General features: G+C 61.1%; 207 protein-coding genes, 1 tRNA gene and 4 pseudogenes (1 of these 212 cut by a window edge). 127 read left to right on the top strand and 85 right to left on the bottom strand.

Going from position 1 to position 230686, the window contains the following annotated elements:
* Both shc and AC1RM7_RS16130 read left to right on the top strand, forming a co-directional pair.
* Positions 1 to 1799, top strand: the 3' portion of a protein-coding gene (gene shc / locus AC1RM7_RS16135; RefSeq protein WP_024920588.1) for a squalene--hopene cyclase. The gene continues 175 nt to the left of window position 1, outside the view; only the last 1799 of its 1974 coding nucleotides appear in the window; its start codon lies beyond the left edge, outside the window; it ends in the stop codon at positions 1797 to 1799.
* Positions 1796 to 2488 (top strand): phosphorylase, encoded by a 693-nt coding sequence (locus AC1RM7_RS16130; protein WP_024920587.1) that lies wholly within the window; start codon positions 1796 to 1798, stop codon positions 2486 to 2488. The genes shc and AC1RM7_RS16130 overlap by 4 nt, the downstream gene beginning before the upstream one ends.
* 86 nt (positions 2489 to 2574) lie before the next feature.
* Here AC1RM7_RS16130 and hpnH read toward each other — a convergent pair whose 3' ends face one another.
* From hpnH to dxs, 3 genes are read right to left on the bottom strand one after another with little or no spacing between them, the layout of a single operon-like run.
* A complete protein-coding gene (hpnH, locus tag AC1RM7_RS16125) occupies positions 2575 to 3765 on the bottom strand; it encodes an adenosyl-hopene transferase HpnH (RefSeq protein ID WP_006019763.1) in 1191 nt (396 codons plus the stop codon).
* 6 nt (positions 3766 to 3771) lie between these two features.
* Positions 3772 to 4731: a 4-hydroxy-3-methylbut-2-enyl diphosphate reductase gene (gene ispH, locus AC1RM7_RS16120; RefSeq protein ID WP_152544161.1), complete on the bottom strand. Its 960-nt coding sequence runs from the start codon at positions 4729 to 4731 to the stop codon at positions 3772 to 3774.
* Between the two features lie 22 nt (positions 4732 to 4753).
* A complete protein-coding gene (gene dxs, locus AC1RM7_RS16115) occupies positions 4754 to 6670 on the bottom strand; it encodes a 1-deoxy-D-xylulose-5-phosphate synthase (RefSeq protein ID WP_024920585.1) in 1917 nt (638 codons plus the stop codon).
* A 213-nt stretch (positions 6671 to 6883) separates the two neighbouring features.
* On the opposite strand from dxs, the gene hpnN reads away from it, so the two are divergent.
* Complete coding sequence (gene hpnN, locus AC1RM7_RS16110) at positions 6884 to 9478, top strand: hopanoid transporter HpnN (RefSeq protein WP_024920584.1); 2595 nt, start codon at positions 6884 to 6886, stop codon at positions 9476 to 9478.
* 12 nt (positions 9479 to 9490) lie between these two features.
* Here the strand turns inward: hpnN and AC1RM7_RS16105 are convergent, their stop codons facing one another.
* Positions 9491 to 10195 (bottom strand): DUF2147 domain-containing protein, encoded by a 705-nt coding sequence (locus AC1RM7_RS16105; RefSeq protein WP_444826205.1) that lies wholly within the window; start codon positions 10193 to 10195, stop codon positions 9491 to 9493.
* Positions 10196 to 10243: 48 nt separating this feature from the next.
* Here AC1RM7_RS16105 and AC1RM7_RS16100 point away from each other — a divergent pair, with 48 nt between their 5' ends.
* Positions 10244 to 11635, top strand: a complete 1392-nt coding sequence (locus AC1RM7_RS16100; RefSeq protein ID WP_024920582.1) for an aspartate aminotransferase family protein — start codon at positions 10244 to 10246, stop codon at positions 11633 to 11635.
* Positions 11636 to 11707: 72 nt separating this feature from the next.
* On the opposite strand, the gene AC1RM7_RS16095 is transcribed toward AC1RM7_RS16100, so the two are convergent.
* From AC1RM7_RS16095 to AC1RM7_RS16080, 4 genes are all read right to left on the bottom strand, one after another.
* Positions 11708 to 11950 carry a hypothetical protein gene (locus AC1RM7_RS16095; RefSeq protein ID WP_006019769.1) on the bottom strand — a complete coding sequence of 81 codons (243 nt, stop codon included), beginning with the start codon at positions 11948 to 11950 and terminating at the stop codon, positions 11708 to 11710.
* 190 nt (positions 11951 to 12140) lie between these two features.
* Positions 12141 to 14249, bottom strand: a complete 2109-nt coding sequence (locus tag AC1RM7_RS16090; protein ID WP_051472514.1) for a TRAP transporter permease — start codon at positions 14247 to 14249, stop codon at positions 12141 to 12143.
* Between the two features lie 50 nt (positions 14250 to 14299).
* Positions 14300 to 15457: a TAXI family TRAP transporter solute-binding subunit gene (locus tag AC1RM7_RS16085; RefSeq protein WP_006019771.1), complete on the bottom strand. Its 1158-nt coding sequence runs from the start codon at positions 15455 to 15457 to the stop codon at positions 14300 to 14302.
* Positions 15458 to 15603: 146 nt separating this feature from the next.
* Positions 15604 to 15825 (bottom strand): acyl-CoA carboxylase biotin carboxyl carrier protein subunit, encoded by a 222-nt coding sequence (locus AC1RM7_RS16080; protein ID WP_024920580.1) that lies wholly within the window; start codon positions 15823 to 15825, stop codon positions 15604 to 15606.
* 159 nt (positions 15826 to 15984) lie between these two features.
* On the opposite strand from AC1RM7_RS16080, the gene AC1RM7_RS16075 reads away from it, so the two are divergent.
* Positions 15985 to 17541 carry an acyl-CoA carboxylase subunit beta gene (locus AC1RM7_RS16075; RefSeq protein WP_024920579.1) on the top strand — a complete coding sequence of 519 codons (1557 nt, stop codon included), beginning with the start codon at positions 15985 to 15987 and terminating at the stop codon, positions 17539 to 17541.
* On the opposite strand, the gene AC1RM7_RS16070 is transcribed toward AC1RM7_RS16075, so the two are convergent.
* Positions 17542 to 19161, bottom strand: coding sequence for a GMC family oxidoreductase (locus tag AC1RM7_RS16070; protein ID WP_024920578.1), 1620 nt, complete (start codon positions 19159 to 19161; stop codon positions 17542 to 17544). It abuts the gene before it with no gap.
* 168 nt (positions 19162 to 19329) lie between these two features.
* Between AC1RM7_RS16070 and AC1RM7_RS16065 the strand changes: the two genes are divergently transcribed.
* Together AC1RM7_RS16065 and AC1RM7_RS16060 are read left to right on the top strand one after the other, a co-directional pair.
* Positions 19330 to 20505, top strand: coding sequence for a M20 aminoacylase family protein (locus tag AC1RM7_RS16065; RefSeq protein ID WP_024920577.1), 1176 nt, complete (start codon positions 19330 to 19332; stop codon positions 20503 to 20505).
* 171 nt (positions 20506 to 20676) lie between these two features.
* A complete protein-coding gene (locus AC1RM7_RS16060) occupies positions 20677 to 21192 on the top strand; it encodes a YciE/YciF ferroxidase family protein (protein WP_192824431.1) in 516 nt (171 codons plus the stop codon).
* Between the two features lie 36 nt (positions 21193 to 21228).
* Here the strand turns inward: AC1RM7_RS16060 and AC1RM7_RS16055 are convergent, their stop codons facing one another.
* Together AC1RM7_RS16055 and AC1RM7_RS16050 are read right to left on the bottom strand one after the other, a co-directional pair.
* Entirely contained in the window at positions 21229 to 22680 is a 1452-nt protein-coding gene (locus tag AC1RM7_RS16055) for a UdgX family uracil-DNA binding protein (RefSeq protein WP_024920575.1), read from the bottom strand.
* 2 nt (positions 22681 to 22682) lie between these two features.
* Positions 22683 to 23915, bottom strand: a complete 1233-nt coding sequence (locus AC1RM7_RS16050) for a putative DNA modification/repair radical SAM protein (protein WP_024920574.1) — start codon at positions 23913 to 23915, stop codon at positions 22683 to 22685.
* Between the two features lie 161 nt (positions 23916 to 24076).
* Between AC1RM7_RS16050 and AC1RM7_RS16045 the strand changes: the two genes are divergently transcribed.
* The 6 genes from AC1RM7_RS16045 (at position 24077) to AC1RM7_RS16020 (ending at position 35735) form a co-directional block, all read left to right on the top strand.
* Entirely contained in the window at positions 24077 to 24862 is a 786-nt protein-coding gene (locus tag AC1RM7_RS16045) for an ImuA family protein (protein WP_024920573.1), read from the top strand.
* Positions 24753 to 26348 (top strand): Y-family DNA polymerase, encoded by a 1596-nt coding sequence (locus AC1RM7_RS16040; protein WP_034460706.1) that lies wholly within the window; start codon positions 24753 to 24755, stop codon positions 26346 to 26348. Before AC1RM7_RS16045 ends, AC1RM7_RS16040 begins: the two co-directional genes overlap by 110 nt.
* Positions 26345 to 29722, top strand: a complete 3378-nt coding sequence (locus AC1RM7_RS16035) for an error-prone DNA polymerase (RefSeq protein WP_024920571.1) — start codon at positions 26345 to 26347, stop codon at positions 29720 to 29722. Before AC1RM7_RS16040 ends, AC1RM7_RS16035 begins: the two co-directional genes overlap by 4 nt.
* Before the next feature lie 67 nt (positions 29723 to 29789).
* Entirely contained in the window at positions 29790 to 31187 is a 1398-nt protein-coding gene (locus AC1RM7_RS16030) for a CoA transferase (protein WP_024920570.1), read from the top strand.
* 111 nt (positions 31188 to 31298) lie between these two features.
* Positions 31299 to 32561 carry an efflux RND transporter periplasmic adaptor subunit gene (locus AC1RM7_RS16025; protein WP_024920569.1) on the top strand — a complete coding sequence of 421 codons (1263 nt, stop codon included), beginning with the start codon at positions 31299 to 31301 and terminating at the stop codon, positions 32559 to 32561.
* Positions 32562 to 32615: 54 nt separating this feature from the next.
* On the top strand, positions 32616 to 35735 hold the full coding sequence (locus tag AC1RM7_RS16020; protein WP_024920568.1) for an efflux RND transporter permease subunit: 3120 nt from the start codon (positions 32616 to 32618) through the stop codon (positions 35733 to 35735).
* Positions 35736 to 35738: 3 nt separating this feature from the next.
* On the opposite strand, the gene AC1RM7_RS16015 is transcribed toward AC1RM7_RS16020, so the two are convergent.
* Positions 35739 to 37154 (bottom strand): TolC family outer membrane protein, encoded by a 1416-nt coding sequence (locus AC1RM7_RS16015; RefSeq protein ID WP_006019786.1) that lies wholly within the window; start codon positions 37152 to 37154, stop codon positions 35739 to 35741.
* Positions 37155 to 37431: 277 nt separating this feature from the next.
* Between AC1RM7_RS16015 and AC1RM7_RS16010 the strand changes: the two genes are divergently transcribed.
* A complete protein-coding gene (locus AC1RM7_RS16010; RefSeq protein WP_024927736.1) occupies positions 37432 to 39285 on the top strand; it encodes an acetyl-CoA hydrolase/transferase C-terminal domain-containing protein in 1854 nt (617 codons plus the stop codon).
* Here the strand turns inward: AC1RM7_RS16010 and AC1RM7_RS16005 are convergent.
* Together AC1RM7_RS16005 and AC1RM7_RS16000 are read right to left on the bottom strand one after the other, a co-directional pair.
* Complete coding sequence (locus AC1RM7_RS16005) at positions 39282 to 40061, bottom strand: enoyl-CoA hydratase (protein ID WP_024921708.1); 780 nt, start codon at positions 40059 to 40061, stop codon at positions 39282 to 39284. The two genes, AC1RM7_RS16010 and AC1RM7_RS16005, sit on opposite strands and share 4 nt — an antisense overlap.
* Positions 40062 to 40242: 181 nt before the next feature.
* Complete coding sequence (locus tag AC1RM7_RS16000; protein ID WP_024921707.1) at positions 40243 to 40956, bottom strand: hypothetical protein; 714 nt, start codon at positions 40954 to 40956, stop codon at positions 40243 to 40245.
* A gap of 234 nt (positions 40957 to 41190) precedes the next feature.
* Here AC1RM7_RS16000 and AC1RM7_RS15995 point away from each other — a divergent pair, with 234 nt between their 5' ends.
* Complete coding sequence (locus AC1RM7_RS15995; protein ID WP_024921706.1) at positions 41191 to 41736, top strand: sigma-70 family RNA polymerase sigma factor; 546 nt, start codon at positions 41191 to 41193, stop codon at positions 41734 to 41736.
* Positions 41737 to 41738: 2 nt separating this feature from the next.
* The gene (locus AC1RM7_RS15990) at positions 41739 to 42380 is read left to right on the top strand and encodes an NrsF family protein (protein ID WP_024921705.1); all 642 of its coding nucleotides are present in this window, start codon (positions 41739 to 41741) and stop codon (positions 42378 to 42380) included.
* Positions 42381 to 42420: 40 nt separating this feature from the next.
* Here AC1RM7_RS15990 and AC1RM7_RS15985 read toward each other — a convergent pair whose 3' ends face one another.
* Both AC1RM7_RS15985 and AC1RM7_RS15980 read right to left on the bottom strand, forming a co-directional pair.
* The gene (locus AC1RM7_RS15985) at positions 42421 to 43536 is read right to left on the bottom strand and encodes a DUF2336 domain-containing protein (RefSeq protein WP_024921704.1); all 1116 of its coding nucleotides are present in this window, start codon (positions 43534 to 43536) and stop codon (positions 42421 to 42423) included.
* Between the two features lie 67 nt (positions 43537 to 43603).
* A complete protein-coding gene (locus AC1RM7_RS15980) occupies positions 43604 to 44764 on the bottom strand; it encodes a GGDEF domain-containing protein (RefSeq protein WP_024921703.1) in 1161 nt (386 codons plus the stop codon).
* A 307-nt stretch (positions 44765 to 45071) separates the two neighbouring features.
* Between AC1RM7_RS15980 and AC1RM7_RS15975 the strand changes: the two genes are divergently transcribed.
* The 4 genes from AC1RM7_RS15975 (at position 45072) to AC1RM7_RS15960 (ending at position 48579) form a co-directional block, all read left to right on the top strand.
* Positions 45072 to 45641 (top strand): sigma-70 family RNA polymerase sigma factor, encoded by a 570-nt coding sequence (locus AC1RM7_RS15975; protein ID WP_024921702.1) that lies wholly within the window; start codon positions 45072 to 45074, stop codon positions 45639 to 45641.
* Positions 45638 to 46312 (top strand): hypothetical protein, encoded by a 675-nt coding sequence (locus AC1RM7_RS15970; RefSeq protein ID WP_024921701.1) that lies wholly within the window; start codon positions 45638 to 45640, stop codon positions 46310 to 46312. Before AC1RM7_RS15975 ends, AC1RM7_RS15970 begins: the two co-directional genes overlap by 4 nt.
* A gap of 166 nt (positions 46313 to 46478) precedes the next feature.
* Positions 46479 to 47912 carry a S8 family serine peptidase gene (locus AC1RM7_RS15965; RefSeq protein WP_492839340.1) on the top strand — a complete coding sequence of 478 codons (1434 nt, stop codon included), beginning with the start codon at positions 46479 to 46481 and terminating at the stop codon, positions 47910 to 47912.
* Between the two features lie 337 nt (positions 47913 to 48249).
* Positions 48250 to 48579: a TIGR03809 family protein gene (locus tag AC1RM7_RS15960; protein WP_024921699.1), complete on the top strand. Its 330-nt coding sequence runs from the start codon at positions 48250 to 48252 to the stop codon at positions 48577 to 48579.
* Here AC1RM7_RS15960 and AC1RM7_RS15955 read toward each other — a convergent pair.
* From AC1RM7_RS15955 to AC1RM7_RS15900, 12 genes are all read right to left on the bottom strand, one after another.
* Complete coding sequence (locus AC1RM7_RS15955) at positions 48535 to 49905, bottom strand: TIGR03808 family TAT-translocated repetitive protein (protein WP_024921698.1); 1371 nt, start codon at positions 49903 to 49905, stop codon at positions 48535 to 48537. The genes AC1RM7_RS15960 and AC1RM7_RS15955 overlap by 45 nt on opposite strands.
* A 143-nt stretch (positions 49906 to 50048) precedes the next feature.
* Positions 50049 to 51296, bottom strand: a complete 1248-nt coding sequence (locus AC1RM7_RS15950) for a multidrug effflux MFS transporter (RefSeq protein ID WP_006019799.1) — start codon at positions 51294 to 51296, stop codon at positions 50049 to 50051.
* Positions 51297 to 51354: 58 nt separating this feature from the next.
* Positions 51355 to 52044 (bottom strand): pyroglutamyl-peptidase I, encoded by a 690-nt coding sequence (locus tag AC1RM7_RS15945; RefSeq protein WP_492839342.1) that lies wholly within the window; start codon positions 52042 to 52044, stop codon positions 51355 to 51357.
* Positions 52044 to 53039, bottom strand: coding sequence for a methylmalonyl Co-A mutase-associated GTPase MeaB (meaB, locus tag AC1RM7_RS15940; RefSeq protein ID WP_024921696.1), 996 nt, complete (start codon positions 53037 to 53039; stop codon positions 52044 to 52046). Before meaB ends, AC1RM7_RS15945 begins: the two co-directional genes overlap by 1 nt.
* A 24-nt stretch (positions 53040 to 53063) precedes the next feature.
* Entirely contained in the window at positions 53064 to 55223 is a 2160-nt protein-coding gene (gene scpA / locus AC1RM7_RS15935; protein WP_024921695.1) for a methylmalonyl-CoA mutase, read from the bottom strand.
* Between the two features lie 44 nt (positions 55224 to 55267).
* On the bottom strand, positions 55268 to 55732 hold the full coding sequence (locus AC1RM7_RS15930; RefSeq protein ID WP_024921694.1) for a GFA family protein: 465 nt from the start codon (positions 55730 to 55732) through the stop codon (positions 55268 to 55270).
* A gap of 4 nt (positions 55733 to 55736) precedes the next feature.
* A complete protein-coding gene (locus AC1RM7_RS15925) occupies positions 55737 to 57599 on the bottom strand; it encodes a methylmalonyl-CoA mutase family protein (RefSeq protein ID WP_024921693.1) in 1863 nt (620 codons plus the stop codon).
* A gap of 84 nt (positions 57600 to 57683) precedes the next feature.
* Positions 57684 to 58175: a 2-amino-4-hydroxy-6-hydroxymethyldihydropteridine diphosphokinase gene (gene folK / locus AC1RM7_RS15920; RefSeq protein WP_006019805.1), complete on the bottom strand. Its 492-nt coding sequence runs from the start codon at positions 58173 to 58175 to the stop codon at positions 57684 to 57686.
* Between the two features lie 6 nt (positions 58176 to 58181).
* Entirely contained in the window at positions 58182 to 58547 is a 366-nt protein-coding gene (gene folB, locus AC1RM7_RS15915) for a dihydroneopterin aldolase (protein ID WP_006019806.1), read from the bottom strand.
* Complete coding sequence (folP, locus tag AC1RM7_RS15910) at positions 58544 to 59398, bottom strand: dihydropteroate synthase (protein WP_024921692.1); 855 nt, start codon at positions 59396 to 59398, stop codon at positions 58544 to 58546. The genes folB and folP overlap by 4 nt, the downstream gene beginning before the upstream one ends.
* 106 nt (positions 59399 to 59504) lie before the next feature.
* On the bottom strand, positions 59505 to 59927 hold the full coding sequence (locus tag AC1RM7_RS15905) for a DUF4332 domain-containing protein (protein WP_006019808.1): 423 nt from the start codon (positions 59925 to 59927) through the stop codon (positions 59505 to 59507).
* Between the two features lie 26 nt (positions 59928 to 59953).
* Positions 59954 to 60319, bottom strand: a complete 366-nt coding sequence (locus AC1RM7_RS15900; protein WP_024921691.1) for a hypothetical protein — start codon at positions 60317 to 60319, stop codon at positions 59954 to 59956.
* A gap of 487 nt (positions 60320 to 60806) precedes the next feature.
* Between AC1RM7_RS15900 and AC1RM7_RS15895 the strand changes: the two genes are divergently transcribed.
* On the top strand, positions 60807 to 62516 hold the full coding sequence (locus tag AC1RM7_RS15895; RefSeq protein WP_024921690.1) for a helicase HerA-like domain-containing protein: 1710 nt from the start codon (positions 60807 to 60809) through the stop codon (positions 62514 to 62516).
* On the opposite strand, the gene AC1RM7_RS15890 is transcribed toward AC1RM7_RS15895, so the two are convergent.
* Positions 62517 to 63710 (bottom strand): alginate O-acetyltransferase AlgX-related protein, encoded by a 1194-nt coding sequence (locus AC1RM7_RS15890; RefSeq protein WP_024921689.1) that lies wholly within the window; start codon positions 63708 to 63710, stop codon positions 62517 to 62519.
* A gap of 4 nt (positions 63711 to 63714) precedes the next feature.
* Positions 63715 to 65127 (bottom strand): MBOAT family O-acyltransferase, encoded by a 1413-nt coding sequence (locus AC1RM7_RS15885; RefSeq protein ID WP_024921688.1) that lies wholly within the window; start codon positions 65125 to 65127, stop codon positions 63715 to 63717.
* Between the two features lie 134 nt (positions 65128 to 65261).
* Here AC1RM7_RS15885 and AC1RM7_RS15880 point away from each other — a divergent pair, with 134 nt between their 5' ends.
* On the top strand, positions 65262 to 66662 hold the full coding sequence (locus AC1RM7_RS15880; protein WP_024921687.1) for a M20/M25/M40 family metallo-hydrolase: 1401 nt from the start codon (positions 65262 to 65264) through the stop codon (positions 66660 to 66662).
* A gap of 118 nt (positions 66663 to 66780) precedes the next feature.
* On the opposite strand, the gene AC1RM7_RS15875 is transcribed toward AC1RM7_RS15880, so the two are convergent.
* Both AC1RM7_RS15875 and AC1RM7_RS15870 read right to left on the bottom strand, forming a co-directional pair.
* The gene (locus AC1RM7_RS15875; protein ID WP_006019814.1) at positions 66781 to 67560 is read right to left on the bottom strand and encodes a class II aldolase/adducin family protein; all 780 of its coding nucleotides are present in this window, start codon (positions 67558 to 67560) and stop codon (positions 66781 to 66783) included.
* Positions 67561 to 67682: 122 nt separating this feature from the next.
* The gene (locus AC1RM7_RS15870; protein WP_024921686.1) at positions 67683 to 69332 is read right to left on the bottom strand and encodes an ArnT family glycosyltransferase; all 1650 of its coding nucleotides are present in this window, start codon (positions 69330 to 69332) and stop codon (positions 67683 to 67685) included.
* Positions 69333 to 69770: 438 nt separating this feature from the next.
* Between AC1RM7_RS15870 and AC1RM7_RS15865 the strand changes: the two genes are divergently transcribed.
* The 4 genes from AC1RM7_RS15865 to AC1RM7_RS15850 all read left to right on the top strand — a co-directional run bounded on the left by AC1RM7_RS15865 (position 69771) and on the right by AC1RM7_RS15850 (position 72510).
* Positions 69771 to 70769 carry a hypothetical protein gene (locus AC1RM7_RS15865; RefSeq protein ID WP_024921685.1) on the top strand — a complete coding sequence of 333 codons (999 nt, stop codon included), beginning with the start codon at positions 69771 to 69773 and terminating at the stop codon, positions 70767 to 70769.
* A gap of 193 nt (positions 70770 to 70962) precedes the next feature.
* The gene (locus AC1RM7_RS15860; RefSeq protein ID WP_006019817.1) at positions 70963 to 71376 is read left to right on the top strand and encodes a Ros/MucR family transcriptional regulator; all 414 of its coding nucleotides are present in this window, start codon (positions 70963 to 70965) and stop codon (positions 71374 to 71376) included.
* A 157-nt stretch (positions 71377 to 71533) separates the two neighbouring features.
* Positions 71534 to 71908, top strand: coding sequence for a helix-turn-helix domain-containing protein (locus AC1RM7_RS15855; RefSeq protein WP_024921684.1), 375 nt, complete (start codon positions 71534 to 71536; stop codon positions 71906 to 71908).
* Positions 71905 to 72510 (top strand): DUF6456 domain-containing protein, encoded by a 606-nt coding sequence (locus AC1RM7_RS15850; protein ID WP_024921683.1) that lies wholly within the window; start codon positions 71905 to 71907, stop codon positions 72508 to 72510. Before AC1RM7_RS15855 ends, AC1RM7_RS15850 begins: the two co-directional genes overlap by 4 nt.
* A 5-nt stretch (positions 72511 to 72515) precedes the next feature.
* Here AC1RM7_RS15850 and AC1RM7_RS15845 read toward each other — a convergent pair whose 3' ends face one another.
* Both AC1RM7_RS15845 and AC1RM7_RS15840 read right to left on the bottom strand, forming a co-directional pair.
* On the bottom strand, positions 72516 to 72941 hold the full coding sequence (locus tag AC1RM7_RS15845; RefSeq protein ID WP_024921682.1) for a SufE family protein: 426 nt from the start codon (positions 72939 to 72941) through the stop codon (positions 72516 to 72518).
* Between the two features lie 114 nt (positions 72942 to 73055).
* Complete coding sequence (locus tag AC1RM7_RS15840) at positions 73056 to 73517, bottom strand: DUF5330 domain-containing protein (protein WP_006019821.1); 462 nt, start codon at positions 73515 to 73517, stop codon at positions 73056 to 73058.
* Between the two features lie 440 nt (positions 73518 to 73957).
* On the opposite strand from AC1RM7_RS15840, the gene AC1RM7_RS15835 reads away from it, so the two are divergent.
* The 3 genes from AC1RM7_RS15835 to AC1RM7_RS15825 all read left to right on the top strand — a co-directional run bounded on the left by AC1RM7_RS15835 (position 73958) and on the right by AC1RM7_RS15825 (position 76843).
* The gene (locus AC1RM7_RS15835) at positions 73958 to 75787 is read left to right on the top strand and encodes a PAS domain-containing sensor histidine kinase (protein ID WP_024921681.1); all 1830 of its coding nucleotides are present in this window, start codon (positions 73958 to 73960) and stop codon (positions 75785 to 75787) included.
* Positions 75780 to 76409, top strand: a complete 630-nt coding sequence (locus tag AC1RM7_RS15830; RefSeq protein ID WP_024921680.1) for a peptidoglycan-binding domain-containing protein — start codon at positions 75780 to 75782, stop codon at positions 76407 to 76409. The genes AC1RM7_RS15835 and AC1RM7_RS15830 overlap by 8 nt, the downstream gene beginning before the upstream one ends.
* 86 nt (positions 76410 to 76495) lie before the next feature.
* On the top strand, positions 76496 to 76843 hold the full coding sequence (locus AC1RM7_RS15825; protein ID WP_024921679.1) for a DUF1491 family protein: 348 nt from the start codon (positions 76496 to 76498) through the stop codon (positions 76841 to 76843).
* Between the two features lie 2 nt (positions 76844 to 76845).
* Here AC1RM7_RS15825 and AC1RM7_RS15820 read toward each other — a convergent pair whose 3' ends face one another.
* Positions 76846 to 77841, bottom strand: coding sequence for a DUF2336 domain-containing protein (locus AC1RM7_RS15820; RefSeq protein WP_024921678.1), 996 nt, complete (start codon positions 77839 to 77841; stop codon positions 76846 to 76848).
* Between the two features lie 126 nt (positions 77842 to 77967).
* Between AC1RM7_RS15820 and AC1RM7_RS15815 the strand changes: the two genes are divergently transcribed.
* From AC1RM7_RS15815 to AC1RM7_RS15800, 4 genes are all read left to right on the top strand, one after another.
* Positions 77968 to 78174: a hypothetical protein gene (locus tag AC1RM7_RS15815; protein ID WP_006019826.1), complete on the top strand. Its 207-nt coding sequence runs from the start codon at positions 77968 to 77970 to the stop codon at positions 78172 to 78174.
* A gap of 57 nt (positions 78175 to 78231) precedes the next feature.
* Positions 78232 to 78960 (top strand): hypothetical protein, encoded by a 729-nt coding sequence (locus tag AC1RM7_RS15810; RefSeq protein ID WP_006019827.1) that lies wholly within the window; start codon positions 78232 to 78234, stop codon positions 78958 to 78960.
* A gap of 132 nt (positions 78961 to 79092) precedes the next feature.
* On the top strand, positions 79093 to 79434 hold the full coding sequence (locus AC1RM7_RS15805) for a hypothetical protein (protein ID WP_024921677.1): 342 nt from the start codon (positions 79093 to 79095) through the stop codon (positions 79432 to 79434).
* Positions 79435 to 79655: 221 nt separating this feature from the next.
* Positions 79656 to 80273, top strand: coding sequence for a TerC family protein (locus AC1RM7_RS15800; protein ID WP_024921676.1), 618 nt, complete (start codon positions 79656 to 79658; stop codon positions 80271 to 80273).
* Positions 80274 to 80342: 69 nt separating this feature from the next.
* On the opposite strand, the gene AC1RM7_RS15795 is transcribed toward AC1RM7_RS15800, so the two are convergent.
* The 3 genes from AC1RM7_RS15795 to AC1RM7_RS15785 are packed head-to-tail and all read right to left on the bottom strand — an operon-like array spanning position 80343 to position 83779.
* Positions 80343 to 80909 (bottom strand): DUF1254 domain-containing protein, encoded by a 567-nt coding sequence (locus tag AC1RM7_RS15795; RefSeq protein ID WP_006019830.1) that lies wholly within the window; start codon positions 80907 to 80909, stop codon positions 80343 to 80345.
* A complete protein-coding gene (locus AC1RM7_RS15790) occupies positions 80906 to 81484 on the bottom strand; it encodes a DUF1214 domain-containing protein (protein ID WP_006019831.1) in 579 nt (192 codons plus the stop codon). The genes AC1RM7_RS15795 and AC1RM7_RS15790 overlap by 4 nt, the downstream gene beginning before the upstream one ends.
* A 24-nt stretch (positions 81485 to 81508) precedes the next feature.
* Entirely contained in the window at positions 81509 to 83779 is a 2271-nt protein-coding gene (locus AC1RM7_RS15785; protein ID WP_024921675.1) for a transglycosylase domain-containing protein, read from the bottom strand.
* A 323-nt stretch (positions 83780 to 84102) separates the two neighbouring features.
* Here AC1RM7_RS15785 and AC1RM7_RS15780 point away from each other — a divergent pair, with 323 nt between their 5' ends.
* The 3 genes from AC1RM7_RS15780 (at position 84103) to AC1RM7_RS15770 (ending at position 87073) form a co-directional block, all read left to right on the top strand.
* Positions 84103 to 84621, top strand: coding sequence for a YcgN family cysteine cluster protein (locus AC1RM7_RS15780; RefSeq protein WP_006019833.1), 519 nt, complete (start codon positions 84103 to 84105; stop codon positions 84619 to 84621).
* Positions 84622 to 84813: 192 nt separating this feature from the next.
* Positions 84814 to 86397, top strand: a complete 1584-nt coding sequence (locus AC1RM7_RS15775) for an MDR family MFS transporter (protein WP_024921674.1) — start codon at positions 84814 to 84816, stop codon at positions 86395 to 86397.
* Positions 86398 to 86839: 442 nt separating this feature from the next.
* Positions 86840 to 87073: an RES family NAD+ phosphorylase gene (locus tag AC1RM7_RS15770; protein ID WP_024921673.1), complete on the top strand. Its 234-nt coding sequence runs from the start codon at positions 86840 to 86842 to the stop codon at positions 87071 to 87073.
* Positions 87074 to 87173: 100 nt separating this feature from the next.
* Here the strand turns inward: AC1RM7_RS15770 and AC1RM7_RS15765 are convergent, their stop codons facing one another.
* Positions 87174 to 87416, bottom strand: coding sequence for a hypothetical protein (locus tag AC1RM7_RS15765; RefSeq protein ID WP_006019837.1), 243 nt, complete (start codon positions 87414 to 87416; stop codon positions 87174 to 87176).
* Positions 87417 to 87558: 142 nt separating this feature from the next.
* Here AC1RM7_RS15765 and AC1RM7_RS15760 point away from each other — a divergent pair, with 142 nt between their 5' ends.
* The 24 genes and pseudogenes from AC1RM7_RS15760 to AC1RM7_RS15645 form a co-directional block, all read left to right on the top strand.
* Entirely contained in the window at positions 87559 to 88242 is a 684-nt protein-coding gene (locus AC1RM7_RS15760) for a response regulator (protein WP_343299546.1), read from the top strand.
* A gap of 141 nt (positions 88243 to 88383) precedes the next feature.
* Positions 88384 to 88497 (top strand): annotated as a pseudogene (locus AC1RM7_RS15755) (transposase); the annotation flags it as partial.
* Positions 88478 to 88582, top strand: a pseudogene (locus AC1RM7_RS15750) (IS1595 family transposase); the annotation flags it as partial. The pseudogenes AC1RM7_RS15755 and AC1RM7_RS15750, both read left to right, overlap by 20 nt.
* A 193-nt stretch (positions 88583 to 88775) precedes the next feature.
* Positions 88776 to 88940, top strand: a complete 165-nt coding sequence (locus AC1RM7_RS15745) for a hypothetical protein (protein ID WP_160166466.1) — start codon at positions 88776 to 88778, stop codon at positions 88938 to 88940.
* On the top strand, positions 88941 to 89555 hold the full coding sequence (locus tag AC1RM7_RS15740; protein WP_081758717.1) for a hypothetical protein: 615 nt from the start codon (positions 88941 to 88943) through the stop codon (positions 89553 to 89555).
* 140 nt (positions 89556 to 89695) lie between these two features.
* Positions 89696 to 90256 carry a hypothetical protein gene (locus AC1RM7_RS15735; RefSeq protein ID WP_492839258.1) on the top strand — a complete coding sequence of 187 codons (561 nt, stop codon included), beginning with the start codon at positions 89696 to 89698 and terminating at the stop codon, positions 90254 to 90256.
* A 313-nt stretch (positions 90257 to 90569) separates the two neighbouring features.
* The gene (locus AC1RM7_RS15730; protein ID WP_006019841.1) at positions 90570 to 90734 is read left to right on the top strand and encodes a hypothetical protein; all 165 of its coding nucleotides are present in this window, start codon (positions 90570 to 90572) and stop codon (positions 90732 to 90734) included.
* Positions 90735 to 90904: 170 nt separating this feature from the next.
* Positions 90905 to 91633 (top strand): hypothetical protein, encoded by a 729-nt coding sequence (locus tag AC1RM7_RS15725; protein WP_024921030.1) that lies wholly within the window; start codon positions 90905 to 90907, stop codon positions 91631 to 91633.
* Positions 91620 to 92888 carry a DNA-packaging protein gene (locus tag AC1RM7_RS15720; RefSeq protein WP_492839344.1) on the top strand — a complete coding sequence of 423 codons (1269 nt, stop codon included), beginning with the start codon at positions 91620 to 91622 and terminating at the stop codon, positions 92886 to 92888. Before AC1RM7_RS15725 ends, AC1RM7_RS15720 begins: the two co-directional genes overlap by 14 nt.
* A gap of 171 nt (positions 92889 to 93059) precedes the next feature.
* Positions 93060 to 95297, top strand: a complete 2238-nt coding sequence (locus tag AC1RM7_RS15715; protein ID WP_492839260.1) for a phage portal protein — start codon at positions 93060 to 93062, stop codon at positions 95295 to 95297.
* Positions 95297 to 96091 carry a glycoside hydrolase family 108 protein gene (locus AC1RM7_RS15710; protein WP_024921028.1) on the top strand — a complete coding sequence of 265 codons (795 nt, stop codon included), beginning with the start codon at positions 95297 to 95299 and terminating at the stop codon, positions 96089 to 96091. Before AC1RM7_RS15715 ends, AC1RM7_RS15710 begins: the two co-directional genes overlap by 1 nt.
* On the top strand, positions 96078 to 96650 hold the full coding sequence (locus AC1RM7_RS15705; RefSeq protein WP_024921027.1) for a 3TM-type holin: 573 nt from the start codon (positions 96078 to 96080) through the stop codon (positions 96648 to 96650). The genes AC1RM7_RS15710 and AC1RM7_RS15705 overlap by 14 nt, the downstream gene beginning before the upstream one ends.
* Positions 96651 to 96752: 102 nt before the next feature.
* Positions 96753 to 97448, top strand: coding sequence for a response regulator transcription factor (locus AC1RM7_RS15700; protein WP_006019848.1), 696 nt, complete (start codon positions 96753 to 96755; stop codon positions 97446 to 97448).
* A 159-nt stretch (positions 97449 to 97607) separates the two neighbouring features.
* On the top strand, positions 97608 to 98999 hold the full coding sequence (locus tag AC1RM7_RS15695; protein ID WP_024921026.1) for a sensor histidine kinase: 1392 nt from the start codon (positions 97608 to 97610) through the stop codon (positions 98997 to 98999).
* 80 nt (positions 99000 to 99079) lie between these two features.
* Entirely contained in the window at positions 99080 to 99553 is a 474-nt protein-coding gene (locus tag AC1RM7_RS15690) for an RT0821/Lpp0805 family surface protein (protein ID WP_024921025.1), read from the top strand.
* 116 nt (positions 99554 to 99669) lie between these two features.
* A complete protein-coding gene (locus tag AC1RM7_RS15685) occupies positions 99670 to 101088 on the top strand; it encodes a hypothetical protein (RefSeq protein ID WP_492839264.1) in 1419 nt (472 codons plus the stop codon).
* Positions 101089 to 101284: 196 nt separating this feature from the next.
* Positions 101285 to 102385 (top strand): c-type cytochrome biogenesis protein CcmI, encoded by a 1101-nt coding sequence (ccmI, locus tag AC1RM7_RS15680; protein ID WP_024921023.1) that lies wholly within the window; start codon positions 101285 to 101287, stop codon positions 102383 to 102385.
* A 204-nt stretch (positions 102386 to 102589) separates the two neighbouring features.
* Complete coding sequence (gene ccmE / locus AC1RM7_RS15675) at positions 102590 to 103072, top strand: cytochrome c maturation protein CcmE (protein ID WP_024921022.1); 483 nt, start codon at positions 102590 to 102592, stop codon at positions 103070 to 103072.
* A complete protein-coding gene (locus tag AC1RM7_RS15670; RefSeq protein ID WP_024921021.1) occupies positions 103069 to 105060 on the top strand; it encodes a heme lyase CcmF/NrfE family subunit in 1992 nt (663 codons plus the stop codon). The genes ccmE and AC1RM7_RS15670 overlap by 4 nt, the downstream gene beginning before the upstream one ends.
* A 5-nt stretch (positions 105061 to 105065) precedes the next feature.
* On the top strand, positions 105066 to 105566 hold the full coding sequence (locus AC1RM7_RS15665; protein ID WP_006019857.1) for a cytochrome c-type biogenesis protein: 501 nt from the start codon (positions 105066 to 105068) through the stop codon (positions 105564 to 105566).
* Positions 105567 to 105758: 192 nt separating this feature from the next.
* Entirely contained in the window at positions 105759 to 107351 is a 1593-nt protein-coding gene (locus AC1RM7_RS15660) for a Do family serine endopeptidase (RefSeq protein WP_024921020.1), read from the top strand.
* A 373-nt stretch (positions 107352 to 107724) separates the two neighbouring features.
* Positions 107725 to 108450: a response regulator transcription factor gene (locus tag AC1RM7_RS15655; protein ID WP_024921019.1), complete on the top strand. Its 726-nt coding sequence runs from the start codon at positions 107725 to 107727 to the stop codon at positions 108448 to 108450.
* A complete protein-coding gene (locus AC1RM7_RS15650; RefSeq protein ID WP_024921018.1) occupies positions 108434 to 109852 on the top strand; it encodes a sensor histidine kinase in 1419 nt (472 codons plus the stop codon). The genes AC1RM7_RS15655 and AC1RM7_RS15650 overlap by 17 nt, the downstream gene beginning before the upstream one ends.
* Positions 109849 to 112746, top strand: a pseudogene (locus AC1RM7_RS15645) (bifunctional [glutamine synthetase] adenylyltransferase/[glutamine synthetase]-adenylyl-L-tyrosine phosphorylase); the annotation flags it as partial. The gene AC1RM7_RS15650 and the pseudogene AC1RM7_RS15645, both read left to right, overlap by 4 nt.
* Here the strand turns inward: AC1RM7_RS15645 and AC1RM7_RS15640 are convergent.
* The 3 genes from AC1RM7_RS15640 to AC1RM7_RS15630 form a co-directional block, all read right to left on the bottom strand.
* Positions 112667 to 115126 (bottom strand): PAS domain-containing sensor histidine kinase, encoded by a 2460-nt coding sequence (locus AC1RM7_RS15640; protein ID WP_006019862.1) that lies wholly within the window; start codon positions 115124 to 115126, stop codon positions 112667 to 112669. The pseudogene AC1RM7_RS15645 and the gene AC1RM7_RS15640 overlap by 80 nt on opposite strands.
* Positions 115127 to 115328: 202 nt before the next feature.
* Positions 115329 to 116696: a cation diffusion facilitator family transporter gene (locus AC1RM7_RS15635; RefSeq protein WP_024921016.1), complete on the bottom strand. Its 1368-nt coding sequence runs from the start codon at positions 116694 to 116696 to the stop codon at positions 115329 to 115331.
* A gap of 100 nt (positions 116697 to 116796) precedes the next feature.
* Entirely contained in the window at positions 116797 to 117765 is a 969-nt protein-coding gene (locus tag AC1RM7_RS15630; RefSeq protein ID WP_006019864.1) for a zinc-binding dehydrogenase, read from the bottom strand.
* Between the two features lie 189 nt (positions 117766 to 117954).
* Here AC1RM7_RS15630 and AC1RM7_RS15625 point away from each other — a divergent pair, with 189 nt between their 5' ends.
* From AC1RM7_RS15625 to AC1RM7_RS15615, 3 genes are all read left to right on the top strand, one after another.
* Positions 117955 to 119058 (top strand): substrate-binding periplasmic protein, encoded by a 1104-nt coding sequence (locus tag AC1RM7_RS15625; RefSeq protein WP_024921015.1) that lies wholly within the window; start codon positions 117955 to 117957, stop codon positions 119056 to 119058.
* A 169-nt stretch (positions 119059 to 119227) separates the two neighbouring features.
* On the top strand, positions 119228 to 120601 hold the full coding sequence (locus AC1RM7_RS15620; RefSeq protein ID WP_024921014.1) for an MFS transporter: 1374 nt from the start codon (positions 119228 to 119230) through the stop codon (positions 120599 to 120601).
* A gap of 59 nt (positions 120602 to 120660) precedes the next feature.
* Positions 120661 to 121449: an enoyl-CoA hydratase/isomerase family protein gene (locus tag AC1RM7_RS15615; RefSeq protein WP_024921013.1), complete on the top strand. Its 789-nt coding sequence runs from the start codon at positions 120661 to 120663 to the stop codon at positions 121447 to 121449.
* On the opposite strand, the gene AC1RM7_RS15610 is transcribed toward AC1RM7_RS15615, so the two are convergent.
* Positions 121450 to 122550, bottom strand: a complete 1101-nt coding sequence (locus tag AC1RM7_RS15610) for an acyltransferase family protein (protein ID WP_492943894.1) — start codon at positions 122548 to 122550, stop codon at positions 121450 to 121452.
* Positions 122551 to 122959: 409 nt separating this feature from the next.
* Here AC1RM7_RS15610 and AC1RM7_RS15605 point away from each other — a divergent pair, with 409 nt between their 5' ends.
* The 7 genes from AC1RM7_RS15605 (at position 122960) to AC1RM7_RS15575 (ending at position 130462) form a co-directional block, all read left to right on the top strand.
* Positions 122960 to 123736 (top strand): FadR/GntR family transcriptional regulator, encoded by a 777-nt coding sequence (locus AC1RM7_RS15605; RefSeq protein WP_024921011.1) that lies wholly within the window; start codon positions 122960 to 122962, stop codon positions 123734 to 123736.
* Positions 123737 to 123868: 132 nt separating this feature from the next.
* The gene (locus tag AC1RM7_RS15600) at positions 123869 to 124708 is read left to right on the top strand and encodes an ABC transporter ATP-binding protein (protein ID WP_152544178.1); all 840 of its coding nucleotides are present in this window, start codon (positions 123869 to 123871) and stop codon (positions 124706 to 124708) included.
* The gene (locus tag AC1RM7_RS15595; RefSeq protein WP_024921009.1) at positions 124708 to 125586 is read left to right on the top strand and encodes a branched-chain amino acid ABC transporter permease; all 879 of its coding nucleotides are present in this window, start codon (positions 124708 to 124710) and stop codon (positions 125584 to 125586) included. The genes AC1RM7_RS15600 and AC1RM7_RS15595 overlap by 1 nt, the downstream gene beginning before the upstream one ends.
* Positions 125586 to 126626, top strand: coding sequence for a branched-chain amino acid ABC transporter permease (locus AC1RM7_RS15590; RefSeq protein ID WP_006019872.1), 1041 nt, complete (start codon positions 125586 to 125588; stop codon positions 126624 to 126626). The genes AC1RM7_RS15595 and AC1RM7_RS15590 overlap by 1 nt, the downstream gene beginning before the upstream one ends.
* A gap of 19 nt (positions 126627 to 126645) precedes the next feature.
* The gene (locus tag AC1RM7_RS15585) at positions 126646 to 127824 is read left to right on the top strand and encodes an ABC transporter substrate-binding protein (RefSeq protein WP_024921008.1); all 1179 of its coding nucleotides are present in this window, start codon (positions 126646 to 126648) and stop codon (positions 127822 to 127824) included.
* Positions 127825 to 127829: 5 nt separating this feature from the next.
* Positions 127830 to 128642 (top strand): ABC transporter ATP-binding protein, encoded by an 813-nt coding sequence (locus AC1RM7_RS15580; RefSeq protein WP_024921007.1) that lies wholly within the window; start codon positions 127830 to 127832, stop codon positions 128640 to 128642.
* Positions 128643 to 128659: 17 nt separating this feature from the next.
* Positions 128660 to 130462, top strand: a complete 1803-nt coding sequence (locus AC1RM7_RS15575) for an AMP-dependent synthetase/ligase (protein ID WP_492839273.1) — start codon at positions 128660 to 128662, stop codon at positions 130460 to 130462.
* A gap of 25 nt (positions 130463 to 130487) precedes the next feature.
* Here the strand turns inward: AC1RM7_RS15575 and AC1RM7_RS15570 are convergent, their stop codons facing one another.
* Complete coding sequence (locus AC1RM7_RS15570) at positions 130488 to 131858, bottom strand: vWA domain-containing protein (protein WP_024921006.1); 1371 nt, start codon at positions 131856 to 131858, stop codon at positions 130488 to 130490.
* Positions 131859 to 131862: 4 nt separating this feature from the next.
* On the bottom strand, positions 131863 to 132810 hold the full coding sequence (locus tag AC1RM7_RS15565) for an AAA family ATPase (protein ID WP_024921005.1): 948 nt from the start codon (positions 132808 to 132810) through the stop codon (positions 131863 to 131865).
* Positions 132811 to 133082: 272 nt separating this feature from the next.
* On the opposite strand from AC1RM7_RS15565, the gene AC1RM7_RS15560 reads away from it, so the two are divergent.
* The gene (locus tag AC1RM7_RS15560; RefSeq protein WP_006019878.1) at positions 133083 to 134705 is read left to right on the top strand and encodes an ABC-F family ATP-binding cassette domain-containing protein; all 1623 of its coding nucleotides are present in this window, start codon (positions 133083 to 133085) and stop codon (positions 134703 to 134705) included.
* Between the two features lie 12 nt (positions 134706 to 134717).
* Here the strand turns inward: AC1RM7_RS15560 and AC1RM7_RS15555 are convergent, their stop codons facing one another.
* On the bottom strand, positions 134718 to 135992 hold the full coding sequence (locus AC1RM7_RS15555; protein ID WP_034459381.1) for a c-type cytochrome: 1275 nt from the start codon (positions 135990 to 135992) through the stop codon (positions 134718 to 134720).
* Positions 135993 to 136221: 229 nt separating this feature from the next.
* Between AC1RM7_RS15555 and AC1RM7_RS15550 the strand changes: the two genes are divergently transcribed.
* On the top strand, positions 136222 to 136515 hold the full coding sequence (locus tag AC1RM7_RS15550) for a hypothetical protein (protein ID WP_006019880.1): 294 nt from the start codon (positions 136222 to 136224) through the stop codon (positions 136513 to 136515).
* A gap of 12 nt (positions 136516 to 136527) precedes the next feature.
* Here the strand turns inward: AC1RM7_RS15550 and AC1RM7_RS15545 are convergent, their stop codons facing one another.
* Positions 136528 to 137415 (bottom strand): substrate-binding domain-containing protein, encoded by an 888-nt coding sequence (locus AC1RM7_RS15545; protein ID WP_024921003.1) that lies wholly within the window; start codon positions 137413 to 137415, stop codon positions 136528 to 136530.
* A gap of 87 nt (positions 137416 to 137502) precedes the next feature.
* On the opposite strand from AC1RM7_RS15545, the gene AC1RM7_RS15540 reads away from it, so the two are divergent.
* From AC1RM7_RS15540 to AC1RM7_RS15520, 5 genes are all read left to right on the top strand, one after another.
* Positions 137503 to 138195, top strand: coding sequence for an ABC transporter permease (locus tag AC1RM7_RS15540; RefSeq protein ID WP_006019882.1), 693 nt, complete (start codon positions 137503 to 137505; stop codon positions 138193 to 138195).
* Between the two features lie 2 nt (positions 138196 to 138197).
* Positions 138198 to 138920, top strand: a complete 723-nt coding sequence (locus tag AC1RM7_RS15535; RefSeq protein ID WP_024921002.1) for an energy-coupling factor ABC transporter ATP-binding protein — start codon at positions 138198 to 138200, stop codon at positions 138918 to 138920.
* An 18-nt stretch (positions 138921 to 138938) separates the two neighbouring features.
* A complete protein-coding gene (locus AC1RM7_RS15530; RefSeq protein ID WP_024921001.1) occupies positions 138939 to 139769 on the top strand; it encodes an ABC transporter substrate-binding protein in 831 nt (276 codons plus the stop codon).
* A 64-nt stretch (positions 139770 to 139833) separates the two neighbouring features.
* On the top strand, positions 139834 to 140964 hold the full coding sequence (locus AC1RM7_RS15525; RefSeq protein WP_024921000.1) for a molybdopterin-binding protein: 1131 nt from the start codon (positions 139834 to 139836) through the stop codon (positions 140962 to 140964).
* Between the two features lie 10 nt (positions 140965 to 140974).
* Positions 140975 to 142924, top strand: coding sequence for a molybdopterin biosynthesis protein (locus tag AC1RM7_RS15520; protein ID WP_024920999.1), 1950 nt, complete (start codon positions 140975 to 140977; stop codon positions 142922 to 142924).
* 10 nt (positions 142925 to 142934) lie between these two features.
* Here AC1RM7_RS15520 and mobA read toward each other — a convergent pair whose 3' ends face one another.
* From mobA to AC1RM7_RS15500, 4 genes and pseudogenes are all read right to left on the bottom strand, one after another.
* A complete protein-coding gene (mobA, locus tag AC1RM7_RS15515; RefSeq protein ID WP_024920998.1) occupies positions 142935 to 143564 on the bottom strand; it encodes a molybdenum cofactor guanylyltransferase MobA in 630 nt (209 codons plus the stop codon).
* Entirely contained in the window at positions 143557 to 144471 is a 915-nt protein-coding gene (locus AC1RM7_RS15510; RefSeq protein WP_024920997.1) for a formate dehydrogenase accessory sulfurtransferase FdhD, read from the bottom strand. The genes mobA and AC1RM7_RS15510 overlap by 8 nt, the downstream gene beginning before the upstream one ends.
* Before the next feature lie 3 nt (positions 144472 to 144474).
* Positions 144475 to 145389: pseudogene (locus AC1RM7_RS15505) on the bottom strand (Mrp/NBP35 family ATP-binding protein); the annotation flags it as partial.
* Positions 145367 to 147406 (bottom strand): 4Fe-4S binding protein, encoded by a 2040-nt coding sequence (locus AC1RM7_RS15500; protein ID WP_024927739.1) that lies wholly within the window; start codon positions 147404 to 147406, stop codon positions 145367 to 145369. The gene AC1RM7_RS15500 and the pseudogene AC1RM7_RS15505, both read right to left, overlap by 23 nt.
* 146 nt (positions 147407 to 147552) lie before the next feature.
* On the opposite strand from AC1RM7_RS15500, the gene AC1RM7_RS15495 reads away from it, so the two are divergent.
* From AC1RM7_RS15495 to AC1RM7_RS15440, 12 genes are all read left to right on the top strand, one after another.
* Positions 147553 to 148308, top strand: coding sequence for a biotin/lipoate--protein ligase family protein (locus tag AC1RM7_RS15495; protein ID WP_492839279.1), 756 nt, complete (start codon positions 147553 to 147555; stop codon positions 148306 to 148308).
* Between the two features lie 7 nt (positions 148309 to 148315).
* Entirely contained in the window at positions 148316 to 148873 is a 558-nt protein-coding gene (locus tag AC1RM7_RS15490) for a DUF6505 family protein (protein ID WP_024920994.1), read from the top strand.
* Positions 148870 to 149889, top strand: coding sequence for a DUF6352 family protein (locus tag AC1RM7_RS15485; protein WP_024920993.1), 1020 nt, complete (start codon positions 148870 to 148872; stop codon positions 149887 to 149889). The genes AC1RM7_RS15490 and AC1RM7_RS15485 overlap by 4 nt, the downstream gene beginning before the upstream one ends.
* Before the next feature lie 25 nt (positions 149890 to 149914).
* Positions 149915 to 150424, top strand: a complete 510-nt coding sequence (locus AC1RM7_RS15480) for a DUF3305 domain-containing protein (protein WP_006019894.1) — start codon at positions 149915 to 149917, stop codon at positions 150422 to 150424.
* Positions 150421 to 151122: a DUF3306 domain-containing protein gene (locus tag AC1RM7_RS15475; RefSeq protein ID WP_024920992.1), complete on the top strand. Its 702-nt coding sequence runs from the start codon at positions 150421 to 150423 to the stop codon at positions 151120 to 151122. The genes AC1RM7_RS15480 and AC1RM7_RS15475 overlap by 4 nt, the downstream gene beginning before the upstream one ends.
* Positions 151123 to 151234: 112 nt before the next feature.
* On the top strand, positions 151235 to 152023 hold the full coding sequence (locus tag AC1RM7_RS15470) for a Cro/CI family transcriptional regulator (protein WP_024920991.1): 789 nt from the start codon (positions 151235 to 151237) through the stop codon (positions 152021 to 152023).
* Between the two features lie 41 nt (positions 152024 to 152064).
* Positions 152065 to 152295 (top strand): hypothetical protein, encoded by a 231-nt coding sequence (locus AC1RM7_RS15465; RefSeq protein ID WP_006019897.1) that lies wholly within the window; start codon positions 152065 to 152067, stop codon positions 152293 to 152295.
* Between the two features lie 13 nt (positions 152296 to 152308).
* The gene (locus AC1RM7_RS15460; protein ID WP_024920990.1) at positions 152309 to 155275 is read left to right on the top strand and encodes a formate dehydrogenase subunit alpha; all 2967 of its coding nucleotides are present in this window, start codon (positions 152309 to 152311) and stop codon (positions 155273 to 155275) included.
* Between the two features lie 14 nt (positions 155276 to 155289).
* Positions 155290 to 155886, top strand: a complete 597-nt coding sequence (gene fdh3B / locus AC1RM7_RS15455; RefSeq protein ID WP_006019899.1) for a formate dehydrogenase FDH3 subunit beta — start codon at positions 155290 to 155292, stop codon at positions 155884 to 155886.
* Positions 155887 to 155966: 80 nt separating this feature from the next.
* Entirely contained in the window at positions 155967 to 156977 is a 1011-nt protein-coding gene (locus tag AC1RM7_RS15450) for a formate dehydrogenase subunit gamma (RefSeq protein WP_024920989.1), read from the top strand.
* An 82-nt stretch (positions 156978 to 157059) separates the two neighbouring features.
* A complete protein-coding gene (gene mobB / locus AC1RM7_RS15445; protein ID WP_024920988.1) occupies positions 157060 to 157587 on the top strand; it encodes a molybdopterin-guanine dinucleotide biosynthesis protein B in 528 nt (175 codons plus the stop codon).
* 6 nt (positions 157588 to 157593) lie between these two features.
* A complete protein-coding gene (locus AC1RM7_RS15440) occupies positions 157594 to 158850 on the top strand; it encodes a molybdopterin molybdotransferase MoeA (protein ID WP_492839284.1) in 1257 nt (418 codons plus the stop codon).
* Positions 158851 to 158854: 4 nt separating this feature from the next.
* On the opposite strand, the gene AC1RM7_RS15435 is transcribed toward AC1RM7_RS15440, so the two are convergent.
* A complete protein-coding gene (locus tag AC1RM7_RS15435) occupies positions 158855 to 159010 on the bottom strand; it encodes a hypothetical protein (RefSeq protein ID WP_006019903.1) in 156 nt (51 codons plus the stop codon).
* A 193-nt stretch (positions 159011 to 159203) separates the two neighbouring features.
* On the opposite strand from AC1RM7_RS15435, the gene AC1RM7_RS15430 reads away from it, so the two are divergent.
* From AC1RM7_RS15430 to fdhF, 4 genes are all read left to right on the top strand, one after another.
* Entirely contained in the window at positions 159204 to 159443 is a 240-nt protein-coding gene (locus AC1RM7_RS15430) for a sulfurtransferase TusA family protein (protein ID WP_024920986.1), read from the top strand.
* Complete coding sequence (locus tag AC1RM7_RS15425; protein WP_024920985.1) at positions 159440 to 159817, top strand: gamma-butyrobetaine hydroxylase family protein; 378 nt, start codon at positions 159440 to 159442, stop codon at positions 159815 to 159817. Before AC1RM7_RS15430 ends, AC1RM7_RS15425 begins: the two co-directional genes overlap by 4 nt.
* Positions 159818 to 160041: 224 nt before the next feature.
* A complete protein-coding gene (locus AC1RM7_RS15420) occupies positions 160042 to 161751 on the top strand; it encodes an NADH-ubiquinone oxidoreductase-F iron-sulfur binding region domain-containing protein (protein WP_024920984.1) in 1710 nt (569 codons plus the stop codon).
* Positions 161748 to 164513 carry a formate dehydrogenase subunit alpha gene (gene fdhF / locus AC1RM7_RS15415; RefSeq protein WP_024920983.1) on the top strand — a complete coding sequence of 922 codons (2766 nt, stop codon included), beginning with the start codon at positions 161748 to 161750 and terminating at the stop codon, positions 164511 to 164513. The genes AC1RM7_RS15420 and fdhF overlap by 4 nt, the downstream gene beginning before the upstream one ends.
* 70 nt (positions 164514 to 164583) lie before the next feature.
* Here fdhF and AC1RM7_RS15410 read toward each other — a convergent pair whose 3' ends face one another.
* Complete coding sequence (locus AC1RM7_RS15410; RefSeq protein ID WP_024920982.1) at positions 164584 to 166146, bottom strand: acyl-CoA carboxylase subunit beta; 1563 nt, start codon at positions 166144 to 166146, stop codon at positions 164584 to 164586.
* A gap of 27 nt (positions 166147 to 166173) precedes the next feature.
* Positions 166174 to 166392, bottom strand: a complete 219-nt coding sequence (locus AC1RM7_RS15405) for an acyl-CoA carboxylase biotin carboxyl carrier protein subunit (RefSeq protein WP_024920981.1) — start codon at positions 166390 to 166392, stop codon at positions 166174 to 166176.
* A 224-nt stretch (positions 166393 to 166616) separates the two neighbouring features.
* On the opposite strand from AC1RM7_RS15405, the gene dusA reads away from it, so the two are divergent.
* Entirely contained in the window at positions 166617 to 167612 is a 996-nt protein-coding gene (gene dusA, locus AC1RM7_RS15400) for a tRNA dihydrouridine(20/20a) synthase DusA (RefSeq protein ID WP_444826210.1), read from the top strand.
* Positions 167613 to 167619: 7 nt separating this feature from the next.
* Here dusA and AC1RM7_RS15395 read toward each other — a convergent pair whose 3' ends face one another.
* From AC1RM7_RS15395 to AC1RM7_RS15380, 4 genes are all read right to left on the bottom strand, one after another.
* A complete protein-coding gene (locus AC1RM7_RS15395) occupies positions 167620 to 168135 on the bottom strand; it encodes a TIGR02281 family clan AA aspartic protease (RefSeq protein WP_024920979.1) in 516 nt (171 codons plus the stop codon).
* A 16-nt stretch (positions 168136 to 168151) separates the two neighbouring features.
* Positions 168152 to 168364, bottom strand: coding sequence for a DUF1289 domain-containing protein (locus AC1RM7_RS15390; protein WP_024920978.1), 213 nt, complete (start codon positions 168362 to 168364; stop codon positions 168152 to 168154).
* Positions 168365 to 168406: 42 nt separating this feature from the next.
* Positions 168407 to 170002 carry a sensor histidine kinase gene (locus AC1RM7_RS15385; protein ID WP_024920977.1) on the bottom strand — a complete coding sequence of 532 codons (1596 nt, stop codon included), beginning with the start codon at positions 170000 to 170002 and terminating at the stop codon, positions 168407 to 168409.
* A gap of 235 nt (positions 170003 to 170237) precedes the next feature.
* Complete coding sequence (locus AC1RM7_RS15380; RefSeq protein ID WP_081758524.1) at positions 170238 to 171155, bottom strand: NAD(P)-dependent oxidoreductase; 918 nt, start codon at positions 171153 to 171155, stop codon at positions 170238 to 170240.
* 119 nt (positions 171156 to 171274) lie between these two features.
* On the opposite strand from AC1RM7_RS15380, the gene AC1RM7_RS15375 reads away from it, so the two are divergent.
* The 3 genes from AC1RM7_RS15375 (at position 171275) to AC1RM7_RS15365 (ending at position 174920) form a co-directional block, all read left to right on the top strand.
* A complete protein-coding gene (locus tag AC1RM7_RS15375) occupies positions 171275 to 172408 on the top strand; it encodes an Mrp/NBP35 family ATP-binding protein (protein WP_024920975.1) in 1134 nt (377 codons plus the stop codon).
* A 160-nt stretch (positions 172409 to 172568) separates the two neighbouring features.
* Complete coding sequence (locus AC1RM7_RS15370) at positions 172569 to 173657, top strand: TRAP transporter substrate-binding protein (protein ID WP_006020010.1); 1089 nt, start codon at positions 172569 to 172571, stop codon at positions 173655 to 173657.
* A gap of 174 nt (positions 173658 to 173831) precedes the next feature.
* A complete protein-coding gene (locus AC1RM7_RS15365; RefSeq protein WP_024920974.1) occupies positions 173832 to 174920 on the top strand; it encodes a TRAP transporter substrate-binding protein in 1089 nt (362 codons plus the stop codon).
* 86 nt (positions 174921 to 175006) lie between these two features.
* On the opposite strand, the gene AC1RM7_RS15360 is transcribed toward AC1RM7_RS15365, so the two are convergent.
* The 5 genes from AC1RM7_RS15360 to gph all read right to left on the bottom strand — a co-directional run bounded on the left by AC1RM7_RS15360 (position 175007) and on the right by gph (position 180170).
* A complete protein-coding gene (locus AC1RM7_RS15360) occupies positions 175007 to 176854 on the bottom strand; it encodes a TRAP transporter large permease (RefSeq protein WP_006020012.1) in 1848 nt (615 codons plus the stop codon).
* Between the two features lie 40 nt (positions 176855 to 176894).
* Complete coding sequence (locus AC1RM7_RS15355; RefSeq protein WP_006020013.1) at positions 176895 to 177491, bottom strand: TRAP transporter small permease subunit; 597 nt, start codon at positions 177489 to 177491, stop codon at positions 176895 to 176897.
* Between the two features lie 230 nt (positions 177492 to 177721).
* Positions 177722 to 178753, bottom strand: a complete 1032-nt coding sequence (gene moaA / locus AC1RM7_RS15350; protein WP_024920973.1) for a GTP 3',8-cyclase MoaA — start codon at positions 178751 to 178753, stop codon at positions 177722 to 177724.
* Between the two features lie 126 nt (positions 178754 to 178879).
* Positions 178880 to 179329 carry a PEGA domain-containing protein gene (locus AC1RM7_RS15345; RefSeq protein ID WP_006020015.1) on the bottom strand — a complete coding sequence of 150 codons (450 nt, stop codon included), beginning with the start codon at positions 179327 to 179329 and terminating at the stop codon, positions 178880 to 178882.
* A gap of 154 nt (positions 179330 to 179483) precedes the next feature.
* Positions 179484 to 180170 (bottom strand): phosphoglycolate phosphatase, encoded by a 687-nt coding sequence (gene gph / locus AC1RM7_RS15340; RefSeq protein ID WP_024920972.1) that lies wholly within the window; start codon positions 180168 to 180170, stop codon positions 179484 to 179486.
* A 162-nt stretch (positions 180171 to 180332) separates the two neighbouring features.
* Between gph and rpiA the strand changes: the two genes are divergently transcribed.
* The 7 genes from rpiA to AC1RM7_RS15305 all read left to right on the top strand — a co-directional run bounded on the left by rpiA (position 180333) and on the right by AC1RM7_RS15305 (position 187886).
* Entirely contained in the window at positions 180333 to 181031 is a 699-nt protein-coding gene (gene rpiA, locus AC1RM7_RS15335; RefSeq protein WP_024920971.1) for a ribose-5-phosphate isomerase RpiA, read from the top strand.
* A gap of 27 nt (positions 181032 to 181058) precedes the next feature.
* Entirely contained in the window at positions 181059 to 181565 is a 507-nt protein-coding gene (locus AC1RM7_RS15330) for a DUF2059 domain-containing protein (RefSeq protein ID WP_006020018.1), read from the top strand.
* Between the two features lie 19 nt (positions 181566 to 181584).
* The gene (gor, locus tag AC1RM7_RS15325; protein WP_024920970.1) at positions 181585 to 182970 is read left to right on the top strand and encodes a glutathione-disulfide reductase; all 1386 of its coding nucleotides are present in this window, start codon (positions 181585 to 181587) and stop codon (positions 182968 to 182970) included.
* 149 nt (positions 182971 to 183119) lie between these two features.
* Complete coding sequence (locus AC1RM7_RS15320; RefSeq protein WP_006020020.1) at positions 183120 to 184508, top strand: class II 3-deoxy-7-phosphoheptulonate synthase; 1389 nt, start codon at positions 183120 to 183122, stop codon at positions 184506 to 184508.
* 14 nt (positions 184509 to 184522) lie between these two features.
* Positions 184523 to 184876 (top strand): diacylglycerol kinase, encoded by a 354-nt coding sequence (locus AC1RM7_RS15315; RefSeq protein WP_024920969.1) that lies wholly within the window; start codon positions 184523 to 184525, stop codon positions 184874 to 184876.
* 55 nt (positions 184877 to 184931) lie between these two features.
* The gene (locus tag AC1RM7_RS15310; protein WP_024920968.1) at positions 184932 to 186686 is read left to right on the top strand and encodes an NAD+ synthase; all 1755 of its coding nucleotides are present in this window, start codon (positions 184932 to 184934) and stop codon (positions 186684 to 186686) included.
* Between the two features lie 204 nt (positions 186687 to 186890).
* On the top strand, positions 186891 to 187886 hold the full coding sequence (locus tag AC1RM7_RS15305; RefSeq protein ID WP_051472523.1) for an alpha/beta fold hydrolase: 996 nt from the start codon (positions 186891 to 186893) through the stop codon (positions 187884 to 187886).
* Positions 187887 to 187900: 14 nt separating this feature from the next.
* Here the strand turns inward: AC1RM7_RS15305 and AC1RM7_RS15300 are convergent, their stop codons facing one another.
* Both AC1RM7_RS15300 and AC1RM7_RS15295 read right to left on the bottom strand, forming a co-directional pair.
* Positions 187901 to 189031, bottom strand: coding sequence for a DUF2865 domain-containing protein (locus tag AC1RM7_RS15300; protein WP_024920966.1), 1131 nt, complete (start codon positions 189029 to 189031; stop codon positions 187901 to 187903).
* A 135-nt stretch (positions 189032 to 189166) separates the two neighbouring features.
* A complete protein-coding gene (locus AC1RM7_RS15295; RefSeq protein ID WP_024920965.1) occupies positions 189167 to 189466 on the bottom strand; it encodes a hypothetical protein in 300 nt (99 codons plus the stop codon).
* A 293-nt stretch (positions 189467 to 189759) separates the two neighbouring features.
* Here AC1RM7_RS15295 and cysS point away from each other — a divergent pair, with 293 nt between their 5' ends.
* The 4 genes from cysS to AC1RM7_RS15275 all read left to right on the top strand — a co-directional run bounded on the left by cysS (position 189760) and on the right by AC1RM7_RS15275 (position 193817).
* A complete protein-coding gene (gene cysS / locus AC1RM7_RS15290; protein WP_425993553.1) occupies positions 189760 to 191169 on the top strand; it encodes a cysteine--tRNA ligase in 1410 nt (469 codons plus the stop codon).
* 114 nt (positions 191170 to 191283) lie between these two features.
* Positions 191284 to 191808: a GNAT family N-acetyltransferase gene (locus AC1RM7_RS15285; RefSeq protein ID WP_024920963.1), complete on the top strand. Its 525-nt coding sequence runs from the start codon at positions 191284 to 191286 to the stop codon at positions 191806 to 191808.
* A complete protein-coding gene (gene cimA, locus AC1RM7_RS15280; protein WP_024920962.1) occupies positions 191805 to 193403 on the top strand; it encodes a citramalate synthase in 1599 nt (532 codons plus the stop codon). The genes AC1RM7_RS15285 and cimA overlap by 4 nt, the downstream gene beginning before the upstream one ends.
* A gap of 24 nt (positions 193404 to 193427) precedes the next feature.
* The gene (locus AC1RM7_RS15275) at positions 193428 to 193817 is read left to right on the top strand and encodes a VOC family protein (protein ID WP_024920961.1); all 390 of its coding nucleotides are present in this window, start codon (positions 193428 to 193430) and stop codon (positions 193815 to 193817) included.
* A 6-nt stretch (positions 193818 to 193823) separates the two neighbouring features.
* Here AC1RM7_RS15275 and AC1RM7_RS15270 read toward each other — a convergent pair whose 3' ends face one another.
* Positions 193824 to 194429, bottom strand: coding sequence for an LOG family protein (locus AC1RM7_RS15270; protein ID WP_024920960.1), 606 nt, complete (start codon positions 194427 to 194429; stop codon positions 193824 to 193826).
* A 221-nt stretch (positions 194430 to 194650) separates the two neighbouring features.
* Between AC1RM7_RS15270 and AC1RM7_RS15265 the strand changes: the two genes are divergently transcribed.
* The 10 genes from AC1RM7_RS15265 (at position 194651) to AC1RM7_RS15220 (ending at position 207048) form a co-directional block, all read left to right on the top strand.
* Complete coding sequence (locus tag AC1RM7_RS15265) at positions 194651 to 196624, top strand: ABCB family ABC transporter ATP-binding protein/permease (RefSeq protein WP_024920959.1); 1974 nt, start codon at positions 194651 to 194653, stop codon at positions 196622 to 196624.
* 33 nt (positions 196625 to 196657) lie between these two features.
* Complete coding sequence (locus tag AC1RM7_RS15260) at positions 196658 to 197356, top strand: phosphatidylserine decarboxylase (RefSeq protein WP_006020033.1); 699 nt, start codon at positions 196658 to 196660, stop codon at positions 197354 to 197356.
* Positions 197357 to 197435: 79 nt separating this feature from the next.
* Complete coding sequence (gene pssA / locus AC1RM7_RS15255; protein WP_024920958.1) at positions 197436 to 198314, top strand: CDP-diacylglycerol--serine O-phosphatidyltransferase; 879 nt, start codon at positions 197436 to 197438, stop codon at positions 198312 to 198314.
* A 245-nt stretch (positions 198315 to 198559) separates the two neighbouring features.
* Entirely contained in the window at positions 198560 to 199333 is a 774-nt protein-coding gene (locus AC1RM7_RS15250; protein WP_006020035.1) for a motility protein A, read from the top strand.
* Between the two features lie 31 nt (positions 199334 to 199364).
* On the top strand, positions 199365 to 200195 hold the full coding sequence (locus AC1RM7_RS15245) for an OmpA/MotB family protein (RefSeq protein WP_006020036.1): 831 nt from the start codon (positions 199365 to 199367) through the stop codon (positions 200193 to 200195).
* A 154-nt stretch (positions 200196 to 200349) separates the two neighbouring features.
* A complete protein-coding gene (locus AC1RM7_RS15240) occupies positions 200350 to 202251 on the top strand; it encodes a potassium transporter Kup (RefSeq protein WP_006020037.1) in 1902 nt (633 codons plus the stop codon).
* Between the two features lie 148 nt (positions 202252 to 202399).
* Entirely contained in the window at positions 202400 to 204322 is a 1923-nt protein-coding gene (locus tag AC1RM7_RS15235) for a potassium transporter Kup (RefSeq protein WP_006020038.1), read from the top strand.
* A gap of 101 nt (positions 204323 to 204423) precedes the next feature.
* The gene (locus tag AC1RM7_RS15230) at positions 204424 to 204768 is read left to right on the top strand and encodes a rhodanese-like domain-containing protein (protein ID WP_034459405.1); all 345 of its coding nucleotides are present in this window, start codon (positions 204424 to 204426) and stop codon (positions 204766 to 204768) included.
* A 5-nt stretch (positions 204769 to 204773) separates the two neighbouring features.
* Positions 204774 to 205925: an aminotransferase gene (locus tag AC1RM7_RS15225; RefSeq protein WP_024920956.1), complete on the top strand. Its 1152-nt coding sequence runs from the start codon at positions 204774 to 204776 to the stop codon at positions 205923 to 205925.
* Positions 205926 to 205974: 49 nt separating this feature from the next.
* Entirely contained in the window at positions 205975 to 207048 is a 1074-nt protein-coding gene (locus AC1RM7_RS15220; protein WP_444826211.1) for a polyamine ABC transporter substrate-binding protein, read from the top strand.
* Here the strand turns inward: AC1RM7_RS15220 and AC1RM7_RS15215 are convergent, their stop codons facing one another.
* From AC1RM7_RS15215 to AC1RM7_RS15185, 7 genes are all read right to left on the bottom strand, one after another.
* Positions 207049 to 207981: a lipid A biosynthesis lauroyl acyltransferase gene (locus AC1RM7_RS15215; RefSeq protein WP_024920954.1), complete on the bottom strand. Its 933-nt coding sequence runs from the start codon at positions 207979 to 207981 to the stop codon at positions 207049 to 207051.
* Positions 207981 to 209003 carry a zinc-binding dehydrogenase gene (locus AC1RM7_RS15210; protein WP_024920953.1) on the bottom strand — a complete coding sequence of 341 codons (1023 nt, stop codon included), beginning with the start codon at positions 209001 to 209003 and terminating at the stop codon, positions 207981 to 207983. The genes AC1RM7_RS15215 and AC1RM7_RS15210 overlap by 1 nt, the downstream gene beginning before the upstream one ends.
* A 98-nt stretch (positions 209004 to 209101) precedes the next feature.
* Positions 209102 to 210385 carry a beta-ketoacyl-ACP synthase gene (locus AC1RM7_RS15205; RefSeq protein WP_024920952.1) on the bottom strand — a complete coding sequence of 428 codons (1284 nt, stop codon included), beginning with the start codon at positions 210383 to 210385 and terminating at the stop codon, positions 209102 to 209104.
* Positions 210386 to 210398: 13 nt separating this feature from the next.
* Entirely contained in the window at positions 210399 to 211598 is a 1200-nt protein-coding gene (locus AC1RM7_RS15200) for a beta-ketoacyl-ACP synthase (RefSeq protein WP_024920951.1), read from the bottom strand.
* Positions 211591 to 212064, bottom strand: a complete 474-nt coding sequence (locus tag AC1RM7_RS15195; protein ID WP_006020046.1) for a 3-hydroxyacyl-ACP dehydratase FabZ family protein — start codon at positions 212062 to 212064, stop codon at positions 211591 to 211593. The genes AC1RM7_RS15200 and AC1RM7_RS15195 overlap by 8 nt, the downstream gene beginning before the upstream one ends.
* Positions 212065 to 212074: 10 nt before the next feature.
* A complete protein-coding gene (locus AC1RM7_RS15190; RefSeq protein ID WP_002711294.1) occupies positions 212075 to 212356 on the bottom strand; it encodes an acyl carrier protein in 282 nt (93 codons plus the stop codon).
* A 161-nt stretch (positions 212357 to 212517) separates the two neighbouring features.
* Positions 212518 to 212832, bottom strand: coding sequence for a hypothetical protein (locus AC1RM7_RS15185; protein ID WP_024920950.1), 315 nt, complete (start codon positions 212830 to 212832; stop codon positions 212518 to 212520).
* Between the two features lie 232 nt (positions 212833 to 213064).
* On the opposite strand from AC1RM7_RS15185, the gene AC1RM7_RS15180 reads away from it, so the two are divergent.
* Positions 213065 to 213688, top strand: a complete 624-nt coding sequence (locus AC1RM7_RS15180) for a ParB-like protein (RefSeq protein ID WP_024920949.1) — start codon at positions 213065 to 213067, stop codon at positions 213686 to 213688.
* A gap of 25 nt (positions 213689 to 213713) precedes the next feature.
* On the opposite strand, the gene AC1RM7_RS15175 is transcribed toward AC1RM7_RS15180, so the two are convergent.
* From AC1RM7_RS15175 to AC1RM7_RS15165, 3 genes are all read right to left on the bottom strand, one after another.
* A complete protein-coding gene (locus tag AC1RM7_RS15175) occupies positions 213714 to 214178 on the bottom strand; it encodes an MgtC/SapB family protein (protein ID WP_024920948.1) in 465 nt (154 codons plus the stop codon).
* Between the two features lie 17 nt (positions 214179 to 214195).
* Positions 214196 to 214777 carry a peroxidase-related enzyme gene (locus AC1RM7_RS15170; RefSeq protein ID WP_024920947.1) on the bottom strand — a complete coding sequence of 194 codons (582 nt, stop codon included), beginning with the start codon at positions 214775 to 214777 and terminating at the stop codon, positions 214196 to 214198.
* 107 nt (positions 214778 to 214884) lie between these two features.
* Complete coding sequence (locus AC1RM7_RS15165) at positions 214885 to 216645, bottom strand: ATP-binding protein (protein WP_024920946.1); 1761 nt, start codon at positions 216643 to 216645, stop codon at positions 214885 to 214887.
* A 428-nt stretch (positions 216646 to 217073) separates the two neighbouring features.
* Here AC1RM7_RS15165 and AC1RM7_RS15160 point away from each other — a divergent pair.
* Positions 217074 to 217147, top strand: a tRNA-Gln gene (locus tag AC1RM7_RS15160).
* A 390-nt stretch (positions 217148 to 217537) separates the two neighbouring features.
* Here the strand turns inward: AC1RM7_RS15160 and AC1RM7_RS15155 are convergent.
* The 4 genes from AC1RM7_RS15155 to AC1RM7_RS15140 all read right to left on the bottom strand — a co-directional run bounded on the left by AC1RM7_RS15155 (position 217538) and on the right by AC1RM7_RS15140 (position 220451).
* Positions 217538 to 219163, bottom strand: a complete 1626-nt coding sequence (locus AC1RM7_RS15155) for a recombinase family protein (protein WP_184087187.1) — start codon at positions 219161 to 219163, stop codon at positions 217538 to 217540.
* Complete coding sequence (locus AC1RM7_RS15150; protein WP_024921764.1) at positions 219160 to 219669, bottom strand: DUF2924 domain-containing protein; 510 nt, start codon at positions 219667 to 219669, stop codon at positions 219160 to 219162. Before AC1RM7_RS15150 ends, AC1RM7_RS15155 begins: the two co-directional genes overlap by 4 nt.
* Complete coding sequence (locus AC1RM7_RS15145) at positions 219666 to 220115, bottom strand: DUF3489 domain-containing protein (RefSeq protein WP_081758784.1); 450 nt, start codon at positions 220113 to 220115, stop codon at positions 219666 to 219668. The genes AC1RM7_RS15150 and AC1RM7_RS15145 overlap by 4 nt, the downstream gene beginning before the upstream one ends.
* A gap of 105 nt (positions 220116 to 220220) precedes the next feature.
* The gene (locus AC1RM7_RS15140; RefSeq protein ID WP_024921766.1) at positions 220221 to 220451 is read right to left on the bottom strand and encodes a hypothetical protein; all 231 of its coding nucleotides are present in this window, start codon (positions 220449 to 220451) and stop codon (positions 220221 to 220223) included.
* A 239-nt stretch (positions 220452 to 220690) separates the two neighbouring features.
* Here AC1RM7_RS15140 and AC1RM7_RS15135 point away from each other — a divergent pair, with 239 nt between their 5' ends.
* From AC1RM7_RS15135 to terL, 6 genes are all read left to right on the top strand, one after another.
* Positions 220691 to 221095 (top strand): type II toxin-antitoxin system RelE/ParE family toxin, encoded by a 405-nt coding sequence (locus AC1RM7_RS15135; protein ID WP_024921767.1) that lies wholly within the window; start codon positions 220691 to 220693, stop codon positions 221093 to 221095.
* On the top strand, positions 221034 to 221384 hold the full coding sequence (locus AC1RM7_RS15130; protein ID WP_024921768.1) for a helix-turn-helix domain-containing protein: 351 nt from the start codon (positions 221034 to 221036) through the stop codon (positions 221382 to 221384). The genes AC1RM7_RS15135 and AC1RM7_RS15130 overlap by 62 nt, the downstream gene beginning before the upstream one ends.
* Before the next feature lie 435 nt (positions 221385 to 221819).
* On the top strand, positions 221820 to 222308 hold the full coding sequence (locus tag AC1RM7_RS15125; protein WP_024927783.1) for a hypothetical protein: 489 nt from the start codon (positions 221820 to 221822) through the stop codon (positions 222306 to 222308).
* Entirely contained in the window at positions 222283 to 223773 is a 1491-nt protein-coding gene (locus AC1RM7_RS15120; protein WP_244434540.1) for a DNA modification methylase, read from the top strand. Before AC1RM7_RS15125 ends, AC1RM7_RS15120 begins: the two co-directional genes overlap by 26 nt.
* Complete coding sequence (locus tag AC1RM7_RS15115) at positions 223766 to 224140, top strand: DUF5681 domain-containing protein (RefSeq protein ID WP_024921771.1); 375 nt, start codon at positions 223766 to 223768, stop codon at positions 224138 to 224140. The genes AC1RM7_RS15120 and AC1RM7_RS15115 overlap by 8 nt, the downstream gene beginning before the upstream one ends.
* A 65-nt stretch (positions 224141 to 224205) precedes the next feature.
* Positions 224206 to 225708 (top strand): phage terminase large subunit, encoded by a 1503-nt coding sequence (gene terL / locus AC1RM7_RS15110; protein WP_024921772.1) that lies wholly within the window; start codon positions 224206 to 224208, stop codon positions 225706 to 225708.
* Positions 225709 to 225834: 126 nt separating this feature from the next.
* Here terL and AC1RM7_RS15105 read toward each other — a convergent pair whose 3' ends face one another.
* The 4 genes from AC1RM7_RS15105 to AC1RM7_RS15090 form a co-directional block, all read right to left on the bottom strand.
* Complete coding sequence (locus AC1RM7_RS15105; RefSeq protein WP_184087183.1) at positions 225835 to 226224, bottom strand: hypothetical protein; 390 nt, start codon at positions 226222 to 226224, stop codon at positions 225835 to 225837.
* Between the two features lie 104 nt (positions 226225 to 226328).
* Positions 226329 to 227057, bottom strand: coding sequence for a recombinase family protein (locus tag AC1RM7_RS15100; RefSeq protein WP_024922099.1), 729 nt, complete (start codon positions 227055 to 227057; stop codon positions 226329 to 226331).
* Between the two features lie 135 nt (positions 227058 to 227192).
* The gene (locus AC1RM7_RS15095; protein WP_024922098.1) at positions 227193 to 228176 is read right to left on the bottom strand and encodes a hypothetical protein; all 984 of its coding nucleotides are present in this window, start codon (positions 228174 to 228176) and stop codon (positions 227193 to 227195) included.
* Complete coding sequence (locus AC1RM7_RS15090) at positions 228173 to 229420, bottom strand: MBL fold metallo-hydrolase (protein WP_492839308.1); 1248 nt, start codon at positions 229418 to 229420, stop codon at positions 228173 to 228175. The genes AC1RM7_RS15095 and AC1RM7_RS15090 overlap by 4 nt, the downstream gene beginning before the upstream one ends.
* A 72-nt stretch (positions 229421 to 229492) precedes the next feature.
* Between AC1RM7_RS15090 and AC1RM7_RS15085 the strand changes: the two genes are divergently transcribed.
* Entirely contained in the window at positions 229493 to 229753 is a 261-nt protein-coding gene (locus AC1RM7_RS15085) for a helix-turn-helix domain-containing protein (protein WP_024922096.1), read from the top strand.
* A gap of 461 nt (positions 229754 to 230214) precedes the next feature.
* Here the strand turns inward: AC1RM7_RS15085 and AC1RM7_RS15080 are convergent, their stop codons facing one another.
* A complete protein-coding gene (locus AC1RM7_RS15080) occupies positions 230215 to 230469 on the bottom strand; it encodes a helix-turn-helix domain-containing protein (protein ID WP_024922095.1) in 255 nt (84 codons plus the stop codon).
* Positions 230470 to 230686: the final 217 nt, after the last annotated feature.

Here is a 230686-nt window from a genome sequence, read left to right as displayed (position 1 = left end):
ATCTGGCCGAGCCGATCGACACTGTACTGGAAGGCAAGATCGCGAATTATCTGCGCCGCATCCAGAACGAGAACGGCGGCTGGTCGCTGTTCTACGGCCATGAGTTCGATATGAGCGCCAGCGTGAAGGCCTACTTCGCGCTGAAGATGATCGGCGACTCGCCGGACGCGCCGCATATGAAGAAGGCGCGCGAGGAGATGCTTCGCCGCGGCGGAGCGATCAAGAGCAACGTGTTCACGCGCATCATGCTGGCGCTGTTCGGCGTCGTGACATGGCGTGCCGCGCCGATGATGCCTGTCGAGATCATGCTGCTGCCGCGCTGGTTTCCGATTCACCTGACCAAGATTTCGTACTGGGCGCGCACGGTGATCGTGCCGCTGCTGGTGCTGATGAACAAGAAGCCGCGTGCGCGCAATCCGCTCGGCGTCGGCATCGATGAGCTCTTTCTGGAAGACCCGAAATCCATCGGTATGACGGCGAAAGCGCCGCATCAGAGCCAGCTCTGGTTCACGGGCTTCAATCTTCTCGACAAGGTCCTGCGCGTTGTCGATCCGCTGTTTCCGAAAGCCCCACGCCAGCGTGCCATCGACAAGGCCGTGGCGTTTGTCACCGAGCGCCTCAACGGCGTCGATGGTCTTGGCGCGATCTTCCCGGCGATGGCCAACACCGTGATGATGTATGATCTGCTCGGTTATCCGAAGGATCATCCGCATTACGTTCTGGCGCGGCAGTCGATCGAGAACCTGCTCGTCATCAAGGATGACGAAGCTTACTGCCAGCCGTGCGTCTCGCCGATCTGGGATACCGCGCTGACCGCACACGCGATGATCGAGGTCGGCGGCGAGAAGGAAGTTGCGTCGGCAAAGGCGGCGCTGGACTGGCTCAAGCCGAAACAGGTGCTCGACGTCGAGGGCGACTGGATCGAGAAGCGGCCGGGCGTGCGCCCTGGCGGCTGGGCTTTCCAGTACAACAATGCGCACTATCCCGATCTCGACGACACCGCCGTTGTCGTCATGGCGATGGACCGTGCGCGCGGAACGCTCAACGCCGGCACCAAGTACGACGAGTCGATCGCGCGCGGCCGCGAGTGGATCGACGGTCTGCAAAGCAAGGACGGCGGCTGGGCAGCGTTCGACGCGGATAACCTCGAATACTATCTGAACAACATTCCGTTCTCGGACCACGGCGCGCTGCTCGACCCGCCGACCGAGGATGTCACCGCGCGCTGCGTTTCGATGCTGGCGCAACTCGGCGAGACCGTGAAGACCAGTGAGGCTCTGGCGCGGGGCGTCGAGTACTTGCGCCGGACGCAGTTGCCAGATGGGTCATGGTTCGGGCGCTGGGGCGTGAACTACATCTACGGCACATGGTCGGTGCTCTGCGCTCTGAACGCCGCCGGCGTCGATCACGCGGACCCCGTGATGGCGAAAGCCGCGGACTGGCTGATCGCGATCCAGAACAGCGACGGCGGCTGGGGCGAGGACGGCAACAGCTACCGGCTCGACTACCGGGGCTATGAGAAGGCTGATTCGACCGCCTCGCAGACGGCCTGGGCGACGCTGGCGCTGATGGCGGCTGGGAAGGTGGACCATCCCGCGACTCAGCGCGGAATCGCCTATTTGATTCAGTTCCAGGGCAAAGACGGGCTTTGGAGCGAGCCGCAGTACACCGGGGGCGGGTTCCCACGTGTGTTCTATTTGCGATACCACGGATATTCTAAGTTCTTCCCCTTGTGGGCGCTGGCGCGGTACCGGAATTTGCGTAATACTAACAGCCGCTTCGTGGGGATCGGAATGTGATTATTGGCGCGGGCGGGGACGCCGCACACGACGGGCTGCCAGTCCTGATTGTTACTGGCTTGAAACAGGAGGCCCGCATCGCTGCCGGCCCCGGTCTCACCGTCATCTGCAGTTCAAGCAATCCAGTTCAGTTGCGCGAAATGATGACGTCGTTCGATCCGGCGAGCATTCGCGGCATCGTGAGCTTCGGCGTCGCCGGCGGCCTCAACCCTTCGCTCAAGTCAGGTGACGTCGTTGTCGCCTCTCATATCGTCACCGCGAAACGGCGCTGGTCGACCGAGGGGTCGCTGACGGAAAATCTCGTCGCATTGCCGACGAGGCGCCGCCGCTCGATCGTTTCGGGCGTCCTTGCCGGTGTCGAAGAGGTTGTCACCGGTCAGGTGGCCAAGGCTGCGCTGCGCGCCACCACCGGCGCCGATGCGGTCGATATGGAGAGCCATATCGCCGCGAGATACGCCGAATACAACGGCCTGCCGTTTGCGGCGGTGCGCGTGATCAGCGATCCGGCGCACCGTGCGCTGCCGGAATTGACGATGAGCGCCATCAAGCCGAACGGCAACGTCGATATGTGGAAGGTGATGCGCGGGATCGCGCGTAACCCGAAATCGATTCCGCATCTGATTTCGACGGGACGCGACTTCAGCCGCGCGCTCCGTTCGCTGAAAGGTTGCCGTGAGGCTCTGGGCTGACCCGAGCCTTTCTTTAAGCAAGAGCATAAGGAAACAAAAAAGGCGCGAGCGATGCTCGCGCCTTTTGAATGAGTGCGGTCTGAAAATCAGGCCGCGGTCGATGCGTTGGTTGCTGGAGCCGCAGTCTGCGCAGCGAGCTTCGCTGCCTTGGCTTCCGCTGCTTTCGCTTCGTCGGCACGGATTTCCGACAGGCGCTTCTGCACTTCCGACGAGAACACGTATTGTGCCGGACGCTGCTTCGACAGGTCGATCTCAGGCGCCATAGGCCCGCTGGTTTTGATGCCGAACAGCGAGACCTTCAATGCCTTGAACGGGTTGCTGACAGCAGCGTTTGCAGCGGTCGGCTCGTAGCCGCAATGGGCCATGCAGTCGGCGCACTTCTCGTACTTGCCGGTGCCGTAGGTGTCCCAATCGGTGGTTTCCATCAGCTCCTTGAAGGTCTTGGTATAGCCTTCACCGAGCAGGTAGCAGGGCTTCTGCCAGCCGAAGATGTTGCGGGCAGGCATGCCCCACGGCTCGCACTCGAAGTTCTGGTTGCCGGCGAGGAAGTCGAGGAACAGGCCGGAGTGCATGAAATTCCACTTCTTGCCCTTGCCGAGCGCGAACACGTCGCGGAACAGCTTCTTGGTCTTGGTGCGGTTCAGGAAGTGCTCCTGATCCGGCGCGCGCTCGTAGGCGTAGCCGGGCGACATCGAGACGCCGACCCCAAGCTCGGTCGTGAAGTCGAGGAACTTAGCGATCTCCTCGGCCGGATGGCCGTCGAAGATGGTCGCGTTGACGTTGACGGTGAAGCCGCGTGCCTTGGCAGCCTTGATCGCGGACACGGCGCGGTCGAACACGCCCTTCTGCGACACAGCCTTGTCGTGGTGATCCTTCAATCCATCGAGATGGACGGAGAAGAACAGATAAGGCGAGGGCTCGAACAGATCGAGCTTCTTCTCGAGCAGCAGCGCGTTGGTGCAGAGCGAGACGAACTTCTTGCGCTCGACCAGGCCGCGCACGATCTCGCCGATCTCCTTGTGGATCAGCGGCTCGCCGCCCGGGATTGCGACCATCGGCGCGCCGCACTCGTCGGCGGCATCCCAGCACTCCTGCGCCGACATGCGGCGGTTCAGGATCGCATCGGGGTAATCGATCTTGCCGCAACCGACGCAGGCGAGGTTGCAACGGAAAAGCGGCTCCAGCATCAGCACCAGAGGATAACGCTTACGTCCAAGCAGCTTCTGCTTTACGAGGTACGAGCCGATCTTGATCTCTTTGAAAAACGGTATCGCCATGAACGTTTATCTTTCTTGCATCGCAGGAGAGAGGCGCGGTTGACGTTGGGTCAGCTCCGCGGGCAGTCTGAACTCGATATTTTCCTCCCGGCCCGGCAGCACGGACACTGTCACCGGTCCGATTCTCCGCAGGGCGTCAATCACATCGTCCACCAGCACCTCAGGCGCCGAGGCGCCCGCGGTGATGCCGACGGTCTTCGCGTCTTTCAACCATTCAGGATTGAGCTGGCTGCCGTCGGCGATGAGGTAGCTCGGGACGCCGACTTCGGTCCCGATCTCGCGGAGGCGGTTGGAGTTGGAACTGTTCGTCGCGCCGACAACCAGGATGACATCGACGAGCTTGCTGAGATCTCGCACCGAAGACTGGCGGTTTTGTGTCGCGTAGCAGATGTCGCGGGTATCGGGGCCTTCGAGGTCGCTGAAGCGGTCTTCAAGAGCCGCGATGATATCGCGGGTGTCGTCGACGCTCAGCGTGGTCTGCGTGATGTAGGCCATCGGCTCGTCGCTCGGCAGATCGAGCGCCGCCACGTCCTCGACGCTCTGCACGAGGATCACGGGGCCGGGGACCTGACCCATGGTGCCGACGACTTCAGGGTGACCTTCATGGCCGATCAGAACGAGCTTGCGTCCCTTGGAAACATAGCGCTTGCCCTGGTTATGGACCTTGGTCACGAGCGGGCAGGTGGCGTTGAGAACGGGGAGACCGCGTGCGGCAGCTTCTTCCTCGACGCTCTTGGCGACGCCATGGGCGCTGAACACGGTGATGGCATTCGCCGGCACTTCGTGCAGATCCTCGACGAATACCGCGCCCTTGGCTTTCAGGCTTTCGACCACGTACTTGTTGTGCACGATTTCGTGGCGGACGTAGACCGGCGGCCCATACTTCTCGAGCGCACGTTCGACGATCTCGATCGCGCGCACGACTCCGGCGCAAAATCCGCGCGGCTGAGCCAGCAGGATTTTCATTTCGGATTTCATGGGCACGTGATCAAGCAAGCTGCACCGCGCTGATCTCGCCTTCGCGGCCCAGCGCCTCGAAGACGCGCGTCACGATGCCCTTGGCGTCGAGGCCAGCCTTTGCGTACATCGCAGCCGGACTGTCCTGATCGATGAATGTATCCGGAAGAACCATGGAGCGAACCTTCAGTCCTTTATCGAGCGCGCCGTTCTCTGCAAGGGTATGCAAGACCTGCGCCCCGAAGCCGCCGATCGAGCCTTCCTCGATAGTGACGAGCACGCCATGATCGCGCGCCAGACGCAGGATCAGATCCGCGTCGATCGGCTTGGCAAATCTGGCATCAGCGACGGTCGTCGTTAAGCCATGGGTTTTTAGAATGTCTGCAGCTTTCAGGCATTCCTGAAGGCGGGTGCCGAGAGACACCAGCGCTACAGAGCTACCTTCGCGGACGATGCGGCCTTTGCCGATCTCCAGCGGAACGCCGACCGACGGCAGGTCGACGCCGACACCGTCGCCGCGCGGGAAGCGGATGGCGGACGGGCGATCATTAATTGCAGCGGCAGTCGCGACCATGTGAACCAGTTCGGCCTCATCGGCCGCGGCCATCAGAACCATCCCCGGCAGACAGCCGAGATAGGCGAGATCGAACGAGCCCGCGTGGGTCGGTCCGTCTGCGCCCACGAGGCCCGCACGGTCAATGATGAACCGGACCGGCAGACCCTGAATGGCGACGTCATGCACGACCTGGTCGTAGGCGCGCTGCAGGAACGTGGAATAGATGGCAACGAATGGCTTCAGTCCTTCGGAAGCAAGGCCGGCGGCGAAAGTCACGCCATGCTGCTCGGCGATACCCACGTCGAAGGTCCGCTTGGGGAAGGCCTTGCCGAAAATATCGACGCCGGTGCCGGATGGCATGGCGGCCGTGATCGCGACGATCTTGTCGTCTTTCTCGGCTTCCTGGACCAGGCTCTGGCCGAACACCTTGGTATAGGCGGGGGCGTTGGCCTGAGCCTTCGCCTGCTTGCCCGTCGCAACATCGAATTTGACCACGCCGTGATACTTGTCGGCGGATGTCTCGGCCGGGGTGTAGCCCTTGCCCTTTTCGGTGACGACGTGGATCAGGGTCGGGCCGACTTTCGAATCCCGCACGTTCTTGAGGACAGGAAGCAGATGGTCCAGGTTGTGACCGTCGATCGGGCCGACATAGAAGAAGCCGAGTTCCTCGAACAGGGTTCCGCCGGACAGGAAGCCGCGGGCATATTCCTCGGCGCGCTGCGCGCCCTTCTCGATGAACTTCGGAAGGCGCTTGGCGACCTGCTTGCCGATCTCGCGCAGCGACCGGTAGGTGTTGCTGGACGTCAGGCGTGACAGATAAGCCGACATGGCGCCGACTGGGGGCGCAATCGACATCTCGTTGTCATTGAGAATGACGATCAGGCGCGAATCCATCGCGCCGGCATTGTTCATTGCCTCATAGGCCATGCCGGCAGACATCGCGCCATCGCCGATTACTGCGACGATATTTCGCTCCTCGCCGGCGAGATCCCGCGCGACGGCCATGCCGAGCCCTGCTGAAATGGACGTCGACGAATGCGCAGCGCCGAAACAATCGTATTCGCTCTCTGCGCGCTTGGTGAAACCCGAAAGACCTCCGCCCTGACGCAGGGTGCGAATCCGGTCGCGCCGTTCCGTCAGAATCTTATGGGGATAGGCCTGATGCCCGACATCCCAGATGACGCGATCTGAGGGCGTATTAAAAACATGATGTATTGCAACCGTCAGTTCAACGACACCAAGACCGGAGCCGAGATGACCACCAGTTACCGCAACCGCGCTGATCGTTTCGGCGCGAAGTTCTGCCGCAACTTGAGGCAGGTCGCTTTCCTTCATCTTCCGAAGGTCGGCGGGCGACTTGATTGCGTCGAGCAATGGGGTTGAAGAGGTCATACCAAGGCTTCCAATGCGACTGTGGAACAAGACGAGAACATTTTGCAGTGTAGCATTATTGCAGCTATGCAGCAGTAGTTCTGAGGAACTGCTGGTTAAATGCCACTATTGTGTGACTTAAGGGCATCGTTTGAGGCATCAGTAAGTTAACGGCTTGCCTCCCCGGCAGTTGCCTTTACCCCAAGCTGGCCGCCAGAAATAGAAAGAAAACCTGTGCTGACAAGGACTATTGTATCGCTTGTTCGTTTTTGCACGCGCCATGCATGGCTGGTCCTCGTGGCTGGCTTGGCTTTGGCTGCCGTGGCGGGCGTCTATTCCCACCGGAACTTTGCCATCAATACCGATGTTGCGACGCTGATCTCCCCTAATCTGGACTGGCGAAAGCGCGAAATCGACTTCGAAAAGGCCTTTCCGGGCCGAAATGACTCGATTTTGGCCGTTGTAGAGGCGCCGACCCCGGAACTCGCCCGGCAGGCTGGCGACGCCCTTGAGAAGAAGTTGCGGCCACAGACCGAAAGGTTCATTTCGATCCGGCGACCCGGCGGTGGGCCCTTCTTTGACAATAACGGTCTTTTGTTCTTGCCGACCCCGGAAGTGGCCAAGCAGACCGGGCAACTGGCCTCGGCGGCCCCGCTTTTCGACATTCTGGTGGACGATCCCAGCCTGCGGGGCCTGACAGGCGTCCTGGAATTCGGTCTGGCGGGTTCCCAGCGGGGGCAGTATTCGCGCGATTCCATGGCCCGCCCGCTGAACCTGGTGGCCGATACTGTCGAGAAAGTCGTCGCGAACAAGCCAGCGACCTTCTCCTGGAAGGAACTGTCCAGCAACGAGGCGTTGACGCCTGCTGACACCCGCACGCTTCTCCTGATACGGCCTGTGCTCGACTTCAAGGCGCTGGAGCCGGGCGGCGCCGCGGTCGATGCCATTCGCAAGGCGGCCGAAGACGCCAAACTCGCGGTGGATTACAGCGCCAAGGTCCGTCTCACGGGGCCAGTTCCGATCGCAAACGATGAGTTCGCGACGGTGCAGGAGGGGGCGCTCGTCACCCACACGGGGACGGTCCTGATCGTGCTCTTCATCCTGTGGTGCGCCCTGAAGTCATCCAAGATCATCGGTTCGGTGTTCATCACGCTTGTCATCGGTCTGTCGATCACCACCGCCGTCGGACTGATGCTGGTCGGCGCGTTCAATCTGATTTCGATTGCGTTCTTCGTCCTGTTTGTTGGTCTCGGTGTGGATTTCGGCATTCAGTACAGTGTGCGCTATCGCGCCGAGCGCCATGAAATCGATCAGCTTGATCCGGCGCTCGAGAAGGCCGCCGAGTATTCCGCCGTTCCGCTCACGCTTGCGGCGGTGGCCACGGCGGCCGGATTCCTGTCGTTTCTGCCAACCGATTACAAAGGCGTGTCGGAACTCGGAAAGATCGCCGGCGCGGGCATGATCATCGCATTCATCGCCGCCATCACCGTGCTGCCCGCGCTGCTCAAGATTTTCAATCCTCCGGGCGAAGCCGAACCGCTCGGTTTCAAATTCCTGGCGCCGGTCGACAGTTTCCTGGAGCGGCATCGCGTCGGTGTTGTTGCCGCGACGCTCGGGGTGGCCGTTTTGGGTCTGCCGTTGCTGTATTTCCTGCAGTTTGACTTCAATCCCATGAACCTGCGCAGCGCGAAGGTCGAGTCGGTGGCGACGTATCTGGATCTCCGCCGAGATCCCAACACCGGCACCAACGCCGTCGAAGTCATGGCTCCTTCCGCGGCTGCGGCTAAGGAAATTCAGGAACGGCTCGCCAAGCTTCCTGAAGTATCGCGCACGATCTCGCTGGATACCTTCATTCCTGATGACCAGCCGGCCAAGCTTGCGATCATCCGCAAGGCGGCGGCATCGCTCAATCCGATTCTGAATGAGACATCGCGCGGCTCCGCGCCGTCCGACGAGGAAAATGTCGCTGCGCTGAAGGGCTCGGCGGAAAGCCTGCGCAAGACCGCGGGCGACGACAAGGGACCGGGGGCGGTGGCCGCACGGCGGCTTGCGGCAGCACTGGACAAGCTTGCTCAGGCTGAAAAAGCCACGCGCGAGAAGGCGACGGCAACCTTCATTTCGCCTCTGAATGTTGCGCTGGATCAGGTTCGGGGTCTGCTCAAGGCCCAGTCGGTGAGTGTAAAAACCCTTCCGCCGGACATCCTGCACGATTGGACGTCTGCAGACGGCAGAACGCGCGTCGAAGCTCAGCCGAAGGGCGATCCCAATGACAACGATACATTGCGCGCCTTCGCGGGTGCTGTTCTGAAAGTTCAGCCTGACGCGATTGGCGGGCCGATCTCGATTCTGAAATCCGGCGATACCATCGTCAAAGCGTTCATCCATGCCGGTTTCTGGGCCCTGCTGTCGATTGCGATCCTGCTCTGGATCGTGCTCAAGCGGGTCGGCGATGTGCTGTTGACGCTGGTCCCATTGGTTTTGGCAGGTGTCGTGACGCTCGAGATCTGCGTCCTGATCGGACTGCCGATGAACTTCGCCAACATCATCGCGCTGCCGCTGCTGCTTGGCATCGGCGTCGCGTTCAAGATCTACTATGTGACCGCATGGCGGGCCGGGCAGACCGACCTGCTGCAATCGAGCCTGACGCGTGCGATCTTCTTCAGCGCGATGACGACCGCGACAGCGTTCGGCAGCCTTTGGCTGTCGAGCCACCCCGGCACGTCAAGCATGGGCAAATTGCTGGCGCTGTCGCTGGTGACGACGCTGGCAGCGGCAGTGCTGTTTCAGCCAGCGCTCATGGGCAAGCCGCGCGACACAGAGCAGAAATAAAGGCCTGCCGGATTATTTGGCAGGCGCTGATGCAATCTCGGGGAGGAGGCAAATTTCGGAAGTGGCCTGATCGCCAGCCTTCGCGCCTTTCGGAGCCGCAGTCTTCGGCGCGCCGACAGGGGTCGGGAACGGTGGTGCGGCCGTTGTCTTCGGAGCCGGTGGGTTTCCTGTTGTTTTGGGAGCGCCCGGAGCTGCCGCGCCGGCCTTGGCCCCACCGGGAGCGGCGGAGCCCTCAGCCACGCGCGTCCAGGTCTGGCCGCCGCACAGGATCATGGCGACGCAGCCTTCGACGCGCAGCGAATTGGACGACTTGAGCTGGATATTGGCGTCATAGGTCTTGCCGCTGGTGGCGTCGTAGATCTGGCCTTCCCACTTGTCTTTCTCGTCATCCGCTTTCTTCATGTTCAGAAGGATGGGGATGCCCAGGGTGGGACGCGTCCGCTTGGTCTTGTCAGGGTTCTTGCTGTCGAGGTTGCCCGGAATTTGTTCAGAGGCGATGACCCCCCAAAGCCTGGAGTTGCACTCAACGATTCGGATCGTCGCCTTGTCATCCTCGACCTTCCACTCGCCCAGCGGTTCGGCAGCAGAGGCAGCTCCGGCGGCAGCGAGCAAGAACATTCCACTAAAGGCTAGTTTCCGCATGAATCCTCGCGTGCATTGCAACCAATTTAAACACAAAGGCCGTGCATTGTTCCAGAGATTGACAAAACGACGCATACACTAATTTCAGTTGACTAGAAGCCTGACAAACGAAGTATGTATGACATCATGCAGCCAAATCTAGACATTTCAGAGATGTTCGCGGATCGCCAGTTTCAGCGCAACGCTCTGCACACGCGATATCTCAATGAGCAACTCGTCCGGGTGCTCAAAACCATCGGCTACGACGTCGGCTTTCAACGCGGGCAGGGCCAGTATCTGTTCGACCGCAACGATGATCGTTACCTCGATCTGTTGAGCGGGTTCGGCGTCTTTGCTCTTGGCCGCAATCATCCGACCGTCAAGGACGCCCTCAAGAGCGTCCTGGACAGCGATCTTCCAAACCTCGTTCAGCTCGATCTGTCCACGCTGGCCGGCATTCTGGCCGAGCGCCTGATCGCGCACGTGCCGTATCTGGACAAGGTATTTTTTGCGAATTCAGGGACGGAGTGTGTCGAAGCCGCCATCAAGTTCGCGCGCGGTGCGACCGGCCGGACCGGCATCGTTTATTGCGACCATGCGTATCACGGCCTGTCCTACGGTTCGCTGTCGCTGACCGGCGACAAGAATTTCCGTGACGGCTTCGGACCGTTGCTGCCGGACACCTTCTCGATCCCGTTCAATGATCTCGCCGCGCTCGAGAAGGCGCTGGCCTCTCGCCAGATTGCGGCCTTCATCGTCGAGCCGATCCAGGGCAAGGGCGTCAACATGCCCGACGACGGATATCTCGCGGGCGCTGCGGCGCTGTGCAAGCGCTATGGCACACTGTTCGTGGCCGATGAAATCCAGACCGGAATGGGCCGTACAGGGCGGTTTCTTGCGGTCGAGCACTGGAACGTCGAGCCCGATATGGTGCTGCTGTCGAAGTCGCTGTCTGGCGGTCACGTCCCGGTTGGAGCCGTCCTGACGCGCAAGGCGATCTTCGACAAGATCTTCGACCGGATGGATCGCGCGGTGGTCCACGGCTCGACGTTCTCCAAGAACGATCTCGCCATGGCTGCCGGCATTGCGACGCTGGAGGCCCTCAAGCAGGAGAAGGTGATCGAGAACGCGGCGGCGCGCGGCGCCGAACTGCTTGCGACCCTGTCAGCGATGATCCCGCGCTATGAACTCTTGAAGAACGTGCGCGGCAAGGGATTGATGATCGGGGTCGAATTCGGTCCGCCGAAGTCGCTCAAGCTCAAGGCCTCATGGGCGATGCTGGAGGCGGCGAGCAAGGGTCTGTTCTGCCAGTTGATTACGATCCCGCTGTTCAAGGATCACAAGATCCTCAGCCAGGTCTCCGGCCACGCCAGCCACACAATCAAGCTGCTGCCAGCGCTCACGATCACGCAGGAAGATTGTAACTGGATCACAAGCTCGTTCGATACGGTGATCGAAAACAGCCACCGTGTTCCCGGCGCGATCTGGTCGCTCGGCAAGACGTTGGTCGACAACGCTGCAAGAAAAACAGCCTGACCGAGCAAATCAGCCTGACGAGCGGTCAGGCTGATTTTATTATCCGGAATTAATCAGGAAGAACGCTGCGGCTCACTGGCCGTGGCTCTTGAGAACAGCATCGCACTTCTTGCTGATCTTGGCGCGGTTGGCCTGCAGGCAACCAAGAATCACGAAATCGCCATCGTTCATTACCTGACGGCAATGACGTGAAACATCGGGAGCACAGGCTTTCTGTTCTTCCGGGGTGCCGCCGCGCTGCGGAGCCGGGGCCTGTGCGAAGGCGCCAACGGTCGCCGAGACGAGCAGAGTGGTTGCAAGAAGTGCTTTGAGCATCATTATCCCTAGCGTTCGATTGACCAGGCTATAGGTCGAACATATCGGGATGCCAGATACAAGTCTCCACGCTATGGCACAGGCATCGTATTTCGCCGGGTGTGGCGTTGATGCACGGCTTTTTCGCGCCACAGCATTGCGGAAAGATGGAACGCCAACTCTTGCCACAATTTGGCGCGGGTTCGCTTGTCTAGCGCGCCGACAATTGCGATGGCGCAACCGGGTTCCGTTGCACCAGAACAAAGGCGACGATCAGCGTTGGAACGAGAATGGCAAGCGCGATCGCCATGATCTGCCATTGAGAGACGGGCATGATGCCGCCCCCTGGCGTCGCAAGAACAAATCCTCCGATGACCAGCAACGCGCGGAGAGGCCATTCCAGCGCGCCCGCCCGCCGCAAGTCGCCGATGAAGGCCTGGTAGCCCTGAATGCCTCCGCAGATGAACAACGTGCCGATTCCGGCCAGCGTCATCAGACCAAGCGCTGCGAGATAGGGCGCATCGCCTTGCAGCACGAGGGCCGGGTTGAGCACAAAAAAGAAGGGGATGAAGTAGATGATGCTGCCGACCCACATGGACTCCCAGCCGGTCTTCATCGCCGGCGAACCGGCGATGCCCGCTGCCGCGAAGGAAGCGATCGCCACAGGAGGCGTGATGGATGAGAGCATGCCCCAATAGAAGATGAACATGTGCACAGCCATCTTGTTGAGGCCGACCTTCTCGAGCGCCGGCGCTACGAGAATGGCGAGGAAGATGTAACAGGCCGTCGTGGTCAGGCCGAGTCCCAGCACCAGACTGGTAAAGGCACACATCACCAGAAGCAGAAAAGCGTTGTCACCGGCGATTGTCAGCAGATCATTGGCGAGACTCGAGATCACGCCGGTCATCGAGAATGCGCCGATCAACAGGCCGCAGCCTGCCAAGATGCCTACCAGTTCGACGAAGGTGCGTCCGTTCACTTCCAGGAACTTGCTGATCGTCGCAACAGTCCAGCGGGTGTCCTTGGAGAATAGCTGATTGAGAATGAGCAGGAGAACGGTCGCGTAGAAAGGCGCGTGACTTTCGCGCTTGAAGTACAGCAGCATCACGACCAGCAGCGCGATGACGAAAATGTAGTACCAGCCTTCCTTGACGGTGTCCCAGACCCGCGGCAATTCGGAGCGTGGAATGCCGGCAAGGTTGTGCCGCGCGGCGTAGGAGTCCACCTGCATGAAAAGGCCGAGATAATAAAGCGCGGCTGGAATAATCGCCGCCACCGCGACGTCGGCGTAGCTGACGTTCAGGAATTGCGCGATGACGAATGCGGTCGCGCCCATCACCGGCGGCGCGAGGACTGCACCGGTCGAAGCACAGGCTTCAATGGCTGCGGCGTAGGACGCGCGAAAGCCACTCTTTTTCATGACGGGAATCGTCATCGTGCCTGCGGTCAGCACGTTGGAAATGATCGAGCCCGACATCATGCCGAGAAGGCCGCTGGCGAAGATGCAGACCTTGGCAGCGCCGCCGCGGAACGTTCCGCAAAGTGCGAACGCGATGTTGATGAAGAACTTCCCTGCGCCGGTCATCATCAGCGCCGTGCCGAACACGAGAAAGCCGATCACCGTATCGGCGAAGGCCTGGATCGGAATGCCCAGCAGGCTTTCGCCGGAGAGGACATGGTAGGCCGTAGCCTGATCAAGGGTGGATTGGGTACCGCGGAAGGGTCCCAGCCAGCTTGATTCCGCAAACAGCGGATAAACGGTGAAGGGAAGCACGCAAAGCAACAAGCTCCAGCCGCCGGTGCGGCGCAGGGCTTCCATCAGCACGGCCCACATGACCAGGCCACCTGCTATGACCGGTGTCGGCGCGCCTGCGAATTCCCATCCGAGGGCCGCGGCCTTGCGAATGTTCATCATCAGCCAGATTGCCGAAGCGAATGTCGCAACGAACAGGACGATATCGTACCAGGGAATCCGATCTAGCGGAGCCTTCTCGCTTCCCGGAAAAATCAGGAAGGTGAAGGGCAGCATCAGCGCGATGAGCAGATAGAAATACTCGGTGTTGAGCTGGGTGTAGCCGATGAAGAAGCGCAACGTGAATTGCTGATTGATACAGAGCAGGATCGTCGCCGCGGTCGCTGCAACGAGCCCCCAGCGCCAACCACCGCGAAGGGTCCGCACGCGGGTGACTTCGGCTTCCTGCAAGCCGCCGACACCCGCATGCGGATCATCGAACACGACCTTCTTTTGCACTGAGTTAATTGTGGCAGCCGCAACCGGAGCGACTGCTGTATTTTGGGTGTTGTCGGACGAAGCTGACATTGGCAGTACCGGAAATAGAATGTTGACGACGTCCGCTGGCCTTAAAACCTTTAGTCCTCGAAGCCGTTCGGCATGTTGGCCTTGGCGAGTGCGGCCTTCCGCGCAGCCATCCATCCCGAGAGGAATGCGGCCGGCTCACCCGGTGCGCTTGCCGTGTTGTAGGCTTTCCACGCATCCGCCAGAACGCCCTGCCGCTTGATCAGGTCGTTGTTGTATTTTTCATCCGCGTCGGTCCATTGCCCGGCTTCCTTCAGGGCCTTCACGGCGCCGGGATGGTAGGGGATGACCCACTGCTTGGTCTGCTTCTTGACATCGAGGCCGGATGAACCGGGCGCAGCATCCTTGTACATGTCGTAGTTGACGATCATTGCCTTCGTGAGGCCGTAGATCTGGTCAACGGGCTGCGTCGCATAGGCGGTTGCAATCGGATAGGGATAGGTCGCCAGCTTCAAGGGTTTCGAAGCTTCGATGGCTGCACCGCAGGTGACATCGTGCGGATTGAAGAATGCGCCGACTTTTTTCACACGATCCCAGGCGGCCTTGTCGCCCGCAGGCAACTCCGGCCAGACGATTCCGCGCGGCGAGCTTTCCAGTTCCTTGGCGGGGCCGGTCACCGTCGAGCCGAACGCGCCGTCGGCATCATTGTTGATGACGCCCTTCCACATCGCGCCGTAGCTGGCGAATTCGACGATCTTGACGTCTTTCTGGGTGAGTCCGGCGTAGGCGATGATCGCCAGCGCGTTCTGGTTCAGTGCGGGTGAGCCCACCACAAAGCCCAAACGCTTGCCGCGGAAATCCTTCCATTCCTTCACGCCGCTGTCTTTCGCGACGCCGACCGACAGTCCGTTGCAGTCGACCGTCGAGAGCGTCATCTGCAACGCCTGCGGGCCCCATTCCTTGACGCCGAACTCGAAAACGCCTTCCTGGGCAAAATAGCTTCCCGTTCCCATCCAGGCCAGCACCGCTCGGTTGGTGCGCAACGGAGCGAGACGCGCCACGTCGTTGCCGGCCGGAAGCACGCGAACGTCGGAGCCGTACTTGTCCTTCATCATCTTGCCGACACCGACTGCGATGTTGAAACCGGAGGTGCCGGTGTCATAGGCGGTAAACGCCATCGAGGTCGGTAGCTTGACCTCTTGCGCCAGCACGGGCGAAATCGTCGTGCCTGCAAGAACGATTGCCGCAACCGCAGTGATATGCCGCGTCATGAAAAACCCTCCCCAATTGCTTTCGCTGTGCGAAACGCGTTTTTGATTTTGCCGGATCATGTCATCGTGCAGTTGTCAGTGCAACGCCTGCAAGCCTACTAAGGTGTACTGGACAGTTTGTCGCGGAACGCAGCGCTTCGCGCAGTTCACGTTTCAAGAAGAGCGATCGTTTGTCCCTCTGCCACGACGTCATCGACCCTAACGAGGATTGAAACGACTTTTCCTGCGGCAGGCGAGGGGACGGGAATTTCCATCTTCATCGCTTCGACCAGGACGACGTCGTCGCCGCTTCCGATACTGCCGCCGGTGCTGGCGACAACCGCGCAGACACGTCCGGCAACCTCGGTGACGATCTTGATCTGTGGCATTGACTTTCCCCCATCCGCTTTGAGCAGAGCATGCGGGCTCTGCAAGCGCGGCTTCTTTATTGTGACGGAAGATTGCCCGGGGTAGCGTGTTCCGCAAGAGGAAACTTTATTCCGCAGAACAGAATGACGCGTTCGCAACGCGGACTGCAAGGAGCGACGATGAACTGGAAGCCTGAACTTGACGAACTTGCGCGGCGCGAAGCCTTTGCGAAAGAAATGGGCGGCGCCGACAAGGTGAAGCGGCAGCATGATCAGGGCCGTCTTACGGTTCGCGAGCGCATCGACAAGCTGCTCGATCCGAAGACCTTCCACGAGATCGGCGCGATTTCAGGCGTCGGAGAATATGCGGAAAGCGGCGAACTCATTTCCGCCACGCCCGCCAATTGCGTATTCGGCCGCGGCAAGGTCGGGGACCGGCCCGTTGTCATCGTCGGTGACGATTTCACGGTGCGCGGCGGTTCGGCCGACGCGTCGATCTGGGCGAAACCCATGATGGCCGAGCAGATGGCGCATGACTTCCGCCTGCCGATCATTCGGGTCATCGAAGGCTCAGGCGGCGGCGGCTCAGTCAAGACCATCGAAACCAAGGGAGCGGCCAACCTGCCCGGCGGGATCGGCGGGACGGAATGGTACTGGTACACGACCGCGAACATGGCGCGCGTCCCTGTCGTCGGTCTAGGTCTTGGATCGGTAGCGGGACTTGGTGCGGCACGGCTCGCCGCCAGTCATTATTCCGTCATCACAAAATCGTCTGCGATGTTTGTGGCGGGGCCACCTGTAGTCGCGCGGCTCGGCCAATCGCTCGAGAAGCAGGAACTGGGCGGCTGGCAGATCCAGACCAAGGCCGGTGGTGTCGACCACGCAGTTGAAACCGAAGAAGAAGCCCTCGAATGTGCACGGAAGTTTCTGTCTTATCTGCCGTCGTCGGTGTTCGACCTGCCGCCGACCATTCCTTGCAATGATGATCCCGAGCGCGCTGACGAGATGCTGCTGAGCGCCGTGCCGCGCAACCGGAAGCAGGTCTACAAGATGCGGCCGATCATCGAGTCGGTGGTGGACCGTGGTTCGTTTTTTGAGATGGGCCAGAACTTCGGCCGGTCGATCATCACAGGATTTGCGCGCCTGCAGGGGCGGGCGGTTCTGGTGCTGGCCGGCGACCCCTTTATCTATGGGGGATCGTGGGCGGCGGACACGTGCCAAAAAGTAGTGCGCGCTGTTGATCTCGCTGAAACCTTCCATCTGCCGGTGGTCTATCTGATGGACTGTCCGGGTTTCGCGATCGGACTCGAAGCGGAAAAGGCCGCAACGATCCGGCATGGCGTTCGCGCGATGGCTGCTGTCAATCAGAGCACCGTGCCGTGGTGCACGATCATCATCCGTAACTCCTTCGGCGTTGCGGGTGTTGTGCATCAGCCTGCTGGCCGTTTCTCCCTGCGCTATGCATGGCCGTCGGCCTATTGGGGATCGCTGCCGCTCGAGGGCGGCATTGAGGCCGCTTACCGTGCCGATATCGACGCCGCCGAAGACCCCAAGGCGAAGCTGGCTGAAATCGAGGACCGCTTGAACAAGCTGCGGTCGCCGTTTCGTACAGCGGAAAAATTCTGGGTCGAGGAGATCATCGATCCGCGCAAGACGCGATCGCTGCTTTGCGAGTTCGCAAGGCTGGCAGAGCCGCTGCGCACGCCAGGCGTCGCGAAGATGGCGATCAGGCCGTGATTATTTGGCGTCGGCGATGATCATCGCCGCGCCTTTTTCCGCAATCATTGCGGTCGGCGTGTTGGTGTTGCCAGACGTGATGGTCGGCATCACCGATGCATCGATGACGCGCAACCCCTTGAGGCCGTAAAGGCGCAGGCGCTCATCGACCACGGCGAGAGGATCGCTGCTGGTGCCCATCTTTGCGGTGCCGACCGGATGGAAGATCGTGGTGCCGATGTCGCCGGCTGCCTTCGCCAAGGATGCATCGTCATCGCCGACGGATGGGCCGGGGAGATATTCCTGCGGATGATAGGCCGCGAGCGCGTGCTGTTTCATCAGCCTGCGCGTGACGCGAATGGCGTCAGCAGCAACCTGGCGGTCTTCCGGCGTCGACAGATAATTCGGGGCGATCGCGGGAGCCTGGTCCGGCGCATCGGATTTGATGCGGATCGTTCCGCGTGATGTTGGCCGCAGGTTGCAGGCGGCGATGGTGATCGCCGGGAAGCGATGCAACGGCTCGCCGAATTTATCCAGAGACAGCGGCTGGACGTGAAACTGGATGTTGGCGCGCTCCTGCCGCGCATCGGATCGCGTGAAGATACCGAGTTGCGACGGCGCCATGGTCAATGGCCCGCGCCGCCGCAACAGGTAATCGACACCCATCCAGCCGCGCCGGAACAGATTGTAATAGGTCTCATTCAGCGTGCGCACGCCTTCGACCTTGTAGATCGCGCGCTGCTGCAGATGGTCTTGCAGGTTGCGGCCCACGCCCGGACGGTCGAGCACGGTGTCGATGCCGAGCGGCGACAGCCATTCCTTCGGACCGATGCCGGAACGATGCAACACCTGCGTCGATCCCACAGACCCGGAGCACAGGATCACTTCGCCCCGCGTTCGTGCCTCGATGGTCTCGCCGCCCTGGCGGAAGCGCACGCCGACCGCGCGGCCGTTCTCGACGATCACCCTGTCGACCAGCACGTTGGTCTCCAGGCGCAGGTTTGGCCGCGACAGTGCAGGCTTCAAAAATCCGCGTGCCGATGACCAGCGCCGTCCGCGCTTCTGATTGACGTGGAAGTATCCGATGCCTTCGTTATCGCCGGTGTTGAAATCCGGTGTCTTGCGGATTCCCATTTCATGGGCAGCGTCCGCGACGGCATCCAGCACTTTCCAGGACAGCCGCGGGGCTTCGATCCGCCAACCACCGCCGACGCCGTGATGTTCGCTCTCGCCGAGGAAATGATCTTCGAGTTTCTTGAAAGCCGGGAACACATCGTCCCAGCCCCAGCCGGTCAAGCCGAGCTGTCGCCAGTGATCGTAATCGGCGGCTTGTCCGCGCATGGAAATCATGGCGTTGATCGCAGACGATCCGCCGATCACCTTGCCGCGCGGATAGGCCAGTGCACGGCCATTGAGACCGGCTTCCGGCTCGGTCTTGAACATCCAGTCGGAGCGGGGATTGCCGATGGCGAACAGGTAGCCGACCGGGATGTGAAACCAGATCCAGTTGTCTCTGCCGCCGGCTTCCAGGACTAGAACGCGCTTGCGGGGATCAGCCGAGAGGCGGTTGGCGACGATGCATCCGGCGGTGCCGGCACCGACGACGATATAGTCGAAATCCCCCTCCAGACGTTTCGCCATTCCCGATCCTGCGTTTCTCTAGTCAAATTGTTGAAGACTTTTCTTCTTATGGCCCCGGCCGGGGTTCGCTGTACAGTATGGTTCCGCGCAAGTCCCGTTTGCGCGGATATTGGGTCCCCTGCGGGCCCATGCTAGCCTTTGCCGTCTTGATCCTGTGAGGTTACCGCCGTGCCCATCCTCAACCGCGTCGCCGATCTGCAACCCGAAATTATGGGCTGGCGTCGCAATCTCCATGCCCATCCAGAGTTGATGTACGATGTGCACCGCACTGCGGCCTTCGTTGCCGACCGTTTGCGCGAATTCGGTTGCGATGAGGTCGCGACCGGCCTTGGACGCACCGGCGTGGTCGGCGTCATCAAGGGGCGAAAGCCGGTCAATGGCGGTGATCTGAAAGCGATCGGGCTGCGGGCCGACATGGACGCGCTGCCGATCGAGGAAGAAACCGGCGTCGCCTATCGCTCGACTGTGCCGGGCAAGATGCACGCCTGCGGGCACGATGGTCATACCGCGATGCTGCTCGGCGCGGCGCGCTATCTCGCCGAGACGCGGAATTTCGCCGGCGATGCCGTGATGATCTTCCAGCCGGCGGAAGAGGGCGGTGCGGGCGCCGAGGCGATGATCAAGGACGGCCTGATGGACCGTTTCAAGATCGAGCAGGTCTACGGCATGCATAACTCGCCGGGCATGCCGATCGGCACGTTTGCCACGCGCGTTGGACCTGCGATGGCCGCGACCGATCACATCAACATTCACATCGAGGGTCTGGGCGGACATGCCGCGCGACCGCACAAGAGCATCGACTCGGTGCTGGTCGGCGCCCAGCTCATTACGGCCCTGCAGTCGATCGTCTCCCGTAGCGTCGATCCGCTGGATGCCGCAGTGATTTCGATCTGCGAGTTCCACGCCGGGAACGCCCGCAACGTCATCCCGCAGACCGCGGAACTATTCGGCACCGCGCGGACGCTGACGCCCGAGGTGCGCGATTTGATCGAACAGCGGGTACGGGAAGTTGTGAACGGGGTGGCGCAGCTCTCGGGCGCGAAGATCACGCTGGATTACGAGCGCAGTTATCCGGTGCTGGTCAATCATCCCGCCGAAACGGCTATTGCCGCCCGCGTTGCGGCCGACGTCGCGGGTGAGGGCAATGTCAGTTCCGAGATTCCGCCGGTGATGGGCGCGGAAGACTTCGCCTATATGCTGGAAGCGCGGCCGGGCGCCTTCATCTTTATCGGGAATGGCGACAGCGCGGGGCTGCATCATCCTGCCTACAATTTTAACGACGACGCCATCGTCTATGGCTCGTCCTACTGGATCAAGCTGGTCGAAAGCCAGCTCGCAGGCTGACGACGAGTCGCTACCGGACGGTGCATCCTGTTCGGAACCATGATCATCACATCGCGTTGAGAGGCGGGAACGATCCCGTCAAACATGCGGAGTGGGACAATGGCAGCGAGGAAATCGGCGTCAGCCAAAAAGTCGGTCAGGAAATCAGCGAAGAAATCCGCACCGAAGCGGATGACCGCAAAGCGAACTGTGCCGAGCGATAAGGATCTCAACGATCTGTTTCATGACACGCTCAAGGACATCTACTTCGCGGAGAAGCAGATCTTAAAGGCATTGCCGAAGATGGCCAAGGCAGCCCAGTCGGCGGACCTGAGCGCCGCATTCAAGAAACATCATGGCGAAACCGAAGGCCAGGTCGATCGCCTCGAGCAGGTTTTCAAGCTGATCGACAAGCCCGCGAAGGCCAAAACCTGTGATGCGATCATGGGAATCCTCGACGAGGGCAAGGAGATCATGGACGAATACAAAGGCACTGAAGCGCTCGATGCCGGATTGCTGGCAGCCGCGCAGGCAGTGGAACACTATGAAATGTCGCGTTACGGCACGCTCAAGGCCTGGGCCATCCAGCTTGGCATGAACGAAGCTGTAAAATTGCTCGATGAAACGCTCCAGCAGGAACGCAAGACTGACAAAGATCTCACGGCGCTCGCTGAAGGTGCTGTGAATTCCGAAGCGCTTGCTGCGTGATCTATTTGCCCCTCTCTCCGCTTGCGGGAGAGGGGCTTACGCCGCATTTAGCTTGTGCAGGAACGAGGCTGCAAGCTTCAGGTCTTTCACGAAGTTGGCATACTCCCGCGCTTTGGCGTCTTCGTCCGGCAGCCGCAGCAGATAGGACGGATGAACTGTGACCAGCGCCTTGGTCTCGGCTCCGGCTTCATCGAGATCGATCAGGTGGCCGCGGTTCTTGCCGATCGGCGTGATCTTGCCGAATACGGTTTGCGCCGCCGTTGCGCCCATCGCGACCACCAGGGCAGGTTTGATCGATGCGAGTTCGCGCTCGTACCATGGCCGGCAGGCTTTGATTTCGGGTGTATTCGGTTTCTGATGCAGGCGGATTTTTCCGCGCGGCACGAATTTGAAATGTTTCACCGCGTTGGTGACATACACCTTGTCCCTGTCGAGCCCGGCTTCCTCCAGTGCGCGGTTGAGCACCTGCCCGGCGGGGCCGACGAACGGCTTGCCGGCGAGGTCTTCTTTGTCGCCGGGTTGTTCGCCGACCAGCATGATTGGCGCGTGGTTTGGGCCTTCGCCAAACACAGTTTGGGTCGCATCCTTCCAAAGATGACAGGAGCGGCAATCGGCGGCCTCGGCGCGGATCGTAGCGAGGCTGCCGGGCTTTGTATGGACCGATGGTGATTTCATCGGTTCATCCCTCCGTTGCTGCGATGCGCGCGGCACTGAAGCCTCGCTGTCGATCATGGCCTGCGTCATGAGTCCGGCTTTTGCAATTAGCGTATCAATCAGCGGGGCCTCGGGAAGGTTCCGCCAGTATTTCTTGGGCATTTCCGCTTGCATGGCTTTGATCTTGAGCCGTGCGGGATTGAAGATGTTTGCGTAGTAGGTGCGCCAGATGTCTTCGAGCGGATCACTGGAGGGCGCGTCTGATTTCAACGCGCCAGGTGTGAAGATCGTCTTGCACCCGTCCCAGTGGGCGCAGCGATCCGGCGTGAGAATCGACCACGCCATATCGGCGAAACGGCGCTCGAAGAATGGTGCAGCCAGTTCCACGATATGATGGTCGGGCTCGAACCATGCGACGAAGCGAAAATCGTTGCCACGGCCGAATTCGCGAAACCGGACGAAGGCATGCATCTTGTGCTCGTCGCGGCGAACCTCTTTCGCGAGGGACTGCACCCAGACAACATCGGCATCGGTTGCCGCACCCATCAGGCGCGGGTGTGTCCGCAATCGCCAAAGCAGGCCATACAGCAACGCAAAGCGTTCCGGATTGCGATTGAGGATCGCGGTTTTTGCGAGTTGCACGAAAGCAGCGGGCACGTTGAATGACTGTTCCGTATCGAAGGCGGGAATAGCGGAAGGCGTGAACAGGACCGCGTCTCCCCCTGCCACGGTCCATGTCACATCGTTCGGCGCGATGCCGTTCGATGCGAGGGCCCGCGCAGCATTGCGCCACCCGTTGAAGTCCGTTTCGTTGTCGAGGCTGATGACGTGCAATTTTAAAATCCGAATCCCATTTGCGTTGCCGGCGGACGGAACAATTGCAGCAGACGGTTGCTGTCGAGGACTTGCGCTGGCGGCTTGTGGTCAGGAAGAACGATAAAGGGCAGCACCTTGTTCCGAGGAACGCGCAGGCGTGCGAGATCGGCGCTGCACAGGTTGGTGACGCGGCGCGCGGAAATAATGCGATCAACGGTTTTCACCCCGAAGCCGGGAACGCGCAGCAAATCCTCGCGGCTGGCGCGATTGACATCGAGCGGAAAGCGTTCGCGATGGCGTAAAGCCCACGCCAGTTTCGGGTCGATGTCGAGAGGCAGCATGCCGCCCTCGAGCGGATCGGTGATCTCGCCGAGATCGAACCCGTAAACCCGCAGCAGCCAGTCGGCCTGATACAGCCGATGCTCGCGTATCAGCGGCGGCGCCTGCAAGGGAAGGCTGCGGCTGGCATCGGGAATTGGACTGAATGCCGAATAATAGACGCGCTTGAGTTTATAAGAGCCGTAGAGATTGGCGCTGGTTTCCAGAATGGTTTGATCGTTCGAGGTATCAGCGCCCACGATCATCTGTGTGCTTTGACCAGCGGGTGCGAAGCGCGGCGCTCGTTTGTCCTTCTTTGTTTCTTGCGCTTCATCGAGCCTGAGCCTGAGCCGGCCCATGGTTCGCCGGATGGCGCGGACGTCTTTTTCCGGCGCGAGTTTCGAGAGACTGCTCTCCGTCGGTACTTCGATGTTGATGCTGAGGCGGTCGGCATATTTCCCGGCCTCGGCGATCAGGGCTTCATCGGCTTCAGGGATTGTCTTCAGGTGGATGTAGCCGCGGAAATGATGATCTTCGCGCAGGCTGCGCGCGACGCGGACCACCTGCTCCATGGTGTAGTTCGGACTGCGAATGATGCCTGAGGAGAGAAACAGTCCTTCGATATAATTGCGCCGGTAGAAATCGAGTGTCAGCTTGACGGCTTCCTCCACGGTGAAGCGCGCGCGCTGAACATTCGAGGACGCGCGGTTGATGCAATAGAGGCAATCGTAGTTGCAGGCGTTGGTCAGCAGGATTTTCAGCAGCGAAATGCAGCGGCCATCCGGCGCATAGGAATGGCAGATGCCCATACCGGCATCGGTCGAGCCCATGCCCTTGCCGTTGCGGCTATCGCGCGTTTCCGTCCCGCTGGAAGCGCAGGAAGCATCGTATTTGGCAGCATCCGCCAGAATTTCGAGTTTGCGCTGAACGTCCATGGATCGAATCTCATTGTTTTCGTTAAAGAAAGAGGCCGTCCCAAAGTCCGGTTGACTCTCCGTTCGCTCTTAGCTTTATATTAGAACATATCATGAACAAATAAGTCCGTCATTCGTTCAATCCACCCCCAGATGACGGACCAGAATTCCAGGAGCGGCGCATGACCGGCGCGTGCATGACCACGCTTGCGTCCTTGCGAGGGACCATCGGCCGCCTTGAGGGCGAAGCCGGTGGCCTTGCGCGCGTGGCGCTGGGCCATGTGGGTGCGGACACCGTGTTGCAGGGCGGGCTGGTGCGCGGCGCGCTTCATGAGGTCTTCGCCGAGGGTGGCCGTCATGGCGCGGCGGCGACGGGCTTTATTGCGGGGCTGGCACATCGCCTCGCGGGGCAGCGGCCGCTGGTGTGGGTGCGGCAGGATTTTGCGGAACTTGAATCCGGTGCGCTCTCGATGAGCGGCCTCAATGAACTTGGGCTTGATCCGCGTCTCTTAGTGACGGTCCGGGCAACGGATGCCGAGACGGCGCTGCGTGCCGCAGCCGACGCCATCGCCTGCGATGCGCTGGGTGCCGTGGTGCTGGATGTCTGGGGCGAAGTGCGGGCACTCGACCTGGTCGCAAGCCGCAGGCTGACGCTGGCCGCGCGCGCGTCGAATGTCACGTGCCTGATGTTGCGTACGGCCGCCACGCCGTCCGCCAGCACGGCGGAGACGCGGTGGGTGGTGCGTCCCGCGCCTTCACTTTCCGAAACCGAGGTGTGGGGCGCGCCGATGCTGGACGCACGGCTCATTCGCAACCGTCACGGCCAGACCGGACAATGGATCATGGAGTGGAAATGTGATGAGGGCCTCTTCCGTGAAGGTACGGCGCATTCTCAGCCTGTGGCTGCCGCGCCTGCCGACAGATCGCTTGAAGCGTCAGTTGTCGGGACAAGACGCCGCGCCGGATGATGCGCGTCCGTGTGTGGTCGTCGGAAAACTGAACAATGCGCTGCAAATTTCCGCGCTGAACGACGCCGCTGCCGATATCGGCCTTGAGATCGGGCTGCCGCTGGCGAACGCGCGCGCAGTCTGTCCCGATGTGGAGGTGTTCGACGCGGATGAGGCGGCGGATGCAAAACTGATGGAAGCTATCGCCGACTGGTGCGACCGCTTCACGCCGCTGGTGGCGCTCGATGCGCCTGATGGATTGCTGCTCGATATCAGCGGCTGTGCGCATCTGTTCGGCGGCGAGGCAGCGATGCTGCGCAACGTCTGCGGATTGCTGGCGCGGCAAGGTTTTGTCGTCAACGCGGCGATTGCCAGCACGCCGGTCTGTGCGCGCACCGTGGCGCGCGCGGCGCGAAGCTGCATCGTTCCCGATGGAGAGGAGGCGCGTGCCGTCGCACCTCTGCCGGTGTACGCGCTTGGTGCTGATGATGCGATCACACGAGGCCTGCGCCGCGCTGGTCTGAAAACGGTTGGCGATGTGGCGGCGCGCGCGCCGCATGAACTTGCCGCACGCTTCGGCGCGGCGTTCGTGAGTTTGTTGCAACAGGCGTTGGGGCAGGCCGACGCGCCAATCTCGCCTCGCAAGCCGCTGCCGGATTTCATGGTGGAAAAGCGTTTCGCCGAACCGGTCGCCACCCACACTGTGATCGCAGCCATCCTCTCCGGTCTGGCGCAGATGCTGGTCGCGGCGATGGACAAGCAAGGCAAGGGCGCGCGGCAGTTGGAGGCCAGCTTTTTCCGCACCGACGGCGCGGTGCGCACCATCACGGTGGAGGCTGGACAGCCGGTCACCAGGGTCAATGTCGTCGATCGTCTGTTCCGCGAGCGGCTCGATGCGCTGGCCGATCCGCTCGATCCCGGCTTCGGGTTCGATCTGATCCGCCTGTCGGCCAGCCGCGTCGAGATTGTGGTGCAAGAGCAGCGCGATTTTGATACCCGTACCCGGGACAATGATGAAGTGGCGGCGCTGGCCGACCGTCTCGCCGCGCGTCTTGGCGGCAGGCGCGTTGTTGTTCATCTGCCGAAGGATACGCATATTCCGGAACGCGCTGCGCTGGCTGTTCCGGCGCAACAACATCTCGCCGCGGCTTCTAGCGCCGAGTGGCCTGCGCGCGCCGAAGCCGAACCGCCGCTGCGCCCGCTGCGGCTGTTCGAGCGGCCGGAAGAAATCAAGGTCACTGCTGCCGCGGTCCCTGACGGACCTCCGCCCCGGTTTACGTGGCGGCGTGCGACCCATGCGGTGGTGCGTGTCGAGGGGCCGGAGCGCATCGCCATGGAATGGTGGAGACAGAAGCCAGAAACGCTGACGCGTGATTATTTCCGCGTCGAGGATGCGGAAGGAATGCGCTTCTGGATTTATCGCGATGGTCTTTACGGCAGCGAACTTGTCACCGACGAGGGCGAACCGGTTCAGCCGAAATGGTTCGTGCATGGGCTGTTCGCATGAAAGTCACCGACTATGCGGAAATCGGGATCACGACGAACTTCTCGTTCCTGCGCGGCGGATCGCAGCCGCAGGAATATGTGCATCAGGCCGGCGAATTTCGCATTCCAGCTATCGGCATCGCCGACCGCAACACACTGGCCGGTGTCGTGCGCGCCTACAAGGAACTCGGGAACCCAGATGTCAAATTCAAACCCAGATTGCTGATTGGAGCCCGCCTCGTATTTATCGATGGAACGCCGGATATCCTGATCTATCCGCGCGACCGCGCCGCCTATGGCCGGCTGTGCCAGTTGCTGACGCGCGGCAAACTCAAGGCGGAGAAGGGTGAGTGTCATCTCACGCTCGACGATCTGCTCGATTTTGCCGAAGGGCAGTTGCTAGTTCTTGTGCTGCCGCACCGTTTTGAGGCTGCAACGGCCTTGAAGGTTCTCGATCGATTGAAGCGCAGCCGCGCCGACGGTGCAAAAGATATATGGCTCGCTGCGAGCCTGTTGTATCGCGGTGATGACAGGCGGCGTCTTGGCAGGCTTCAGCGTCTTGCCGTTTCGGTTCGCGTGCCGCTGCTGGCGACCAACGAGGTGCTTTACCATCACCCGGCGCGCCGGCTCTTGCAGGATGTGCTGACCTGTATCCGGGAAAAGACGACGATCATGCGTGCCGGCAGGCGGCTCGAAGCCAATGCCGAGCGGCATCTGAAACCCGGCTTCGAAATGGCGCGGCTGTTTCGCGATCTGCCCGAAGCGGTTGCGGAAACGATGCGCTTCGCCGATCGCATCACGTTCACGCTCGACGAACTCAAGTATCAGTATCCGGATGAACCTGTCCCAGCGGGGAAAAGCGCGCAGCAGCATCTCGAAGATCTGACATGGGCAGGCGTCGAAAAATATTTCCCCAAGGGGATCGACGACAAGCTGCGCGGCACGCTGATCAAGGAACTCAGGCTGATCGAAAAGCTCAAATACGCGCATTACTTTCTGACGGTGCATGACATCGTCCACTATGCCCGCAGCCAGAATATCCTGTGTCAGGGGCGGGGTTCAGCCGCGAATTCCGCCGTCTGCTACATGCTCGGCATCACCTCGGTAAATCCCGCCGAAACGGATGTGCTGTTCGAACGCTTCATCTCCGAGGAACGGCTCGAGCCTCCCGATATCGATGTCGATTTCGAGCATTCCCGACGTGAAGAGGTGATGCAATACGTCTATCGCCGCTATGGCCGCCACCGGGCTGCGATTGTCGCCACCGTCATTCATTATCGTCCGCGCAGCGCCATCCGCGATGTGGGCAAGGCGCTCGGCCTGACCGAAGATGTGACAGCCGCGCTCGCCGATACGGTGTGGGGTAGTTGGGGCACAGGGGTCAGCGATATGCAGATCAGGCAGGCGGGCTTCGATCCGCAGAATGGCATGATCCGCCGCGCCGTTGAACTCGCCACCGAGCTGATCGAGTTTCCGCGCCACCTGTCGCAGCATGTCGGCGGCTATGTGCTGACACAGGACAATCTCGACACTTATGCCCCCATCGGCAATGCCGCGATGGATGATCGCACCTTCATCGAGTGGGACAAGGACGACATCGACACGTTGAAGATGATGAAGGTCGACGTGCTGGCGCTCGGCATGCTGACCTGCATCCGCAAGTGCTTCGACCTGATCGAACATCACAAGGGCAGGCGATACGAACTGGCGGACATCAAGGCGGAGAATGAAGATAGCGGCCCGGTCTTCGACATGCTGTGCCGGGGTGAATCGCTCGGTGTGTTCCAGGTCGAAAGCCGCGCGCAGATGAATATGCTGCCGCGCCTGAAGCCACGTACCTTCTACGATCTTGTCATCGAGGTCGCCATCGTCAGGCCCGGGCCGATCCAGGGCAACATGGTGCATCCATATCTGAAGCGGCGGCAGATGAAAGAGGAGGAGATCGAATATCCCTATCCGAAGGGCGGCAACAAGAATGAACTGAAGGACGTGTTGCGAAAGACGCTCGGCGTGCCGCTGTTTCAGGAACAGGCGATGCGCATCGCCATGGCGGCTGCTGAGTTCACATCGGAGGAAGCCAACGGGTTGCGACGCGCGATGGCGACGTTCCGCAATGTCGGCACCATGCCGAAGTTCGAGGAGCGCATGGTCGGTCGCATGATCAAGCGCGGATACGATCCGAAGTTCGCGCAAAGCTGCTTCGATCAGATCAAGGGCTTCGGCAGCTATGGCTTCCCCGAAAGTCACGCGTCGGCGTTCGCGCAGCTTGTCTATGTGTCGTCGTGGCTCAAGCATTACCATCCCGATGCATTTTGCTGCGGTCTCTTGAATTCGCAGCCGATGGGATTTTATGCACCCGCGCAGATCGTTGGTGACGCGCGCAAGAACGGCGTCACGGTGCGCGAGATCGATGTATCTCACAGTTTTGGGCAGAATACCCTGGAAGAGCGGACCGGAAAGTATTGCGCGGTGCGGCTCGGATTCCGGCAAATCGACGGCTTTGAAATCTACGATCCGGATGAGGAAAAGCTGGACGAGAGCAAGCCGCCGGAGTTGCGGGCAAGAAAAAGGTCCCGCAAGGATTACTGGGATCAGCGCATCGCCGCCGCGCGATTACGAAAACCATTCACCTCTCTGGAGGACTTCGCCCGTGAAACGCGGTTGCCGAAGCGCGCCCTGATCCTGCTGGCGGATGCAGATGCGTTCCGCTCGCTCGGGCTCGATCGCCGCGAGGCGCTGTGGACGGTGCGGCGGTTGCCGGACGATGTTCCATTGCCGTTGTTTTCCGCCGCGGCGGCGCGCGAACAACCCGATGAAGCCGCTCAGCCGTTACCCGAAATGCCGCTGCCGGAGCAGGTGGTTGCCGACTATCAGACCATCAGGCTGTCATTGAAGGGACATCCGATGGAATTCCTGCGGCTGAAGTTTGCGGAAGAGGGAGTGGTGGCGTGCGAAGCTGTCGCTCATGCCCATGACAGACAGCGGGTGCGCTGTGCCGGCGTGGTGCTGGTCCGGCAGCGGCCCGGCAGCGCCAAGGGTGTCGTTTTCATGACGCTGGAGGATGAGACCGGCATCGCCAATATCGTGGTGTGGCCGAAAGTGATGGAGAAATTTCGCAAGGAAGTAATGGGCGCGCGGCTGATCGAGGTGCAGGGGACCATTCAGAGCAGCCCGGACAGGGTGGTCCATCTGGTGGCGGAGCGTTTGTTTGATCGCTCCCATGACCTGATGAATCTCGCCAACGATGCGCTTGGTCGGAAACATCCGATCCCTCCCGGTGCGGATATTGTCGAGCCACTGGAGGATGAACAGAAGGCGCATTCGGACAGCCCCGTTCACAAAATACGCCATCCGCGCAATGTGCGTATCCTTCCACGCTCGCGGGATTTTCACTGATACGATTTGTGAATTGCTTCGGCCTTCGTCATCCGCTCAATGGGGCGGCTGATGCCGGAGCCGCGCCATGAAGTCCGTACACGATATTCTCGCTGATCTCTGGACCCTCGGCGGCGGCGAACCTTCTGCGCTCGATGCCGTCACGCTGACGGGACGCGAGCCAATCCTCCCGTCGTCCTTCCGCGTCGGCGCCGCTTCGCAGGTCACGATTGCAGCCGCCGGTCTTGCCGCAGCGGAAATATGGAAAGCCCGCAGCGGCGAGGCACAAGGTATTTCGGTCGACATGATGCACGCGGCCGTCGAGTGCCGCAGTGAGCGATATCTGCGGGTCGATGACAAACCGCCGCCGCCGGCGTGGGACGCCATTGCAGGTGTCTATAAAACGGGCGACGGACGCTTCGTGCGTCTCCACACCAATTTTCCGCATCACCGCGACAATGTCTGCAAGGTGCTGGCCTGCAAACCGGAGCGCGACGATGTCCAGCGCGCTTTGATGCAATGGAAAGCCGAAGCATTCGAGACCGACGCTTATGCAGGCGGATGCGTCGTTTCGATGATGCGGTCGCATGACGAGTGGCTCGCAACGTCCCAGGCGCAGGCCCTTGAACCATTGCCGCTAATACAGATCGAGAAAATCGGCGAAGCTGCGCCGCGTCCATGGCCTGCCGGTGATCGCCCGCTGGCGGGATTGCGTGTGCTCGATCTCTCGCGGGTCATCGCCGGTCCGGTCGCAGGTCGTACGTGGGCGGCGCATGGCGCGGATGTCATGCTGGTTTCCTCGCCGAATTTGCCTTCGATCCCGTGGCTCGTCATCGATACCGGCCGCGGCAAGCTGACGAGTTTCGCCGATCTCAAGACGGAGCAGGGAAGGAACGTGCTGCGCGACCTGCTGGCGTCAGCCGATATTTTTTCTCAAGGCTACCGGCCGCAATCGATCGCCGCGCTCGGCTTTTCGGCGGAAGACGCGGCCCGGATCAGCCCGGGCATCGTTTACGTATCCATGTGCGCCTATGGTCACGCCGGCCCCTGGGCAGGCCGACGCGGCTTCGACTCCCTGGTCCAGACCTCAACCGGGTTCAACCACGCCGAGGGCAAGGCCGCCGGAATAGACGGACCGAAGGAGTTGCCAATGCAGATCCTCGACCACGCCACGGGGTATCTGATGGCCTTCGGTGCCATGATGGCGCGTTTGCGGCAGGCGCGGGAGGGCGGAAGCTGGCATGTGAAGGTTTCGCTGGCGCAGACCGGGCGCTGGCTCTGGAACCTGGGCCGGCTGGACGATGGCCTGGCGGCGGCAGACCTCACGGCGGACCAAATTCTGCCGTTTATCGAGCAAAGTGCATCGGGTTTTGGTGCACTGCGGGGTGTTCGTCACGCGGCGGTGCTGTCGGCAACTCCTGCATTCTGGCGCCGCCCGGCAATGCCCCTCGGGTCCCACGAGCCGATGTGGCCTTCATTCTGCTGACGTTAACCGAAAATAATGTCCATGCCGTCGGTTTTTGATTGTCCTAAATAGGAAAGAGGAACTATTAGCCTGACAGGCTGCGTCGGCTCGTCGCAGGATAACGGATTTCGAATGACCGACAAGACAACCACACTGAGTGCTCTGATTGCCCGGATTCAGGCTATGCCCCGGCAGCGGTTGGCTATGGGCGCTGGCGTGGCTGTGATTGCCGGGCTGGCGGCGTTTGGCCTGACGTTTGTGGGGGCTTCGCCCAAAAACCATTCCGACGTCTCCAGCCAGTCTCGAAAGGGTTTGCTGCGCTATACGCCGACGGCGGCGGAATGGGCCAGCTTGACTGTTCAGCCGGTGGTTGAACGCGCGTTCCGCGCCGAGCATGTCACAGAAGGTAAGATCGCGGTCGATGAAGATCGCTCGACGCCGGTGTTCTCGCCTTATGCCGGCCGCGTCACCAAGCTGCTGTCGCGGCCCGGCGACAGGGTCACGCAGGGGCAGTCGCTGTTCGTGATCGAGGCTGCCGACAATGTTCAGGCGCAGAACGATTTCATCACGGCGGCGACAGCGCTGAACAAGGCGAAGTCACAGCTCGAACTGGCCCAGATCCAGGACAAGCGCGCCCGCGATCTTTATGAAGGCAAGGCCGCGCCGCTGAAGGACTATCAGCAATCGCAGGCAGCGCTGATATCCGCACAGAACGACATGCGCGCGAGCGAGACGGCGCTGGAAGCCGCGCGCAGTCGGCTGCGCATGCTCGGCCTGACCGACGAGGCCATCACGGCCTTTCAGGACAAGGGCCGCATCAATCGCGAAACGACGATCTTCTCGCCGATCGCCGGCACGGTCGTACAGCGCAAGGTTGGCCCCGGACAATACGTCAATGCCGGTGCGAGCGACCCGGTGTTCGTTGTCGGCGATCTGTCGACGGTCTGGCTTACGGCGTTCGTACGCGAAACCGAAGCGCCCGCCATCGAGGTTGGCCAGGAAATCATGTTCAGCGTTCTCGCGTTTCCGGGACGCACCTTCAACGCGCGCATCAATTATGTTTCGGCGGCCATCGATCCGACGTCGCGCCGTCTGATGGTCCGTGCCACCATCGACAATCCCGGCGAAGCCTTGAAGCCGGAGATGTTCGCCAACGTGACCATCTATTCCGCGGGCGACCGTCCGGCCGTCGGCGTGCCCCGGCAGGCGCTCATCTACGAGGGCGATCAGGTAAGGGTCTGGGTTGTGCGCGACGACAAATCCATCGAACTGCGCCAGATCAAGATTGGTATGACCAATGGCGATCTGGTCGAAGTGAAGAGCAATCTGTCTCCGAACGAGAATATCGTGACTCGAGGCAGCCTGTTCATTGATCGCGCTGCGTCAGGCAGCTAGTCCGCTCCGTGTCTTTCCCCGACGTCATACGCTCCCGCTGAAAGACCGGTCTCGATGGATCGCCTTGTCGCTCTTGCTGTAAACCGCCGCTACCTCATGGTGGCGCTGTTCGTCATCACGATGGTCGGCGGTGTCATCGCCTTCCAGCAGTTGAACATCGAGGCCTACCCCGACCCCACGCCGCCGATGGTCGACATCGTGACGCAAAGTCCCGGCCTGTCGGCCGAGGAAATTGAACGTTACATCACCATTCCGATCGAAACGCAGGTCGCGGGTCTGAAGAACCTGCGGACGCTGCGTACCATCTCGCTTTACGGTCTGTCGGACGTCAAACTTCAGTTTTCATTCGATTATACCTACGACGAAGCCTTGCAGCAGGTGCTCAATCGCCTGTCGCAGCTCAGCCCCTTGCCGGGCAATGTGCAGCCGCAGATTTCTCCGTTGAGCCCGATCGGCGAAATCTTCCGCTATCGGCTGGTCGGACCGCCGAACTACAGTGTTCTGGACTTGAAGACGTTGCAGGACTGGGTGCTGCAACGCCGCTTCCGCAGCGTGCCCGGCGTGATCGATGTCACGAGTTGGGGCGGCAAGACCAAGACCTACGAGCTTCAGGTAGATTTCAACAAGCTGACGGCATTCGGCCTGACGCTGCCGCAGGTGCTGCAGGCCGTCGGCAACGCCAATATCAATGTCGGCGGCAACACCGTCAACATCGGCACGCAGTCCGCGGTTGTTCGCGGCGTCGGCCTGATCCGCTCCATCGACGATCTGGCCACCACCATGATCTCGCAAAGCGGCGGCAATCCCGTGCTGGTGCGTGACATTGCAACCGTGACGGTGGGCGAGAAGCCGCGTCTCGGCGTCGCCGGCATGAACGCGGACGACGATATCGTTCAGGGCATCGTATTGATGCGCCGTGGCGAGCAGAGCTCGCCGACCATCGCGCGCGTGGAAAAGCTTGTCTCAACGATCAACAACTCGAATATCTTGCCGCCGGGCGTGCGGATAGAACGCATCTATGATCGCAAGGATCTGATCGACACCACGACGCACACCGTACTCCACAATATGGTGGTGGGCATCCTTCTGATCGTCCTGCTGCAGTGGCTGTTCCTGGGTAATCTGCGCAGCGCGGTGATCGTGGGCGCCACGATTCCGTTCGCGCTGTTTTTTGCCGTCATCATCATGGTGCTGCGCGGTGAATCCGCCAACCTTCTGTCGGTGGGCGCCATCGACTTCGGTCTCATCGTGGATGGCACGGTCATTATGGTCGAGGCCATTTTCCGCAGACTATCGCAGACCACCGTACTGTCCGCGTCTGAAGAGCGGGTCATCTCGCCGGAAACCATTATGGGCATGAAAGCCCATGCCATTCTCAGCGCGGCGGCCGACGTCTCCCGGTCGATCTTCTTTGCTGCGGCGATCATTATCGCGGCGTTCCTGCCGCTGTTCACGCTGAGCGGCGTCGAAGGTCACATTTTCGGACCGATGGCAAAGACCTACGCCTATGCCCTGGCGGGCGGATTGCTCGCGACCTTCACGATCACTCCGGCGCTGAGCGCGATCATTCTTCCTGCGCATATCCAGGAAACTGAAACCCGCATCATGCAATGGCTGCATCGCGTTTATATGCCGCTGCTGCATTGGGCGATCAGCAGCCGGCGGATCGTAATGGCTTCTGCGGGATTACTCGTCATCCTCACATTCGTTGCTGTGCGGATGCTGGGTCTCGAATTTCTGCCGAAACTCGAAGAAGGCAATCTCTGGATCCGCGCGACACTTCCACCGACCATTTCGCTCGAGGAAGGCAACTCCTACGTCAACGAAATGCGAAAGCTCATCCGCTCGCGGCCGGAGGTGGAATCGGTCGTATCGCAACACGGTCGGCCCGACGACGGCACCGATGCGGCAGGTCTGTTCAATGCGGAATTCTTTGCGCCGCTGAAGCCGATCAACGAATGGCCGGGATCGCGCGACAAGGACGACCTGACGAGCGATCTTCTGGGGCAACTCCAGAAGAGATTTCCCGGCGTCGAGTTCAATTTCTCGCAGTATCTGCAGGATAACGTCGCCGAAGCTGTGTCCGGCGTGAAGGGCGAGAACTCGATCAAGCTGTATGGCAGCGATCTTGAGGAATTGACCAAGACCGCCAACAAGATCAAGTCGGTGCTCTCGACGGTGAAGGGCATCACTGACTTGTCGGTTTTTACATCGCTGGGGCAGCCCACGATCCAGATCGACATCGATCGCGCACGGGCCGCACGGTATGGCCTCTCGCCGGGTGACATCAACGCGACCATCCGTGTCGCGATTGGCGGTGACAGCGCGGGCGATCTGTACGAGCCCGGCAGCGACCGTCATTTTCCGATTGTGGTTCGCCTTGCGCCTGAATACCGCAAGAGCGCCGAAGCGATTCAAAATCTGCGCATCGGCGCGCAGGGACCGAACGGGATCCAGCAGGTTCCCCTCTCGGAAGTAGCTTCAATCAAACTCGTATCCGGCGCGGCCTATATCTATCGCGAACAGCAGGAGCGATATCTGCCGATCAAGTTCTCGGTGCGCGAGCGCGACCTTGGCAGCGCCATTCAGGAGGCGCAGGACAAGGTGGCCGAGCAGGTCCAGCTTCCTGCCGGCTCGCATATGGAATGGGTGGGAGAGTTCGGAAATCTTCAGGATGCGATCCGCCGGTTGTCTATCGTGGTGCCGATTAGTCTTGCTCTGATCGCCATTCTGCTGTGGTTCAACTTCGGATCGATGCCCGACACTCTCTTGGCGATGAGTGTGATTCCGATGGCGATCTTCGGCGGTGTGCTTGGATTGCTGTTCAGCGGCATTCCGTTCAGCGTGTCAGCGGCGATCGGATTCATCGCGCTGATGGGCATTGCAGTGATGGATGGCATCATCATTCTGTCGCAATACAACCAGCTTATTGACGAGGGATACAATCGCGTCAGGGCGGTGATAAGGACCGGCGAGCTTCAGTTGCGCCCGGTGCTGATGACCTGCGTCGTCGCAGGCATTGGTCTTCTGCCGGCAGCCATGTCGGAAGGAATCGGGTCTCAGGTGCAAAAGCCGCTCGCGGTGGTGGTCGTGACCGGCATGGCGGTGGCGCCGCTGGTCATCCTGATCACGCTGCCGGTCCTGATTTTGATGTTCTCGCGCCGGGTGCGCTAAGAGCTATCGTCCCGACGGCGTGCGTACGCCGTGCCAGGCGTCGCGGACCTGATGATAGTGGACCTCGGGCAGGTAGTCCGGCGTACTGAGGCCAAGTGTTCTGACGTCGAGACGGCCGATTGCGCTCAGCAGGGTATAGGAGGCGATCACGCGGTCGCGCTGTGCCAGAATCTGGCGGGACCGCGCGGCCGTGAGATCCTGCTGTGAATTGAGCACATCGATGGTGGTGCGCTGTCCGGCCTGCGCCTCGCGCCGGACGCCCTGCAAGGCGATGTTCGCCGACTTCACCTCGGCTTCGGCGGCGGCCAGCGCGACCTTGGTGCCCTCACTGCTGATCCAGGCGCTGATGGCCGCAGTGCGGGCCTGATTTCTGACCTGTTCCAGCACGAGCCGGCTCTGGACCGCGGTTTCCTTGGCTTGGCGCGTCTGCGAGGCCGCCGTTCCGCCGTCATAGATCGGCACGGTGAGGGCACCGACCACGGACGCCTGATCGGCGCGCTTAGTGCCGAGATTGGGGTCGCCGTCTGTGCTGCGGTTGACGTTGCCCTGCACATTTAACTGGGGCAGCAGGCTGCTTTCGGCGACGCTTATGGTGGTGGTGGCAACATCGACGTCGTAGGTCGCTGCGATGACCGCGGGATTTTCGCGAATCGAGCTGTCGATGGCGTCCTGCCGGCTTTTCGGAACAAAGCGGTCGACCGTCTGAGCCGGTGCAAGGCTGCCGGGCATGTTGCCGATCACCTGCGCATAGATGGCGCGGCTGGTTTCCAGCGCGACTTCCGCAGCGTTGAGGTCTGCGAGGCCCCGGCTCAGCCGCGCCTCGGCCTGAGCGGTGTCGGTCGGGGTAACGTCGCCGGCGTCGAGGCGCTTCTTGGTAATGCCGAGGGTCTCACGCAGGAATGCGACGTTGCCGCGCTGGGTCTCGACCAGAGCCTGATTCGAGATCACGTTCATGTACGCGGTGACGGCATCGAGCAGGACGCCCTGACCGGTGTTGCGCAAGGCCTCCCGGCCGGACAGCACCTGAAATTCCGCAACACGGACGCTGTTGGAGGTTTTGAAGCCGTTAAACAGGTTTTGCGTGACCGTCACGCCGATGGTCCACGGCTTCAGGGTCGCGGTCTGGATGGTGTTATCCAGAAGCAGATTGCGAACCGGTTGCAATCCGGCGCTGAGACTCGCGACGATCTGCGGACGATAGCCGGCCAGCGCCTGCGGCACGTTTTCGTCGGTGGCGCGCTGCTGGGCTCGGCCGGCATTGAGCTGCGGATTGGACTGATAGGCTTTGACCAGCGCCTCGTTCAGCGTCTCGGCCCGGGCCTGCGCCCCGAATCCGGCAGATAGCGCGAGACCGATAGCGACGCCCGACACACCAAGGCGCCAGCCTACGCCACCAAACCCTGAAGAACGCCGAGCCATCGTTTTCCGTAACAATCCGAGATTCACAGCAGCGGTGGGATTGCACCATCCGGCAGCTTCATTCGTACACTGTTTAGAGGCCGATGTTCGCTCGGGCAAACCTCTGAACACAGAAAATCGCCGACTGTGACTATGTACACCGCTTTGTTATCAACCAGGCCGGTATTGTCTTGACCGATCAATGTCCTACGGTGAAATTCCGGCACGGTGGCTAAGTGTCGCGCGCCCTTATGCGATGACAGCGGCCTGTCCGGCGGAGTGGACTAGCAGACATCCGATGCCAAGAATCTTCTCCGACCCTGAGGCGATCGCGGACGATATCATTCGCGAGGTCGGACCAAGGCTTGTGGTCGGTCTGCCTTTGGGCCTCGGCAAGGCGAATCACATCGTCAATGCGTTGTTTCGGCGGGCTCTGAATGACCGCTCGATCCATCTGACCATTTTCACAGCGTTGACACTTGAGAAGCCGGCACCGTCGGCCGATCTCGAACGGCGATTTATCGGACCCGTGATAGACCGGCTGTTCGGCGGCTACCCGGATCTGGATTACGCCAAGGCACTGCATGCCCGGGCACTCCCGCCGAATATCGAGATCGTCGAATTCTTCTTCCTTGCAGGCAAGTGGCTCGGCAATGCCTATGCGCAACAGCACTATATCTCGGCGAACTACACCCACGCTTCGTCATACTTGCTGACCCGCGGCGTCAACGTGATCGCCCAACTGGTGGCCAAGCGCATCGTCGACGGCCAGACCAGATACAGCCTCAGCGGCAATACCGACACCACGCTCGATCTGATGCGGGCGCGCGCCGAGGGCCGGATCGCGTTCAAGATTGTGGGGCAGGTGAACTCCGAACTGCCGTTCATGCCGGGGCAGGGCGATCTGGCGGGGGATGAATTTCATGCGGTGCTGGAAAGTCCGGAGACCGATTTCCCGCTGTTCGCGCCGCCATCAGAGCCGATCTCGGACACCAAGTACGCCATCGGGCTGCATTCTGCGGGATTGATCCGCGATGGCGGCACCTTGCAGATCGGTATTGGACAGGTCGGCGATGCGCTCGCACAAGGATTGATCGTTCGTCATCGTGATAGTGCAGCCTATCGCGAAATCATGTCACGGTTGGCTCCGGGGCAGGCGTTGCGCGAGGCAGGACCATTCACGGCTGGTCTTTACGGCGTCAGTGAAATGTTTTTCGAGGCGTTTCTCGCGCTGATCGATGCCGGCGTGCTCAAGCGCGAGGTCGATGGCGCACTCCTGCACGCCGCTTTCTTCCTCGGCCCGAAATCCTTCTACCGTGCTCTGCGTGAAATGAAGCCTGAGCAGATCGAACGCATCCAGATGGTGCCGGTCTCATTCACCAATCAGCTCTATGGCGCCGAGGATGCCAAGCGGCGAGCGCGTGTCGATGCACGGTTTGTCAACAACGCGATGATGGCGACGTTGATGGGAGCCGTGGTCTCCGACGGTCTCGATAACGGTCAGGTCGTGAGCGGCGTCGGCGGTCAGTATAATTTCGTGGCGCAGGCCTTTGCGCTCGAGGGCGCACGCTCGATGCTGACGCTGGAATCGACGCGCGGTTCCGGCAAGAAAGTCGCGTCCAATGTGCGTTGGTCCTACGGGCACAGCACGATCCCGCGTCACCTGCGCGATGTTATTGTCACCGAATACGGCGTTGCCGATCTTCGCGGCCAGTCGGATGCCGATGTGATCGCGGCGATGCTGAATGTGACGGATACGCGATTTCAAGGCGAACTGATGCGGCAGGCGAAAGAGGCGGGCAAACTGCCAACGGCATACGAGATTCCGGCCGTCCACCGCGAGAATTTCCCGGACCGCGTCGCCGCAGCCCTGAAGCCGTCACTTGATGCCGGATTGCTGCCGGCATTCCCCTTCGGCAGCGACTTCACGGACGTCGAACAGCGGCTGATCCCGGCCCTTCAGATTCTGAAGGAGGCGACTGCCAGTCCGCTGGCTTTGCTCGGACTGGCATGGGAAGGCCGCCGCGCCAACCATTCCGCCGAACTGGCAGCATGTCTTGCGCGGATGCAACTCGAACGGCCGGCATCCTTTGCCGACCGGTTCTATCGCGCCCTGCTGATCGCCGCGCTGGCGCGGAGCAGCCAGACCTAGCGGTGCTTGAAGTTCGGCTTCCGCTTCTCGATGAAAGCGGCCATGCCTTCTGAACGATCCTCAAGCGCAAACGTCGCGTGGAACAGATCGCCCTCGACATTCATGCCTTCGGCGAGCGGTGTTTCCAGCGCGCGGTTGACGGCGCTCTTTGCCATCGCGACCGCAGGCTGCGACATCGATGCGATCTTCTCCGCGATCGCGAGCACTTCTTCCATCAGCTTATCGGCGGGGAAAATACGGCTGACGAGGCCCGAGCGCTCGGCCTCCGCCGCATCCATCATGCGGCCGGTCAGGCACAGGTCCATCGCCTTGGATTTGCCGACCGCGCGCGTCAGCCGCTGCGTGCCGCCAAGGCCCGGAATGGTGCCGAGCGTAATTTCGGGCTGACCGAATTTAGCGGTGTCGGACGCGATGATGATGTCGCACATCATCGCAAGTTCGCAGCCGCCGCCGAGCGCATAGCCGCTGACAGCCGCGATGGTCGGCTTCTTGCAAGTCGCAACGCGATCGCCGCCGATATCCATGAAGTCTTCGCTGAACATGTCGATGAATTTCTTCGGCTGCATTTCCTTGATGTCCGCGCCGGCGGCGAATGCCTTTTCGTTGCCAGTGACGACAATGCAGCCGACAGCATTATTGGCCTCGAGCTGATCGATCGCGATCGCAATTTCCTTGAAGACACCAAAGGAGAGAGCGTTGAGCATCTTGGGCCGGTTGATCTGCACGATGCCGACCGCGCCCCTGGTCTCAACGATGATGTGCTCGAATGCTGACATGTTTCGCCCCTTGAAGGATGTCTGAGGATTAGCGCCTGCGCGCCGTTGGGCGGCAATGTGCCTTCCGGGGCTGGTCTCTGCAAGACCGGGGATGTCAGGGCTGATCGTCACGTGCGCAACAAAAACGCCGGTTCGCAAGGCTGCGGACCGGCGTTTGCGTCTGATGCAGACGGTGTTTGCGTCAGCTGATCAGCAGGCGGGCCGCCGATGCCAGTGTCAGCAGGCTTCCGAACGCGATGAAGATCTTGCCGATCAGCGATGTCTTGCTCCACGGGTCCCCGTCATCAGTCTTGAATACGGGCTTTTCCGATGCCGATGTCGCCCGGATGATCTTGCCGCTCTGGACCGGCGCCGGCTGAACTGCGACGGGGGCGGCCGGAGCGCCGGAATCCTGCGCGGTCTCGGCCGTCGCAGCGCGGTCGGCATCGGTCAGTTGGTCGGCGGCAGCAAGCTGCATGCCGTCCACGACCGGAGCATCGGTGCTGTCGAGAGCGGCGAAATTCCTCGCCTGGTCTTCCGCCAGGGCCTGGGCGCGGGCATTGGCGACCGAAGCCGGCAACTCGGTCTTGTTCTGACTGGCGGTCTTGGCCTCGCTACGCGCCGGCTTGTCCTCCCATGTCTCGGGAGCCTCGATAATCTTCGACGAGACCTTCGATCCTGCCTTCTTCGCGTATCGCGTTGACTTGGTGGCGTATCGCGCTGATTTGGATTTCTTCGCAGCCACGCGCTGCTTTTTGAATTTGGAGAGAACAACGGGACGGTTGGCCGAGGTGACCTTCGCGGCTTTTTCAGTCTTGGTTGTCGATTTGGCGGCCATCGCCGGCTCGACTGAAAAGCTCATCCAGATTCCGGCGGCAGCGACCAGCGCCGCTAATCCTGCACTCCTAATCCGCATGGCAATTTCCCCTTTTGCCAGAGCCTCCAGCACAGGGAACAGACCGGTGCGGAATGGCCACAGGACGGCAGAAAGAGGGAATCTTGTGATCTTTTGCCCTAAAAAAGGCCCACAGCCGGAGCCCCCGCGCAGCCTCGTTCGGTCTCGGGAACCAATTCGTTCACGATTGCGTGATTGCAATTTCTCCCCGTAACACTTTAGGAACAGGAGCGAATTGCCTTGATAGGAGCGCGCGTGCGCGGACGTGAGGACGAGTGGACCGATCTGATGCGATCGGCCAATGCCGGAGACAACGCCGCATATCATCGCCTCCTCAAGGCCGTGACGCCGGTCCTGCGAGCAGGGGCGCGCCGCGGTCTGGCGAGAGCCGGTCAGCCGGTCGACCAGTCCGAGGACATCGTGCAGGACATTTTGTTAGCGGTGCATTTGAAGCGGCATACCTGGGACGCCAACGCCCCGTTCGCGCCGTGGCTGTTCGCGATTGCCCGCAACAAGCTGATCGATGCCCTGCGCCGCCGCGGCCGCCGGGTCTTCGTCAACATCGACGATTTTTCAGAGACTCTGGCGGGTGCGCCGGTCGAGGACAGTGTGGCGCCGAGTGAGGTGACGACCCATCTCAACGGCTTGCCGAAGCGGCAGCGGGACGTGTTGCAATCGATCGCCGTCGACAGTGCATCTATCAAGGAAACGGCGGCTAAACTTTCGATGACCGAGGGCGCTGTGCGCGTGGCGCTGCACCGGGGACTAACGGGTCTCGCAAGCAAACTGCGGAAAGAATGACCATGGACACCAACGATCTCATCCGCACCCTCGCCGCGGACAACGACACACACGAACGCTCGGTCGGTCATCTGCTGCTGGCCGCACTGGTGCTTGCGGTGCCGGTATCTACTGCGCTGTTCCTGGCCGGACTTGGTGTGCGCTCCGACGTGATGACCGCCATGCGCAATCCGATGTTCGATCTGAAGTTCGCCGTCACCCTCGCGCTGGCCGCGGGCGCTATCGTGATCAGCCTGCGTCTTTCACGGCCGGAAGCCTCGCTTGGGCGCTGGGCGTGGCTGCTGGCGGTTCCGGCCGGATTGCTTGGAATCGGCATGATGGGCGAGATGATGATGATGCCAAATCGTGCCCCGATGGCGACGCGGATGGTGGGCTCCAACTCGAAACTTTGCCTGGTCGCCATCCCGCTGCTGTCCCTGCCATTGCTGGCGGCGGCGCTGGTAGCCTTGCGGCGCGGTGCGCCGTCGCGGCCGGCTGTGACCGGAGCTTTCGCCGGATTGCTGTCGGCCGGTTTGGCTGCAACACTTTACGCGGCGCACTGCACCGATGACTCACCGATGTTCGTAGCGACGTGGTATTCGATGGCGGCTGCAATCGTTGCGTCGATTGGTGCGCTCGCGGGCTCGCGCGTCCTGAGATTCTAAATTCATGTGACGGGCGGTGCGAAGCCCGGCGCCATCGTCCTCACACAGCAGATTCCGTCTGCGCGGTGTCCTGCCGCATCCGGTAGAAGCGCAGCACCTGTTGCGCGGTTGAAGGGCGGAGCATGTCGTAGCTTGACTTGTGTTCGTCGATATTCTCGATCTCGGTTCCGGACGCGTTGCCGCACATTTCAAGTACCAGCTTGAGCGACATCCAAGATAGCCCTGCGACCTTGGCGAGGACCAGCAATCCCTCCGAGCGCGACTCGATCATCATGTTTTCGACGGTCGCGACCGGAACATTCGCACATACAGCTATCGCGGCACCTGTTTCTTCGAAGCGCCCGGACGCCGCGAATTCGGCGATCTGCCTTTCGTCGAGGCGTCCGTCGTCGAAGAGGGATTTAACGAGACGCATCGCCTGAGATGTTTCGCCGCGTGTGGAGGCTCCATGGCCGGCGTTGAATGCGGCTTCCTTGACGGCGGCCGAGATATCGTCCGCTGCGCGGGGGTTTGCGGCCTGGAGGCGCTCTCGTACTGAGTCCGACGCTCTTGCGATGAGCTTGAGATAGTGAGGCCTTGGAATTCCTCGCCGTGCGCCAAGACAAGTAGCGAGATTGTCATTGCCCTCGGCGCGGGAGACCAGCTCCGTGAACCCCTTGTCAGAGAATTCTGCGCCCGGATTGTTGACGGTGCTCTCGACGACGTCGTTGTTGCCGCATTCAACCAGAACGTCGGTGACGGCGTCGCTCAGAACCTTTCGTTTCGAAATCGCGAGCATATGGCCCTGGCTTTTGCTGCGCGCGTTTTTGATCAGCATATCGTCGTTCAGCCGCTCTGACAGCGACAACACTGGTGCGGCGATCTCGATCTCGTCGTCGAAGGCAAGCGTGTAAATCAGGCGCGGGGGCGCTTTCGGCACTGGCGCCATTCGTTTCGCCAGCAGGGCCTTGGCCGAGGTCTCGATTTCTTCGATCAGACAATGAAAGACGTCATCGAAAACATTGATCTGCTCGTCGGAGTAGTCCGTTACACCGTACAGAAAGAGATCGGTGACCCGGCGCAGCGTCTCCACGCGGCGTGCCACAGTGCCGTGAGCGAGAGCATTCTGTAGTTCATCGAGAAGATTGGCCGGCCGTGCTGTCGATCTCGAACTCATGACTTTCTGTCCTGGAAACACCGAAGCGAGAAATGCCAGCCAGGTTCTTGGCCGGCGTAAATGGAAGCTAGGCTGAGACAACCCGGTTCCGCCCTAGGTCTTTGGCTTGATAAAGAAGCTGATCGGCGCGGGCGAGAATGCTGTCCGCGGTATCGTCCGTTCGCAACATGGCCACACCGGCCGACATTGTGACATTCATGTCCTGCGAAATCGCACTCCAGTCGAGCGCGCCTACGATGGCGCGCAATCGATCGACGGTGCGCATCGCTGCGCCATCGGATGTTTCCGGGAGAATGAGCAGGAATTCCTCGCCGCCATAGCGGCCGAATTTGTCGATGCTGCGGATATTGGCGAATACTGTGATCGCAAAAGCCCGCAATGCTTCGTCGCCGACAGGATGTCCGAACCGGTCGTTGATGCGCTTGAACCAGTCGAGATCGATCAACGCGACAGCGCAAGGCGTCTTGCTGCGCCGGGAGCTGGCGATCTCTTCGTCGAGCGTTTGCATGATGCTGCGGCGGTTGAGCGATCCGGTCAGTTCGTCAAGTTCTGCGAGTTCTTCGATGCGCTTGTAAGCTTCCTTCAGCTCGATGCCGCGACGGTAGAGGGATTCGTGCAGCGAACTGCTGAACAGTCCGACGACCATGCCGCGGCCAAGCACCAGAATGAAAACCAGCATGGTCGCGAAACGCTCCAGCGGCGTGCCGGTGGGCATTCCGATGGGTCTATCCGAGAGAAGAAACAGGACGGTCAGGCCGACGGCTGCGGCCGTCCATCCGATGATCGTCTGGCGGGGCGTGGACCGCAATGCGGCGAAGGTAAAGACAAGGAAGATGGAGCAAAGGAAGAGGCAGCCGACTTCGGGCGCCAGGTAGATGAACAGCAGCATGATCCCGAGGCTGATGCTGGTTTGCTGCGAGATGAAGTAGTGATCTCTGAACCGGTCGTTGACCTTGGCTTCCGAAATCGCAATGTACGCAGCCACCGACAGTAGACCGCAGGCTCCATAGGCGGGTGCGACCATAAAACTGGTGGCGCCTGCGTAGGCGTAGATCAGCAGAATCGCGGCGTCGATCATGTAGCTGACGCCGACCATGTCGAGCATCTGCCGCCGCTGCCTTGCACGGCGTGCGAGGATCTCCGGCGCCAATTCGCTCTCGACGGCGGAATGGCTTCGGCCAAGAGCGCCTGTCAGGGATCCGGAGGCCGATGAAGCTGCGCCGCGCATGAACTCGCCGTTAAGGAAAAGCAATGCGGGACTGTAGGCGGGAAAGCCTTTAGGTTTGGTATCATTGGAGTGACTTACGGGATCGGTAAGCCGCAGAGCTTCAAGAACTATTCCGTCCAATCCGGAATAATCCTAGGTAATTCAATACCATCTCTGGTATCCATAGGTCTCATCACTTGCCCTTGTTCATGATTCAGGGGCATTTTGCGCTTCGCCAATCCCGGCAATTTCGGGAAATCGCGAAGATTTTCACGGATTTGATCGAACCCATTTCCAGTCGCGTGCGACCAACCTTGCGAGACGGCCATTGAGTGCAACCCACGCGACGTCGGACGAAGTTCTGATCGGTCGCATCGCCCAAGGTGACCGGCTCGCCATGCAGGTGCTTTACGGAAGGCACCATGTACGGGTGTTTCGCTTCTCGCTGCGGCTCGTGAGGAACGAGTCCATCGCGGAGGACCTCATCAGCGAGGTTTTCCTCGATGTGTGGCGTCAGGCCGGCAAGTTCGAAGGCCGGTCTGCTGTCTCTACGTGGCTCCTGGCGATCACCCGGTTCAAGGCCCTGTCCGCCCTCCGCAAGAGGAAGGACGCGGAACTGGACGACGAAACGGCTGCCGCGATCGAGGACACGTCCGACAATCCGGAAGTGACCGTCGCCAAGAAGGACACGAGTAACGCGTTGCGGAACTGCCTGACCGCACTTTCGCCAGAACATCGGGAGATCGTCGATCTCGTCTACTACCACGAGAAGTCCGTGGAAGAAGTGGCCGAAATCGTGGGCATCCCGGAGAATACAGTAAAGACGCGCCTGTTTTACGCGCGGAAAAAATTAGCCGAACTGCTGAAGGCAGCCGGCGTAGAGCGAGGTTGGCCATGACTGCCGCAAGCAAGCAAACCGCCGATCGGGAGCCTACGGAGCTCGAGGCTCTGTTGCCGTTCCATGCGGCGGGCACGCTCAACCTGCGTGACGCCCGCCGCGTCGATGAGGCACTCGCCAGCGATCCCGATCTGGCGCGCCAATACGCAGCGATCCAGGACGAATATGCCGAAACGATTTTGCTGAACGAGAGCCTTGGTGCGCCGTCGTCGCGGGCGATGCAAAAGCTGTTCGCCGCCATCGACGCCGAGCCTGCGCGCAAGAGCGTGTCATTTAATCCGCTGATGCGGGCTGTCGGGTTCTTCTCCAGTTTGTCACCGCGCACGCTTGCTTATGCAGGTGTCGCTGGTGCGGTGCTGGTTCTGTTGCAGGCGGGTGTGATTGGAACCGTACTGGTCAAGGATCGCGCGGGCGGCAATTTCCAGACGGCCGCGTTCCCGGCTCAGTCGACCGCGGGCACGTTTGGCCTGATCCGCTTCGCGCCGGACGCCAAGGCCGACGACATCGCCCAGTTGCTGAACAACTACAACGCGTCCATCGTTTCCGGTCCCAAGGCTGGCATGTTCCGCGTCCAGTTCGGCGACAAAGCGCTGTCAAAGCAGGACGCGGCGCAGCTTATGACACGGTTGCAGGCCGAAAAGATCGTCAGCATGGTGGTGAGTGCTGACTAGTCCTTGATCCCGCGCCCGATGGGTATCGGGCAATCGGCTTGGCGGCAACGCCACGATAGAGCGCGAGGGCCATTACCTGCGCGCTGGCGCTGCCATGGATTCGCGAGGACGTCAGATGATCGAGACAGGCCAGGGCAAACGATCTTTCATCCGGACGAAAAGCCGGATGCGGCCGTTGCGGTCAATTGCTCTGATCGCGGCGGTGGTGACGCTGGCAACGCCGCAGGCATTTGCGCAGTACAGCGGCATGAGCATGCGCACCGGGCCCAGCATGAATGTGGGGCCGCGCATCAACATCAATCCGACGATACGTTACTCGCCGAACATTCAATACGACGGATACAGCGATCCAGGGCCGCGTCCGCGCGTCATGCGGAATCTGGATCAGGGTGGGCCGGAGGACATTTCACCCCGTAAACGCCCAAGCAAAGCGAAGTCCACGCCTGCTGCGATCGACAATACCTACGTCGCGAAGGAAGTACTGATCGAGATCGCGGGCAACCCGACCGATGCGCAGGCCGACGACATCGCGCGGCGCCATCGCCTGAGGCGTGTTCAGTCCCAGAGTTTCGCGCTGACCGACAGCACGTTCTTTCGCTGGCGGATACCGGACGGACGCTCGGTCGATGCCGTGGTGCGCGAACTGGTCGCCGGCGGCAACGTCAAGGCCGCACAGCGAAACAACATCTTCAAGCTGCAACAGAATGCAACGCCGGGAGCCGCCAGACCCGAGGGCGATCCCATGCAGTATGCACTCGCCAAGATGCGGCTGCCCGAGGCACACGCGCTCTCGGTCGGTGCGGACGTCACAATTGCCGTGATCGATTCAGGAATCGACGTCACCCATCCTGAACTGGCGGGCGTCATCACCGGCACGTTCGACGCGCTCAACAATGGCGAAGGACCGCACCCCCACGGCACCAGCATCGCGGGCGTCATCGCCGCACATGCGCGCCTGATGGGAACGGCGCCGTCCTCACATCTGCTGGCGATCCGGGCGTTCGATGACAAGAAGAGCGGTGCTGAAAGCACCTCGTTTCTGATCCTCAAGAGCCTCGACTATGCGCTCGCGAAGAATGCGCGGATCATCAACATGAGCTTTGCCGGTCCGCACGATCCCGCCATGGAGCGCGGTCTTGCCGCTGCCGCGGCCAAGGGCATCGTTCTGGTGGCTGCTGCCGGCAACGCCGGCGCGAAGTCTCCGCCGCTCTATCCGGCAGCCGATCGCAACGTGATCGCGGTGACAGCCATCGACCAGTCCGACAAGCTCTTTGCCCAATCGAATCGTGGCAGTTATGTCGCCATCTCGGCACCCGGCGTGGATATTCTGTCGCCGGCACCCGACGGTAAATATCAGATGTCGTCCGGCACCTCGCTGTCCGCCGCTTATGTCAGCGGCGTGGCGGCATTGATGATCGCGCGCAATCCCGGGATTTCTTCTGCCGATGTTCGCGCCACATTGATATCGACCGCGCGCGACCTCGGACCCAAGGGCCGCGACGATCAGTTCGGGGCAGGGCAGGCCGATGCTTTCAGCGCTGTTTCGGCGGTCGTCCCGGCTCCGATGGCTGCGGCATCCGATAACGGCGACAAGCGCTGACAATCCCGCCGGATGTGAACCCGCCACATCCTTCCTGCGACCAACTTCTGCCGGCGACGAATTCCTCGTTTCCTGCAGCCTGAATGGCGCGGGCGCCCATCCACCCTCGGCCGCGTGCCGTCGCCGGCAGGGTCGCGGTAGTCGCTTCGGGCCGCGATCAGGCGGCAGGTGCGTTAATACTTGCGTGTTCGTGAATTGTGCAAACGCCTGTCACGAAAGTTGCATGTATGTGTGGCACGGGTTGCGCTATCTGTTTCTCGTTGTTTCGGTGCTGCGTGAGTCGTGGCGTTGCTTGATGTTTGTTCAGAAGTGATTTTTAGAACTTTCCGGATTCGAAATGACCAATCCTGGCGACGCCCAGCAGGGGCGAAGTGTTGTGACGCGCTGGCGTATGCTCGCTGAGCGAAGGCTCAATTATCTGGTCGAACTTTATGAAACCGGGCGCTGGAAGGCTTATTACAGCGAGACGGAGTTTCTGAAAGTCGTTCAGGAGGCCCGTGCGGCGCTGAAAACGTGGGAGCAACTTGCGCCTCTCGATCCTGTTCAGGACAAGCCGATGGAAGTGGCGATCGCGCAGGCTGTAAGTTCAGCCATTCCCGCATCGCCTTTCGCAGACATGTCGTCAGCGCACAGCGTTAACGCCAAGGACAATCTGCGCAAAGCGTGAGGTTCCGTCTGCGCCGAGATCGGTTGTGACCGCCTTTGCATGATCGAGTCCGACGATCGCGCCGCCTCTGGATCCTGAGATCAGGTTGTTGCTGACCAGCGTGGTGCCGGCTCCCGGCACCACCGAGACGCCGATGCCGACAAAGGCGTTGCGCAGCACGTTGCCGGTGATGGTCACGTCGCGGAGGTACTTGCCCCAGCCGGCCATGATTCCGAATGAGGGCGCATTCTCGATGACGTTGCCGGTCACCGCGGCGTCCGCCTCCACCACGATGCCAATCCCGGCGTCGTCATCGGGCGCGGTGCCGATCGGGCGCTTCGGCAGGATATTCCGGATGACGTTGCCGTGGACGGTCGCGATGCGGCCGCCCTCGTTGAAATTCGCGACCGACACGCCGACCGCGCAGATATCGACGGTATTGTTGGCGATCACCGCGCCTTCGAACGCGAACTCCGAATAAAGCGCGACTTCGCGGACATTGCTGACGCTGTTGCCGGTGATCTGGATGTTCGAAGCGGAGTTGCCACGCACGGCGGAATAATCGCAGTTGCGGATGCGATTGCCGCTGACGATGACATTGCCGGCACGAAAGGCGTTAATGGCGTTGCCGTGCTGGCCGGAGCCGCCGGGGCCGGCCTTGATATCGTCGATGCGGTTGTTGACGACGATCGTGCCGTCATCGCCGATCGTATGCCGAAGGATTTCGATGCCGTTGTCGGACGCGTCCTGGATCGTGTTTTGTGCAACGAGCAGCCCCATCGCATCGAACGAGGTGAACGCCGTATTCGCGGTCTTGCGGATGGTGTTGCCGCTGACTTCGCCCGCGATGCTTTCAAACCAGATGCCGTATCCGCCGCTGCCGACGATGTCGCAGTCCTGCACGCGGACATCGAGGCCGTTCTGGAAATGCACAAGTCCACGCCGGTCGGCCAGTTTGATGCCGGCGCCCTCAAGCGTAAGGCCGGTGAGGGTAATGCCGCTCGCACCCTCGCTGCCGATGAGCGATGCGCCGCCAGTAAACTTGAGAACGGTCGCGCCACGTATGCCGACGAGCTGGCCGCCATTCGGCACTCTCAAGGCGCCGGTACGATAGATGCCCGGCGGCAGCGCCAATGGCATCTGCGCATTGGCTGCTGCATCGATAGCGCGCTGAAGTGTTTTTGTTTGATCGTCGGGACTGTTTGGCCGCACGCCGTACTGAGTCGCGTCACGCCCTAGTGTGGAGGTCAGCGGAGCCGCGCGCGCAGGATCAGGCGTTGCCGCCAGCGCACCTGCCGCCGCGCCGGCGGCAGTGGCGTTGATGAGACTGCGGCGATTGATGTCCATGCGATGCTCGGCCTGACAGCGTCCCAGGTTCACCTGAACGCACAGTAAGACCTAATGCAGGAATGCAGCGAACGATGCCCGCCCGCGCGAATTTGCCCGCGATTGTCGGTAGTAGGGTTAATGGAATGGAGCCGCGGGAGCGATCAGATCGGCTTGTTGTGCGGCGTAAACAGGCGGCCTTTCTCGACTACGACCACAACGAGAAGCGCGACGACCGAACTCAGTACCCCACCCACCGCGAGGGGGACCAGAGTGCCGTTATAGGTCTGCCCGATGGCCGTCCCCACCCCGATTCCGATCAGGGTTGTGATCGATCCGAACAGGGATGAGGCCGTTCCGGCGATATGTCCCTGAGGCTCCATCGCAAGCGCGGAGAAATTGGAGAACATCAATCCGAACGAGAACAGGCTGGCGGTGGACAGGACCATGAACAGAGGCAGGGACAGCCATCCGGCGAGCGCCGCAACCAGCATCACAATGGCAACGGCCAATTGGCCGACGAGGGCGCTGTGCGAGATCATGCGCATGCCGTAGCGGCCGACGATGCGCGAATTGAGGAAACCGGCAACGGCGATACCGATCGCGATAGCGGCAAACGCCAGCGGAAAATAGTGACCGAGCCCGTAGATACCCGTGAAGATCTGCTGCGACGACAGAACGTAGCCGAACAGAATTCCCTGTATGCTGCCGGCAGCCAGTGCGTAGCCGAAGGTTTGCCGGTTCGTCAGGGTCTGAAGGAAATTCTTTGCCACCTCGCGGGGAGCAAGCGATTTGCGCTCGGTGAGCGGCAACGTCTCGGGCACGCGGATGACAATCCAGCTCAGCGTGAGCAGGCCGTAAATCAGCAGGACGATGAAAATGCCATGCCATTCAGCTAGCAGCATGATGGCCTGGCCGAATGACGGGGCGATTACTGGAACCGAAATGAAGATCATCATCGCAAGCGACATCACGCTCGCCATCCTGCGGCCGCTGTAGCAGTCCCGCACGATGGAGGTGGCGATCACGCGCGAGGCGGAGGTGCCGAGACCCTGCAACGCGCGCGCGAGCAGCAGCGTTTCAAATGACGGCGCGACGATCGCGAGCAGACTGGCGATGCCATAGACGATCAGACCGCCGAGCAGGATCGGTCGCCGTCCGAAACGGTCCGACAGCGGGCCCATGATGAACTGTCCGGCGCCGAAGCCGGTCAGGAACACCGACAGGACTGCCTGGGCGTGGTTGACGTTGCTGAGGTGAAATGCCGACGACACGTTCGGCAGCGCCGGGAGCATCAGGTCCAGGGCGAGCGGGTTGAGCGCCATGATCGCGGCCACGATGGCGACGAACTCGCGAAAGCCCATGGGACGATGGGTCGATGAAACCCAGGCATTGGCGCTGGTATCGGTCATGAAGCGTGTCTCGCGAGGCTGAGACAACAGCTTACGGAGCGATATTGCGCCGCACAACTTAGCTTCCGGTATGGCTGCCAGACGGATTTGCGGCCAAAAACCCGGCTGCTTGATGTCGCGCCAGACGTGCCATTTCCATCAGCATGGCTTCGCCTGCATCGACCAGGTGCTCAAACGTCATCCGGCCCGGCGCGTGGCGCTCGGTGGAACTTCGAGGCACAAGCGGAACATGGACGAAGTTCGCGAGGCGAGGGCCGCCCTCAACATGGGTCGCCTCGATCGCCCGCCAGCTTAGATAATTGCAGAGATAATATCCTGCGCTCAGAGAGGGGCGGGCGTCCACGCCTGTCAGTTGCGCCGCGCGCAGCAGACGCTGCGTGTGCGGTCCGAAGCGCCGTGTGGAATCTGAATTCGCCACGATGGTGCGGCTTCGCACCTCCGTGTGTTCGGCATCGGGCCATATCTGGGTGACGGTGTTGCGCGCGCGGGTTTCGAGGCGGAGGAACGGCGTGCGCGTCGCAAGCCCGAACATCAGAAGCGCATCGGGGCGATGCGTTTCAATCAGCACCGGAAGCTGCCGATCCACCGCGCTGTAGGTTACCGGGAAGACATGTCCGATCCGCTCGATGCCGTCGAACATGGGGCGGCGCAGGCGAAGCAGCCGCTCGACAAGTTTTTCGGTCGGATTGTAGGGGGCGCCCGGAAAGGGGCGAAAGCCGGTGATCAGGATACGCGGCTTCGCGCCCATCATCGCTCCAGCAGCGCTGTAATTGTGTCCGCAGCGACTGCGGGCGTCATGCGGCCGTTGGCCACTGCGGCTTCGGTTTGCTTGACCTTGGCGCGGATGACGGGATCGGAGCGTAGCCGCGCGTGGAGCCGATCCTCGAGGATGGTGTACATCCATTTGACCTGCTGTTGCCGCCGCCGTGTCTCGAAGTCGCCGCACGCGATCATGGCGGTCCGATGCGCGAGAATTTTCTCCCACAGCCCCTCGATCCCGTCGCCTGTCAGTGCGGAATAGGTGAGGACCGGCGGAAACCAGTGTTCCGAGCGCGGCGCGAGAATGTGAAGCGCGGCGTTGTATTCGGCAGCGGCCGCTTTCGCGCGTTTGAGATTGTCGCCATCGGCCTTGTTGACGGCGATCATGTCGGCAAGCTCGACAAGGCCCTTCTTGATGCCCTGCAATTCGTCGCCAGCGCCCGGCAACATCAGCGCCAGGAAGAAATCCGTCATGTCGCAGACGGCGGTTTCCGATTGTCCGATTCCGACGGTTTCCACCAGCACCACGTCGAATCCGGCAGCTTCGCAGAGCAGCATCGCTTCGCGCGTTTTTGCAGCGACACCGCCGAGCGTGCCCGATGACGGGGAAGGGCGGATGAAGGCATTGTCTTCGGCGGAGAGCCGCGCCATCCGCGTCTTATCGCCGAGGATCGAGCCGCCGGTGCGCGCCGATGAAGGATCGACCGCGAGCACCGCGACCTTGTGGCCCTTGGCGATCAGCGCCATGCCGAGCGCATCGATGGTGGTGGATTTGCCGACGCCCGGCGAGCCGGTGATGCCGACACGCATCGCGCTGCCTGTCAGCGGCAGCAATTCCTGAACCAGATCGCGCGCCTGCGCCTGATGGTCGGCGCGGCGGCTTTCGATCAGCGTGATCGCGCGTGCCAGTGCAGCGCGGTCACCGGAGCGAATGCCATCGGCGAGATGGAGCGAGGCTTTCGGGGAAGCTGTCACCGGGGCCATACGCGGTGTTGTTTCAATCGCCGCTCACTCCGCCGCTTCGCTGGAATGCCCGAGCCGCACGTTGAGTTTGCGGATCAGTTCCTCGGCGGCGTCCGCGATGACCGTGCCGGGCGGGAAGATCGCCTCGGCGCCAGCCTTGTAAAGGGCATCGTAGTCCTGCGGCGGGATCACGCCGCCGACGATGATCATGATGTCTTCGCGGCCGCGCTTCTTGAGCGCTTCCTTCAACTCCGGAACGGCTGTGAGGTGAGCCGCGGCGAGCGACGACAAGCCGAGCATGTGAACGTCGTTTTCGACGGCTTGCCGCGCCGCCTCGTCGGCGGTGGCGAACAGCGGCCCGATGTCGACGTCGAAGCCGACGTCGGCGAAGGCCGACGCGATGACCTTCTGTCCGCGATCGTGACCGTCCTGACCGATCTTCGCGACCAGAATGCGCGGGCGGCGGCCTTCCGCATCCTCGAAGGCATCGATAAGAGCCTGCAATTTTTCGACCCGGTCCGACATGGTGGCGGCCTCGCGCTTGTAAACGCCGGTGATGGATTTGATTTCGGCACGGTGACGACCGAACACCTTTTCCATCGCATCGGAAATTTCGCCGACCGTGGCCTTGGCGCGCGCCGCGTCGATGGCCAGCGCGAGCAGGTTGCCGTTGCCTTCGCCCGCGCTGCGGGTCAGCGCTGCAAGCGCTGCATCGACATCCGCCTGTTTTCGTTCGGAACGAAGGCGCGCCAGCTTGTCGATTTGCAGGCGGCGCACGGTGGAATTCTCGACCTTGAGAACGTCGATCGGTGCTTCATTTTCAGGCTTGTATTTGTTGACGCCGATCACGGCCTGCTTCCCTGCGTCGATGCGCGCCTGGGTTTTGGCCGAGGCTTCCTCGATCCGCAGTTTCGGTACACCGGCCTCAATGGCCTTCGCCATGCCGCCGAGTTCCTCGACTTCCTGAATATGCGCCCAGGCCTTGGCGGCGAGGTCGTGCGTGAGCCGCTCGACATAATAGGAGCCGCCCCACGGATCGATGATCCGCGTGGTGCCGCTTTCCTGTTGCAGGAACAATTGCGTGTTGCGGGCAATGCGCGCGGAGAAATCTGTCGGCAGCGCCAGCGCCTCGTCGAGCGCGTTGGTGTGCAGCGACTGGGTGTGACCTTGCGTTGCGGCCATCGCCTCGATGTTGGTGCGGACCACGTTGTTGAACACATCCTGCGCGGTCAGCGACCATCCGGATGTCTGGCAATGGGTGCGCAGCGACAGCGAGCGTGGATCCTTCGGATTGAACGGCTTCAGCAGCTTGGCCCACAGCAGCCGGGCCGCGCGCATCTTGGCGACTTCCATGAAGAAGTTCATGCCGATGGCCCAGAAGAACGACAGTCGGGGGGCGAAGCGATCGACATCGAGGCCGGCGGCCAATCCGGCGCGGAGATATTCGACGCCATCGGCGAGCGTGTAGGCGAGTTCGAGATCCTGCGTCGCGCCGGCTTCCTGCATGTGGTAGCCGGAAATCGAAATCGAATTGTACTTCGGCATCTTCTGCGACGTGTATGCGAAGATATCCGAGATGATCCGCATCGAGGGAGCCGGCGGATAGATGTAGGTGTTGCGCACCATGAATTCTTTGAGAATGTCGTTCTGGATGGTGCCCGAAAGTTTCTCCGGCGGCACGCCCTGTTCCTCGGCGGCAGCCACGAACAGCGCGAGGATCGGCAGCACCGCGCCGTTCATGGTCATCGACACGCTCATCTGGTCGAGCGGGATGCCTGCGAACAGCGTACGCATGTCGTAGATGGAGTCGATGGCGACGCCCGCCATGCCGACGTCGCCGGAAACGCGCGGATGGTCGGAGTCATAGCCGCGGTGGGTGGCGAGATCGAACGCGACCGAAAGGCCCTTCTGGCCGGCTGCGAGGTTGCGGCGATAGAAGGCGTTGGAATCTTCCGCCGTCGAGAAGCCGGCGTACTGACGCACGGTCCATGGCTGATTGACATACATGGTCGGGTAGGGACCGCGCAGGAATGGCGCGATGCCGGGCCATGTGTCGAGGAAATCGATGCCGTTGAGATCGGCTTCGCTGTAGCTCGGTTTGACGAGAAGACCCTCGGGCGTAAGCCACGGCTGCGCGTTGCTTTCGCTGCCCTTCACGGCCGCGGGCTCGAATGCAACGTCGGCGAAGTTCGGTATGCGGGTCATTCTGCTGTCTCAAGTTTTGCGCGATCAGAGCGTTGATGCGCAGCTCACGTATTATGGTCCGGATGCTGATAGCTGACAATGCTGCCCGCCTCGGCAGAACCCCATGATTCGGCTGTCGTTTTACCCGGCAGGTTGTGCAGATGGGCGACCCAGGCGAGCTTCGATTCAATGCCAATCTGATAGGTCGGAATCACGCGGTCCGGGCGATCGAAAGCGCCGGTCAGAAGCTCGATCACCGAGCCATTCAGCTTGCGATAGCTCAGCGGTGTTCCGCAGGCCTTGCAAAAATCACGTTCAGCTATCGATGACGAGCGAAACGTCCCTGGCATACCGCGCGCCCACGCGAAGTCGCCATGGGGGATTTCAACGAAACAGGCGAATGGTCCGGCCACAGCCTTCTGGCACATCCGGCAATGGCAGACGCTGATCCGCCCCGGATTGCTGTACGACGCAAAGCGCACCGCGCCACATTGGCAACCGCCGGTCAGAACAGGAACTCGTTCCTTCATGGCTTCACCCAATTCGTTCGTAGGCCGCCTTGAGCGTTGCGAGGGCGTCGCCTCCCGCAAAGATAAAATCGCCGACGCCCGCAGTGCGTAGGGGCGCTTCGAGTTCGCCGGGCCGGCCTGCCAGATAGATATGTTTTCCGCCGGCGTCGTGAAGAGCTTTCGCGGCGGCCTCGGCACTCGCGGCATAGACCTTGTCGGACGAGCAGAGGCAGACGAGCGCTGCGCCTGACGACTTGAAAGCCGCAGCGAGCGCCGCCGGATCGGAGAAGCCTTCGGTATCGATGGCCTCGATGCCGCCGGTCTCGAAAAAGCTTTTCGCGAAGGTCGCCCGCGCAGTGAAATCGGCAGCGGTGCCGAGATTGGCCAGAAACATCTTTGGGCGCTTGCCGGTCTTCGACATCTGATCGGAGCGATCGCGCAGCGCCTCGAAAGGTGCTGCGAGCCGAATGGGCGCGAGCGCATCGAACCGGATCACGATGTCATCCGGCAACAGCCCCGTCACCGGTTTGGCATCGAGCACGGCCGGTGTCTTCTCGTGAAGGTTCGGAAACTCGCTGGCTCCGGTCAACACATCCTTGCGCCTGGCGATATTGACGTCGCGCGCGGCGCGAACTGCGGCCACTTTGCCTTGAATGATGTTCTTTTCGAGCGCGGCAAACGGGCCGCCGGCCTTTTCGATATCCTGAAACTGCGTCCATGCGGCTTCGCAAAGCTGCCTGGTGAGTGTTTCGATTCCGCCCGATCCTGCGGCCGGATCGGAAACCTTGTCGAGATTGGATTCTTCCAGCAGCACGAGCTGGGTGTTCCGGGCGATACGGCGTGCGAATGCATCCGGCAGTCCGAGTGCCAGCGTGTGGGGCAGAACATTGATGCTGTTCGCGCCGCCGAGTCCCGCCGAGAACGCTGCGATGGTCGCGCGCAACATGTTCACATCGGGATCGCGCTGTGTGAGCATCCGCCACGCGGTATCCGCGGCAATGAAAAGCGGCTGTGGGGTAAGTCCGCAGCTTTGCTCGACCCGCGCCCAGAGCAGACGCAGCGCACGGAATTTCGCCATGGTGAGAAACTGATCGGCGTCGGCGCTGAGGCGGGCGTAAATCATCCGCCGTGCGTCGTCCAGCGGAATGCCGGCCGCTTCCAGCGCGCGCAGATAGGTGACGCCAACCGCGAGGACGTAAGCCAGTTCCTGTGCTTCCGAACCGCCGGCGTCGTGAATGACACGGCCATCGGCCGGCGCGAAAGGACCCTGAAAGCCCAGCTTCGCAAGCTTCGCAATCTTGTCGCCAAAAACCTTCGCGATGGAGTCCCACGGACCGTGGCTGCTGCCGCGTACTCCGCCGCCGCCAATCGGATCGAGACCGAAGCGGACATTCACAGCCGCGGGGGAAATTTTTCGGGCAGCAAGCAATTCGGCCAGATGCTGCCCCATGTCCCGCGACTGCGGGCCGATCTCCAACTCAATGCCGATGCCGGCGTCGAGATACACGCCGTCGAGTGCGCGTTCCAGCGCTTCCTTGGTCGGCGGCAGTCCGTAGCCGCGCGCGCCGTTGGCTCCGGCGAAGACGAGCGTCAGACCGGTGGCGCCGTTCTCGAGATCATGCAGCGCCTGCGCGTTAGCGCTCGCTGCATCGGGATGATCCACCCGCTGCATGATCTGCCAGGGGCTGCCTGCGGGACGCGCGGGAATGGCGGTCGCATTGCGGGCACGCTCGTAGATCGGATCGATCCGCAGCCCGTCGTAGGTCTTGCCCACCAGCTTATCGAATGGAGCACCCTTGAGAACCCCGTCGGCCAGCTTCCGCCAGTCATCGCGAGTGGCAGGGGCGAAATCAGCCGCTAAGGTCAGGGCATCGGTTTTAGTGGACATTCAGAAGGTTAGCTCCCGGAACGCTATTGGTTGACCGGAAAATGCCATGTGGCGGCGCGCAAGCCAAATGGTTGTTTCAGGCGTTTATTGCAAATCAGGCAAGCGTTCGATGCCATCGGACGAGAGCCGCGCGAGAGCCTGACGCGGGGTCTGCCCCGCGATCGGGCGATCCGGTGCGATTTCGGTTAGCGGCACCAGTACGAAGGCCCGTTCGAACAGGCGAGGGTGCGGCAGCGTCAGCTCCGGCTTGTCGAGGCGGACGTCATCATATGCGATGATGTCGAGGTCGAGCGTGCGTGGCCCCCAGCGCCGCTCATTGGCCCGGTCGCGGCCGAACTTCTTCTCGATCTTGTGCAGCGTGAACAGCAGCGCATGCGGATCGAGGCTGGTTTCGATTTCGATGCAGGCATTGACGAATGGCTCCTGATGTTCGTCGCCCCACGGCGGCGTCGCATAGTCCGACGAACGCGCCACGAGGGCGGCCTGCGTCATGCCGCAAATGTTGGCGATCGCCTTGCCGAAGGTGGCGCGGACATCACCAACATTGCCGCCGAGAGCAATCAAGACGCTCGCCATGGTTTTTTAGGCCCGCGTGCGGGTAATGACGACGCCGACATCGTCGAAGATCGCGGCGATTGGTGCGTGCGGCTTATGGACCGTTACCTTGACCGCGCTGATGCGGACGAAGGCTGCAAGGATCGCTTCCGCCACTGCGCCTGCCGCGCGCTCCAGCAGATAGTAGTTGTGACCTTTGAAGGCTGCGCTCGCGGTCGCCACCACGTCCGAATAGGACACCGTGTCGGCGAGCTTGTCGGTGCGGGAAGACTCTGCGAGATCAATGGATAGTTCGAGGTCGATCACGAACCGCTGGCCGACTTCAGCCTCATGGTCCATAACGCCGTGACGGGCGTGGATCAAAAGTCCCCTGATGAAAATTACGTCGCTCATCGCTTGTCCTCAATTGCCGATGCCACGCGCAGGGCCTGTTTCGTTTCCGCCACGTCGTGCGCGCGGATAATTTTGGCGCCGCGCTGTGCCGCCAGCAGATGCGCTGCAATGGATCCGCCGAGCCGCTGATCCGGTTCGGACGGGCTGACCGACGCGATGAAGCGCTTTCGTGACGCGCCGACCAGCAATGGAAGGCCGAGCTGGCTCAAATCATCGAGCCGCGCCAGCGCGATCATGCTTTGCTCCGGTGTTTTGCCGAAGCCGATGCCGGGGTCGAGCACGATGTTCTCCCGCGGGATATTTGCGTTGGCGGCGATGTCGAGCGAGCGGGTAAAGAATGCCACCATGTCGGCGACAATATCGATGGCGGGATCGACGCTGTCGCGATTGTGCATGACGATCACCGGCGCACCATGATCGGCGATCACCCGCGCTATATCGGGATCGCGTTGCAGGCCCCATACGTCGTTGGCGATGACCGCGCCGTTGCCGAGCGCCCATGCAGCTACCGATGACTTCATGGTGTCGATCGAGACCGGACTCCCGAGGCGAGCGACCGCGGGCAGGACATCCCGTAACCGCTGCAATTCCTCGGCGGCGGTGACCGGTTGCGAGCCGTAGGGGCGGGTGGATTCTGCACCGATATCGAGGATATCCGCACCCTCGGCGATCATGCGTTTCGCCTGTACGAGGGCCCGGTCAGGCTCGATGAACCGGCCGCCGTCGGAGAAGGAATCCGGCGTTATGTTGAGCACGCCCATCACCGCGGGATAGCGCCGCACGAAAAGGGCCCGCAGCACCGGATGATACTGCGAGGCGGCCGGGCTCGATCGGGACGGGGCAGCCATCATGCGGTGGCTTTGCGCGGTCCCCGCTGACGAGTCAAGCGATGGCGGAGGGGATATGGCCCAAGGTGTCGGGGTCTGCCGGATTGGCCGGAGCCGTGGGCCGGTCGTTTCAGTACGAAATCTTCAGCGGCAGCTTGCGGGCGCGCTGGATCAGTTCCGCGACAGATTTGTCCGACGGCAGAACCTGAACGAGTTTGCGCTTGTCGTTGGCTTCTTTCATCGCCTGCGCCAGCCGCTGGGGATTGCGCTGCACGAACTCGCGCACGGTGACCACGCCGGCCGCCCGCAGCAGTTCGGCCTTGGCCTTGCCCATCCCCTTGATGCGCATGCAGTCGGCGATATTCGCCCAGGCCAACAGCTGCTGCTCGCTGAGGCCGGTCTTGGCGGCGAGCGCCTTGCGGCCCTTCGGCGTGCTGGCGCTGTCGAGCAGCGCAGCCGTCGTGCGAATGCCCTGTGCCTTGAGTTTGGCCAGGGCATGCGGACCCAGGCCGTCGATTTTAGAGAGGGGATACGCTGCAAGCGGATTAGACATGAGACTCGAACTTGGAAATGAATTCTTTACGCGAACTTGGAAAGGCCTGGGGTCTCGGCAATGATCGTGCCCATTCCGTCCGCGCCAATTTTGTCGCGGCCAAACCGGAATAGTTCACGTCCGAGACTTTGAATCTCGCTCATGCCAAGACCGAAGCCCGTCAGCTTGGCGCCAAGCGCCATCACACCGCCGCCCAGCATGCTCGCAAGGCCGCCCGTGGAACCGGCAGCAGCGATCGCGGATTCAGCGCCTGGAATCTTTTCGATGAGGGCACGCACTTGATCCACCGGCCCCTCCTTGCGAAGGAACCCCAGGATCGCACCGACGGCCTTTTCAGCCACAGCCCTATCGATGCCGGCTTTTGCAGCCAGAGCGTCAACCAGTTCGTCCATCAAATGCCCCGTGCCCTCCGGTTGATTGCCGGATATTTTGTTTGTGATTTTATCTTGAGCGCGTGCGTTGCGAATTACAAGCTATGCCGCTTTTGGAAACCGCAGTTTGGACGCAATCGATCGTGAAGTGTTGCAGCCATGCAAGACCGTCACTCGTTTTACGAACATTTGCGGTGCTGAAAGCAATAATCGGGGCTATCGCGGCTTCAAATTACGCGGTGAGGCCATATTGGTTTCAATGCGCTGTCCGATTTGGAGCAACCTGCATTGTCAGGATGCCGAGACACGCAAGCCAAGAATTGACGGCGCGTGGTAAGTATTCACTCATTCGTAGCGTCCGGACGCCATATATAATGCGGCGCGGCATCGGCTTGTGCGAAGAGGCGCATTCTGCGGGTTGACCGGCAGGTTCCGTCCTGCAAGATCACGCATGACGCGCGGCCGTAGAGGCAGGCGCACGGAATCGAAAGCCTGCGAGAGGCGAGACATGGCCAAGAAGACGTCCAAGACCGTTTCTGACAAGGCTGTTTCCGACACGAGTGGTTCCTCCTCAAAGGCCGCCCCGGCTGCAACTTCAGCCAGTGGTGGAAGCGTTGCGTCCGCGGACACCGACAAGACAATCTTCATCGGGAAGGGCGATCAGTCAGCGTTTTTGACGCTCGGGCTTGCGAACCGGCATGGTCTCGTGACCGGTGCGACCGGCACCGGCAAGACAGTCACATTGCAGGTCATGGCGGAAGGCTTCGCACGCGCGGGTGTGCCGGTGTTCGCAGCCGACATCAAGGGCGACCTTTCCGGCATCGCGGAAGTGGGGGAGGCCAAGGACTTCATTCTCAGCCGTGCCAAGGATATGGGCCTGCAGTTTCAGCCGGATCAGTTCTCGACGATATTCTGGGACGTGTTCGGCGAGCAGGGCCACCCGGTCCGCGCCACCGTTACTGAAATGGGACCGTTGCTGCTGTCGCAGATGCTGCAGCTCAACGACGTGCAGGAAGGCGTTCTCAACGTCGCGTTCCGCGTCGCCGACGAGCACGGCCTCGCGCTGGTCGATATGAAGGATTTGCGCGCCTTGCTTGATGCCATCGTGCCCGGCTCGGCGAAGGACGACGACGTTGACCCGCTACAGGACATTCGCAAGGCCGCGCAGTCTTTCGGCAATGTCAGCAAAGCGACGGTCGGTACCATCCAGCGCCAGTTGCTGGTGCTGGAAAATCAGGGCGCGGACAAATTTTTCGGCGAACCCGCGCTTCAGCTCAAGGACTTTATGCGGACCGACTCCAGCGGCCGCGGCATGGTCAATATTCTTGTCGCCGACAAGCTGATGTCGAGCCCGAAATTGTATTCGACATTCCTGCTCTGGATGCTCTCGGAACTGTTTGAACAGCTGCCTGAAGTCGGCGATCCGGCAAAGCCCAAACTGGTGTTCTTCTTCGACGAAGCGCATCTGCTGTTCGACGATGCCCCAAAACCCCTGATGGACAAGATCGAGCAGGTTGTGCGCCTGATCCGCTCGAAGGGCGTCGGCGTCTATTTCGTCACGCAAAACCCGATCGATGTGCCGGACAAGATTCTCGCCCAGCTTGGCAACCGCGTACAGCATGCGCTACGCGCCTTCACGCCGCGTGACCAAAAGGCGGTGCAGGCGGCAGCGCAAACCTTCCGGCCAAACCCGGCCCTCGACACGGCCCAAGTCATTATGGAGCTGGGCAAGGGCGAGGCGTTGGTTTCTTTCCTGGAAGGTAACGGTACGCCCGCGATGGTCGAACGTGTGATGATCCGCCCGCCAACGGCACGGATCGGACCGGTCACGCCGGACGAGCGCAAGGCGATCATGAATGCGAGCCCGGTCAAGGGCAAGTACGACACCGCCGTCGATGCGGAAAGCGCATTCGAGATTTTGCAAAAGCGCCTGTCGAATACCGCCGCGCCGGTCGGCACACCCAGTGCTGACGGATCGGAAGGCGGGGGCGTTCTCGGGCAGATCGGCTCGATTGTCGGGACGGTGTTCGGCACCAATACGCCGCGCGGGAAGATGTCGACCGGGCAGGTCATCGCGCGCAGCGTGACGCGTTCGGTGACCAACAAGGTCGCGGGCGATGTTGCAGCCAGCATCGGCAAATCAGTCGGTGGTTCGCTCGGCGGGTCGATTGGCCGTTCCATCGTGAGGAACGTGCTGGGTAGCCTGCTGCGGCGCTGACTACTGCTGCTTGGCAAGCAGTTCGCGAAGTGCATCGATGTATGAATGGGTCCCTGCAAAGGACTCATTCTCTTCGAGGATCAGGATTTTTGCATCGCGTAAGGAGTTCAGATCTTTTTCAGCGAGATTGGTTTGAAGCCGGCGATAGGGCTGGCCGCCGTGCCGGCTGAGGTTCAGATAAAAATATGTGCTGAGCGCCGACAAACAGTTGTCGCGTGCGAGGATTTCCGCTGGCAGGTGAGTGAAACTGCTGCCGACCACCGCGACATTCAGCTTGCTTGACGGATGGTCCGGGCAGGAGGCCGAGTGCTGAAATTTAACCTTCGGCGTGAGATAGGCTGTCGGTGGAAAAAACACATTGATCAGGTCTGCGAGTTCGCGATCGACGCCGCTGGTGACACCGGAAATGGTGTACGTAAAAGTGAACGGCGGCGCGAGGGTCTGGTTGGCCTGCCGGTTGATCTCTTCGGCAATGGCCGTCGCGGCCAAAGCACCGCCGATGTCGTTCCAGTGGGTTCCCCCCTGCGGGAACAGTTCAACCTCGTACTTTCCTCTCAAGGAATGGATCATGGTCGCGGTATCGACCACATTGATACCCGCCTCTCGCAGAAGGTTCACGTACCTCGGAACGAACTCGATCCTCGCCGCAGGCGTGCTCGGGCATGCCTGGAGATTCACAAAATAGTCCGGCAAGTGTGCGACCTTTGACGGTGTGATCAGATAAATGAAAACCGATCCACGCGAGCGGTAATAGTCCTGAACCGCCTTGAGCTTGGGAATAGTCGCACGGGCCCGCGTCTCGACCATGTCTTCGGTGCGATTGCAGTAGTCGTCCAGATAGAATTGTTCGATCAGGTGTCCGTGCGCCCCGCGCACGACGCCGGGCAGTGTTAGTTCTCCGAACAGTTCGAATTTCAGCTCGTTGTTGAAGCGCACCAGCAGCGGACGGATCGGCAGCGCCTGGGTTACACGCTCGGTGATGGCCTTCTGCAGGCTGCCGTCAATCAGGGATGACAGCGACCAGGTCAGCGGCAACTGCCGTGTGACGCCGGCCAGCTTCGGGCCGATCTTGATTTCAAGTTTCGGATGATTTGGTGCAACGGCCAGATTCCATGCGGTCAACAGCGGCAGCAGCACGAGGAGAATGCAGAATGTGGCGCGGACAACGGGGTGTGAGAATGACAGCCGGTTCATGGCATCAGAACCTGAAATAGATAAATGGCTGGAACGGCACCGTCACCGAGCGGGCAATGGCAAAAACGTACAGCATCACGAGCGCCACCGCCGTCACAAGCCGCAGCCAGCCGTGCGTTTTGTAGGCATTTCTGAGCGGCTCGAACAGCATCGTTGCCGGGAACAGCGAGATGATCACTCCGAGTGCAAGCGTGAACGGCACCTCCGCCGGAACAGAGATCGCGGTGTGGGCGGAAGATGAGCCGAACAACGCAGCGAGGAAAGGCCCAAGATGGGCGGGCGATTCAGAACGGAAGATCGCCCAGCCGATCATGACAATAAACAGGGTCACCGCAGTTGCTATGAACGCACCGCAGCGGTCGAGAAGCCTCCGCAGGAACATCCGGTCGAGAGTCAGGAACAATCCGTTGTATGCACCCCACAGCACGAAGTTCCAGCTCGCTCCATGCCAGAGACCGGAGAGCAGGAAGCAGATCCACAAATTGAGATAGGTGCGGGCTTCACCCTCCCGATTTCCTCCGAGCGGGATATAGAGGTAATCGCGGATCCACGTGGTCAGCGAGATGTGCCAGCGCTGCCAGAACTCGGTGATCGAGCGGGAGGCGTAAGGCGAATTGAAATTTTCCCTGAGTGGGATGCCGAACATGCGGGCGAGGCCGATCGCCATGTCGGAATAGCCCGCGAAATCGAAGTAGATCTGGATCGTGAAACACGCGAGCCCGAGCCAGGCCATGCCTGGAGACAGTGTTGAAGGATCTGCGGCAAAAACCTGCGTGGCGAAACTGCCGAGCGGATCGGCAATGAACAATTTTCTTCCCAGCCCGCGCGCGAAGCGCAGAAACCCTTCCTGAAAATCAGTCCAGACCACTGGCGGGGGATACGCAATTGCGTCGCGCATCTCATGGTATTTGAGAATGGGCCCGGCGAGCAGCTTGGGAAAGAACAGCACGAACAGGCAGTAGTCTGAAAACCGGTCGGCCGGTTTCGAGACGCCGCGGTAAGTGTCCACGAGATAGGTGATCTTCTCGAATACGACGAACGACACGCCGATCGGCAGCGCAATGTGCAGCAACGGAATGCGGCCGGCGGAAAAGGGCGACAGGATGAGATTGATGTTCGCGGCAAGAAAATCCGCATACTTGTAGAAAATGAGCAGGCCCAGATTGGCGGCAATCCCGGCCGCCAATGCCAGCTTTCGCGTTCGGGCCGGATTTCCTTCGACGAGATGAAATGACAGCGCGTAGTCGATGGCAGTCGAGAGGAACAGCACCAGCACGAAAGCGGGCTCGCCCCAGATGTAGAACAGCGTGCTCGCAATCAGCAGCGTCCACTTCTTGGCCGATGCGCCGGTCAGAAGCAGATAGAACGCATAGAGCGCCGGAAAGATTGTGAGAAAAAGCGGTTCGTAGAAAAGCATATGCGATCGATGCTCGAGGGCACAAAAGCCGCGAGAAGCGTGATAAAAGATGATAGAGGGTGAAGCAGAAATTGTCGGGCGAGTCCAGTTGGCCGACAATGCCGGCGCATCCCGACCGAGAGGACCAATCGAATATGTCAGCCACACCGCAACTCGCAGCCGTTCTCGACCATATCGACAAGGATTTCGACAACAGCCTGGAGCGGCTGTTCACGCTGCTTCGGATCAAGTCGATTTCGGCCGATCCGGCATTCGCGGACGATTGCAAAAAGGCGGCTGCTCATCTCGCCGCGGACATCGCCTCCATTGGTTTTGCGACCGACGTGCGTCCAACCGCCGGGCATCCGGCGATCGTCGGCAAGAGCAACGGCCAGAGCGGCGCGCATGTCCTGTTTTACGGCCACTACGACGTGCAGCCGGTCGATCCGCTCGATCTTTGGCACCGCCCGCCGTTCGAGCCCATCGTCACCAATCATGCCGATGGCCGGAAGATCATCGTCGCGCGTGGCGCTGAAGACGACAAGGGTCAGTTGATGACTTTCGTTGAAGCCTGCCGCGCATGGAAGAATGTCACGGGCTCACTGCCGCTCAACGTGACGATTCTGATCGAAGGCGAGGAGGAAGTCGGCTCGAAGAATTTCGGACCGTTCCTCGACAGGCACAAGAAGGACCTCGCAGCAGACTTCGTGCTGGTCTGCGACACCGGCATGTGGGACCAGAACACGCCGGCGATCACCACGTCGCTGCGCGGCCTCGTCTATGACGAGGTCAAGATCAAGGCGGCGAACCGCGATCTGCATTCCGGTATTTTCGGTGGCGGCGCGCAAAATCCGATCCGCGTGCTGACCCGCATTCTCGGCAGCATCCACGACGACAACGGCCACATCACCATTCCGGGTTTTTACGACGGCGTGAAAGATCTTCCGGCGGATATTCTCGCGCAGTGGAAGAATCTCAACCTGTCGCCGGAGACATTCCTCAAGCCGATCGGGTTGTCGGTTCCCGCCGGTGAGAAGGACCGGTTGCTGATCGAGCAGGTTTCGTCGCGTCCGACCTGCGACATCAACGGCATCTTCGGCGGCTACACCGGCGAAGGCTCCAAGACAGTCATCCCCGCGCACGCATCGGCGAAAGTCTCGTTCCGTCTGGTGGAGGGACAGGACCCGGAGAAAATCCGCAAAGCCTTCCGGGATTTCGTCACCTCGCGTCTGCCTGCGGACTGCTCGGCTGAGTTCATCGATCACGCCGGCGCGCCGGCAATCGCGCTCGACTGGGGCATGAAGCCGCTGGCGGCGGCAAAGCATGCGCTGACCGATGAATGGGGCAAAGACGCGCTGTTGATCGGGTCCGGTGCATCGATTCCGATTGTTGCGGATTTCAAGAAGACGCTTGGACTCGACACGGTGCTGATCGGGTTCGGCCTCGAGGATGACAACATCCACTCGCCGAACGAGAAGTACGACCTGAAGAGCTTCCACAAGGGTATCCGCTCGTGGGCGCGCATTCTTGCGGCGTTTGCCGACACCCCGCGCTGAGGCGGTCGATGCTGAAGCATCCGCCAAACGCAAAAACGCCGCCCGGAATTGGGCGGCGTTTTTAGTCTCTGTCAGTGTAGAGGCTGACGGATGGAATCTATATCCGAGGCCGATCCTGTCAAGTCTTGTAGCTTGGATCGAGCCGGTCGAGCTTGCGCAGCAGCGGCGGCCAGACGAGCTTGGTTGAGCGCAGTTCCGAACGATCCGGGTCACTGACCAGCTTTTCGTTTTTCTCGATCACAAGCTTTTCGACCGGGTAAGCGGTCGGCCCGAGCATGCGGGTGCGGACCTGCATCGTGCAGGCGCGCTCAAGATGAAACATGCGCTCGAATGCGGAAGCGACTGAACGTCCGACTGTCAGCGTGCCGTGATTGCGCAGCAAGAGATGGTTCTTGGTGCCGAGATCCTTCTGGATGCGCGGGCGTTCGTCGTGGTCGAGCGCAATCCCTTCGTAGTCGTGATAGGCGAGGTCGCCGGTGACGAGCTGGGCGGTCTGGTTCAGCGGCAACAGCCCTTCCATGCAGCTTGCAACCGCGGTGCCGTCGGGCGTGTGAAGGTGCAGAACGCAGCCGGCGTCCTCGCGAACTTCGTGGATCGCCGAGTGAATGGTGAAGCCGGCGGGATTGATGCTGTATTCGCTCTGGGTGAGCTGGTTGCCGTCGAGGTCGACCTTCACCAGGCTCGATGCGGTGATCTCGTCGAACATCAGGCCATAGGGATTGATCAGGAAGTGATGTTCTGGACCGGGGACGCGGGCGGAGATGTGCGTATCCACCAGATCATCCCAGCCATAATACGCAACAAGGCGATAGGCCGCGGCGAGATTGACGCGCTGCTCCCACTCACCGGGAACCATGTTGGATTGGACTTCCTTGAGACGTGCTTCAGCCGGTGACATGGCGATTTTCTCCCGCGATTTGTTTTGATCTTGCTCGGGGAGGAGCCTAGTCCCGGGATACCGCTATCGCAACATGCGACGCCCGCAGGGGCGCCATGCCGCGAACCCGAAACGGGCAGGGATCAGGGTGCCGGAATAGTGAGCAGGCTGGCGATGCTCTTGCCGCGGATGTCGTACACCCGCGCGAACACCACGTCGTCACGCTTGATTTCGACCACAACCGGCGCGTTCAGTCCCTTGCAGTAGAACTCGCCCAGCGTCATGGCGAAATCCGCGGCCTGGCTGTCCCAGCCGATGGTGAAATCGGGGCCAAGTGCGACCTGTGCCGGACGCTGCGGACCGCACACCGCGACACGCCACTTGCGGTTCCGGGGCGCAGGCTCCTGACGCTCCTCGATCTCCTGCCGCAGCCCCTCGGACGCCTGCTTGAGCGCGAGCCCCCAATAGTCGAGCATGTAGCGGTCGTCGGCGGCGCGAACCGTTCCCGCGATGTGGTTGAAGTGCGTGTACTGATAGGGATGCAGCCGGATCATCTCGTTGAGCGGCAGCATCAGCCCCAGCAAGAATACCGCTGCGAACACGGCCTGCGCGGGACGGCTGCGTTCCTTCAGCCAGCCGATGATCGTGGCAAAGGCAACGCCGGCGAGAACGGCCATCGGCGGGATGACAAAGATGAAATGGCGAATGCCGTTGTAAAGCGCCGGACGCTTCACCATCGCGATGATGAGCGGAAGCGTCGCCGCCAGCGTCAGCATCAGCATAATGCTCTTGCGCCGGGTATCGACGTTGGAGCGCATCAGCGCAACGAATGTGCCGGCGACGGCGGCGCCGAGCAGGCCGAGCAACACTTCGGGAAGCTGGAGTGCGAACAGCGTCGGCAGATACGACCACGGCATGTCCGGCACGGAGACGATCGCGCCGTTGAACAGTTCCTTCCATGGCTTCTCGAAGAAATGCGAGAAGTACGTCAGCGCGCGGAACGGATTGGCGGGGTCGATGATCGACCACGGCCACACGAGGCCCATGATCAGATAGCCCAAAAGTACGCCGGGCAGCAGAACATAAACGACATGACCGAGCCGGTGTGCGGCTTCGCGCAGGCCATGGGTCCGGATGTCGGAAATCCAGATCGGCATAAATCCGATCGCAGCGTAGATCAGCGCCAGTCCGCCGAGGATACGGCAGCCGATCGATAGACCCGCACCCAGACCGATGATCAGGATCGTATGAGGCTTGGGCGACGGATACTCCTGCGCCAGCCTCACCAGCCCGAGCATCAGGATCACCATTGCCACGGCAAAGGGTGCATCCTTCGGATTCATGAACATGTGTCCGTAGAACGTCGGACACAGGGCGAGCAGGACGATCGCTGCGAGACCGGCCACCGGTCCGCCGACGCGCCGCGCCAGCCGCCATGTCACGCCGATGCCGATCAGGCCCACGATGGCGCCGAGAAGGCGCCGCGTCTCGAACAGTTCGAGCGGAATGACTTTGTGCAGGAGCGCGGCCGCCATGTCGAAGCCGCCGCCGTACATGTAGAGGTTGGCGAACGACAGCGCGCTGGTATCGGTGAAGCCGCTGCCGAACATCTTCAGCAGCAGATCGGCATATTCCGCGTGTGTGTAGTCATCCCAGCCCAGACCGTAGTCGCGGAACGTCAGGCCTGCGACGACCGCGAGAACTGCCAGCACGGCAAGCGCAAGATCGTCACACGTCTGCTCGATCGAGCGCCCGGCTGGCGTGTCGAGGGCCGAAGTTGTTATCGATGACATCTCAGCTAATGAATCCAGCCGTTCCCGTGCCTGCATGTTTCCCGGGCAGGCTTTCCCGGGAACCTTGTATCCCAGATCGGTGTTCAGGTAATTGCCAAATATGGCGTATTTTCTCTAATTGCGTTGCAACATTTGCAACCAGGGTAAAACAACCCTGCTCCGAAAGCTTTTTTGCACGCGGGGCAGGTTGGGGTTCTGAACCTGAACGGCGCCTGACCGACGAGGCATCTTTCGTCGAAAAAGCATTCAATTACCAATTGGTAATGCGCTGACTTGAAACTATTATGGAACTCCCCCTGTGAGTCCGCCGGATCCAAACGGACACCGGCAAACCTATCATTCTAGGGGATCCTTTGGTTCTGATATGCGTAAAAGTGCCTAGGAGAGATTCGATCCGAATGTCAGAACCGGATCACTAGCGCGGGTTTGGAGCTTGTAATGATTGCGCTATTGATCGGCGGAACGGTCATCCTCTGCATCGGCCTTCTGACGGTCGTGTTCGGAATTCCGATCAAGGAATTCAGTTTCGGCAACACGATGATCCTGGCCGGGGCGGTGGTGTCCTGCACCGGGCTGGTCCTGATCGGCCTTTATTTCGTTGGCCGGGAATTCCGGAACCTGGCGCGCCGTCTGGAAACCGGTCTGCCGGCGCCAGCCGTGTTGCCGCGCGAGCCGGCCGGTGAGATCGAGCCTTCTGTTCCGCCTATTCGCCCGGCGCGAACCCTGCCTGAACCGCCGCTGACGCCGCGTCCGATGCCCCCAAGGCCCGCCCGCGAAGACACGTTGTTTACCCGCGATCAGCCGCGCGATGGAGCGCAGGACCGGGATGATTTCGGCGACGACAGCCGCGACGATCACGGCCGTGCGCCGCTCGGCGCGCATGAGCCGGCGCCATGGCCGGAGCATCCGGTCACCCGCGCGCGCAATCCTGCGCCTGCCACGGAATCATTCGAGCCTCCGGCGGAAACGCCTGCGCGCCAGCGCCGCAACATCATGTTCTCGTCGCACCGGCGCGATAAGGCGCGCGAGTTGCCCCCGCGCGATCTCTCACCGCAGGACGACAGCGCCGACAGGCCGGCGGCGGAGGATTTCGAGCGTCACGAGCCGGAACCGGAGGCGCGAGGCGCATTCGACAGCGCCTGGCCCAGTTCGCGGCTTGAATCCGATAAGGGGCGGCAGGATTCACCCTTGCCTCGAAATGAACGGAGCGCGCCGCCGCCTGCCTCCGATCATGACGCCCCGGAGCCTGTCCGCGAGCGGTTCCAGCCGCCGCGGCGAGCGGATGCCTCGTCGGTCACTATCGTGAAGTCGGGAGTCGTCGATTCGATGGCGTATTCGCTGTATTCCGACGGATCGATCGAGGCGCAGATGCCTGAAGGCATGGTGCGGTTTGCGTCGATCGACGAACTGCGCGCGCATCTGGATCAGCGCGGCTGATCCCGGCAAACAGACGGCCGTTCCCGAGCGTAAATAAATACACGCCGGTATTCTTGTTGTCCTTGTCAGTGCGGCAGCAAATCTCTCATACTTGCAAGTATAGATGACGTCGAAACTGTCGACAGGCGGCCCTTTGCTTGGGCGCCAGAGCTTTTCGACTGTCATCTGATTTGCGGATTTGAAAGACATCACGATGAGCGAAACCACCCCCAAGGGCTTTGTCGACCTGACCGCTTCGATCGTCTCCGCCTATGTCAGCAACAACGCGACCACCGCGGCTGAAATCCCGGCCCTTATCAGTCAGATTCACGCAGCACTTGTGCGGGTTTCAAACTCCGGCACGGAAGCCCAGGCGGAGCCGGCCAAACCGGCGGTTTCCATCAAGAAGTCGATGACGTCGGAGTACCTCGTGTGTCTGGAAGATGGAAAACGCTTCAAGTCCCTGAAGCGACATCTGCGCTCGCAGTACAACATGAGCCCCGAGCAGTACCGCGAGAAATGGGGCCTTCCGGCCGACTATCCGATGGTGGCCCCGAACTACGCGGTGGCCCGGTCCCAGCTTGCCAAGAAGATGGGTCTTGGCCAGCAGCGCCGGCGCCGGAAATAGGGCCTGAAAACTACAGGCTTGCCACAGCTTAGGAATAATTCCACATTTGAGATTCCCGGAGTCAAGTCCGGACGGCTGTTATATTTTTTCGGGGATCGCTATCCCCGCTGTTGGCATCGTCGCTAGGATATAGGTATAAAATCCTAGTGAGGTTTCGATGCTCGATTTCCAGCCGCCTGCTCTCCCTTTTTCTCCGCCGCAATCCAGCACCGGTGAACCGCATCCGAACGAGATCTGCCGTTTGGTTGCGGCCTGTGTCGCACTGGATTTCGGTCTCGACGCTGCCGCTCTTGAAACCGGTCTGCGCGGTTCTCAGCGCATGGCCTTCGCGCGGCAGATCGCGATGTACCTCGCCCATATCGGCTTTGGGCTCAGTTTCGAGATCATCGGACACGCCTTCGGACGCGACCGGACCACCGTCGCCCATGCATGCCGCGTCGTGGAAGATGGCCGCGACGACATCTGGTTCGATTGCCGTGTCGCGACACTCGAACTGATCTGCCGCGCGGCGGCCGGCGGAGACGTCCGATGAAGCGGCAGGACAGCAAGACCCGGCAATCGGCCACGCAGGTTCCCGGTGACGCGGTTGACGTGTTCCGAGCACAGCATCTCGACCTCGCAACGCGCGATCTTATGACGGAGACCGGCGTGACCCAGGTCCTTGTGAATGACAGCGAAAGCCCGCTGGCGTGGCTGGCGCGCCGCAAAGGACGTGATGGGCGCGCCATGATCGGACCGGATCAGTTCATCGCGGGTGAACGCCTGCGCGCGGATTTCACCCGCGGACACATGACGCCGCGCGTGACGTCGAGCTGGACCGGTATCGGCCGGACGAAAGGATCGGGCGGCGGCAGCGACATGACGGATCTGATCGTTGCGTCGCGCCAGCGCGTGCGTCTGGCGCTGGAAGCCTGCGGACCGGAATTCTCCGGGCTTCTGCTCGATGTCTGCTGCTTTTTGCGAGGACTCGAGGATGTCGAGCGTGAGCGCGGCTGGCCGTCACGTTCGGCCAAGGTTGTGCTGCAGCTGGCGCTCGACCGGCTGGCGCGTCATTACGGATTGCGCAGCGATGCGCACGGCACCGGCGGTTCGATCAGGACCTGGCTTGCGGATGACGCGGCTTTCACGCCGTAGTTATCTTAAGAGGCAGAAGCGAGCGTTTCGCGGGCGTCGTTCTTGATCCGCTCCACCATGGCGCGCAGCCCATTGGAGCGCTGCGGCGTCAGGTGTTCGCGAAATCCGAACTCGTCGAAGATCGAGATCGGATCGGTGTCCAGGATTTCGCGCGCCGTCTTGCCGGACTGGATTGTCAGCAGGATCGCGATCAGTCCGCGCACGATATGCGCATCGCTGTCGCCCTTGAAATTCAGCACCGGCTCGTCGCCGCTGCGGTCGATGTCACGCGACAGCCAGACTTGGCTGGCGCAGCCCTGAACCTTGTTCTGCGGGGAATGCTCGGCATCGGACATCGGGGCCAGCGTGCGGCCAAGCTCGATGACATAGCGGTAGCGGTCGTCCCACTCATCGAGCAGTTCGAAATTGTCCCTGATTTCGTCGATGGTCATGGCGGTCCGCGTGCTCATATCAAAAGGTCTCGTCCGAGCCTTATATGAGATCGCGAGACATCGATAGCTATAAGTTCCGGGCCTTTTTCGGCCCGGAATCGCCTGTCGGTGGTCTTATGGACCCGCCGGTCCCCCGGCTGGCGGCTGCCAGTCGATCGCAAGGTCGTCCTGCGTCAACGTCTGATGCACGACCGCCGCGATCTCCGGTCCGCCGACCTCGCTGTCATCCGGCGTGCCAATGGAGCCGGTGTGATCAGGTGCTTTTTTGCCGGCCTTGTCGAGGGGATCAGGCGCCTTCTTTTCGTTCTTCTCGGCCTTGTCGGTGATGAACTGATAAACCTTCTTGGCGCCGGACTGCGCGCGTTCGCCGATCACCGTCGCCGCCTGTCCGCCCACGGTACATGCCGCCGGCTGACGGTTGCAGAACTGGCTCATGTCGGACACGGCCGCGGTGGCTGCCGAAATAGCTTCCGACGCGCCGATCTGCGGACCCTTGTCCGAATCGGGCGTCTTGTCGGTCGGGAGCAGCACAAGCACCAGCCCCAGCCAGAACGCCATGCGAAGGAGGAAAAACATCTCACACCCCGTTAGTCGCTTTCACCGGAGTGGCTTCACACAATGAAGCACTCCGCCCCGTTGCGATTGATCTCGCAATCATCCCGTGTCGTATCAGACGCGGATAAATCTCCGGTTCTTGCGCTGTCTAAAATTTGAATGGTTTGATTTGGCGTAAATTTTCGATTGATAAGAGCAATATTTCGCTTCGAATGACGCGGCTGTGGCCGCGGCCCATGCACGATTTCGAAACCATAACGCGCCGCATGGAAACTTCGCGTTCACCATTCGGCCGGATGAAATCGCCGATTGTCCGCGAAAACAGCGCATTCGAGCGGCGTAACTTGCTATCGGCAGCGCGCCTTAGCGTTCGCTTAAGTTCACTCTGACACCATCGGCCAAACGAAAAACGGGGGCGTTCCGGCAGTCGACACGACGACCGGCCGAACAGTGAGAACAACGTGAGATTGTCCGCCATCATACGTGATCATCTGGACTCGCTGCTGCATCCATCGGCGCGGCGGGATTTGATGACGAGAGCCCGCCATCGCGCTTTCATCGGGCCGCGGCTGCTCGGCGGCCTTGCAGCGCTTGCATCGCTTCCGCTCTATCTCGCGGTTCGCGGCGCTCCGCAGGAAGTCGAGGTCATGGTGTTCGCGTGGCTGATCGCGCCCATACTCGTCTCCTATTATCTGTCGCGCACAGGTCATTATGAGCGCGCGCATATTCTGTCGTCGACCGCGCTGGCGGCGGTGGTCATGGCGGTCTGCATCAATACCGGCGGAATTTCGTCGTTCGCGGCGATTTGGCTTGTTGCCGTTCCGCTCGATGCGGCGCTGTCCGCCTCGCGGCGTGCCGTTGTCATTGCCGTCGTGCTGGCGCTCGGTTGCGCGCTGGGTCTCGTCATGATCGACGCTTTCGGCGCGCTTCCGGCTTCCAAAGTGCCTGCTTCATACAGTTCGCTTTTCGATGCGCTCGGCATTGCCTCGGCAACGATCTATGCGTCGGCTCTGGCGTTCAGCGCGGAGTCGCTGGCGCAGATGAGCAGAAAATTGCTGATGGTCGAAGAGGAGCGCTATCGGCTGCTCGCGCATAACATCAGCGACGTGATTTCCCGGCATAGCCGAAATGGCGCGATCCGGTTTATTTCGCCGGCAGCGGAAGCGCTGCTTGGCACACCTGCGGCATTGCTTCAGGAGCATGGTCTGTTCGACCGTGTTCATGTGGCCGACCGGCCGGCCTATCTGACCGCTCTCTCGGAGGCCGCGCGCAGCGGCGATGAGCGCAGCGTCGAGTTTCGGGTCAAGCGGGATGCTGTACGCAGCTTTGATCATGAGCGGCCACCGGCCACCGAATTCATCTGGATCGAAATGCGCTGCCGCCCGATCGATGCGACGTCGCGATCGCTGACCGATCCGGGTGTCGAAGTGGTTGCGGTGATGCGCGATGTGACCGAGCGCAAGCTCCAGGAGCAGGCGCTGGAGAATGCTCACATGGAGGCTGAGCGGGCAGGCGCGTCCAAATCGCGCTTCCTCGCCACGATGAGCCATGAACTGCGCACCCCGCTGAACGCCATCATCGGATTCTCGGAGATGATCGTCCGCGAAGACGAGATGATGATCGACGCGGCAAGGCGGCAGGAGTACGCCAAGCTGATCAACGAATCCGGTCTGCACCTGCTGTCGGTGGTTAACGGCATTCTCGACATGTCGAAGATGGAAAGCGGCAACTTCGAGATTCTTCCCGAACTGTTCTCGCCGCGCGAGTCCCTGGTCAGTTGCTGCAACCTGATGGTTTTGAAAGCACGCGAAAACGGGATCGATGTCGTGACGCGCGCGCCGGCGGACTTGCCGCAGATCACCGGCGACCCGCGCGCCTTCAAGCAGATGGTTTTGAATCTGCTGTCCAATGCGATCAAGTTCTCGGAGCGCGGCGGCACGGTCACCGTCACCGCCGGGATCGAAGGTGCGCGCCTGCTGGTTCGCGTGATCGACAGCGGTGTCGGAATCGGCGCCGAGGATCTGAAGCGGATCGGCGATCCGTTCTTTCAGGCGGGAAAAACCTATCAGCGCCGCCACGAAGGCACCGGACTTGGCCTCTCGATCGTCAAGAGCCTCGTTGCCATGCACGGCGGTGAGATGACGGTGCAAAGCCAGATCGACGAAGGCACGACGGTCACGGTGGCGTTGCCGATCACGTTCACGCCGCCGGCCGAGAAGCCCAGTAATATCGCGACCCTAGCGCCCCAGCGCGCCGAACATCAAGACTATCAGGTGAAGAAAAGTGCCTAGACAGATCGCAGAAGACGACGAGAAACCACGCCGCCGCCGTCGCGCCTCCGCAGTTGCGGCGGTCGAGGCCGAGTCCGAGCGTGGCCTGATCATGCGCGTTCTGTTGCACAGCCCGAAGGACACCCTGGCGGCAACGGCGGCGCTCGCGGCGGTCATCGCCATCGTCACCAATGCGATGTTCCTGCAGGCCGGGCGTCATCCATCGCCGATGTTCAGCGCCGCTTCGGTGTCGTCACTACCGGCGGTTGCTCCGGCTCCCGCGCCATTGCCGCGCGTTCGTCCGCCTGAGGCGGAAGCGCGCGTTGTCGAGAAGCCTTTGGAATCGCCTGCGCTAGCGAAGCAGGCTGCAACGTCTGCCGCGCCGCGGCCTCCGGCCGTCGTTCACGCGGCCAAGAGCGATCCGGTTGGCGATCTGATCGTGTCGACGCGGCGTATCGCGGCCGTTCAGCGTGCCTTGACCGAGTACGGCTATGGCCAGCTAAAACCTACCGGCGTTGTCGGCACCGACACGCAGGCCGCGATCCAGAAGTTCGAGCGGGATCGCAAGATGCCAGTCACCGGCCAGTTGTCCGACCGCCTGATTCGCGATCTGACCGTTCTGACGGGACGGCCGATCGAATAGGCGGCCCCTCTTAAATGGATAGACAGGCCGCGTTCCGACTATGGTAGCACCTCTCTGTCTTCCATTCGCCCGGTCGGTCCAGCCTCATGTCTCGTCTGAAAACATCCATATGGGTCGCAGGTTATCTGCGGCGATGCCAGGGCGTCGGCATGTTCGGCGCGGTCCGGCGTCGCGGAGCGGAGGAGGCCGGCGCGGTATTTGTGAAGATCGCCTTGATGAATGGCACGGCGATGTTGTTCGTTCCGGCGCCGCAAACCGCCTACGACGACAGCCACCCCATGGAACGGGCCTTCATTCAGTCGCCGCCGCAAGCTGTCGACGAGCAGGTCATCGAAGCGCGTCTTGCGAAGGAGATCGGTTTCGATCCGGATGTCTGGATTGTGGAAGTCGAGGACAAGGAAGGCCGTCACTTCCTCGATATAGCGAAGACGTAAACCTAGCCGCGAGACGTGTTGCGGGTAGTGACGCGCGTCGCCGGCTGGGCTGCGGGCCGCGATTGCCGGGATGTTGAGCGGGCGCGCTGGCGCTCGTCGTCATAAAGTGCAGGGCGATATTTTGCCCGCGTGGTGGCAAGTGCCGAGCCGCGCCATGCGGCAAGCATGATCAGTGCGGTGCGCAGTTCGATGACCTCGTAGAGGCGCGCCAGCCGGTAGACCTCCATGACCGACGCGCCGAGCGACGGATTCAGGAACAGCAGCACGCGCTGATACGATTCGCCCGGCATGCCGAGCGCCTTGAGCGCGCAGGCGAGGGGCTCGCCGCCCGGTTCGTTGACGATCTGGGTGGCGACTCGCGACGTCAGGATCAGCGCGTCGGCGAGTTCGGCGGCGAAGCCAGCGGAATCGGCCGCCAGCGCGGCCTGCTCAAGCGCTGTGACCGCGCGCGCGGCGCGGCGCGGATCGACCGGCGTCGACGGTTTCAGCGGCGTATCGGTCAGGCCATACAGCATTTGAGCACGGTGGCCTTTGTCGGCGGCCAGAAACATATCGATCAGCTTTGCTGCATCGTCCGGCTGCATCGACAGGGTCGGCGCGGGCAAGATGGGGGCGGCGGGCGCTTCGGAGTCGGAGACGATCTCGAAGTCTGCCGCGGGGTCGATCTCAAGCGTGTCGTCAAGGATGTGCTCGTCGTCCCGCACAACGACCCGGCTGTCTGTCGTGTGTTTCAGTTGCAGCTTCCAGGCGATTTCACGCGGCGTGTTCGGGTAGATCGCCAAGCGGGCGCGCACCGCCGCGCGGGTGGCATCATCGACCTCATCGATCAGGCGCGTGGCCAGTTCGGCGAACTGCCGCTCCTCGTCGAGGGTGTGGTCGCTGGTCTGGACGTAAAGGTCGGTCAGCACGCGAAGCAGCGTCGGGCGAATGTCGACGCCCTCGCGCCGGGACAGCGTCATCAGGCCATCGAAGCCGTGAAACATCGGAGGTGTCGTCATGCCGGATACACGGGTTTAAGTCTGGGCCCAACGTTATCGATCGCCTGTTAACAACCCATTAACCATGACCACTCTTAATGGCCGGGTGCCGCCGGCGCAGGAAGCAGGCGGTCAGGAGAGATCGATATGGGCATCATTGTTGAATTTCCGGCTGATGCAGCGGCGCGGCGCGCCGGGCCGGACATGAACATGGTCCCGCGCGAGGGAACGGCAACGATCCTGATTCTCCCAGCCATCCGGATCGAGCGCTACGCTGACGAAACCAGCGATGGAGTCGGACCGGGGGAGGGAACGGCTCCGGGACGCCGCCGCAAGCGCAGGGCGCGTTCCTGAACAGGTTTTCCCGGCGAAAGGCTCGCCGGATCGGCAACGCTTTCAGACCGGACCGCGATGTGTAATCCGCTCTATCTTTTGCCATTCGTTGCGAGCCTCGCCTGCCCGAGCGATGATTTCGGCCGCACCCGCTCGACGTTCTATCATGAAGACATGCACAGATGGGTCGGCGCTGAGGCGACCAAGAGTCTGGGCGGCTATCCGTCGCAATTCCAGTTGACGGATCTGGAGCGGTCGCTGCGCGATCTTGCCTATTACTTCATCGAGCCGCCGCACTCACACCCGGCATGGAAAGCAGTGTTCGGCGATTACGAAAAAATACCCGCGCCCTGGCGGCAGAACGTTGTCTTCGATCGGACGCTCTATGGACGGCGGATGATCGACGAGCCGCACCGGTCACAGGCTGCGGCTTACGGGGGATTGATCGAGGATGTGCGCAACGACGGCGTGATGCTGGATCAGTTCATTCCTGTCGCCCTGAAAGTCAACGATCTCGATATCAAGCGCAACAAGGCGCTCGGCATCGTTGCCGATCTCTCACCGCGCGAATACGATGACGCGCAGGCGCGAATGCGCGAGAACGTTCTGGTCGTGCAGTGGGCGCAGCAGTGTCTGCAGCAGCGCGTGGCGTCGTATCGGTGGGCGCTGGACCGGCTGGTGATTCAGGCGCCTGATCCGATGGCGGCGGATGCCGATCGTCTGATCGTTCAATTGTCCCAGCGCGCATCGGAACTGTGGATCAAGGCGACGCCTGTTGTCGGCCGCGCGCTGCGCGTCGGCGGTTAAATCAAAATACAGAATCTCTGCGACGTTCCGACACGCGGCGGAACGCCGCGTTGAGTCCGCCTGCAATCAGTTGTTTGTTTTTTCAAGACATCGAACCAACTGATTTGCCCTGAGATGAAGATGGGGTATGGAATGACAGGTTCCCCGGTCGAAAGATTGTTTCTTCTCGGAAGATCTTTTGGAACTCTGATTGCGCTGAGTTTCGCCGTTGCTGTGCCTGCGTTGTTCATTGTTTACACGCTTGAACCGCATCTGGTCCTACCCGCGCTCAGTGTGCTGTTTTTCGCGGCAGCAGCTCTCGCCGCGATCGCGGCGCTGTCGGTCAAGACCAAGAAAAACACGGAGAATTTGAATCTCTGGGATGTCGCCGGCGGCCTCGTTATCACCGGTTGCGCAGCATCCGTGCTGGGAGAACCGGAGCAGGTCGCACAACTGTTCGAGCATCTGTTCGAACGCAGAACTGACTCCAAGTAACGGGAGACGTTTTAGAAGCTAGACGACCAGGCCGGGCCCCTCTGGCAGCGTGAAGCTGCGATGTCGGACTGGAATTCAATTGGAGTGGCCCTTTAAACTATACGGCTGTTGTCCGGCAGCGTGATGCACTGACTGAAAAGTCGATGCGTGATGCTTGTTGTGCTGCATCGTGTTCGCCTGTGACAGGGGCCGCTCTTCCACAAAATAGGGAAGCCCGGCTTATGTTTGAATTTATCACACCCGAAGCCCTGACCGCACTTGTTCAGGTCATACTCATCGACCTTGTTCTTGCGGGCGACAACGCCATCGTCATCGGCCTTGCTGCTGCAGGTCTGCCAAAAGAGCAGCGCAACAAGGCGATCTTGATCGGCGTTGGCGCCGCGACACTGCTGCGAATTGTCTTCGCAGCTCTTACGACCCAGCTCCTGGCCATTGTCGGTCTGCTGCTCGCTGGCGGCATCCTGCTGCTGTGGGTCTGCTGGAAGATGTGGCGTGAGCTGAGCGCCGGGCATGAGCAGCACGTTATGACGCCTGATGGTGAGACCTCAGGAGCCCCGACCAAGACCCTGGCCCAGGCCACATGGCAGATCATTGTCGCCGACGTCTCGATGTCGCTCGACAACGTACTGGCTGTCGCCGGCGCGGCGCGCGAGCATCCCATGGTGCTGGTTTTTGGATTGGCTCTGTCGATAGCGTTGATGGGTCTTGCCGCGTCGTTTATCGCCAAGCTGCTGCAGAAGCATCGCTGGATCGCTTATGTCGGCCTCGCGGTTATTCTCTATGTCGCCGGCGAGATGATCTATCGCGGCGCTCTGGAGATCTGGCCACACCTGAAATGAACGACATCGGTAGTACCGCCCGCAATCCTGTTGTTGCGGGCGGCGTTACCTGTGTCGCTGATCTGGAGTTTACCGCTTGGCTTGCGGTGCTTCGGTTTGCAGGCCGCATTTTGCCGCCGCCAGCGAGGCCTGCGCCTGTGGCATCAGGCCGGGCTCTGCCGCAAGCGCCTTGAGCACGATGAGACCGGTCGTGGTTGGCGAGTCGATAATCAGGCGGTCGGCCGCGGTGACTTCTTCGTCTTCCGGCAGTTCGGCGTGCTGTGCTTCTGTCATCAGGTCGAGCTCGATCACGCGCCGCCCTGCGGAGCGATCGTTGATCGCGTAGTAGGCGACATCGTTGCGCGTGTAGAACGACACCGAGGTATAGGCCTGGCTCACCGGAACGGTGAGCTTGAGCGGACCGCTGGAAAGATCGTAGCGGCAGGCGGCGCTGGCGAAGGCGGGGTCCATGAACGGCATCGGAGCGCTGCCCGGCGCGGCTGCCGGCAATGCCGTCACGGCATTCAGTTTGGTGATCGGAGCGAGACGCGAATAGGCGTCGAGCGTCGCGACCCGCGGAAGCACCAACACACTCACGAGGTGAACCACGCCGCCGAGCAGCACGCCGCCGAGAATTGCGAAAAGCCAGCGGATCATGGGCAGCTCACCGTGCTTATCGATGGCATCGGCGCATCCTTCTGCGTGCGCGTTCCGACGCCGACCGGCGTATCGTAGAGCCGCAACACAAGCATGTACCGGTCAAGGCCGCCGGTCGGCAGCCAGTTGCCGGCGCGCGCGCGAGAGGTGATCCGGACCTCGAAGCTGCCGTCCGAGCCGCGAACGATTTCCTGGCTGGTGAATCCGTAACGCTGGAGCGAATTGGCGACGAGCTGGCCCTTGGTATCGTAAATCGTCATGGTCCAGAAACGCGCAGCAGGCGTCACGCCTTTCACGACCACATCGCATCGTCCGTCGAGCGCGCGGCCTGCATCGTCCCTGTTTGCGGTGAACAACACGCCGTCACCGGTGCCGACCGGAAGCTCGCCACTGCGGGCGACGGAGGCGCGCGAGTAGGGGTCGATGCTGCTGGTCCCGGTCCGGGGCCGGGCGGTCCACGCGCCGATCTTGATGGTGCCGACATCGACGCCACGCGTCGCCGTCATCCATGTGGCACCGAGGCCGACGATGGTTGCTATGATCAGTGTAACAAGGGTGATGAGGATCAGCCGCACGATCGAAGCGCACTCATGACGCGGTTAGTTCTTGCGGGGCGGCTGGGCCGCCGCAGGCTGATCGGTTGCCGATGCGAAACTGTCCGGGAAAGCCACGCTGGAGGCCGGCGCCGGCTTGCCGTTGTCATTCGAGGACGTCTTGCCCGGCACGGCGACGGTCTTGGCGGCATCATCGAACAACTTCTCGACGCGCACCAGGATATTAGCACCACGCCGGGTCAGCACCGGAGGAGGACCGGGATTGACCTCGGAGGCCTTCGCGTTCGCGTTGGCCGAAGCAACAGCGTCAGGCCGCTTCTTGCCGGCGCCGATGCCGGGAATGTCCTTGATTTCAACGCCCTGGTGCGCGACGACCATGACGTCGTGCCATGTCTGCGCCGGCAGCGAGCCGCCGGTCATGCGGTTGGTCGATGAGTAATCGTCGTTGCCGTACCACACGGCTGCTGTGAAGTTGCCGGTGTAACCGACGAACCATGCGTCGCGGAACGCGTTCGTCGTACCGGTCTTGCCGGCGGCGGGAATGCCGTCGAGCTGGGCGCGCCGCGCGGTGCCTTCGTCGACCACGTGGCTCATCATTTCCGCCATGTCGGCAGCCACCGATGCCGGGATGGCTTGCGTCGGCTTTCTGCCGTCGCGGTCCCAGCGCCAGACCGGATCACCTGCGCCGGTCCGGACTTCGAGCACGGCATGCGGCTTCACCGCGCGTCCCTTGTTCGGGAACGTGGCGTAAGCGACCGCATGCTCGACGACGCTCACTTCGGTCGAGCCGATCGGCAGCGACGGCGTATCGACCAGAGGAGCGGTGATGCCCATCTTGCGCGCCGTCTCGACGATCTTCGCGCGTCCGGCGCGCGGGCCACCTTTTCCGCCCATCGCGATCGACAGCTTGACGGGCACGACGTTGATGGAGCGCGTGATCGCCTGCGTCAGCGTCACCGAACCCGAATACGAACGTCCGTAGTTCTGCGGGCACCAGTTGCCGATACAAACCGGGCCGTCCACCACGATGGATTTTGGCGTGAAGCCGTTCATCAGCGCAGTGGCGTACACGTAAGGCTTGAACGAGGAGCCGGGCTGGCGCATCGCATCGACAGCGCGGTTGAACTGGCTGGCGCCGTAGTCGCGGCCGCCCACCATGGCGCGCACCCCGCCATCGAGATCGGCAAGAACCACGGCGGCCTGGGTCGCGTGATAGTCGCGGCCGAACTGGCGCAACTGGTTTTCGACGGCGGCTTCCGCGGCGTGCTGCACGTTCATGTCGATTGCGGTGCGGACCACGAAGACACGTTCGATATAGGACTTCGGGAATGTCAGGACGAGCTTGCGCATCTCGTCGAAGGCGTAGTCGAGATAATAGTTGGGTGAGTTCTCGTCACGCCGGTCGACGGCGTTGGCGGGATTGCGGCGTGCGCCGAACACCTGGCCCTCGGTCATGAAACCGGCGTCGACCAGATTGTCGAGCACGACGTTGGCGCGGGCGCGGGCAGCGGGCAGGTTGATGTGCGGTGCGTATTTGGTCGGCGCCTTGAACAGGCCGGCGAGCATAGCGGCTTCAGCAAGGTTCACGTCGCGTGCGGACTTGTTGAAATAGAAGTGCGCCGCGCCGTCCACGCCGAAGGTACCGCCGCCCATATAGGCGCGGTCGAGATAGAGCTTCAGGATTTCGTTCTTGGTCAGCCGCGTTTCCAGCCAGATCGCAAGGAACGCCTCCTTCACCTTGCGCTCGATGGTGCGCTCGTTGTTGAGGAACAGGTTTTTCGCGAGCTGCTGCGTGATCGATGAGCCGCCTTGCCGGACGCCGCCCGCCTGCGCGTTGGTCATCAGAGCGCGCGCCGTGCCGGCGACGTCGATGCCGAAGTGATCGTAGAAGCGGCGATCCTCGGTGGCGAGGGTGGCCTTGATCAGGTTGTCGGGGAAATCTTCGAGCGGAATCGAATCGTTGTGCTTGATGCCGCGGCTGCCGATCGGATTGCCGTAGCGATCGAGGAATGTCACGGCGAGATCGGATTTCTTCAGCCAGTCGTCATCGGAAGTTTCGCGAAATGCCGGGATGGCCAGCGCGAGCATCAGAACAAGGCCGGCGAGACCGATGGTTGCGCCTTCGGAGAGCGGCTCGATGAAAACCCAGCGCTTCCAGCGGCCGACATAGAAGCGATCCATGAAGGTCGAATAGCGCTCCCAGAGTTCGCGCAGGCCGACAGCCGAATTAAACAGCGAGGAATCAATTCGCGCGTCGAGGTCCAGCAGGAAGTGCCGGAACCATTTCTTCCACTCGCTGGGTACGATCTGGCGCACCGGAACCCTTGATAATGACGCGGCGAAACGGGATCACGAGTCGCCGGATGAAAAGCGCTGGTTAAACGATGCTGATCAATTTGCGGCATCCCCAAGGCGATCGGAGGGCCGATTTTGCCAGCGGGAATCCGCCATCTTCTAGCCGACCATGAACCATAAACCAATGGCCGCGTTGGTTTTTTAATGATGACGGTGAATGCTGCCCACGCTTTTCAGCGCCGGCAACATCGACCGGCATCTTGCCGCTTGCGCAACAGCCGCCAAGGCTCATAAAGCACCATATTAGCGTAAGGACGCTTCAGGATCCCAGCAGGTTCAAAGCCATGACAGCCCGGCCTCGGCCGCCCTCGACCCAAAGCGAATCTTTCTGGAAAACCAAGACGTTGGAGGAGATGTCCGACAGCGAGTGGGAAAGCCTGTGCGATGGCTGCGCGCGCTGCTGCCTGGAAAAGCTGGAAGACGAGGATACGGGCAAGATCTATTTCACCCACATCTCCTGCAGGCTGCTCGATGCCGGGCTGTGTGCCTGCAAGGACTATCCCAACCGGTCGGCCAAGGTGTCCGACTGCGTGCGGCTGACGCCGGAGAACGTCCGGACGTTGAACTGGCTGCCGCCGAGTTGCGGCTACAAGCTCGTGGCCGAGGGCCGCGATCTGTACTGGTGGCACCCGCTGATTTCCGGCGACCCCAACACCGTCCATGAAGCCGGCGTTTCGGTGCAGGGCAGGGTCTGGGGCAGCGAGGACGAGATCGAGGAAGCCGATCTCGAGGACCACATCGTGCAATGGCCCGGCGTGATTCCGAAGCGGGCGCGGCTGAAGCAGCGGCCGCCGTCCAAGTAACCTATCCACGGTATATCAGGCGCCGGATAACGCCCACGTGATGGTCCTTCCACGCGGTGCACCCATGCGCCTGCGCCGCTTATGAAGCCGCGCGAAACAGGATAAAACTGGTGTCATCCCGTACATTTCGAGTTCAAGTCATTTGCGGCTTGATCCTTCTTCAGAAACATTTTCCGGACCTCGTCCAGCCTCATGACCGAGACACATCGACAGCGCGGCGATATGGCCGACGAGGCGCAGGCGCTGGATACACCGGACGACGTTGCCAACATCGCCACCGAAGTGATCGATCTGTCGGAAGCGCCGCCGATCGTGCCGGCGCCGCCGCTCTCGAAGAGCGAAGTGCGGACCATCCTGCTGAGCCTGATGCTCACGATGTTCCTCACCGCCCTCGACCAGACCATTGTAGCGACCGCGCTGCCGACCATCGGCCGGCAGTTTCACGACGTCAGCAATCTGTCGTGGGTCATCACCGCTTATCTGCTTTCATCAACGGCGGTCGCGCCGGTCTACGGCACGCTGAGCGACATCTACGGCCGCCGCGCGATGATCATCGTCTCGCTGGCGCTGTTCCTGCTGGGCTCCGTGCTGTGCGCCATCGCGCCGAACATTCTGACGCTGATTCTCGCGCGCGCCCTTCAGGGCCTCGGCGGCGGCGGCATCCTGCCGCTGGTGCAGACGGTGATCTCCGACGTGGTGACACCACGCGAACGCGGCCAGTACCAGGCCTATTTCTCGTCGGTGTGGGTCGCGGCCGGCATCGGCGGCCCGGTGCTCGGCGGATTGTTCGCCGAGCATCTGCACTGGTCGGTGATCTTCTGGATCAACCTGCCGCTCGGTGCGCTGTCGCTGGCGCTGCTGCTGCCGAAGATGAAGAAGATTCCGGTGTTCCACCGCAGGCGCAAGGTCGACTGGCTTGGCGGCGTGCTGCTGATGGCGTCCGCCGTGATCGTGATGCTGGTGCTGACATGGGGCGGCAACCGCCTCGCATGGGCATCGCCCGCGGTTATCGCAATGATCGGATCGGCACTTTTTCTCGGCGTCGCATTTGTCTGGCATGCGAAGCGCACCAGTGAACCGTTCCTGCCGATTCCGTTGCTGTCGGGATCGGTGGTGCCGTACGCGATGGCGGCGGGCGGCTGCGCCATCGGCACGATGATCGGCCTTACGGTGCACATGCCCCTGTATTACGAAGTGGTGTACGGGCTTTCCGCGAGTGAAGCGGGCCTCGCCTTGATTCCGCTGGTCGCGGTGTCGGTGCTCGGTGCATGGGCCGCGGGCCGCGCGATGATGTTCACCAAACACTACAAGCGCGCGGCCATCGGCGGTGTGACCATCGCAGCGTGTGCCGCGACAGCGCTCGCAGTGGCGACGCCGCTGCCGCTGTGGCAACTGCTCGCGGCGTTGTCGTTCATGGCGGTGGGTCTCGGCACGGTGTTTCCGGTCAGCGTTGTGTCGATCCAGAACGCAGTGCCGCGCATGCAGGTCGGCACGGCGACCGGGGCGATGAATTTCTTCCGCTCGCTGATGGCGTCGTTCACCGTTGCGGTTTTCACGGCGATCCTGCTGATGGTGCTCGGCGGCAACCTCACCATCGGCGCCGAACATCAGATCGGCTCGAAGCATGCGATCGCCGCGAGCGACATGATCGTCGCGTTCCGCTACGTGTTCGCCGCCGCCGCTGTTCTGCTGACGACCGCCGCGACGCTGGTGATCCTGATGGAAGAGCGCCCGCTGGCCGGGCCGCAACAGGCCCCCGCCGAGATGGCGGAGTAGGGATTGATCCCGCTGTTTGCGCAATAAGGCGAAACGGTGACAAACTTCGGCGCATAAGGCGGGAATGGCAACAAGGTGTCCGGCTGCGTTGCACGCGACGCCCTGTCGTGCTGCACTCCGCGAACGGAGCAGTGGCATGCTGAACTCGGCCTGGCTGATCGTGCATCTGATCGCAAGTGCAACCTCATTCCCGGGAACGGCGGCTGCCTCCCAGCCTTCGGGTGTGAGCTGCACCTATCAGGCGTGCATGGCGAAATGCACCAGGCTCAACGGGACAATTTGCAACAGCTATTGCGAGAGGCGTATTCCGCAGCGGATTGCGAGGGGAGTCTGCATCCCGGCCCGCGCGGCTACTTCTTGAAGAGGAAGTCACTGAGTGATGCGACCGACGCCGGATGGGCCGCGCGGCTGTCCATGGAATAGGAAATAAATCCTTGACAGCGTGACGCTGCCGGGTTACGGTCCCGGCATGCTCCAGAAGTGTCATTCCGGCGACGGCAGCGACGGCATTGTCTATCCCAGCGTGCGGGACGAGGGCGGCTCATGCATCGCCGCGTTCTGGCCGGATGTCGCCGGCGTTCCCATGCAGGAGCGGCATCTGCAATACGAATGGGACGGCAGGCGCTTCAGCCGCTGGTTCGACTACAAGGAGGAGAGGTGGGTGAGCGCGTCTTAGTGCCACCAATCGTGTTGCGAGCCACCACAATCCAGATTGCTCATCGCTATCCCATACGATGTGGCCGCAGGAGCGGCGCGCGATACGAATGGCGGTCGCGTCAACCGCTGGTTCGACGACGAGGAGAGGTGAATATCTGCTTGGACGTATCCGCCGACGCCATCGCCGCGTGAACGGCTTCCAGATTCAGAGTGTTGACGGCGTTGGTCAGCCTGTCGTCAGCGAAGATCGCGTAAAGCTTGGTAAGCGTCTGGGCACAGTCGCGCGGGCCTGGTTCGATATAGTCGGCCAGAACGCCCTGTGCCCGTAGAACCGCGTCGAGAACATGCTCTTGAGCTGTCATGATCGGGTCTCCACACTGTGAGGTGGAAACGGCTTTCGAGGATTCCGGTTCCTCCCGCGGAGTTCCATTCGGCGATGAAAAACCCGCCTCGGTCCGGCGGGTATGCAGTTTTGCGGTAGCTTTTGTCGAATGAGAACTAAATATGCGGCTCTGTTTCCCGCAGCCGCGCATTGCCGAATTTGGTGAGCTGCGACGCGCGCTTCTCGAGAAGTTTCGCAACGAAATCGGAAACCTCATTGCGAACGCGGCGCTCCTGTTCGGGCGTCATCGCCTTATGCTTTTGTACGAACGCCTTCATCACGCGATCGACGGTTTGCTTCACGATGTACCTCGATGGTGTAGCTCGTATCGCGAAGGAAAACGTGACATTGCTGATTTGGTTCCTCGGCATCAGGCGAACTTCTCCTGCCTTCGTGCATTGCCTTTCTTCATAGAAAGGGGAGACCCCATGGGACACGCCCTGAAACAGACTGTGCTGGTCGTCGAAGACGATCAGCTGCAGCGGGAGCTCGTCAGCCTGATTTTCGAAGAGAGCGATCTCAACGTCATTCAGTGCAGGAGCGCCGAGGCGGCCGCCGCCGTGCTTGAACAAACCGGCGGGGACCTGATGCTGATGTTCACCAACGCGGATCTTCACGGCGAGATGTCGGGAATCGAACTGGCGTGGATCGCGATGGAGCGGTTTCCGCATATCGATGTCATCGTGACATCGGAGGAAGCCATCGAGGATGTCCCCGACAATACCATGTTCATGCAAAAGCCGTGGCTGCCGCTTGAAATTTTGCGGCAGGCCGAGATTTCGCGCCAGCGGCACACGGTGCACTGACGGACCGGATTTGAGCAGGATTGATTATGGGAAAGTAGTCCTAGTATATCGTTGACACCACAGGCCCAATCCGGTGTTAATTGGCTCAGGAGAGAGCCAATGACCGCCTATACCTAAGCGCACTTCAATAACGATGCCGCAGCTGGCGCCTTTTTGGAGCAGACCATGTGGCCCAAGGGTCCGATCTGCACGCATTGCGGCGCGATCGGCCATGCCTACGCGACGAAGCGCGAGCGAGACCCGTTTGCATACTGACGAAAGCCGCCTCTACACGAAAGTGGGCGCGGAGTTCGCAACCCATGAGACCGTTAATCACTCGCGCAAAGAATATACGCGCGGCGGCGCTCGAAGCTGCCAAAACCCCAGGCTAAGTTCGTCAAATATTGGCGAAAGGGCTGATTTGGAGGAAATTATTCTCCAAAGGCCCCTGATACATCCTTGTTGGTTCTAGACTGATTATTGAACTTTTAGAATATTCATCTATTGTATAGCTACAGACAGCAGACTCGTCAGAGTTGCTACAGGTAGCAAACATGAGCGAACAAGAACTTCGAGAGTTTATTGAGGCTATAAGGAATAAGCGCATTGCGAACGCGCCCACGCCTGCGGCTGCGCTAAAACTTTTGCAAGAACTTGGTTTTTTGGATGAAAATGGCGAACTGAAGAAGCCTTACGCCAAATCCAAAAACGCGGCCTAATTGCACCAACTATCAAGTAATTTTGTCCTTGGTTATCACGGCTGCGACCGCGCAGTCGCTGAACGGATTTTGGCTGGCCAAGAGGCATTCCAGCCGAGCGAGAATGATTACGACTGGCTAGGTTCAGGGATTTATTTTTGGGAAGCTAATCCGGTTCGTGGTCTAGAGTTCGCTTACGAGCTGCAAAAGCGTCGAAGGGGAACGGCTAATGAAATTGAAGAGCCGTATGTAATAGGCGCAGCAATCGATCTCGGATTCTGTCTCGATTTGCTTTCTTCGACAGGATTAAAAGCCGTTCAAACATCCTTTTTCGAAATGAGCGCTCTATTTGAAGCCGCAGACAGAGACATGCCTATAAACGAATTAGGAGATGACTTGCTTCTCCGACGCTTGGATTGCGCAGTCATCAATTATCTACACGGAATGAGAGCGCTCGTAGATGAAACGCCATTTCAGACAGTGAAGGGTGTCTTCACTGAAGGAAGAGACGCATATCCGGGCGCTGGTTTTAAGGCCAAGACACATATCCAAATCAGTGTCTGCGATCAAAAATGTATCAAGGGCGTTTTTCGAGTGCCGCCCGATCAGTTAGAGTCTTTTGTCCCGCCGGTTTGATTTGGTATTTCGTTTTTTCGGTTTATCTTTAAGCGGCTTCGGCTGTGCTATGCGCGCGCCACGCAATGCCGCCGTCATACGCTTCTCAGATTCTTCTTTGCTGTATTGATCGTCTTTTTTCTAATCAAGGACTTCAACCAATGACGAACAATGTAAAGTTAGACCCGCCGTGGGAGTACCGCGAAAGATACTATACAGGCGTCGGACAGTCCATTTCCTCATGGGCTCACATGGAAACAACCATTGTCCGCATCTTCGCCTTAGCGATGCATACGAGCGCAGAAAAGGCGGGCTTGGTGTTGTACTCAATTATGAACTTCAATACCTGGCTTGCCGTCGTTTCAGAGTTGATAGCAGGCGATCCGAAATACGAGCAGTTCGCGACTAGCTGGAATAGGAAGGCCGAGCGCCTTCGCATGCTTAATGAGGTCAGAGTCCGGTTAGCTCACCATACCGTTTGGGCGAGCGACTCAAAAAACTGGGGCTTAAAGCCGAGTGAACTTGACACTCGGTCAAAGGCAAAAAAATATTCGGCCCTAACGATGGACGAACTTAGAGACTTCAGCGAAAAAGAAGAAAAAATATCAAACGAGTTATACGAACTTTTCAAGGCTATGAGGGCCGTCGATCAGCCAGAGGCATCGCCGCTCGCTGAGTATTTTGGATCACTAACCGGTCAGCCTTCATCGGGTTCTCAATAGCGCAGCTATCTAAGGCACGCGCAAACCCGCCTCAACCATCTCGGGCGTTATTTCAATCTCAGTATCGGGCGGGCAAGCCGCCTCGCGGTGGCCTCAGTACTACATTCTGACATTTTGGTGTCAACGATATTTTTAGGAAAATAGTCCTTGACAGCGTAACGCTCCCGCAGTACGGTTCTGACATGCTCCAGAGTTGTGCCTGAGAGACATGCACGCGGCGGCATCGGTTCGATCAGGAACCTCATCTGCCATCGGGCGTTTCCCTTCATATGCTGCGCGGGCCGTTTCGCGCATTCCAGTGAATGAGGACGCAATGGCAAAAGTCGAACACGCAGAAGGCCATCGGCGGGTTGTCGAAACGCCGACCGAAGCGCGGCAGGCGGAGCCGGGACCGTCCGTCCTGGCGCTGCTGACCGTCAGCACCATCGCCGCGATCTTCGTGCTGGCGATTATCTGGTTCGTCTTCTTCAGGACGTAGGCACGCTGAAGGAGCCCGCTCTGAGTGTCATGCGCGGGCTTGATCCGCGCATTCACCGGACAGCTTTCTCAAGCAGATGGATTGCCGGGTCAAGGCTGGCAATGACAGCAACAATCGGTTGATCGCCGCGCCTTGAGCGCGGCGTTTTCGTTTCAGTGAGAGCTTTCACAATGCCGAAAAAGCCTGTTTCAGCTCCGGTCAGGAGGCCGGGGGCGAAGAAGGCTGCACGCAAGACGGTCGTGAAGACGACGGCCAGGAAAACTGCCAAGAAAACTGCCAAGAAAACCGTCAGGAAAACTGCGGTCAAGAAGGCGCCTGTCAAAAAGACCAGCGCCGGAAAGATTGCTCCGAAGACTGCAAGGAAGCCCCTCGCGGCGAAGCCTGAAAAGGAAAAGCGTCCACGTGCGAGGGTCACTCACGAACATCCCGGCAATCTTGTCGCCGATCCGCACGATCATTCCGCGAACGAGGCGATCGCGGCGCGCAGCGCGCGGCGGACGACGCGTCTCAAGCCCAGAAAGCAGACGGCCACCGACATCGCGGCCGATCCGCCGCCGGGCGATACGCCGGCGACGTCGATGGTTGCGCGGGTCAGCGACGCGATCGAGCGCGAACTGTCGAAGATCGAGCGCATCGTGGGTAATCCGTCGCGGCTGTATCCGGCGCAGCGCATCGAGACCGAAAGCCGCGCCCGCGTGCTGGCCTCACTCGCGCGCACACTGAAAGAAGTGATGCGGCTGCGTGAGCAGGAGCGTGGGACTGACGACAACGCGAAGGCCGCCGATGACGACGCCGTGCCCCGAGACCTCGACGAATTCCGCCGCGAGCTTTCGCGACGCCTGGAAGGGCTGGTCGAAAGCGCAGCGCCGGTTTCTGATCGAGGGGATGAGCCGGGCTGAACTCGAGCTGCTGTTCGGCCGGTGGGATGTGTTCGCGCATGACCATCAGGTGCCGCCACTCCTGGCACCGAATGGCCAGCCCTGGCTGACATGGCTGCTGATCGGCGGGCGCGGCGCCGGCAAGACACGCGCCGGCGCGGAATGGGTGAGGGCGCAGGCGCTCGGGCTCGCGCCTCTGGCCGATGCGCCGGTGACCAACATCGCGCTGGTCGGCGAAACCGAACACGATGTTCGCGAGGTGATTGTAGAGGGAATTTCCGGCCTGCTCGCCGTTCATCGCCGCGACGAACGGCCGGTGTGGATCTCGTCGCGGCGGCGGCTGGAATGGAGCAACGGCGCGGTGGCTTATGCCTTCTCCGCGGAAGATCCCGAAAGTCTTCGCGGGCCGCAATTCGGCTGCGCCTGGTCCGACGAGATGGCGAAGTGGCGCTACGCGCAGGCGACCTTCGACATGCTGCAATTCGGTCTGCGTCTCGGCCATCAGCCGCGGCAGCTGATTACGACCACGCCGCGGCCGACCGCGCTGATCAAGCGGCTGATGCTGGAGCCGACCAGTGTCGTCACGCGCGCAGGCACACAGGCCAATGCCTATCATCTTGCGCCGACATTCCTGAAGGGCGTGCTCGCGCGCTACAAGGATACGCGGCTCGGGCGGCAGGAACTGGACGGCGAGATCATCGAGGATCGCCCCGACGCGCTGTGGTCGCGGGCGCTGATCGAGAATTGCCGTGTGACGGACTTCCCGCCGCTTTCGCGCATCGTGGTCGCGGTCGATCCGCCTGCGTCATCAGGCAAGCGGGCCGACGCCTGCGGCATTGTCGCGGCGGGCATCACGGGCGAGGGCGCGATCTATGTGATCGCCGACGAAACGGTGTCGCAGGCGACGCCTGCGGTGTGGGCGGCGAAGGCCATCGCACTGTGGCGGCGGCTTGAGGCGGATTCGCTGGTGGCGGAGACCAATCAGGGCGGCGAGATGGTGCGCTCGGTGATCAATGAGGTCGATGCCAGCGTGCCGGTGGTGTCCGTGCGCGCACATCGCGGGAAATATCTGCGCGCCGAGCCCGTCGCGACACTCTACGAGCAGGGCCGCGTCAGGCATGCGGGAAGCTTTCCGGCGCTGGAAGACGAGATGTGCGACTTCGGTCCGGGCGGACTGACGTCGGGCCGCTCACCGGACCGGCTCGATGCGCTGGTGTGGGCGATTGCGTCGCTGACGTTCACCACGCGGGCACAGCCGCGGGTGCGGGGGTTGTGAGGAGAAGAATTGATGGAATCAGGCGATGCCGTGTCCCGGGCGCGATGCAGCGCCTGGCGCTGCTTCGCAGAACCGGGACCGCAAGGGGCTCTGTTCTCGTAACGGCCCCGGCTTAGCGGAGCGTCACTTCGTGCCGCACCGCGTCGGTGGCACACAAGCTGGAATTCAACCATGCTCAACTTCAAAAATCTCTTCCGTCCCCCCGAAGCGAAAGCCTCGCGCACCGCGCAGGTGCTCGCATTCGAGTCCGGCGGGCGGGCACGATGGACGCCGCGCGATTATGCGGCGCTGGCGCGCGAGGGTTATCTCGCCAATGCCATCGTGCACCGCGCGGTTCGGCTGATTGCCGAGAACGCCGCGTCGTGCGGTCTCCTTCTTTACGAAGGCGCGCAGGAGCGCGAGGGGCATCCGCTGCTGCAGCTTCTGACACGGCCCAATGCGCGGCAGGACGGCGCGAGTTTCTTCGAGGCGCTCTATGCGCACATGCTGCTTGCGGGAAATGCCTATGTCGAGGCCGTTGCGCTCGGCGAGGAGGTGCGCGAGCTTTACGCGCTGCGGCCTGACCGCATGAAGGTGGTGCCCGGGCACGACGGCTGGGCGGAAGCCTACGAGTACAGCGTCGCGGGGCGCAGCGTGCGGTTCGATCAGCTCGCATCCAGCGTGCCGCCGATCCTGCATCTGACCTTCTTTCATCCGCTCGACGATCATTACGGCCTCGCGCCCATTGAGGCCGCAGCGGTCGCGGTCGACGCCGTGGTGCAGATCGGCGTTCTCGATGCCGACCGCACCGCGCCGCCCACCACGCCGGCGGAAGGCGATCGTCATATCATCGCGAGCGGCGCGACCGGCGCATGGGCCGGACACGCTGACGCGGTTGCCGTCTATGAAGACGGCACATGGCGCTTTCTGGTCCCGAAGTCCGGCTGGTGTGCGTGGTGCGACGCCGATGGCGCGCTGCTGGTCTATGACGGAACGGCATGGACCGATGTCGCGGGCGGCGCTGGCGCGATGCCAGGCAGCGTCTCACAACTCGGCGTCAACGATACGGCGAGCGCTCCCAATCTGCTGACCGTGAAATCGAATGCGGCGCTGTTCAACGCGGTTTCCGTCGCTGGCGGCGGCACCGGTCACATGCGCGTGCAGATTTCCAAGGAAGCCAGTGCGAAGACTGCGTCGGTCGTGTTTTCCGATGCGTTTTCCGGCCGCGCCGAATTCGGCCTGATCGGCTCCGATGACTTCAAGCTGAAAGTCTCCAGCGATGGCTCGACATTCGTCGAGGCGCTCGCGATCGACCAGAGTTCTGGCAACGCCGCGCTTCCGCGCGGTCTGTTGCTGACGGGCGTGATCTCGCCGTCGCAGATCACGGCGAACCAGAACGACTACAATCCGTCCGGTCTCGGCGCGGTGTCGGTTCTCAACCTGTCGTCCGACACGCTGCGGAGTGTGTCGGGACTGGCGGGCGGGGCAGAGGGCCGCGTGATTGCTCTCATCAACACCGGCAGCCAGATCATTTCGCTGCTCAACGAGAGCGCGTCATCGACGGCCGCCAACCGCTTCGCACTTGGCACCGATCTGACGATTGCCGGAAAGCAGGCTGCGCTGCTGCGTTACGACGGCACCGCCGCACGCTGGCGTGCGATGTCGCGTTCTGGCGGCCGCGAGACGCTGGCTGCCAGCCGCACGTACTATGTGAGAACCGACGGAAGCGACAGCAACGACGGATTGTCGAACGCCTCGGGCGGCGCTTTTCTGACGATTCAGAAAGCGATCAGTGCCGTTGCAGGTCTCGATCTGAACGGGAAGGCAGTCACGATCCAGGTCGGCAACGGCACTTACACGGCCGGTGTGAGCGTAACGAGCCCGTTCGTCGGCGGCGTGCCGGTGCTTCAAGGCGATACCACCACGCCGGGCAATGTCGTCATCAGCGTCACCGGGGATGCCGTCAGCGTCTCGAATGGCGCCGAACTGGGGATCGGCGGCTTCAAGCTGGTGACCGCGACGGCGGGCAGCGGCCTGAACGCGACGAAGGCCGGGCGTATCAACGTCACCGGCAAGATGGAGTTCGGCACCTGCGCGACTGCGCACATGCATAGCAGTTACGCCGGGCAGATCGCGGTGTCGGCGGACTACACCATTTCCGGCGGTTCGCTCTATCACTGGTGGAGCGAAACTGCGGGCGGTTCGATCGCCGTGATCGGCCGCACGGTCACGCTGACCGGCACGCCGGCCTTCACGGCTTTTGCCAACGCAACCATCGTCGCCCAGATCGTCGTGGTCTCAAACACGTATTCAGGCTCCGCAACGGGATCGCGTTACTCGGTGACGCTGAATGGCGTGATCCTGTCATCAGGCGCGACATTGCCCGGTTCGACCGCGGGAACGACAGCGACCGGCGGGCAGTACAACTGATGGCCGCGGAATCTTACAACGCGGCGCTGACGCGGCTGCTGAAGGACGAAGGCGGTTACACCGATCATCCCTCCGATCCGGGCGGGCCGACCAATTTCGGCATCACGCTCGCCGACGCGCGGCGTTACTGGAAAGGCAACGCCACGGCGGACGATGTGCGGACGATGCCGCAAAGCGCCGCGCGGAAAATCTATCGCGAGCGTTACTGGAATGCGATGCGCTGCGACGAGCTTCCCGCCGGCGTCGACTATGCGGTGTTCGACTACGGCGTGAACTCCGGCATCGGCCGTGCCGGCAAGGTCCTGCGCCGCGTCCTCGAGATGCCGGACTCGACCAGCGCGGTCACGAACGACGTCATCGCGGCAACTTTCAGGCGTAACGCTGGCGATCTCGTTGCAGCGATCTGCGCGGAGCGGCTCGCGTTTCTGCAAGGGCTGAAAATCTTTCCGGTGTTCGGACGCGGCTGGACGGCGCGCGTCAATGGCGTGCGCGTTGCGGCGCTGGCGATGGCGCAAGGTCGAACTCCGGTTGCGGCAACGTCTGCCGAAACCTCTGCGGGCAAGGCCGTTGTGCCTGTGAAAAATCCGGCCGGGCCCGCGTCGGCCGGCGCGGTGATTGCGGCGGGTGCGGCCGCGGCTGCCGCCACGTCGCGCTTTGAAGTCGCCGCACTGGTTGTCGCAGCAGCGTTTGCAGCTTCAGTCGCCGTGTTTCTGATCTGGCGCTGGCGTCATCGCGCCGCTCAGGAAGCGGCGGTCACAGCATTCACAGAAAGGACGTCCAATGGATTGGGCTAGTCTCGCCAAACAGGTGATCGGGCTCGGTGCGCCGATACTGGGAACCGCGCTTGGCGGACCGCTCGGCGGCGCGGCGGGGCGCATCCTGGCCGAGGTGGTCGGCGCATCGGAGCCTACGCCGGAGGCGGTCGGCAAGGCGTTGCCGTCCTGCGGCCCAGACAGGATCGCGCTGGCCGAGAATGCGTGGACTGAGGCCGTCCGCGCCGAGGCGGAGGCGGTGCGCGGCTCGGTTGCCGAGACACAGGCGACGATCCGCGCGGAACTTGGCAGCGAGGATGTCGTTCAAAGGCTGTGGCGTCCGTTTTACGCTCTGGAATTAACCCTGGAATGCGCAGCCTTGTGGGCCGTTCTGGTCCACGAGTTCTGGACCGGCGACATGACGGCGATCAACGCCCTGATCGGCGCGACCGGCCTCTTGGTGAGCTATTGGGGGTTCCGATTCGGCGTGTTAGGCGTCTATGTCAGCGGCCGGACCCGCGAGAAACTCAGCCTCGCGACCGGCCAGGAGACCCCCGGCGTGCTCGACAAACTGGTCAAGGCGGTCGTGAAGAAGAAGTGAGTATGGAGAAAAAGTAACCTCCGGCACGGCTTCCGTTCATGGTGCATTCACCGCCGCGGCGTTCATGTTAGGTTATCGCAAGCTTGCCACCTGGAGACGACGTTGCGCCTTCTCGTTGTTGAAGACGATCCCGATCTCAACCGCCAGCTCACGACAGCCTTGTCGGACGCAGGCTATGTCGTAGACCGCGCATTCGATGGCGAGGAGGGGCACTTCCTCGGCGACAGCGAGCCCTACGACGCCGTCGTGCTCGACATCGGGCTCCCCAAAATGGACGGCATCTCGGTGCTGGAGGCCTGGCGGCGCAACAAGCGCACCATGCCGGTGCTGATCCTGACCGCACGCGACCGCTGGAGCGACAAGGTGCAGGGCTTCGATGCCGGCGCCGACGACTATGTCGCCAAGCCGTTTCACCTCGAAGAAGTTCTCGCCCGAATTCGCGCGCTGCTGCGCCGGAGCGCGGGCCATGCCCAGTCCGAACTGACCTGCGGGCCGGTGATGCTCGACACCCGCACCAACCGCGTCAGTGTCAACGGCAACCCCATCAAGATGACGTCGCACGAGTACCGGCTGCTGGCGTATCTGATGCATCATTCCGGCCGTGTGGTGTCGCGCACCGAACTTGTCGAGCATCTGTACGATCAGGACTTCGATCGCGACTCCAATACGATCGAAGTGTTCGTCGGACGCATCCGCAAGAAGCTCGACGTCGACATCATCCAGACCGTGCGGGGCCTCGGCTATCTGCTGACGCCGCCGGTGGCGGATACAAAGGCTTCCGCAACCGACGCGCGGTAAAGTGTGATAGGCTTCAGGTGGAGCGGAATCGCCCACCGTCATTGCAAGCGAAGCAATCCGGGGCAGTGCAAAGAACTGGATTGCTTCGTCGCAAGTGCTCCACGCAATGACGCGGTTGAACACGCCACTGGGCATGCGCCATACTTGGGATGAGTTTTTTTGAATCGTCACGCGAAATCCCTCGCAACACGTCTGTTCCTGTCGGCGACGGCGTGGGTGGTGCTGATCCTTGTCATCACCGGGATCGTGCTGTCGACGGTCTACAAGCGCTCGACCGAGCGCGCCTTCGACCGCCGGCTCAATTTCTATCTCCGCACCCTGATCGCCGAAGCCGCGCAGCCTGACGATTCCAGCGACAAGTCCGAACGGTCCGTGCAGTCGCTGGGCGAGCCGCTGTTCGAACTGCCGCTGTCGGGCTGGTACTGGCGCATGGCGCGGACCGATGGCGACAAGCCGGAGGTGCGCGCGTCGCGTTCGCTGTGGGATGCGTCGCTGCCCAGGCTCGAAGACAAAGGTATCGATCTGGATCAGTCCGGCGTGCGGGTCGGCTATGTCATCGGACCGGAAAACCAGCATCTGCGCATGGTGGAGCGGCCGGTCGATCTCGGCACCGAGGGAAAATTCCTCGCGACGGTGGCGGGCGACGCCACCGAGATCGAGGATGAAACCTGGGCGTTCAACACCTATCTGACGGTGACGTTCGCGGCGCTGACGGTCGGGCTGCTGCTGACCACGATCTTTCAGGTGCGTTACGGCCTCGCGCCGCTCAAGCGCATTTCCAATTCGCTGGCGGCCATTCGCTCGGGTCAGGCCGACCGGCTGGAGGGCGAGTTTCCCGAGGAGATCGCGCCGCTCGCGCGCGAAACCAACGCGCTGCTCGACGCCAACCGCGCCATCGTCGAACGCTCGCGCACCCATGTCGGCAATCTTGCCCATGCGATCAAGACGCCGCTGTCGGTGATCGTCAATGAGGCGGGCGCCAACCGGGACGATCCGCTGGCGATCAAGGTTCTGGAGCAGGCCGAGATCATGCGCGATCAGGTCGCGCATCATCTGGAGCGCGCGCGCATCGCCGCCCGCGTCACCACCATCGGCACGGTGACCGATGTTGCGCCGGTGATCGAGGCGCTGGCGCGCACGATGGAGAAAATCCACCGCGACCGGGACATTCTGATCGATGCCGAGGTCAACGCGGGAGCGAAATTCCGCGGCGAACGGCAGGATCTCGAGGAGATGGTCGGCAACCTCGTCGACAATGCCTGCAAGTGGGCGACACAGAAGGTCTTCATCGAGGTGCTTCTGGAGCTGACGCCCGGCGGGGCGCTCGATCCGACCCTGCGTATCATCGTCGATGACGACGGCCCGGGATTGTCACCGGCCGAGCGGACGCAAGTGGCGCGCCGCGGCCAGCGGCTCGACGAGACCAAGCCGGGCTCCGGCCTCGGCCTGTCCATCGTGACCGATCTCGCCGCACTCTACGGTGGCAGCCTCACGCTCGGCGCGGCCCCGATCGGCGGCCTGCGGTCGGAACTGGTGCTGCCGGGGATTTAACCGCCGCTCTCTCGCCCCATTCGTCCGTTCCAAAGCGCCGCCGGACGATCCATGTCCGCAGTGAATTTGGGGACGACACTATGCATCATCGGACAGCCGCCATTGTGCTCGCGGCCGCACTGACCCTCGGCGGCTGTGCCGCCGACAGCGGACCGAAGGAAAATTCCGGGACCGTGATCGGCGCGCTGAGCGGTGCGCTGATCGGCTCGGCCATCGGCGGCGGGACGGGCGAGCGGGTCGGCGCGGCGATGGCCGGTGCGGCCATCGGTGGTCTGATCGGCAACCGGGTCGGCGCGTCGATGGACGAGCAGGATCGGCAGTACGCCTATGAGGCTGAAATGAACGCCCTCGACCGGGGTGCGCCGGGCGCGCCCGTGGACTGGCGCAATCCGGACACCGGCCGCTACGGCAACATCGTGCCGGGTCCGGCCTATACCAGGCGCGGGACCCGCTGCCGCGCCTTTACCCACACCGTCTATATCAACGGCCAGCCGACCGCCGAGCGCGGAACGGCCTGCCGCAACCCGGACGGCACCTGGACGGCGGTGGGCTAGGGTACCGCCGCAATTGGCCCCCAAATCCCTGTTCCTCAACGCCAAATTAACGACGCCCCGGCTATGACACCCGGTGGACACCTGCCGGGTGTCACCGAAGGTGAGCGTTTGGGCGCATGAGCCAATCGTCGATCGAACGATTGAGAGACTATCTCGGGCAGCTTCCGCCGAAGGCGCAGGCGCTGCTGATGCGCGAGTTCGAGCGGGCGATCGAGCGCGGCGAGGACGTCGCCGTTGCGGGCTTCGTGCTCGAGCAACTGCGCATGATCGTGCGCGCCCCCACCGAGGATATGACGCCCCGGACCGACGATCCGATGCGGCGGGTGTTTCGTCCGCTCGAGCCGTTTCTGGTCGAGAGCATTCCCCATGTCAGGCCCGGCCAGATCAGGCGCTCGTCGCTAGCTCCGATCTGGATATGGCTCGGGCGCGAAGGCGCTCCCGATGCCGTTCACGCCTATGAGGCCGCGCTGGCGCAGGCGTCTGCTGCTCCCGACATCAATGCGGCCGTCCGCACCATGCAGGTTGCCGCGTCCGAAGCCATTGCCAATGTGACCGGCGCGCTGTCCAGCGGCGAACGCCAGCGCACGCTCGGACGTCTCGGCGCGCCGAGCGTGGTGGATGACATCGCGCCGATCGGCGCAGTTCTCGCAGCCAGCGATTCACTGGAAAAACTCAACAACAAGCTGACCGGACATATCCGGGTCTTCGCGGATTCCCATATCACCTCGACGATGGCCGCGCTGAATATTCCGTCGCTGCAAACCCCGCAGGTGCTGCCGTTCGCGATCTCGCTGGTGATGCAGCGGCTCGCATCACCCTGGCAGATCGTCCGCCTCGGCATCGCGGTCGCCGCATCCGACGATGAGATCCGCGTGGCCGGTACGCCGTTCGGCGTCACCGTGACAATGGCGATCCACGATCTGTCGCGCGTCGCCGCCGAACTGCGCAACGACATCAAGCGCGGCCAGTTCCAGGACACCTCCAACCATCTCAAGACGCTGCACGACGGCGTCCGCGGCCTGCGCACCGAACTCGACATTCGCTCGGACTCCGCATGGGGCAAGCAGCTCGCCGCGATCCGCTCCGAAATCTCCAATTCGCTGCAATCGGAAATCGACAGCGTGCCCGGCCGCGTGCGCCGGTTGCTGCGGCAGGGGCCGGACAAGGACGTCACCACCGCGAACCGGATCGATCCAGTGGACATCGAGGAGACGGCAGCGCTGATCGATTTCGTCGCGATGTGCCGCAACTACGCCAGCGAGCTTGCCATCAACGAAGTGTCGCTGCGCGCCCATACCGAATTGCAGCACTATGTCGAGAAGGCCACCGAGACGCTGGTGGAATCGCTTCGCACCACCGATCAGCGGGTCCGCACGTTCCGCCTGATGCAGGTGAAGGCCGCCATCCGGTTCTGCGAGGTGATGTTCGGCCCGGATTACGCCTCGCTGATGAGCAAGGCGGCCGAGATGGCGCGGCCGGTCGAACGCAAGGCGGCCGAGCCCGCGAAATCCGCCAGGCAGCCGCGCGCCGGTTGATCTGGCGCAAGGGTGAACACGCGCCCGCGCGCTATGGCCTCCATCTGAAGCTGCGATTCTCAAAAGGCCGCAAGACGGCTTCGAATCCCATTGAATCCGTGACGGAAATGTCAATTGCGCCCATCCGCCAGCCATGGTGTAACCCGGCACGGAACAGCCGCTTGTAACGGTTCTACTTTGCCGGGAACCCTTTGAAATGACACTCTGGTTTGTGTTCGCGCTGATGACTGCCGCAGCGGTATTTGCCGTGCTGTGGCCGCTCGGGCGCGGCAACACCTCGGCGCACGAAGGCAGCGAAGCGGTGGTCTACAAGGATCAGCTCGCCGAGGTTCGGCGCGACGCCGCCGCCGGCATGATCGGAGAAAAAGAGGCGGAAGCGGCGCGCGTCGAGATCAGCCGCCGTCTGCTCGCGGCATCGGAGGCCCATGCGGGTACTCCATCGTTGTCGAGCGTTTCGTTTCGCCGCGCTGTTGCCGTGATCGCGCTCATTGGCCTGCCGCTGGTCGCGGTGGGGCTGTATGCGCAGTTCGGCTCGCCGTCGCTCGGCGACTTTCCGCTCGCGGAACGCAGCCGTACCGCAGTTGCGACCGCGTCGATGGACAAGCTGGTGGCGCAGGTCGAAACCCATCTCGAGAAAAACCCGACCGACGGGCGGGGCTGGGACGTGCTGGCGCCGGTGCTGGCGCGGATCGGCCGCTACGACGACGCGGTGCGCGCCTGGCGCAATTCCATCACCTACAACGGCGAGAGCGCATCGCGCCGCGCCGATCTCGGCGAAGCGATTGCCGCAGCGAGCGGCGGGGTCGTGACCGCCGAATCCAAGGCCGAGTTCGACCGTGCCATCGCGCTCGATCCGAATGAGGTGAAGGCGCGCTATTTCACCGGCCTCGCGGCCGAGCAGGACGGCCGCAAGGACGATGCCATCAATATCTGGCGCGGCATGCTGGCGTCGGCGCCGGCCGATGCGCCGTGGCGTCCGCTGGTGCAGGGCGCGCTGGTGCGCGTTGGAGTGGTTGCGCCCAAGCTGTCCGACGACACGATCGCGGCTGCCAAGGACATGACCGAAGGCGACCGCAACACGATGATCCGCGGCATGGTGGATCGTCTCGCCACGCGGCTGAAGGACAACGGCAACGATGTCGAAGGCTGGTTGCGACTGGTGCGCGCCTATATGGTCCTCGGCGAACGTGACAAGGCGCAGGCTGCGCTGATCGATGCGCGGGGCGCCGTCGGGAACGACGCCGGCCGGTTGCAGCAGTTGAACGATGGTCTCAAGAGCCTTGGACTGGATGGATAGGCTAGTGACAGTCTCGACACCGAAATGCGGCTGCTGCTTTCCTTCACCTCTCCCGTGGGGAGAGGTCGACATGCGCAGCATGTCGGGTGAGGGCGTAGAATCTCTCGATAGATTTAGATCCCCTCACCCCAACCCTCTCCCCAATGGGGAGAGGGAGCAGACCGGAGTGATGGCAGGCATTCAGGTGCAAACGGAAATGATACGATGACGCGCAAACAGCGGCGATTGACATTGATCGGGTGTTCGCTGGCGGTGCTGGCGATTGCGGCGGCGCTCGTCCTCAATGCACTGCGCGACTCCATCCTGTTCTTCTCGACGCCGACCATGGCCGCCGAAAAGCACATCCAGCCGGGCCAGCGCTTTCGCCTCGGCGGCATGGTGCGCGAGGGATCGCTGGTGCGCGGCGAGCAGCTTAAAGTGAAGTTTGAGGTCACCGACGGAAATGCAACCCTGCCGGTGACTTATCAGGGGATTCTTCCAGATCTCTTCCGCGAGGGGCAGGGTATCATTTCCGAAGGCGCGCTCGACGCGCAGGGCGTGTTCAAGGCAGATACGGTCCTCGCCAAGCATGACGAAACCTACATGCCCAAGGCCGTCGCGGACGAACTGAAAAAGACCGGCCACTGGAAGGACGACTACGAGAAGAAGCCGGCGAATGCCCAGAACGTGCAGGGGACCGCGAAGTGATCGCCGAGGCGGGACATTACGCGCTGGTACTGGCGCTGGTTCTGGCGCTGATCCAGTCGGTGGTGCCGGTGATTGGCGCGCGCCTGCGCGATCCGGCGCTGATGAATGTCGCGCGCTCCACCGCGCTGACACAGTTCGCGTTCGCCGCGCTGTCGTTCGCGGCGCTGACCTGGCTGCATGTTACGTCGGACTTCTCGGTTGCGAACGTCTATGAGAATTCCCATTCGCTGAAGCCGATGATCTACAAGATCACCGGCGTATGGGGGAACCATGAAGGCTCGATGCTGCTCTGGGTGCTGATCCTGGCGCTGTTCGGTGCGCTGGTGGCCGCTTTCGGCAACAATCTGCCGCGCACGCTGCGCGCGCTCGTGCTGGCGGCGCAGGCATGGATCGGCGCGGCGTTCTATCTGTTCATTCTCGCCACCTCGAACCCGTTCGCGCGGATCGCCAATCCGCCGATCGAAGGCCGCGACCTCAATCCGATCCTGCAGGACATCGGCCTCGCGATCCATCCGCCGATGCTCTACCTCGGCTATGTCGGCTTCTCGATTTCGTTTTCATTCGCCGTCGCAGCGCTGATCGAAGGCCGCATCGATGCCGCATGGGCGCGGTGGGTGCGGCCATGGACGCTGATGGCATGGATATTCCTGACGCTGGGCATCGCGATGGGGTCGTACTGGGCCTATTACGAACTCGGCTGGGGTGGCTGGTGGTTCTGGGACCCGGTGGAGAATGCTTCGCTGATGCCGTGGCTGGCGGGCACCGCGCTGCTGCATTCGGCGGTGGTGATGGAGAAACGCGACGCGCTGAAGGTCTGGACCATCCTTCTGGCGATCCTGACATTCTCGCTGTCGCTGCTCGGCACCTTCCTGGTGCGCTCCGGTGTGCTGACTTCGGTGCATACCTTCGCCAGCGATCCCGCGCGCGGCGTGTTCATTCTGATGATCCTGTGCCTGTTCATCGGCGGCAGCCTTAGTCTCTATGCGTGGCGTGCGACGGCATTGAAGCAGGGCGGCTTGTTCGCGCCGATTTCGCGCGAAGGCGCGCTGGTGCTGAACAACCTGCTGCTCACAACAGCCTGCGCGACGGTGTTCGTCGGCACGCTGTATCCCCTGGCGCTTGAGGTGCTCACCGGCGACAAGATCTCGGTCGGTGCGCCGTTCTTCAATCTGACATTTGCGCCGCTGTTCCTGCCGCTCTTGCTCGCGGTGCCGTTCGGGCCGCTGCTGGCGTGGAAGCGCGGCGACATCGTCGGCGCGGCGCAGCGCCTGACCGCGGCGGGCATTGTCGCGCTGGTCACCATGGCGGTGCTGTGGGCCTGGACCAAGGGCGGCGGTGCGTTTGCTCCATTGATGATCGGTGTCGCGGCGTTCGTGGTGCTCGGCTCGCTCACTGACATTGTCGAGCGCACGCAACTGTTCCGCGCGCCGTTCGCGATCTCATTGAGCCGCGCACGAGGATTGCCGCGCTCGACCTGGGGCTCGGCCTTTGCGCACGCCGGGCTCGGGATCGCACTGATCGGAATCGTCTGCGAGACGACATGGAACAGCGAGAGCATCGCCTCGATGCAGCCGAAGGATGTCGTCACTGTCGGCGGTTATCAGGTGCGGCTCGATGATGTGACCCAGCAGCAGGGGCCGAATTACCGCGAGGCGATTTCGCACTTCACGGTCATGCAGGACGGCAAGACGGTCGGCATCCTGTCGCCGTCAAAGCGCAATTTCGCGACGCGCGGCATGTCGACCACGGAAGCTGCGCTGCTGACGCGCGGCGCGAGCCAGGTCTATATTTCGCTCGGCGACAGCCACGCTGACGGATCGGTGGCGGTTCGCATCTATCACAAGCCGCTGGTGCTGCTGATCTGGTTCGGGCCGGTGCTGATGGCGTTCGGCGGTTTGCTGTCGCTGACCGACCGGCGGCTCCGCGTTGGTGCGCCGAAGCCGGCAAAGACCAACAAGACTTCCGGCGCGTTGCAGGCTGCGGAGTAGCCGCGATGAAACGCATCCTTCCGGCGTTGCTGGCGATCATGCTGACACTGGCGCCGTCTGTCCTCTTCGCCGTGCAGCCTGACGAGATCATGGCCGATCCGGCGCAGGAGGCGAGGGCGCGCAACCTGTCGCGCGAACTGCGCTGCATGGTCTGCCAAAATCAGTCGATCGACGATTCCGATGCGCCGCTGGCGCGCGATCTGCGTCTGCTGGTGCGCGAGCGGATCGCTGCCGGCAACACCGATCAGCAGGTGATGGACTTTCTGGTCGCCCGTTACGGCGAATTCGTGCTGCTCAAGCCGCGCGTCGAAAGCCGGACGCTGTTGCTATGGCTGATTCCCCCGCTGGTGCTGGCCGGGGGCGGGCTTGCGCTCTGGTACGGCAACCGTCGCCGCAACCGCGCTGCTGCGGCCGAGGAGGGTGCGTCATTCCAACTCACCCCCGAGGAAGAGGCGCGGCTGGAGAAGCTCATCGCGGGCGAGGAACCGCCGAAAACGTCCGTTTAGCGGGCTTTTCGCGCGCCGGTTCCGATCTCGATCCGGCAGGCATGAAGGGCCGCTGCGGCCCTGTTTTTATTACAAAACATTAATTCCCCCGTCAGAGCGCGGTAAGGCCGCGCGCCCCATCTTCCAGAGCACAGGTGCACACATGCACCGCGAGATTCGCACCCTGTTTTCGCGCCCCTCTGGAGATTGTTCATGACTGACCGCCCTACCGATCTTTCCAAACTTCCATCCTACGTCGCTCCCCGCCGTTCCATTTTCTCCGCGCGCAAGTTCGCGCTGATGGCTTCTGTCGTCGCGGGCCTCGGCGTCGCCGCTTATGGTCTCAGCCCGTCGAATGACTTCGACCTGCTGACCACGACCGCGCATGCGCAGGTCAACAAGGACGTCCGTCAGGTTCAGCAGCCGATCGGCTTTGCCGATATCGTTGAGCGCGTGAAGCCCTCGGTGGTCTCGGTGCGCGTCAAGATCGCGGAGAAGGTGACCACGGGTGAAAACGCGAGCCCGGAAGATAACCCGTTCCCGCCGAACTCGCCGATGGAGCGCTTCTTCCGCCGCTTCGGCGGTCCGGATGGATTCCCCGGTGGCCGTGGCGGCCGCGGTGGACGTGGCGGTGGTCAGATGACCGGGCAGGGCTCGGGCTTCTTCATCTCGGCTGACGGTTTCGCCGTGACCAACAATCATGTGGTCGATGGCGCCGACAAGGTCGAAGTCACCGCGGACGACGGCAAGGTTCACACCGCGAAGGTGATCGGCACCGATCCGCGCACCGATCTCGCGCTGATCAAGGTCGATGGCGTCAGCAACATGCCGTTCGCTAAATTGTCCGACGGTCAGCCGCGCATCGGCGACTGGGTGCTTGCGGTCGGCAATCCGTTCGGCCTCGGCGGCACCGTGACCGCTGGCATCGTTTCAGCCCGCGGCCGTGACATCGGCAACGGTCCGTATGACGATTTCATCCAGATCGACGCGCCCGTGAACAAGGGCAACTCGGGTGGTCCGACCTTCAACACCGAAGGCGATGTTGTCGGCGTGAACACTGCGATTTATTCGCCGTCGGGCGGCAGCGTCGGCATTGCCTTCGCGATCCCGGCGTCGACCGTGAAGAGTGTCGTGCAGCAGCTCAAGGACAAGGGCACGGTCAGCCGCGGCTGGATCGGTGTGCAGATCCAGCAGGTGACGCCTGAGATCGCCGAAAGCCTCGGTCTGAAGAAGACCGAAGGCGCGCTGGTTGCGGAGCCGCAGGCCAATGGTCCGGCCGCGAAGGCGGGCGTCGAATCCGGTGACGTGATCACGCGGGTGAACGACCAGCCGGTGAAGGATGCGCGCGAACTCGCCCGCACCATCGGCAGCATGGCGCCGGGTCAGACGGTCAAGCTGGTCGTGGTTCACAAGGGCCAGGACAAGATCCTCAGCATGACGCTCGGCGAATTGCCGAACGCCAAGGCTGCAAGTGCCGATACCGATCAGAAGGACAGTGGCAAGTCGGGCCGCGGCACCGTCACCGTGCCGAACCTCGGTCTGACGCTGGCTCCGGCGAACAGCGTTGCCGGTGCGGGCAAGGAAGGCGTGGTCGTGACCGACGTCGATCCGAACAGCCCGTCGGCTGAGCGCGGCTTCAAGGAAGGCGACGTCATTCTCGAAGTCGCCGGCAAGCTGGTTTCGAACCCGGCTGAAGTCCGCGAGGCGATCAACACCGCGCGCAGCGAGAACAAGAACAGCGTTCTGGTTCGCGTGAAGTCCGGAGACTCGTCGCGCTTCGTCGCGATGCCGGTCGCCAAGGGCTAAGGCATGATCCCGAAAAGTGGGCACCGGTTTTCGGATCAGATCATGCCCACTTCGATAGTTAAGCATCCGCGCAGGCGGGTGAGGAATGGGGAGTTGTCGCCGGCAAAGTAGCCCCCGCCGACGGCTCCTTCCCGGGGGCGGGCCAAAAGCCCGTCCCTTGAAATCAAGGCATGATGCGATTTTCAGCATCATGCAGGGATGCTTTCGATGGAAAACGCCCCCCTCCGTCGAAAGCGGCGCGATCGCACTCCAGTCGGTCGTGCAATGCGGGCGGCGAAGTCCCCCAGCTTCGCCGCCCGTTCTCTTTCTCTTGTCGGGGCTGGCGGCCGCGGGCACGTCGCTCGCTGCCTTGCAAGAGGACGATCATCGCGCCATGGTGATACAAAGCTCCGCTGCTCAGACCCAGACCGAATCACAGATGCGACTGCTCATCGTTGAAGACGACCGCGAGTCGGCGGACTATCTCGTGAAGGCATTTCGCGAGGTCGGCCATATCGCCGACCATGCGGGCGACGGCGAGGAGGGCCTTGCGCTGGCGGAGTCCGGCGATTACGACGTGCTCGTGATCGACCGCATGCTGCCCAAGCGTGACGGACTGTCGATCATCGGCACGCTGCGCAGCAAGGGCAATCATACGCCCGCGCTGATCCTCTCGGCGCTCGGCCAGGTCGATGACCGCATCAAGGGACTTCGTGCCGGCGGCGACGACTATCTGCCGAAGCCTTATTCATTCGCGGAACTGCTGGCGCGCGTCGAAGTGCTGTCCCGCCGTCATGGAGGCCCGGCCGAGGAGACGACCTATCGCGTCGGCGATCTCGAACTCGATCGGCTGTCGCATCAGGTCAAGCGCGGCGCCACCGAGATCACGTTGCAGCCACGTGAATTCCGGCTGCTGGAATATTTGATGAAGCATGCCGGGCAGGTCGTCACCCGCACCATGCTGCTGGAAAACGTGTGGGACTATCACTTCGATCCGCAGACCAATGTGATCGACGTGCATATTTCGCGGCTGCGCTCCAAGATCGACAAGGGGCACGACAAGCCGCTGCTGCACACCATCCGTGGTGCCGGATACATGATCCGTGACGGCATTCGGTAAACTGATCCGGACGACAGCGTTCCGGCTGACGCTGGTCTATCTGTTCCTGTTCGCGCTGTTCGCGGCATCGCTGCTGGGCTACTTCGCCTGGAACACGCGGCGCATGATCACCGAGCAGATCACCGACACCGTCAACTCCGAACTGAGCGAACTCACCGAGCAATATACCAAGGGCGGTCTGCGCGGGCTGGTCGCTGCCGTCGAGGGCCGCGCGCTGCGTCCGGGCGCCAATCTTTATCTGGTGACAACCCCGCAGGGGCAGGGCGTCGCCGGCAATGTCGCCTCGCTTGAGCCGGGGGTGATGGATCATCCTGGCTGGGCCGAGACGTTTTACAAACGGCTGGAAGAAACCGACACCAAGAGCCACTTCGCGCTGGTGAGAGTGTCCCAACTATCCGGCGGCTTCCGGATTCTGGTGGGACGCGATCTGGAAGAGCGGCGTCGGCTGTTCGGCATCGTGGCCAAGGCAGCGCAATGGTCGGTGCTGATCGTGGTCGTTCTCGGCCTCGGCGGCGGCGTATTCGTCGCCCGCCGCGTGCTGCGCCGGATCGACGCCATGACCGGGACCACGCAGCGGATCATGGCGGGCGATCTTAGCGAGCGATTGCCGGTGGGCCGAAGCGGCGACGAGATCGACCGGCTCGCGGAAAATCTCAATGCGATGCTGGAACGCATCGAGGCGCTGATGGCCGGACTGAAAGAAGTGTCCGATAACATCGCCCACGATCTCAAGACGCCGCTGACGCGGCTGCGCAATCGCGCCGAAGAAGCGCTGGCGAAATCCAGCAATGAAGGCGAGTACCGCGCGGCGCTGGAACGCACCATCGATGAATCCGATGGCCTGATCCGAACCTTCAATGCACTGCTGATGATCGCACGCGCGGAGTCCGGTCAGGCGCGCGACAACATGACCGATTTCGACGCGGCTGAAGTCGCCCACGGCATCCACGAACTGTATGAGCCGCTGGCGGAAGACAAGGGCCTGACCCTCGAAGTCGCCGCCGACGCCGCCATGATCCACGGCAACCGCGAACTCGTCAGCCAGGCGCTGGCCAATCTGGTCGAGAACGCCATCAAGTACGGTCAGCCGGTGGCTCCGCGTCGAGACGGCGGGACCAAATCGCCCGATATCCTGATCGAGGCGCGGCGGGACGGGGACAATGTTCTTCTCAGTGTCACGGACCACGGACCCGGCATTCCGGAGGCCGACCGCCAGCGCGCGGTCGAGCGGTTTGTCCGCCTCGAGGCCAGCCGCACCCAGCCCGGGTCGGGGCTCGGTTTGAGTCTGGCATCGGCTGTCGCAACGTTGCATGGTGGCGACCTGCGACTCGCCGACAGCCAGCCGGGGCTGCGCGTGACGCTTGTGATCCCGAGCCGGGGCGTGGAACAGAAGACTGTATGAGTTCACCTGAGATGGGCCGCGCCGACCGGCCCACCCTGGCGGCCCGCTTCGTGGCGGGACCGAAACTGTTTGCATCGCAGGACGCCGAGCGGCGGCTGGCCGACTGGCTGGGCGACGTGCCGCCTGACGTCGCGACCGCGCTCAGGAAGGTGTCAGGTTCCTTCCCGCATGCCAAAGCGATCCTTGAAGGTATCGCGGAAGCCTCGCCCTATCTGTTCGACCTGATGCGCGCCGATGCGGGCCGCGTCTTGCGACTCCTTCAATGCAATCCCGACGATCATCTCGCGGCGCTGATCGAGAAGGCGGTGGCCGATGTCGCCGCCGCTGCGACCGAAGCCGATGTGATGATTGTGCTTCGCCGGATCAAATCCGAAGCCGCATTGATGATCGCGCTGTGCGACATCGGCGGCGTCTGGCCGGTGATGCGGGTGACGCGGGCTCTCACCGACGTTGCGGTGACCTCCGTTCAGTGCGCCATCCGTTTTCTGCTCAAGCAGGAAGCGGCACGCGGACGTTTGTTGCCTCCCGATGCGGAACATCCCGAAATCGGCAGCGGCCTCGTCGTGCTCGCCATGGGCAAGATGGGGGCGGGCGAACTGAATTACTCCAGCGACATCGACCTGATCGTGTTCTACGAGCTGGAAGCGCCGACACTGGCCGAGGGCATCGAGCCGTCGCCATTCTTCGTCAAGGTTGCGCAGGGGCTTTCGCGCCTGCTGCAGCAGCGCACCGCCGACGGTTACGTGTTCCGCGTCGATCTGCGGCTGCGGCCCGATCCGGCGTCTACGCCGGTGGCGATCTCGACGGCGGCGGCGCTGCATTACTACGAGCGCGAGGGCCGCACCTGGGAGCGTGCCGCGATGATCAAGGCGCTGCCTTGCGCCGGCGACCAGAAGGCCGGCAACGCTTTGCTGGCAGAGATCGCTCCGTTCGTCTGGCGCAAGCATCTGGACTTCGCGGCACTCGCCGACGTCCATGACATGAAGCGGCAGATGCAGACGTTCCGTGGCCAGAACGAGATTTCGGTCGAGGGCCACAACGTCAAGGTCGGCCGCGGCGGCATTCGCGAGATCGAGTTCTTCGCGCAGACCCAGCAACTGATCGCGGGCGGGCGGCATCCCGAACTGCGGGTGCGCCCGACGCTGGAAGCGCTGAACATTCTCGCTGCGAGCAACTGGATTACGAACGAGGCTCGCGACGAGCTGACCTCGGCCTATGACTTCCTGCGGCGGGTCGAGCATCGCCTGCAGATGATCGCGGATGAGCAGACCCACACGTTGCCGGCCGAAGCCGAGGCCGTCGAACGGTTCGCGCGGTTCTTCGGCTACGACGATCGTGCCGCTTTCGCGAAGGATCTGCTGGCGCATCTGAACTGCGTGCAGAACCATTACAGCCGCCTGTTCGAGGGCGATCCGACCGGCACCGAGAAATTGCCGGACATCGATTACAGCAAGGGCCCCGACGACAACCGGTTGCTCGAGCATCTGCTGACGCTCGGTTTCAAGAAGCCCAAGATGGTCGCGGAAACCGTTCAGCGCTGGATGAGCGGCGAGTATCGCGTGTTCAAGGTCGAGGCGACGCGGCTGGCCTTCAACGAATTCGTGCCCGACCTGATCCGCGGCCTGTCGCGGGCCGAGGAGCCGGACGATGCGGTGACGGCGTTCGACCGCTTCCTGCAGGCGCTGCAGCGGGGTGGGCGGTTGATCTCACTGCTGAGCCAGAACAAGGACTTGGTGGCGCTGGTCGCGCTGGTGCTTGGTGCAGCGCCGCGCCTGAGCGACATGCTGGCGCGGCAGCCGCAGATCATGGATGGCCTGATCGATCCGCGCTTCTTCGGCGCGATGCCCGACCAGAATGAATTGTCAGCACGGCTCGAGTCGACGTTGGCTGATGCGAATTCATATGAGGAGTTTCTGGATCGGTTGCGGTTATTCGGGCAGGAAAGCCTGTTCCTGATCGGCACGCGCATCCTGTCCGGCACGGTCTCGGCGCAGCACGCCAGCGTTGCCTTCGCCGACGTGGCCGAGGGTATCGCGCATACGGTGCATGGCCTCGTCATGGACCAGTTCGCGGAGCAGCACGGCCGGATCAAAGGTCAGGAAACCGCCATCGTCGCGATGGGCAAGCTCGGCAGCCGCGAGATGACGGCGTCGTCCGATCTCGACCTGATCCTGATTTACGATTTTGACCATGAAGCGCCGGAGTCCGACGGCAACCGTCCGCTGGAGGGATCGCAGTATTTCGCGCGGCTGACCCAGCGCCTGATCAGCGCGTTCACCACGCGCACCAACTACGGCGTGTTGTATGAGGTCGATATGCGGCTGCGGCCGTCCGGCCGCGCCGGTCCGCTGGCCTCGCGCATCGATTCCTTCGCCGAGTATCAGGAGCACGAGGCCTGGACCTGGGAGCACATGGCGCTGACGCGCGCCCGCGTCATCTCGGCGTCGCCGGCGTTCCAGGCCAAGATCGAAGCCGTCATCCGCGATGTGCTGACCCGCAAGCGCGAGACCGGCATCATTGCCAACGACGTTCTCGAAATGCGCCGCGCCATCGCCGAGGAAAGAGGCGAGAGCGACATCTGGGACCTGAAGAACGCCGCCGGCGGCATGGTCGATATCGAGTTCATCGCCCAGTATCTTCAGCTCATTCACGCGGCGGAGAAGCCGGAGATTCTCAATGTCAGCACGGTGCAGGTGCTGGACAATGCTGCGCGGCTTGGGGTGCTACCGCAATCCGATGCCGATACCCTGCGGGCGGCATCGCGGCTCTATCACGATCTCACACAAATCATCCGTCTCTGCGTGATCGGGAAATTCAAACCAGAGACAGCTGGGGAGGATCTTCTGCGGGTGCTGACGCGGGCTGGAGACGCGCCGGACTTTTCGGCGCTTGAGGCGCGGGTGCGCGAGACGCAGAACGAGGTGCGCGAGGTTTTCCTGAAGCTGCTTGAGGGATCGCCTCGGCAATAATGCTTGGTGCGGGGTGTTCGCCGTGTCCGCACGGCAGCGTCACGCAGACTATGGTTCCCACGCCCAGCTTCGAGCGCAGCTTCATCGAGCCGCCGTGCAGGTTTGTCAGCGACTTGGCGATGGCCAGTCCCAGCCCCGAGCCGTGATAGCTCTTGGTGAGCTGGCTTTCGACCTGCTCGAACGGCCGGCCGAGTTTCGCCAGCGACTGGCGCGCGATGCCGATGCCGCTATCGGCGATGGTGAGCACGATCGAGCCGTTGCGCATCCGGCTGCGCACGGTGATCTTGCCATTGTCGGGGGTGAACTTCACCGCATTGGACAGAAGGTTGACCGCGATCTGCTTCATGGCGCGGCGGTCGGCGACGATCGGGATCGCGCCGCGAATATCGGCATTCACTGTCAGGTTCTTGTTTTCTGCCCGGCCGGAGACGACGCGCAGGGACTCGGTCAGGGTCTGCGCCAGGTCGAGCGGCTCGTAATCGAGCTTCATGCGTCCGGCTTCGATCTTCGACATGTCGAGAATATCGTTGATGACGTCCAGCAGGTAGTTTCCGCTGGTCATGATGTCGTTGCAGTACTCTTGATACTTCTCGGAGCCGAGCGCGCCGAACATGCCGCTGCCCATCACTTCCGAGAAACCGATGATGGCGTTAAGGGGGGTGCGCAGTTCGTGGCTCATGTTGGCGAGGAATTTCGACTTGGTCTGGTTGGCTTCCTCGGCCCGGGTCTTTTCCTCGGCATATTTCTGCGCGAGTTCGGCGAGCAACTGGGCCTGCCGCTCAAGCTCGGCCTGCGAGCGCTTGAGGTCGATCACGTTGGCGGTGAGGCGGAGATCGTTGTCGATCAGTTTCTGCTCATGCAGCTTGATCTGGGTAATGTCGGTGCCGACCGACACGTAGCCGCCGTCCTTGGTCCGGCGTTCGCTGATGTTGAGCCAGCTTCCGTCTTCCAGTTGTGCCTCGAAGGTGCGGGCGCCGGGGGCGAGGGAGTTCGGCAGCCGGGTGCGGATTTCCGGCATGCTGCCGACTTCGATCAGGGTCTCGTAGGAGGTGCCTTGCTTCACCGCGGAGTCGGGGAGCTTGTGCAGGCGCTTGAAGTGCGAATTGCAGAGCACGAGGCGGTTGTCGGCGTCCCACAGCACGAAGGCTTCCGGGATTGTCTCGATGGCGTCGCGCAGCCGCAGGTCGGCTTCGACGGTCTTCTCGGCGAGGCTCTTCTGCTCGGTGATGTCGACGGCGATGCCGATCAGGTGGCAGCCGTTGTCATTCTGGCCCTGGCTGAGCTCGCAGCGCACGCGCAGCCAGATCCAGTGGCCGTTGGCATGGCGCATGCGGAACGTCTGGTCGATGTGATCGAGTTTGCCGGAAACGAGCTGGTCAGCAATGTGGAAGAGGTCGATGTCGTCGGTTTTGACCAGCGCATTGATTTCGCCGAAGGTCAGCAGGTCGCTGCGGCTTTCGAGGCCAAGCAGTTCGAACATCGACTGCGACCAGAAGATGCGTCCGCGTGAGAGGTCCCAGTCCCACAATCCGCAGCGGCCACGATTCAGCGCGGTATCGATCCGGGCGCGCACGGCGTCGTTGATCAAGTCGCCTTCACGGGCGCGGGTGGACTGCCAGTGGAATGCGAAGCCGAGGATCAGCACGACAAAGCCGGTGGTGGCGGACAGCGTGATCTGCAGGGCGGCATCCGAGCGCCAGGGAGATTCGACCTGTTCCTGAACCACGACGACCTGACCGGGCATCGATTTCACGATGCGCTGGGCGGCGAGGGCGCGGGAGGTGTTGGGAAGATTGACTTCGACCACGCTGGTTTGTGTTCCCTGCAAGGTCAGCAACTGCGTGGCGCTGAGGACGTCGATCAGGCGGTTGGCGTCGTCGTTTGGAACATCGATGGACACCCGCGCGATGATGCTCTGGTCGGGGCTGGTCACGATGATATGGCGGCCGGCGGCGGTGCCCCAAGAAGGCACCAAGCCGGGCAACAGGCTCTGAAGCCGCTCGGCCGACGCCGCACGGTCCTGACGCGTCAGGACGATGCGGTCGAGACGTTCCGCCAGCACATCTGCCAGCGCTGAGAGGTCGCGTTTGACCGACGCGCGCTTTTGCCGGGTCTGGTCGAGGACCTGGACGAAGGCGCCGATGCAGATGGTGATGAGAAAAGCGATGATCAGGGTGGGAACGGCGCGCCGCAGCGTCGGCTCCGCGATCAGCAGCCGGTGATATGCCGGCTTCGCGATCGACTGTGCCAATCCCTTGATAGAATCGGATTGGACACACGTGGTCGCTGCGTGCGAACGCGCCATTCCTTGCCCCTCGAATTTTCTTGTCTGCACCCCGTTCGGGAGGTTTTCCCCAACCCTCCGAATCAATGTGATTTGAATCCAGTTTTCGGGGGCTGTCGAGAGTCAACGAATCGTTAATGCGAAATAAATCTTGTCCAAAGGAGAATCCGACTTGTTTCGATGATGAAAGTTGAGTCCGAAACGAGAACGGAGGCGCTGATCGTCAGCGCGCGGGCTCGGCGTGACTGATGACGCGCTTCACGGATGGAAACGCGCGGCGCAGGGCGCGTTCGATCTCATCCACCTTCTCATGAACATTGATGACGCTCATTGAGGGGACCGCGCGGCAGTGGAAGTTCACAATCTCGCCGGCCTCGGTATCGCGCACCCGCACATTATGCACGTCGTGGATCGCGCCGCTCTCGGCCGCGTATTGAGACAGCGCCTTCTGGATGGCTTCGACGCGATCCGCGCCGGCATCGGTGCCGTGGGGAAGCTCCGGCTCGAGCGGCTCAATATGGGTGTCGACCTCGACGTCAGCGCCGAATTCATCGCGGATGGCATGTTCAAGCCGGTGCGCGATGTCATGAGCCTCGTCCAGCGGCATGTCGCCATCGACTTCGAGGTCGATGCTGACGGTCAGTTTCCCGCCGAGGTCGTGGACCGTCACATGATGGATTGCGAGGCCCGAGTTGCGGGCGATCACCATGATCCGCTCGCGCACGCTTTCATTGCTGCGGGCGACCGGCACCGCGGTAAAGGTCAGGTCGGCGTCGTGAAGCGCTGTGGTCACCGCATCCTGCGCCTTGCGCTTGATGCTGTCGATGCGATCGATGGGATAGGTGCGGGGGACCTGCACGGTCGCATCGACAAAATGCCGGGCGCCGACCATCCGCACACGCAGCCGCTCCAGATCGACAACGCCGGGAATGCCGCGGATCGCTTCCTCGGCCTTCTCGGACGCGCCGTCGGGCGCGCGGTCCAGCAGGGTCTCGATGGTGGATTTGCCGAGCCGCAATCCCAGAATTGAAATCAGCACCGCGACGGCGATGGCCGCGCCGGCGTCGCCCCAGGCATAACCGAAGGCAGCCAGCCCGAGACCGATGATAACGGCGAACGAGCCCAGCACGTCGGAAGCGAAGTGCAGCGCGTCGGCTTCCAGCGCCTGACTCTTGGTTTCCATGGCTGTCTTGTGGAGCGCCCGTGCGCGCCAGAAGTTCACCACGATGTCCACGACCAGCACCACGAACGGCAGGGCGGTCAATGTCGGCGGCGCTACGCCTTCACGCAGGCGGCTGTAGGCCTCGACCACGATGCCGCCGGCCAGAATATAGAGCAGGGCGATCACGCCCAGCGCCGAAAGGCTTTCGAGCTTGCCATGGCCGTAATGATGTTCGGCGTCGGCTGGCTTGTCGGACACCCGCACCACGATCCATGTCACCACGGTGGCGATCAGATCGACGGACGAATGCAGCGCCTCGGAAATCAGCGCGAGGCTGCCGATGGCCACGCCCACGACGAATTTGATCGCGGCCATGCTGGCGCTGGCGGCGATCGATATGGCGGCTACGCGTTGTTTGACTGCGCTCATCGGACCCTCAATGCGCGCGTCTTGTCACGCCCTTTGCAGCGCACGTCAACGCGAGAGTTCGCGACTCCAAATGCGTATCATTCGCAGTTGGCAGCGAGCTTTAAAGTTTAAGGACAATCTTGCCGAAATGCTTGTTGGCAGACATGTAGTCCACAGCCTGCGCAATGTCGCCGAACGGGAAGACGCGGTCGATCGGCAGCTTGAGCTTGCCGGATTCCACCGCAGGCCAGATGTCCTGCTTTACGGCCGCGAAGATATCGCGGATTTCCTCAATCGAGCGGCTGCGGAAGGTCACGCCGATATACTGGATGCGGCGCGCGGCATGCAGATCGAAATCGAAGTCGCCATGGGTGCCGCCGAGCCGCCCCACGTTGATGATGCGTCCGAGCACTTTCGTCGCTGCAAGATTCTGGTTCGCAAGCTTGCCGGACACCTGATCGATGATGACATCGACACCCGCGCCGCCGGTGGCTTTCAACACCTGCTCCACCCATGCCGGATCGTTCGAGTCGATCGCGATATCCGCACCCCAATCGGTGAGCTGCGCGCGGCGCTTCGGATCGGTGGACGATCCGATCACAAGCTTCGCGCCCTTGAGCCTGGCGATCTGCTGCGCCATCAGTCCGACGCCCGAACTCGCGCCCTGCACAAGCAGGTTTTGACCCGGCTGAAGCGCGCCATTGGTCACGACTGCGTTGTGCATCGTGGTCAGCGCCAGCGTCAGCGAGGCGGCCTGCTCGAAGTCCATCGATGCGGGGATATGAAACAGGCGGCCATAGTCGGTGACGGCATATTCGGCGTAACCGCCGGGACCGGAGCCCATCACGCGGTCGCCGACTTTCACGCCTTTTGCCTCGGGGCCGAGTTCGACGATCTCGCCGGCCCATTCCATGCCGAGCACGGTGCCAACGCCGCCGGCCGCGCCGTGGACATGGCCCTTGATCATGCCGAGATCGGCCCGGTTCATACCGCAGGCGTGAACCTTCACCAGAACCTGCGGGCCCTTCGGTGCGGGTTTCGGGACATCGGTGATCGCGGCGCCGTTCGCACCGTAGACAAAGGCTTTCATGGAATTGCTCTTTCGGTCATGCAGGCCTGGGATGAGATATTCAGGTATAGCAGTAGTATGCAGGCTCACAAAGCAGCCGGTGGGGCTGTGAGCACTGGCCAGGAGCGGGCATTTTGGTAACGCCGTGCTCACCAAATTCTGTCACAGCTTCGTCACCGATAACCAGCTCAAAAACATGCGGAAGAGACGATGATCTTGCGGATAGCCTTTCTGGTGCTCGTGTGGTTGTCCATTCCGCCGTTCGCCCACGCGCAGACGCAAAAGGCAGCGCCACCTGCGAAGCGCGAACTTGTGGTCGGCGTCAACAACGCGCCCCCGTTTGCGATGAAGGGGTCCGACGGCGCGTGGTCGGGTCTCAGCATCGAGCTTTGGCGGCAGGTCGCGAAGGCGACGAACCGGACGTTTCGTTTCGTTGAAATCCGGGACGTGCCCGAGCTGATCCAGCAAACCGCCGCGGGGAATCTCGACGTCGCCGTCGGCGCAATCACCGTCACCGTCGAGCGCGAAAAGGTGCTCGATTTCACGCAGTCGTATTATTCGACGGGCACAGGCATCGCCGTTCCCGTTGTCAGCGTGATGAACTGGGCAACGCTTCGCCGTGCGATGACGTCCTTCAATTTTGTACAAGCCGTCGCGGCGTTGATCGGACTGACGCTGGTGGCCGGCATTCTTGTCTGGCTATTGGAACGGCGGCAGAACGAATATTTTGGCGGCAGCATCACCAAGGGCATCAGTTCCAGCGTGTGGTGGTCGACGCTGGCGATGACACAGCGATCGTCGGCAGAGAAGGGGCCGCAGACCATTCTGGGCCGGAGCGTCGCGACCATCTGGCTGGTGGTGTCGGTCATTACAATCGCGGTTTTCACCGCAGGCGTGACGTCAGTGCTGACCACCTCGCAGATTCAGGGCACGATCTACGGCGCCTCCGATCTGGAAACGGTGCGGGTCGGCACGGTCAAGGGAACATCGTCCGAAGGCGATCTCCTGCGGCGCAAGCTGAAGTTTCAGCCCTACGAGACGCTCAGCGACGGATTGAAGGCCTTGCGCGCAGGCCGCATCGATGCGTTCGTTTACGACAAGCCGCTGCTGACATGGGCCATTCGGCAGGGCTTCGCGTCGCGGCTGAAGGTGCTGGACATTTCCATCGAAGCGCAGAACTACGCGTTTGCGTTGCCGCCCGACAGTCCGCTGCGAAAATCGCTGTCGATTGCGATCCTCGACACCCTGCAGAAGGAGTCGTGGAGCGAGGCGCGAATCCGCTACCTCGGAGAGGACTCTCTCAGTTCACCTTGAGGGGCTGATCGGTCGGTTCGTTCAGAACAGTTCGACGGAAGCCACGCGGTCCACCCGGCAATTCACACGCGCGCATATGCCGCATGCAATGCCGCCAGTGCAGGCCAGCATCTATTCCAGCTACATAAGCACCTCACGTAACGCGCGAACGCCTCAGGACACTTCGCGAATGGACGCTATTTCGGCGAAGGTTCCTCCCGTGACCGATGGTCTTCCACCGGAAACCCGGCGTTGGGCGGTGCTGGCGATCTTCACCGCACTTGCGATGTCGGCGCTCGACACCGCTATTGCCAACATCGCGCTTCCAGCAATTGCGGCTGACCTGCACACGACGCCGGCCGACGTGATCTGGGTCGTCAACGTCTACCAGATCGCCATGGTCGCGACGCTGCTGCCGCTGGCGGCGCTTGGCGAAATCGTTGGCCATCAGCGCATCTATCTCGGCGGGCTTCTGCTGTTCACGATTGCCTCGCTGGCCTGCGCGTTGGCGTGGTCATTGCCGACGCTGCTGATCGCGCGCGTGCTGCAAGGACTGGGGGCTGCCGGTGTGATGAGCGTCAACACGGCTCTGGTCCGGTTCGTGTATCCCTCCCGGCTTCACGGGCGCGGCTTTGGCAACAATGCGCTGGTGGTCGCAACCGCGTTCACGCTCGGCCCGGCGCTCGCCTCGGGCATCCTGTCGGTCGCATCGTGGCCGTGGCTGTTTGCCATCAACATTCCGTTCGGCGTGGCTGCGATGCTGATCGGCATCAAGACCCTGCCGGAAACGCCGCGCGCGGCTCATGCTTTTGACTTTCCCGGCGCGCTGCTGACATCGATCAGCCTCTGTCTTTTTATTCTCGGAATCGGCAGCGCCGCGCATAAGGCCCCGGTCGGCGTTGTCGCCATCGAGCTCGCGGGGGCAGTGATCTTCGGCGCGTGGCTGCTGCGCAGGCAGGCGGATCATCCAGCTCCAATGCTCCCGATCGATCTGTTTCGCAGGCCGATGTTTTCCCTGTCGGTCGCAACCGCGGTCTGTTCGTTCGCGGTACAGGGGCTCGCCTTCGTGTCGCTGCCGTTTTATTTCGAGGACGTTCTTCATCGCACTCAGGTCGAGACCGGCTTCTTCATGACTCCGTGGTCGATCGTGGTTGCCATCATGGCGCCGATCGCGGGACGTCTGTCGGATCGCCATCCCGCCGGCCTGCTGGGCGGACTGGGGCTTCTCATCCTCGGGATCGGTATGGCGCTGCTCGCCATGCTGCCGGCATCGCCGAGCGTCGCCGATATCGTATGGCGCATGGCGATCTGTGGCTGCGGTTTCGGCTTCTTCCAGTCCCCGAACATGAAAGCCATCATGGGCAGCGCACCGGCCGGGCGCAGCGGCGGCGCGAGCGGCATCGTCGCGACCGCGCGTCTGATCGGCCAGACTCTGGGGGCGGCACTGGCCGCGCTGTGTTTCGCGCTTGCCGGCCATCAAGGCGCGACTGTCGCGCTGGCGCTGGGTGCTGGCTTCGGCGCGCTCGGCTGTGTCATGAGTTTCCTGCGCCTCACTGTGCGTTGACGCTCTGGATTTTCCGGCTTACCGATTGTTCAAAGCAACAATGGTCAAGGGAGATGCGAGTGTCAGATCAGCCGGTGCTTCTGAAGGTCGATGGACCTATTGCGCGCATTGTTTTCAATCGTCCCAAGGTTCTGAACGCGCTGAGCGTGGATGCGGCGGATGCGTTTCTGAGCGCCTGCAAAAGCGTCGCCGCCGATAAGGAAAACCGTGTCGTCATCATTGCAGGAGAGGGGCGCGCCTTCATGGCGGGCGGCGATATCTCTGCGTTTCAGGGACCGGCTGACGAAGTGCGCAGGCATGTTCCGACGATCATGGAACCGCTGCATGAAGGACTCGAAATTCTGGCGGGGCTGCCCCAGCCGGTGATTGCCAGCCTCCACGGCGCGGTCGCTGGGGCAGGCATGAGCATCGCGCTCTCGACCGATCTTGCGATTGCCGCCGACAATGCGATTTTCACGCTGGCCTATTCGAAACTCGGCACCAGCCCGGACGGATCGTCTTCATGGACGCTGCCGCGGCTGGTGGGCTTGCGCAAGGCGATGGAAATCGCGCTGCTGTCGGACGTCTACGATGCGCCCGAAGCGCTGCGGCTGGGTCTCATCAACCGCATTGTGCCGGCGGCCGATCTCGCCAGTGAAACCGAAAAGCTGGCGCGCCGTCTCGCGGATGGGCCGACATTTGCTTACGGACAGGCCAAGGCGCTGCTACGTGGCTCGCTCGACAATTCCTTGCACGATCAAATGGAAGCCGAGGCAAAGGCGTTTGGCGCGTGCATCGGTACGAAGGATTTTGCCGAGGGTGTCAACGCGTTTCTCGCCAAGCGGCAGCCGACCTTCACGGGCAAATAACTACTCCGCCGGAGATGCCGCCGCCGCAGGTTTCTGCGGCGGGCCGATCAGCAGCTTCGTTAGCCAGCGCCGCGCCGGATTCTCAACCACCGCATAGGACACGCGGCCCACAGCAAGCACGAGCAGCGAAATCGCGGCCACCAGCAAAAGCTGCGGCGCGAGACCGATGGTCTTCGAGACCTGTGAAATGAGGATCATCCCCACCGCGTAGTGGTAGAGATAGATCGAATAGCTGCACTCGCCGATCCAGACCAGCGGGCGAACTTCAAAAAGTCTCATCGATGCCGGCTTTGTTGCAAGGAACCAGAACAGGACCATGAATGCCAGCGCAGCGGCGCTGGCGAAGACCGGATCTCGCCCGATCATCGCGTAGTTTGTGCTGACCCGCGCGATCAGCGCATAAATCATGGCGAGCATGATAAGCGCTGCGCCTTTGGCGAGCCGTTCCTTGTACAGTTCGTAGAATACCGCACCGGCCGCGAACCACGGCAGGTAATCAGGAATGAATAGGGCATCATAGACCCCGTTGTATCCGGGCATCGCGCGCCGCAGCAGGGCGCGGGCGATGTAGACGACGAGTGTAAAGATGACGAGGTTGCGCGCGAGTTTCTCCCGGGAGAACAGCCAAAACAGGATTGCAGCGATCATGTAGAACCGGATCTCGACCACCAGCGACCAGTAGACCCCGGTGATGTAATCCACCTTCGGAAACCAGCCGGACCACAGCGACGGCGGCGTCAGCGTCAACGACGGCAGGAAATTCGGCCAGGACTGGCGGCGGTGGAGGGCGAACGGCGCATCGGACCAGTTCAGCAGAAAGAATGTGAGAATCGCAGAAACAATCAGCGCGGGCCAGATGCGCACGAATCTGCGGATCACGAAATCAATCACTGATCGCGATGATTCCAGCGTCATTGCGATGACAAAGCCCGAGATGATAAAGAACAGCTCGACGCCCATGTAGCCGTACTTGAAGATCAGGACGTTGCTGAACGTCTCGCCGTACGGGTACAGCGTCGATTTATAGTAGAACGACTCGAGATGATAAAAATAATGAAAGCCCATCACCAGCAGGATGGCCACGCCGCGCAAGCCGTCCACGGCTCGGAGTCGTTGGCTGACCATAGGTTATCCGCTCTGCTGATCGGTGACGGCGCAATATAACCGGAAATTCCGTCTTCGGATTTCGTCTACGGCACCCTCTTTGTCAATTTGCACAGTTGCAACGATGCCAATCGAATTCCGGCATCCGCATGCTCTTGTTTTCGCCGCGGGGAACAGCTCGGCCGCGGTTGTTCAATGCCGGGATGCGGGGAGGGCGACATTCTCCAGCAACTGCAACGGGATCAATCAAAAGCCATCGGGTTGGTCTGTATTGTCGGACAAGACAACAAAGGTGAAATCTGGCCGACGAATTTTCGCAATGCAGCAAAAAAGTCGCTGCTAACGGGCCATTGACGAGCCCAAGACACGCCCCTACCAATTGTCCGACAATCAACATCGAGCCTTCATGTCGTCGACGTCCCCGAACTTCAAACGCATCGAGGTCGCGCCCGCCTATCAAAAGGTGGCTGACGCGATCGAGCGCGAGATCGTCAACGGCCGGATCAAGCCCGATGACCCGATCGGAACCGAGTCCGAACTGGTTCAGCAGTTTGGCGTCAATCGCTCGACGGTTCGTGAGGGTATCCGGGTTCTCGAGGAAAGCGGATTGATCCGGCGGGATTCCAGCCGCCGCCTGTATGCTTGCCTGCCGCGTTATAACAAGCTGGCAAGCCGACTCAGCCGTGCGCTGGTGCTGCACGAAGTCACATTCCGGGAATTGTTCGAGACCGCCATGATCCTCGAGGTTGCCGCCATCGAATATGCGGTGGATCACGCAACGGACGAGGACATCGCCGAGATCGCTCTCAACATCGAGAAGACCGAGCAATCCGTCGCCAATCCCGCTGCATTCGCCGAGCTGGATGCCGAATTTCACATTCTGCTCGCCAAGGCATCGCATAACCGCGTGCTGCAACTCGCGCGTGAGCCGGCTGGGCTGCTGTTCTTTCCGACTACAGAGATGGTCGTGCGCAATGTCGCCGAAGGCATGCCGCGTCTGATTGCCGCACATCATCATCTGCTCGACGCGATCCGAAAACGCGACAAGCAAGAGGGTATGGTCTGGATGCGGCGGCATGTCGAAGACTGGCGCCGCGGCTTTGAACGGGCCGGCAACTCGCTCGATCGGCCCGTGGAGCGGATGTACATGGAACATGCGCTGTTGGCGCAACAAAAGCGATGAGGACGGTGTCTTAAAAACACTTCGCCAAAAGAGCGCTGAAGGCGCCGGGCAATACAAAGGGGAGATCGTGGTGACAGGGTTGGGGAATCCGGTTCGTCCGGATATCGATGGGCTGATCGCGCGGAGCGCAGCATGACGATGCGGGATCGTGATCCGTCATCGTCGGCCGAGTTGAACGTCAGCAATCTGTCGCTGGCTTTCGGCGGCCTGAAGGCGCTGACCGATGTTTCGTTTTCAGTCGCGCCCGGATCGATCACGGCGGTGATCGGCCCGAACGGCGCGGGCAAGACATCGCTGTTCAATTGCATCTCCGGCTTCTATCGGCCATCCACCGGCATCATCGCATTCGGCGGCGAGGACATCAGCAAACTGCATCCGCCGGCGCGGGCCAAGCTCGGCCTGGCGCGCACGTTCCAGAACATCGCGCTGTTTCGCGGCATGACCGTGCTCGACAACATCAAGCTCGGGCGCCACGCCCATATGGAAACGAACGTGTTCGACGCGCTCTGGTATTTCGGCCGGGCGCGGCGCGAGGAACTCGAACTGCGCTCCGAGATCGAACGGCGCGTTCTCGACTTTCTTGAGATGGAGCATATCCGCGATCAGCCGGTGGCGTCGCTGTCCTACGGCCTGCGCAAGCGTGTCGAACTGGCGCGCGCGCTCGCCATGCGTCCACGCATCCTGATGCTCGACGAGCCGGTGGCAGGCATGAACCGCGAAGAGACCGAGGATATGGCCCGCTTCATTCTCGACGTGAAGGAGGAGTGGGGTGTCACCATCCTGATGGTCGAGCACGACATGGGCCTGGTGATGGATATTTCGGACCATGTCGTCGTGCTTAATTTCGGACAGGTGATCGCGACCGGAAAACCGTCGGAGATTCAGAACAACCCCGACGTCATCTCGGCCTATCTGGGCTCGGGCGATGTCGGCGAACTGTCGCGGCGCATTGCAGGCGAGAAGGCAGCGTAATGGATTGGCTCTTTCTCACCGAGATCATTCTGTCGGGCCTCGGATCGGGGGCGTTGCTGGCGCTGACCGGCATCGCCTTCGTTCTGATCTACAAGGCCACCAAGGTCCTGAATCTCGCGGTCGGCGAAATGCTGATGCTGTGCGCGTATTTCTTCTTCGGGCTGACCGCTGCGCTCGCGCTTCCGGTCTGGCTCGCGATCATATTGACGGTGATCGGCGGCGGCATTCTCGGCGGTGTCATCGAGCGTGTTCTGATCCGGCCGATGCTTGGCGAGAGTCCAATTTCCGTGTTCATGGTGACGGTCGGTCTCAGTTCGGTGCTGATCGGATTTGTTGAATTCGTCTGGGGAAGCGATCCTGCGACGCTGCCGAACTTCCTGCCGTCGAAGCCGATCTTTATCGGCAGTGCATACATCTCGCCGAAAATCGCGGTGAGTTTCGCGGTGGCGACGCTTCTGATCGCGGCTTTCCTGCTGATCTTCCGCACATGGCGCGGCGGTGTCGCACTGCGCGCCACTGCGACCGATCAGGGCGCGGCATTTTCCTGTGGCATCAATGTGCCGGCGGTGTTCTCGGTCTCGTGGATCGTCGCGGGCATGGCAGCGGCAGGGGCCGGCATTCTGATCGGATCGATCGGCGGTATTTCGCCGACCATGGGTGTGTTCGGTCTGTCGGTGCTGGTCGCCGTCATTGTCGGGGGTCTGGATTCGATTGCCGGCGCGCTCGTCGCGGGTCTGGCGATCGGCGTTGTCGAAGCGCTGGTCGGCACTTATTTGGGCGGTGAATTCAAGCTGCTCGTCACTTTCATCATTCTCGTGGTCGCCTTGATGATCCGTCCTTACGGATTGTTCGGCACCGTTGAAATCGAGCGACTCTGATGCGTATCGGCGCCATCCATCAAACTTACGCTCAGGCAGAAGCGCTGTTCGACACCAGCGTGCAGCGGTTCATGCTGCTGGTGCTGTTCGCGGGGCTGGTGCTGTTTCCGTTCTTCGCCGATCAGTACTGGATCTATCTCGCCTGTCTTGTCCTGATCCATATCGTCAGCACGACCGGGCTTAACATTCTCACCGGCTATACCGGCCTTGTCAGTCTGGGGCAGGCGGCCTTCATGTCGGTTGGCGCCTATACTGTCGCCATTCTGGAAATACGTGTCGGCACGCCGTTCATCATCAATCTTGTTGTGGCGGGATTTGTGTCAGCCGGTGTCGGCATGGTTGTCGGCATTCCGAGTCTGCGGGTGAAGGGGCTGTACCTCGCGATCGCCACCATCGCCGCGTCTTTCATTCTGCATTTCCTGTTCGCCAACGGGCCGGCCATCCTCGGCGGAACGCAAGGGCTCAGCATGCCGCCGGCGCGGCTGTTCGGATACGATCTCGCGCGTCCGTTCCAGTTGTACTGGCTGTTCATGCCGCTGACGGCGCTGTCAGTCCTCGCGGCGGCCAATCTGTTTCGCACGCGCATCGGCCGCGCCTTCATCGCGATCCGCGACCGCGATATTTCAGCGGAAGTGCTGGGCATTCCGCTGCTGAAGTACAAGCTGTTGTCTTTCGCGCTGTCGTCCTTCTATGCGGGCGTTGCCGGTGGCATGTGGGCTTACTTCTTCCGCGTGGTCACTCCCGAAAGCTTCCCGCTGATCTATTCGGTGTTCTTTCTTGCCGCCGTGATCGTCGGCGGGATGGGCACCATTCTCGGCGCGATCCTGGGCGCGATCTTCATGACCATGGTTCCGGAATTCCTGAAGATCGCGGTGTCCTACATGACCTTCATTCCGAATGCGGTGGCGCAATTGTCACCGATCCGGACCATCGTTTTCGGCTTGCTGATCATCGGGTTCCTGCTGTTTGAGCCGCAGGGCCTTGCCGAAATCTGGCGCCGCGTGCGGCGCTTCTTCCATCTATGGCCGTTCAAAAAGTAATATGCAGGGAGAAACAACAATGAGACTCTTTCCAACGCGGCGGAAGCTGCTGTCCTACGCAGCCGCAGGCTGTTTCGCTTTAGGTCTTAACGCTCCGGCACGCGCCGCCGACGAGATAGTGATCGGCGGATCGATGCCGATGACCGGCGTGTTCGCCTTCGCGGGCATCGCGCTGAATAACGCGTTCCAGGACTATGTGAAGATCGTCAATGACGCGGGCGGCATCAATGGCCGCAAGGTCAAGTACGTGGCCGAAGACACCGGCTACAAGGTCGATAACTCGGTGGCGGTGTTCAACCGTATCACCAGCCAGGAGAAGGTGAACCTCTATTACGGAGACTCCACCGCCTTCTCGAAGACCATCAACGCGGAGCTGAATCGCCGCGGCGATATTATGCTCGCGGGTGCGTCCTTCGCGACCGAACTGAACGATCCAAAGAATTTCCCCAACCAGTTCATCGCCGGTCCTGATTATTCGGAAATGATCGGCATTCTGCTGGAGTACATCGCCAAGACGAAGCCGGGCGCCAAGATCGCTCTGGTCAATTCCGATACCGAATTCGGCCGCGATCCGATTGCGCCGACCGAGAAGCGGGCCGGGGAACTTGGCCTCAAGATCGTCGAGAAGATCGCCACGCCGCCGACCAGCGTCGACGTCTCGACCGAAGTTCTCAAGCTGCGCCGGGCCGATCCCGACTATACGATCTTCCATGGTTACATTCTGGCCCCGCTGCCGGAATTCATGACCCAGGCCAAGCAACTCGGTCTCAAGACCAAGTTCATGGGCACGTTCTGGTCGATGGACAATGCGATCTGGGCGAAGTCGGCAGATGTCGCCGACGGCTTCATGGGCGTGATGCCGTATCGCTACTATTACGACACGGAAGGCAAGTCGCCGATGCTGGAGAAAATCCGGCAGATCCGTCCGGAGTATCAGTCGACCGGCTACATGCAGGGTTTCCTGACCGCCATGCTGATGACGGAAGCCGCCAAGCGCACGCTTGACGCCAAGAAGGAACTCACCGCGGCCAACATGAAAGCCTCGCTGAATTCGATCAAGGACTTCGACACCGGCGGCATCATCGGCGTGCCGATCTCGATTCCCGGCAATACCGTTCCTGTCGGCCGCGTCTATCAGTATGACGGCGCGAACAAGACCATGAAGCCGGTCTCCGACTGGATCAAGATCGCGAAGTAACGACAATGACCGCGGAAGCGCTTCTCTCAGTCAACAACATCGAGGTCGTCTATAACAAGACGGTCCAGGTGCTCCGCGGCCTGTCGTTGAAAGTCGACAAGGGAGCGGTGGTCGCGTTGCTCGGCTCCAACGGCGCCGGCAAATCGACCACGCTCAAGGCCGTCTCCAATCTTCTCGAACTGGAAGACGGCAAGGTGACGACCGGCGAAATCCTTTTCAAGGGCGACGCCATTTCACGCTTCGCTCCGCATCAACTGGTGCGGAGCGGCCTTTTCCATGTGATGGAGGGGCGCAGGATATTTGAAGACCTGACGGTCGAGGAAAATCTCACCGCGGCGACCTATGCCATGTCGGGGCGGGCAGGGCGTAAGACGCCGTTCGATCTCGTATACACTTACTTCCCACGCCTGTTCGAGAGGCGCACCGGACGCGCCGGATACCTGTCGGGAGGCGAGCAGCAGATGCTGGCCATCGGGCGCGCGCTGATCGCGCAGCCCGAGTTGATGTTGCTGGACGAGCCGTCGCTCGGCCTGTCGCCGAAACTGGTGGAAGAGATTTTCACTATCATCGCGCGCATCAACCGCGAGCAGGGCGTCTCGATGCTGCTGGTCGAGCAGAATGCGGCGGTCGCCTTCGCAGTCTCGACCTACGGATACATCATGGAGTCCGGGAAGATCGTGACTGACGGGCCGACGGAACAACTGGTACGCGATCAGGACGTCCGTGAATTCTATCTGGGCGTCGGCGCAGCAAATGCCGAGACAAAAGGTTTTCGTGGGATCAAACACTACAAGCGCCGCAAGCGCTGGCTGTCCTGAGGCTGTGTGAGGATCGCATGAGCGAGAAATTTCCGGAGTTCACGCTGCCGCAGATGTTGCGCGAGAACGCACGCAAACATCCTGAACGTGTCGCGATCCGGCAGAAGGAATACGGAATCTGGAATCCGTGTAGCTGGAAGGACTATTACGCGCGCGCCTGCCATGTCGGGCTTGGCTTTCGCGCGCTGGGGCTGAGCGCCGGCGGGCATGTCGCCATTCTGTCCGAAAACCGGATCGAATGGGTGCTGGCGCAACTCGGCGCAAACATTGTCGACGGAGTCGCGGTCGGCGTTTATCCGACCAGCCCAGCCAACGAAGTCGCCTATGTGCTGGCCCATTCCGAGTCCGAGATCATCGTGTGCGAGGATCAGGAGCAGGTCGACAAGGTTCTGGAGCGGCGCGATGAGTTGCCGAAGCTGCGGAGCATCGTCGTCCTCGAAACCAAGGGCATCAGGGATTATCCGCCTGATCAGGTCATGTCGTTCGAGGCGCTTGAAGCCCTCGGCGTCGAGTTCGAGGCGAGCCATGCCAGACTGACGGACGGCATCGTGGACGGGCAGCAGCTCACGCAGATCGGATTGGTGATCTACACCTCCGGCTCCACCGGCAAGCCCAAGGGCGCGATGCTCAGCTACAAAAACATTCGCGCACAGGCGATCGCCTCGGTGGACCGGCTGAATCTCGATGCGTCGGAAAGCCTTCTTTCCTATCTGCCGCTGTGCCATGTCGCCGAGCAGATGACGACGGTGATGGTCCCGGTCTATCTCGGCTCGCTGGTCAATTTCGGAGAATCGATCCGGACCGTGCAGGAGGATCTCCGGGAGGTCGCACCGAGCATGTTTCTCGGCGTACCGCGCATCTGGGAGAAGCTTCATTCGTCGATTCACATCAAGCTGCTTGAAGCGGGGCGCATTCGCCGCGCGCTCTTCGACAAGGCTTATGCCGCATGTGAACCGTTCGCCGAAAAGAACGCAGCCAGCCGGACGTTCTCTGAGCGCATCACGTTCGCGATTTGCTACTGGCTGATCTTTCGCGCCTTGCAGAATTTCATTGGCCTGCGGAAAACCCGCATCGCGATGACGGGCGCAGCGCCGATTTCGCCATCGATCGTGCATTTTTTCCGCACCCTTGGCGTGCCGCTCGTCGAGGTTTATGGCCTGACGGAAAGCTCGGGCATCGCGCTCGGGCAGATGCTTTCCGACCGCCGCGTCGGAACGGTGGGACCCGGCATCGCCCACATGGAGGCGAAGCTCGGCGACTCCAATGAGCTTCTCATCCGTGGCGACACAGTGTTTGCGGGATACTACCGTAACGAGGAGGCGACCAAAGCCGCGATCCGCGACGGCTGGCTGCACACCGGCGATGTCGCGGAACTCACTGACGGTCACTTCCGCATCGTTGACCGTCTCAAGGACATCATGATCACGGCCGGCGGCAAGAACCTCAGCCCGTCCGAGATCGAGAATACCGTCAAGTCGAGTCCGTTCATCAAGGAATGCATCGTTATCGGCGAAGGCCGCAAGTTCGTCTCCGCCCTGATCCAGATCGATTACGATCTCGCAGGGAAGTGGGCGGAAGAGAAAGGCATCGCCTATACGAATTTCAAGAACCTGACCGAGAACGCGAGCCTGCGTGAACTGATCCAGTCCGAGATCGACAGCGCCAACGCGAAACTCGCGCAGGTCTCGCAGATCCGTCGCTTCTATCTGCTCACCAAGGAGCTGGATCACGATGATGACGAGGTCACTGCGACGATGAAGGTCCGCCGGGCCAACGTGCACAAGAAGTACGAGACCGAGATCGAAAGCCTTTATCGATAGGCCGAATGCGTAGTCAGGGGCGGAATTACTGGTAAGACGCCACGATGTCGGAGATGGCGCGTTCAAGTTGCCGGGCCGTCGAACACTGCCGCACGACGCTGCAATAGGTTGCGTATCTCGGCATCTCGGAATCACCCATACCCCAGATCATGCGCCCTTCGGGGTTGAGCCAGACAACGCGCTTCGACCGCTCCGAGATGCGGCGCAGGATGTCCGCACGCGGATTGAGATTGTTGGTCCGGGCATCTCCGAGCACGATGACCGTCGTCTGCGGCGTGACGTGGCGCATCCATTTCGCCTCGAAATCCGCCAGCGACTTCCCGTAGTCGGAAGATCCGAGGCCGACCAGCGACATGATGTCGGCCATCGCGGCCTCCGGCGTTTTCGAATCCAGAATGTCGCTGACATCCACCAGATGACCCGAGAACGCGAAAGAGCGCACATCGGAGACAACTTCATGCAGGCTGTAAATCAGCAGCAGGAAAAAATCCGACACCTTGGCGACGGAGCCGCTGACGTCACAGATGGCAACGATTTTCGGCCTGTCGCGGTGGCGGCGCTTCCACGTGGTCAGGAACGGAACGCCGCCCCATGCGGCGTTGCGCCGGATGGTCCGGCGCACGTCGAGATGCCCACGCCGCTGGCGCTTGCGGGGCCGGCTGTAGCGCTCGCGGAGCCGCCGCGCCATGACGCGGATGAGCGCGCGCATCTGCTCGACCTGTCGCCGGTCGAGTTGCGAGAGGGGCGCATTCTTCAGGATTTCGTTGCGAAGATTTTCGGTTTCTTCGCGCCCGTAGAGAAGGAGTGCCTGTGAGACACGATCACGAACGTTTTCGCGCAGGGCCTCGGTCGCGGCAGCAAGCCGCTCGGCTTCGGAAGGATTGGTTTGCGCCAGTTGCTCGAGATCGTCGCGCAGTTGCTGAATGCCGAGCAGATCGAGGATCCGGCTGGAAAAGATGCCGCGCTGGGTGAAAAACCGGATGTCTGAAAGCGACGCGGCGTTGGCCGCGTTGGAGATGGCGGCTTCCATCTCCGCGCGGTCTTGCGAAAGAAGTGTCTGCGCCAGTTGGCCGAGCCCGGAGGAGGGCGCGCCGGGTGCGCCTTCAGTCTCTCCAGCCTCCGAGCCCTCTTGCTGTTCGTCCGAGGCGTCCGGATCGCCATCGGCCAGGGGCTGGGTCAGTTCGGGATGATCGAAGAACACATCGAAGCAGTCGCTGAGCAGCCGCTTTTCTTCCTGGCTCTTGGCGAGAGTCACGAGGAAGGTGTCGCGCAGAACGGACCGGTCGTAAAAACCGACGTCAGCCACAGCCCTCATCGCATCCATGCTTTCGGACGGCGAGATGCGAACACCGGCGCCGCGGGCTGCACGAAAGAAGCGATGAAGGTTTTCCCTCATTGCACTATCCGAATACGTTCTGTCGGCCGGCCTTGGCCACTAAAGCGCTGACTTGCGGCAACGTGGTTTCGATGTCCGATTCGTACTTCAGGAGAACGTTCAGTGTTTCCTTGACGGTCTCGCTGTCGAGTTCCGGCGCCTCCAGGAGGACGAGCACGCGCGCCCAGTCGATGGTTTCGCTGACCGACGGCAGCTTCTTCAGATCGAGTGTACGAACCTCGTTGATGAAGCCGACAATCTGCTTGCGCAGGGATTGCGAGATTCCCGGAACGCGGCTTTCGATGATCCGCTCTTCCAGCTTCTGATCGGGAAATCCGATGTGAAGATGAAGGCAGCGCCGCTTGAGGGCGTCGCCGAGGTCGCGTTCGCCGTTCGAGGTGAGAATCACGGTCGGCGGCACGATGGCCGAGATGGTTCCGAGTTCGGGAATGGTGATCTGGAAATCAGACAGGATCTCCAGAAGCAAAGCCTCGAACTCCGCGTCGGCCTTGTCGATTTCGTCGATCAGCAATACGCAGCCGTTGGTCTGCTGCAGCGCCTGCAACAGGGGGCGTGGTTCAACGAATTCGCGGGAGAAGAAAACGTCGCCAAAATCGTGCAAGCGGCTCAGGGCGGCGGGAAGCGTTTCAGCCCCGCCGAGGACTTCGCCGACCTTGTCTTTCAGGATCTGCGTATAGAGAAGCTGCTTTGCGTATTTCCACTCGTAGAGCGCCTTTGCCTCATCAAGGCCCTCATAACACTGCAAGCGGATCATCGAGAGGTTGCGCGAGGCGGCGAGAGCCTTGGCAAGCTCGGTTTTGCCGACACCGGCGGGGCCCTCGACAAGGATGGGCTTTTCAATTCGCTGCGCGAGAAAGACCGCGGTCGCAATCTGGCGGCTGGCGATATAGCCGGCCGAGGCGAGGCTGGTTTCGACGGCTTCGATGGAAGCCGCCGGCAGATGTTCCGTCACGATCGATATCTCCGGCTGTTGTCAGATCACCCTAAACCGGACGTCGCCGGTCAGCGAGGGCGTATCAGCGCATTGCTACGATGCTGCGCGGCTGGCGTCCATCTTGCTTGAGAAATTCATTGTAAGATATTGATCTGGATCAGCTATTTTGTTTTTGCGAAACAGCAAATTTCCGGGGTCGTATTCGCGTGGTCTGGTGGTGATACGCACCCTTCCGTGGCCGCGCCACATGGCCTAAGACGGCGCAACTTTTTCCCCTGACTCGTGTGCACATGATCCGTCTCGACAATATCAGCAAGCAGAATGGCCATCAGATTCTCTTCATCGAAGCCTCCGCAGCGCTTCAGAGAGGCGAAAAGGTTGGCCTCGTCGGTCCGAACGGGTCAGGCAAGACGACACTGTTCCGGATGATCACCGGCCAGGAGCTTCCTGATGAAGGTCAGGTGGCCGTCGATCGCGGCGTGACCATTGGCTACTTCAGTCAGGATGTCGGTGAGATGTCGGGCCGCAGCGCGGTGTCCGAGGTGATGGACGGGGCCGGGCCGGTCAGTTCCGTGGCTGCGGAGTTGAAAGAACTCGAGGCCGCCATGGCGGATCCCGACAAGGCGGACGAGATGGACGCCATCATCGAGCGCTATGGCGAGGTGCAGCACCGCTTCGAGGAACTGGACGGCTATGCACTGGAAGGTCGTGCGCGCGAGGTTCTCGCAGGCCTGAGTTTCAGTCAGGAGATGATGGACGGCGACGTCGGTGCGCTTTCGGGCGGCTGGAAAATGCGCGTGGCGCTCGCCCGTATTCTGCTGATGCGGCCCGATGCGATGCTGCTCGACGAACCGAGCAACCATCTGGACCTTGAGAGCCTCATCTGGCTGGAGGAATTCCTCAAAGGCTATGAGGGCATGCTGCTGATGACCTCGCACGATCGCGAATTCATGAACCGCATTGTGACCAAAGTGGTGGAAATCGACGGCGGCTCGCTGACGTCATATTCGGGCAACTACGAATTCTACGAGCAGCAGCGCGCACTTGCCGAAAAGCAGCAGCAGGCGCAGTTCGAGCGGCAGCAGGCGATGCTGGCCAAGGAGATCAAGTTCATCGAGCGGTTCAAGGCGCGCGCCTCGCATGCGGCTCAGGTGCAGAGCCGCGTCAAGAAGCTGGACAAGATCGAACGTGTCGAGCCGCCGAAGCGCCGCCAGACTGTGGCTTTCGAGTTTCTGCCGGCGCCGCGCTCCGGCGAAGACGTCGTAAGCTTGAAGAACGTACACAAGGGCTATGGCAGCCGCAGCATCTATGAAGGGCTGGACTTCTCGGTGCGGCGCAGGGAGCGCTGGTGCGTTATGGGCATCAATGGCGCGGGTAAATCCACGCTGCTGAAACTGGTGGCCGGTTCCACAGAGCCCGACAATGGAATGGTGAGTCTGGGCGGCAGCGTGAAGATGGGATACTTCGCGCAGCACGCCATGGATCTGCTCGACGGCGAACGCACGGTGTTCGAGGAGCTGGAGTATTCGTTTCCTCAGGCCGGGCAGGGTTCGCTGCGTGCGCTGGCCGGATGCTTTGGATTCTCCGGCGACGACGTTGAGAAAAGGTGTCGCGTACTGTCAGGTGGCGAGAAGGCGCGGCTGGTGATGGCAAAGATGCTGTTCGATCCGCCGAACTTTCTCGTGCTGGACGAACCGACCAACCATCTCGACATGGCGACCAAGGAAATGCTGATCGAAGCGCTGTCGCAATATGAAGGCACCATGCTGTTCGTGTCGCATGACCGGCATTTCCTTGCGGCGTTGTCCAATCGGGTGCTTGAACTGACGCCTGAGGGCATCCACCAGTACGGCGGCGGCTATACGGAGTATGTGGCGCGCACCGGTCACGAGGCGCCCGGCCTGCGGAGCTGAAAACTGCCGCTCTTACTTCTTCGTGGCACGCGCCAGAAACTGCACTAGCGCGTTGCGGTCTTCGGGCGACCCGATCAGTTGTTCCGGCATTTTTGTGCCCGGCGTATAGACCGCCGGGCCGACCTCGAACAGCTTCGACACTGTTTCCGGCGTCCAAACGATGTCGAGCTTTTTCAGCGGCTCTGAAAAATTGTAGCCCGGCAGCGTTGCGATCTTGCGTCCGAAAATTCCTGATAACGTCGGACCAGCCTTGTTGCCTTGATCCGGTGCGAGCGTGTGACATGCCACGCAAGCCCGAAAAATTTCGGCCCCGCGGTCACCAGCGAAGGCGGCAAGCGGGTCGTTCGGATTCTCCTGAATCGTCGCTCCGATCGGCTCCCCGGTGCGTGCGTTCCAGCGCCGGATCACGCTGTCGGCGCCGCCGGTCAAAAGCGTGCCGTTATCCGGCATGAACGCCACCGACCACACCGGAAGTCCTGGTCCGACAAGCCTGCGGGCGAGTGCGCGCGCTTTGCGATCGACGATCGCGACCGAGCCCCGGACATCCGCTGCCGCGAGCAATGCACCATCTTTCGATGCTGCCATTGCAATCACCGGGATCGGCCCTGCGGCAGCTTCGCCATCCGGTTTTCCCGCGCCGGTGAGGAAATAGATTTTTCCGTCTGCGCCGGCGGTGGCGATTTCGCCGTCACCGGACACGATCACCGCGTTCAGCGGAGCGGGCAGGGTCACAGTGGCTGGCGATGCGGTGCTGTCGAGCGGCCAGATACGAACCGTGAGGTCGTAGCTGACACTGACAAGAGATTTGCCATCGGGGCTGAATGCGACGCCGTTGACGTTTTGCGTATGGCCCTCGAGCACGCGCGCTGTGCCGCCAGCGAGCGGCCAGAGTCGCACAGTGTGATCCCACGCCGCCGAAGCGAGGACTGCGCCATCCGGTGACAGCGCTAACGCGGCGATTGGGGCCGTGTGGCCTTCAAGTACGCTGTCAGGCTGCTGTTTGCCCGGCGTCCAGATTGCAATGCGGCCGTCAGCGCCCGCTGTTGCTGCGCGGCCATCCCTGAGGAGGGCGGTTGCATTGACGGCATCGGCGTGAAATCGCAGCACTTGTTCGGCAGCGTCGCGATCAAGCGACCAGCGAATCGCGCTGCCATCGAAGCTTCCCGAGAGCAGGGTGCGTCCGTCGGATGAAATCGCAAGCGCCCGAACCGGGCCGCCGTGGCCGCGTAACTGCGCGATGGCGGGAATCGCACCGATTGCCGCGGCGAGTACACTGACCGCGAGCAAAAGGCGAAACCGGTCCCTTATGTTGCGACGGTCAACGCCTTGCACCGGTGGTTCCTTCTCGAAAAGCCATTTTCATTCCTTGTTCAGAGAAGCATGAAAGTCCTGTCCAATAAAGTGCTGCCCAAGAGGCACTGCGTCAGCGCGTCACTGGCTGCAACGGAACAATGATCACGGACGGGCGTTTGCCTTGTTCGGATACTTGATGTTTTCCGCTCACAGGAGCCTCAAAATGATTGACCGGATCACCGCAGCCATTCTTGTGGGCGTTCTCACAACGACGCCTGTCTTCGCACAGACGCCGGCACCGTCGGCTGACAAGCAGGAAACGAGTTGCAACACGGCCCCTGGCACAACGACGGGCAAGGCGGCGGATTCGTCATCGACGAATTCCATGGCGATGGAAAAAAGCGCTATTCTGCCGTCCGCAGGAGGGCATGCCAATTCTGCTGCTCCAACTGTTCAAAGCGACGGCAAGCCGATGCAGGTGAGCCCGGATTGCCCGCCGGACACGAAAACGAAATAGCGGTTCAACTCGTCACGCAAAAAAGCGGACGGTCCCGGCGGGCGAAACGTCATAGCCGGTGAGATCGGTTGCTCGTTGTCGGAGCGGCTTTCTTGAAAAAAAGCCGACCAAGGCTTGCAGCGCCGGCTTGAAGTAAGAGCGCTGCCGCATCACCAGATCGAAATTTTCCCAGAGCAACGGCACGAAATCGAGACCTGCTGCTTTGGCGGCAGCCCGCGTCGCAATGCCGCAATCGGCTTCGCCCGCGCGGATCGCTGTTGCGAGATCGGGTCCGGTCAAGCAGGGGGGCTCGAGCCGGCGGAGGTCTTTCGGCTTCGCGCCATGCTTTTTCAGACGAACTTCCAGCAGCATTTGAGCACCCGCACCGGGCTGCCGCACGGCCATGGTTGCACCGCGCGTGAGGACATCCGCGAGCCCTGAGAGGTTTTTCGGATTTCCCGGCTGGAGCAGAAGGCCCTGCTCACGCCGCACGAAACCGATCAGCACCGCATCGTGCAGGCCGGCCATGGCGCGCACTGCTGCGACGTTGGGATCTTCGCCTGAATCCTCATTGTCGCTGTGAAAATGAATTGCCGCGGCGATGGCTTCGCCCCGCAGGACGCGTCCGACGCCGCTTTCGGTCCCTTCAACAAGAGTGGCGAGACCGGAGCCGGATTCGCGCAGGCACCATTCCAGCAACGCGTCCTGGCTTCCGCCCATGATCAAAGGCGGCTGGGATGTGGCCATTCCGGCCGGCCGCATCAGGCCCGACAGCATCCAGCGGTCGAGTTCATCGCGCGGGAAAAGCCACTTCCCCGTGACCTTGGTGCAGGGGATCGCACCCTCGGCGACCAGCTCGTAGAGCTTGCGCTCGCCAAGGCGGAGGTAATCGGCTGCCTCACTGGTCGTCAGCATTTCCATTCTGCGTTTATATGAATATTCCTGCATATTTTCAATTCATTGACACCATCGAAAAATATGCAGGACAACGCATAAGGAGGAAACGGAATGCTGGATGGGCTGAACGCCTGGCAATTGATCGTGAGCGGCGATGCAGCGTTGTTTGCCATCGTCAAACTGTCGCTCGCTGTCAGCCTTTCGGCCGTCGTGCTCGCGGCCTGCATTGGTTTGCCCCTCGGAGCCGTCCTCGCGCTCACGCACTTTCCGGGGCGCAATGCCATCGTGGTCCTTCTCAATGCCTTCATGGGCTTGCCGCCGGTGGTCGTGGGTCTTGTGGTCTATCTGCTTCTTTCGCGCTCCGGACCGCTCGGCGAGCTCGGCATTCTGTTCACGCCGTCCGCCATGGTGATTGCGCAGGCAATCCTGATCGTGCCGATCATCGCCGCACTTGCACGCCAGACCATTGAAGATCTTTGGACAGAATATCGTGACGAACTGTCGGCGATGGACGTCGGTCCGCTTGGCCGCATGACGACGCTGTTGTGGGACGCGCGCTTCAGTCTGCTGACCGCATTGCTCGCCGGCTTCGGCCGGGCCGCGGCAGAAGTGGGCGCCGTCATGATCGTCGGCGGCAACATCGACGGCTTCACCCGGACAATGACCACGGCGATCGCACTGGAGACGTCGAAAGGAAACCTGCCGCTCGCATTGGGGCTCGGTTTGATTCTGGTCGCTCTGGTTTTTGCGATCAACGCCGCTGCGTGGGGCGCGCGGATCTGGTCCGAACGGCAGGCAGGGTGAGCATGGGCGCGCCGGTCACCGATCTGCCCGTGGTTTTCGATCGCGTCTCCGTTCGCGCAGGCGCGACGACCATCATCGATCGCCTGAGTCTGACGCTCGCATCCGGCGCGCCGACCGTGGTGGTGGGGCCGAACGGAGCAGGCAAGAGTACTTTGTTGCGGCTCTGCATGGGGCTTTCGGTGCAAACCGAAGGCGCGATCACCTGGGGCGGCCGCGCTGACGTCAAGCCGACACGGCGTGCGTTCGTGTTCCAGCGCCCGGTGATGTTGCGCCGGACTGCGGCCGCCAACATTGCGTATGGGCTGACACACGCGGACTTCCCGAGCGAGAAAGTTGCCGCGCGCACGGCGGAACTGCTCGAACGCGTCGGTCTCGCTGAACTCGCCATGCGTCCCGCCCGCCGTTTGTCCGGCGGTGAACAGCAGCGGCTGGCTCTTGCCCGGGCGCTGGCGCGAGATCCCGAATTGCTTCTGCTCGACGAGCCGACCGCCAGCCTCGATCCGGCGGCAACCCGCAGCGTCGAGGAGATTGTCCGCGCTGCCGCGCAATCCGGAATCAAGATCGTCATGGCATCGCACGATCTGGGCCAGGTGCGGCGGCTTGCCGGCGATGTCGTTTTCATGGTGCGCGGCGCCGTTCGCGAACAAACGCCTGCTGAAGACTTTCTTAAAAACCCGTCGACACCGGAGGCTGCGGCTTTCGTACGCGGCGATCTCGTCGTTTGAACACTAAAAGGACAGGTTATGACACATCGGTATGCTTATGCTCTCGTCGTCTCGCTGCTTGCCGCCGCGCTTGCGACGCCAGTCTCCGCCCAAGACAAGTCCATCGTCGTCGCCTCGACGACATCGACGCAGGATTCCGGTCTGTTCGGTTACATTCTGCCTTTGTTCAAAGCCAAGACCGGCATCGACGTGAAGGTGATTGCGCAGGGCACCGGGCAGGCGCTGGATACGGCGCGGCGTGGCGACGCCGACGTTGTCTTCGTGCATGCCAAAGCGCAGGAAGAAAAATTCGTCAGCGAAGGGCAGGGCGTGAAGCGCTTCGATGTCATGTATAATGACTTTGTCCTGATCGGCCCGAAAACCGATCCTGCAGGCGTCAAGGGCAAGGACATTGTCGTTGCGTTGAAAACCATTCAGGAAAAGGCCGCTCCGTTCGTTTCGCGCGGCGACAAGTCCGGCACCCATTCGGCTGAGCTTGCCTTGTGGAAGCAGTCCGGAGTCGATCTCGAAACCGCCAAGGGTCCGTGGTACCGCGAGATCGGGCAAGGCATGGGCGCCGCGCTCAACACCGCGGGTGCGATGAATGCCTACGTCGTTTCCGATCGTGGCACCTGGCTGTCGTTCAAGAACCCCGGCGATCTCGCGATTGTGGTCGAAGGCGACAGGCGGCTGTTCAACCAGTACGGCGTCATCCTTGTGAACCCTGAAAAACACCCCACGGTAAAAAAGGATCTCGGCCAGAGTTTCATCGACTGGCTGATCTCGCCAGAGGGACAAGCGGCGATCGCCGCCTATCAGGTCAACGGCAAGCAGTTGTTCTTCCCGAGCGCTGAAAAGAAGGCCTCTTGAGGGCTTGTCTGAGCAGGACCATCCGGCGGTTGCTAAGCCGCTGCCAGATGGTCCACCATCAGGCATGATTCAGACACAGCGTTTGACGGCGGCGCTCACGCCACTCGATGTTGCGCTCAGGTTGCTGTGTAGCGACCTGAAGCCCGTCGATGCCATTGAAGTGCCGCTAGAGGAGGCGATCGGCCGTGTCGCAGCCGAGACGTCTCCGTTAAAAGCGGCGTTGCCGGCGTTCAACACGGCACTCACAGATGGATGGGCGCTGCGCGCGAGCGACATCGTCGGGGCATCGTCCTATTCGCCGCTTCAGCTCGTTAACTCGCCGCATTGGGTCGAGGCGGGGGAACGTCTCCCGGACAATTGCGATTGCGTGCTGGATGCCGCTCTCGTGGAGCAGGCCGGGCCGTTGTGTCAGGTTGTGGCCGAATCCGTACCCGGTCAGGGGGTCCGCCGCGCCGGAGATGATCTTGCGCCGGGACGATCGATTGCTGAAGCGGGCCGGATTGTCGGCTCACTCGATGTGCTCGCAGCCCGCGTGGCTGGACTTGCGCACGTGGCGGTTCGATCTCCGCAAGTTCGCATTATCGATGTGCAGGCGGCGGACAGCAGCACAGCGTCGTCACAATTTATTTTCGATTTCGCGAAAGCCGCAGGCGCTCGCGTGACGATCTCGAAAACCAACGGACGCGACGCCGCGTCGATAGTCGCCGCGGTTGGCGTCGAGACTTGCGATCTGCTGTTAACCGTCGGCGGCACAGGTGGCGGCCGGACGGATGCGACAATCCACGCCATCAAGGAATGCGGCACGCTGTTGGCGTATGGACTGGCATTCCAGCCGGGACGCACGGCGGCCGTCGGTAAAATCGGCGCAACGCCGGTGGTCGCGCTGCCGGGCTTGCCCGATCAGGCACTGGGCGCTTGCCTTGCGCTGGTTCAACCGGTGCTGGACATGCTGACCGCACGACTGCCGCGACAGAAAATGGTCCGCCCCCTTGCGCGCAAGATTTCTTCCGCTATCGGTGTTGCCGAAATCGTGCTGCTGAAAATGTCGGATCAGGCCTGGATGCCGCTTGCGGCAGGACAGCTTTCGCTCGATGCCATTATCAATGCCGACGCCTGGCTTGCCGTGGCAGGGAACAGCGAGGGTCATGCCGCCGGAACGCCGGTCGGCGCGCTTTCCCTTCGCGAAGTGTCATGAGTTAAGTGAAATGAACAAGTCAGGTCCAGCTTCAAGCCGCGATGGCGCGGATCAGGATCAGTTTCTCACGATCCTGTCGCGTGAGGAGGCGCTCGCGCGATTCGAGGCTGCGCTGTTTCCGCGCGATCTTGCGGTCGAGGAACGCGCGCTTTCGGATGCGCTCGGTCTGGCCTTGGCGAGCGATGTGGTGGCAGCGATGGACGTGCCGCCGTTCGACCGTTCCAACGTTGACGGGTTTGCCGTTCGTTCCGCCGATCTGGAGGCTGCGGGCGAGGCGTCGCCAGTTCACCTGCGGTTGAACAATGAGATAATTGCCTGCGGCACTGCGCCGGAATTGCCAGTGGTGCAAGGCTCCGCAACGCCGATTGCCACAGGCGGTCCCATTCCGCGCGGCGCAGATGCCGTGGTGATGATCGAGCATACGCAGCCGCTGCGCAATGACGCGATCGAGATCCGGCGTGCTGTCTCGCCGGGGCAGTTCGTGTCCTATGCCGGCTCCGATATCGCGCGCGGCGAGATTTTGCTGCGCGCGGGCACGCTGGTGGGCTCGCGCGAGATCGGCATGCTCGCCGCATCGGGTATCGCGCGTGTTTTGGTAACGAAGAAACCGCGCGTTGCGATCATTTCAACCGGCGACGAACTCGTTCAACCTGGCCTCCCGCTGCGTCCGGCTGCGATCTACGACACCAACGGCGCGATCGTTGCGGCTGCGGTTTCGGAAAATGGCGGCGACGCTGTCTTTCTCGGCGCGTTCCCGGACGAGGAGGACAGGCTCGAAGCTGTGATGCGCGAGGCGCTGGCAACCAGCGACATGCTGCTCCTGTCCGGTGGGACCTCGAAAGGCGAAGGCGACGTGTCCCATCGCATTGTCGCGCGGCTCGGCAAACCGGGCATCGTCGCGCATGGCGTTGCGCTGAAGCCGGGAAAGCCGCTGTGCCTCGCAGTGTGCGATGGCAAGCCGGTCGTGATCCTGCCGGGATTTCCGACGTCGGCGATGTTCACATTTCACGACATGATCGTGCCGGTGTTGCGCCGCCTCGCGGGATTGCCGCCGCGGAACGATGCGCGTGTGACGGCGAAAGTGCCGGTGCGTATTGCATCGGAACTCGGCCGCACCGAATTCGTCATGGTGTCGCTCGTCGAGGGGGACGAGGGATTGATTGCCTATCCGTCAGGCAAGGGCTCCGGCGCGATCACGTCGTTCGCGCAGGCCGACGGATTTCTGAAGATCGATGCGCTCGCGGATCAGATGCCGGCAGGAACCGACACCGAGGTGATGCTGTTCACACCGCATGTCCGTGTGCCTGATCTGGTGATTGTCGGCAGCCATTGCACCGGGCTTGATGTCGTCACAGCCCCGCTGGCGCGCGCCGGACTATCTGTCCGTTCGATCTCGGTGGGAAGCCTCGGCGGATTGGCCGCGGCGAGGCGCGGCGAATGCGATCTCGCCCCGATCCATCTCTTTGATGAGAAAACCGACACATACAACACGCCGTTTCTTGTCCCCGGTCTTGAACTCGTGCCGGGCTACCGGCGCATGCAAGGCATTGTGTTCCGTGCAGGAGACGAACGCTTCGAAGATCTCAGTGCGGAGGATGCTGTGCGTGCGGCCCTGAAAGACCCGTCGTGTTTGATGGTCAACCGCAATCAGGGCGCGGGCACGCGCATTCTGATCGATCGGTTGCTCGATGGTGTGAAACCGGATGGCTACTGGAACCAGCCGCGCTCGCACAATGCCGTCGCGGCGGCGTTGGCGCAGAAGCGTGCCGACTGGGGCATGACCATTGCGCCGGTCGCGCGCGCCGCCGGGCTGGGCTTTATTCCGTTTGCCGAGGAGCACTACGACTTTGCGCTTGTGACTGCGCGAAAGCCGCGGCCCGCCGTACGGGCTTTTCTGGACTCGCTCACATCGCCGGAAACGCGTGCAGCGCTGGAGCGGGCGGGATTCCGTCCGGCATAGTAGGTCCGGGTCAAGCGCCGTCGAGCGCCGCGAGTTGCTCGGCCTCTGCGACGTCCTCGACGGTGTTGGCGTTGAAGAACGGATCGATCGGCTTGTCCGGCCAGGTCACTGTCGCCAGCTTGTAGCGGGCGGTCCAGCGATCGATCTTGCGCATGTCTTCCACCACCAGCGCGTGCCGCAGGTCGCCGCGCAGGGCGACGTTCCAAAGTCCGATCACCGGATGGGTCTGATCGCCGGAAGCTGCGACCGCAAGTTGGGCGTCTTCCGCGATCCGCGCACGCTGCAATCGCGCAACCAGATCGCGCGGCAGGAACGGACAGTCTGTAGCTGCGCTGAGCACCCATTCGACATCCGGCCTGTGTTCGGCCGCCCAGTCGAGCGCCGTCAGGACGCCGGCGAGCGGACCTGCAAATCCTTCAACGGTGTCTGCGACGACAGGAAGCCCGAACGCCGCGAAGCGGGCAGGGTCGCCATTGGCGTTGAGAATGAGTCCATCGCATTGCGGTGCGAGCCGCGTGATCACACGCTCGAGGATGGTGCGGCCGCCGATGGTTTTCATCGGCTTGTCGCCGCCGCCCATGCGCCGCGCCAGCCCGCCTGCGAGAAGAACACCGACTGTCGATGGCCGGTCCTCAGTCATCGTCGCTGCCCTTGCGCCGGTGCCGCGCGGATTCCTCGGCGACAAATTCCAGGCTTTGGTCGAAGACGATCCGCTCCTGTCCGGACAGCGCGATGAACCGCTTGCCCTTGGTCCGGCCGATCAGTGTCAGCCCCACCTGCCGCGCCAGTTCGACGCCCCACGCCGTGAACCCGGAGCGCGACACCAGAATGGGAATGCCCATTCGCACGGTCTTGATCACCATCTCGGAGGTAAGGCGCCCGGTCGTGTACATGATCTTGTCGGCAGCATCGACCTTATGCCGCCAGGCCCAGCCCGCGATCTTGTCGACCGCGTTATGCCGTCCGACATCTTCCATGTAGCAGATCGGTTCGCCTTCCTTGCACAGCACACAGCCGTGGATGGCGCCGGCTTCGAGATAGAGCGAGGGCGCGGTGTTGACCGCATGGGTCATCTGATAGAGCCACGATGTGCGCAATTCCGCCTTGGGCAGGACCGCGCCCTCGATGGCTTCCATCAGATCGCCGAAGGCGGTGCCCTGTGCGCAGCCGGAGGTGAGCGTTTTCTTCTTCAGCTTCTCTTCAAAGTTGGTCCCGCGTTCGGTGTAGACGACCACGACCTGGAGATCGTCGTCGTAGACCACCTCGGTTACGACATCGTCGGGCTTCAGCATGTTCTGGTTGAGGAGATAGCCGAGCGCGAGATATTCAGGATAGTCGTTGATCGTCATCATGGTGACGATCTCCTGCGAATTGAGGTAGAGGGTCAGCGGCCGCTCGACCGGGACGCCGATCTCGACAGGCGCGCCGGTCTGGTCGATCCCCATGACGCGCTCGGTGAGGCGCGGGTTCTTCGGGTCCGGCATCACGCGCGGGACCGGCTGGTCCTTTCTCGCATTTGCCGACCTGGCTTGAACTGTTTCCGTCATGGCTTACTCGATCACGATACGCGGCGCGGGTCTGACCGCGGCGCCGGTGGTGATGGACGTCCAGAGCTGGCGTGCGATGCCGATATAGTGCTTCGCATGAACGCCTTCCGGGTCGGTGGCAACGACCGGACGGCCTTCATCTGATGTCTGGCGTATCGCCATGTCCAGCGGGATTTCGCCGAGAAAGGGGATGCCGCGCTTTTCCGCGTCAAGCCGCGCTCCGCCGTGGCCGAAGATCGGCGTGACATGGTTGCAGGCCGGACAGCAGAAGCTCGCCATGTTCTCGATCAGGCCCAATATCGGGATGTTGACCTTCTTGAACATCTCGATGCCGCGGCGTGCATCGATCAAAGCGATATCTTGCGGCGTTGAAACGATAACCGCACCCGCCAGCGGTGTCTGTTGAGCCATCGTGAGTTGTACGTCGCCGGTACCCGGCGGAAGATCGACGACGAGAATGTCGAGATCGTTCCACGCGACCTCGCGCAGCATCTGCGTGATGGCCGAAATCACCATCGGCCCGCGCCAGACCATGGCGTTGTCTTCCTCGACCAGAAATCCGATCGACATGACTTTAACCCCGAAGCGCTCCAGCGGCTCCAGCATGCGCGGACCGAGCAGACGCGGTTTGCCGCGCAGGCCGAACAGCTTCTGTTGCGACGGGCCATAGATATCGGCGTCGAGAATACCGACTTTCAGTCCGAGCGCCGCGAATCCGAGTGCGAGGTTGCACGAGGTCGTCGATTTGCCGACGCCGCCCTTGCCGGAGGCCACGGCAACGACGTGCTTCACGCCGGGAATGCCCGCGGCCTTCGATGTCGCGGGTGGGTTGGGGGTGGCATGGGTAACTGACAAATTCGATCTCCCGACCGATCGCGCTCGCGGTGCGCCCGGTTCATTGCGATCCGAAAGGATCGTTCTTCTTGCTTTCCCGCGCGCGCAGATAATCCTCGGTGGACATCACGGGCGGTCGGTGCGGTGCGGCGTGGGGATCGAAACTTTCATTGACGACAGCCTCGACCCGGCAGTCCGCGCACATCTTGATGACGTCGAGCCGCCGCGCGTTGGCGCCTTCGAACATCCAGTGCTTTTCCTGCAACTTCGACAGCACGCGCTCGATCGAGCTCCTGGTGCCGAACGGCGTGCCGCAGGCGATGCAATGGAAGGGTTCTTCTTCCTTCAGCACACGCAGTGGTGCATTCCAGGCCTGGAAATCGAGCCGCGGCTCCAGCGTGATCACATCCTCGGGGCAGGTCGCTTCGCACAGCCCGCACTGAACGCAGAGGCTTTCGGTAAAACGTAACATCGCCCGGTCGGGATTGTCGGAAAGCGCGTTGGTCGGGCAGGCGGTGACGCAGGCATGGCAGAGCGTGCAGCCTTCGACATTCAACTGAACGGTGCCGAATGGCGCGCCAGCCGCGAGCGGAACGACATCGACCGGAGCAGGGGCCGCGAGATGCAGTTCCCGGAACATGGTTTCCAGCACGCCGCGCTTGGCGCCGCGCGGAATGAGGCTCGCGGGATTCGATGAAGCAACGCCACGCGGCATCGCGTCGAGCATCGCGCGCAACTGATCGGGATCGTCGGTTTCCAGAATGCGGACAAGGCCGTCGCCGAAGCCGAGCGCAGCGGCGATCGTCCCTGACATATCGGCGGCGCGCCGCAGTCCGGCCGTTTCGTGCCTTGGCTGTGCGCGCATCAGCAGCGCGGCGCCTGTGCCGCCATAGGCGAAGACCGCTGCGAGGGATTCCGGTCCGAGTTGCGTGACTTCGTTGACGCGAACCGGGAGCACATTGGCCGGCAAGCCGTCGCCAAATCGCGCCAACGCGTCGATCAGCGGTTCGCCGTGGTCGCCGTCATGAAAGAGCACGACCGCCTGTTCGCCGCCCGCCTTGCGATAGGTTTGCAGCAATGTGCGCAAGCGGCGCATCAGCGCATCGGCGCTTGGCAGGGAATAGGATGCCGCTCCGGTCGGGCAGGCCGATGCGCATGACCCGCAGCCGGCGCATATGTTGGGATCGATCGCGACGGCATTCCCGTTCGGTGTGATCGCGCCGGTTGGGCACAGATCGAGGCAGCGCGTGCAGCCTGTGATGTTCGACCGAGAATGCGCGCAGAGTGATTCTTCGAAGTGTATGAAGCGCGGTTTGTCGAACGTGCCGACAAGGTTGCCGGCTTCCGCAATCGCGCGCTCGACGGCGGCGCGGTCGCGCGGATCTGCGCGCAGATAGCCGGGCCGCAGTTCGTGCGCCGGAAACAGCGGCAGGCCGCCGCTGAGATCGAGAATCAGATCGCAGGCCGACGTTGCGCCATCGCGCGCAGCGCCGAACACGAGCCTGCTTCGCGAGGAAGGTGCCGGCAAAGCGTAATCGTCGATGGCGAGCTCAAAATTTCCGAGATATCCGCGCGCATTGCGGATCGTGCCTTTCAGCACCGGAAACTCATTGACCGCACGGGGCGTGATATCGCCGGGTTTGGTGAGAATGACGGTGATGTCGAGCCGGTCAGCAAGACGCCTGGCCGCGTCGATGGCAACGTCATCATGGCCATAGATCAGCGCGACACCACCGCTTTCCAGTGTGACCAGCGAAATCGGCGGCATTTCTTCAGAAGCAGCGGCGATCAGCGCCGCGGCTTTCGGCCCAGCCGCCGCGGCATCCTTCGACCATCCGCCGGTTTCGCGGATGTTCACGAAGGTAAGGGGAATGTCGGGAAATTCCTCAGCGACTTCCTTGAACAGCGGCGCTTCCTGCGTACACGCGACCGTGATCGCTTGGCCTTCCGCGAGCGCCGCCTTGAACTGGGCGAGGTCCAGACCGCAGAGCTGGTTGGCCTGTGTCATGTGCGCCGCGCACCCGCGCCCGATTGCCTGCGCATCGAGCGGCATGCTCTTTTCGCAACTGCAAACCAGAAGGCGGGACTTTGCGCTGTTCATGATCTGCAACCTTGACCCTTGGCGTCTGCTCAGAGTGGCTATTTCAACCATATGGTGCCGTGGTAACGGCTCGCGCAAGCGCCCGGCCGCTTGACCGGAATAGCATAGACTGCCCAAATACAAAGAGCTTAGGGAAATTTTCTACGATGATGGTTTCGCGTCACGCACAAGCGGAACAGCCGCTCGATCTGCCTCCGGGGTACACGCTCGTATCGCTTCGCGAGTATGGCGACGCGTTTGCGCACGGCTGCACTATTGCAGCCGAAGCTGGCGCGGGAACATTGGTCTGGGTCCGGCGCTACGACCTGGTCGAGTTCGCCGTCGTGCTCGAGCCGGACCAGCCGCTGACGTCGGCGCGCCGTGCCTTCTTTGCCGGGATGAATGCGATCGGGGACGCCATCGCGGTGCATTGCCCGCCGGAGCGGGAGGTGCAGTTCACATGGCCGGACACCATCCTGTTCGATGGCGGTGTGCTGGGTGGCGGGCGGCTTGGCTGGCCGAAGGACTGCCGCGAGGATGAAATTCCGGAGTGGCTTGTGTTCGGCGTCATTCTGCGCGCCGCCGACATGGCGCATGTCGAGGAAACCGTTGCGGCAGGCGGCGTTGCCCTGCTCAACGAAGGGTTCGAAATGGTCGAGACCGAGGCGATCGTCGGCAGTTTCGCTCGCCATTTCATGGCGGCGTTCGACCGGTGGAACGAGCGGGGCTTTGAGCCGATTGCGCGCGATTATCTGGAGCGGCTTACGCCGCACGCGGCCGGCCAGAGGCGCGGAATCGACGTCAATGGCGATCTGCTTCTCAGTACCTCCGCGAAAAATCCGCCAGAGCGCGACAGCCTGCTCGATGGGCTGGCCAGGGTCGCATGGTATGATCCCGAATACCGCGCCCCGAAACTTGGGTGAGGCGGACATGCTGAAATTGCCGCGCACCATCAGGCTCGATCCCTCGGACACATTCGTGTTCGAGCGTGCCGCCGAGCCCGGCGAATGGGCAGTATCCGGTGCGTTCGTATTCTGGGACAGCGATCCCGCGACCCTCGGACAGAAACAACGGGTTGCTCTGCGGTCCGGTTTTCTCGGAATCGAGAGTCTGGGCTGGTCGACGCTTGCGGTCGTGACCGAGGCATCCGAGGCCGTGCGGGAAGGCGTGATCGATCGGCTTGCGGAGCAATTGATGGCGAAGTTCGGCGCACCGAACATCGAGGCCGCGCGCTCTGCCGCTGAAGAAGAAGTCGCGTTTGCGGCTTCGCTGTGTGACCACGAGCCACAAACGTTGCTGGCGGTCGCCCGGAGCGTTGAGAATGGAGAAATCCGCGAGCGCTTTCGGACGTTGAAGCCACGCGCGACCGAACCGGGCGGGGATCGATTGCACAGCCATGCACGCGCCTTTACCTTTCATGAGGTCGAAGGCGACGAACCCGCCGAGGAAGTCGATCTTCTTGGACTCACAAAGACGGACCGGACATGAGAGAATTCTGGGTTGCTTCAGGCCATCATCTTACGCGCCGGGCCGATCATGGCGGGCTGATTGCGACGCCGGAATTGATCATGGCGTATCTGGCGCGGCCGGAACTAATGCCGCCCGACGATGCCTGCGACGCTGAACGTGATCTGCACGCGAGTCTGCTCGCAGACCCGCTCCGCCCAGTATCGAAAGCCGATATTGCCGCACTCGCCGACGCTGACGCGCGCGAAAACTGGACGTTCATGACGGCGTTTCGCGATCGGCTGATGGCGGCGCCATCGCTTGAGGCCGTGTATGTGGCACTCGCGCGTAAGGGGGCCGGCGATCTGCCGCCGATCTTTCTCTCGCAACTGTGTCACCTGATCCTGCGTAACGCACTTGAAGGCTGCGACGATCCGTATGTGCTGCGCGCGGCCGAATTGTTCTATCGGAGCCAGAAAGCAACGGTTCACAATGGCGCACTGCTGCTTGCTGATGCCGAAGTCGTCGAGGCGCAGCATCATGCACAGCATGATCTTTATACCTCTCCGTTGACCGCCATGCTCCAGCCGCAGGCCTTCGGCGAGATGGACGTCATGGATGACGAAAATGCGTGGACCTATTGGTCGCGATCCGACGCGCATGCGATGGTCATGAATCTTGGCGGCAATCCGAAAGCGCGCGATGCGCTCTGCCGGGTCATCGAACGCTGGATCGCCCATCTTCTGGGTGTCGCTGTGAAGGTGGAGCCTGTCGCCTCGATCGAAGATCGCGACTGGCGCTGGTTCGTCGGGCTCGACAGCGAGGGAACCCGGATCGGTAACGCGCTATGGAATGGAGATACGCCCGGCGCAGATGCCGCCGAGCGGATCGTGGCGCTGATGCGTATGACATTTGAGGATTCGCGGTTCGTGGATGAACGCGTCGGCAACAAGCCGGTTTATCTCATTCTGGCGATGGGCGCGGACAAGGTGGTGCGCCTGAAGCCGCAGAACCTCGTTGCGGGATTGCCGCTTGCGCCAGCGGCGAATGTTGCGTGATTCACCGGTAACGGGAGGTTCAGATATGACCGAAGCGTCCCGTGAAGTCGGCGTGGTCTTGCGTCGCCGCGCGATCGACAATCCATGGATCGACCATATGTGGTCGCCCGTCTCCATTCTCGAGACTGTGCCCGCGACCGCGCCCTGGACGGTGTTGTCGCAGGAGGCCGATGCGACGCTATACTACGCTGGGGCTGCATTTATCGATCTGTTCAGCGCAGAGACGGCCAATTACCGAGACAATCTTGTCGATGGGTCGCCGCAGATATGGGTCGCGCTGCGGCGTCAGGACGGCGGACCGGAACTCGAATTGACCAAGGTCACCGCCGATCCGACTGAAGGTGAGGCGATGTTCGAAAGTGGCACCGACGTGATCGGCACCGTACCGATGCCACCGGATATCGCGGCGTGGATCGCGGCTTTCGTCGATGAGTTTCACGTCGAGCAGGTGTTCCACAAGCGTAAACGTGATCAGGCAAATGTTAATCGCAGGCGCGGCGGCGATCCATCCGGGGAGCGGAAAGGCGGCGCATGAGTAAGAACGAGAAGGATACCGAGAAGAGTTTCCTTTCACGCTGGTCGCAACGCAAACAGGATGCGAAGCAGCCAGAGACTGATGGCACGGCTGAAGGATCGGCCAAAGAGGGCGATGCTGCACCCGCGCCAGTTGTTGAAGGCGATGCCGAGGAGTTTGATCTCTCAAGCTTGCCGAAGCTGGAAGAGATTACGGAAACCACCGATATAACCGGCTTCCTGCGCAAGGGTGTGCCCGAAAGTTTGCGAAACGCAGCCTTGCGAAAATCCTGGGCGCTGGATCCCGCGATCCGCAATTATGTCAATCCGGCGCTGGACTATGCGTATGACTGGAACACGCCGGGCGGTGTGCCTGGAAACAGCGAGATCGCGGCCGGCACTGATATTGCGAAAATGGTTTTGCAGATCATGGGCGGGGAATCATCCAGCGCTCAGCAATCCTCGGATACCCTGCCTCATAGTGACGCACCCGCCGCCGCGAGCGATGATTCGGGTATTGCGCTGCAAAATTCAGAAGCTGATCTACCACTCCAACAGGTGAGAGTGTCTGCCCCGTCCTCGACCACAACGCCTGTTGCCGCTGATTTCAAGCAAACTGAGCAGGACCGGATTGAGATTGCGCAAGCTGTCGACGAAACCAGTTCTAATGCGTCGCAACATCAGGTGCGGCGGCATGGTTCTGCAAAACCAAGGATTTAGACAAAAGTTTTTGAGGCATAGGACGAACCTATGTTACTAATTGGAACTAGAATAATTCCAGTTAACCAGATGCCTGATTTGAAGGCGCGGTGGGGGGAACTCGGTTCGTACCATGCGGGATTCGGGACTAGAGCAGGCCATCAAGGCAGCAGGCGGCGTCGCCTCCCTGGCGAGGGCCATTGGAATTGCACAGCCTTCGGTTTCGGCATGGTCGCGTATTCCGGCTGAGAGAGTCCTCGCCGTTGAGTCTCTGACACAGGTTCCCCGTTTCGTTCTCCGCCCCGACCTCTACGGATCAGCCGGGGAGCATATGCCAGCGAAATCAGACATCGACGAAATCGATCAACTTCGCGCCGCGGAGTACGGCTTGCTGTCGCTGCTGCTGGGCAAAGCGCCGACCGCAGACACATTGTCCAAGGTCGCGATGCTCAAAGGCGACGCGTCCGATCTCGGCATGGCGCATATCGAACTCGCCGCAGCGGCGGCGCAGTTCGACGAGCGTGTGGTCGCCAAGGAATTTTTCGATCTGTTCATCGGACTGGGGCGAGGGGAACTGCTTCCCTACGCCTCTTATTATCTGACGGGCTTCCTGCACGAGCGGCCGCTCGCGCGCGTCCGTGAAGATTTCGACGTCCTGGGAATTGAGCGCGCTGGACCAGCGCGTGAGCCGGAAGATCACATCGCAATTCTGCTCGAGGTGATGGCTGGTCTTGCGCGCGGCGACTTCGATACGGACTTCGCATCGCAGGCGCGGTTCTTCGAGCGGCATCTGAAGCCATGGGCCGCGCGGATGTTCGCCGATCTTGAGATTTCGCAATCGGTCAAGTTCTATCGCGCTGTCGGGCGCGTCGGCCGCATCTTCATGGAACTGGAATCAGAGGCTTTCACACTGTCCGAGTGACGTGAGAGCTGAACTGGAAAATTGACTGGAAGGAGACCGCGATGAGCAAACCGTCCAAGAGCAAGGCATCTCCAGAGGCGCCGCAGGATGCGAAGGGCCTAGATCGTCGCCGCTTCTTCATGATGGGCGGATCCGTCGTCGCTGCGGCCGCTACTGCTGTGCCGCTGGCAACCGAGGCGGAGGCGGACGAGTCGCAGGCCGAGCGCGTCAAGGCTCGTTACAAAGCCGATTCGCCAGACGTCAAAAACTACTATCGCGTCAACCGTTATTGATGGAAGCACGCACATGCTGATCAAGAGAAAAGAAGGAATCGCCGGCCGTGCACGCTTGCAGGGCATTGCCGCGGGCCTCGCATCCGGTGTTCTCGATCGCCGAACCTTCCTGCGCCGCTCAGGCCTCGTTGCGGGCGCTGGCGCAGCTATCGGATTGATGCCACTCGGATCGGTGCGCAAGGCGCAGGCCGGACCGAAAATCGTCGGTGCGCCGACGGAGGTCAAAAAGAACATCTGTACGCATTGTTCGGTCGGATGCACGGTCATCGCGGAAGTGCAGAACGGCGTTTGGGTCGGTCAGGAGCCGGGTTGGGATAGTCCGATCAATCGCGGATCGCACTGCGCAAAAGGTGCGTCGGTGCGCGAGCTGGTGCACGGCGACCGCCGCCTGAAGTATCCGATGAAGCTGGTCAACGGCGAGTGGCAGAAGATCGAATGGGATCAGGCCATCAACGAGATCGGCGACAAGATGCTTGAGATACGCACCAAGTCCGGCGCCGACTCGGTCTATCTGCTTGGTTCGGCGAAGTTCTCCAACGAAGGCGGTTATCTGTTCCGCAAGTTCGCGGCGTTCTGGGGCACCAATTCGATCGACCACCAGGCGCGCATCTGTCACTCGACCACGGTCGCGGGTGTTGCAAACACCTGGGGCTACGGCGCGATGACGAACTCCTACAACGATATCCGCAACTCGAAGACGATCGTCTTCATGGGATCGAATGCCGCCGAAGCGCATCCGGTTTCGCTTCAGCACATTCTGACGGGCAAGGAAATCAACCGCGCCAACGTCTTCGTGCTCGATCCGCGCTTCACGCGCACGGCTGCACATGCGACCGAGTACGTGCGCTTCCGCTCCGGCACCGACATCGCGGTGATCTGGGGCATGCTGCACCATATCTTCAACAACGGCTGGGAAGACAAGCAGTTCATCGCCCAGCGCGTTTACGGCATGGATCAGATCCGTGCCGAAGTCGCCAAATGGACGCCGGAAGAGGTCGAGCGCGTCAGCGGTATTCCCGGCGAGCAATTGAAGAAGGTCGCCGAGACATTCGCCAAACAGAAGCCGTCTACGTTCATCTGGTGCATGGGCGGCACGCAGCACACCGTAGGCACCGCCAACGTCCGCGCTTATTGCAATCTTTTGCTCGCGACCGGAAACGTCGGCTCTTACGGGACCGGCGCAAACATCTTCCGCGGCCACTGCAACGTGCAGGGCGCGACCGATATCGGCCTCGATATCACGTCGTTGCCACTCTATTACGGTCTCGTCGAAGGCGCATGGAAGCATTGGGCCCGCGTCTGGGACGTCGATTACGATTACTTGCAGGCGCGTTTCGACGAAGTGCCGGCAAAGGCCGGCCGTCCGGCCCGCACACGCAAGCAGAATATGGAATTGCCGGGCATCCCGTGGACCCGATGGTTCGATGCGACGCTTGCCAAACCGGATGACGTCGATCAGCGGGATACCGTGAAGGGCGTGGTCATCATGGGACATGGTGGCAACACCATCCCGCGCATGACCGAAATGGTAAAAGGCCTTGAAGCGCTCGAATTGCTCGTGGTCGCCGATCCGCACCCGACGACGTTCTCCGCGATCTCGGAACGCAAGAACGGCACATACCTGCTGCCGGCCTGTACGCAGTTCGAGACATCGGGCTCACGCACAGCGTCCAACCGTTCGCTGCAGTGGGGTGAGCAGATCGTCAAGCCGATCTTCGAGTCGAAGGATGACTACGAGATTATCTATCGGCTTTCGAAGAAGCTTGGCTTCGCCGATCTGATGTTCAAGAACATCAAGGTGGAGAACAACCGCCCGGTTCCGGAAGACATTCTGCGCGAAATCAATCGTGGCGGCTTCTCGACCGGTTATTCCGGCCAGTCGCCGGAACGGCTGAAAGCGCACATGAAGAACCAGGGCAAATTCGACCTGGTCACGCTGCGCGCCAAGAAAGACGAGCCCGAGGTCGGCGGCGACTATTACGGCCTGCCGTGGCCGTGCTGGGGCACGCCCCAGATCAAGCACCCGGGAACGCATACTCTCTACAACACGAACCTTCATGTGAAGGATGGTGGCGGCACATTCCGTGCGCGCTTCGGTGTGGTGTACGAAGAGAAGCAACCCGATGGTTCGGTGAAGAACGTCAATCTTCTGGCCGAAGGCTCCTATAGCCTGGGCTCGGAGTTGACCGATGGTTATCCCGAATTCACCTATGGCGTGCTGAAGAAGCTCGGCTGGGACAAGGATCTCACAGAGGCCGAACTCGCCACCATCAACAAGATCGGCGGCAACAATCCGGACGGTGTGGGCTGGGCGGTCGATCTGTCCGGCGGCATCATCCGCGTCACGCTGGAGCATGGCGTGATGGCTTATGGCAACGGCAAGGCCCGCGCGGTGGCGTGGAATCTGCCGGACCCGGTGCCGGTTCACCGCGAACCGATCTACACGGCGCGGCCTGAGCTGGTGGCGAAGTATCCGACGCGGCCTGACGGACGTCAGTTCCGCATGGCCAACCTCGGCTTCTCGATTCAGAAAGCGGCAGTGGATAAGGGACTTGCCAAGCAATTCCCGATCATCCTCACCTCCGGACGCCTCGTGGAATACGAAGGCGGCGGCGAAGAAACGCGGTCGAACCGCTGGCTCGCCGAATTGCAGCAGGACATGTTCGTCGAAGTGAACACGTCCGACGCGGCCGAGCGCGGCATCAAGGACGGCGGTTGGGTCTGGGTTACCGGACCGGAAAACGGATCGAAGGCGCGCATGAAGGCGCTCGTCACAGATCGCGTCGGCAAGGGCGTGGCGTTCATGCCCTTCCACTTCTCCGGCTGGTTCCAGGGCGTCGATCAGCGCTCGAAATATCCGAAGGGTGCGGATCCGATCGTGCTCGGCGAGAGCGTGAATACGATCACATCCTACGGCTACGACCCGGTCACAGGTATGCACGAGGGCAAGGTGACCCTGTGCCAGATTCAAACGGCGTGAGAGGAGAATAAACGATGGCTCGCGTCAAATTTCTTTGTGATGCCGACCGCTGCATTGAGTGCAACGCCTGCGTAACCGCCTGCAAGAACGAGCATGAAGTGCCTTGGGGCATCAATCGCCGGCGCGTCGTCACCATCAATGACGGCAAACCCGGTGAGCGCTCGGTGTCCATGGCCTGCATGCATTGCACCGACGCACCTTGCGCCGCGGTCTGCCCGGTGTCGTGCTTCTACACCACGGCGGACGGCGTAGTGCTCCACTCGAAGGATCTCTGCATCGGCTGCGGATATTGCTTCTACGCGTGCCCGTTCGGCGCGCCTCAGTATCCAAAGGTCGGAAACTTCGGCTCGCGCGGCAAGATGGACAAGTGCACCTACTGTGCGGGAGGTCCGGAAGCCGATAACTCGCCGGCCGAATACGCCAAGTACGGCGCCAACCGTCTTGCTCAGGGCAAGCTGCCGATCTGCGCCGAGATGTGCTCGACCAAATCTTTGCTGGCCGGCGATGGCGCCATCATTGCCGAGATCTACAAGGAGCGCGTGATGAAGCGCGGCTACGGTTCGGGCATGTGGGGCTGGAAGACAGCTTATAGCGACTCGCCGACAGGTTAGGGCGCAGCGCCGAAGGCCTTACCGGCCTTCGGACAAGGTGTCCGAAGTTGTTCTTGATTGAAAACTGGAAGGTCGTGCCGATGTCGATCTCGCTCTCAACCCTTAAGGCCGTATGTGCCGCCGTCGCGGTGCTGTTTGTGCTGGCTCAGCCAGCCGCCGCGCAGCTATCGTTCAAGCCCACCGCCGACGCTGTGCATGAAGACCAGCTTCTCAAGGCGCTGAAGGAAGGCGACAAAATTACCGGGCGGATCACCATTCCTGATCCGATGGCAAGGAGTCTGATTCAGCCCGCCGGAAAGGATTGGCGGGATTTCCAGCGCCACACGCTTCCTGTTATTGGCGGCGTTGCCATCCTCGGCATGCTCGCGCTGCTCACGATCTTTCTCATGGTGCGCGGCCGCATCCGGGTGGAACATGGTTTGTCCGGCATCAAAATTCTTCGCTTTGCTAGCTTCGAGCGGTTCACCCATTGGCTGACGGCGAGCTGCTTCATCATTCTGGCGCTGTCGGGCCTGAATATCAGCTTCGGCCGCATACTGATCCTTCCGATATTCGGCGCGGAAGCATTCTCCACGCTGACCGCGTGGGGCAAGATCGCGCATAACTATCTCGCATTCCCGTTCATGCTTGGCCTCGTGATCATGTTCCTGATCTGGGTCAAGGATAACATCCCGGGGAAGCTCGATCTCGTGTGGATCAGGAAGGGCGGGGGCATGCTCAAGAACGGCGAGCACCCGCCGGCAAAGCGCTTCAATGCCGGCCAGAAGGGCATCTTCTGGATGGTCATTATCGGCGGCTTGCTGATGTCGGTATCGGGCTGGTTTATGCTGTTTCCGTACATCCCCGCTAATGTGACTGCATTGCAGTTCTGGACGGTGATTCATGCGATCATCGCCGTGTTGTTTATCGCGGGCATTATGGCGCACATTTACATCGGCACGGTCGGTATGGAAGGCGCGTTCGACGCTATGGGCACCGGCGAGGTGGACCTCAACTGGGCCAAGGAGCATCACTCGCTCTGGGTTGAGGAAGAGCAGGCCAAGGGCCGCGCCCCTGACACCGGCAGCCCGCGGGCCATGCCGGCCGAATAATTCCATCTATCGATAAGGCTCATACCTATATAAAGGACTGTCCGGCGTGGCCGGGCAGTCCTTTTGAGTTTCGGAGCAGTGTATGAAGGTGATTGGTCTTTCGGGATGGAGCGGCGCGGGCAAGACGACCCTGCTGACCCGCTTGATTCCGCACCTTATTGCTGAGGGCCTGCGTGTCTCGACAATGAAGCACGCCCATAGCAACTTCGACGTCGACATTCCCGGCAAGGATTCGTGGCAGCATCGGCACGCAGGTGCAACCGAAGTGCTGATTTCCTCGGGCCGCCGCTGGGCATTGATGCATGAGCTGCGGGGCGCGCCCGAGCAGCCACTGGCTGAGTTGCTCTCCAAGATGTCACGCGTTGATTTGCTGATCGTCGAAGGCTTCAAGGCTGACCGGCATCCCAAGATCGAAGTGCACCGCGCCGCGAATGGCAAACCGCTGATGTTTCCCAAAGACCCGACTATCGTCGGCATCGCAGCCGATATCGCGGTAAATACGGCTCTGCCGTCCGCGCATCTCGATGACATTCCGGCTGTCTCGCGCATCATGCGGGCGGCCGCGGTGCGAATCGAGGATGTGCTCGCCCATGAGGCTGCGGGAGCCTGATCGCCGATGGCACAACTCTCGGACGACTGCTTCGCGTTCGGCGGCCCGATGATGTCGGTTGATGAGGCTATCTCGACGATCGCGAGTCGCGTCGAGGCCGTGACAGACACCGAATGGGTCGATCTGAGTGAGGCCGACGGCCGAATTCTCAGCGCCGACATTAAAGCGCCGCTGGCGCTGCCGCCATTCACCAATTCCGCCGTCGATGGCTATGCCGTGCGCAGCGCCGATTTGCCGCGCGACAAGGAGCAATCGTTTCCGGTGTCCGGCCGCATCCAGGCTGGATCGTCAACCTCTGGCGCAATAGCAGCGGGACAGGCAATCCGCATTTTCACAGGCGCACCGATGCCTGTGGGCGCGGACACTGTGTTCATGCAGGAAGATGTGCGTCTCGACCAGGCGGGCAAGGTTGTGCTGCCGCCGGGCCTCAAGGCTGGAGCGAACGTGCGGCCTGTGGGCGAGGACATCGCCGAAGGTCATGCCGCGTTGCCTGCGGGCCGGCGGCTGCGTCCCCAGGACATCGCGCTCATCGCAGCGTTTGGATTGACGCGCGTCGAGGTGAGGCGGCGGCTGCGGGTCGCTGTGTTTTCGACCGGCAACGAAGTGGTTTCGCCCGGTGCTCCGCGCGCCGCCGCGCAGTTGTTCGATTCCAACCGCTTCATGCTGACTGCCCTGTTGAAGCGGCTCGGCTGCGAAGTCAGCGATCTTGGCATTCTGCGTGACGACCGCGCGTCTCTTGCCGCGGCGCTGAAAGACGCTTCAATCCGTCACGACCTGATCCTTACCTCGGGCGGCGTGTCCACGGGGGAGGAGGATCACGTCAAGGCCGCCGTCGAGAGCGTCGGTACGCTGGTGCTGTGGCGGATGGCGATCAAGCCGGGGCGCCCGGTTGCGATGGGGGTCATCGGCGGCACGCCGTTTATCGGATTGCCGGGGAATCCTGTGGCGAGCTTTGTGACGTTTACTTACGTCGTTCGTCCGACAGTTCTGGCGCTTGCCGGAACAGCACAGAAAAGTCCGGTGCCGATGCCCGTGCGCTCTGCCTTTACCTACGCCAAGAAAACCGGACGCCGGGAATATGTCCGGGTCAGCCTGCGCATGGCGGACGATGGCGTCCTAGAGGCGGTGAAATTTCCGCGTGAAGGAGCGGGGCTACTTTCGTCGCTGGTCGATACCGATGGGCTCGTTCAACTCGGCGAAGAGGTCACGTCAATAAAGCCCGGCCAGACCGTGGGTTTTCTGGATTACGGGAGTCTGATTTAGGCGCTCAGCTCGGCCCGATCAGATTATGGCCGGGATCGCCGACGCGCGCTCCGCTCGTCGTGAACGCGACGTAGCCGGGCTCCTGAAACTTGTTGAGGAGCATCGACACCGCAGCGGCGGAGATCCCTGCGAAAACCAATGCGACGATAAAGATTTTCATGACGTTCCCCAGCAAATCAATTGTTCTGGCTGCATTTTGTGCCCGGGAACCGGGCAAAGCAAGCTGCCTGTTGTCGCGCTTTCGTCGCACTCAGGATCAAGCAAAACTGCAATAAACCCGCACAAAATGATGCGCTGCAAGAAATGGCGTTCGTGATCGTTGACGCTGGATTGAGTGTCCGCCATTGAGAAGCATGACCATGACCAAGCTCGATCTGACAGGGCTCAAATGCCCGCTGCCGGTGCTAAAGACGCGGAAGGCGCTAAGGGGCCTAACCGCAGGCGACCGGTTGGAGGTGCATTGTACTGATCCGCTCTCTGTCATCGACATTCCTAACCTGATCCGGGAAACCGGTGATCGCGTGGAGATCATCGAACGCGCCGAAAAGCGCATTGTGTTCATGATTGAAAAGACGGATGGGGCGGTCGCTTGAGCGAACTCACCCCGTGGCCGGTGGAAATCCGGCTTGCCAAGGACAAGCGCTCGCTGAGCATTGCGTTCGACGACGGAAAAACCTTCAGCCTGTCTGCCGAATTGCTTCGTGTGACCAGCCCGTCCGCGGAGGTGCAGGGGCACTCGGAGGCGGAGCGGAAAACGGTCGGCGGCAAGCGCAACGTTGCCATTCTCTCCGTCGATCCCGTCGGAAACTATGCAGTGCGAATCGGTTTCGACGACATGCACGGCACCGGGATCTACTCCTGGGCCTTTCTGCGTGATCTTGGGGCCAACGCCGATCTGCGCCTCCAGAGTTATCTCGACGATCTGGCCGCCAAAGGTCTGGATCGGGATAAGCCCGGTATCCGCTGAGACACGGGCCGGATGAGCCTGTTGGCAGCACCGGTTTCGCTCGGCTCCCGACCACCGCTACCTGAACTCGATTTCATATTGCCAGGGATGCCGATGATCGGCGGCTATAACGCGCGTTACGATTCCTGAATGCAACTATCTGGTCCTTGAATAGAATAATTATTGGCATACTGAATGCCAGAAGCTATCGTTCGGGCTCGAAACACCGGAAATGAGATATTCGAATGAGCCATAACGTCCTGAAAGTTCAGCCATTCGATCATCCTGGCGAGGGCAGGCGGCGGGCCAAGGCGACCCCGAAGGGCCGCCAGATCGACCCGACCGCGGCGCACGAAATCGAGCTTTTGCTGGGGGACCGGCCGAGGCGGCGCGATCTCCTGATCGAGCACCTCCATCTCATTCAGGACAAGTACCATCAGATTTCCGCAGCGCATCTTGCCGCTCTCGCGGATGAGATGAAGCTGGCTTTCTCGGAGGTGTTCGAGACCGTGACCTTCTACGCCCACTTCGACGTCGTCAAAGAAGGCCAGCCCGATCTTCCGCCGCTGACGATCCGGGTCTGCGATTCTCTTACTTGCGCGATGATGGGCGCGGAGACGCTGCTGGGCGAATTGAAGAAGGGTGCGGGTCCCGGCGTGCGCGTCGTGCGTGCGCCGTGCGTCGGTCGCTGCGACACTGCGCCGGCCGCCGAAGTGGGACATCACTTTGTCGACCACGCGAGCGTCGAGAGTGTGCTGGCTGCGGCGAAAGCCGGCGACACCCATGCGCATCTGCCGAAGTACGTCGATTACGACGCCTATGTCGCCAAGGGCGGCTATTCACTTGTGAACAAGCTGCGCTCCGGCGCGATGACGAAAGAAGATTTGCTGAAAGCGCTCGATGACGCCTCGCTGCGCGGGCTTGGCGGAGCGGGCTTTCCGACCGGGCGCAAATGGCGCGCGGTGCTTGGAGAACCGGGTCCGCGGCTGATGGCGATCAACGGCGACGAAGGCGAGCCGGGGACGTTCAAGGATCGCTACTACCTCGAAACCGATCCGCATCGCTTTATTGAAGGCATGCTGATCGGTGCGTATGTCGTCGAGGCACCTGATGTCTACATTTACCTGCGCGACGAGTATCCGGCCTCACGCGAAATCATCGAGCGCGAAATTGAAAAACTGCCGCCGGGTGGTCCCAAGCTGCATCTGCGCCGGGGAGCCGGCGCGTACATCTGCGGCGAAGAATCCGCGCTGCTCGAGAGCATCGAAGGCAAGCGCGGATTGCCACGCCACAAGCCGCCGTATCCGTTCCAGGTTGGTCTGTTCGGTTTGCCGACCCTGATCAACAACATCGAGACGCTGTGGTGGGTGCGTGACATCGTTGAGAAGGGCGCGGACTGGTGGAAGTCGCAGGGCCGTAACGAACGTCAGGGCCTGCGCAGCTATTCCGTCTCGGGCCGGGTGAAAAATCCCGGCATGAAGCTTGCGCCTGCGGGCGTGACGGTGCGTGAACTGATCGATGAATTCTGTGGCGGTATGGCCGATGGCCATAACTTCCACGCCTATCTGCCGGGGGGAGCGTCGGGCGGCATTCTGCCGGCGTCGATGGATAACATCCCGCTCGATTTCGGAACGCTGGAAAAGTACGGCTGCTTCATCGGCTCGGCGGCTGTGGTCATCCTGTCGGACAAGGATCAGGTCAAGGACGCTGCGCTGAACCTGATGCGGTTCTTCGAGGACGAGAGTTGCGGCCAGTGCACGCCATGCCGCGTCGGCACGCAAAAGGCCGCGACGCTGATGGAACAGAAGGTGTGGAACCGTGACCTGCTCGATGAATTGAGTCAGGCGATGCGCGATGCATCGATTTGCGGCCTGGGGCAGGCGGCTTCGAATCCGCTGACCACCGTCATCAAATATTTTCCCGAGGAATTCGCGCCCAAGGAAGCCGCAGAATGACCAAGATTCAATTCGAGCTCGACGGGAAAATGGTCGAGGCCCAGCCGGGCGAGTCTATCTGGCAGGTGGCCAAGCGCGAAGGTACCGAGATTCCGCATCTTTGCTATTCGCCGGAGCCGGATTACCGCGCCGACGGCAACTGTCGCGCCTGCATGGTGGAGATCGAGGGCGAGCGCGTGCTGGCTGCCTCCTGCAAGCGCATGCCCAACGTCGGCATGAAGGTAAAGTCCGCGAGCGCGCGCGCCGTCTCCGCCCGCAAGATGGTGATGGAGCTTCTGGTCGCCGACCAGCCGGCGCGCGAGACATCGCACGATCCCGACTCCAAGTTCTGGAACTGGGCCGACAAGGTCAACGTCACTGAAAGCCGCTTTCCGGCAAACGATCGTTGGTCGAGCGATACAAGCCATCCGGCGATGAGCGTCAATCTCGATGCGTGCATTCAGTGTGGACTTTGCGTGCGCGCCTGCCGCGAGGTTCAGGTCAACGACGTGATCGGCATGGCCTACCGCAACCATGACGCCAAGATCGTGTTCGACTTTGACGATCCGATGGGCGAATCCACCTGCGTCGCTTGTGGCGAATGCGTTCAGGCCTGTCCCACAGGCGCGCTGATGCCCTCGGCGTATCTCGACGCCAACCAGACACGGACGGTTTATCCGGACAAGAAAGTCGATTCCCTCTGTCCGTTCTGCGGCGTTGGCTGTCAGGTCACCTATGAGGTGAAGGACGAGAAGATTGTCTATGCCGAGGGCCGCGATGGTCCAGCCAACCACAACCGGCTTTGCGTCAAGGGCCGCTTCGGCTTCGACTACATTCATCATCCGCACCGCATCACCAAGCCGCTGGTGCGGCTGCCGAATGCCAAGAAGAGTTCGACCGATCAGGTCGATCCCGCCAATCCGTTTACGCATTTTCGCGAAGCGAGTTGGGAAGAGGCGCTCGATATCGCTGCACAGGGTCTGGTGAAGATCCGCGACGAGAAGGGCGTCAAGGCGCTTGCCGGCTTCGGGTCAGCCAAAGGCTCCAACGAGGAAGCCTATCTGTTCCAGAAGCTGGTGCGCACCGGATTCGGTTCGAACAACGTCGATCATTGCACGCGGCTGTGCCATGCCTCGTCAGTCGCAGCGCTGATGGAAGGCTTGAACTCGGGCGCGGTGTCGGCGCCGTTCGCGGCAGCGGCGGATGCCGAAGTCATCATCGTGATCGGCGCTAATCCGACGGTCAATCATCCCGTTGCTGCGACCTTCATCAAGAACGCAGCGAAGAAGGGCGCCAAGCTGATCGTGATGGATCCGCGCCGGCAAACGCTGTCACGCCACGCCACAATGCATCTGCAATTCAAGCCGGGCAGCGATGTCGCGATGCTCAATGCGATGCTGCACACGATCATCACCGAAGGTCTGACCGACGACCAGTACATCGCCGGCTACACCGAGGGATTCGACGACCTCAAGGAGAAGATCAAGGAATTCCCGCCGGAGAAGATGGAGCCGATCTGCGGCGTTCCCGCTGAAACGCTGCGCGAAGTCGCCCGCATGTACGCGACGGCGAAGTCGTCGCTCATTTTCTGGGGCATGGGCATCAGCCAGCATGTCCATGGTACCGATAATGCGCGTTGCCTGATTGCTCTGGCATTGATCACGGGGCAGGTCGGCCGTCCCGGTACGGGCCTTCACCCACTGCGCGGACAGAACAATGTGCAGGGTGCCTCGGACGCGGGTTTGATTCCAATGTTCCTGCCGGACTATCAGCCGGTCGGGCGTACCGATCTGCGTGATCCGTTCGAACATCTGTGGCGGCACGAGATCGATCCGGTGCGCGGGTTGACCGTGGTTGAAATCATGGATGCGATCCATGCCGGTGACATTACCGGCATGTATATCGAGGGTGAAAATCCCGCGATGTCGGATCCGGATTTGCAGCACGCGCGTCAGGCGCTGGCCATGCTCGACCACCTGGTCGTGCAAGACCTGTTCGTGACAGAGACCGCGTTTCATGCCGACGTTATCTTGCCGGCCTCGGCGTTTGCCGAGAAGGTCGGCTCGTTCACCAATACGGACCGCCGCGTGCAGATCGCGCGGCAGGTGGTCAAGCCGCCCGGCGATGCGCGTCAGGATTTGTGGATCATTCAGGAGATCGCAAAGCGGATGGGGCTGGACTGGAATTACAGCGGTCCTGCCGATGTATTCCACGAGATGACGCAGTTGATGCCGTCGCTGAAGAACATCACCTGGGAGCGCCTGGAGCGCGAAGGCGCCGTGACCTATCCGGTCGACGATCCTTTCAAGCCGGGCAACGAGATCATCTTCACCACCGGTTTCCCGACCGAGAGTGGCCGCGGCAAGATCGTGCCGGCGCGCGTAACCGCACCGGACGAAATACCGGACGACGAGTACCCGATGGTGCTCTCCACGGGCCGCGTGCTCGAACACTGGCACACCGGGTCGATGACACGCCGGTCCGGCGTGCTCGACAGCATCGAACCGGAAGCCGTCGCCTTCATGTCGCCAAAGGACATGCGGCGGCTGAACGTGTGGCCGGGAGATTTCATCAAGCTGGAAACGCGCCGCGGCGCCATTGAAGTCAAGGTTCGCTCGGACCGGGATGTGCCGGAGAACATGGTGTTCATGCCGTTCTGCTACGCCGAGGCAGCGGCGAATCTTCTGACCAACCCTGCGCTTGATCCGTTCGGTAAAATTCCGGAGTTTAAGTTCTGCGCCGCGCGAGCGGAACGTGCAGAGGTGCGCACCGCCGCCGAGTGAAACTCCGACGGCACGCACGGGGAGCGACAGGTCTTCCCCGAGCGGGCGCCATCCCTGGCGCCGGCATTGGCTACGGTCTGAATGAGAACTGCGGAGGCCCGAGCTGATGTGCCAGGCCGGGCTGTACCAGTTCGATCCAGTCGCACAGCCGAGAGCGGGTTTCGCGCGGATGGATAAGGTCGTGAACCGAGAAAGCTTCGGCTTTGCGGAAGGGTGATTGCAACGCGGCGAACTGGTCTTCGAGTTCGAGCCGTTTCGCCGCGGGATCGGCCGCCGCCGCAATTTCGTGCCGGAACGCCAGAGCGACACCGCCTTCCACGGGCAACGCGCCGCTTTCGGCCGAAGGCCACGCCAGCACATGACAGCCCGACGGCATATGAGCGTAGTTGGCAAGGCCCATGCTTTTGCGCACCAGCACCGCCATCCAGGGAACGGTGGAGAGTGCGACCGAGATCAGCGCCGAAGCGCCGTGCCGGATGGTGGCGTCGCGCTCTGCATCGGGGCCGATCATGAAGCCAGGCTCATCGACAAAGGTGACGATCGGAAGGTGGAAGGTCTGGCACAGATCGACAAAGCGTCTCAGTTTCTGCGCGCCTGCCGCGGTGAGCGATCCGGCGTTGTGTTTTGGATCGCTCGCAAAGATGCCCACCGCATAGCCTGACAGGCGCGCGAACCCCGTAATCTGCCCCGGTCCGTATTTCTTTCCCATTTCAAAGAAAGAGCCGCGATCGACGATCGCTTCCACCACATGCCGCATGTTGTAGATGCGCTTGCGGTTGGCCGGGATGATATCGGCCAGTTCAGGAGCTTCGCGCGTGACCGGATCATCATGGGTTCCGCGTGGCGTTAACTCCCATACGTTCTGCGGCATATAGGACAGAAACTTTTTGATGGCATCGAAGGCTGCGTTTTCGTCTTCCACCACGTCATCGACGAGACCGCTCTTTTCGTGGACCTGCGCACCGCCGAGTTCTTCCTTGGTCAGCTTGACGCCGAGGGCGCGCTCAACCAGCGCCGGGCCGCCGGTCAGAATTTGCGAGGTCGTTTTCGTCATCACGGTGTAATGCGACGCCGCAAGGCGTCCGGCTGGAAATCCGGCGACTGCCCCAACAGCAGCGCTGGCGACCGGCACTGTTCCCAGGCATCGCGCGATGGATTCGAAACGGCTGCGTTCGTAGACAGCGCCGGGGAGGGTTTGAACTTTCTTGCCCCCGCTGCCGGTGATGCTCGCACCCGAGCCTTCATGAAAACGCACCAGCGGAATCCGGTACTGCAGCGCAAGGTCTTCGGTGTAGATGCTCTTGCGCAGGCCGGCGGCGTTGGGCGATCCCGCGCCCATGGTGAAATCCTCGCCAGCCACCACGCAGTGACGTCCGGCAATCTTGCCGATGCCAAGCACGAAATTGGCTGGCGTGAACGACAGCGTGCCGTCTTCCGCGCGTTCGCCCGATCCTGCTATCGGACCGACCTCTTTCAGGCTGTCCGTGTCGAGGACACGCTCGATCCGCTCGCGGATGGTGAGGCGGCCTTTGTCGTGCTGCTTCCGGACTGCGATCTCGCCGCCTTGCTGAAGCGCCAGCTTGCGCCGCTCGTCGATTTCATCGGTTTTGTCCTGCCACGCTGTCGAACGCATTGTGTTTCTCCCGGACGCGGTTGTGGCTCAGATCTCAAGAACCATGAGCGATTGGCCTTCATCGACCATGTCGTCGATCTGGACGAGAATGGTTTTGACCTTGCCCTTTGCAGGCGAGGCAACCGGAATTTCCATCTTCATGGATTCGATCAGGATAAGATCGTCACCCGCGCTCACCTCGGTGCCGATCTCGGGAAAGGAGATGACCCGGCCCGCCAGTTCCGCGGTTATTGTCTTGTCGGCCATGTACTGACATCCGTCGCGTGTTTTGTTGCGGCCCCGAAAACCCTGTGGGCAATGGGTTTCAGGTTAGTTCCATAAAGGAACCTGTCAAGCGGTCTCCCTGCGAAGCAGCCCTGCGCGGTGAAGCGCATCGGATATTTAAGCGTTTGTGGCTGGTATAGCTTGCAGCCGGTGCTATGAAATGACCGATCAAATCGGCATGGATAGCCGGTGACCGAGGCCGACGCGTGATTGACAGCAGTATCCGATTTTCCGTGGCGCCGATGATGGACTGGACGGACCGGCATTGCCGCGTGTTCCACCGTCTGCTGACGCGGCGTGCCCGGCTCTACACAGAGATGCTGACCACGGGTGCCATTATTCATGGCGATCGCCGGCGCCTGCTGAGCTTCGACGCCAGCGAGCATCCTGTCGCGCTTCAGCTCGGTGGATCCAATCCGCGTGATCTCGCGGAAGCTGCGCGGATCGGCGAAGATTTCGGCTACGACGAGATCAACATGAATGTCGGTTGTCCTTCTGATCGCGTGAAGGGCGGAAATTTCGGCGCGTGCCTGATGGCGGAGCCGCAACTCGTTGCGGAATGCGTCGCCGCCATGAAGCAGGCTGTGAGAATTCCGGTCACTGTGAAGTGCCGCATCGGTATCGATGATCAGGATCCGGAAGTTGCATTGGACACGCTGAGCCGGGCCGTGATCGCGGCAGGCTCGGATGCGCTGGTCGTTCACGCACGAAAGGCATGGCTGAACGGATTGTCGCCGAAAGAGAACCGCGACATCCCGCCGCTCGACTACGACCGGGTCTATCGCCTGAAGGCGGCGTTGCCCGACGTGCCGGTCGTCATCAATGGCGGCATCACCTCGATCGCAGCCGCCAAGCAGCATCTCGATCATGTCGATGGTGCGATGCTTGGACGTGCGGCTTATCAGGAGCCATGGCGGTTGCTGAGTGTCGATCCGGAGCTATTCAGCGAAGCCGCGCAGCACGCGACCATGCATGACGCCATCGAAGCGCTGATGCCGTACGTAGAGCGCGAGCTTGCTGCCGGGACACGGCTGCATTCGATCACGCGGCATCTGGTCGGCGCGTTTCATGGCGTACCGGGTGCACGGGCGTTTCGCCGTTATCTTGCGGAAGTCTGCACGAAGCCGGGCGCGGGTACGGTGTCGCTGCGCGAGGCGCTCAAGATTGTCGAACCGCGTTCCGCAGCGCCGATCGCAGCGTAAGACAGATTTACGGATATCCGCGCAGCATCAGCTTGTCGGGGCGAACTTCCCAGCTTTCCAGCCGGTTGAGGAAGCTCATGCCGAGCAGGTTGGACTTCATCTGGCCGCGCGGCACCACCAGCGCCGGCACCGAGCGTTCCACCAGCTTGCCGACCGACAGACGATCAAGGGTCAGGCGCGCAGCACGCACGCGCCCGCCGGCGGTTTCGACATCCACACTGTAGTCCAGCAGTTCCAGTGGCAGGCCGGCGGCCTTCGCAGTTTCATAGGTCAGGACAACGGATGTGGCGCCGGTGTCGATCACCATCGGCGTGCTGAATCCATTGATCTTCGCGCGCAGCGAAAATTCACCGCTGTCGCTGCGCGCAATTTCAACCGCGCGTGCCGGTCTTGCATTCAGGGTCTGGTCCGTGGCGCGGATCAAGGCGCCCTTCATGCTGGCGAACGCAACAGGATGCGACATCGACAGCAGGAAGCCGACAGACGAGACCACCACGGCGAGGATTGTGAAGGCGCGTATCATGCGGCACCTGCCGCGCTCAGGGATTGTCCTGACGCTCGGGTCGCGGCGCTCGAATCTCCAGACCCGCATCGAGCATGCGCTGATGCAGCGTTGCCATGATGCCGAGCCGCTCGCCGTTGTCCATTTTGTGCCAGCGCGCGATCTCGGGCAGGGTTCGCCCGCAGCCGAGGCATAGCTTGCTCTTCGGATCGATGAAGCAGACGGCGATGCAAGGCGTTTCTTGTTTCATGAACTGTACTGATGGACATTTTCATCGCTCGCGCAAGATGTTCTACAAACCGGTTCCCGCATTCATGATCGGCTTGTAACGCGGACGGCTCCGCTCCCCGGCGAGTCCTTCTGGCGACCTGTCGGGCTGGAGTGGGGGGGATTCCTCACGCATCGGTGCCAGCGCCGTCATCACGCGCTCAGGCGGATAGGTGACGATCACTTCCGTACCTACCCGCAGGGTCGATTTGAGCGTGAACGTCCCGCCGTGCATGTCGATCAGGCTCTTGGCGATCGGCAGGCCGAGGCCGGCGCCCTGTTCGGCGGATTTGATCGAGTTCGAACCCTGGCCGAAGGACGCCAGCACGATCGGAATCTCGTCTTCGGCAATGCCCGAGCCGGTATCCTTGACGCTGAGGTATTGTCCGCCCGACGCTGTCCAGCCGACCTTGAGCCAGATTTCGCCGCCCTGCGGCGTGAACTTGATCGAGTTAGACAACAGGTTAAGCACGACCTGACGCGTGGCGCGTTCGTCACCCCACAGCTTCGGCATGTCCTGTTCGAAAACTTCATGAATCGTGATGCCGCGGCTCGATGCGCGCAGTTTCAGCAGGTGGTGACAATCCGCGACAACATGCACCAGCGAGACAGGCTCTTCGTTGAGTTCGTAGCGCCCGGCCTCGATGCGCGACAGATCGAGAATTTCGTTGATGAGATTCAAGAGGTGGACGCCGGAGTTGTGAATGTCGGCGGAGTAATCCTTATAAACCTCGACGGCATGTGCGCCGAAAATCTCGCTCTTCATGACTTCGGAAAATCCGAGAATCGCGTTGAGCGGCGTGCGCAACTCGTGGCTCATCTGGGCGAGGAAGCGCGACTTCGAAACGTTGGCGGATTCGGCCCGGTAGCGGGCCTCATCGGAGATCGCCTTAGCCTGCTCGAGTTCGCCGATCAGCGCATCTTTCTCGGCGCGGGCTTCCAGCGTCGCAAGCGTAGTCGAATGCAGACGATGAGCGAGCAGGGCGAAATAGCCTTCCGCAGTCACCGCGAGCGCTGCGAGGATGTAATCATCGAAGGTTCCGCGAAGGATGAAATTCACCGCGATTGCCGCCGAAACCGGAACGGTTGCCGCAAAGGCAGCAATGGGCAGGCTTGCCGCCAGCATGCTGGAAACGGCAATGACCAGCAGCATCACGAACAGCATCAACGTGTTCGAGACGACATCGATGCCTGATGGATGGATCAGGACGAGGGTCCAGGCCAATCCGTAAAGCAGATCCAGTCCCACAAATCGCATGCGCCACTTGCGCGTGATCGCAGGCGATGAGGACGTAACGGCAAGAAACTTGGAGCAGAAGCGAATGACGATGCCGTGGATCGCAAGGATTCCGGCGGTCCAGACCACGGCGGCGACGGCCGGAATCCAGAAGCTCGCGAGGATGCCCGTCGAGACCACGAGGAGGATGACGACCAGCGACGCTGAAATGCGCGTCTGCGCGTATTGCCGCAACAACTCATGGTCGAAGGCCGGCCGTGTTCCGCTGGTCGACGTCAGGCGGTCACGGGCTTCGCGCACGCGCTGCGAAGCGGCCCGGCGGCTGCGCGCCGGTGTTTCCGCCGATGTCGCGGAGAGCTCTTTTTTGTCGGCGGTCTCACTCATTTTTACGCGACAAATTCCCGAACAATTACCAATGCTGCGCCGGCTCATACGAGCGCGCACTGCTCCCCGCTATTTCTGGCGCTAAATCATTAAGAGGTGGCTTAAAGGTCAATTTAATCGGGTTAAGGAAGTATGAATTTCGGTGTCGCGGGATGGTCTGTTCGCACCCGTCAAATAGAAGAAAGGCGGCACGGGATACCGCGCCGCCTTATGTGTCATACCAGGCGGAGGACTTTTAGCGCTGCAGCCGTGCCAGCAGGCTCGACGTATCCCAGCGCTTGCCGCCCATTTTCTCGACTTCAGCGTAGAAATTATCGACCAGCGCGGTGACCGGCAGGCTTGCACCGTTGCGGCGAGCTTCCGCGAGACAGATCGAAAGGTCCTTGCGCATCCATTCGACGGCGAAGCCGAAATCGAATTTGCCTTCGTTCATGGTCTTGTAGCGGTTTTCCATCTGCCAGGATTGTGCTGCTCCCTTCGAGATGGCGTCGATCACCGCCCCAACGTCGAGCCCGGCTTTCTTGGCGAAATGAATTCCCTCCGACAATCCCTCGACGAGACCCGCGATGCAGATCTGGTTGACCATCTTGGTAAGCTGACCGGAGCCGGCAGGGCCGAGCAATTTGCACATCCGGGCATACGAGGCGATGACAGGCTCTGCCTGCTTGTAGGCGGCTTCTGCGCCGCCGCACATGACCGTCAGCACGCCGTTTTCCGCGCCGGCCTGGCCACCGGAAACTGGCGCGTCAATGAACTGGAATCCGCGCTTGGTGGCCTCGGCATCAAGTTGCCGGGCGACCTCGGCTGATGCCGTGGTGTGATCGACAAAAACGGCACCGGGCTTCATGCCCGAAAATGCTCCGTCGGCGCCGATGGTCACGGCACGGAGGTCGTCGTCGTTGCCGACGCAGGCCATCACGAAATCCTGACCTTCGGCGGCCGCCTTCGGTGTCGCGGCGGCGCGGCCACCGAATTTCTCGGCCCATGCCTTCGACTTGGCAGCGGTGCGATTGTACACGGTCACCTCATGGCCGCCCTTGGCGGCGAGGTGTCCCGCCATGGGGAATCCCATGACGCCGAGGCCGAGAAATGCGACTTTTGCCATATCTTGCTCTTTGAATTGCTGGTGTGTTTTGGCCGGATTTCCCGGCATGTGGGATGCCGACAGCTATGCGAATGATGGACGGCCTTGCAAGGCCGTTGACGGCACAGGTGACGCGCGTATGAAGGCCACAAGCGGCGGCCCCCGGGGGTAATGCCGGGAGATATGTTGTGGCAGTCGATAAAACCCAGGTTCTTGCAGCGCTTCGCGCCGTAGCATCGCCGCGTGGCGTGCCGCTTGCCGATGCCAAGGTGCTTTCCGAAATTATGGCCTCGGACGGCAAGGTTTTCTTTTCGATCAATGTCGACGCCAACGAGGCGCGGGCATGGGAAGACGTTCGCGCCAAGGCCGAGACCGCGGTTCGGGCGATTCCCGGCGTCACGACAGTGATGGTCGCTTTAACCGCCGAGCGGAAACCCGGCCCTGCCGCAGCCCCGGCGCCGCACCAGCATTCGCACGGGGTAAAGCCCGTTGCTCAGCATCGACCGCAGGGCGCGCCAGCGGATTCTCCGATGAGCAAGCAGGCCGCCATTCCCGGTATTGGCTCCGTTATCGCGGTAGCGTCCGGCAAGGGCGGCGTCGGTAAATCGACCACGGCGCTCAATCTTGCCCTCGCGCTGCGCGATCTCGGTCTGCGGGTGGGACTGCTCGATGCCGATATCTACGGCCCATCGGTACCGCGCCTGACCGGCGTTCGCGAAAAGCCAGCGCTGAACGACGCCAAGAAAATGATCCCGATTGTCCGCTTCGGGCTGCCGCTGATGTCGATCGGCTTCCTCGTCGAGGAAGAGACCGCGATGGTCTGGCGCGGGCCCATGGTCATGTCCGCGATCCGGCAGATGCTGTGGGACGTCGCCTGGGGTGAACTCGATGTGCTGGTGGTGGACATGCCGCCCGGAACGGGGGACGCGCAGTTGACGCTTGCCCAGCAGGTGCCGCTGCGGGGCGTTGTCATCGTTTCGACGCCGCAGGATCTCGCCCTGATCGATGCGCGCAGGGGGATCGCGATGTTCGACAAGGTGAACGTCCCGACGCTCGGCATTGTCGAGAACATGAGCTACTTCCAATGCCCTGAATGCGGTACGCGCTCCGATATTTTCGGGCATGGCGGCGCGCGGCACGAGGCGGAGCGGCTCAAGGTACCGTTCCTTGGTGAAATCCCTCTGCACATGACCATCCGGACGTCGTCGGATGCCGGCACACCAGTGGTGGACAGTGAGCCGGGCGGTGCCCATGCGGCGATCTATCGGGCCATCGGCACCGAGATCAAAAGGCAACTGGTGGGCGCGGCGGTCTCCACCTGACGCCCTGGAATGCCACTTTTTACCTGATTTGAGGCCTTATTCGACTTTCGTTTAATCCGCTCCGGATGCGGCGTTCCCGCGTTTTCCGCAAATCGACTTCCGTGCTAGAGACCGTTCCAGAGGGATTTCAAAAAGAAACACCCCCAAAAGGAGATGCCTAATGAAGCGTCGTGATTTTTTGAAAGTAACTGCTGCCGGAGCGGCCGCCACTGCGGTCGCTTCGCCAGCCATCGCCCAGTCGTCCCCGGAAGTTAAGTGGCGTTTGACGTCCAGCTTCCCGAAGTCGCTCGACACCATCTACGGCGGCGCCGAGCAGCTCTCGAAGTACGTCGCCGAAATGACCGACAACAAGTTCCAGATTCAGGTATTCGCCGCCGGCGAAGTCGTTCCCGGCTTGCAGGCGCTTGATGCGACTTCGAATGGCACGGTCGAAATGTGCCACACGGTTTCCTACTACTATGTCGGCAAGGATCCGACGTTCGCGATCTTCGCGTCGGTGCCGTTCGGTCTCAACACGCGCATGCAGAATTCGTGGCTCGATCAGGGCGGCGGCAACGAGCTTGCCAACGAGTTCTACAAGAAGTTCGGCGTTATGGGTCTGCCTTGCGGCAACACCGGCACGCAGATGGGCGGCTGGTTCCGCAAGGAGATCAAGACCGTCGCCGATCTTCAGGGCTTGAAGATGCGCATCGGCGGCATTGCCGGTCAGGTGCTGGCGAAGGTCGGCGTCGTCCCGCAGCAGCTTGCTGGCGGCGACATCTATCCGTCGCTGGAAAAAGGCACCATCGACGCAGCCGAGTGGGTCGGCCCGTACGACGACGAAAAGCTCGGCTTCAACAAGGTTGCGAAGTTCTACTACTATCCAGGCTTCTGGGAAGGCGGACCGACGGTTCACGCGTTCACCAACCTCGAGAAGTTCAACGCGCTGCCGAAGAACTATCAGGCGATCCTGACCAACGCGGCGGCACACACCAATGGCTGGATGCCTGCACGTTACGACATGCAGAATCCGGGCGCGCTGAAGCGTCTTGTGGCCAGCGGCACGCAACTGCGTCCGTTCACCAATGAGGTGCTCGACGCGTGCCTGAAGGCGACCAACGAGCTCTGGGCTGAAATCTCCGCCAAGAACGCCGACTTCAAGAAGGCGATCGATGCGATGCAGGCCTACCGTTCGGACCAGTATCTGTGGTGGCAGGTCGCCGAATACACCAACGACAGCTTCATGATCCGCTCGCGCACCCGCGGCTGATTTCGTTCACCGAAGCAGTCTGAACCAGCCCGGCCTCGAAAGAGGCCGGGCTTTTATTTTGCGGTGCAGTGGAAGAAATCAGCATGGATATTGGTATCGGGTTGCTCCATGCTCCGGTTCCAAGCCTCGAAAAGAAGGGCACAAAACACACAAAATCACATTCAGGGAGTCATCATGAAACGTCGTGAGTTTATCAAGGTCGCTGGTATCGGCGCAGCCGGTGCCGCGATCGCATCACCCGCCATTGCCCAGTCGTCGCCTGAAATCAAATGGCGCCTGACGTCCAGTTTTCCGAAATCTCTCGACACCATTTACGGTGCGGCCGAGGTGTTTTCGAAGGCTGTTGCCGAAGCCACCGACAACAAGTTCCAGATTCAGGTCTTTGCCGCGGGCGAAGTCGTTCCGGGCTTGCAGGCGCTAGATGCTGCCTCCAACGGCACCGTGGAGATGGCCCACACGGCCACTTACTACTATGTCGGAAAGGATCCCACCTTCGCGCTCGGCACCGCCGTTCCCTTCGGCCTCAACAGCCGCATGCAGACCTCCTGGCTACAGGTCGGCGGTGGCGGCGAACTGTTCAACGAATTCCTGAAAGGCCACAACGTCATCGGCTTCGCGGCTGGGAATACCGGCTGCCAGATGGGTGGCTGGTTTCGCAAGGAGTTGAAAGACCCGTCCGATATGAGCGGCTTGAAAATGCGGATCGGCGGCTTTGCCGGCCGTGTGCTCACCAAGCTCGGCGTGGTGCCGCAGCAGGTGGCGGGCGGCGACATTTATCCGTCGCTTGAGAAAGGCACCATCGACGCAGCCGAGTGGGTCGGGCCTTACGATGACGAGAAGCTCGGTTTCCAGAAGGTCGCGAAGTACTACTACTATCCCGGCTGGTGGGAAGGCGGACCGACGCTGCACAATCTCGTCAATCTCGCCAAATGGGAATCGCTGCCAGCGAGCTACAAGTCCATCATCAAGACGGCATCGACGCTTGCCAACGAAACGATGCAGGCACGCTACGATGCCTACAATCCGCCCGCGCTGAAGCGGCTGGTGGCCGGTGGAACGCAATTGCGTCCGTTCTCTGCATCGATCATGGATGCCTCGCTGAAGGCCGCCAATGAGGTCTATGCGGAAACGTCGGCGAACAATCCCAACTTCAAGAAGATCTATGAAGCGATGGCGGCTTACCGCAACGACCAGTACACTTGGTGGCAGGTTGCAGAATACGGCTTCGACAGTTTCCAGGTCAGGTCGCGCACACGAACCTGATCCTCGCGATCAACTGCCCATCAAGAGAAAATCCCGATCTTCGCAAGAAGGTCGGGATTTTAGTTGAAGCATGCAGGTTTGCGAACTTACTTGCTGCCAGCCGGTGGACCGAAATCGAGCGCAGGCATTTCCTGTTGCTGAATCTGGATATCGACCTTGTTGGGATCGACGGTCGATAGTGCGCCCTTGTAGTGCATCACCATGGCCGGGAAGGCGATGACGAGACCGACCATGATCACCTGGATGATCACGAACGGCACCGAGCCCCAGTAGATCTGCCCGGTGGTCACAGGCTCCATCCGCTTGCCGCTGACGCGATCCGTATAGGCTTCTTTCGGGGCCACAGAGCGAAGATAGAACAGGGCAAAGCCGAACGGCGGATGCATGAATGAGGTTTGCATATTGACGCCGAGGATCACGCCGAACCAGATCAGATCGATGCCGAGCTTTTCGGCGGCGGGGCCGAGCAGGGGGATGACAATGAACGCCAGCTCGAAGAAGTCGAGGAAGAATGCCAGCACGAACACAAAGGCGTTGACGAAGATCAGGAAGCCCGTCTGGCCGCCGGGGAGTGAGACCAGCAGTTCCTCGACCCACCGGTGGCCATCGACACCGTAGAAGGTGAGGGAGAAAACGCGCGCTCCAACCAGGATGAAGATCACGAAAGCGGAGAGCTTGGCGGTGGATTCTGCAGCCTGTCGCGTCAGGTCGAAGCTCAGCCGCCGTTTCATGATCGCGAGGATCATCGCGCCGCCAGCACCCATCGCACCGCCTTCAGTCGGAGTCGCGACGCCGATGAAGATCGTGCCAAGCACCAGGAAGATCAGGCCGAGCGGTGGCACCATCACGAACACGACCTGCTCGGCGAGCTTCGACAGCAGCTTCAGGCCCGAGATGCGGTTGATCACCGCGAGCACGAATGACATCGCCACCACGATCGACATCGTGAGAACAACGTAGTCTGCGCCGGCTTTCACCTCGGTGAATTGCATAATTTCGAGCGCAATTGCGGTTGCGCCGATCAACACAACGAAGAGTGACAAAGTCATCGTGCGTATGATGCCGATGAAGGGTTTGAAGAACAGGCCGGTCACAACAATGAACCAGAAGCCGTGAAGTATGAGCGGGTTCTCCGAAATCTTGTTGAAGACGGGCGAGGTCCAGTCGAACAGGCCAAGCTTGACCACGAAGAAGTATGCCGTTGCGGCGGCCGAGATTGCTGCCAGCGGGAGGATGACTGGGTGCTTGGCGGTTTCAACCTCACGCAGCGTCTGTGCTTCCAGCGGCAAGCCAGGTGTGGCTTGCGGGAAGAACGTCGCAACAAGGAAGATGTACACGGCATACAGGATCGACAGCACGATACCGGGAATGAACGCACCTTCGTACATATCGCCGACGGATCGGCCGAGCTGGTCGGCCATCACGATCAGCACCAGCGACGGAGGAATGATCTGCGCCAGCGTGCCGGAGGCGGCGATAACGCCGGTCGCGACACGGCGGTCGTAACCGTAGCGCAGCATGATCGGCAATGAGATCAGACCCATCGAGATCACAGAAGCCGCGACGACGCCGGTTGTCGCGGCCAGCAACGCGCCTACGAAAATCACGGCGTAGGCGATGCCGCCCCGGATGCTGCCGAACAATTGCCCGATGGTTTCAAGCAGATCCTCGGCCATGCCCGATCGTTCGAGGATAAGCCCCATAAACGTAAAGAAGGGAATCGCCAGCAGCGTCTCGTTGTTCATGACGCCGTAGACGCGTTCCGGAAGAGCCTGCAGGAAGTCCGGACGGAACAGTCCGAGTTCGATGCCGATAAAGGCGAACAGCAGCCCGTTGGCGGCGAGAGAGAACGCGACCGGATATCCCAGTAGCAGGAACATCACGAGCGACGCGAACATGATCGGCGCCATATAGTGGATGAACATCGCCGCCATTAGAAATCTCTCTCGTTCTGCGCTGTGACGGCGACGCCGGTCATGGTTTTTCGGGTGTAATGGCCTGAGCCAGCTTCAGGGCTTCAAGTTCGGCGATCTCATGCGCGCTCAATGCATGCGCGTTCGGATCGGGCAGCAGACCCTGCATCACGGCGGCGCGCTTGATGATTTCCGAGACGGCCTGAACGAGCAGCAGTGCGAGCCCGATCATGATCAGCGACTTCGCAGGCCATTGCGGAAGGCCGCCTGCGCTGAACGATTGCTCGTTCTGATTAAAGGAAACGATGAAGAACGGCACCGAGGTCCAGATCAGGACGATGCAAAATGGCACGAGGAAGAAGACGTGCCCGATCATGTCAATCCAGCTTCGGACCTTGAGAGGCAGGCCATGATTGATGATGTCGATCTTGATGTGCTCGCCGTTGAGCAGCGTCCATGGCGCGCAGAGCAGGAACACGGCGCTGAACAGGACCCACTGCAATTCGAGGTAGGCATTCGACGAAACGTCGAACACTTTCCGGATAACAGCGTTGGTCGCCGAAATGATGACGGCGATCACGATCAGCCATGACACCCAGCGACCGACAAACGTCGTAAACGCGTCGATCGCGCGGCTCAATTTGAGAAGCGATTGCAAAACCCATCCTCCCGAATGCGCCCCTGCGTCGCTTGGCTCTGCCGCGACCGGAAGGTGACGGCATGCCGGCTTTTCCAGCCGGAGGCGCATAAAGCTGCCCGACCAAATCAGCGTGTCATGCCGCCGTCAATTGGAAGTTTGTTCATTCCAAGGCAGAATCTGCAGGCGCGATGAGGTGTGGGAAATTTGTGCCAAGCAAACTCACGAGCAGGGAAATATTCGAAACCGCCTTAGCCGCCGGTCACACTCATGTGCCTGCTGACGCTTGGCCGGTTGTGGCGGCGGTCGATAATGAAATCGTGGCCCTTCGGCTTGAGCCCGATCGCCCGGTCGATGGTGGCTGCGAGGAGGGCGTCGTCGCTGGATGCCCGCAGAGGCTTGCGCAGGTCGGAGGCGTCCTCGTGGCCGAGGCAGGTGTGGAGTGTCCCGGTGCAGGTGACCCGGACGCGGTTGCAGGATTCGCAGAAGTTATGGGTCATCGGCGTGATGAAGCCGAGCCTGCCGCCGGTCTCGGAGACGCGGACGTAGCGCGCCGGTCCGCCGGTGTCGTCCGGCAGGTCGGTCAGGGTATAGCGGGCGGCGAGGCGGGCACGGAGCAGTGACAGCGGCAGGTACTGGTCGATCCGGCCCTCGCCGATATCGCCCATTGGCATGACCTCGATCAGGGTGAGGTCCATGTCCTTGCCGTGCGCCCACTCCATCAGCGAGGGAATCTCGTCCTCGTTCAAGTTCTTGAGCGCCACGGCGTTGATCTTGACCTTGAGGCCCGCGGAGCGCGCAGCCTCGATGCCGCGCAGCACCTTGTCGAGGTCGCCCCATCGCGTAATGGCCCGGAATTTCGCGGCGTCGAGGGTATCAAGCGAGACGTTGATACGACGTACCCCGTTGTCCTTGAGCTCGGCAGCAAATTTCTCGAGCAGCGAACCGTTGGTCGTTAGTGTCAATTCATTCAGCGCGCCGCTGTCGAGATGGCGCGAGAGGGAATGTACGAGCGACATCACATTGCGCCGAACCAGAGGTTCGCCGCCGGTCAGGCGCAGCTTGCGGACGCCCTTGGCGATAAACGCCGAGCACAGCCGGTCCAATTCCTCAAGCGTAAGCAGGTCGGATTTCGGCAGAAACGTCATGTCTTCGGACATACAATAGAAGCAGCGCAGGTCGCAGCGGTCTGTCACCGAGACGCGCAAGTAGCTGATCGACCGCCCGAAGGGGTCGGTCATCGCAGATGTCGTGGCCAGGGAACTTGGAAAAGGTTCGCTCATTCAGCGCCATGCATATTGCTTTACCCGGCGGGCCGCGCCCGCCGTGGTATCCCAAGCACAATCTAGGCACGATGAAGCGCGCTTACAAACGAATCCAGCTATGCAGACAGCACTAATGGAACGGGGTCAGCGGGCCGGCGGCGGCGGAAACGGCGACTCCTCTGCGGGCGCGGCTGCGGCCGGCGCAGAGCGTGGCTTTTTGGCTTTTGGAGCGGCTTTGGGTGCACCGCGCGCGCCTTTCTTGCCGGGAAGCGCCGGTTGCAGCTCCGCATAGACCGGATTCGGGTCGACCGTCACGCCAGGACCGCTGGGATCTCTGAGGAGCTGAACGGGCACGGTTTCAGGCTGGTACTTCGGCAGCGAGAATGTCACGGAAAAATTCTCGGCGGCCACCACCGAAAGCGAGCAGGGGGTTTTACAGGTCTCGCCGCTCGACGCACGCGCCTCGGCGCCCGCCGGCAGCGATTCAAGCTGAATCGTCGCGCTCGGCGGCGTCGATTTGAACATGTCAGGCATGGAGAACGATGAGCAGCCCGCCAGGCCAAGGCCCGCCGCGACGACAACAATGATACGCATGGTGCATCCGTCATGTGATGCGGTGATAGCCGCATAGTCCCCGCGCGGGACCTTAGAAGTGTCATTCTGTCCGCGCAACCGGGCGCGGTACATTCCTTACGCAAAGGTTAACGCCGGTTCCGAATCTGTGTGAACAGGCAAAACCGTATACCTTTCATCGGCTTGCAAAAGAAGCCGCCAGATTTTTCACGGCCCCCGGCAGTTCCCGCATATGACCGATGACAAGGTCGGGTTTAAGTTCCGCGATGGGGATTTCTGTGTACCCAAACGTGACCCCAATTACCGGAATACCGGCCCGGCGCGCAACCCCGACATCCGGGCCGGAATCGCCAACCATGATCGACCTGGAGACGTCTCCGCCGGCCCGGGCGATGGTCTGGCGCAGGATGGTCGGGTCGGGCTTTGCCACACCGAATGTGTCGGCGCCGCAAATCGCCGCAAAGCGCTTTGTCATGTCCAGTTCCGCGAGCAGAAGCTTTGAAAGCCCCTCGAGCTTGTTGGTGCAGACGGCGAACCTGAAACCGCGTCCCTCCAGTTCGTCGAGGGCGGCGTAGAGGCCCTCGAACGGCTTGGAAGCGTCCGCGATGTGCTCCTTGTAATAGGCAATGAAGTCGACGGTCAGCCGGTCGATGTCCGCCACGCTCATGGCGCGGCCCTCGAGTTCGAGCCCGCGCTCGATCAGCTTCCGCGCACCGGCGCCGATCATGGTGCGAGCGGATGCAACCGGCACGAGTGGCAGCCCTTCGCGCTGGAGGACGAAGTTCAGCGCGCCGACGAGATCGGGAGCTGTATCGACGAGAGTGCCGTCGAGATCGAAGACAATTAGGGGGGAGGAGGTCATGGCGGATCGCTAGCGGGCGAAGCCGGATCATGCAAGGGCTGCGGCAGGATTGGACTTATGTCCGGCTTTTTTGGCCGTTTTTCAGCCCCAAGGCCGTATCCACCGCCGCGGAAACCGCGCTATATGCCTCGCGTTCCACGGGAACGGAACGTCGAGGATACGATGTCGATGGACGATCTAAAGAGGCAGGCGGCGGCGCGCGCGGTCGAGCAGGTGCGGGACGGCATGAAGCTTGGGCTCGGCACGGGCTCAACGGCCAAACACTTCGTCGAGCTGCTAGGCGAACGCGTGAAGGCAGGTCTCAAGGTCGTCGGCGTTCCAACATCGGAAGCGACGCGTGCTGACGCCGAGCGCTGCGGTGTCCTGCTGACAACACTGGACGAGGTCGATCGGCTCGACCTTACCGTGGACGGCGCCGACGAAATCGACCCCAATCTCGAGCTTATCAAGGGCGGCGGCGGGGCCTTGCTGCGCGAGAAGATCGTCGCGGCGGCATCCGACCGAATGATTGTGATCGCGGATGAATCGAAATGGGTCCCGACCCTCGGCCGCTTCCCGCTTCCGATCGAAGTCATCCCGTTTGGCCTCGGCGCGACCCGCCGGGCCATCGAGGCGGTCTTTGCTGAAAATGGCGTTTCCGGGCAAATGGGTGTCCGCAAGGCCAAGGATGGCCATGCTTTCGTCACCGATGGCGGCCACTGGATTATCGATGCCCACCTTGGGCGGATACCGGATTCCCCCAGACTGGCGGCAGCATTGAATTCGATCCCTGGCGTGGTGGAGCACGGCTTGTTTATCGGTCTTGCGCGGACGGCTGTGCTCGCAGGCCCTCAGGGTATTCGCGTTGTTGAACGGCGCTAGTGTGGTGCGCAATTGAGGAGAATTGATATGAGAAAGTTTTCGAACGTTCTGCTCGCGGCAGGCGCAGTGCTGGGCCTGATGCTGGGCAGCGCGGTGGCGCAGGCTCCGAAGCCGCCGACCCCCGCGGCCATCGGCTATGCCAAGGAAATCTTGGCGTCCAAGAATGTCAGCGCGATCTATCAGGGCGCCGTTCCCGGTCTCGTGCAGCGGACCAAGGACGTGCTGCTGCAGGCCAACCTGAACTACCAGAAGGACCTCAACGAGGTTGCCGTTCAGGTCGCGAAGGATCTCGCCGGCCGCGAAAAGGAGATCGGCGAGGAAATGGCGCGGATTTACGCCACGGCCTTCACCGAGCAGGAACTGAAGGAGCTCGCCGCGTTCTACAAGTCGCCGCTTGGCGTCAAGGTGATCGCGCAGGAGCCCGTGGCATTCAACGCCGCGCGTCAATATATGGATCAATGGGCGCAGAAGTTCGGCGAAGAAATCAACGGCAAGTTTCGTGCTGAAATGAAGAAGCGCGGCAAGGAAATCTAGGCACGATCGGAAATTTCAGATGGCGGACTTGGACGTTGATCTGTTCGTAATCGGCGGTGGTTCCGGCGGCGTACGTGCTGCCCGGATCGCCGCCGGTTATGGTGCAAGCGTCCTGGTCGCCGAAGAATACCGGATGGGCGGCACCTGCGTGATCCGCGGGTGCGTCCCGAAGAAGCTGATGGTTTATGCGTCCCATGTCCGGCATGAACTCGAGGACGCTGCGGGTTTCGGCTGGACCATTCCACCCGCGACGTTTGACTGGCCGACCTTGATCGCCAACAAGGACAAGGAAATCGCCCGGCTCGAAGCGGCGTACACGTTCAACGTCGAGAAAGCCGGCGCTAAAATCGTGAAGGCGCGCGCGACGTTCGAGGATGCGCACAGGCTGCGGCTTTCCACCGGCGAAACCGTCAACGCAAAGTATGTGCTGATCGCCACCGGCGGCGCGCCAAACCACGGCGAAGCCATTCCGGGCATCGAGCATGTGATCTCGTCCAATGAGGTATTCCACCTCCCGAAATTACCGAAACGCATCGTGATTCAGGGCGGCGGTTATATTGCGCTGGAGTTCGCCGGCATCTTCGCCGGACTTGGTTCTGACGTGACCGTCATCTATCGCGGCGAAAATATCCTGCGCGGCTTCGACGATGATGTGCGGGCGCACGTTCGCAAGGAGATGGAGAAGTCGGGTATCAACGTGATCACCGGCTGCATCGTCACCAGGGTCGAAAAGCATGGCGACGCCTTCACTACGCATCTGTCGAGCGGTTCAAGCATTGCATCCGACCAGGTGATGTTTGCGGTCGGCCGGCATCCGAATGTCAAAGGTCTCGGACTTGAGAAGGCCGGTGTCGAGCTGAATCCCATCAACGGCGGCATTGCCGTGGATGGTTTTTCGCAGACCAACGTGCCGCATATCTACGCCGTTGGCGACGTCACGCATCGTCTCAATCTGACGCCCGTTGCGATCCGCGAAGGACATGCCTTCGCCGATACAGTATTCGGCAAGCGGCCGACGCGTGTCGATCATGCTGACATTCCGACGGCGGTTTTCACTCAGCCCGAGGTTGGCACGGTCGGACTGAACGAGGCCGAGGCGCGGGCGCAGTTCACCCACGTCGACATCTACAAGACCGACTTCCGCTCGCTGAAATCGACACTGTCGGGAAGCGAATCCCGGATCATGATGAAGCTGATCGTCGACGCCGCGACGGACCGGATTCTCGGCTGCCATATTGTCGGGCCGGAGGCGGGCGAACTGATCCAGGTGGTCGGTATCGCCGTCAAGATGAAGGCGACCAAGGCCGATTTCGACGCGACAATGGCGGTCCATCCGACGGCCGCCGAAGAACTCGTGACCCTGCGCACGCCCAGCGCCCGGCACGTCCGTCAGGCGGCGGAATAGCCATCTCCTTGCGCCACAGTGAGCGGAAGCGGGCTTTCAGCCCGGGCAAGTCCTTGAGACTTCATGCCGATTTGCATCTGGCAAGACCGTACCCACCTGTGTATAACCCGGCGCATCACAAGATTGCCGTTTCCTGAGGAGTTTCAGTCATGTCCGAGCGGTGGACGCCCGACAGCTGGCGCAAGAAGCCAGTCATGCAAGTGCCAGACTATCCCGATGCGAAGGCATTGGCCGATGTCGAGGCGCAGCTTGCTACGTTTCCGCCGCTGGTTTTTGCAGGTGAAGCGCGCAACCTGAAGAAGTCGCTGGCCCGCGTAGCTGCCGGTGAGGCCTTCCTGCTTCAGGGCGGAGACTGCGCCGAGAGCTTCGCCGAACATGGCGCGAACAACATCCGCGATTTCTTCCGCGTGCTGCTGCAGATGGCGGTGGTGCTGACCTATGCCGGCGCGCTGCCAGTGGTGAAGGTTGGCCGCATCGCCGGCCAGTTCGCCAAGCCGCGCTCGTCGCCGACGGAAAAGCAGGGTGATGTCGAACTGCCGAGCTATCGCGGCGACATCGTGAACGACAACGCGTTCACGAAGGAAGCGCGCACGCCCGATCCGCAGCGCCAGTTGATGGCGTACCGCCAGTCGGCGGCGACGCTGAATCTGCTGCGCGCCTTCGCGACCGGTGGCTTCGCCAATCTTGGCAGCGTGCATCAGTGGATGCTCGGCTTCCTGAAGGATTCGCCGCAGTCGCGCCGTTACAAGGAACTGGCCGACCGGATTTCCGAGGCGCTCAACTTTATGCGCGCCTGCGGTCTCGATCTGGAGAGTCATCCGGAACTACGTTCGACCGATTTCTACACCAGCCACGAGGCACTCTTGCTCGGCTATGAGCAGGCCTTCACGCGCGTGGATTCCACGACCGGCGACTGGTACGCGACCACGGGCCACATGATCTGGATCGGCGACCGCACCCGTCAGCTCGATCATGGCCACATCGAATACTTCCGCGGCATCAAGAATCCGATCGGTCTGAAGTGTGGCCCGTCGCTGAAGCCGGATGAACTGCTCAAGCTGATCGATGTCCTCAATCCGGACAACGAGCCCGGCCGGTTGACGCTGATCAATCGGTTCGGCTCGGACAAGGTGGACGCGCATCTGCCGCAGTTGATCCGCGCCGTGCAGCGGGAGGGGCGTTCGGTGGTCTGGTCGTGCGATCCGATGCACGGCAACACCATCACCTCGACGTCCGGCTACAAGACCCGGCCGTTCGACCGCGTGCTGTCGGAGGTGAAGTCGTTCTTCACCATCCATGCAGCCGAAGGCACCCATGCGGGCGGCGTCCATTTGGAAATGACCGGACAGGACGTCACCGAATGCATCGGCGGCGCGCGCGCGATCACCGACGAGGATCTCAATGACCGCTATCACACGGTCTGCGATCCGCGCCTGAATGCCGAGCAGTCCATCGACATGGCGTTCCTGATTGCCGAACTGCTCAAGCAGGATCGCTCCGGCAAAGCGAAGCCAATGCCGGCCGTCGCGGGCTTCTAATGCTCCGTAAGGTGCTGTCGCGGATGTGGAGCGCCACGATCAACAGCCGGAACGGACTGGCGTTTGCCTTCCGTTCCGAGCAGGCTTTCCGTGAAGAGGTCGTCGCACTTGTTATCGCCGTGCCGCTGGCTTTCCTGATCGGCGTGTCGCCGGAACGCAAGATCCAGTTGATCTGTATCGTGCTGCTGCTGATGGTGGTCGAATTGTTGAACACGGCCATCGAGAAACTGGCCGATCGCCTGACGACCGACCACGACAAGCAGATCGGCCGGGTCAAGGACATGGGGTCGGCGGCCGTCGGCGTCACGTTGGTGATCGCCGGAGGGGTCTGGCTGTTCGCCATCGCGGAGCGCATAGGTCTCATCTGATTTATGCTCATATTGAGCAATTGCGGACTTCTCGCGGAGCGGGCTAAATGCGGTCATGACCAAAGCCACCCAGCTCACGATCACGCTCGCACAGCTCAATCCCATCGTTGGTGACGTCACCGGCAATGCCGCGAAGGCCCGTGCTGCCCGGAAACAGGCGGTGTCCGACGGCGCTGATCTGCTGGTCCTGCCCGAGCTGTTCATCGCAGGCTATCCGCCGGAAGATCTGGTGCTGAAACCGGCATTCCAGGCCGCATGCCGCGCCGAGATCGAAATGCTGGCGCGCGAAACGTCCGACGGCGGTCCGGCTGTGCTGATCGGCACGCCCTGGGTCGAGGACGGCAAGCTCTACAACGCCTGCGCGTTGCTCGACGCGGGGCGGATCGCGGCGCTGCGCTTCAAGGCCAATCTTCCGAACTATGGGGTATTCGACGAAAAGCGCGTGTTCGCGCGCGGGCCGGCGGCGGGGCCGGTGACCATCCGCGGCGTGCGGGTCGGCGTTCCCATCTGCGAAGACACATGGATGGAAGAGTCCGAAGATTACGAGAACGTTGTCGAATGCCTCGCAGAGACCGGCGCGGAAATCCTGATCGTGCCGAACGGATCGCCCTATACGCGCGAAAAGAACGACATGCGCCTGTCGGTATCGGTCGCACGTGTGGCCGAAAGCGGATTGCCGCTGGTTTATCTCAATCAGGTCGGCGGACAGGATGAACTGGTGTTTGACGGTTCGTCGTTCGCGTTGAATGCCGACCGCTCGCTGGCGTTCCAGTTGCCGGGGTTCGTTGAAAACATCACGACCGTCCGATGGACCAAGGGCGACGGCGGCTGGACCTGCAACGGGCCGGTGACACCGGTGCTCGACGGCGACAAGGGCGACTATGCTGCCTGTGTGCTCGGCCTGCGCGATTATGTGGGGAAGGCCGGTTTTCCCGGCGTGCTGCTCGGCATCTCAGGTGGTATCGATTCAGCGCTGTGCGCGGCCATCGCGGTCGATGCGCTTGGCGCGGACAAGGTACGCGGCGTGATGCTGCCGTTCCGTTTCACCGCGCAGGAATCACTCGATGATGCGGCGAAGCTGACGAAGCAACTCGGCATCCAGTACGAGGTATTGCCGATTGCCGCTGCGGTTCACGGCTTCGAGGACATTCTCAAGCCCGTCTTTGCGGGCCGGGAGCGGGACGTCACTGAGGAAAACCTGCAGGCGCGCACCCGCGGCGTTCTGCTGATGGCTATTTCCAACAAGTTCGGCTCGATGGTGGTGACCACCGGCAACAAGTCGGAAATGTCAGTCGGCTATGCCACGCTCTATGGCGACATGAACGGCGGCTACAATCCGATCAAGGACATCTACAAGACCGAGGTTTTCCGGCTTTCGACCTTGCGCAACTCATGGAAGCCGGAGGGCGCGCTTGGTCCGTCCGGCGAAGTCATTCCGCCCAACATCATCACGCGTCCTCCGACTGCCGAATTGCGCGAGAACCAGACCGATCAGGACTCGCTGCCGCCGTACGATGTGCTGGACGCCATTCTTGTGCGGCTGGTGGAGCGCGAAGACTCGGTCGCATCGATCGTGGCCGAAGGCTTCGACATCGACACGGTGACCCGCATCGCGCGCCTGCTCAACATCGCAGAATACAAGCGCCGTCAGGCCGCGCCCGGCGTGAAGGTGACGCGCAAGAATTTCGGTCGCGATCGCCGCTACCCGATCATCAACAAGTTTCGCGACAACGGAAAGGCGCTGCCCGCGCCGGATCATTCGCTGGTGACGCGCTCCAGCCGAAATTCGGCGGAAGCGTTCGAAGGCTGATCAGCCATGCGTGCGCGCGGAAAAAATCCCGCGCATTTGATTTGCCCATATGGATCGGTCATTTCCGCACACAGCTAAGTTTAAAACAGAATTCCGATCGATCCGGATTGCGGCTATGCGCTTCGCCGCAATGGACTCATATGATTTTCGTCATCTAAATCGTCCGGATACTTCGGCGTTGCCGAGATTATCCGGGGGGTGAAAATGACGATCGATACCGTTCAACACAAGTTCGCTTACACAAATGGCATCCGCATGCATTACGTGGAGGCGGGGACGGGGCCGCTGGTGTTGCTGTGTCATGGATGGCCGGAATCCTGGTATTCGTGGCGTCATCAGATTCCGGCGCTGGCCGCGGCCGGTTTTCGTGTGATTGTCCCTGATCTGCGCGGCTATGGCGATACCGAAGCGCCAGCCTCTATCGAAGAGTATGACATTCTTCATCTCGCGAGCGATCTTGTCGGGCTTGTCCATGCCGTCGGCGAAGACAAGGCGATTCTGGTCGGTCATGACTGGGGCTCGATCATCGCGGGGCCGACCGCGCTGCTGCGCCCGGATATGTTTCACGCTGTCGCGCACCTGAGCGTCCCGTTTCTTCCGCGGCGGGCCGTGCGTCCGCTTGTCAGGTTCTTCAATCTGACGCGCGAGAAGCATTTCTATCAGGATTACTTCCAGCAGCCCGGGCGCGTCGAGCGTGAACTGGAGGAAGACGTGCGCCGTTCACTGCTGGGCATTCTCTATTCAGCATCGGGCGACTGCCGGCGAAGCGATGCGTCCTTCACGTTTGCGTCGTTTCCCAAGAACACGCGCATGGTCGACAATCTGGCGATCCCTGAGAAGATGCCGGCATGGCTCACCGAAGCCGATATCGATTTTTTTGCCGCGCAATTCAGAAAATCTAGCTTTCGCGGGCCGATTAATTTCTATCGCAACTTCGATCGCAACTGGCTGCTGACACCGTTTCTCGACAAGGCCAAGTTGCGGCAGCCGTCGATTTTCATCGCCGGCTCTCTTGATGGCGTGCTGCTGATGGCGGCGGATGAGGTCAAGTCGATGCACGAGAACGTGCCGAACCTGTCCGGCAAGCATATCATCGACGGTGCGGGACACTGGATTCAGCAGGAGCGGCCGGAAGAGGTCAACAAGCTGCTCGTCGACTTCGCCGAGGCCAATCGCAGCCCGCGGCAGCTCTTTACGTGAGGGGCGTCTGAACGCTAACGCGCCGGAATAAACGTCGGTCCTACCGAGCGGATCGGCTTGTCACCTGAAGCAGGGGGCGTTTCTGTCGGCGCGCCGGTTGGCAACGGTTGTGCGTTCGCGGGCGTTGCGACGGTGCCTGATTTCTTCTGCGCCGACGCTGGAGCCGCCTTTTGCGGCTGTGACATCTTCTTCGAGCTTTCATCCGTGACGATGATGTCGCCTTGCTGGGCGGCAGCCGCCTTGTCGTCGATATTCTTCAGCGCGTCGGACCAGGTCTGGCCGACCGCTTTGCAACTGCATGACTTGTCGAATGCCTGGCGATACTTGAATGCGTTCGGCGACTGCGAATAGGGCTGGCCGCTGATCGACACCGCCTGATTCATGTCTTCGCCGGGATTGCGATAGGTGAACAACGTCGCGTCCGCGGCGGGGCACAGGGCCTTGCAGGTGCGTTCGTCGTCGGCGAAACGGCTGGGCACAGTGGCGAACGAGATCGGGAAATAGAACCCGTCGCAGCTTCGTGCGCAGACCGTGCGATAGGTGCCGGATGCCGCACCGTTGTCCATTGGCGCGCTGCCGGGGTTATTATTGCCGCCGAACAGATTGTCGAGGAAGCTTCCACCGCCGCTGTTGCGAAGTTGTGCCGCGTATTGCGGGCCGCAATTGTTCTGTGCGAGCGCCATCAACACTGAGCGACGCTGGTTCTCGCGTTCCGAACCGCCAAAGCCGCCGCCGCGCAACCGCTCAAGATTGCCGGTGATCTGATCGAGATTCGACCGCATCTGCTGGATTCGCGTGTTGATCGGGCCGCACTGCGCGGACTGGCCGCTGAACAGCGAGAAAAATCCCGAACTGTCGCAGCCCTGGCGCTTGGCCTGGTCCTGCACGCGCTCCAGTTCGGCCTGCTGCCGGCTCTGCGCCTCCACATAACGCTGGATCTGATCCGCCTTGGCGTTGTCGCCACCGCCGCCGTCGATGGCCGATAACTGCCCGACCAGCCGCTGGCAGATCGGATTTGCGGTTCCGGGCTGGGCCGCCGGTGGGGGCGGAAAACCCTGTTGTCCCATCGCGCCATGGGTCAACAGCGCCGCGCTCACAAGCGCAGCGGTAGCAAAAGTCCATCGCGAGAAAGTAGAATTCGGCAAGCTGTCACGATCCTGGCTGACCGCGGCGCGGCCGACGGGCTCACATACAAGCTTCCGGCGGCAAGGTCACGTCGATTCAGGGGCCAGATAAGGCAGAGAATCGTGACAAAAAGAAGCCCCGTGGAACCGAGGCTATTAGCGCTGACAGGTGATGGCGACGAACTCACCGCTGCTGCGGGCCCCGCCTGTGGAAGCCGGAATAGCGCCGGTCACTTCATCTGGATCGACGCGACGGTAACCGGTAGCCTGCGCAAAATCCCGTGACTGGCAATAGGCGCGCGCCGCCGGAGCCCCGCATTTTTCACCCTTGGCAAGACATTCATCGACGCCGTAGCCGTCAGACTGATTGGCAACGATGAAAACGCGGCTGTCGGCGCGGGTCTCGGTCGCGGCAAGCAGGCATACGCAGGCAGTCAGTGTGAGCAGGAATCGCATGGTGGCACCGGTTCGGGAGAAGCACAGGCGCCTCCATTCTTAAGCCCGAACGGTTAAGAATGATTAAGGGCGGCAATTCCGTGGCAACGGGGGTATGAGACGCCGAAATCCTGAAGGTGTGACCTTGACGCGGTCCCCCCGGCTGGACCATTGTGCGGCCCATGAACGGTTCGATCTCCATTTTCGGCATTTGCCGCGAGATTATTAGCTAGCGATTCGCTGGCTGGAGCCGTCTTTTCTCAAACGAGATCATGGGAGGACGACCCGGCCGCAAGGCAAGGGATTCGATTTCCATGGAGCTCAAGCTCTACGACACGCTGACGAAGGAGAAGCTGCCGTTCCGGCCGCTCGATCCGAAGAACGTGCGCATGTATGTGTGCGGGCCGACGGTCTATGACTTCGCGCATATCGGCAATGCGCGTCCCGTCATCGTGTTCGATGTTCTGTTTCGCTTGTTGCGGCACATCTACGGCGCGGACCACGTCAAGTATGTCCGCAACATCACCGATGTCGATGACAAGATCAACGATCGCGCCGCGCGGGACTTTCCGGGCCTTCCTCTGAACGAGGCGATCCGCAAGGTCACCGAGGAGACGGAAAAACAGTTTCATGCGGACGTCGATGCGCTTGGCTGCCTGCGCCCGACCGTCGAGCCGCGCGCGACCGAGCACATCGCGGAAATGCGTGCGATCATCGAGAAACTGATCGCGGGCGGCAACGCCTATGTCGAGCAGGATCACGTCCTGTTCAACGTCGCATCCGATCCGAACTACGGCAAGCTGGCGCGGCGTTCGCTCGACGAGATGCTGGCTGGTGCCCGTGTCGATGTCGCGCCCTACAAGCACGATGCGATGGATTTCGTGCTGTGGAAGCCGTCAAAGCCGGGTGAGCCGTCATGGCCTTCACCGGGCGGCATTACACCGCAGGGACGTCCGGGCTGGCACATCGAGTGCTCGGCGATGGCGTGGAAACATCTCGGCGAGCAGTTCGACATTCATGGCGGCGGCATCGACCTAGTATTTCCGCATCACGAGAACGAACTGGCGCAATCCTGCTGCGCGTTCCACAACGACCGGATGGCCAATGTCTGGATGCACAATGGCTTCCTGCAGGTCGAGGGCGAGAAGATGTCGAAGAGCCTCGGCAACTTCGTCACGATCAGGGAGTTGCTGACAGGCTGGCGCGGCCGTTCATGGCCTGGCGACGCATTGCGGTTTGCAATGATGCAAACCCAATACCGTTCACCGATCGATTGGTCGTTGGCTGCGTGTGACAATGCATTCAACACGCTAAAAGACTTTTTCAGCGTAGCGGCGCCGCCCTCAGGAGAACCGCCTTCTTCTGTTATCGAAGCCCTGGCTGACGATCTGAATACACCCAGGGTGATTGCTGAACTGCACGCCTTGCGCAAGCAGGTTCGCGACCCGGGAGATGAAGCCGCCGTCGCGCTTGGCAACGCGCTTGCGTTTCTCGGTCTCGATGCCGCGCGGTTTGCGGCGTGGGTTGCCAAGGCTGATGCCAGCGCCGTTTCCAAAGCGGGCAATGTCGATGATCTGATCGCCGATCGAGCTGCCGCACGTGCGCGGAAGGATTTCAAGGAATCCGACCGCATCCGCGACGAACTTGCTGCCAGAGGAATCGTGTTGAAGGACGGCAAGGATGCCGACGGCAAGCCTGTGACCACATGGGAGATTGCGCGATGACAAAGCCTGACACGCCTTTTCCCAAGCACTGGCGCTACTATATCGCGATCAAGTGGCTGCTGATTGTTGCAGCCATCGCGCTCGCGCTCAAACTCGTCAACGTCTGGTAAGGCAATGGGCCAATCCATCCCAAAAGTCGGCTTGCGGCCGTTTCTTCCCGAGGACACTCCAGTGCTCGCGGCGATCTTCGTCGCCAGCATCGATGAGTTGGCTGAGGATGACTATTCGGATGCTCAGCGTGAGGCGTGGGCAGGCGCCGCCGAGGACGAAAACCAATTCGGCAGGCGGCTTGCGGGCCAGTTGACGCTGGTGGCGACCATCGAAAGTTCGCCGGTGGGCTTTGCCTCGCTCAAAGGCAAGGATCATCTCGACCTGCTCTATGTGCATCCGGGCTTTGCGCGGCAGGGCGTCGCCACGGCACTTTGCGACGCACTGGAAAAACTGGCCGGTGCACGCGGTGCGACCGCGCTGACGGCCGAAGCCAGCGACACCGCGGAGCCGTTTTTCGTCAAGCGCGGTTATACGGCCCAGCAGCGGAATACGGTGTCGGTCGGCGACGAATGGCTGGCTAATACCACCATGAAGAAATCACTGGGCGGCGATGCGCCGCAAGGCGAGATGCCGGGAAGACCATCATGAGCCGCGAGCGTCTCTATCTGTTCGACACGACGCTGCGCGACGGCGCGCAGACCAACGGTGTTGATTTCACGCTGCATGACAAGCAGATCATCGCAAATATGCTCGACGATCTCGGGATCGATTATATCGAGGGCGGCTATCCGGGTGCGAACCCCTCGGATACGGAATTCTTTTCCTCAAAGCCGAAATTCGATCATGCGAAATTCACCGCCTTCGGCATGACGCGCCGCCCGGGCCGTTCGGTGTCGAACGATCCCGGCGTCGCGGGTTTGCTCGAGGCGAAGGCCGATGCGATCTGTTTTGTGGCCAAATCGTCTGAATATCAGGTGCGGGTGGCGCTCGAGACCACCAACGAGGAAAATCTCGCCTCGATCCGCGACAGCGTCAGCGCGGCGAAGGCGTCGGACCGTGAGGTTATGCTCGACTGCGAGCACTTCTTCGACGGCTTTAAGGAGAATCCGCAATTCGCGGTGGCCTGCGCGAAAGCGGCGTACGACGCCGGCGCGCGCTGGGTGGTGCTGTGCGACACCAACGGCGGCACGATGCCGAACGAAATCGAGAGCATCGTCGGCGAGGTTGTGAAGCACATCCCCGGCGATCATCTCGGCATCCACACGCATAACGATACCGAGCAGGCAGTTGCGAATTCGCTGGCTGCTGTGCGCGCGGGCGTGAGGCAAATCCAGGGTACGTTGAACGGGCTGGGTGAGCGTTGCGGCAACGCCAATCTCTGCTCGCTGATTCCGACGCTGAAGCTGAAGAAGGAATTTTCCGACAAATTCGAGATCGGCGTATCGGACGAAAAGCTCGCAACGCTGGTTCATGCCTCGCGCGCGCTGGACGATATCCTCAATCGCGCGCCGGATCGTCATGCGCCCTATGTCGGCGAAAGCGCATTCGTCACCAAGACGGGCATCCATGCCTCGGCGGTTCTGAAAGACCCGCAGACCTACGAACACATCACGCCGGAAGCTGTCGGTAACCACCGCAAGGTGCTGGTTTCCGATCAGGCCGGACGCTCCAACGTCATCGCCGAACTGGAGCGGGCCGGTATTCCGTTCGACAAGAATGATCCGAAGCTGACGCGTCTGGTTGAGGAAATGAAGGAGAAGGAAGCGGCGGGCTATGCCTATGAGTCCGCGGATGCTTCCTTCGATTTGCTGGCGCGCCGGACGCTCGGCAAGGTGCCGGATTATTTCAAGGTCGTGCAGTTCGATGTGAACGTCGAGCAGCGTTACAATGCACTGGGACAGCATGTCACCGTGGCGATGGCGGTGGTGAAGGTGGATGTCGCCGGTGAAATGCTGATCTCGGCGGCGGAAGGCAACGGCCCGGTCAATGCGCTCGACGTCGCGCTGCGCAAGGATCTCGGCAAGTATCAGAAATACATCGAAGGTCTGAAGCTGGTCGACTATCGCGTGCGTATCCTCAATGGCGGCACGGGGGCGATCACCCGCGTGCTGATCGAGAGTGAGGACGAGGCGGGCGAACGCTGGACCACGGTGGGCGTATCGCCCAACATCATCGATGCATCATTTCAGGCCCTGATGGATTCGGTCGTCTACAAGCTGGTGAAATCCAACGCACCTGCGTGATCCGTCCAAAGAGGAAGCGTCAAAATGCTCGATCATGTTTCGGTGGGGGTTGCCGATCTTGAACGGGCGGCGCGCTTTTATGAGGCCGCGCTTGCGCCACTCGGCCTGACAAAGCTGATCGCGCGGCCGGCTACGGTCGGCTTTGGAAAAAGCTATCCGCAATTCTGGATCAATCTGCGTCCGAACATGACGCGCGTGTCGCCGGACAGCGGCACGCACATCTGCCTTCGCGCCAGAACAACGGGCGAGGTTGAAGCGTTTTATGCCGCGGCTCTGGGGGCAGGTGGCGCGGACGACGGACCGCCCGGCGTGCGTCCGCATGACCGCGTCAAATACTTTGCCGCCTTCGTTGCCGACCCGGACGGAAACCGCATCGAGGCGGTGACATTTCTCAAAGACGATCAGCCGGTATAAGCCGGATTACAGCCGGCTTGCGACCTGATCGTCCATCAGCTTGGCTGCTTCCGGCACCTGCGCCGCGACCTTCTGAAGTGTCGGGAGAATATCCTCAACGCGATCAGCGGTGAGAACATCAACCCACAGGTTGGCGCGGATGAACGCCGTCTGCTTCATGTGATCGATCAGCACGAGCAGCGGATTCCAGAAGCCCGCGATATTGGCGAGCAGGATCGGCTTGCTGTGACGGCCGAGCTGCGACCAGGTCATCTGCTCGACGAGTTCTTCCAGCGTGCCGACGCCGCCGGGAAATGCGACGAATGCGTCGGAGTGCTCGAACATGAGCTGTTTGCGCTCGTGCATGTCCTTCGTGACGATAAGCTCCTGCGCGTCTTTCAGGACGTGCTCCCGTTTGGTCAGAAAGGTCGGGATGATGCCGGTGACCTTGCCGCCATTTTCAAGTGCACCGGCCGCAACCGCGCCCATCAGGCCGATGGAGCCGCCGCCATAGACCAAGCCGACGCCGTTTTCGGCAAGGGTCTTGCCGAAGGCTGTAGCGGCTTTAACGAATTCGGGATTGGTACCGGGGCCGGAACCGCAATAAACACAGACGTTCTTGATAGTATTCATCTTATGCGATGTGGCATCGCATTGCGACATCGTCAAGACGCGTATCTTGCGGCGCACAGTCGATTGTTTCTCGAATCGCCGTTTTTTAAGGAAAAGAGCCGCCGGGCAGGGTGCGAAAGGGGCGGGAACGCTCTATATGACGCATATGACTCCACCATGCGATATGGCGGCAAGAGCCGCCTCCGGCAGCGTCCGGCAGTCCCAAGGCGACCGACGCTAAAATGGCCGATCTCTATCCCGCCGAGCCTGCGGAGGCGCTGAATGACGCCCAGCCGGCAGCAGCCACCGAAGTGAATGCCGAAAAAGCCACGCTGTTCGGAACGCTGGCGCATCTATGGCCGTATATCTGGCCGGGCGACCGTGCCGATCTGAAGATGCGCGTCGTCTGGTCGATGGTTCTGCTGCTCATCGCCAAGGCGGCGACACTGTTTGTTCCCTTCACATTTAAGTGGGCCGTCGATGCACTGACCGGCGCCGACACCGCGCCGGTCCAGTCGTCGAACTGGCTGCTGTGGCTGATCGCTTCGCCGCTCATCATGACGCTCAGCTATGGCGCCATCCGCATCGTCATGATGGTGCTGACGCAGTGGCGTGACGGTCTGTTCGCCAAGGTGGCGATGCACGCGGTGCGCAAGCTGGCGTTTCTGACCTTCGTGCACATGCACGAACTGTCGCTGCGCTTTCATCTGGAACGCAAGACAGGTGGCCTGACCCGCGTGCTGGAACGCGGCCGCACCGGCATCGAGACCATGGTTCGCATGGTCATTCTTCAACTTGCGCCGACCATCGTCGAACTGGCTTTGATGATGGGCGTGCTGTTGTGGCAGTTCGACTGGCGGTACGTGCTCGTGACGTTCGTCACCGTCGTCGTGTACATGCTCTACACTTACTACGCGACCGAATGGCGGATCGAGATTCGCAAGCGGATGAACGATTCCGATACCGAGGCCAACACCAAGGCGATCGATTCGCTGCTGAACTACGAGACGGTGAAATATTTTAGCGCCGAGGAACGGGAAGCACGGCGCTACGATAAATCCATGGAGCGCTATGAGCGCGCCAGTGTTCACACCTACACCTCGCTCGCGGTGCTGAATACCGGGCAGGCGGTGATCTTCACGTTCGGCCTCACCGCAACCATGCTGATGTGCGCCGTCGGGATCCGCAACGGCACCAATACGGTCGGCGATTTCGTTATGATCAACGCCATGATGATTCAGCTTTATCAGCCGCTGAATTTCATGGGCATGGTGTATCGCGAAATCAAACAGGCGATCATCGACATCGAAAAGATGTTCGGCGTGCTGTCGCGCAATCCGGAAGTGAAAGATATTCCGGGCGCGAAGCCGTTGCAGATTTCAGCCGGTACGGTTCGTTTCGAAGACGTTCGTTTCTCGTACGATCCTGAACGGCCGATCCTGAAGGGGCTCTCGTTCGAGGTGCCCGCAGGCAAGACCGTCGCCATTGTCGGTCCATCGGGAGCGGGAAAATCGACAATCTCCCGGTTGTTGTTCCGGCTGTACGATGTCAGCGGCGGTCAGATCACAATCGATGGCCAGAACATTCGTGACGTCACGCAGTCTTCGCTGCGCGCGTCGATCGGCATGGTGCCGCAGGACACCGTGCTGTTCAACGACACCATCCGTTACAACATCCGCTACGGCCGGTGGGATGCGACCGACGCGGAAGTGGAAGCGGCCGCGACGATGGCGCAGATCGACGGCTTCATCCGCATGTCGCCGGACGGCTATGAGACCGAAGTCGGCGAACGCGGGCTGAAACTCTCCGGTGGCGAGAAGCAGCGCGTCGCGATAGCGCGTACGATTCTGAAGGGTCCGCCGATTCTGGTGCTCGACGAGGCGACATCGGCCCTCGACAGCCACACCGAACGCGAAATCCAGGACCAGTTGGAAAAGGTCGCACGCGGCCGAACGTCGCTGGTGATCGCGCACCGGCTGTCCACCATCGTCGGTGCGGACGAAATTATCGTGCTGGATCAGGGCCGCATTTCGGAGCGCGGCACTCACGCGCAGCTTCTGGCGGCAAACGGCCTTTACGCCAGCATGTGGAACAGGCAACGTGAGGCCCAGGAAGCGCGGGAAAAGCTGGCCATGATGGCCGACGAGAACATCGCGCCCAATCGCACGCCGCCGCCGGTCGATGATCCGCTGGCAGCGCCGGAAGCCGCAGAATAGTTTTAGGTCAATTCAACGCAGGTTCTTGAACGCATGTCCGTCGTTAAGTCCATTCGCGACCAGATTCCGCCGATCCATCCGGAAGGCTACCCGTTCATCGGAGCTTTTGCCTTCGCCAGCCTGATCCTGTTTTGGATATGGACGCCGCTGGGCTGGATCGGGTCAGCATTGACGGTCTGGTGCGCATTGTTCTTCCGCGACCCGGTCCGGGTAACGCCAGTGCGGGAAGGCATCGTGGTGTCGCCGGCCGATGGCCGCGTCTCGATGGTGGTGCAGGCCGTGCCGCCGGCCGAACTCGGTCTCGGCGACAAGCCGCTGCCGCGCATCTCGATCTTCATGAGCGTGTTCAACTGCCATGTGAACCGCAGCCCGGTGGCCGGACGGATCGATCGCATCGCCTACCGCCCTGGAAAATTCCTCAACGCCGATCTCGACAAGGCGAGCGAAGACAACGAGCGCAATTCTTTGGTGATCTCGACGCCGGCTGGCCGGATCGGTGTGATCCAGATCGCCGGGCTGGTGGCGCGGCGGATCGTGTCATTCGTGAAAGAGGGCCAGGTCCTCGGGGCAGGCGAGCGCTTTGGGCTCATCCGCTTCGGCTCGCGGCTCGACGTGTTCCTGCCCGAAGGGGCCAAGGCGCTGGTGTCGGAAGGCCAGACGGCCATTGCCGGTGAAACCGTGCTGGCCGACTTCAAGCTTGGCGACGGCGGCCGCAGCTACCGGGTGGATTAACCAAGCCCGCGATCATCCTCCTGCCGTTTCGCCACAATGGCGAAGCATTGAGGGGATTGCTATATAAGGGCTTATGGACATGCCTTCCGATCCCAGAACGCCTGATCTGCGCCGTCGCCGGTTTCGCCAGATTCCGATCCGGATGCTTGTGCCCAACGTCATCACGTTGCTGGCGATCTGCGCCGGCCTGACTGCAATCCGGCTGTCGATCGAAGGGCGCAACGAACTGGCGCTGGCGGCGATCGTGTTCGCGGCTGTGCTCGACGGCATTGATGGCCGCGTGGCGCGCATGATCAAGGGGCAGTCCCGGTTCGGAGCCGAACTGGACAGCCTCGCGGACTTCGTCAACTTCGGCGTTGCCCCCGCGCTCATTCTCTATTTCTGGCAGTTGCACGAGCTGAAGAATGTCGGCTGGATCGCTGCGATGATCTTTGCGATCAGTGGCGGTCTGCGGCTGGCCCGTTTCAACGCCACCATGGACGATCCGAACAAACCTGCCTTCGCCGGAAACTACTTCACAGGCGTGCCGGCTCCGCTGGGCGCGCTTTGCGTGCTGCTGCCGATGTACCTGGTGTTCATCGGCGCGCCGCAACTGCCGGCTCCGATTACGGCGGTGTTCACCTTGTCGATCGCGTTCCTGATGGTGTCACGGCTGCCGGTGTTCTCGGGCAAGATGATCGGCGGCAGGATCGCACCGGACATGGTTCTGCCGGTCGTCGTCCTCGTGGTGTTGTTCATCGCCGTTCTGATCAGCTATCCGTGGCATCTTCTGACCGGCGGCTCGCTGATCTATCTGCTCAGTCTTCCTCTCGGGTGGGCGTCCTATCGCGCACATGAGCGCCGTGCGCGCGAAGAAGCCGCCGCTGCAAGCGAACCAAGCTATTCGAGCCCTGCGACGGCAGATTTCAACGTCGTTTCCGATTCCGTTGAGAATGAACGGCCGCCACGGCTGAACTGACCGTCAGCCGCCTTGGCGCGATTATGGTTAATGAATTCCTGAGATTTTTCACGATCGCTTCCACCGGAATGCGGCTTTCCGCATATATATCCGGTGTTCGCGTCCGGTTTCTGCGGTGCTCACGGCAATCTTGCCGCGCCATGGCATCAATTCGATAACCTTTACCCGAACTTAATTGCACCGACGCTAGTGTTCAAATGCGCGCTCAGAACGGGCCGCGCCGTATCGTTGCGTCGGAGTTTGAAATGGATATCGCCACCGGGGCAGGCCTGCTCGCTGGTATTGCCGTTCTCGTCACCCTGATCCTGATGGGCGGCGATTTCCGGATTTTCTACGACATTCACGCCATCATCATCATTGGAGGTGGCTCTTTTGCTGCAACGCTGATCCGGTTTCCTTTCGTTGCCATGCTTCATGGCATGCCGATGGGGCTGAAGTACGCGTTCACGATGCGGCAGACGACATCGCGCGAACTGGTCGACGAACTGGCGCAACTTGCGGAAGTCGCCCGGAAGCAGGGACCCGTGGGGCTTGAAAAAGTTGAAACCGACGATCCGTTCCTTGCCAAGGGAATCCGTTACGTCGCCGACGGCTACGACATGGATTTTATCCGCGACAACCTTGAGCGCGACCGCGACAATTTCCTGATGCATCTCGACGAGGGACAAAAGATCTATCGCGCCATCGGCGACTGCGCGCCGGCGTTCGGCATGATCGGCACCCTGATCGGCATGGTGCAGATGTTCTCGAACATGTCCGATCCGTCGAAGCTGGGTCCTTTCATGGCGGTGGCGCTGCTCGCGACGCTGTACGGTGCGCTTGTTGCGAACCTGTTCTGTTTGCCGATCGCCGACAAACTGCATGTCAAACTGACGGACGAAGATACCAATCGCACCCTGATCATCGACGGAATCCTGATGATCCGCGACGCGAAGTCGCCGACGCTGGTCCGCGAAATGCTGCTGGCCTATCTGCCTGAAAAGCATCGCCATGAAGAGGGCGAGCCGGTTCCGGCTTGATCTTTCGCGCTGACGTAAGGCGGCATAGGCCATGGCCAAGAAAAAGAAGGGCGCAGCACACGGGGGAGGTCACGGCTGGTTCGTGACCTTCGCCGATCTCATGGCGCTGCTGATGAGCTTCTTCGTGATGCTCGTCGCGTTCTCAACCCAGGATCAGCAGAAGCTCAAAATCGTTGCTGGTTCGATGCGGGATGCCTTCGGCGTCCAGAACGCATCGCGCTTCTCGGGTCTTATCGAGTCTGATGGTTTGCCGACACGTCCCAAGATGCGGAACGTTGCGCACATTCCGCCGGAGGAGGCATCCAATAATCCGACGCCGGATCAGGAAGACAAGAACAAGACGGCCGGCGCGCGCATGAAGACCGACCGCGAATTCGCGCTCGCCTCCGCCTCGCTTCGTCAGGCGCTGCAGGACCTGCCGGAGATTTCCGAGTTGTCCAAACACATCATGTTCGAGGAGACCAAGCAGGGGCTCAACCTCGAAATCGTCGATCAAGACGGCCGGTCGATGTTCGCCGACGGCTCCAAGCAGCCTCTGGAGCGGACGCGGCGCCTGCTTCAAAAGCTTGCCGCGCCACTCAAGGCCACGCCGCTGCGGGTTGCTATTGTCGGTCACACTTCGGCAGGCTTCCTGCCATCGCGTTCCGGGTATGACGGCTTTGACCTGTCCGCAGACCGCGCCAATGTCGTCCGCCAGATCCTTGAACAGGAGGGCTTGCCGACCTCCCACGTGTTCTCCGTCGCGGGCAAGGCCGATACTCAACCGCTCTTTCCGGACGACCCCTCACTGGCCGCAAACAGGCGTGTGACGATTACATTGATGCGGGAGGACCCGCCGTTGCCGCCCAATCTGAGGCCCTGATTTAGGTGTATTATTATACCATCTGACCGTGTTCCGCGGTTCCTGCGGACGCGTCGCATTGGACATCGGATGGCAGTGATATAAGAAGCGCCACTCCAAAGTGATCGCCGGGCTTGCCGGGATCAAAAGACACCGTCAGGGCGTTCCTTCGATCATGGCTGCCAGCGATACATCCGCCGATACGCCCCAAGAGGTGCCGGTAACGACCGGATTTTGGGCCCTTACTCTTGGAAGCATCGGTGTGGTGTTCGGCGATATCGGCACGTCGCCGTTGTATGCCTTCCGCGAAGCCGTCCACAACGCGACCCATGGCGGTCCCGTCTCGCGGGAGATCGTGCTCGGCGTTCTGTCGCTGATCCTTTGGTCGCTGATTGTCGTCGTCACCATCAAATATGTGCTGCTGCTGCTGCGCGCAGACAATAACGGCGAGGGCGGAACGCTGTCGCTGATGGCCCTTGGCCAGCGGGCGCTGGGCAGGCGCAGTTGGGTGCTCCTGGCGCTTGGCGTGATCGGGGGCGCGATGTTCCTTGGCGACGCGATGATTACGCCGGCCATTTCCGTGCTTTCCGCGGTCGAAGGTCTGAAGATCGCCGCCCCGGCGCTTGAGCACTATGTCGTCCCGCTGGCGATTGTGATTCTCGTCTGTCTGTTTGCTCTGCAAAGCCGTGGAACCGCTATGGTCGCCAGCGCCTTCGGTCCCGTAATGATCATCTGGTTCCTGACCCTTGGCGTGATGGGATTGATGCACATCAGCGACGATCCGGGCATCGTGCACGCCATCAACCCCATATTTGCCGTCCAGTTCTTGCTGACGCACGGCATGATCGGGCTGGTGATTTTGGGTGCGGTGTTTCTGGCCGTGACCGGCGGTGAGGCGTTGTACGCCGACCTTGGTCACTTCGGCCGCAAGCCAATTCAGGCCGCGTGGTTTTATTTCGTTCTGCCGTGCCTGCTGCTGAATTATTTCGGCCAGGGCGCTTTGGTTCTGGCGCATCCGGAAGCCATCGAAAATCCATTCTATCGCATGGTGCCGGAAAGCGTGCTGGTGCCCCTGATCTGTCTTGCGACTGCGGCGACCGTCATCGCCAGCCAGGCGGTGATCACCGGCGCATTCTCGCTGGTGCGTCAGGCCATTCAACTCGGACTGCTTCCCCGGTTTGAGGTTCGCTATACGTCCGAAACCCACGCCGGGCAGATCTATCTGCCGCGCGTCAACGTGATGTTGCTGATCGGCGTATTGCTGCTCGTCGGCCTGTTCCGCTCGTCCAGCAATCTCGCGTCGGCCTACGGCATCGCCGTGTCCACCACCATGGTCTGCGACGGCTTGATGTGTTTCGTCGTGATCTGGAAGCTCTGGAACTGGCGCGCCGCAACTGCGGCCGCGCTGATCGTGCCTCTGGTGATCGTCGATCTGACCTTCCTGACCGCCAATCTCCTGAAGCTGCTTCAGGGCGCTTGGGTGCCGGTGTTGTTCGGGATTTTGATGGCTGGTCTGGTTTGGACGTGGCGCCGTGGTACCGTGATTCTCATCAACAAGACCCGGCGCACCGAAGTGCCGTTAGCCGATCTCATCAAGAGTCTCGAAAAACGGCCGCCGCACATCGTGAAGGGCACCGCGGTTTTTCTCACCAGCGATCCCGCATACGTTCCGACCGCGCTCCTGCACAACCTCAAGCACAACAAGGTTCTGCACGAGCACAACGTCATATTGACCATCCACACCGCCGAGACACCGCGTGTCGATGTGGCCGATCGCGTGCGGATGGAGAAGATCAGCGACAAGTTCTCGACCGTCCGGCTCACCTTCGGCTTCATGGAATCACCGAACGTGCCGAAGGCGCTGGCAATCGCGCGCAAGCTCGGCTGGCAGTTCGACATCATGTCGACGTCGTTTTTCGTGTCCCGGCGCTCGCTAAAGCCTTCCGCCCAATCCGGTATGCCGCTGTGGCAGGACCATCTCTTTATTGCCATGAGCCGGTCCGCGAACGATGCCACCGACTATTTCCAGATTCCGACCGGGCGCGTGGTGGAAGTTGGCACTCAGGTAACTATCTGATTAGTCTTGTTAAATGCAGATCTGCCTTAGAGGGTATATGCGTTTAGGACATGCCTGTGGCATGAAAACAGTTTAACGTGTGCGCGAAGCGCGGGGTATAGGCCTGCCGCGCTGCAATTGTGCAGTGAATTTCGAGGCAATCTTCCTGATGACCGATACCACATCAGCCGCGGCGGACACGCCGGCGGCAAATGGACATGGTGAGACGCATTCCACCGCGTCCTTCAAGGGACTGATGCTTGGGAGTATCGGCGTTGTCTACGGCGATATCGGCACCAGCCCCCTGTACGCGTTCCGGGAAGCTGTGACAGCAGCCGGCGCGACGGCCGCGACGGCCAACACGCAAGCCGTGCTCGGCGTGCTGTCGCTGATTCTATGGGCCCTTATTGTCGTGGTCACGCTCAAATACGTCGTGATCCTGCTGCGCGCCGATAACAACGGCGAGGGCGGAACGCTTGCATTGATGGCGCTGGCGCAGCGCGCGCTGGGCACCAGCGGCGGCGTTGTTGTTCTGCTCGGCATCATCAGCGGTGCGCTTTTCTACGGTGATGCGGTCATCACGCCGGCGCTGTCGGTGCTGTCTGCGGTCGAAGGCATCAAGCTCGTAACGTCCGCGCTCGATCACTACGTCGTTCCTATCACGATTATCATTCTCGTCGCATTGTTTGCTGTCCAATCGCGCGGCACGGCCCGCGTCGCCGCTTTCTTCGGCCCGATCATGTGTATCTGGTTCGCCGTCATGGCGGTGGCGGCGCTTCCATTGATCGCACAACAGCCAAGCGTGCTACTCGCATTCAATCCCGTATATGCGGTTTCATTCCTGCTCAATCACGGGATCATTGGTCTGGTCACGCTCGGCGCGGTTTTCCTCGCCGTGACCGGCGCCGAAGCGCTCTATGCCGATCTTGGTCATTTCGGCAAACGTCCCATCCAGACGGCATGGCTGTTTCTGGTGTTGCCGTCGCTGGCACTGAACTATCTCGGGCAGGGCGCACTGGTCATCGGCAATCCTCACACGATCGAGAATCCGTTTTTTCTAATGTTTCCTGAATGGGCGCTGGTTCCGATGGTTGTGCTCGCAACGGTCGCGACCGTGATCGCGAGCCAGGCCGTCATTACGGGGGCTTATTCCTTGACGCGGCAGGCCATTCAACTCGGTCTGTTGCCACGTTTCGAGATCACTCACACATCCGAAGCGCATTCGGGCCAGATCTACATTCCGCGTGTCAACACGTTGCTGCTTGTTGGCGTTTTGATGCTGGTCATGATGTTTCGCTCTTCCAGTTCGCTGGCGTCGGCCTACGGCATCTCGGTCACTGGCACGATGGTGGTCACGGCGATGATGGGTTTCGTCGTCATCTGGAAAGTGTGGAGGTGGTCATCATTCGCAGCGGCCGCTTTGATCTTGCCGTTTCTTGCGATCGATCTGACATTCCTGACGGCAAACCTGCTCAAGGTTTTCGAAGGCGGCTGGGTGCCGCTGGCGCTCGGCGGCGCGGTCATGCTTTTAATGTACACGTGGCGGCGGGGGAGCAGGCTGCTCTATGAAAAGTCGCATCGGCAGGAAATTCCTCTCACCGATCTGATTACGATGCTGGAGAAGAAGCCGCCGCAGCGCGTGCCCGGCACGGCAGTCTTTCTGACAAGCAATCCGGACTATGCTCCGACCGCGCTGATGCATAGTCTGAAACACTACAAGGTTCTGCATCAGAAGAATGTCATTCTCACTATCGAGATCGCGTCGACACCGCGCGTGGATATCGCAGAGCGGGTACGGCTAGAGGATGTCGGGGAGATGTTCTCCAAGGTCACGCTCAAGTTCGGTTTTATGGAATCGCCGAACGTTCCGAAAGCGCTCGCCATTGCCCGCAAGCTCGGCTGGCAGTTCGACATCATGTCGACATCGTTCTTTCTGTCGCGCCGCGCCTTGAAGCCCGCTGCGCAGTCTGGAATGCCGCGCTGGCAGGATCATCTGTTCATCGGCATGAGCCGTTCGGCGAACGACGCCACGGACTACTTCCAGATCCCGACCGGCCGTGTGGTGGAAGTCGGAACGCAGGTCACGATTTAGGGATAACCGGCGGCCCGCCAAGCTTGATTTTCTTGTCACAAAAAGAGAGGTTGTGCGCCGTTCGCGGTTAATCTTGGGGGCCGATCTTCTGGATTACCCTCGTGGAGGTCGATGTGTCACAGGCTGAGAAAGTTCACGATTTGACGGCGGAAGAGGTGTCCGCCGGAATTGCACAGGGGCGCTATCTCCTGATCGATGTGCGTGAGCCCAATGAGGTCGCAGCCGAGGCCTATCCGGACGCGGTGGTGCTGCCGCTCTCAACGTTTGATCCGGCTGAGATCCCAGATCCTCAGGGCAAGACGGTGGTTTTTGCCTGCCGCTCCGGCAAACGCTCGGTGACGGCGTCGCTGGCCGCACAGGCGGCGGGCAAGCCGTACGACTCGCATCTCGCAGGGGGCATGCTGGCGTGGAAGGCTGCCGGACTGCCGTCCAAAACAGGCGGCTGATCCTCGTGAACCGGATTTTCGCGGATCTGCCGAACACCATTTTTGACGTCATGTCGCAGGCTGCACGCGACCTCAACGCGATCAATCTCGGCCAAGGCTTCCCGGAAGATCCCGGTCCGCTCGACGTCAGGGAGAAGGCCGCCGACGCCGTCCTGAACGGCTACAACCAGTATCCCTCGATGATGGGGATTCCGGAACTGCGCCAGGCTATCGCGACCCATTACGCCCATTGGCACGGCCTGCAACTCGATCCCATGAACGAGGTGATGGTGACGTCGGGCGCCACCGAGGCGCTGACAGGATCGATCCTCGGCCTCGTGCAGCCGGGCGATGAAGTGCTGCTGTTCCAGCCGATGTACGATTCCTATGTGCCGATCATCCGGCTCGCGGGTGGCATTCCCAAGTTTCTGCGTCTTGAGCCGCCGCACTGGCGTCTGCCGGAAGAGGCGATCCGCGCTGCCATTACTCCAAAGACGCGTTACGTCATTCTCAACAATCCGCTGAATCCGGCTGCCGTTGTCTATCCGCGCGAGGATCTCGAGATGCTCGGGCGGATTTGTCAGGAGCATAACCTGATCGCCATTTGCGATGAGGTCTGGGAGCATGTGGTATTCGACGGCCGCGAACACATTCCGCTGATTTCGATTCCCGGCATGCGCGATCGCACGGTGAAGATCGGATCGGCCGGAAAGATCTTTGGCCTGACCGGATGGAAAATCGGTTTCGTCTGCGCCGCGCCGCAGATCCTGCGTGTGCTCGCGAAGGCGCATCAGTTCATCACCTTCACGACGGCGCCCAGCCTTCAGGTTGCAGTCGCCTACGGCCTCGGCAAACCAGATGACTATTTCCTGCAAATGCGGGCGGATCTGGCGCGCAGCCGCGATCGTTTGAGCAAAGGCCTCTCAAGTCTTGGTTTCCCGGTTCTGCAATCGCAAGGGACTTACTTTCTCAACGTTGATCTCGCGCCGCTTGGATTGAATGAAAGCGACGTGGCTTTCTGCAAGCGCATCGTCCATGAGCACAAGGTTGCCGCCATTCCCGTGTCGGCCTTTTATGAAGAGAACCATGTCACATCTGTCGTGAGATTCTGCTTCTCGAAGAAAGATGAAACGCTCGACACTGCGCTTGAGCGGCTGACGCACGTTCTTCACGGTTAAGGAGAATACGGTGATCGCTGGTGGAAAGAGCGGACTGACCCTTGCTGTAATTGTTGCAGGTGTTCTTTTAGCTTCGACGCCATTCACGCAGGCGCAGCAGCGCAGCGTGAATTTCTACAACTGGTCGAACTATATGGCGCCCGGTGTCCTCGAGCAGTTCACCAAGGAAACCGGTATCAAGGTCACCTACGACACGTTTGATGCCAACGAGACCGTCGAGACGCGGCTCTTGGCGGGCAAGTCCGGTTACGACGTGGTCGTGCCGACGGCGTATTTCCTGCAGCGTCAGATCGCGGCCAACATTTTCCAGAAGCTCGATAAGACGAAGCTGCCTAACCTTGCTAATGCGTGGCCAGAAGTAACTAAACGCCTTGCGATTTATGATCCCGGCAACGCGTTTGCCGCCAATTATATGTGGGGCACCACCGGCATCGGCTACAACGTCAAAAAGGTGCAGGACATTCTCGGCGCTGACGCCAGGATCGATTCATGGTCGGCTGTTTTCGTTCCCGAGAACCTCGCAAAGTTCAAGGATTGCGGCATCCACATGCTGGATTCCGCGGATGATATCCTGCCGGCCGCGCTGAACTATCTTGGCCTCGATCCGAATTCGACCAAACAGGCTGATCTTGAAAAGGCCGCCGATCTTGTCAGCAAGGTGCGGCCTTATGTGCGCAAGTTTCATTCATCAGAGTATCTGAACGCACTGGCCACCGGCGAAATCTGTTTCGTGGTCGGCTGGTCGGGCGATATCAAGCAGGCGCAGAGCCGCGCGGCGGAAGCCAAGAACGGCGTCGAAATCGGATATACAATTCCGAAGGAGGGGGCGCAGATGTTCTTCGATAATTTTGCGATCCCTGCGGACGCGAAGAATGTCGCCGAGGCCCACGAGTTGATCAATTACCTTTACAGGCCGGATGTCGCTGCCAAGAACTCGGATTTCCTGTCTTATGCCAACGGCAATCTCGCCAGCCAGAAGCTGATCGATCCGAAGGTCATGAATGACAAGACCGTTTATCCGGATGAAGCGACTTTGAGCCGTTTGTTCGTGATCACAGCGCGCGATCCGGCGACCCAGCGCATCATCAACCGGCTATGGACGCGGGTGAAGACAGGCCGCTAATCACCGCCACCGGCGGTGTAGCCAGAGCCATTGTTCGGGATGTTCGCGGACCCATCCTTCGATCACACTGTTGATGGCCTGCGTGGTGCCTTGCACGTCGATCTTGCCTTCGGCATCGCGTACCGGCGTCACTTCGTCTGACACCTCGATGCGAAAGCGATGGTTCGGCAGACGGATGATGCGCACGCCGTGGATCGGGACTTCGATCTGCCGCGCAAGGCGCGCGAGCAATGGATTGGCTTTCGTCTTTCGCCCAAAGAATGTGATATCGACGCCGCGGCCGAAGTGCTGGTCTACCAGCATGCCGACGTGGATGCCGTTCTGCAGGGCCTGCGCCAGCCGCAACGGTGCGTCATGGGTGGTGGCGACCATCGTGCCCATGTTGACGGCACGAATGTCCTGGATCGCGCGGTCGACAGCCGCGATGTTCGGGCGGCGGAACAGTACGGCGGATTCGAGACCGTAGGCCGGAGCGGCGAGGGCGGGCAATTCCCAGTTGGCGAGGTGGGATGCGAAGATCAGCGCGCCCTTGCCGTCGTCGCGAAGTGCAAGAAATTTCTCTATGCTGCCGGGAGCAGGCTCGATGCGTCCACTCTCCCAGCTCTCTGGATTAAGATCCCAGAGGTGGTCGATATGCGCGAACTCCGCGCCGACGCGGCCGAGATTCTCCCAGACACCCATCAGGATGGTATCGATCTCGCCCGGTGATTTTTCCGGAAAAGCCGCTGTCAGGTTGGCGCGGCCGATCTTGTGTTCCGGCAGCCATGGACCGATGGTTCGCGTGACCGAGCCGAAGAAATTCGCGGTCTTGTCGGGATCGAAATAGCGGGTCGCGCGCAAAAGTCCGACCGCAATCGCGCCGACGATCGCCCCTGTCACAGGCTTGAGCGCGTCGCGCAGAATAGCCCTGGTGCGGAGGAACAGGCGGCGCATCACAGTGTGACGATGATCTTGCCGAACACTTGCCGGCTTTCCATCCGCTTGAGCGCGGTGGTGACGTCCTCAACCGGCACTTCGGTGTCGATGACGGGCTTCATGCCGGCGGCCATTTTGTCGAGGCTCTCGGCGATGTTCTTGATGGTCGCGCCGAACGATCCGAAGATGCGGTACTGCTGCTGGAAAAGCTGCATCAGGTTGATCGTGGTGGTCGGGCCCGAGGTCGAACCGCAGGTGACCAGCCGTCCGCCGCGCTTCAGGACCAGCAGCGAGCCGTTGAAGGTATCTGCGCCGACATGCTCGAACACCACGTCGACACCTTTTTTCCTGGTGATTTTGCGTGTCTCACCTTCGAAGCGGTCTTTGCGATAGTTGACGACATGGTCCGCGCCGAGCGCCTTTACGCCCTCAATCTTGGAGTCATCGCCGACCGTGGTGATGACGGTGCAGCCGATGGCCTTTGCCATCATGATCGCGACCGTACCGATGCCCGAGCCGCCGGCGTGTACCAGCACTGTCTCGCCTGGCAGCAATTTAGCGTTGTCGAACAGCATGTGCTGAACGGTCGAATACGCGATCGGCGCGCAGGCCGCGTCGCGATCGGAAACGCCGTCCGGCACCGGGATCACCAGCCGCTCGTTGAGGTTCATCAGTTCGCGGGCGAAGCCGTCGACATGAAACCCCATGATGCCGGCGACGTTCTCGCAGAGATTGTCACGGCCGGCCTGACATGCGGGGCAGGTGCCGCAGGTCAGCGCGCCGTACATCACGACTTTCTGTCCCGGCTTGAATCGGGTTACGCCGTCGCCGATGGCTGCAATCTCGCCGGAGGCTTCCGCGCCGACCACGAGCGGCAGCTTGCGCTTGGCGAAAGCCATGCCGCGATAGCCCCAGACGTCGATGTGGTTGAGAGCGACAGCCTTGACGCGGATCTGCACCTCGCCTGTGCCGGGCGGCGGGGGCGGGGGCATATCCGCGACCACCAGCTGGCGGTCGGCAACAAGACTGAGCGCACGCATAAAGGCGTCCTGAAAGGCTGATTTACTTGCAGATTTGGACGTGGGTATCGCCGGTTCGGCGGAGGGCGTCAACCGCCGAACACCCTGGCCGGAAGCCTTTAGACGGGCTCGCGGGCCAGGATCAGGGACGCGTTCTGACCGCCAAAGCCGAATGAGTTCGACATCACTGCTGTCACGCGCGCATCGCGGGCCTTGTTCGGAACCACATCGAACGGGATTGCCGGATCAGGCACATCGTAATTGATGGTCGGCGGAATTCGCTGGTTCTCAAGGGTGAGCAGCGAGAACACGGCTTCCACCGCGCCCGCAGCCGAAAGCGTATGTCCGATCATCGACTTGTTGGACGAGACCGGAATCTGCTGTGCGCGATCGCCGAACACCGTGGAAATGCCAAGATATTCCATCTTGTCGTTTTCCGGCGTGCTGGTGCCGTGAGCATTGATGTAGTCGATCTGCTCGATACGCATTCCGGCATCGGACAGTGCATTCTTCACGCAGCCCACGATCGGTTTGCCGTCAGGGCTTGAGCGTGTGCGATGGAATGAGTCAGCAAGCTCGCCGCATCCAGCGACGATGCCGAGAATCTTCGCACCGCGCGCAGTGGCGGCTTCAAGGCTTTCCAGCACCAGCGCACCGGCGCCTTCCGCCATGACAAAGCCGTCCCGATTCTTCGAGAACGGGCGTGCCGCCGCATGTGGCGGTTCGTTGTTGGTGGACAGCGCGGACAAAAGTGAGAAGCGAATAAGCGCCTCTGCGTTAACTGAGCCGTCGGTTGCGACACACAGCGCCGCATCGGTTTCGCCGCGGCGGATCGCTTCGACACCGAGCTGGATCGCGGTCGCACCTGAGGCACATGCCGTCGACAGCGAAATCGGAGATCCCTTGGTGCCGAAAGTCTCGATCAGATGATCGGCGACGGAGCCGAACAGAAAGCGGCGGTGCAAGCCGGTGAAACGGCCGTTACCACTGGCCTTGAGCAGCGCGTCATAATCGATACCCGCGCTCATCCCCGTCGCGCGGGCGATGTCGTTGCGGGGCTCCCATTCGAGTTCGATAGGGGCGACCGCCAAAAAAAGAGGGCCGGGGAAGTCACCCTTGCTGCCGATGCTTGACTGCGCAACCGCTTCCTCGACAGCCACATCGGCCAGCCGCTCTGAGAGTGAGGTCGACGAGAACGGTTCGACTGGAATGAAGTCGACGGTGCCGGCTATTGTCGTCTTGAGTCCGTTGGTCGGGAAACGCGTGATGGTCCGGATGCCGGACTCGCCTGCGGTCAATTTGGCCCAGTTGTCGGCCTTGCCTGCGCCGAGGGATGTGACAACACCCATGCCGGTGACGACTACGATGGGTCGTCCGAACTTGTCGCGAGTCGTCGTCGTCATGGTTTTTCCCCGCTTAGACGGCCTCAACCAGCGCCATGCCTTCGCCGCGCCAGTGACCGGCCCCGATCACCACAATCTGGGATGGCGCCTTGGTCATTTCAATCTCGACGCCGGTTTTATCGTTCGGCGGAAACAGCGCGCCGCGCGAGATCGACAGCGCCGCGAGCGCCAGACCGAGCGGGAATTGAGCCTCTACGACATGGCCGAAAGGGGTGGCGGTGGCGCGGGTTGGAATATCGCGATGCTTATTGAGGAACGCACGCTCTTCCGCAGTCACGGGCGCAGCTCCGGTCGCGCCTGTGATGATCGCGCTGTTTTCGCCGATCGCTCCGATCTTTGACCACAGTCCCTCGAGGACTGCCGTCACGTCACCGGGGTTCTTGCGCCGTGCATGGTCGGAAAAGACCTTGGTCAGCTTTGCATAGGGCTTTGCGCCGCGCGCCTGGGCGTGTTCTTTCGACTCGATGACCAGAAACACGCCGCCCGCGCCGAGTGCGAAGCCGTTGTCGCGTTCCCAGACAGGCATAAACTTGTTCTTCAGGTTGAAATCGCCGAACTCGTAGAGCATCAGCATTTCCTTGCGCTCGCTGTTCTGGGCTGCGCCGACAAGGGCAATGTCGCTTTGTCCGTCAAGAATGCGCGCCAGTGCGATACGAGCAGCGTCCACGCCGGCGGATTCCTCGCCCATGAAGGTCCGGGACGATCCCGTAACGCCGTGAACGATGGAGATGTTGCCGGCGAGCAGGTTCGACAGCTGTGCCAGAAACAGCGTGGGGCGCAGGTCGTTCATCAGCCGTTCGTTGAGCAGAGCCGGATCGGCGTTGCCCTGGATGTTGGCGTTGACGATCGAGGAATCCACCGCAAGGTCACGTTCGCCGCCACCCGCGGCAACGATCATGTCCATGCGCGAGAGGATCTCGGCGTTACCCTTGACGCCAGCGGAGTCGAGCGCGAGACCCGCCGCATATGTACCGATGCGTTGCCATGCTTCCATCTGGCGCTGGTCGCCCTTCTTGGGGATCTGCGCGTCGAAGCTCAGCTTGGTCATCGGATGGACAATGTAGGGCGCGAAGGTTGTCTCGTCGACGTTGATCGTCTTGGCATTAAGCGCGTCCCAATGCGCGTCCAGCCCCTCGCCGAGCGATGTGGCGAGGCCGATGCCCGTGATCCAGGCTTCGCGTGGTCCGCCTTTTGATGAAGGGATCTCAGTCATGAGCGATTGCCTGTTCGGGAAAGCCGATACGCTTCGCCATCGCTTCCATGTGTACGCGCAAGTCCGGGTGAGGGAATGGCGTATGGCGGAAGGTTAGTGTCGCGTTGCATTTCAACTTGCCACCGATACGGACGTTGGCGTCGGTGACAGCGAAGCCCGAGCCGTCATGAACGAGGCTCGCGTTGATCGTTAGCAGTTCGCCAGGCTTCACGAAGTCGCGCATCTTGGCTTCCTTGACGCTGGCAAGGAATGGCATGCGCTCGAACTTCAGGAGCGCGATCAGGAGCCAGCCGGACGTCTGCGCCATCGTCTCGGTCAGCAGCACGCCCGGCATCAGCGGATAGCCGGGAAAGTGCCCCTCGAAGACGGTACTGGTTTCGGGGACCTGCGACTCGACCGTAATCGTCCGCTTACCGACGTCGAGGTCGGTGATGCGGTCAACCATCTGGAAGTATTCGAGCTGCATGGCAGGGGCGTCAGGCGCCCTTGGCGGCGACCAGTTCGTCGATGCGCGCGCTGAGGTTCTTCAGGACAAAGTACTGCTCGGTCGTGGCCTTGCCGTCGTTGACCTCCTGCGTCCACTTCTCCAGCGGCAGCTTGATTCCGAACGCCTTGTCGATGGCGAAGGCGATGTCGAGGAAGTCGAGGCTGTCGATGCCCAGATCGTCGATTGCGTGGCTTTCCGGGGTGATCGTGTCGCGAGGAATGTCGCACGTTTCCGCAATGATCGTGGCGACCTGATCGAATGTAGACGACATGCTAAACCTTTGAGATTTTTGAGGTAAATGCCATTTCTGGCATGGGGCGCTGGGCTCGAAACCGTGCCACAGGCCCCTTTGGACGGGTTAAACCCCGTATATCGGAGCCATGATCCGAGTTCAATGGCGCAACGTGACAGCGAAATGATCCGTTTTCGACCCTAGTTGTGGCGAATCGGATCGGTTTTCTGTGCTGAAATGTGCGCGCAATCCCGTCGGCCCATCAGGACGCAGTCCTGCGTGTTCCGGAGATCGGCAAGGGTCATGGCGAGCCAGATGCCGGCCCCCGTCAGCGCTGCCGTAAAGGCAATGGCAGCGGCATTCGCGATCATGCGATGACGATAGTCGTCGGGACTTTCGTTCGCCCGTTCGTAGCGGGACAGGTCGGGCGCAAGTTTGTCGGCCGGACTTGCCGTCGGGGACCGTGCCCGTGTGCGCGGGCGGAATTTCAGCACGCGATGATCGCCGTCAGTCATGAAAGACAGTCCAAATCAGCAAAGGCATCCTAAGTCGGTCGCGCAACTATATCTTCCGCGAAGAAGGTATTCCTGTGATGCCGAAAAGAATAGGCCGGAATCGATCCAGCCGAGTATCGGCTCGAAACACGTTCGTGGCCTGGAAAATAATGCCTTGAAAGTGATGTTATCGGCCGCGCTTCTCTGCGCGGGGTTGGCTAAGGTCTGGGAACTTCCACCGGAGTGCCGTCCAATGGCCAACAAACGCGAACCGATCCTTGAGCCCGTTTTAATTCTGTCCCTGCGGCCGACCCAGATGACTGTCGGCATGCGGGAGGTCGGCGAGAAGCGCAAGCGATGGCGCGCTCACAAATCGAAGAAGAAGGCCGAGCTTCTGGGGCGCCACATGATCCCGGTCGTAGTCGGGCCCGACAAGCGAAACTATGTGATCGACCATCACCACCTGGCACGCGCGCTTCATGAGGAAGGTGAAAAAGAAGTCCTCGTCTCGGTGGTCGCTGACCTGACGATGGTCGATCCGAAAGCGTTCTGGATCGTGCTCGACAATCACCGGTGGGTCTATCCTTATGATGCGAAAGGCGAGCGCCGTAACTACAGGGATTTGCCGAAAGATGTGACCGGGTTGAAGAATGATCCATTCCGAAGTCTTGCAGGTGAATTGCGCCGGGCCGGTGGCTTCGCAAAGGATACAACGCCATTCAGCGAGTTCCTGTGGGCGGACTTCCTGCGCCGGAGAATGTCGCGCAAGACGGTCGATAATGATTTTGCAAAGGCAATCGAGCAGGCGCTGTCGCTGGGCAAGAGCAAGGACGCGATCTATCTGCCCGGATGGTGCGGGCCGGCGAGCGACGACTAGGCCGGCGCTCAATGAAATCCCGTTGTTAGTTCGGCGGCGGTTCGTCAGGGCTGCCGCGGAAAGCACGATGGAGCGCGCGCTCGAAGGGGCCGCCAAAGGCAAGGACAATAAGCGCAATTGCGAGGGCGATTGTCACCATCCGCCATTGTCCGAGACCGCACACGATTCCAATACAGGCCGTGAACCACACGCAGGCTGCGCTGGTCAGGCCTCTTACCTTTGCCTGCTCGCTGTGAACGATGACCCCTGCGCCCAGAAAGCCGATGCCGGTGAGCAGCCCCTGGATGACGCGACTGGTTGCATCGGAGAGCCGGCCGGCTTCCAGGGCTTCCGGATTGGCAAGCAGGACGACCGTTGCGGTGGCGAGACCCACCAGACTCAGCGTGCGAAGGCCAATCGGCTTTCCATGCAGGTCGCGGTTGAGGCCGATGATCCCGGAGGCGACGGTCGCGACCCCGAGCCGCAGAATGATGTCCCACCAGTCGAGCAACGCAGTCGCCTTTCACGTTACGCCTTCGGTACGCGGCCCATCATATAGAATTCGTCGTTGGGCCGCATGTCGGTCACGCTTGCCATGCGATTTGACAGTGCAAAGAACGCTGCAATCGCCGCAATGTCCCAGATATCGTCGTCGCTGAAACCGTGGCCGTGCAGCACCTCGAAATCCTGCGCCGACGTCTTTTGCGATTCCAGGCAAACCTTGACCGCGAAATCGAGCATGGCGCGCTGCCGCGGCGTGATGTCGGCCTTGCGGTAGTTGTTGGCGATCTGGTCCGCGATCAGCGGATTCTTGGCGCGGATGCGCAGCACGGCGCCGTGCGAGACGACACAGTAATGGCACTGATTGGCGGCGCTGGTCGCAACCACGATCATTTCGCGCTCGGCCTTGCTCAGGCCGCCGTCCTTTTCCATCACCGCATCGTTGTAGGCGAAGAAGGCCCGGAATTCGTCCGGACGATAGGCCAGCGCGAGAAACACGTTCGGCACAAAGCCAGACTTCTCCTGCACGCCGAGAATGCGCGTTCGGATGTCGTCGGGCAGCGAATTCAGGGCAGGAACGGGGAAGCGGCTGATGGGAGGCGTGCTCATGTCAGGGTCCGATGAGGAGGGGAGGAGACCGTCTGTACCAACCATAGTCGAGGACAACCCCCGCGCAAAGCTGAGGCTGTGCACGGCTCTCCCGCAGAGGGCCGCGATCAGCGCAGGGGCTTCTTGAGCAGTGAGAAACGATCGGGATCGAGACCGAGCGAGGGTTGCAGCATCGGCGCTTCCGGCACGCGGGGAACGGGACGCTCCGCGATGCCCCGGTCGAATATCGGATCGTTCGGCGTTTCGCGATGGGATGTCGCGCCGCGCCAGCGCTCCAGCACAGAACCGACAAAGGTGATGTCGTGGCCACTGAGTGCCGAAGGCGTGGTCGCAATGGTCGCTTCGCTGCGCGGCAATTGATGCGCCGGAACCTCCTTGAAGCGCAGCCGGGTCGGGAGAGCTACGCCTTCGCCGAACGCCAGCACTTCGCGCGTTCCGAGCGAGGGCACGAACGACAGAAGGTTTGCGGCGGCATCGGAAACTGCGGAGCGCAACAGCATCTGGTCACGCTCGTTTGCAAGCCGCATCGCAAACAGGGTGTTGCACTGGGAGATGATCGTTGCGTCGAGTTCGGCGGGGCGCTGCGTGACCAGCGCAAGATAGACGCCATATTTGCGGCCTTCCTTGGCGATACGTGACACGGCCTTGCGTGTTGGTCCGAAACCTACGCCGCGATCCGCGGATGCATAGCGATGTGCTTCTTCGCAAACGAACAGCATCGGCGACGCGCCATCGCTCCATAATCCGAAATCGAACGCCATCCGGCACAGCACGGACACGACAGAGTCCACGACTTCTGCCGGGAAGCCCGCGAGCTGCATCACCGTCATCGGGCGGCCATTCGCAGGCATGCGGAACAGGAGGCTGATGACCTCCGCCATCGTGTCGCCCCCGACGTTGGCGTTCTCGAACATGAAGGCGTAACGCGGATCGTTCTTGACGGTTTCGATACGCGTAATCAGCTTGTGATAGACGATACGGGAGGAGCGGTTTTCCAGTTTGCCCATGCGCTCGTCGATCAGCGAAATCAGATCGACCAAACGGTATGGTACCGGCGTATCGGCCGTGTAGCCGACGGTCTTGGCGTCGACGCGTTTCAGGCCAAGGCGATCCGTGTTTTGGTATTGCGTGTACGTCGTCTTTGCCACTGGAATAAGTTCGATGAGAACTTCGAGTTCTTCTGGAACGCCGGGGCGCCCGCCGAAGATGACGTCGACGAACTCCTCGAAATTGAACAGCCAGAATGGCAGCTTCAGATTTCGGGGATTGAGCACGAGCGCCTTGTCGCCGAAGCACCGGCCGTATTCGTTATGCACGTCGAGCAGGAGCACGCGCAGATTGGGCCTTACGCGCAAAATCTCGTTCAGCAGCAGCGAAACGCCGCTGGATTTGCCGACGCCGGTGGAGCCCAGCACCGCAAAATGCTTGCTCAGCATGTCCTCGACATCGACATAGGCGATGACGGACGGATCCTGTTGCAACGTGCCGACGTTGATCTGCTCGGCTTTTGAAGGCGCGTAGACGGTTCGCAATTGCTGGTTGGTCAGCACGTCCACCAGATCGCCGATGGTCGGGTAACTCGTGACACCGCGCTGGAAGCGGCCGGACGGGCCGGTGGCGATTTCCCCCAGCAGGTCGACCGAGGCGATCGCGATGTAATTGTCGGTCGCGGGCAGGTTTTCGCGGCTGACCTCGGTAATCATCGCGACGATGATGGTGGTCGCGGTCCGGATACCGAAAAACTGGCCAACGGTGGCGCGTACATTGGCGTCATTGATCTGGCTGGTCGCCATCAGGCCGACGCGCGCCTGCGAGCCGCGTACCGAAATGACGCGCCCGAGCGAGGCTGGCTGCGGTGAAGTCAACATAGAGATCTAGCCCGTCTGATGGTCTGAATTTCCCCGATCGTACAAAGGCTTGTTGCAGGAACTGTTAAACGGTCCTGGAGTTTGTCGCGCTCCCCAAAGTGGTCCCCGGCGCGGCGTTACAACCGGCGAAATCCGTCGGCGAGTTAAAGTCCCGTAGAACAAGGGGTATTTTCATCCTGACAAATCGGACCTTCTGGCCGCCTTCCGTTGACGTTAAGTCTTTGTTTACCTTGGATTAATGGATGGTTCTCGAAGATGCCCGCAAACTCGGGCAGCCTCATTTCGAGAGTGCGATCAGGGGATAGGGCAAGGCAGGGGTAGACCGCGGCGCAGCACCGCTTTATATCCAGCGCGCGATATCGATTTGCTGATTTGGACAACGATCCGCCGGCGCCGCACCGCGCGTAATGATCAGGTCCGCGATCGATTGGGGAATGGTGTAACGGTAGCACAACAGACTCTGACTCTGTTTGTCTAGGTTCGAATCCTAGTTCCCCAGCCAGCCAGTTCAGTCTCTCGGATAGAAACTGGCTCTGCCTAAGAGCGCTTTATTTTTCAGCGGGTTAGCGGGCATCAGAACGGTCTCTGCGACGGATTCGGCCGCGTCGGTCTCCCATTGGAGGCTGTTTGACCCATAAATCTCTGGCGTCGATTTTTGATATCCGAATTTCGATGCCTTGGATCGCTGAGACGGGTTCGTTTTCGGAAGAGACCGGGTTTGAAATAGCGATTTGAGGGCGAAGCCGGCAGTCAAAGTGCTGAGTGAGCAATTTGCAGGGGTGATTGGCCCGCGCAGCAGCTGGAAGTGAACCCAGTTTTTAGTTCGACCTAGCGGTCACGTTCGTGGTCGAATATCGAACTTCACTGAACGTGTTGTGCTCGAGATTGTACATCAACGTTTTGAACTCACCTTTAGCAGGTGGTGTTGTTGGCGCCATGAATGCACGGACGATTTTGCCAGTTCGGTGATAGTGAGACTGGCAGGCGCTGTCCCTTCGATGATTGATTGCACAATGGAGGGCGCGACAAACGCGAGCGGCGCAAGCAGGCGGATGTGACGTTCAACCTTTTTCTCTTTTGTGGCGATGTCTGCGAATGATTTCACACGTCCCAACGTCATGTCGCTGACCCATTGCCGAGCCTTGGCAATCGCATTCAGGAGCGCGTCACGCGTGTCTGGCGTCAATGTAGGACCGGTCGGATCCGGTGCGTGAACGATCCCTTTCACCGCAGAGAATATTTTGGCGGTCCAGGGGATTGAGATCGTATTTGAGCCTGCTGACGGCGAGTCCTTTGTTCTCCGTGTTCCTGGAATGATGTTCGTTGATGTCGGTTCGGTCTCAAGAAGTCTGATCTCAAGCACCTCCCGTCTCACAACTATTTTGTCGATCTGCGCAATGATCGCTTCCTGATCCGGGGAAGCGTCCGGATTGCGGCTGGATAAATTCTGCCGAACCGCTTGGAGGACGAGGTGTTCTATCTCGGTTGCGGGAACGCGGCTGACGGAGCCCGCATCACGTTTGCGTCCCTGGATTAACGCGTGCGAGACATAATACCGGTATCGCACGCCGCGTTTGTTTGAATGGCTCGGCGTCATGCGATTGCCGATGTCATCAAAGATACGCCCCATCAGGAGCGCGGGTGAACCTTTGAGGCGCATTGCGCGATCGACCGTGTTCTTCGTCAGCTTTTCCTGAACTTTGTCGAAAAGCTTGCGATCCAGAATGGCTTCGTGCTCTCCGGCGTGGATCTCGCCGCGGTAGTCGATCTCGCCGATGTAGAATCGATTACGCAGCAAATGGGCGAGGGCGCCGACGCCGAATGGACCTCCACCCCGGCTTTCTCCATTCGAAAGGGATCTGATTTTTGTCCGGATTCCCTTGTGTCCGAGGACTTCAGCAAGAGACGCGATTGAATCGGCTTCAAGATACAATGCAAAAATCAGGCGTACGATTTTCGCCTCCGCCGGAACGACAACAAGCTTCTTGTCCTCGGTGGCATAGCCGAGCGGGACAGGCCCCCCGACCCACAGGCCCTTTCGTTTGGATGCCGCGATCTTGTCTCGAACCCGTTCGCCAATGACCTCTCGTTCGAACTGGGCAAACGATAGCAGCACATTAAGGGTCAGGCGGCCCATGCTGCTTGTGGTGTTGAACGACTGGGTGATCGAGACAAAGGACACACCGTGCTGATCGAACAGTTCGACCAGCTTGGCGAAGTCGGCAAGCGAGCGCGTCAATCGATCGACCTTATAGACCAGGATGATGTCGATCTTGCCGTCCCGCACGTCGTCGAGCAATCGTTGCAGCGACGGCCGGTTGAGGGATGCGCCCGAGAGCCCGCCATCGTCAAAATGATCGGGAACGAGCCGCCAGCCCTCATGAGCCTGGCTCTTGATATAGGCCTCGCAGGCTTCCCGCTGCGCATCGAGTGAGTTGAACTCAAGGTCGAGGTTATGTTCGGTGGATTTGCGGGTGTAGATCGCACAGCGCTGCCGTTTTTGCGATTGAGGCGTCATAGTGCGCTCCTTTTGCCGCGACGAGGGCGGCTAAGCGCGACCGTTTCTGTGTTGTCTGATTTGTCGATGCTCAACCTCAGACCAAAGAATTTTGGGCCATTCCAATTGGTGCCGGTAATCAGACGCGCGATGATCGAGAGACTGGCATAGGTTTCGTCCCTCCAGACGAATCCGTCCGGTGACACGACCACTGAATGCCGCTCGCCTTGGTATTCTCGAACCAGAACGGTGCCAGGTTTCAAGCGTCGTTGCGCTGTTTCGACCGCGGATTTACCCCGTCCGATGTCGTTCAAAACTCGCTGCGACGCCCGGCTTAAGCCGCCGAGCGCCTTCTCTTGCACATGGTAGCAGATCATCCGTCCCAACATGTCCTTGGCGAATGCAGACGGCGGCGGCGATTTGAATGTCTGCCGCCACAGCACCCGAAGCTGATCGACCGGCAGAGATCGGATCTGTTCGATCTCTGCCTCAAGTTCCGCTTCACCCTTCCTGGATATGTCGCTCATATCTTCTGGGATGGCCTGCCGTCGGCGATCCGGTACGATCGTTCGCTGCCGGATTTGTCTGACACCAGATTCAGACCCAGTCGTTTGCGGACGACCCCGGCGAAGAAGCCACGTACCGAGTGTTGCTGCCAGTCGGTCGCCTTCATGATGGCGGCAATGGTGGTGCCTTTTGGCTGGCGCAGCATAGTGAGCACAGTGGCTTGCTTTGAAGAGTCGCGTGCGGGCTTTGCCACTGCGGGGTGGAGAGAAGGTCCTTTGGCTGACTTCGACTGAGAGGCAGTTTCGACGGAGCGTGCGGTGGACTGTTCAGCGACGCCTCGAACACGGGAGCGCGCTGCTTTGGCTAAACGAGTTGTTTTTACCACTTTCGATGGTTGTCGTGCCTTGGCGGTGGGCTTGCGCGCTGCACTTGCTTCGCCGGCAGCGACTTTGGTGCGGATGTTCATGGGATCTCCTGTGGGGCAACGGCAACATCGGGTGTTGCCACTGACCCGACCCGCCGGTCGCAATGCGAGGGCGGGGGAGGTCTCCCAGTTAGGGAAGGATGCTAATTATGCGGTCTCAGCAAACAGGTTGCGCTTGATCGTCAGCGCTGCCTTGAACAGATCCCGTGCCTCATGCACCAAGCCTTCGAAATCCATCAGGATTTGCACCGCGCGATCCACGCTGCCATCGCGAGCGCAGCTCTCGGCAGCTTTCGCGATACTTAACGCTTCTTCCAGCTTGCCGCGGACTTCCGTTACGAGTGTGGCAACCACGTTATTTGCGGCGGCATCGGTCATCAGGGTTCTCCTTGTTGCGTGCCACCACACACGCTCCGTTCGCCGCCGAAGTCGAGCGGATTGTGAGCAATCTTGTGGCTTTATTGGCCGGACGCGGAGCATCTTGTGATGCTGAGGGATCTGCAATGTCAGGAGAATACGGCGCACGCAGGCTTCGACATGATTGCGACCCTGCGAGTTGTGCCAGGGCGTCATGCCCGGTTGACTTTGATCAATTATAGTATAAAAACTATATTCAAATGAGTGACGGCGATACTCCGGTCGAATGGGTTGGATCCTCCAAGGAGGACCTGTCTGCCTTCCCAAGGAAGGTAAAGGAGGCCATGGGTTTTGCGTTGCGTACTGCCCAGAAGGGCGGCAAGCACATCGATGCAAAGCCGCTGAAGGGTTTCGGCGGAGCAGGTGTTCTGGAAATCGTTGAAGACTTCGATGGCAACACCTACCGAGGTGTCTATACCGTTAAGATGAAAGGCGTGATCTACGTTCTTCACGCGTTTCAGAAGAAGTCGAAGAGCGGCATCAAGACGCCAGAATTCGAGATCAAGAAAATCCAGCAGCGTCTAAAAATGGCGGAGCAGGCTTATGCTAGTAGAAAAAAAGAAGACGACGAAAAGAAGAGCAAAGGTCGTAAAAAGCATCGGTAACGTATTTGCTGATATTGGGCTGCCGAACGCTGAGGCTCATTCGGTCAAGGCGGATCTTGTGATCGCTATCGGGGATATTATTCGAGCCAAGGGCCTGACACAGGCCCAGGCGGCCACTCGTCTTGGTCTGGCACAGCCTGATGTCTCAAAGCTCCTGAGAGGGCAGTTCAGCGGATATACCTATGACCGGCTGTTTTCCTATTTGAACGCTTTAGGTGAGAAAGTTCGCATTAAGGTGTCGGAAGCCAAAACCAAGAAAGAAGCGCGCTTGGAACTAGAGGTGGCCTGAGGACATCTGTTTGTCAGTGAACTATCGATAAATCTGCGCTTAGACTCTATATAAGGAAGCAACGCGGGAACCTTCCTCGTCGTTCTGATTTGAATCGGAACCAACGGAAGCGGCCTGAGCGGCCGCCTATCTTTAAGCAGATTGAAGGCTGGATATCTGGCTTGGCCGGGTGCCCGGTGTGATAGGGCGGTTTTTGCTGGAAGCCGTTGGATCAGGCTTTCACTCCGCTGGTTCTGCTCCCCCAACAGCCCATCCTGTTCCACTGTACCCGACTTAGCAAACGCTCGGGGAGCAGGGCCTATCTGTTACGGACCTAATATTTTTCCCCTAGTGCAGCTCATCATCTTGGGCAGCACAGGCGAATAACTACCAGAACGTGCATTTGTGCTGTATGCGCGTCGTTTGCCGGTGCTCCCCGTTATCCGGAGCCCCATTATGCTTCAAAAATTGAATACGAAGATCGTCCCTTTTTCCCGCATTCAAGTCTCCCCTTCGCGGTTGCGTCGCAAGAACGTCGCGGCGCTGCGTGGGGCGATGCAAGTGATCCGCAAATATGGTCAGCCGCGCCCGCTGATCATCGGTCCAGACTATCAGCTTCTTTCCGACACGGTTTCGTATCTTGCGCTGAAGGCCGCGCGTTACGATTTCGTGAAGGTATTTCAGGTCACGGAAACGTCTCGTGCAGTTGTTCGTGCTGTCGGCCGCCTGCTTGTTTGCGCTGAGGTCATCAATCGCCAAGCGGAAGGCTTCAATGCGGCGCTGGCATCTTTGTTGGCATCCCTCGACCGGAGCGCGGAGCTGGATGTTGAGGAACTTGTGCGCGAACTGTTGCCGGTCATGATTACCGGTATCGGTGAGCTGCCGGACCGCGGTTCGTCTTCTGTGGCTTCGGACGCAGATGACCACACCCCGCTTAAAATTTAAGGGGTGCGGTATGAGCAACAAGAACTCACTTGAGATTGTTTATCTCAACGCGACGGCTATCAAGCCGTCGCCCCACGCTGCGCGTCAGCATAGCGCCGCGCAGCGTCGTAAGCTGAAAGCCATCCTGCGGCAGTTTGGCCAAGTTGTGCCGCTTCCGCTGGACGCGGCGACAGGCACGCTGATCGATGGTCATGCCGTGTTCGACGCGCTTGTCGACCTTGGCCATGACGAAATCGCCGTGGTGCAGCTGGAGAACCGTTCCGAGGCGGAAGTGCGCGCCCTCCGTTTGGCCCTCAACCGGGTCGCCCAGGAAGCTGTCTGGGACGACGCAAAGCTGCGCGGCGAGTTCGAATACCTAATCAGCGTGGGCTTCGATCTCGACCTGAGCGGGTTCGAAACGGTGGAGATCGACATGGCTTTGTCGATCGATACGCCGACCGCCAACACCATTGAGGAAGAAGCGCTCGATGAACTTGCGCCGGCGGCTGGACCGTCGGCTGCAAAGCCTGGCGATGTTTTCCGCCTCGGTGAGCACCTGATCGGTTGTGGCGATGCTCGCGACGCAGCTTTTATCCGTGACCTTGTAGGCACCAAAACAGCCGCCTGTGTGTTCACCGACCCGCCTTACAACGTGAAGATCGACGGCTTTGTATCGGGCCTCGGCAAGACGCGTCATCGCGAGTTCGCCATGGGCGTCGGCGAGATGTCGCGCGAGCAATTCGTCGCCTTCCTGAGCGCGACCGTGGCTGCATTCAAATCGGTCGTTGTCGATGGCGCTATCGCATTTATCGCTATGGACTGGCGCCATGGCGGTGAGCTTTGCGAAGCCGCCGCCCAGAACGGTCTGGAGCAGAAAAACCTCTGCGTCTGGGTCAAAAGCAACGCCGGCATGGGGTCGTTCTACCGCAGCCAGCACGAGCTGATCTACGTGTTCAAGCATGGGGAGGGGCCGCATCAGAACAACTTTGGTCTTGGTGCGGGCGGCCGCACCCGCTCGAACGTCTGGCAGTACCGTGGCGTCAACGCCTTCGGTAAGGATCGCATGAACCTTTTGGCTGTTCATCCGACTGTCAAGCCGGTCGCGATGATCGCCGACGCCCTGCGCGACGTGACCCGTCGTGGCGACGTCGTTCTCGATGTCTTTCTGGGATCGGGGTCGACCTTGATCGCGGCGGAAGAAACCGGTCGCGTCTGCGTCGGCGTTGAGCTCGATCCAGGCTATGTCGATGCCGCAATCCGCCGCTGGCAAAAGCGTACCGGTAAGGACGCTGTTCACGCCGCTAGTGGCGAGACGTTTGATGCGATCTATGAGCGCATTGTCTCGGCGGCTACCGCGGATCCGGCATCGACAGATGGTGCGGTTGTAGAGGCGTCGGCTGAGCAGCCTGCCATCGGCAGCGTGGTCGGTGCGAATCTGTACGCCGCCGCTACGGGCACCGACACGACGGAGGCGGGCGATGTCTGAGCAGGAGGAAGAGAAGGTCGGCTACCGCAAGCCGCCGGCCAAAACCCGCTTCAAGCCGGGGCAATCTGGTAATCTGAACGGGCGCCCTAAGGGCAGCGTCAATCTGAAGACGGATCTGCGCAGCGAGCTTTCTGAAAAGATCCGGATTCGGGAAGGCGAGCGCAGCCTCAAGGTCTCCAAGCAGCGCGCCATGCTGAAGGCGCTTGTCGCCAAAGCACTGAAGGGTGACGCCCGCGCTGCCAACGTTGTCTTGACGCTGGTCGGCAAGCTATTCGAGCCTGAAGCTGTGGCAGAGCGGGTGCCGGCGTTGACAGCCGATGACCAAGCGATCCTCGAGCGCTTTCTCGCGCGGCGTCTGGCCGAATAGGAGATGTGGATCATTTCGGCCGGTGCCGATCCGCACCGGCCACTCACTTCTTAGAGTAAATAACCATGCCTTCCGATCTTCAAATCTACCGCGCGGTCATGAAGACCGACCTTCAGGCGTTTCTCGAGGGCGCATTTCCTGTTGTGGACAATCGGTGGGGCCTCGAAGTCGCGCCCTATCTGGAATACCTGATCAGCGAACTGACCGGCGTAGTCGAGGGCCGGGAAACGCGTCTCATCATCAACCTGCCGCCGCGCCACCTGAAGTCCGTTCTGACGTCAATCGTGTTCGTCGCCTGGCTTCTAGGTCGCGATCCGAAACAGCGCATCGCCGTGATCTCGCACAGTCAGGCCTTGGCTTCAGATCTGGCGTCGAAAACGCTGCAGTTGATCAGCTCGGAATTTTACCAGCGTGCTTTTCCAGGCGTACGACTGCGCGACAATGGTCGCAAAGCCATGGACTTCGTCACGACGGACGGCGGTGGCCGCTATGCCGCTTCGTTTGAGACCGGCATCACCGGCCGCGGCTTCGACGTCATCATCATCGATGATCCCATCTCGGCCCACCACGTCAAATCGGAAAAAGAGCGGACAAACGTCAACGAGAACTTCGACAACATGATCGCGTCACGTCTCGACGATCAGATCAATGGGGTCATGATCGTGGTTGGTCAACGCATGCATGAGGACGACCTGTCCGGTAATCTGCTGCAGAATGGCGGCTGGAAGCACGTCTGTCTGCCCCTGGTGGCTGAGGAAGCGGCGTCCTATGCCCTCGGTAATTCAACCTGGCACCGAAAGGCCAGTGAACCGCTGCTGGTCAATCGGTGGCCGGAAGCAATCATCAATCGGAAGCGGGAAGAGGTTGGTGAATCGATCTTCGCCGCTCAGTATCAGCAGAACCCGTCAGCGGCCGTGGGAGAATTGATCCGACCAGGCCAGATCAAGCATTTTGATGACTTGCCGCCGGACGCACGGCAGATCACCCTCAGTTGGGATACGGCGGTCAAGACAGGTTCTGGCAATAGCTATACTGTCTGCCTGGTGATCGCTCGCGACACCCGGCGCCACTACGTCATCGACGTATTGCGCGCACGTCTTGAACCGGTTGAGATGCGTGACGCTGCTCTCGGCCTGATCACAGCCTATAAACCGTCAAAAATCCTGATCGAAGACGCTAGTTCTGGGACCGGCCTTGCGAGCATGCTGTCCGAACGCGGCCATCAGGTTGAACTGCGGCCGACCGGCGGGCGTGGTAAAGAGGAGCGGCTTGAAAGTCAGCTCCATATGTTCGCTCAACATCGGGTCCTGATCAAAAAGAATCAGCCCTGGACTGTCGAGTTCGAAAGCGAACTGATGCGGTTCCCGTTTGCCAAGCACAACGATCAGGTCGATGCGTTGACGCAGTATCTGGCCTGGATCGCTGAAAGTCCCATGGTCAATCCCGTGGTGATGGGTGCCGGCGGCAGGGAAGCGCGCATCGAGCGCGTGTTTTCCCGGCGACCTTGGCCTGTTGCAAAAGGAGATAATCCGTTACGCCCGCGCGGTAAACCCATGCGCCGATGGTAGCAAGTGCTGGAGCGGCTTTGCTAGAAATAGGCCCCATTGATCACGTGGGCCGGGCGACCATGTGGATGATGGGCCAAGACAATCATCCAAGATAGTCGCTCAGGTTGTGAGCCCTCCTAATCGTGGTCAGAACGGCAACATCGGTGCTTCAAGATAGACTTGGGATTTTTGGGCGTCAGCCCAGGACATGTTGAAAAATACCGGCTTCCGTCCGCGGTTCGTGAAGATGTCGGCGACGCAAACGCGGTGGCGAACTTTTTCGTTTTCGTCGAGCAAGTCTTTCCCGACAACTCCGATGTCCCCGATTTTAAGCAGTTTCAGTCCCAGAGTGGCTTGGGGAGAATCCTTGAAGGCATCCTGCAACATGTCGCGGGTGGTGTTGCTGTTGCATTCGGGAATGCTGCTGGGGCCACCATATCCTCCTGTCGCCAGTCGCAGCGTCACGATGACGACTCCGAACAGGGCCGCGAAGGCGATACCGGTCATAAGGTTTGATTTTGAAAATGACTTTGTCATTGGGGGCTTCCTTGGTGTGGCTTGAGGTCATCAGGTGATGGGCATGCAGCATCGTTCGCCGTCGCCGTTGAAGGGCGTGCGTCGAGACGTTGTCGGGCCAGCGGCTATTTCTTCAGGGCGATGTACGCCGAGGGCAGAGGTGCCGCATTGAGGAACGCTGTCAGCCGTTGCGTCTGTTCCTGCTGGTCAAGGAACGTGATCTCGAAGGTGGTGACGAAATCGCTGTCAAACATCGGGTCGTAGCGATCGATCACAGCGGCATGTCGCGCATCCAGCCGGTCGAGCGAAAATGTGGTCGGTGTCGTCGACAGGGGCTGTTCGGAGGGAGAGCCAGTCTTGTCAGCGATGGTCGGATTTGGCGTTGTGAATTTCGAAGTCAGGCTGATCGTCCTGACCGTGATGATACGAATGGCCGCATCCGTACCATTGCACAGATAAACCGGCATGTTCTTCAGGCTGCGGAAGTCCGGAAAATACAGGGTAAGGTCTGGCGGCGCTTTCTCCGGCGCAAGGCTGACATAGCCGCGCTCGCGCGATGGCTCCGGCGCGAAGGCCACCGGAATACTCGAAATCCGCGGACAAAACTCTGCACCGCTGCCGATAGCTTCTGTACGCGCGATCAGCAGCGTGGCGCCGGACTGTTTGCAGTCCTCCATGGCTTGCCGCAATTGCGGGCGCGAGAAGCCGTCAGTCTCGGGCTCGACGTATTCGGTCTGGACAGCCGCCCTATGGCCTTCGATCCAAGTTTTGACGGCTTCACGTTGTTCTTGCAGTGCAATATCAGAGTGCGCGGGCTCGTTCGGTCGGACGCGGTAATAGGCAATAACCTTCATGCAGAATCCCTGATTAACGGCACGGACTGCCCGTGCCCCCTAGATTCAAATGAGGCCCCGAGAAATTGCGGGGTTTTGCAAAGAAAGGCCGAGTGTCTCCCGAAAGCCGCATTTCGGGGCGCGGGCACTGCGACATCAGAAGAATTCACGCGCCGACCGGGTGTTTCCGATCGCTTTGATTTTAAGAGCTGGCTGGTGCTCCCGAAGGCGTTTGGCGTCCCGTTCCCAGCGCCCATCGCGCTGATCGCCATCGAAACCGAACACAATCAGCCGGGGATCAGGGTCAATCTCGGCCTGGACCTCACCTGCGGCGATGGCGGCGATGAGAGGATCAGGCGCTTGCAGCGGTTCAGTCACCGGGACGGCTGCGCGTACTGCAGTTCGCATGGTGTGGAGGCGGACCAGCGCTTGGCAAACAGCGACGTAGCGCTGTCGCAGTGTTGCATCATGCTGCCTGAGCGTTGCCTGGTAGCGCACGATCTGAGCCAGAACGGCAGGCTCGCCTTTGGCTCTCAAGGCAGGATTGCTGAAATGCTTAGCTTCATGAAAAACGATGAAAGGCTTGCCGCCGCGGTTCTCGACGGTGACGACATCCAGCCGGTCCTGAGACCGGTCAACCGACGTGGCGCCTGCCGAATGGACATCAGCATCTGGCAGGCTTTCATCAACGGAAGAGCTTGCCCGCAGCAGCGATAGTTCGACGTCGATGACTTTTGAGCTTCCAACGATCAGCGGATGCAATCCGCTCTTTTCCGCTCCGGCGAGATCGGTGGCCGAGCGGATCATGTCGGACAGCGTGGAGGGACCGCTATACTGCGTCCAACCGATATCAGACGGCTCGAAGTGTCCGTTGTCCTGAAGTTGAGCCAGCACCTGTTGCTGGCGGATCAGGTATTTGGTGTGGGTCCAGGGAATAACTCGGCCGGCTCCTGCATCGTCGATCCGGAAGATCGAAGCGCCCCGGTGATAGACGTTGAGCGAATTCGCTCGCACCGCGATGAATACATCGTCGCGTAAAAGCACATCGCGCCACCAAGATGGCTTTCGCGCGAGATTGTCGAGCGCATCGAGGAAAGCCTCACTCACGCCATGGCTTGAGAGCGCCTGCTGGATGATCATGTCGCGCCATCCCACCACTCGCCATCATTCTTGAGACTGACGGCCTGGAAATGTGCCGGAAACTGCCCCGGCTCATAGGTATGGATCGGCACCAGCATCTTCGGTTGGATCGCCTCCGCGAGGCGCTTCAGGTCAGGAATGCTGGCGTGGCCGGAGGTATGGGCGTGGTCGAGCGGGATACCGCGTGCGTGAAGCTCGGCGAGGAGGGCGACACCGCGTTCCTGTTTGAGATAGCCATCCCATTGCGACCAGATGGCGCGTGCGCCGGACAGGCAGCCGGCATGATCAAGATCGCGCAGCATTGCTGGTCGGAAGAGCATTGCGGCCCGGGGCGCTAGATCCTCAAGTCGTTCCACGAAAACACGGTTGGTCTTGTGAGGATCGAGTAGGTCGAAGCGGCCGCTGCGCTTGATCTGGATTCGCTGATACTGCGGCACGTAGACCGCCACATTCGGCCAGTCGGACTGTGGGATATTGCTGTTCCCCGTCGCGCGAAGAATCTCGGCGGCATAAAGATCAATGATCAGCGTTCTGCCGGTACGCTTGCAGGCCCGATACAGGCTGACCATGCGATCAATGTTTTGTGCCGACGCTGCGACCAGCGCTAGGCCATCCGTCGCCTGGAGCAGATCAACCAGACGCTGCTCTACTTCTATCTCGGTCGGGAAGACGTGATCGGGGCTCAGGCGTCCGAAGCTCGAGCCTTCCATCAGCATCACGTCGATGGATCGTGGAGGGTGCGCCACGAGACGTTCGAACAGCGCGGCCTTACGACCATGCGCCCGGATATCGCCAGAATAGAACAGGCGTCTGCCACCGGCTTCCACCTCCAGGGCATAAGCATCATAGGCGGAATGATCGACCAGATGCGGCGTGACCCGAAACGGACCAAACTGCATCATCGCGCCAGATGAGAACTCGATTGGCCGCGCAGGCACATATGGTCTGGGCACAAACGGGGCGGCGGCCTTTAGAATGCGGTGAGTTGCAGCGCCTAGCGCAACGGGCAGATCAGGTCCGGCGAGATGGGCCAGCCCCCAATGGTCGACGTGACCATGGGACAGGATCAGAGCCAGCAAGTCCCCGCCGCCTGCTAGGCCGTCCACCGAGGGATGTATGCTGACCTCGTCCGCATCACCGTCCAGAGGCAACCCCAGATCCAGCAGGATCCGACCACCGTCGGCTTCCAGCTCGACACAGGTCCCGCCGATCTCTTTCGTCCCACGATGAATGCGGATGCGCACAACTGCCCCAAATCTGTAATAGGGACATTATAGTGCGTGTTTTAATGGGCCGCCAAGTCGTTTGTTTCGCTTATGAAAGCGACAGCGCTCGTGGCCTGGAATGTCCGGAAACTGCGGGTTAGATATGGCCTGTCGCAGGAGGCGCTGGCGGTCGATGCCGGCGTGGACAGATCCTATGTAGGGCGAATCGAGCGGGGGATCGAAAATCCGACCGCCGAGACCTTAGAAAGATTGGCGGCGGCCTTGGACGTACCCGTCGCCGAGCTTTTGGCCGTCCCCAAAGCAAACGAAAAGCCGCCAGCTACGCTTCGAAAAGGGCGAAAAAAGCGGTAGCTTGGCCTTCGCTTCAAAGTCACGGGCCGGCCTTGGTGGCATTTGGACGGTGAGCGAATGAGCACTGAAAAAGGTCGGTTCACATGTCTTTGTCCGTTAGTGAAATGGATAAACACGTCCAGTTGATTGCTGATGAAAATCAGATCGTTATTCATTGTAGTTTGAACAGGCTGAGCCGTTCGTACTCAATACGAGTAAGCGAAGAAATTTATATCGCACCTATTAGATCGGTGTTGAGTTACGCGGTCGCGCTACATGAACTAGGCCATCAGTTAGGACCACATCAAAGCAGTCTTAGTGTATTAGTCCGCGAGAGAGCTGCTTGGAGGTGGGCGAAGAGGAATGCACTGCTTTGGTCGCCTCGGATGCAGGCGCGCGCCGAGGCCTCAATCCAATGGTATGAAAAGAACTATCGCGATATCGATAAGCGTCAGCGCTCGTACTTGGTAGTCGATGACCATTCAGGTCGAGTCTTTCACTGTCCAGTAAAGCAAGCAATTATTGAGCGAAGGTGATGTCGCCGCCAGCCGGCCGCGGCGGCGGGAGACCAGGGCCTCCGGGCCATGCTGGCCGTAGGCCTTCGCCAGCCGGAATACCTGACGTCGGCCAAGTCCCATCAACGCCGCAGCATCCGCAACCTTGATCCTGTTCGCCGCCAGATCCTGCAACACGCTCATCCGGTCGATCTCCGTCCGGCTCATCGCAATCACCGTCATCGGCCCAATGCTCCCCAACTGAAACCGTGGAGAGTGACATCTCTATCTGGGCCAACAATGACTTCTCTATCTGGCGTCTACAATCCGGATTCGCGTAATGACGCGTTATGGAATTCAGGGTTGAATCGGCCTCGGGATGGTGATCTGCCCCCTTTGAAGTGGTCCTCCCTGAAGTATGATTTTCGGATGGAGGATAAGATCAATGGCAAGGAAGAGG

This window comes from Afipia sp. GW822-FHT03D08 (assembly GCF_058801645.1).
Note: the sequence above shows the minus strand (reverse complement) of the source record. Positions and strands in the feature narration are given on the sequence as shown.

Coding starts and splice junctions, on each gene's coding strand:
- AC1RM7_RS15985 (WP_024921704.1), bottom strand. CDS start 43,536: ATGAGTTCGAGATCGACAGCACGGCCGGCCAATCTTCTCGATGAACTA.
- AC1RM7_RS15930 (WP_024921694.1), bottom strand. CDS start 55,732: ATGAAGGAACGAGTTCCTGTTCTGACCGGCGGTTGCCAATGTGGCGCG.
- AC1RM7_RS15865 (WP_024921685.1), top strand. CDS start 69,771: ATGATTGCGCTATTGATCGGCGGAACGGTCATCCTCTGCATCGGCCTT.
- AC1RM7_RS16020 (WP_024920568.1), top strand. CDS start 32,616: ATGGATCGCCTTGTCGCTCTTGCTGTAAACCGCCGCTACCTCATGGTG.
- AC1RM7_RS15665 (WP_006019857.1), top strand. CDS start 105,066: ATGAAACGCATCCTTCCGGCGTTGCTGGCGATCATGCTGACACTGGCG.
- AC1RM7_RS15285 (WP_024920963.1), top strand. CDS start 191,284: ATGGGCCAATCCATCCCAAAAGTCGGCTTGCGGCCGTTTCTTCCCGAG.
- AC1RM7_RS15080 (WP_024922095.1), bottom strand. CDS start 230,469: ATGACGGTGATTGCGATGAGCCGGACGGAGATCGACCGGATGAGCGTG.
- AC1RM7_RS15760 (WP_343299546.1), top strand. CDS start 87,559: ATGCGGCTCTGTTTCCCGCAGCCGCGCATTGCCGAATTTGGTGAGCTG.
- AC1RM7_RS15500 (WP_024927739.1), bottom strand. CDS start 147,406: ATGAACAGCGCAAAGTCCCGCCTTCTGGTTTGCAGTTGCGAAAAGAGC.
- AC1RM7_RS15470 (WP_024920991.1), top strand. CDS start 151,235: ATGCGGGATTCGGGACTAGAGCAGGCCATCAAGGCAGCAGGCGGCGTC.
- AC1RM7_RS15950 (WP_006019799.1), bottom strand. CDS start 51,296: ATGACCGATACCAGCGCCAATGCCTGGGTTTCATCGACCCATCGTCCC.
- AC1RM7_RS15710 (WP_024921028.1), top strand. CDS start 95,297: ATGGCCGCGGAATCTTACAACGCGGCGCTGACGCGGCTGCTGAAGGAC.
- AC1RM7_RS15900 (WP_024921691.1), bottom strand. CDS start 60,319: ATGGACGAACTGGTTGACGCTCTGGCTGCAAAAGCCGGCATCGATAGG.
- AC1RM7_RS15085 (WP_024922096.1), top strand. CDS start 229,493: ATGAAAGCGACAGCGCTCGTGGCCTGGAATGTCCGGAAACTGCGGGTT.
- AC1RM7_RS15820 (WP_024921678.1), bottom strand. CDS start 77,841: ATGACGACACCTCCGATGTTTCACGGCTTCGATGGCCTGATGACGCTG.
- AC1RM7_RS15520 (WP_024920999.1), top strand. CDS start 140,975: ATGAACAAGTCAGGTCCAGCTTCAAGCCGCGATGGCGCGGATCAGGAT.
- AC1RM7_RS15140 (WP_024921766.1), bottom strand. CDS start 220,451: ATGACCGATGCCGCCGCAAATAACGTGGTTGCCACACTCGTAACGGAA.
- AC1RM7_RS15100 (WP_024922099.1), bottom strand. CDS start 227,057: ATGAAGGTTATTGCCTATTACCGCGTCCGACCGAACGAGCCCGCGCAC.
- pssA (WP_024920958.1), top strand. CDS start 197,436: ATGCCTTCCGATCCCAGAACGCCTGATCTGCGCCGTCGCCGGTTTCGC.
- AC1RM7_RS15855 (WP_024921684.1), top strand. CDS start 71,534: ATGCTCGATTTCCAGCCGCCTGCTCTCCCTTTTTCTCCGCCGCAATCC.
- AC1RM7_RS15530 (WP_024921001.1), top strand. CDS start 138,939: ATGACACATCGGTATGCTTATGCTCTCGTCGTCTCGCTGCTTGCCGCC.
- AC1RM7_RS16060 (WP_192824431.1), top strand. CDS start 20,677: ATGACCGCAAAGCGAACTGTGCCGAGCGATAAGGATCTCAACGATCTG.
- folK (WP_006019805.1), bottom strand. CDS start 58,175: ATGGCGAGCGTCTTGATTGCTCTCGGCGGCAATGTTGGTGATGTCCGC.
- AC1RM7_RS15585 (WP_024921008.1), top strand. CDS start 126,646: ATGAGACTCTTTCCAACGCGGCGGAAGCTGCTGTCCTACGCAGCCGCA.
- AC1RM7_RS15305 (WP_051472523.1), top strand. CDS start 186,891: ATGACGATCGATACCGTTCAACACAAGTTCGCTTACACAAATGGCATC.
- AC1RM7_RS15540 (WP_006019882.1), top strand. CDS start 137,503: ATGCTGGATGGGCTGAACGCCTGGCAATTGATCGTGAGCGGCGATGCA.
- AC1RM7_RS15595 (WP_024921009.1), top strand. CDS start 124,708: ATGGATTGGCTCTTTCTCACCGAGATCATTCTGTCGGGCCTCGGATCG.
- dxs (WP_024920585.1), bottom strand. CDS start 6,670: ATGACCTCTTCAACCCCATTGCTCGACGCAATCAAGTCGCCCGCCGAC.
- AC1RM7_RS15630 (WP_006019864.1), bottom strand. CDS start 117,765: ATGAAAGCCTTTGTCTACGGTGCGAACGGCGCCGCGATCACCGATGTC.
- AC1RM7_RS15360 (WP_006020012.1), bottom strand. CDS start 176,854: ATGGCGGCGATGTTCATCCACTATATGGCGCCGATCATGTTCGCGTCG.
- AC1RM7_RS15725 (WP_024921030.1), top strand. CDS start 90,905: ATGCCGAAAAAGCCTGTTTCAGCTCCGGTCAGGAGGCCGGGGGCGAAG.
- AC1RM7_RS15795 (WP_006019830.1), bottom strand. CDS start 80,909: ATGATCCGCTGGCTTTTCGCAATTCTCGGCGGCGTGCTGCTCGGCGGC.
- AC1RM7_RS15805 (WP_024921677.1), top strand. CDS start 79,093: ATGACAGGTTCCCCGGTCGAAAGATTGTTTCTTCTCGGAAGATCTTTT.
- AC1RM7_RS15095 (WP_024922098.1), bottom strand. CDS start 228,176: ATGATCATCCAGCAGGCGCTCTCAAGCCATGGCGTGAGTGAGGCTTTC.
- AC1RM7_RS15560 (WP_006019878.1), top strand. CDS start 133,083: ATGATCCGTCTCGACAATATCAGCAAGCAGAATGGCCATCAGATTCTC.
- AC1RM7_RS15510 (WP_024920997.1), bottom strand. CDS start 144,471: ATGACGGAAACAGTTCAAGCCAGGTCGGCAAATGCGAGAAAGGACCAG.
- AC1RM7_RS15240 (WP_006020037.1), top strand. CDS start 200,350: ATGGCTGCCAGCGATACATCCGCCGATACGCCCCAAGAGGTGCCGGTA.
- AC1RM7_RS16050 (WP_024920574.1), bottom strand. CDS start 23,915: ATGGACGTTCAGCGCAAACTCGAAATTCTGGCGGATGCTGCCAAATAC.
- folP (WP_024921692.1), bottom strand. CDS start 59,398: ATGATGGCTGCCCCGTCCCGATCGAGCCCGGCCGCCTCGCAGTATCAT.
- AC1RM7_RS15720 (WP_492839344.1), top strand. CDS start 91,620: ATGAGCCGGGCTGAACTCGAGCTGCTGTTCGGCCGGTGGGATGTGTTC.
- AC1RM7_RS15885 (WP_024921688.1), bottom strand. CDS start 65,127: ATGCTTTTCTACGAACCGCTTTTTCTCACAATCTTTCCGGCGCTCTAT.
- AC1RM7_RS15825 (WP_024921679.1), top strand. CDS start 76,496: ATGTCTCGTCTGAAAACATCCATATGGGTCGCAGGTTATCTGCGGCGA.
- gph (WP_024920972.1), bottom strand. CDS start 180,170: ATGACCTCCTCCCCCCTAATTGTCTTCGATCTCGACGGCACTCTCGTC.
- AC1RM7_RS15370 (WP_006020010.1), top strand. CDS start 172,569: ATGAAGCGTCGTGATTTTTTGAAAGTAACTGCTGCCGGAGCGGCCGCC.
- AC1RM7_RS16025 (WP_024920569.1), top strand. CDS start 31,299: ATGACCGACAAGACAACCACACTGAGTGCTCTGATTGCCCGGATTCAG.
- AC1RM7_RS15845 (WP_024921682.1), bottom strand. CDS start 72,941: ATGACCATCGACGAAATCAGGGACAATTTCGAACTGCTCGATGAGTGG.
- AC1RM7_RS16070 (WP_024920578.1), bottom strand. CDS start 19,161: ATGGCGAAACGTCTGGAGGGGGATTTCGACTATATCGTCGTCGGTGCC.
- AC1RM7_RS15130 (WP_024921768.1), top strand. CDS start 221,034: ATGCTAGTAGAAAAAAAGAAGACGACGAAAAGAAGAGCAAAGGTCGTA.
- AC1RM7_RS15570 (WP_024921006.1), bottom strand. CDS start 131,858: ATGAGGGAAAACCTTCATCGCTTCTTTCGTGCAGCCCGCGGCGCCGGT.
- hpnH (WP_006019763.1), bottom strand. CDS start 3,765: ATGGCGATACCGTTTTTCAAAGAGATCAAGATCGGCTCGTACCTCGTA.
- AC1RM7_RS15745 (WP_160166466.1), top strand. CDS start 88,776: ATGAGCGAACAAGAACTTCGAGAGTTTATTGAGGCTATAAGGAATAAG.
- AC1RM7_RS15365 (WP_024920974.1), top strand. CDS start 173,832: ATGAAACGTCGTGAGTTTATCAAGGTCGCTGGTATCGGCGCAGCCGGT.
- AC1RM7_RS15800 (WP_024921676.1), top strand. CDS start 79,656: ATGTTTGAATTTATCACACCCGAAGCCCTGACCGCACTTGTTCAGGTC.
- AC1RM7_RS15850 (WP_024921683.1), top strand. CDS start 71,905: ATGAAGCGGCAGGACAGCAAGACCCGGCAATCGGCCACGCAGGTTCCC.
- AC1RM7_RS15640 (WP_006019862.1), bottom strand. CDS start 115,126: ATGGCGCGTTCGCACGCAGCGACCACGTGTGTCCAATCCGATTCTATC.
- moaA (WP_024920973.1), bottom strand. CDS start 178,753: ATGAGCGAACCTTTTCCAAGTTCCCTGGCCACGACATCTGCGATGACC.
- AC1RM7_RS15880 (WP_024921687.1), top strand. CDS start 65,262: ATGTCAGCCACACCGCAACTCGCAGCCGTTCTCGACCATATCGACAAG.
- AC1RM7_RS15535 (WP_024921002.1), top strand. CDS start 138,198: ATGGGCGCGCCGGTCACCGATCTGCCCGTGGTTTTCGATCGCGTCTCC.
- AC1RM7_RS15895 (WP_024921690.1), top strand. CDS start 60,807: ATGGCCAAGAAGACGTCCAAGACCGTTTCTGACAAGGCTGTTTCCGAC.
- gor (WP_024920970.1), top strand. CDS start 181,585: ATGGCGGACTTGGACGTTGATCTGTTCGTAATCGGCGGTGGTTCCGGC.
- AC1RM7_RS15860 (WP_006019817.1), top strand. CDS start 70,963: ATGAGCGAAACCACCCCCAAGGGCTTTGTCGACCTGACCGCTTCGATC.
- ccmE (WP_024921022.1), top strand. CDS start 102,590: ATGACGCGCAAACAGCGGCGATTGACATTGATCGGGTGTTCGCTGGCG.
- AC1RM7_RS15525 (WP_024921000.1), top strand. CDS start 139,834: ATGATTCAGACACAGCGTTTGACGGCGGCGCTCACGCCACTCGATGTT.
- AC1RM7_RS15395 (WP_024920979.1), bottom strand. CDS start 168,135: ATGATACGCGCCTTCACAATCCTCGCCGTGGTGGTCTCGTCTGTCGGC.
- AC1RM7_RS16105 (WP_444826205.1), bottom strand. CDS start 10,195: ATGCGTCGTTTTGTCAATCTCTGGAACAATGCACGGCCTTTGTGTTTA.
- fdhF (WP_024920983.1), top strand. CDS start 161,748: ATGACCAAGATTCAATTCGAGCTCGACGGGAAAATGGTCGAGGCCCAG.
- mobA (WP_024920998.1), bottom strand. CDS start 143,564: ATGACTGAGGACCGGCCATCGACAGTCGGTGTTCTTCTCGCAGGCGGG.
- AC1RM7_RS15120 (WP_244434540.1), top strand. CDS start 222,283: ATGACCACACCCCGCTTAAAATTTAAGGGGTGCGGTATGAGCAACAAG.
- AC1RM7_RS15905 (WP_006019808.1), bottom strand. CDS start 59,927: ATGTCTAATCCGCTTGCAGCGTATCCCCTCTCTAAAATCGACGGCCTG.
- AC1RM7_RS15685 (WP_492839264.1), top strand. CDS start 99,670: ATGAGCCAATCGTCGATCGAACGATTGAGAGACTATCTCGGGCAGCTT.
- AC1RM7_RS15200 (WP_024920951.1), bottom strand. CDS start 211,598: ATGACTGAGATCCCTTCATCAAAAGGCGGACCACGCGAAGCCTGGATC.
- AC1RM7_RS15780 (WP_006019833.1), top strand. CDS start 84,103: ATGACAGCCCGGCCTCGGCCGCCCTCGACCCAAAGCGAATCTTTCTGG.
- AC1RM7_RS15145 (WP_081758784.1), bottom strand. CDS start 220,115: ATGAACATCCGCACCAAAGTCGCTGCCGGCGAAGCAAGTGCAGCGCGC.
- scpA (WP_024921695.1), bottom strand. CDS start 55,223: ATGACCCGCATACCGAACTTCGCCGACGTTGCATTCGAGCCCGCGGCC.
- AC1RM7_RS15705 (WP_024921027.1), top strand. CDS start 96,078: ATGGATTGGGCTAGTCTCGCCAAACAGGTGATCGGGCTCGGTGCGCCG.
- AC1RM7_RS16015 (WP_006019786.1), bottom strand. CDS start 37,154: ATGGCTCGGCGTTCTTCAGGGTTTGGTGGCGTAGGCTGGCGCCTTGGT.
- AC1RM7_RS15235 (WP_006020038.1), top strand. CDS start 202,400: ATGACCGATACCACATCAGCCGCGGCGGACACGCCGGCGGCAAATGGA.
- AC1RM7_RS15925 (WP_024921693.1), bottom strand. CDS start 57,599: ATGTCCACTAAAACCGATGCCCTGACCTTAGCGGCTGATTTCGCCCCT.
- AC1RM7_RS15380 (WP_081758524.1), bottom strand. CDS start 171,155: ATGCCGGGAAATCCGGCCAAAACACACCAGCAATTCAAAGAGCAAGAT.
- AC1RM7_RS15405 (WP_024920981.1), bottom strand. CDS start 166,392: ATGGCCGACAAGACAATAACCGCGGAACTGGCGGGCCGGGTCATCTCC.
- AC1RM7_RS15270 (WP_024920960.1), bottom strand. CDS start 194,429: ATGAATACTATCAAGAACGTCTGTGTTTATTGCGGTTCCGGCCCCGGT.
- AC1RM7_RS15735 (WP_492839258.1), top strand. CDS start 89,696: ATGACGAACAATGTAAAGTTAGACCCGCCGTGGGAGTACCGCGAAAGA.
- AC1RM7_RS15480 (WP_006019894.1), top strand. CDS start 149,915: ATGACCGAAGCGTCCCGTGAAGTCGGCGTGGTCTTGCGTCGCCGCGCG.
- AC1RM7_RS15765 (WP_006019837.1), bottom strand. CDS start 87,416: ATGACAGCTCAAGAGCATGTTCTCGACGCGGTTCTACGGGCACAGGGC.
- AC1RM7_RS15945 (WP_492839342.1), bottom strand. CDS start 52,044: ATGGGCGCGAAGCCGCGTATCCTGATCACCGGCTTTCGCCCCTTTCCG.
- AC1RM7_RS15345 (WP_006020015.1), bottom strand. CDS start 179,329: ATGCGTATCATTGTTGTCGTCGCGGCGGGCCTTGGCCTGGCGGGCTGC.
- cimA (WP_024920962.1), top strand. CDS start 191,805: ATGAGCCGCGAGCGTCTCTATCTGTTCGACACGACGCTGCGCGACGGC.
- AC1RM7_RS15660 (WP_024921020.1), top strand. CDS start 105,759: ATGACTGACCGCCCTACCGATCTTTCCAAACTTCCATCCTACGTCGCT.
- AC1RM7_RS15205 (WP_024920952.1), bottom strand. CDS start 210,385: ATGACGACGACGACTCGCGACAAGTTCGGACGACCCATCGTAGTCGTC.
- AC1RM7_RS15310 (WP_024920968.1), top strand. CDS start 184,932: ATGACCAAAGCCACCCAGCTCACGATCACGCTCGCACAGCTCAATCCC.
- AC1RM7_RS15390 (WP_024920978.1), bottom strand. CDS start 168,364: ATGAAACAAGAAACGCCTTGCATCGCCGTCTGCTTCATCGATCCGAAG.
- AC1RM7_RS15980 (WP_024921703.1), bottom strand. CDS start 44,764: ATGCGCGGCGCAGCTTCATCGGCCTCCGGATCCCTGACAGGCGCTCTT.
- AC1RM7_RS15215 (WP_024920954.1), bottom strand. CDS start 207,981: ATGCGCCGCCTGTTCCTCCGCACCAGGGCTATTCTGCGCGACGCGCTC.
- AC1RM7_RS15330 (WP_006020018.1), top strand. CDS start 181,059: ATGAGAAAGTTTTCGAACGTTCTGCTCGCGGCAGGCGCAGTGCTGGGC.
- AC1RM7_RS15600 (WP_152544178.1), top strand. CDS start 123,869: ATGACGATGCGGGATCGTGATCCGTCATCGTCGGCCGAGTTGAACGTC.
- AC1RM7_RS16090 (WP_051472514.1), bottom strand. CDS start 14,249: ATGTCAGCTTCGTCCGACAACACCCAAAATACAGCAGTCGCTCCGGTT.
- AC1RM7_RS15840 (WP_006019821.1), bottom strand. CDS start 73,517: ATGTTTTTCCTCCTTCGCATGGCGTTCTGGCTGGGGCTGGTGCTTGTG.
- AC1RM7_RS15730 (WP_006019841.1), top strand. CDS start 90,570: ATGGCAAAAGTCGAACACGCAGAAGGCCATCGGCGGGTTGTCGAAACG.
- AC1RM7_RS15105 (WP_184087183.1), bottom strand. CDS start 226,224: ATGACAAAGTCATTTTCAAAATCAAACCTTATGACCGGTATCGCCTTC.
- AC1RM7_RS16095 (WP_006019769.1), bottom strand. CDS start 11,950: ATGCTCAAAGCACTTCTTGCAACCACTCTGCTCGTCTCGGCGACCGTT.
- AC1RM7_RS15690 (WP_024921025.1), top strand. CDS start 99,080: ATGCATCATCGGACAGCCGCCATTGTGCTCGCGGCCGCACTGACCCTC.
- AC1RM7_RS15260 (WP_006020033.1), top strand. CDS start 196,658: ATGTCCGTCGTTAAGTCCATTCGCGACCAGATTCCGCCGATCCATCCG.
- AC1RM7_RS15545 (WP_024921003.1), bottom strand. CDS start 137,415: ATGGAAATGCTGACGACCAGTGAGGCAGCCGATTACCTCCGCCTTGGC.
- AC1RM7_RS16030 (WP_024920570.1), top strand. CDS start 29,790: ATGAAGTCCGTACACGATATTCTCGCTGATCTCTGGACCCTCGGCGGC.
- AC1RM7_RS15580 (WP_024921007.1), top strand. CDS start 127,830: ATGACCGCGGAAGCGCTTCTCTCAGTCAACAACATCGAGGTCGTCTAT.
- AC1RM7_RS15550 (WP_006019880.1), top strand. CDS start 136,222: ATGATTGACCGGATCACCGCAGCCATTCTTGTGGGCGTTCTCACAACG.
- AC1RM7_RS16040 (WP_034460706.1), top strand. CDS start 24,753: ATGAGGGCCTCTTCCGTGAAGGTACGGCGCATTCTCAGCCTGTGGCTG.
- AC1RM7_RS15955 (WP_024921698.1), bottom strand. CDS start 49,905: ATGGACATCAATCGCCGCAGTCTCATCAACGCCACTGCCGCCGGCGCG.
- cysS (WP_425993553.1), top strand. CDS start 189,760: ATGGAGCTCAAGCTCTACGACACGCTGACGAAGGAGAAGCTGCCGTTC.
- AC1RM7_RS15165 (WP_024920946.1), bottom strand. CDS start 216,645: ATGTTGACTTCACCGCAGCCAGCCTCGCTCGGGCGCGTCATTTCGGTA.
- AC1RM7_RS16035 (WP_024920571.1), top strand. CDS start 26,345: ATGAAAGTCACCGACTATGCGGAAATCGGGATCACGACGAACTTCTCG.
- AC1RM7_RS15625 (WP_024921015.1), top strand. CDS start 117,955: ATGATCTTGCGGATAGCCTTTCTGGTGCTCGTGTGGTTGTCCATTCCG.
- AC1RM7_RS15155 (WP_184087187.1), bottom strand. CDS start 219,163: ATGACGCCTCAATCGCAAAAACGGCAGCGCTGTGCGATCTACACCCGC.
- AC1RM7_RS16075 (WP_024920579.1), top strand. CDS start 15,985: ATGAACTGGAAGCCTGAACTTGACGAACTTGCGCGGCGCGAAGCCTTT.
- ispH (WP_152544161.1), bottom strand. CDS start 4,731: ATGAAAATCCTGCTGGCTCAGCCGCGCGGATTTTGCGCCGGAGTCGTG.
- AC1RM7_RS15465 (WP_006019897.1), top strand. CDS start 152,065: ATGAGCAAACCGTCCAAGAGCAAGGCATCTCCAGAGGCGCCGCAGGAT.
- terL (WP_024921772.1), top strand. CDS start 224,206: ATGCCTTCCGATCTTCAAATCTACCGCGCGGTCATGAAGACCGACCTT.
- AC1RM7_RS15490 (WP_024920994.1), top strand. CDS start 148,316: ATGCTGAAATTGCCGCGCACCATCAGGCTCGATCCCTCGGACACATTC.
- AC1RM7_RS15385 (WP_024920977.1), bottom strand. CDS start 170,002: ATGAGTGAGACCGCCGACAAAAAAGAGCTCTCCGCGACATCGGCGGAA.
- ccmI (WP_024921023.1), top strand. CDS start 101,285: ATGACACTCTGGTTTGTGTTCGCGCTGATGACTGCCGCAGCGGTATTT.
- AC1RM7_RS15870 (WP_024921686.1), bottom strand. CDS start 69,332: ATGTCATCGATAACAACTTCGGCCCTCGACACGCCAGCCGGGCGCTCG.
- AC1RM7_RS15245 (WP_006020036.1), top strand. CDS start 199,365: ATGGCCAAGAAAAAGAAGGGCGCAGCACACGGGGGAGGTCACGGCTGG.
- folB (WP_006019806.1), bottom strand. CDS start 58,547: ATGAGCGACGTAATTTTCATCAGGGGACTTTTGATCCACGCCCGTCAC.
- AC1RM7_RS15410 (WP_024920982.1), bottom strand. CDS start 166,146: ATGCGTTCGACAGCGTGGCAGGACAAAACCGATGAAATCGACGAGCGG.
- AC1RM7_RS15715 (WP_492839260.1), top strand. CDS start 93,060: ATGCTCAACTTCAAAAATCTCTTCCGTCCCCCCGAAGCGAAAGCCTCG.
- AC1RM7_RS15170 (WP_024920947.1), bottom strand. CDS start 214,777: ATGAGCACGCCTCCCATCAGCCGCTTCCCCGTTCCTGCCCTGAATTCG.
- AC1RM7_RS16080 (WP_024920580.1), bottom strand. CDS start 15,825: ATGCCACAGATCAAGATCGTCACCGAGGTTGCCGGACGTGTCTGCGCG.
- AC1RM7_RS15635 (WP_024921016.1), bottom strand. CDS start 116,696: ATGAGCGCAGTCAAACAACGCGTAGCCGCCATATCGATCGCCGCCAGC.
- AC1RM7_RS15475 (WP_024920992.1), top strand. CDS start 150,421: ATGAGTAAGAACGAGAAGGATACCGAGAAGAGTTTCCTTTCACGCTGG.
- AC1RM7_RS16085 (WP_006019771.1), bottom strand. CDS start 15,457: ATGACGCGGCATATCACTGCGGTTGCGGCAATCGTTCTTGCAGGCACG.
- AC1RM7_RS15190 (WP_002711294.1), bottom strand. CDS start 212,356: ATGTCGTCTACATTCGATCAGGTCGCCACGATCATTGCGGAAACGTGC.
- AC1RM7_RS16045 (WP_024920573.1), top strand. CDS start 24,077: ATGACCGGCGCGTGCATGACCACGCTTGCGTCCTTGCGAGGGACCATC.
- AC1RM7_RS15460 (WP_024920990.1), top strand. CDS start 152,309: ATGCTGATCAAGAGAAAAGAAGGAATCGCCGGCCGTGCACGCTTGCAG.
- AC1RM7_RS15775 (WP_024921674.1), top strand. CDS start 84,814: ATGACCGAGACACATCGACAGCGCGGCGATATGGCCGACGAGGCGCAG.
- AC1RM7_RS15605 (WP_024921011.1), top strand. CDS start 122,960: ATGTCGTCGACGTCCCCGAACTTCAAACGCATCGAGGTCGCGCCCGCC.
- AC1RM7_RS15125 (WP_024927783.1), top strand. CDS start 221,820: ATGCTTCAAAAATTGAATACGAAGATCGTCCCTTTTTCCCGCATTCAA.
- AC1RM7_RS15620 (WP_024921014.1), top strand. CDS start 119,228: ATGGACGCTATTTCGGCGAAGGTTCCTCCCGTGACCGATGGTCTTCCA.
- AC1RM7_RS15990 (WP_024921705.1), top strand. CDS start 41,739: ATGGACACCAACGATCTCATCCGCACCCTCGCCGCGGACAACGACACA.
- rpiA (WP_024920971.1), top strand. CDS start 180,333: ATGTCGATGGACGATCTAAAGAGGCAGGCGGCGGCGCGCGCGGTCGAG.
- AC1RM7_RS15135 (WP_024921767.1), top strand. CDS start 220,691: ATGAGTGACGGCGATACTCCGGTCGAATGGGTTGGATCCTCCAAGGAG.
- AC1RM7_RS15185 (WP_024920950.1), bottom strand. CDS start 212,832: ATGACTGACGGCGATCATCGCGTGCTGAAATTCCGCCCGCGCACACGG.
- AC1RM7_RS15210 (WP_024920953.1), bottom strand. CDS start 209,003: ATGCGTGCGCTCAGTCTTGTTGCCGACCGCCAGCTGGTGGTCGCGGAT.
- AC1RM7_RS15295 (WP_024920965.1), bottom strand. CDS start 189,466: ATGCGATTCCTGCTCACACTGACTGCCTGCGTATGCCTGCTTGCCGCG.
- AC1RM7_RS15970 (WP_024921701.1), top strand. CDS start 45,638: ATGACTGCCGCAAGCAAGCAAACCGCCGATCGGGAGCCTACGGAGCTC.
- AC1RM7_RS15810 (WP_006019827.1), top strand. CDS start 78,232: ATGTGTAATCCGCTCTATCTTTTGCCATTCGTTGCGAGCCTCGCCTGC.
- AC1RM7_RS15180 (WP_024920949.1), top strand. CDS start 213,065: ATGGCCAACAAACGCGAACCGATCCTTGAGCCCGTTTTAATTCTGTCC.
- AC1RM7_RS15960 (WP_024921699.1), top strand. CDS start 48,250: ATGACCAATCCTGGCGACGCCCAGCAGGGGCGAAGTGTTGTGACGCGC.
- fdh3B (WP_006019899.1), top strand. CDS start 155,290: ATGGCTCGCGTCAAATTTCTTTGTGATGCCGACCGCTGCATTGAGTGC.
- AC1RM7_RS15150 (WP_024921764.1), bottom strand. CDS start 219,669: ATGAGCGACATATCCAGGAAGGGTGAAGCGGAACTTGAGGCAGAGATC.
- mobB (WP_024920988.1), top strand. CDS start 157,060: ATGAAGGTGATTGGTCTTTCGGGATGGAGCGGCGCGGGCAAGACGACC.
- AC1RM7_RS15265 (WP_024920959.1), top strand. CDS start 194,651: ATGGCCGATCTCTATCCCGCCGAGCCTGCGGAGGCGCTGAATGACGCC.
- AC1RM7_RS15575 (WP_492839273.1), top strand. CDS start 128,660: ATGAGCGAGAAATTTCCGGAGTTCACGCTGCCGCAGATGTTGCGCGAG.
- AC1RM7_RS15435 (WP_006019903.1), bottom strand. CDS start 159,010: ATGAAAATCTTTATCGTCGCATTGGTTTTCGCAGGGATCTCCGCCGCT.
- meaB (WP_024921696.1), bottom strand. CDS start 53,039: ATGGCCCCGGTGACAGCTTCCCCGAAAGCCTCGCTCCATCTCGCCGAT.
- AC1RM7_RS15590 (WP_006019872.1), top strand. CDS start 125,586: ATGCGTATCGGCGCCATCCATCAAACTTACGCTCAGGCAGAAGCGCTG.
- AC1RM7_RS15115 (WP_024921771.1), top strand. CDS start 223,766: ATGTCTGAGCAGGAGGAAGAGAAGGTCGGCTACCGCAAGCCGCCGGCC.
- AC1RM7_RS15440 (WP_492839284.1), top strand. CDS start 157,594: ATGGCACAACTCTCGGACGACTGCTTCGCGTTCGGCGGCCCGATGATG.
- AC1RM7_RS15195 (WP_006020046.1), bottom strand. CDS start 212,064: ATGCAGCTCGAATACTTCCAGATGGTTGACCGCATCACCGACCTCGAC.
- AC1RM7_RS15965 (WP_492839340.1), top strand. CDS start 46,479: ATGCGGCCGTTGCGGTCAATTGCTCTGATCGCGGCGGTGGTGACGCTG.
- AC1RM7_RS15815 (WP_006019826.1), top strand. CDS start 77,968: ATGGGCATCATTGTTGAATTTCCGGCTGATGCAGCGGCGCGGCGCGCC.
- AC1RM7_RS15320 (WP_006020020.1), top strand. CDS start 183,120: ATGTCCGAGCGGTGGACGCCCGACAGCTGGCGCAAGAAGCCAGTCATG.
- AC1RM7_RS15875 (WP_006019814.1), bottom strand. CDS start 67,560: ATGTCACCGGCTGAAGCACGTCTCAAGGAAGTCCAATCCAACATGGTT.
- AC1RM7_RS15450 (WP_024920989.1), top strand. CDS start 155,967: ATGTCGATCTCGCTCTCAACCCTTAAGGCCGTATGTGCCGCCGTCGCG.
- AC1RM7_RS15890 (WP_024921689.1), bottom strand. CDS start 63,710: ATGAACCGGCTGTCATTCTCACACCCCGTTGTCCGCGCCACATTCTGC.
- AC1RM7_RS16005 (WP_024921708.1), bottom strand. CDS start 40,061: ATGTCAGCATTCGAGCACATCATCGTTGAGACCAGGGGCGCGGTCGGC.
- AC1RM7_RS16010 (WP_024927736.1), top strand. CDS start 37,432: ATGCCAAGAATCTTCTCCGACCCTGAGGCGATCGCGGACGATATCATT.
- AC1RM7_RS15420 (WP_024920984.1), top strand. CDS start 160,042: ATGAGCCATAACGTCCTGAAAGTTCAGCCATTCGATCATCCTGGCGAG.
- AC1RM7_RS15655 (WP_024921019.1), top strand. CDS start 107,725: ATGGTGATACAAAGCTCCGCTGCTCAGACCCAGACCGAATCACAGATG.
- AC1RM7_RS15275 (WP_024920961.1), top strand. CDS start 193,428: ATGCTCGATCATGTTTCGGTGGGGGTTGCCGATCTTGAACGGGCGGCG.
- AC1RM7_RS15485 (WP_024920993.1), top strand. CDS start 148,870: ATGAGAGAATTCTGGGTTGCTTCAGGCCATCATCTTACGCGCCGGGCC.
- AC1RM7_RS15495 (WP_492839279.1), top strand. CDS start 147,553: ATGATGGTTTCGCGTCACGCACAAGCGGAACAGCCGCTCGATCTGCCT.
- AC1RM7_RS16000 (WP_024921707.1), bottom strand. CDS start 40,956: ATGCGGATTAGGAGTGCAGGATTAGCGGCGCTGGTCGCTGCCGCCGGA.
- AC1RM7_RS15430 (WP_024920986.1), top strand. CDS start 159,204: ATGACCATGACCAAGCTCGATCTGACAGGGCTCAAATGCCCGCTGCCG.
- AC1RM7_RS15250 (WP_006020035.1), top strand. CDS start 198,560: ATGGATATCGCCACCGGGGCAGGCCTGCTCGCTGGTATTGCCGTTCTC.